This window comes from Paenibacillus pectinilyticus (assembly GCF_001700435.1).
Taxonomy (GTDB): Bacteria; Bacillota; Bacilli; order Paenibacillales; family NBRC-103111; genus Paenibacillus_E; species Paenibacillus_E pectinilyticus.
Map to the genome: position 1 here is coordinate 672,609 of NZ_LYPC01000028.1, position 209,645 is coordinate 882,253.

Annotated in this window: 161 protein-coding genes and 4 pseudogenes (1 of these 165 only partly in view); 57 read left to right on the top strand and 108 right to left on the bottom strand. The window is 44.3% G+C overall.

What is annotated here, in order from left to right; all coding sequences use genetic code 11:
* The 3 genes from A8709_RS30640 to A8709_RS30650 all read right to left on the bottom strand — a co-directional run.
* Positions 1 to 117: the beginning of a LacI family DNA-binding transcriptional regulator gene (locus A8709_RS30640; protein WP_065858389.1), read on the bottom strand. The gene continues 849 nt to the left of window position 1, outside the view; 117 of the gene's 966 nt are visible here — the first part of the coding sequence; it begins with the start codon at positions 115 to 117; its stop codon lies beyond the left edge, outside the window.
* A gap of 101 nt (positions 118 to 218) precedes the next feature.
* Positions 219 to 3,557 (bottom strand): GH36-type glycosyl hydrolase domain-containing protein, encoded by a 3,339-nt coding sequence (locus tag A8709_RS30645; RefSeq protein WP_065858391.1) that lies wholly within the window; start codon positions 3,555 to 3,557, stop codon positions 219 to 221.
* A 25-nt stretch (positions 3,558 to 3,582) separates the two neighbouring features.
* Positions 3,583 to 5,751, bottom strand: a complete 2,169-nt coding sequence (locus tag A8709_RS30650; RefSeq protein WP_065858393.1) for a glycoside hydrolase family 3 N-terminal domain-containing protein — start codon at positions 5,749 to 5,751, stop codon at positions 3,583 to 3,585.
* Positions 5,752 to 6,145: 394 nt separating this feature from the next.
* Here A8709_RS30650 and A8709_RS30655 point away from each other — a divergent pair, with 394 nt between their 5' ends.
* The 3 genes from A8709_RS30655 (at position 6,146) to A8709_RS30665 (ending at position 9,263) form a co-directional block, all read left to right on the top strand.
* Positions 6,146 to 7,405 carry a sugar ABC transporter substrate-binding protein gene (locus A8709_RS30655; protein ID WP_065858395.1) on the top strand — a complete coding sequence of 420 codons (1,260 nt, stop codon included), beginning with the start codon at positions 6,146 to 6,148 and terminating at the stop codon, positions 7,403 to 7,405.
* Between the two features lie 92 nt (positions 7,406 to 7,497).
* Positions 7,498 to 8,385, top strand: a complete 888-nt coding sequence (locus A8709_RS30660) for a carbohydrate ABC transporter permease (RefSeq protein ID WP_065858397.1) — start codon at positions 7,498 to 7,500, stop codon at positions 8,383 to 8,385.
* Between the two features lie 20 nt (positions 8,386 to 8,405).
* On the top strand, positions 8,406 to 9,263 hold the full coding sequence (locus tag A8709_RS30665; protein WP_065858398.1) for a carbohydrate ABC transporter permease: 858 nt from the start codon (positions 8,406 to 8,408) through the stop codon (positions 9,261 to 9,263).
* A 169-nt stretch (positions 9,264 to 9,432) separates the two neighbouring features.
* Here the strand turns inward: A8709_RS30665 and A8709_RS30670 are convergent, their stop codons facing one another.
* A complete protein-coding gene (locus tag A8709_RS30670) occupies positions 9,433 to 11,133 on the bottom strand; it encodes an ATP-binding cassette domain-containing protein (RefSeq protein ID WP_065858401.1) in 1,701 nt (566 codons plus the stop codon).
* On the bottom strand, positions 11,124 to 11,945 hold the full coding sequence (locus tag A8709_RS30675; RefSeq protein ID WP_244163356.1) for an energy-coupling factor ABC transporter ATP-binding protein: 822 nt from the start codon (positions 11,943 to 11,945) through the stop codon (positions 11,124 to 11,126). The genes A8709_RS30670 and A8709_RS30675 overlap by 10 nt, the downstream gene beginning before the upstream one ends.
* Positions 11,946 to 12,085: 140 nt before the next feature.
* Between A8709_RS30675 and A8709_RS30680 the strand changes: the two genes are divergently transcribed.
* The 4 genes from A8709_RS30680 (at position 12,086) to A8709_RS30695 (ending at position 17,335) form a co-directional block, all read left to right on the top strand.
* Entirely contained in the window at positions 12,086 to 12,700 is a 615-nt protein-coding gene (locus A8709_RS30680; protein ID WP_065858405.1) for a biotin transporter BioY, read from the top strand.
* A 231-nt stretch (positions 12,701 to 12,931) separates the two neighbouring features.
* On the top strand, positions 12,932 to 14,413 hold the full coding sequence (locus tag A8709_RS30685) for an S-layer homology domain-containing protein (protein ID WP_065858407.1): 1,482 nt from the start codon (positions 12,932 to 12,934) through the stop codon (positions 14,411 to 14,413).
* A 99-nt stretch (positions 14,414 to 14,512) separates the two neighbouring features.
* Positions 14,513 to 15,694: a YncE family protein gene (locus A8709_RS30690; RefSeq protein ID WP_065858409.1), complete on the top strand. Its 1,182-nt coding sequence runs from the start codon at positions 14,513 to 14,515 to the stop codon at positions 15,692 to 15,694.
* A gap of 288 nt (positions 15,695 to 15,982) precedes the next feature.
* Complete coding sequence (locus A8709_RS30695) at positions 15,983 to 17,335, top strand: MATE family efflux transporter (protein WP_065858411.1); 1,353 nt, start codon at positions 15,983 to 15,985, stop codon at positions 17,333 to 17,335.
* 107 nt (positions 17,336 to 17,442) lie between these two features.
* On the opposite strand, the gene A8709_RS34805 is transcribed toward A8709_RS30695, so the two are convergent.
* Positions 17,443 to 17,607, bottom strand: a complete 165-nt coding sequence (locus tag A8709_RS34805; RefSeq protein ID WP_167357215.1) for a hypothetical protein — start codon at positions 17,605 to 17,607, stop codon at positions 17,443 to 17,445.
* Positions 17,608 to 17,845: 238 nt separating this feature from the next.
* Here A8709_RS34805 and A8709_RS30700 point away from each other — a divergent pair, with 238 nt between their 5' ends.
* The 5 genes from A8709_RS30700 (at position 17,846) to A8709_RS30720 (ending at position 20,298) form a co-directional block, all read left to right on the top strand.
* A complete protein-coding gene (locus A8709_RS30700) occupies positions 17,846 to 17,980 on the top strand; it encodes a PLD nuclease N-terminal domain-containing protein (RefSeq protein WP_341833449.1) in 135 nt (44 codons plus the stop codon).
* Positions 17,980 to 18,885, top strand: coding sequence for an ABC transporter ATP-binding protein (locus tag A8709_RS30705; RefSeq protein WP_065858413.1), 906 nt, complete (start codon positions 17,980 to 17,982; stop codon positions 18,883 to 18,885). Before A8709_RS30700 ends, A8709_RS30705 begins: the two co-directional genes overlap by 1 nt.
* Positions 18,882 to 19,673, top strand: a complete 792-nt coding sequence (locus A8709_RS30710) for a hypothetical protein (protein WP_084225638.1) — start codon at positions 18,882 to 18,884, stop codon at positions 19,671 to 19,673. Before A8709_RS30705 ends, A8709_RS30710 begins: the two co-directional genes overlap by 4 nt.
* Before the next feature lie 77 nt (positions 19,674 to 19,750).
* Entirely contained in the window at positions 19,751 to 20,077 is a 327-nt protein-coding gene (locus A8709_RS30715) for a heavy metal-binding domain-containing protein (RefSeq protein WP_065858414.1), read from the top strand.
* Positions 20,074 to 20,298 (top strand): hypothetical protein, encoded by a 225-nt coding sequence (locus A8709_RS30720; protein ID WP_065858416.1) that lies wholly within the window; start codon positions 20,074 to 20,076, stop codon positions 20,296 to 20,298. The genes A8709_RS30715 and A8709_RS30720 overlap by 4 nt, the downstream gene beginning before the upstream one ends.
* Before the next feature lie 59 nt (positions 20,299 to 20,357).
* On the opposite strand, the gene A8709_RS30725 is transcribed toward A8709_RS30720, so the two are convergent.
* Positions 20,358 to 20,885 (bottom strand): DinB family protein, encoded by a 528-nt coding sequence (locus A8709_RS30725; RefSeq protein WP_425262359.1) that lies wholly within the window; start codon positions 20,883 to 20,885, stop codon positions 20,358 to 20,360.
* Positions 20,886 to 20,980: 95 nt separating this feature from the next.
* Here A8709_RS30725 and A8709_RS30730 point away from each other — a divergent pair, with 95 nt between their 5' ends.
* Together A8709_RS30730 and A8709_RS34810 are read left to right on the top strand one after the other, a co-directional pair.
* Positions 20,981 to 21,688: a DNA alkylation repair protein gene (locus A8709_RS30730; RefSeq protein ID WP_065858418.1), complete on the top strand. Its 708-nt coding sequence runs from the start codon at positions 20,981 to 20,983 to the stop codon at positions 21,686 to 21,688.
* A gap of 255 nt (positions 21,689 to 21,943) precedes the next feature.
* Complete coding sequence (locus A8709_RS34810) at positions 21,944 to 22,105, top strand: hypothetical protein (RefSeq protein ID WP_167357216.1); 162 nt, start codon at positions 21,944 to 21,946, stop codon at positions 22,103 to 22,105.
* A gap of 139 nt (positions 22,106 to 22,244) precedes the next feature.
* Here A8709_RS34810 and A8709_RS30735 read toward each other — a convergent pair whose 3' ends face one another.
* Complete coding sequence (locus A8709_RS30735) at positions 22,245 to 22,940, bottom strand: response regulator transcription factor (protein WP_065858419.1); 696 nt, start codon at positions 22,938 to 22,940, stop codon at positions 22,245 to 22,247.
* Between the two features lies 1 nt (position 22,941).
* A complete protein-coding gene (locus tag A8709_RS30740; RefSeq protein ID WP_167357217.1) occupies positions 22,942 to 25,149 on the bottom strand; it encodes a sensor histidine kinase in 2,208 nt (735 codons plus the stop codon).
* 267 nt (positions 25,150 to 25,416) lie between these two features.
* Between A8709_RS30740 and A8709_RS30745 the strand changes: the two genes are divergently transcribed.
* From A8709_RS30745 to A8709_RS30765, 6 genes are all read left to right on the top strand, one after another.
* Positions 25,417 to 25,830, top strand: a complete 414-nt coding sequence (locus A8709_RS30745) for a MarR family winged helix-turn-helix transcriptional regulator (protein WP_065858422.1) — start codon at positions 25,417 to 25,419, stop codon at positions 25,828 to 25,830.
* Between the two features lie 120 nt (positions 25,831 to 25,950).
* Positions 25,951 to 26,793, top strand: a complete 843-nt coding sequence (locus tag A8709_RS30750) for an SDR family oxidoreductase (protein WP_065858424.1) — start codon at positions 25,951 to 25,953, stop codon at positions 26,791 to 26,793.
* Entirely contained in the window at positions 26,794 to 27,009 is a 216-nt protein-coding gene (locus A8709_RS35745) for a helix-turn-helix domain-containing protein (RefSeq protein WP_141692705.1), read from the top strand.
* Positions 27,010 to 27,193: 184 nt separating this feature from the next.
* Positions 27,194 to 27,985, top strand: a complete 792-nt coding sequence (locus A8709_RS30755) for a hypothetical protein (protein WP_065858426.1) — start codon at positions 27,194 to 27,196, stop codon at positions 27,983 to 27,985.
* Between the two features lie 115 nt (positions 27,986 to 28,100).
* Entirely contained in the window at positions 28,101 to 28,799 is a 699-nt protein-coding gene (locus A8709_RS30760; protein ID WP_065858428.1) for a response regulator transcription factor, read from the top strand.
* Positions 28,796 to 30,403: a sensor histidine kinase gene (locus A8709_RS30765; RefSeq protein WP_065858430.1), complete on the top strand. Its 1,608-nt coding sequence runs from the start codon at positions 28,796 to 28,798 to the stop codon at positions 30,401 to 30,403. Before A8709_RS30760 ends, A8709_RS30765 begins: the two co-directional genes overlap by 4 nt.
* On the opposite strand, the gene A8709_RS30770 is transcribed toward A8709_RS30765, so the two are convergent.
* Positions 30,371 to 32,296: an ABC transporter permease gene (locus tag A8709_RS30770; RefSeq protein ID WP_065858432.1), complete on the bottom strand. Its 1,926-nt coding sequence runs from the start codon at positions 32,294 to 32,296 to the stop codon at positions 30,371 to 30,373. The genes A8709_RS30765 and A8709_RS30770 overlap by 33 nt on opposite strands.
* Positions 32,283 to 33,050 carry an ABC transporter ATP-binding protein gene (locus tag A8709_RS30775; protein WP_065858785.1) on the bottom strand — a complete coding sequence of 256 codons (768 nt, stop codon included), beginning with the start codon at positions 33,048 to 33,050 and terminating at the stop codon, positions 32,283 to 32,285. The genes A8709_RS30770 and A8709_RS30775 overlap by 14 nt, the downstream gene beginning before the upstream one ends.
* 181 nt (positions 33,051 to 33,231) lie before the next feature.
* Here A8709_RS30775 and A8709_RS30780 point away from each other — a divergent pair, with 181 nt between their 5' ends.
* Both A8709_RS30780 and A8709_RS30785 read left to right on the top strand, forming a co-directional pair.
* Positions 33,232 to 33,903, top strand: coding sequence for a response regulator transcription factor (locus tag A8709_RS30780; RefSeq protein ID WP_065858434.1), 672 nt, complete (start codon positions 33,232 to 33,234; stop codon positions 33,901 to 33,903).
* Positions 33,900 to 34,934, top strand: a complete 1,035-nt coding sequence (locus A8709_RS30785; RefSeq protein WP_065858436.1) for a sensor histidine kinase — start codon at positions 33,900 to 33,902, stop codon at positions 34,932 to 34,934. Before A8709_RS30780 ends, A8709_RS30785 begins: the two co-directional genes overlap by 4 nt.
* Positions 34,935 to 35,080: 146 nt before the next feature.
* Here the strand turns inward: A8709_RS30785 and A8709_RS30790 are convergent, their stop codons facing one another.
* From A8709_RS30790 to A8709_RS30810, 5 genes are all read right to left on the bottom strand, one after another.
* Complete coding sequence (locus A8709_RS30790; RefSeq protein ID WP_065858438.1) at positions 35,081 to 36,283, bottom strand: YhgE/Pip domain-containing protein; 1,203 nt, start codon at positions 36,281 to 36,283, stop codon at positions 35,081 to 35,083.
* A 61-nt stretch (positions 36,284 to 36,344) separates the two neighbouring features.
* On the bottom strand, positions 36,345 to 36,968 hold the full coding sequence (locus A8709_RS34295) for a TetR/AcrR family transcriptional regulator (RefSeq protein ID WP_065858440.1): 624 nt from the start codon (positions 36,966 to 36,968) through the stop codon (positions 36,345 to 36,347).
* A 236-nt stretch (positions 36,969 to 37,204) separates the two neighbouring features.
* A complete protein-coding gene (locus tag A8709_RS30800; RefSeq protein ID WP_208607770.1) occupies positions 37,205 to 37,789 on the bottom strand; it encodes a TniQ family protein in 585 nt (194 codons plus the stop codon).
* Between the two features lie 536 nt (positions 37,790 to 38,325).
* A complete protein-coding gene (locus A8709_RS30805) occupies positions 38,326 to 39,147 on the bottom strand; it encodes a hypothetical protein (protein WP_065858444.1) in 822 nt (273 codons plus the stop codon).
* Positions 39,148 to 39,160: 13 nt separating this feature from the next.
* Positions 39,161 to 39,772 (bottom strand): TetR/AcrR family transcriptional regulator, encoded by a 612-nt coding sequence (locus A8709_RS30810; protein WP_065858446.1) that lies wholly within the window; start codon positions 39,770 to 39,772, stop codon positions 39,161 to 39,163.
* A 144-nt stretch (positions 39,773 to 39,916) separates the two neighbouring features.
* Here A8709_RS30810 and A8709_RS30815 point away from each other — a divergent pair, with 144 nt between their 5' ends.
* The 3 genes from A8709_RS30815 (at position 39,917) to A8709_RS34300 (ending at position 41,272) form a co-directional block, all read left to right on the top strand.
* Positions 39,917 to 40,117, top strand: coding sequence for a ribbon-helix-helix protein, CopG family (locus A8709_RS30815; RefSeq protein ID WP_065858448.1), 201 nt, complete (start codon positions 39,917 to 39,919; stop codon positions 40,115 to 40,117).
* A gap of 118 nt (positions 40,118 to 40,235) precedes the next feature.
* Positions 40,236 to 40,568, top strand: a complete 333-nt coding sequence (locus A8709_RS30820; RefSeq protein WP_065858451.1) for a hypothetical protein — start codon at positions 40,236 to 40,238, stop codon at positions 40,566 to 40,568.
* Between the two features lie 5 nt (positions 40,569 to 40,573).
* A complete protein-coding gene (locus tag A8709_RS34300) occupies positions 40,574 to 41,272 on the top strand; it encodes a hypothetical protein (protein ID WP_141692707.1) in 699 nt (232 codons plus the stop codon).
* Positions 41,273 to 41,450: 178 nt separating this feature from the next.
* Here the strand turns inward: A8709_RS34300 and A8709_RS30825 are convergent, their stop codons facing one another.
* The 3 genes from A8709_RS30825 to A8709_RS30840 all read right to left on the bottom strand — a co-directional run bounded on the left by A8709_RS30825 (position 41,451) and on the right by A8709_RS30840 (position 43,972).
* Positions 41,451 to 42,119, bottom strand: coding sequence for a DL-endopeptidase inhibitor IseA family protein (locus A8709_RS30825; RefSeq protein WP_167357218.1), 669 nt, complete (start codon positions 42,117 to 42,119; stop codon positions 41,451 to 41,453).
* Between the two features lie 358 nt (positions 42,120 to 42,477).
* On the bottom strand, positions 42,478 to 42,894 hold the full coding sequence (locus A8709_RS30835; protein ID WP_084225642.1) for a hypothetical protein: 417 nt from the start codon (positions 42,892 to 42,894) through the stop codon (positions 42,478 to 42,480).
* 172 nt (positions 42,895 to 43,066) lie between these two features.
* Positions 43,067 to 43,972 (bottom strand): alpha/beta hydrolase fold domain-containing protein, encoded by a 906-nt coding sequence (locus A8709_RS30840; protein WP_084225644.1) that lies wholly within the window; start codon positions 43,970 to 43,972, stop codon positions 43,067 to 43,069.
* Positions 43,973 to 44,122: 150 nt separating this feature from the next.
* Here A8709_RS30840 and A8709_RS30845 point away from each other — a divergent pair, with 150 nt between their 5' ends.
* On the top strand, positions 44,123 to 44,686 hold the full coding sequence (locus tag A8709_RS30845) for a TetR/AcrR family transcriptional regulator (RefSeq protein ID WP_065858457.1): 564 nt from the start codon (positions 44,123 to 44,125) through the stop codon (positions 44,684 to 44,686).
* 266 nt (positions 44,687 to 44,952) lie between these two features.
* On the opposite strand, the gene A8709_RS30850 is transcribed toward A8709_RS30845, so the two are convergent.
* Entirely contained in the window at positions 44,953 to 46,095 is a 1,143-nt protein-coding gene (locus A8709_RS30850) for a zinc-dependent alcohol dehydrogenase (protein WP_065858459.1), read from the bottom strand.
* Between the two features lie 1,230 nt (positions 46,096 to 47,325).
* On the opposite strand from A8709_RS30850, the gene A8709_RS35750 reads away from it, so the two are divergent.
* Positions 47,326 to 47,763 (top strand): CBO0543 family protein, encoded by a 438-nt coding sequence (locus tag A8709_RS35750; protein WP_425262364.1) that lies wholly within the window; start codon positions 47,326 to 47,328, stop codon positions 47,761 to 47,763.
* Here A8709_RS35750 and A8709_RS34815 read toward each other — a convergent pair.
* Positions 47,747 to 47,911, bottom strand: coding sequence for a hypothetical protein (locus A8709_RS34815; RefSeq protein WP_167357219.1), 165 nt, complete (start codon positions 47,909 to 47,911; stop codon positions 47,747 to 47,749). The two genes, A8709_RS35750 and A8709_RS34815, sit on opposite strands and share 17 nt — an antisense overlap.
* A 705-nt stretch (positions 47,912 to 48,616) precedes the next feature.
* On the bottom strand, positions 48,617 to 49,966 hold the full coding sequence (locus tag A8709_RS35545; protein WP_084225645.1) for a hypothetical protein: 1,350 nt from the start codon (positions 49,964 to 49,966) through the stop codon (positions 48,617 to 48,619).
* Between the two features lie 204 nt (positions 49,967 to 50,170).
* On the opposite strand from A8709_RS35545, the gene A8709_RS30870 reads away from it, so the two are divergent.
* Both A8709_RS30870 and A8709_RS35550 read left to right on the top strand, forming a co-directional pair.
* Positions 50,171 to 51,214, top strand: coding sequence for a YheC/YheD family endospore coat-associated protein (locus A8709_RS30870; protein WP_065858467.1), 1,044 nt, complete (start codon positions 50,171 to 50,173; stop codon positions 51,212 to 51,214).
* A 418-nt stretch (positions 51,215 to 51,632) separates the two neighbouring features.
* Positions 51,633 to 51,764, top strand: coding sequence for a hypothetical protein (locus A8709_RS35550; RefSeq protein ID WP_279615904.1), 132 nt, complete (start codon positions 51,633 to 51,635; stop codon positions 51,762 to 51,764).
* A gap of 306 nt (positions 51,765 to 52,070) precedes the next feature.
* Here A8709_RS35550 and A8709_RS30875 read toward each other — a convergent pair whose 3' ends face one another.
* A complete protein-coding gene (locus A8709_RS30875; protein WP_065858469.1) occupies positions 52,071 to 52,565 on the bottom strand; it encodes a hypothetical protein in 495 nt (164 codons plus the stop codon).
* A 971-nt stretch (positions 52,566 to 53,536) separates the two neighbouring features.
* Between A8709_RS30875 and A8709_RS30880 the strand changes: the two are divergent.
* A pseudogene (locus A8709_RS30880) lies at positions 53,537 to 54,187 on the top strand (DUF4037 domain-containing protein); the annotation flags it as partial.
* 356 nt (positions 54,188 to 54,543) lie between these two features.
* On the opposite strand, the gene A8709_RS35555 reads toward A8709_RS30880, so the two are convergent.
* Positions 54,544 to 54,669, bottom strand: coding sequence for a hypothetical protein (locus A8709_RS35555; RefSeq protein WP_279615905.1), 126 nt, complete (start codon positions 54,667 to 54,669; stop codon positions 54,544 to 54,546).
* A gap of 179 nt (positions 54,670 to 54,848) precedes the next feature.
* Between A8709_RS35555 and A8709_RS30885 the strand changes: the two genes are divergently transcribed.
* Both A8709_RS30885 and A8709_RS30890 read left to right on the top strand, forming a co-directional pair.
* Positions 54,849 to 55,133 (top strand): WGxxGxxG family protein, encoded by a 285-nt coding sequence (locus tag A8709_RS30885; RefSeq protein ID WP_065858471.1) that lies wholly within the window; start codon positions 54,849 to 54,851, stop codon positions 55,131 to 55,133.
* A gap of 90 nt (positions 55,134 to 55,223) precedes the next feature.
* Positions 55,224 to 56,081, top strand: coding sequence for a manganese catalase family protein (locus A8709_RS30890; RefSeq protein ID WP_065858473.1), 858 nt, complete (start codon positions 55,224 to 55,226; stop codon positions 56,079 to 56,081).
* 75 nt (positions 56,082 to 56,156) lie between these two features.
* Here A8709_RS30890 and A8709_RS30895 read toward each other — a convergent pair whose 3' ends face one another.
* Positions 56,157 to 56,345 carry a hypothetical protein gene (locus A8709_RS30895; RefSeq protein WP_065858475.1) on the bottom strand — a complete coding sequence of 63 codons (189 nt, stop codon included), beginning with the start codon at positions 56,343 to 56,345 and terminating at the stop codon, positions 56,157 to 56,159.
* Positions 56,346 to 56,773: 428 nt separating this feature from the next.
* Between A8709_RS30895 and A8709_RS30900 the strand changes: the two genes are divergently transcribed.
* Both A8709_RS30900 and A8709_RS30905 read left to right on the top strand, forming a co-directional pair.
* Complete coding sequence (locus A8709_RS30900; RefSeq protein ID WP_065858478.1) at positions 56,774 to 57,637, top strand: MBL fold metallo-hydrolase; 864 nt, start codon at positions 56,774 to 56,776, stop codon at positions 57,635 to 57,637.
* Positions 57,638 to 57,724: 87 nt separating this feature from the next.
* A complete protein-coding gene (locus A8709_RS30905; RefSeq protein ID WP_065858480.1) occupies positions 57,725 to 58,243 on the top strand; it encodes a DUF3231 family protein in 519 nt (172 codons plus the stop codon).
* A gap of 488 nt (positions 58,244 to 58,731) precedes the next feature.
* On the opposite strand, the gene A8709_RS30910 is transcribed toward A8709_RS30905, so the two are convergent.
* The 5 genes from A8709_RS30910 to A8709_RS30930 form a co-directional block, all read right to left on the bottom strand.
* Entirely contained in the window at positions 58,732 to 61,818 is a 3,087-nt protein-coding gene (locus tag A8709_RS30910) for a CBM35 domain-containing protein (RefSeq protein ID WP_065858482.1), read from the bottom strand.
* Positions 61,819 to 61,886: 68 nt separating this feature from the next.
* On the bottom strand, positions 61,887 to 63,761 hold the full coding sequence (locus A8709_RS30915; protein ID WP_065858484.1) for an MGH1-like glycoside hydrolase domain-containing protein: 1,875 nt from the start codon (positions 63,759 to 63,761) through the stop codon (positions 61,887 to 61,889).
* A 7-nt stretch (positions 63,762 to 63,768) separates the two neighbouring features.
* Positions 63,769 to 64,602: a carbohydrate ABC transporter permease gene (locus A8709_RS30920; RefSeq protein ID WP_065858486.1), complete on the bottom strand. Its 834-nt coding sequence runs from the start codon at positions 64,600 to 64,602 to the stop codon at positions 63,769 to 63,771.
* 6 nt (positions 64,603 to 64,608) lie between these two features.
* Complete coding sequence (locus tag A8709_RS30925) at positions 64,609 to 65,556, bottom strand: carbohydrate ABC transporter permease (protein WP_065858489.1); 948 nt, start codon at positions 65,554 to 65,556, stop codon at positions 64,609 to 64,611.
* 107 nt (positions 65,557 to 65,663) lie between these two features.
* Positions 65,664 to 67,007, bottom strand: coding sequence for an ABC transporter substrate-binding protein (locus A8709_RS30930; RefSeq protein WP_065858491.1), 1,344 nt, complete (start codon positions 67,005 to 67,007; stop codon positions 65,664 to 65,666).
* A 501-nt stretch (positions 67,008 to 67,508) separates the two neighbouring features.
* Between A8709_RS30930 and A8709_RS30935 the strand changes: the two genes are divergently transcribed.
* The gene (locus tag A8709_RS30935; protein WP_065858493.1) at positions 67,509 to 69,122 is read left to right on the top strand and encodes a response regulator transcription factor; all 1,614 of its coding nucleotides are present in this window, start codon (positions 67,509 to 67,511) and stop codon (positions 69,120 to 69,122) included.
* 31 nt (positions 69,123 to 69,153) lie between these two features.
* Here A8709_RS30935 and A8709_RS30940 read toward each other — a convergent pair whose 3' ends face one another.
* From A8709_RS30940 to A8709_RS31030, 19 genes are all read right to left on the bottom strand, one after another.
* Positions 69,154 to 70,962, bottom strand: coding sequence for a sensor histidine kinase (locus A8709_RS30940; RefSeq protein WP_065858495.1), 1,809 nt, complete (start codon positions 70,960 to 70,962; stop codon positions 69,154 to 69,156).
* 1,223 nt (positions 70,963 to 72,185) lie between these two features.
* Positions 72,186 to 73,157, bottom strand: coding sequence for an aldo/keto reductase (locus A8709_RS30945; RefSeq protein ID WP_065858497.1), 972 nt, complete (start codon positions 73,155 to 73,157; stop codon positions 72,186 to 72,188).
* A 243-nt stretch (positions 73,158 to 73,400) separates the two neighbouring features.
* On the bottom strand, positions 73,401 to 74,978 hold the full coding sequence (locus A8709_RS30950) for a glycoside hydrolase family 43 protein (protein ID WP_065858499.1): 1,578 nt from the start codon (positions 74,976 to 74,978) through the stop codon (positions 73,401 to 73,403).
* 27 nt (positions 74,979 to 75,005) lie between these two features.
* Positions 75,006 to 77,636 carry a glycosylhydrolase-like jelly roll fold domain-containing protein gene (locus A8709_RS30955; RefSeq protein WP_065858501.1) on the bottom strand — a complete coding sequence of 877 codons (2,631 nt, stop codon included), beginning with the start codon at positions 77,634 to 77,636 and terminating at the stop codon, positions 75,006 to 75,008.
* 107 nt (positions 77,637 to 77,743) lie between these two features.
* Positions 77,744 to 79,336 carry a type 2 periplasmic-binding domain-containing protein gene (locus A8709_RS30960; protein ID WP_065858503.1) on the bottom strand — a complete coding sequence of 531 codons (1,593 nt, stop codon included), beginning with the start codon at positions 79,334 to 79,336 and terminating at the stop codon, positions 77,744 to 77,746.
* A 71-nt stretch (positions 79,337 to 79,407) separates the two neighbouring features.
* Positions 79,408 to 80,277 carry a carbohydrate ABC transporter permease gene (locus tag A8709_RS30965; protein ID WP_065858506.1) on the bottom strand — a complete coding sequence of 290 codons (870 nt, stop codon included), beginning with the start codon at positions 80,275 to 80,277 and terminating at the stop codon, positions 79,408 to 79,410.
* A 2-nt stretch (positions 80,278 to 80,279) separates the two neighbouring features.
* A complete protein-coding gene (locus A8709_RS30970) occupies positions 80,280 to 81,185 on the bottom strand; it encodes an ABC transporter permease (RefSeq protein WP_065858508.1) in 906 nt (301 codons plus the stop codon).
* Positions 81,186 to 81,428: 243 nt separating this feature from the next.
* On the bottom strand, positions 81,429 to 83,624 hold the full coding sequence (locus A8709_RS30975; protein WP_065858510.1) for an AraC family transcriptional regulator: 2,196 nt from the start codon (positions 83,622 to 83,624) through the stop codon (positions 81,429 to 81,431).
* A 24-nt stretch (positions 83,625 to 83,648) separates the two neighbouring features.
* Positions 83,649 to 85,205, bottom strand: a complete 1,557-nt coding sequence (locus tag A8709_RS30980; RefSeq protein ID WP_065858512.1) for an extracellular solute-binding protein — start codon at positions 85,203 to 85,205, stop codon at positions 83,649 to 83,651.
* A gap of 129 nt (positions 85,206 to 85,334) precedes the next feature.
* Positions 85,335 to 87,641 carry a glycoside hydrolase family 2 protein gene (locus A8709_RS30985; RefSeq protein ID WP_065858514.1) on the bottom strand — a complete coding sequence of 769 codons (2,307 nt, stop codon included), beginning with the start codon at positions 87,639 to 87,641 and terminating at the stop codon, positions 85,335 to 85,337.
* A complete protein-coding gene (locus tag A8709_RS30990; protein ID WP_065858516.1) occupies positions 87,638 to 90,451 on the bottom strand; it encodes a family 78 glycoside hydrolase catalytic domain in 2,814 nt (937 codons plus the stop codon). Before A8709_RS30990 ends, A8709_RS30985 begins: the two co-directional genes overlap by 4 nt.
* A gap of 18 nt (positions 90,452 to 90,469) precedes the next feature.
* Positions 90,470 to 92,023, bottom strand: a complete 1,554-nt coding sequence (locus tag A8709_RS30995) for a glycoside hydrolase family 43 protein (RefSeq protein ID WP_084225647.1) — start codon at positions 92,021 to 92,023, stop codon at positions 90,470 to 90,472.
* Positions 92,024 to 92,191: 168 nt separating this feature from the next.
* Entirely contained in the window at positions 92,192 to 93,736 is a 1,545-nt protein-coding gene (locus A8709_RS31000; protein WP_065858518.1) for an ABC transporter substrate-binding protein, read from the bottom strand.
* Between the two features lie 102 nt (positions 93,737 to 93,838).
* Positions 93,839 to 95,443, bottom strand: a complete 1,605-nt coding sequence (locus A8709_RS31005; protein WP_065858520.1) for a response regulator transcription factor — start codon at positions 95,441 to 95,443, stop codon at positions 93,839 to 93,841.
* Positions 95,440 to 97,197, bottom strand: coding sequence for a sensor histidine kinase (locus A8709_RS31010; protein ID WP_065858521.1), 1,758 nt, complete (start codon positions 97,195 to 97,197; stop codon positions 95,440 to 95,442). The genes A8709_RS31005 and A8709_RS31010 overlap by 4 nt, the downstream gene beginning before the upstream one ends.
* A gap of 130 nt (positions 97,198 to 97,327) precedes the next feature.
* Positions 97,328 to 98,212 (bottom strand): carbohydrate ABC transporter permease, encoded by an 885-nt coding sequence (locus A8709_RS31015; RefSeq protein WP_065858523.1) that lies wholly within the window; start codon positions 98,210 to 98,212, stop codon positions 97,328 to 97,330.
* A gap of 14 nt (positions 98,213 to 98,226) precedes the next feature.
* Entirely contained in the window at positions 98,227 to 99,189 is a 963-nt protein-coding gene (locus tag A8709_RS31020) for an ABC transporter permease (protein WP_065858525.1), read from the bottom strand.
* Positions 99,190 to 99,356: 167 nt separating this feature from the next.
* Complete coding sequence (locus A8709_RS31025; RefSeq protein ID WP_065858791.1) at positions 99,357 to 100,118, bottom strand: glucose 1-dehydrogenase; 762 nt, start codon at positions 100,116 to 100,118, stop codon at positions 99,357 to 99,359.
* A gap of 25 nt (positions 100,119 to 100,143) precedes the next feature.
* A complete protein-coding gene (locus tag A8709_RS31030; RefSeq protein ID WP_065858527.1) occupies positions 100,144 to 101,421 on the bottom strand; it encodes a glycoside hydrolase family 1 protein in 1,278 nt (425 codons plus the stop codon).
* A gap of 303 nt (positions 101,422 to 101,724) precedes the next feature.
* Between A8709_RS31030 and A8709_RS31035 the strand changes: the two genes are divergently transcribed.
* Positions 101,725 to 102,534, top strand: a complete 810-nt coding sequence (locus A8709_RS31035; RefSeq protein ID WP_065858529.1) for an SDR family NAD(P)-dependent oxidoreductase — start codon at positions 101,725 to 101,727, stop codon at positions 102,532 to 102,534.
* 93 nt (positions 102,535 to 102,627) lie between these two features.
* On the opposite strand, the gene A8709_RS31040 is transcribed toward A8709_RS31035, so the two are convergent.
* The 3 genes from A8709_RS31040 to A8709_RS31050 are packed head-to-tail and all read right to left on the bottom strand — an operon-like array spanning position 102,628 to position 106,257.
* Positions 102,628 to 103,635, bottom strand: a complete 1,008-nt coding sequence (locus A8709_RS31040; protein WP_065858531.1) for an ATP-binding protein — start codon at positions 103,633 to 103,635, stop codon at positions 102,628 to 102,630.
* A 2-nt stretch (positions 103,636 to 103,637) separates the two neighbouring features.
* Positions 103,638 to 105,629, bottom strand: a complete 1,992-nt coding sequence (locus A8709_RS31045; protein WP_065858533.1) for a hypothetical protein — start codon at positions 105,627 to 105,629, stop codon at positions 103,638 to 103,640.
* The gene (locus A8709_RS31050; protein ID WP_065858535.1) at positions 105,607 to 106,257 is read right to left on the bottom strand and encodes a TnsA endonuclease N-terminal domain-containing protein; all 651 of its coding nucleotides are present in this window, start codon (positions 106,255 to 106,257) and stop codon (positions 105,607 to 105,609) included. Before A8709_RS31050 ends, A8709_RS31045 begins: the two co-directional genes overlap by 23 nt.
* Positions 106,258 to 106,461: 204 nt before the next feature.
* Between A8709_RS31050 and A8709_RS31055 the strand changes: the two genes are divergently transcribed.
* Entirely contained in the window at positions 106,462 to 107,043 is a 582-nt protein-coding gene (locus A8709_RS31055) for an ATP-binding protein (RefSeq protein WP_065858537.1), read from the top strand.
* 159 nt (positions 107,044 to 107,202) lie between these two features.
* On the opposite strand, the gene A8709_RS31060 is transcribed toward A8709_RS31055, so the two are convergent.
* The 16 genes and pseudogenes from A8709_RS31060 to A8709_RS31125 form a co-directional block, all read right to left on the bottom strand.
* Positions 107,203 to 109,968, bottom strand: coding sequence for an AAA family ATPase (locus tag A8709_RS31060; RefSeq protein ID WP_084225648.1), 2,766 nt, complete (start codon positions 109,966 to 109,968; stop codon positions 107,203 to 107,205).
* A gap of 85 nt (positions 109,969 to 110,053) precedes the next feature.
* The gene (locus tag A8709_RS31065; RefSeq protein ID WP_065858541.1) at positions 110,054 to 110,602 is read right to left on the bottom strand and encodes an ABC-three component system middle component 1; all 549 of its coding nucleotides are present in this window, start codon (positions 110,600 to 110,602) and stop codon (positions 110,054 to 110,056) included.
* Positions 110,595 to 111,962, bottom strand: a complete 1,368-nt coding sequence (locus A8709_RS31070) for an ABC-three component system protein (protein ID WP_065858543.1) — start codon at positions 111,960 to 111,962, stop codon at positions 110,595 to 110,597. The genes A8709_RS31065 and A8709_RS31070 overlap by 8 nt, the downstream gene beginning before the upstream one ends.
* A gap of 15 nt (positions 111,963 to 111,977) precedes the next feature.
* Entirely contained in the window at positions 111,978 to 113,180 is a 1,203-nt protein-coding gene (locus tag A8709_RS31075) for a ComEC/Rec2 family competence protein (RefSeq protein WP_065858545.1), read from the bottom strand.
* Positions 113,181 to 113,932: 752 nt separating this feature from the next.
* On the bottom strand, positions 113,933 to 117,406 hold the full coding sequence (locus A8709_RS31080) for an HD domain-containing protein (protein ID WP_065858547.1): 3,474 nt from the start codon (positions 117,404 to 117,406) through the stop codon (positions 113,933 to 113,935).
* 878 nt (positions 117,407 to 118,284) lie between these two features.
* Positions 118,285 to 118,464 carry a hypothetical protein gene (locus A8709_RS34820; protein ID WP_167357220.1) on the bottom strand — a complete coding sequence of 60 codons (180 nt, stop codon included), beginning with the start codon at positions 118,462 to 118,464 and terminating at the stop codon, positions 118,285 to 118,287.
* Positions 118,465 to 118,558: 94 nt separating this feature from the next.
* On the bottom strand, positions 118,559 to 120,124 hold the full coding sequence (locus A8709_RS31085; RefSeq protein WP_065858549.1) for a response regulator transcription factor: 1,566 nt from the start codon (positions 120,122 to 120,124) through the stop codon (positions 118,559 to 118,561).
* The gene (locus A8709_RS31090) at positions 120,118 to 121,872 is read right to left on the bottom strand and encodes a sensor histidine kinase (protein ID WP_065858551.1); all 1,755 of its coding nucleotides are present in this window, start codon (positions 121,870 to 121,872) and stop codon (positions 120,118 to 120,120) included. The genes A8709_RS31085 and A8709_RS31090 overlap by 7 nt, the downstream gene beginning before the upstream one ends.
* 136 nt (positions 121,873 to 122,008) lie before the next feature.
* Positions 122,009 to 123,382 carry an ABC transporter substrate-binding protein gene (locus tag A8709_RS31095; RefSeq protein ID WP_065858553.1) on the bottom strand — a complete coding sequence of 458 codons (1,374 nt, stop codon included), beginning with the start codon at positions 123,380 to 123,382 and terminating at the stop codon, positions 122,009 to 122,011.
* Positions 123,383 to 123,489: 107 nt separating this feature from the next.
* Positions 123,490 to 124,329, bottom strand: a complete 840-nt coding sequence (locus A8709_RS31100; RefSeq protein WP_065858555.1) for a carbohydrate ABC transporter permease — start codon at positions 124,327 to 124,329, stop codon at positions 123,490 to 123,492.
* Between the two features lie 19 nt (positions 124,330 to 124,348).
* Positions 124,349 to 125,296 carry a carbohydrate ABC transporter permease gene (locus A8709_RS31105; protein WP_065858557.1) on the bottom strand — a complete coding sequence of 316 codons (948 nt, stop codon included), beginning with the start codon at positions 125,294 to 125,296 and terminating at the stop codon, positions 124,349 to 124,351.
* Positions 125,297 to 125,405: 109 nt separating this feature from the next.
* Positions 125,406 to 127,544: a glycosyl hydrolase family 95 catalytic domain-containing protein gene (locus A8709_RS31110; RefSeq protein ID WP_065858560.1), complete on the bottom strand. Its 2,139-nt coding sequence runs from the start codon at positions 127,542 to 127,544 to the stop codon at positions 125,406 to 125,408.
* 44 nt (positions 127,545 to 127,588) lie between these two features.
* Complete coding sequence (locus A8709_RS31115) at positions 127,589 to 128,545, bottom strand: peptidylprolyl isomerase (RefSeq protein ID WP_141692708.1); 957 nt, start codon at positions 128,543 to 128,545, stop codon at positions 127,589 to 127,591.
* A gap of 67 nt (positions 128,546 to 128,612) precedes the next feature.
* Positions 128,613 to 131,258, bottom strand: coding sequence for a CBM96 family carbohydrate-binding protein (locus tag A8709_RS31120; protein WP_065858564.1), 2,646 nt, complete (start codon positions 131,256 to 131,258; stop codon positions 128,613 to 128,615).
* A gap of 352 nt (positions 131,259 to 131,610) precedes the next feature.
* Positions 131,611 to 131,757, bottom strand: a pseudogene (locus A8709_RS35335) (tyrosine-type recombinase/integrase); the annotation flags it as partial.
* A 184-nt stretch (positions 131,758 to 131,941) separates the two neighbouring features.
* Complete coding sequence (locus tag A8709_RS31125; protein WP_065858566.1) at positions 131,942 to 132,811, bottom strand: AraC family transcriptional regulator; 870 nt, start codon at positions 132,809 to 132,811, stop codon at positions 131,942 to 131,944.
* A gap of 145 nt (positions 132,812 to 132,956) precedes the next feature.
* Here A8709_RS31125 and A8709_RS31130 point away from each other — a divergent pair, with 145 nt between their 5' ends.
* Positions 132,957 to 134,933: an alpha-amylase family protein gene (locus A8709_RS31130; protein ID WP_065858568.1), complete on the top strand. Its 1,977-nt coding sequence runs from the start codon at positions 132,957 to 132,959 to the stop codon at positions 134,931 to 134,933.
* 443 nt (positions 134,934 to 135,376) lie between these two features.
* Here the strand turns inward: A8709_RS31130 and A8709_RS31135 are convergent, their stop codons facing one another.
* The 7 genes from A8709_RS31135 to A8709_RS31165 form a co-directional block, all read right to left on the bottom strand.
* The gene (locus A8709_RS31135) at positions 135,377 to 136,486 is read right to left on the bottom strand and encodes a Ger(x)C family spore germination protein (protein WP_065858570.1); all 1,110 of its coding nucleotides are present in this window, start codon (positions 136,484 to 136,486) and stop codon (positions 135,377 to 135,379) included.
* Entirely contained in the window at positions 136,483 to 137,868 is a 1,386-nt protein-coding gene (locus A8709_RS31140) for a spore germination protein (RefSeq protein ID WP_065858572.1), read from the bottom strand. The genes A8709_RS31135 and A8709_RS31140 overlap by 4 nt, the downstream gene beginning before the upstream one ends.
* The gene (locus A8709_RS31145) at positions 137,855 to 138,943 is read right to left on the bottom strand and encodes a GerAB/ArcD/ProY family transporter (RefSeq protein WP_065858574.1); all 1,089 of its coding nucleotides are present in this window, start codon (positions 138,941 to 138,943) and stop codon (positions 137,855 to 137,857) included. The genes A8709_RS31140 and A8709_RS31145 overlap by 14 nt, the downstream gene beginning before the upstream one ends.
* A 564-nt stretch (positions 138,944 to 139,507) precedes the next feature.
* Positions 139,508 to 140,185, bottom strand: a complete 678-nt coding sequence (locus tag A8709_RS31150; RefSeq protein ID WP_065858575.1) for an ABC transporter ATP-binding protein — start codon at positions 140,183 to 140,185, stop codon at positions 139,508 to 139,510.
* Positions 140,185 to 141,306, bottom strand: coding sequence for an ABC transporter permease (locus A8709_RS31155; RefSeq protein ID WP_065858577.1), 1,122 nt, complete (start codon positions 141,304 to 141,306; stop codon positions 140,185 to 140,187). The genes A8709_RS31150 and A8709_RS31155 overlap by 1 nt, the downstream gene beginning before the upstream one ends.
* A gap of 134 nt (positions 141,307 to 141,440) precedes the next feature.
* On the bottom strand, positions 141,441 to 142,004 hold the full coding sequence (locus A8709_RS31160) for a TetR/AcrR family transcriptional regulator (protein WP_065858579.1): 564 nt from the start codon (positions 142,002 to 142,004) through the stop codon (positions 141,441 to 141,443).
* A 296-nt stretch (positions 142,005 to 142,300) separates the two neighbouring features.
* Positions 142,301 to 143,038 carry a ThuA domain-containing protein gene (locus A8709_RS31165; protein WP_065858581.1) on the bottom strand — a complete coding sequence of 246 codons (738 nt, stop codon included), beginning with the start codon at positions 143,036 to 143,038 and terminating at the stop codon, positions 142,301 to 142,303.
* Positions 143,039 to 143,244: 206 nt separating this feature from the next.
* Between A8709_RS31165 and A8709_RS31170 the strand changes: the two genes are divergently transcribed.
* Positions 143,245 to 144,171: a helix-turn-helix domain-containing protein gene (locus A8709_RS31170; protein ID WP_425262360.1), complete on the top strand. Its 927-nt coding sequence runs from the start codon at positions 143,245 to 143,247 to the stop codon at positions 144,169 to 144,171.
* A 50-nt stretch (positions 144,172 to 144,221) separates the two neighbouring features.
* A complete protein-coding gene (locus A8709_RS31175; protein ID WP_244163357.1) occupies positions 144,222 to 144,731 on the top strand; it encodes a GNAT family N-acetyltransferase in 510 nt (169 codons plus the stop codon).
* A 49-nt stretch (positions 144,732 to 144,780) separates the two neighbouring features.
* Here the strand turns inward: A8709_RS31175 and A8709_RS31180 are convergent, their stop codons facing one another.
* From A8709_RS31180 to A8709_RS31190, 3 genes are all read right to left on the bottom strand, one after another.
* On the bottom strand, positions 144,781 to 145,599 hold the full coding sequence (locus tag A8709_RS31180; RefSeq protein ID WP_065858583.1) for an SPL family radical SAM protein: 819 nt from the start codon (positions 145,597 to 145,599) through the stop codon (positions 144,781 to 144,783).
* 409 nt (positions 145,600 to 146,008) lie between these two features.
* Positions 146,009 to 146,650, bottom strand: a complete 642-nt coding sequence (locus A8709_RS31185; protein WP_279615906.1) for a methylated-DNA--[protein]-cysteine S-methyltransferase — start codon at positions 146,648 to 146,650, stop codon at positions 146,009 to 146,011.
* 74 nt (positions 146,651 to 146,724) lie between these two features.
* Positions 146,725 to 147,267, bottom strand: a complete 543-nt coding sequence (locus tag A8709_RS31190) for a bifunctional transcriptional activator/DNA repair enzyme AdaA (RefSeq protein WP_065858585.1) — start codon at positions 147,265 to 147,267, stop codon at positions 146,725 to 146,727.
* A gap of 155 nt (positions 147,268 to 147,422) precedes the next feature.
* Here A8709_RS31190 and A8709_RS31195 point away from each other — a divergent pair, with 155 nt between their 5' ends.
* Entirely contained in the window at positions 147,423 to 148,361 is a 939-nt protein-coding gene (locus A8709_RS31195) for a DNA-3-methyladenine glycosylase family protein (protein WP_065858587.1), read from the top strand.
* Positions 148,362 to 150,576: 2,215 nt separating this feature from the next.
* Here A8709_RS31195 and A8709_RS31200 read toward each other — a convergent pair.
* The 4 genes from A8709_RS31200 to A8709_RS31215 all read right to left on the bottom strand — a co-directional run bounded on the left by A8709_RS31200 (position 150,577) and on the right by A8709_RS31215 (position 158,066).
* A complete protein-coding gene (locus A8709_RS31200) occupies positions 150,577 to 151,407 on the bottom strand; it encodes a hypothetical protein (protein ID WP_065858589.1) in 831 nt (276 codons plus the stop codon).
* Between the two features lie 99 nt (positions 151,408 to 151,506).
* Entirely contained in the window at positions 151,507 to 152,715 is a 1,209-nt protein-coding gene (locus A8709_RS31205; RefSeq protein WP_065858591.1) for a multidrug effflux MFS transporter, read from the bottom strand.
* A gap of 181 nt (positions 152,716 to 152,896) precedes the next feature.
* A complete protein-coding gene (locus A8709_RS31210; protein ID WP_425262365.1) occupies positions 152,897 to 156,421 on the bottom strand; it encodes an OmpL47-type beta-barrel domain-containing protein in 3,525 nt (1,174 codons plus the stop codon).
* 511 nt (positions 156,422 to 156,932) lie between these two features.
* Positions 156,933 to 158,066 (bottom strand): NADH:flavin oxidoreductase, encoded by a 1,134-nt coding sequence (locus A8709_RS31215; RefSeq protein WP_065858595.1) that lies wholly within the window; start codon positions 158,064 to 158,066, stop codon positions 156,933 to 156,935.
* A 152-nt stretch (positions 158,067 to 158,218) separates the two neighbouring features.
* Between A8709_RS31215 and A8709_RS31220 the strand changes: the two genes are divergently transcribed.
* Positions 158,219 to 158,557, top strand: coding sequence for an ArsR/SmtB family transcription factor (locus tag A8709_RS31220; protein ID WP_065858597.1), 339 nt, complete (start codon positions 158,219 to 158,221; stop codon positions 158,555 to 158,557).
* 92 nt (positions 158,558 to 158,649) lie between these two features.
* Positions 158,650 to 159,066 carry a VOC family protein gene (locus A8709_RS31225; RefSeq protein WP_065858599.1) on the top strand — a complete coding sequence of 139 codons (417 nt, stop codon included), beginning with the start codon at positions 158,650 to 158,652 and terminating at the stop codon, positions 159,064 to 159,066.
* A 270-nt stretch (positions 159,067 to 159,336) separates the two neighbouring features.
* Here A8709_RS31225 and A8709_RS31230 read toward each other — a convergent pair whose 3' ends face one another.
* The 6 genes from A8709_RS31230 to A8709_RS31255 all read right to left on the bottom strand — a co-directional run bounded on the left by A8709_RS31230 (position 159,337) and on the right by A8709_RS31255 (position 167,777).
* Positions 159,337 to 160,959 carry a helix-turn-helix domain-containing protein gene (locus tag A8709_RS31230; protein ID WP_065858601.1) on the bottom strand — a complete coding sequence of 541 codons (1,623 nt, stop codon included), beginning with the start codon at positions 160,957 to 160,959 and terminating at the stop codon, positions 159,337 to 159,339.
* A gap of 2 nt (positions 160,960 to 160,961) precedes the next feature.
* Positions 160,962 to 162,752 (bottom strand): cache domain-containing sensor histidine kinase, encoded by a 1,791-nt coding sequence (locus A8709_RS31235; protein WP_065858603.1) that lies wholly within the window; start codon positions 162,750 to 162,752, stop codon positions 160,962 to 160,964.
* Positions 162,753 to 162,857: 105 nt separating this feature from the next.
* The gene (locus A8709_RS31240) at positions 162,858 to 164,213 is read right to left on the bottom strand and encodes an ABC transporter substrate-binding protein (RefSeq protein WP_065858605.1); all 1,356 of its coding nucleotides are present in this window, start codon (positions 164,211 to 164,213) and stop codon (positions 162,858 to 162,860) included.
* A 146-nt stretch (positions 164,214 to 164,359) separates the two neighbouring features.
* Complete coding sequence (locus tag A8709_RS31245) at positions 164,360 to 165,187, bottom strand: carbohydrate ABC transporter permease (RefSeq protein WP_065858607.1); 828 nt, start codon at positions 165,185 to 165,187, stop codon at positions 164,360 to 164,362.
* 20 nt (positions 165,188 to 165,207) lie between these two features.
* Positions 165,208 to 166,152 carry a carbohydrate ABC transporter permease gene (locus A8709_RS31250; RefSeq protein WP_208607772.1) on the bottom strand — a complete coding sequence of 315 codons (945 nt, stop codon included), beginning with the start codon at positions 166,150 to 166,152 and terminating at the stop codon, positions 165,208 to 165,210.
* Positions 166,153 to 166,331: 179 nt separating this feature from the next.
* Complete coding sequence (locus A8709_RS31255) at positions 166,332 to 167,777, bottom strand: DEAD/DEAH box helicase (RefSeq protein ID WP_065858610.1); 1,446 nt, start codon at positions 167,775 to 167,777, stop codon at positions 166,332 to 166,334.
* Positions 167,778 to 167,955: 178 nt separating this feature from the next.
* Between A8709_RS31255 and A8709_RS31260 the strand changes: the two genes are divergently transcribed.
* From A8709_RS31260 to A8709_RS31275, 4 genes are read left to right on the top strand one after another with little or no spacing between them, the layout of a single operon-like run.
* Positions 167,956 to 169,521 carry a spore germination protein gene (locus A8709_RS31260; protein WP_065858801.1) on the top strand — a complete coding sequence of 522 codons (1,566 nt, stop codon included), beginning with the start codon at positions 167,956 to 167,958 and terminating at the stop codon, positions 169,519 to 169,521.
* 36 nt (positions 169,522 to 169,557) lie between these two features.
* The gene (locus tag A8709_RS31265) at positions 169,558 to 170,748 is read left to right on the top strand and encodes a Ger(x)C family spore germination protein (RefSeq protein WP_065858612.1); all 1,191 of its coding nucleotides are present in this window, start codon (positions 169,558 to 169,560) and stop codon (positions 170,746 to 170,748) included.
* Positions 170,749 to 170,755: 7 nt separating this feature from the next.
* Complete coding sequence (locus tag A8709_RS31270) at positions 170,756 to 170,989, top strand: hypothetical protein (protein WP_065858614.1); 234 nt, start codon at positions 170,756 to 170,758, stop codon at positions 170,987 to 170,989.
* Positions 170,990 to 171,015: 26 nt separating this feature from the next.
* Complete coding sequence (locus tag A8709_RS31275) at positions 171,016 to 172,104, top strand: GerAB/ArcD/ProY family transporter (protein ID WP_167357221.1); 1,089 nt, start codon at positions 171,016 to 171,018, stop codon at positions 172,102 to 172,104.
* 23 nt (positions 172,105 to 172,127) lie between these two features.
* On the opposite strand, the gene A8709_RS31280 is transcribed toward A8709_RS31275, so the two are convergent.
* The 3 genes from A8709_RS31280 to A8709_RS31290 form a co-directional block, all read right to left on the bottom strand.
* Complete coding sequence (locus tag A8709_RS31280; RefSeq protein ID WP_065858618.1) at positions 172,128 to 172,583, bottom strand: hypothetical protein; 456 nt, start codon at positions 172,581 to 172,583, stop codon at positions 172,128 to 172,130.
* A gap of 63 nt (positions 172,584 to 172,646) precedes the next feature.
* Positions 172,647 to 172,916, bottom strand: a complete 270-nt coding sequence (locus tag A8709_RS31285) for a hypothetical protein (RefSeq protein WP_065858620.1) — start codon at positions 172,914 to 172,916, stop codon at positions 172,647 to 172,649.
* Positions 172,913 to 173,347 (bottom strand): GNAT family N-acetyltransferase, encoded by a 435-nt coding sequence (locus A8709_RS31290; protein ID WP_065858622.1) that lies wholly within the window; start codon positions 173,345 to 173,347, stop codon positions 172,913 to 172,915. The genes A8709_RS31285 and A8709_RS31290 overlap by 4 nt, the downstream gene beginning before the upstream one ends.
* Positions 173,348 to 173,551: 204 nt before the next feature.
* Between A8709_RS31290 and A8709_RS31295 the strand changes: the two genes are divergently transcribed.
* From A8709_RS31295 to A8709_RS35560, 4 genes and pseudogenes are all read left to right on the top strand, one after another.
* A complete protein-coding gene (locus A8709_RS31295; protein ID WP_065858624.1) occupies positions 173,552 to 175,270 on the top strand; it encodes an alpha-keto acid decarboxylase family protein in 1,719 nt (572 codons plus the stop codon).
* 259 nt (positions 175,271 to 175,529) lie between these two features.
* Positions 175,530 to 175,732: pseudogene (locus A8709_RS35340) on the top strand (carbohydrate ABC transporter permease); the annotation flags it as partial.
* Positions 175,733 to 175,830: 98 nt separating this feature from the next.
* A complete protein-coding gene (locus A8709_RS31300; RefSeq protein ID WP_084225654.1) occupies positions 175,831 to 176,580 on the top strand; it encodes an SDR family NAD(P)-dependent oxidoreductase in 750 nt (249 codons plus the stop codon).
* Positions 176,581 to 176,690: 110 nt separating this feature from the next.
* Complete coding sequence (locus A8709_RS35560; protein ID WP_279615907.1) at positions 176,691 to 176,825, top strand: hypothetical protein; 135 nt, start codon at positions 176,691 to 176,693, stop codon at positions 176,823 to 176,825.
* A gap of 363 nt (positions 176,826 to 177,188) precedes the next feature.
* On the opposite strand, the gene A8709_RS31305 is transcribed toward A8709_RS35560, so the two are convergent.
* The 14 genes and pseudogenes from A8709_RS31305 to A8709_RS31365 all read right to left on the bottom strand — a co-directional run bounded on the left by A8709_RS31305 (position 177,189) and on the right by A8709_RS31365 (position 199,400).
* Positions 177,189 to 178,661 (bottom strand): DHA2 family efflux MFS transporter permease subunit, encoded by a 1,473-nt coding sequence (locus A8709_RS31305; RefSeq protein WP_065858627.1) that lies wholly within the window; start codon positions 178,659 to 178,661, stop codon positions 177,189 to 177,191.
* Positions 178,658 to 178,885 carry an MbtH family protein gene (locus tag A8709_RS31310; RefSeq protein WP_065858629.1) on the bottom strand — a complete coding sequence of 76 codons (228 nt, stop codon included), beginning with the start codon at positions 178,883 to 178,885 and terminating at the stop codon, positions 178,658 to 178,660. Before A8709_RS31310 ends, A8709_RS31305 begins: the two co-directional genes overlap by 4 nt.
* A gap of 77 nt (positions 178,886 to 178,962) precedes the next feature.
* On the bottom strand, positions 178,963 to 186,168 hold the full coding sequence (locus A8709_RS31315; RefSeq protein ID WP_065858631.1) for an amino acid adenylation domain-containing protein: 7,206 nt from the start codon (positions 186,166 to 186,168) through the stop codon (positions 178,963 to 178,965).
* Positions 186,169 to 186,942: 774 nt separating this feature from the next.
* Complete coding sequence (locus tag A8709_RS31320; RefSeq protein WP_065858633.1) at positions 186,943 to 187,869, bottom strand: isochorismatase; 927 nt, start codon at positions 187,867 to 187,869, stop codon at positions 186,943 to 186,945.
* Positions 187,870 to 187,887: 18 nt separating this feature from the next.
* Entirely contained in the window at positions 187,888 to 189,519 is a 1,632-nt protein-coding gene (locus A8709_RS31325) for a (2,3-dihydroxybenzoyl)adenylate synthase (protein ID WP_065858635.1), read from the bottom strand.
* Between the two features lie 14 nt (positions 189,520 to 189,533).
* A complete protein-coding gene (gene dhbC / locus A8709_RS31330; protein WP_065858637.1) occupies positions 189,534 to 190,742 on the bottom strand; it encodes an isochorismate synthase DhbC in 1,209 nt (402 codons plus the stop codon).
* Positions 190,743 to 190,766: 24 nt separating this feature from the next.
* Positions 190,767 to 191,550 (bottom strand): annotated as a pseudogene (locus tag A8709_RS31335) (2,3-dihydro-2,3-dihydroxybenzoate dehydrogenase).
* A gap of 8 nt (positions 191,551 to 191,558) precedes the next feature.
* A complete protein-coding gene (locus tag A8709_RS31340) occupies positions 191,559 to 192,419 on the bottom strand; it encodes an alpha/beta hydrolase (protein ID WP_065858638.1) in 861 nt (286 codons plus the stop codon).
* 868 nt (positions 192,420 to 193,287) lie between these two features.
* Positions 193,288 to 193,446 (bottom strand): hypothetical protein, encoded by a 159-nt coding sequence (locus A8709_RS34825; RefSeq protein ID WP_167357222.1) that lies wholly within the window; start codon positions 193,444 to 193,446, stop codon positions 193,288 to 193,290.
* A gap of 269 nt (positions 193,447 to 193,715) precedes the next feature.
* Positions 193,716 to 194,744 (bottom strand): FecCD family ABC transporter permease, encoded by a 1,029-nt coding sequence (locus A8709_RS31345; RefSeq protein WP_065858640.1) that lies wholly within the window; start codon positions 194,742 to 194,744, stop codon positions 193,716 to 193,718.
* Positions 194,737 to 195,744, bottom strand: a complete 1,008-nt coding sequence (locus tag A8709_RS31350) for a FecCD family ABC transporter permease (protein WP_065858642.1) — start codon at positions 195,742 to 195,744, stop codon at positions 194,737 to 194,739. Before A8709_RS31350 ends, A8709_RS31345 begins: the two co-directional genes overlap by 8 nt.
* A gap of 10 nt (positions 195,745 to 195,754) precedes the next feature.
* Entirely contained in the window at positions 195,755 to 196,759 is a 1,005-nt protein-coding gene (locus A8709_RS31355) for an ABC transporter substrate-binding protein (RefSeq protein ID WP_065858643.1), read from the bottom strand.
* Between the two features lie 100 nt (positions 196,760 to 196,859).
* Positions 196,860 to 198,464, bottom strand: a complete 1,605-nt coding sequence (locus A8709_RS31360; RefSeq protein WP_065858645.1) for an AraC family transcriptional regulator — start codon at positions 198,462 to 198,464, stop codon at positions 196,860 to 196,862.
* Between the two features lie 75 nt (positions 198,465 to 198,539).
* Complete coding sequence (locus tag A8709_RS31365; RefSeq protein WP_065858647.1) at positions 198,540 to 199,400, bottom strand: 4'-phosphopantetheinyl transferase family protein; 861 nt, start codon at positions 199,398 to 199,400, stop codon at positions 198,540 to 198,542.
* 187 nt (positions 199,401 to 199,587) lie between these two features.
* Between A8709_RS31365 and A8709_RS31370 the strand changes: the two genes are divergently transcribed.
* The 3 genes from A8709_RS31370 (at position 199,588) to gdhA (ending at position 202,433) form a co-directional block, all read left to right on the top strand.
* Positions 199,588 to 200,172 carry a P-loop nucleotide/nucleoside kinase family protein gene (locus A8709_RS31370; RefSeq protein WP_065858649.1) on the top strand — a complete coding sequence of 195 codons (585 nt, stop codon included), beginning with the start codon at positions 199,588 to 199,590 and terminating at the stop codon, positions 200,170 to 200,172.
* 154 nt (positions 200,173 to 200,326) lie between these two features.
* The gene (locus A8709_RS31375) at positions 200,327 to 200,812 is read left to right on the top strand and encodes a DUF2798 domain-containing protein (RefSeq protein WP_065858803.1); all 486 of its coding nucleotides are present in this window, start codon (positions 200,327 to 200,329) and stop codon (positions 200,810 to 200,812) included.
* A gap of 250 nt (positions 200,813 to 201,062) precedes the next feature.
* A complete protein-coding gene (gene gdhA / locus A8709_RS31380; RefSeq protein ID WP_065858651.1) occupies positions 201,063 to 202,433 on the top strand; it encodes an NADP-specific glutamate dehydrogenase in 1,371 nt (456 codons plus the stop codon).
* Between the two features lie 96 nt (positions 202,434 to 202,529).
* On the opposite strand, the gene A8709_RS31385 is transcribed toward gdhA, so the two are convergent.
* A complete protein-coding gene (locus A8709_RS31385; protein ID WP_065858653.1) occupies positions 202,530 to 204,026 on the bottom strand; it encodes a sialate O-acetylesterase in 1,497 nt (498 codons plus the stop codon).
* Positions 204,027 to 204,173: 147 nt separating this feature from the next.
* On the opposite strand from A8709_RS31385, the gene A8709_RS31390 reads away from it, so the two are divergent.
* Positions 204,174 to 204,824, top strand: a complete 651-nt coding sequence (locus A8709_RS31390; RefSeq protein ID WP_065858655.1) for a PDDEXK family nuclease — start codon at positions 204,174 to 204,176, stop codon at positions 204,822 to 204,824.
* A 943-nt stretch (positions 204,825 to 205,767) separates the two neighbouring features.
* Positions 205,768 to 206,676, top strand: coding sequence for an ArsR/SmtB family transcription factor (locus tag A8709_RS31400; protein ID WP_065858659.1), 909 nt, complete (start codon positions 205,768 to 205,770; stop codon positions 206,674 to 206,676).
* Between the two features lie 83 nt (positions 206,677 to 206,759).
* Here the strand turns inward: A8709_RS31400 and A8709_RS31405 are convergent, their stop codons facing one another.
* Both A8709_RS31405 and A8709_RS31410 read right to left on the bottom strand, forming a co-directional pair.
* Positions 206,760 to 207,938, bottom strand: coding sequence for an MGDG synthase family glycosyltransferase (locus A8709_RS31405; RefSeq protein WP_065858661.1), 1,179 nt, complete (start codon positions 207,936 to 207,938; stop codon positions 206,760 to 206,762).
* Positions 207,935 to 208,609, bottom strand: coding sequence for a phosphatase PAP2 family protein (locus tag A8709_RS31410; RefSeq protein ID WP_065858663.1), 675 nt, complete (start codon positions 208,607 to 208,609; stop codon positions 207,935 to 207,937). The genes A8709_RS31405 and A8709_RS31410 overlap by 4 nt, the downstream gene beginning before the upstream one ends.
* A gap of 383 nt (positions 208,610 to 208,992) precedes the next feature.
* Here A8709_RS31410 and A8709_RS35565 point away from each other — a divergent pair, with 383 nt between their 5' ends.
* Entirely contained in the window at positions 208,993 to 209,124 is a 132-nt protein-coding gene (locus A8709_RS35565; protein WP_279615908.1) for a hypothetical protein, read from the top strand.
* Positions 209,125 to 209,645 lie beyond the last annotated feature (521 nt).

The following is a 209,645-nucleotide window of genomic DNA, read 5'->3' on the forward strand; positions in this document are numbered from 1 at the left end:
GATCTTCAGAATCCTCGCGCTCGTTTCTTCCGTTACTTTCGGATTGCCGTTCAGTGCATAAGACACCGTCGATATCGAAACGCCCGCTTTTTTCGCAATATCTTTTATGCTGATCACAAAAACAGCTCCTAACGTTTACGCTCTCATTTTCAACTATTATATCACAAAGATCTTATCTTATAAGGAAATAGGCGACCTCGAAGGATCGCCACTTCACTTTACACAAACACGTCAATTACATTTGAATCCTCATTTAAATGAGCTTGCAGATCCTGCTCGCTAACGCGGAGACCGCCTTGACGATATCGATTCGCTGTTGCTTTTGCAGCTACTTCGCTGCCATTCACCCTCACACGTGAACTTCCCGCCAAATGATATACGAAAGTAACCGGACGTCCCTTCACCGCAAAATCAAACCTTAACCCGTCCAAGTCTTGAGGCAGGACAGGATCGATGACAAGGTCACCGACGTCTAGGCGAATCCCTAGCACGTTGGAAATCAACTGGTTCATATAGATTCCCGGACCGCTGGAATAAATGCGCCAGCCGCCTTTCACTGGCACGGCACCTTCTTTCAGCTCTTCGAAACGCTCCTGTGCTTCGTAACGGGTATTGAACTGCCCATCCGAGCTGCTGAAGTAACTGTTGCTCTGGCGCAGCGCAGCGTTCGGCACGACCTTGCGGATGCCAACCGGATTAATCATCTCGAGTCCTTTCCAGGCCTCATCTGATTTACCAAGTTTGGCCATAGCCTCAACAAATCGGATATGTGCGTGGACGTACTGCAAACCGATCTCACGGCCAAAGTTCGCCGCTTGCTCGGCGCGCTTGAAGTTGGTGCTGACACCACCAGCGTAGTTAGCCGGGCGATTCATCAAGCGAACGCCATCCGGGCAATACAGTTCATCCTTGATGATTTGATAATGTGATCGCGCTTGTTCCTCTGTCAGCAGCTCACCAATCATGCTGCGCGTCATCGGAAGCAGGCGGTACTGGATGCCCGTCTTCATATCCGTCGGGTGCAGCATCAGCTCAGCCTTGCCTGGCTCTTCCATATAGACGAAGCCTGGAATGACGTCCGTGCCTAGCATGTAGCGGTTGAAATCGGCTTGGATGCCGGCTGCTAAGCTCTGAAGCTCGGCTGCCATTCTCTCGTCCGATGCCATAAGTACCGCCGACAATTGATTGAATACCTGATAAGTCAGAGCCACCGTCCAGCTGCTGACCATATACTGCTTCAACTGCGCGTTAGCCGGCTGAAGCGTGTCATCCCAATCGCCATCCCCATAAGAAGAGAGATGCGTGCCATGCAGAAAATGATCCTGGATGTAGGCAATCTCTTTTTTCGCATGGTCATAGATCGTTGCTGTATCTTCCGTAAACTGGAACGTATGTCGATTCGTATAAGGAACTTTTTCCTCAAGAATGCTGTAGTCCTTGGTTGCAGCCAAATAATCACTCAACACCTTCAACGGCCAAACAATAATATCCCCATGGCTTTCTTCCTGCTGAATCGCCGCATACTGGTCGAACATAAACCACTGAGGCCAGTTGCCGTCGTCTTCATACTGATGGGAAAAGACCGTTTTGAGAATATCACGAACTTCGCCGTATTTATGTGTCGCAAGGAAATATTCTGCCGGTCCTTGGCACACGTCACGAGTACCCCAGGCAGCCCCGCCATACTGCTCCAAGCCATGCGGAACGGAATAGTGAACGAGCATATTGTGCGTATACCACCAAGCAAGGGTGTTTACCTTGTTCAAGCTATCTGCTGTGCCACCGCCTTGCGACAGATGAAATCCGTTCATGACCGTAGCAAAGAAATCGCGATATCGAGCAATCTCAGATGCCGCATTCACTTCGGTGAATGGCAGATCTTCATTTCTAATAAGCCCCTGAATGGTCAGACTCCATTCACTGCTTTGGTCTAACGCCAGAACAACGAGGGAGGCGGAGTGAGGGTTGGCACCAGGCACCAGCAGAGTCTCATTGCCTACCTCGAAATCAGCACCTGCAACCTGCATCCGGTAGCATAGCTGAGGCCAAACCTTTGCGCTGTCGGACGCCGCGTCCGCGTAGAAAGACAGCTTTTGTCCATCCTGCTGCAACTTGAATGGTTTGTCGTACTCATTGTTGTTCATCGTAATTTGATTCGTAACGAGGAAACGATACGCCTTGCCGCTTTCGGAGCGGACCTGCAGGTGGACTTCCGATGTATCAACGGTTGTCAGGTTGGTGATAACAATCATATCTTCTGCTGTTTTGTAGTACCAACGGGCGTAGTTGAAGCCAAGCTCGAACATCGATGGCATCGTCAGCAAATGATACTGACCATCCAACTCGATGTACATGCGCTGCCCTGAGGTTTTCATTACATTCAACGCATTGCGAGCATTCGTCAGCATTTTATTGAAGGACGTGTTCCCGACCACGACCTGTGAATTGAAGATTCCGTACATATAGGACGTGGTGGTCATGACGTCTTCCTTCAGGCGGGCATTATCCCCCGACATGAGAATATGGCCATGCGGGCGCTCGACAAGAAGCTCTTTTTCCTTCAGAACAACATGTTCATGCGTTTCCGTGAAAAAAGATAACAGCGTGTCACCATCGAATTCCTCTTGATGGCGGGTTGGGAAATAACGGCCGATTTCCTCACGGGTCATCGACACGGTGGAAAGCGGCGCGCCGAGTTGTTCAGACATGCTCACTTTGGTGAGCTGTTTGCCCGCCTCTTGGCTTTGAGCGTCGGCTTGATGCCAAGCCTTCTGCACCTCCGACTCAAAGGCTAGCCCTTGAATCGCCTCCGGGTGATTCGGTTTGAACAGGCCGTAAAAGACGAAGCGCGCCGTGCCGTTCACGTTCAAACGCTCTGACTGCAGCGCCGTGTAGGCGAATTCGTATTGGTACACCTCGTTAGCCAACGTATCTCGGCTTAACGCCTCCGGTTCGTTGGTTTCCTTGTAAGATAACCCGAAAAACTGGAATCCGTCCGTCGAGTACCCGACGATTTTGATTAGACCACCCTGCTGCAGGTAAGGAAACGCCCCTTGTTGCGGCATATTTTGGCGAGAGCAAACGGCATACCCGCTGTGGCCATGCTCAAATACGGCGTGATCGATGTATTGAGATAGATAAGCTTCATTGCTGCGGACTGCGCCCTTATCTGCAAGACCGATATCCTGCCCGTAAATGATATCCACATCCACGTTATCCCCCTTCACCTTTACATCCCAGAACCAGATGTCTTCAGGCGTTAGATGGAACGTCAATTCGTACTGAAGTCCTAGGGCAGAACCTTCCCAAGATACGGTCGATTCCGTGTGCTGTACACGGCTTCCAGAATGAACACCCATCAACGGGACGACTTGGATCCCCTCCGTAGTATGCAAGCGCAGATATATGTTATTTAAAGAACCATCAACGGGATTGGCTACCCATTGATTGATCATGGTGTTGTTGTAGGTAATTTCGCGGATATCTCCGCTGTTTAGGAAAGAAAATTGCAAATTCCCCGACTTCAGTTGAAAATCCGCTTGTTCGGCAGCTGCCATCTTACTCACTCACTTTCTTCATTGCTTACTTGATTAACTTAAACGAAAGACCTTGCCCTACATCTCTGCTATTCGGGCCGACATAAACCGTGAACTCTCCGGCATCACTACGCAAAGAAAGATCCGAATGATGATAACGTAACTGCTCTTCTTTCAGCTCGAAAGTAACGTCTCGACTCTCGCCTGGCTGCAGAGAAACTTTGTGGAATGCCTTCAACTCTTTGACTGGACGGACCACTTCACCTGCAATATCCCGTACATACAGCTGTACAACTTCTTCTCCCCCGCGTGTGCCCGTGTTCGTTACTTTCACCGTTACCGTAATCGGTTGATCCATGGTCATGCTAGGGGATGAAATCGCCGCTTTACTGTAAGCGAACGTCGTGTAGCTTAATCCGTAGCCAAATGGATAAAGAGGCTCGTTCGGAATATCTAAGTATTGGGATACATAACGTACCTGTGCATCAGGGGCTCCCTGCGGACGTCCCGTGTTGAAATGGTTGTAATAAACGGGAACCTGTCCGACTGCAAAAGGGAACGACATCGTCAGACGCCCCGTCGGGTTACTGTCGCCATACAGAAGATCAGCGACGGCAGCGCCGCCTTCGGTTCCTGGGTACCACGCTTCAAGCACAGCATCCGCGAGGTCGTATACGCCATGCAGATCAAGCGGACGGCCGTTAAATAGCACAGCGACCATCGGCTTGCCGAGCGTTTTCAGCTTGGCGGTCAGATCCAGCTGCGCCTGCGGCAGACGAATATCAGCCCGGCTGCCTGCCTCGCCGCTCATATCGGAGTGCTCGCCGAGCGCAAGCACGATCACATCCGCATCGCGCGCTGCTTCTAAGGCTTCCTCCAACTGCTCTTCCGTCATATGGGCGATATCACTACCTTGAGCCGCTACAATAAGAGAAGCATCGACTTTCGACTTCAACCCATCATACAGTTGAACAGCCTCATCTTTGGAACCCATCCACGACCATGGACCAAGAATATCCCCATTGCGGGCAAACGGACCAATCAACGCGATTTTCTGCGTCGTCTTAAGGGGAAGCACCGCCTCGTTTTTCAACAAGACACAGGATTTCACAGCCAACTCACGAGCCGCCTGACGATGTTCTGTGCTCATCACAAGCTCACGTTCACGCTCAATATTCGCACCGCGATACGGATTATCAAACAAGCCCAGCTTCTGTTTCAACTGAAGAATGCGAAGCACAGCTTCGTCGATCAGCGTCTCGGCTACATCCCCGGATTCTACGAGCTGCTTCAAATGATTCTCATAGCAAGTCGTCATCATTTCGATATCTACACCCGCCAGAATAGCTTTGCAGGCAGCTTCCGCTTCATCGGCAGCCACGCCGTGCGGGATCATTTCCTTCACCGCGCCCCAGTCCGAAATGACGACACCATCGAAGCCCCACTCCATACGGAGTAAATCGCGCATCAACCGCTTGTTCCCTGCGGCCGGGATGCCATCGACCGTATTGAATGCCGTCATCACGAGTTCAGCGCCCTCATCCAGGGCAGCTTTATACGCTGGCAGGTAGTACTCACGCATCTGACGTTCGGACATATCCACCGTATTGTAATCACGACCGCCCTCGCCTGCACCGTAAGCCGCAAAATGCTTCACACAAGCAGCAAGCCGGGTAAGGTCATTCTTTAAATCTTTTCCTTGAAAACCACGAACAAAAGCCCGCGCAAATTCACCGTTCAGGTACGGGTCTTCCCCCGTCGTTTCCATCACACGTCCCCAACGAGGATCACGTACCAAGTCGACCATTGGAGAGAAAGTGACGTGCACGCCAGCAGCGGAAGCTTCTGCGGCCGCAATCTCCGCACTTTTCTCAGCCGCTTCCATATCCCAGGAACATCCGATTGCCAGTGGAACTGGGAAAATCGTTTTATAACCGTGGATGATATCCGCCATCACCAGCAGCGGAATACCGAGACGGTTCTTTTTCAAATGAGCCTCTTGGGCGCCAATCGTTTCTTTGGCCCCAGACAAACCCAAGACAGAGCCCGTATTTTTTATCGTGTCTTCCGTAATTCCCATAGACGCCATAGGACCGGTAATCTGCCCTTCAGTTCCCGTCCCTTCAAAGAAAGGTGCCGCCAATTGCAGCAGCTGAGCGATTTTTTCTTCCAAAGTCAGCTCCTTCAGCAGAGCAATCAATTGTTGATCCGTCATTTAGATGCCTCCCTCGGCTCATGTTTTGATTCATAGAAACGTTTCTATTCACATTATAATCATTAAAAAAATAGCCGTCAACGTATTAAGAATTACAAAAATTAGTGTAGAAACGTTTTTATTATGCGAAAATAACTAGTTGAAACACTCATCAACTTGTTTTATAATGAGTATCGAAACGTTTCTATTACTGAATATAAAATAATTATTGCCTAAATCACAGTTGTCGAAACGTTTCTACGAAATGCAATGCTGCCTCATATTTATTTTAGCAATAAGGAATACAAACCTATTCCTGAAGGTGCAGGTTAAAGATAACCTTCGTTATTACTTATATTTTAGGGAATAACGCGCACCCTACTAAACAAATCATGACAACCGGGAGGAACACAACATGCGTAAACAGATCTTCACAGTAGTAGCTGGCACCGTGCTAGCAACTAGCGTCCTTGCAGGATGCTCTTCTAACAGCAGTACACCCGAGGGTTCTTCAAGCCCTGCAGCAAGTGGAAAGCAAGTTACCCTCAACGTTTGGGGAATGGGCGAAGAAGCGAAATCGCTTCCGAAAATTGCCGATAAATTCATGCAGGAAAATCCAAACATCAAAATCAACGTTCAGGCGCTGCCTTGGGATACAGCTCATGACAAGCTTCTGACAGCCATTGCTTCCAAGAAAGGCCCTGACGTTCTTCAAATGGGTACTACCTGGATTCCAGAATTCGCATCTGCTAAAGCCTTGATGGACTTGAAGCCAGAACTAAGTAAATACCCAGAATTTGCAGAAGCTAACTTCTATCCAGGTGCCATCTCCACAACGAAGCAAGGCGATACTGTCGTTGGCGTTCCTTGGTACATTGATACCCGCGTGCTTTACTATCGTACGGATCTATTAAAAGAAGCTGGCTACAACGAAGCACCAAAAACGTGGGACGAGCTGTCCGACGCGGCTAAGAAATTAGCAGCCCGCGGCAACGGTAACTACGGAATCAGCATCGACACAAAAGAACAGTCTCTTGCTTTCATGTTTGCCCGCCAAAACGGTTCCAAACTGCTTGATGGCAACAAACCACTTTTCAACCAGCCTGAGTTTGTTGGCGCCGTTGATTACCTGAACAGTTTCTTCAAGAACGGCTCTGCACCTAAAGATCTAGGAATGGATATCGTGCCCGCATTCCAAAAAGGCATTACCCCAATGTTCATCAGCGGCCCTTGGATGATCAAGTTGATCAACGACCAAGCTCCTGACTTGAAAGACAAATGGGCTACTGCTGTATTACCTAAGAAAGAGAACAACACATCTTCCTTGGGTGGTTCCGACTTGTCCGTGTTCCAATATACAGAACATAAAGACGAAGCACTTAAGTTCATCGCTTACATGAGCAAGCCAGAAACACAGCTTGAATGGTTGAAGCTGACTAACACATTGCCTGCTACCAAAAAAGCTTGGGAAGACCCAGCTTTGACAAGCGATCCGAACTACAAAGTCATCGGCCAGCAAATGAATGCTTCCGAGCCAATGCCACTCGTTAAACCATTTGAAGAAATTGCCCAAAACTTCCTGAAAAGCTTTGAAAACATTTACCGTGCAAATGCCAGTACCCAAACCGAAATGGACGCTTTCAACAAAAAAGCGGAATCCATCCTGAATAAATAAGATTTTTGCCAGCCTAAACAGCTAGCCGGCTCATGCCGGTTAGCTGTTCATTTCCTATAAGCGTTCCACCCTCGTAAAGGAGAGGACTTGTCATGAAAGGTTTCACCTCCAAAAAAGCGCCCTATCTTTTTATCGCGCCAACCTTGATTCTGCTGACCCTGTTTTCATTGATTCCGATCCTGATCGCACTCGTTATCAGTTTCACGAACATGGATCTAGCCGGATTAGCCGATTATTCGAACATTAAGTTTATCGGACTGCAAAACTACAAAGATGTACTGTCTGATCCTATTTTTAAGAAAGCCATTTTCAATACGTTATTCTACGTTGTTATCGGGGTGCCTCTGGTCATCCTCTGCTCGCTTAGCGTCGCGATGTTGATCAACTTCGGGACTTCACGCATTTTCAAAGTGTTCAGAGTCATTTACTATCTCCCTTCCGTAACCAACGTTGTTGCGGTTGCCGTGGTTTGGTTCTATCTGTACAACCCGACATTCGGGTTATTAAATTACTTGCTCAAATTAGTTCATCTCGGCCCCGTGCCTTGGTTAACTAACCCTATTGTTGCGAAAATATCGCTGATCTTATTGGCGTTGTGGAGAGCCATCGGCCTCAATATGATTATTTTCATTGCTGGTTTGCAAGGGATTCCAAAATCTTATTATGAAGCGGCTCAGTTGGACGGGGCGACCCGTTTGCAGCAAATGCGCTACATAACGATTCCGATGCTGCGTTTTGCCATCTTCTTCGTTTCCATCACCACGATGATTGGCTGGCTGCAGTTCTTCGAGGAACCTTTCATTATGACGCAAGGCGGTCCATTAGACAGTACAACGTCCGTCGCATTGTTCATTTATCGCAATGGCTTCCAGTTTAGTCACTTTGGCTATGCGGCTGCGGGATCCTTCATTCTGTTCTTTGCGATTATCCTAGTGACCCTGGTTCAATTCCGATTCCAAAACAAGGACACTGATCTTTAATAAGAAAGGAGGCACACATAATGTCCGCAAAATCGGCACAAAATCAGCCTGTCGGCTCCGGAACGAACGATCGACTTCTCCAATGGGTGGCCGGCATCGCTTTGACCGTGTTCGGATTTATGATGCTGTTACCATTTATATGGATGGTTTTATCTACCTTCAAACCGGAGAATGAAGTGCTAAGCATCCCGCCCACATTGTGGCCGCACGCTTTTACCCTGGCTAACGTGAAAAAGCTGTTCGTCGACATGAATTTCGGCGTGTACTTACGGAATACGCTCAATATCGTATTGTTTTCCTTTGTCGGTATGTTCTTAAACGCTATGGCCGGCTTTGGATTCGCCAAATATAAATTTAAAGGCAAGAACGCACTCTTTTATATCGTGCTCGCCACGATGATGATTCCTGGTCAGGTCACCATGATCCCCATTTACCTGATCCTCAATGCATTGAATCTGACCAACACAATGACCGGCATAATCCTTCCGGGTCTTGTAGGCGCCTTCGGTATCTTCTTGTTCCGACAGTTCATGTCTACCATTCCGGATGAATTGCTCGAAGCGACGCGAATGGAAGGCGCCAGCGAGTTCCGCACCTTCCTACAGATCGTGCTTCCCATCTCCAAGCCCATTTTGGCCGTGCAGGGTATCCTAACGTTCATCGCAGGCTGGAATAGCTTCCTCTGGCCGTTAATCATCGCAAACGACGAAAAGCTGTATAGCTTATCTGTCGGTCTTTCCTTGATGCGCAGCCAATCGAATCAAAATTTCGCCTTACAAATGGCTGGCGCCACGATGATGGTTGCGCCTATCATAATCATCTTCATCATCTTCCAACGGCACATCATTGAGAATTTTAGTACCTCGGGGATGAAGTAACAGTTTTCAGTCACATACAAAAGGGCAAGCCGCATAGACGGCTTGCCCTTTTGTTACCACATTAGAAAGTCTACATTTTCGGCTCCCGAAAACGTCTTGATAATTGGCGATTAAAACTACCTATAAAACGCGGTCGCACATCCTCGAAGGACTTCGATAGAAGTTTTTCTCATAACAAGCGATTACCAAAGAATAACAGCATCCATGCAAGAAGCGCACTCACCGCCAAATACGTATCCCGACGGTGCCATTGCAATGTGTTTTTTCTCAGCAGCAGTGTTTGCCCGTCGATTTGTTTCATTTCCATCGCCACGGTCATTTGCTCCGCTTTGTGGAACATCGCTAGTAAGAGTGGAACAATGAGTGCAGGAATGTCGCGTACACGCACACTACCCGGACGTACCGATGCCTTCCCCCGCGCTCGGACGATTGCCGAGAATTGCTGCCATTCGCGAAGAATGAGCGGTATGAAACGGAACACGAATGACACGGCTAAGGAAAAAGAGGCCACAGGTAGCTTTATTCGGTGCAGGTATTGTAAGGCCCAATTCAAGCCTTGCACAAGCTGACTATACGGCGTTGATATGGCCAGCCAATAACCTGCCATGATGACAACAAACAGCCTCGTCAATATAAAAGCGGTGCTCCAGCCTCTGTCGACAGCATAGCCTATTGGTGAGAATTCTATTCCCGCTAAAGCGATGGAAAAGAGGATAAACATTGCATACGATACAGCAATTTTGACGATCCCGCGCACGCTGCTTTGCGGGAGACCGAGATACGCGCAGCCGAGGAGCACTGCGGCCAAAGCAAGGCCGCCCCAGCCCTGCTGCCCCATCGTGCCGATGGAAAGCAGCAGATAGAGCAGCCACTTCGCGCGCGGGTCCAGCCGCAGCCAGCCTGCCTGCGGCGGCTGGGGCTTGTCTGGCCGCGGCGGCGGCTGCGGCTGTGGCGCCATGCTGGCTTCGCGCATGGCAAGGTCAAGGGCCGGCGCCGCTGCCGCAGGCGCCGTAGCGCTTGCGCTGCCAGCTTCGCGCAGCGCAGCCAAGATCGCCGACGCAGCAAGCGCCGGCGTGAGCAGATCCGGCGCGACGGCGATGCCGACGCGCGCCAGCTCTGCCGAGGCCTCCGCGCAGCTCGGGAGGCCTACCCCTGCGCGCGCCAGCACCTCGGGCGCGCGGCAGAGCTCTTGCGGCGAGCCGTCGAAGACAAGCTCGCCACGGGCTAGAACGAGGACACGTTCCGCTAGCGGGAAAAACGTGTCCAGATCGTGCGTGGCGACGACGAGTCCGCCACGGCCGCGGCGCTCGCGCAGCATGCGCAGCAGCTCGCGGACGGCGGCCGCCTCGAGGCCGGCGGTTGGCTCGTCCATAAGGAGCCAACCCGGCTCCGTGGCGAAGGTCGTCGCCAGCGCGAGCCGGCGCTGCTCGCCGCCGCTGAGCGCGAAAGGCGAGCGCTCCATGGCGAATACGCCACGAGGATCAAGCGCCAGTGTCGCCTCGCGAATGCGACGTTCCCGTTCTTCTGCCGGCAGCTTGTACGGCCTGAGCGAATACGCAAATTCTTGGCGTATACTGCGGGCAAAAAGCTGCTGTTCCGGAAACTGAAACGTTAATCCCAAACGAAGGAGCTGTTGGGGATCCACCTTTTTCGGCTTCAGCCAAAGGGGTTGCTCATCCAGCGTTATCGTTCCTAACTGCGGCTTAAGAAGCCCCGACATCACTTGCAGTAATGTCGATTTCCCTGATCCCGCATGGCCAATTAATAACGTCATCGAACCTTCTTTCAAGGTGAAGCTTATATCCCTCAGCAGTGTCACTTCCGGCGAATCCGGTGCGGTGACCCCTACCTTTTCCAAAACTATCGACATGCAATCGCCTCCGCCAGCTCTTCCAAATTCAACGGAAGCGGTTGTAATGTAACTCCCTGTTCTAGCAAGCTCATGGCCGTCTGAACTGCAAAAGGCGGATCAAAACCAAGCTCCACACAAGGCGAAGTTACCTGCCTGCTTGACTCGGTTGTTCCATAGAAGAAGGCTCTCGGCTCCCCATCAAATGTAATCCGTCCCGCTCCAAATCCAATGATTCTCGTTGCATCCGCAACCTCTTCCAGCCGATGTGAAATCCATACAATCGTGGTTCCCCTTTGATGCGCTTGCCGTACGGCCTCGCGAACTTCTTTCCGTGCAGCTGGGTCCAACATAGCGGTCGGCTCATCTAAGAGCAGTATTTCTGGCTGAGACGCTAATGCCACAGCGAGATTAACCAGCTGCTTTTGCCCGCCTGATAAGGTTGCCATCTTCCGATCTGGCGAGATTGTTAACCCTACCTCATTCAGCACCTCGGCATACCAGGCTCGCCGTTTCTCCATTGTTAACTGGTCTGCAGTGGGTAAGAAATCAAGCTCCTCCCCCACGGTCTCCCCGATGAATTGAGCTTCTGGCAGTTGAAGTACGCCTCGCGTCTTCGCCTCAGCCGCTTGATTCCCTCGGTGAACTTGTCCAGCCGACAGCGGGTTCAAGCCCAGCAGCACACTCGCTAGTGTGCTTTTACCGCTTCCATTTGGTCCTACGACAGCGATCCACTCGCCTCTATGTATGTCTAATGAGACATCGGACCACACCACGCGCCGCCCTTCTCCCGATTCCGTCCGATATACAACGGAGGCGTTCTTTAATGACATTAATTTCTCACTTGTAGGCATATGTAAAAAGTTCCTTTCACTTTTCTAGCAGTTGTGCTATCATCTGTATTGTAAACTTAATAGTCAACCATTTGGTTGACAATAGATTAACAATACCAGAAACAGGAGAGATCAACAATATGAAACTTACATTACGTGGTGTTATCTTCAGTGCCTTATTTGCCGCAATCCTTGTTTTATTCAGCTTTGTTACAATTGCAATCCCTAACTCCCCAGTGCCTATTACGCTCCAAACATTAGCCGTTATGCTCGCAGGAGGGTTATTAGGCGCTCGTTACGGCTTTCTAAGTATGGCCTTAGTCGTCGTGCTTACAGCACTTGGGTTCCCGCTCCTTCATGGTAATGGAGGGATAGGCGTTGTCACTGGACCTACCGGCGGATTCATCATGGTCTGGCCGATCTGCGCGATGCTCATTGGACTTATTTTACCTCGTATTCGTCTGAAAGGCATCATGGGTTACATAGCAGCATTTCTGGTACTTGAAATTTTCGGTTCCCTGTTTGCTTACTTAGCAGGTGTACCTTGGTTGATGTACAAAGTTCCTTCCTATACGTTTGCCAAAGCGATGGCCTCAGGGTGCTATCCTTACCTGCCAGGAGATGCGATTAAAGCTGTCGTCGCTGCGCTTATTATTGCGCCAGTTCGTCAAGTTTTCCCTCCAGAGCGTCTGACTGGTTCATCTTCACACAGCATCGTGCAAAATGAGAATCCGCAGGACGTTTTGAGTAATTAATAGTACTAACTTATTACAACTCTTTACCGGATACATGAACATTTCTAGAGCTGCCCCGAAGTAGATTATCTACTTGGAGGGCGGCTCTTTTTTCGTCCATTTGACCATTTTTACGGAATTGTAATGTCCTGCTCGTCATTTTTATGCGATTGTAATGCGCGAACTAGTAAAGTTAGTTCTGTAGACAACAGCGCAACAAACAAATCCAATCCACTTGAGGAGTGTTTCTCGATGAACAATCATACAAAAAGATTAGCTGCATTAACTATCACCGCTACTGTCGGACTATCAGCACTTTTACCATACAACGCCTTCGCGGCGAATCCATTCACAGATACAGCAAATGCGACGCAAATTCAGTCCGCCATTGAACAACTAGCTGGACAACAAGTGCTGTCCGGCTATGAGAACCATGCTTTCTTACCCAATCAAGCGGTGACACGCAGTGAGATTGCCAAAATGGTCGCCCTCACTTTCCACGTGAACACATCCGTTGACCCAGCAAAGGGGAATCCTTTTCAAGATGTGACGACGAATGACTGGTTCTATTCCTTTGCGCTTTCCATGCAATCTCTAGGTGCGATGAACGGTGTGGCAGATGGACATTTTGCCGGTGCACAAACGATCACTGCCGAGCAGCTTAGCAGCATTATCGCGACTGTCCTCAAAGTAGAAGCAGCTACGGTTCGTCAGCTCCCAAGCTATGCTTCTCTGAACAACCAAGTTACACGCGGTCAAGCGGCCCTGCTCCTTGTTGAAGCACAGCAAGTTGCACCGATTCGCGTGACGAAGTTGGAGGTTTTGAGCGCGATTGCGTTGCAAGTGACCTTCTCAGCACCGATTCCAACGGCAGAATTAGAGCTTGAGCCTGCGTCCAAAAACTTTGTTTTTGACAACGGTCTAGCCATCAATAATGTGCCGCGTTTAAAAACAGGCTCCGTTTCCACCTATATTGTTCCGGTCCCAACTCAGAAAGCAGGTACAACTTACTCGCTAACCTATAAAGGTCAACCTGCTGGTACATTCACAGCAAGTACGGAAAGGATCCGTCTCGCCTCCACAGGTCAAGTTGCCAATGATTTATTTGAAGTCGAATCGCATCTATCTGATGGTGTAGCGGACTATGGTTATGTCATTGCCGCTTATAGCAAAAGCCGTCCCGGCGCCTTTATCGTTGACGAAAACAATCGTTTTAACGGAACGACGTACCAGATTCTTTCTTCCATGCGGAACCGCCAAGTTCAAATCACCCCTGAGGGTGGGGCAACGATGACGGCTAATTACTTGCCATTTACACAAGCAACGGATGGCCGCCAAGCGCCTAAGTTCATTTTGCCTAACGGAGAAACTTTCCACCCAGGCGTGAAGTACACGGTGTCTGCGGATTGGGCGACGCTTGCGAATCCTACTTTTACAGCCAAAGAGATCGCTCCGCTCCAGCTTCAGTCTGCCGCTGCCGTCGATGCCAAAACGATTGCCGTCACGCTTTCGCAGGATCCGAAGGATGAAATCTTCGTTTCGCGCCGCGTCTCTCTTACTGCAGCAGATGGCACAGTTATCACTGCCGAATACAGCCTGACTACACGTAAAGGTGCTGTCGGTACGTTCACGCTTCTGAACAATGCGCAGCTCGCTCCCGATACGACGTACACAGTTGCACCGGTGGGTGCATGGGCGACTGCTTCTGGTGTTACTTTAACCTTGAAGAAGTAATCAATCTATCCAAGTTAACAAGAGAAGGGAGGGAGCCTGCGATCAGGTTCTCTTCCTTACCTTCGTTTTTCTGCTATTCTAATCCAGAGGTGACCCACTATGTTATTTAAAAATAGTCCCCTATTCGCGCGGTTAACCCCACTCACATTGTTACTTCTCATCGTTGGCTGCGGCAGCCAACAATCAACGGCATCTCCTGCCCCTATGGGGTCATCAATGCCTTCGCCTACAACGGCTATAATCACTCAGACGCCTAAGTCAACGTCAACACCCGCGGCATCTTCGTCCGTCACAGCCTCCATCAACCCAACAGCCACAACCTTTCTGGTGACACACTCCAAGAGTGACTATATGTCCTTCCTAGATCCCGCTTCAGGCACTTTCGAGAGGCTTGTCGTCGGCAAAGCCCCTTTTGCCATCGCAGAAGGGCCTAATCAACGCGCGTATGTGTCTACGGCCGAGGGTGTCGCTGTTATCGATACGAAGCTGCGCACGCGGCTAGCTCTGGTTCCTTATCAATCCAAAGTGGGTAAACTCAGCTACGGCGAATATCGGTCTGGCGGCATGGGGATTGCAGTGTCACCTGATGGCAAATTCGTCTATGTCGGTGTGTATCTGGGTGGCGGCAAGAGTCAATTAGAAATCATGGATACGGAAAAGCTTGCGATGACCGGCCATGTTGCTGTTGGTGTTCGCCCTTTCGATGTTGTGACCAGCCTAGATGGCCATGAAGTGTACAGCATTGACCATGACTCTTATACGGTGACGGCCGTAGATCCTGTCAATTTACAGAGCCGCACGCTCGATGTAGCTCCTTACGGAAAAGGCGGCTTCGAGAAGCCGCACTATGCTGTCGTTCGCGCGGACGGTCGCCTATTGCTCCCTTACCAAGGCCGTGGACTCGTCGTTCTCGATCCCATCAGCGGCAGTTACATGACGCAACCGCTCACGGGAAACACACACCAAGAGGGCGTAACCCTTACGCCTGATGGTAAACAGTTGCTAATCGTCGGCATCGGTGCGGCTGGCAGTGCAACCGGCAAGCCCAATTTGACGGTGCTCGACACTAACACCTACGCGGAAAAGATTATTCCGCTGAGCCGCATGCATCAAATGGTGGCCAGCAGCGCAGATGGTCGTTACGCCTATCTTACAGGCGGCGTCACCTATGCCGATACGGGCTGGGATGGTATGACGGTTGTTGATCTCACAATAGGTACGACACGCGAATTCGAGCTGCCCGATTATCCGCTGGATGTGCAGCTTCTGACGAGCAAGTAACTTCTTTGTATCCAAAGAGTTTTAAATTAACAGAAACCCAGTCCAACACGCAACGTGTTAGACTGGGTTTTTTATTATGCATGTCCCTGCTCCTTGATCACCCGCTCAATCATCCCTCCTTTTATCTAACATTGTAAGTTTTCACTTTACAGGTTCTTAACTTCATGATATCATCTAACACTGTAAGGTTAAAACTAACACTGTAAGGTTGATAGCAAGAAGTTGACTATTTGATTCGCATTCTGGATAAATTGAATTCCAAAATAAAGGAAGAAAGTGGTGACTCACATGGATGCAGAAAACCTCCATTACTTTGAAAAAGCACCGGTCGCAAAAGCCGTGGCTCACTTCGCTGTACCGATGATGCTTGGCATGTCAATGAGTGTCGTATATGCCATCTTAAATGCCTATTTCCTTGGTACACTCGGCAATACCGCTATGTTAACCGCACTTGCATTAACCTTGCCGTTATTCGCGGCCATTATGGCGCTTGGCAACCTGATTGGCATTGGCAGCAGTGCATTCATCTCTCGTTTGCTCGGAGAGAAAAGATATGATGATGTCAAGCATGTGTCTTCATTCGCCTTTTACAGCAGTTTAGTACTCGGTCTTATCTTGATGGCCGTCGGCCTCCCTTTGATCGATTCAATCGTTCATGGCCTGGGAGCAACGCCGGATTCCTTTGGCTACACGAAAGACTATGTCACGATTATGATTACAGGTTCACCTTTCATCGTCTTGTTCTTCACGCTGGAGAATATTGTGCGCTCGGAAGGCGCAGCAATGACGTCGATGATCGGTATGATTCTCAGTGTTGTCGTGAATATTATCCTCGATGCGTTAGTCATTTTCGTCTTCCATTGGGGTGTGATCGGCGTTGCGTCTGCTACGGTCATTGCTAACTTGGCTGCGAGTGTATTTTACGCCTTCCATATCGGGTATAAGAGCCCATTTTTAACCATCTCCATCAAATGGTTCAAGGCTTCCAAGGAGATTCTCAGCAATGTATTCAAAATCGGAGTTCCTGTCTTTATTATGAGTATCTTCTTGGGTGCTATGTCGCTCATCTTTAACCGTTTTCTGGTCGAATATGGGGAGCAGGCCGTAGCGGCATTCGGAATTTCATCACGTTTATTGCAATTTCCTGAGGTTATTCTTATGGGCTTATGCGAGGGCGTCGTGCCGTTAATTGCCTTCTCTTTTACAGCGAATAAATTACGCATGAAGCACACCATTCAATTCACGATCAAAGGGATTATCACGTTAGCCGTTTTGTTCGGCGTCATCGTCTATCTCGTTTCCGATCACCTTATTGGTTTATTTACGAATGACCCGCAATTGATTGAAATGGGCAGCTACATTCTACATGTGACGTTCTTATCCTTATTCATTACGGGAATGACCGCTTTATTTACGGGGATCTTCCAAGCAACAGCGCAAGGAACTGCCGCGTTTATTATGTCAATTATTCAAGGAATTACGCTGATTCCCGTGTTTTTTATCGCCAATCGAATGAACGGCTTCCACGGGGTCGTTTGGTCGCTCGTCATTGCGGATGCCGTTACGTTCCTAGTTGGAGCCACCATGCTGTATATACTGCGGAACAAATTGCAGCCGGATTTAGAGAGTTTAGTACAGTAACAACAGCTAATAACGCTAGCTCATATTCCTATACCAACACAAATGCATTCCCTCTTTGCTCAAAAAGTAAAAAAGAGACCCACAGCAACGGGCTGTGGGTCTAAGTTTTATATTTTAAAAGGGGGTCGATCTTTATTATAAGCTTGAATGATTAATGCCAGATGAAAATAAGATTGCAATCCTGTAACAAATTTTAACTTCAAATTGAAATAATCCTCTAGATGTTTCATTTGTTCCTCAACCCCTTCCAAGCCCTCTCTTTTAACTTCCATTAAAATTAAATTCTCATAGATAAGTCATGTATCTCGCAGACTCATTAATAATTCTTGATTATCGGTGAACGTTTCTCCTGGGCTATTCGTACTATGGATGACTTTTTGGAAAACGGAACGGAGAATGCTTGTCCGTAAGGTTTTCCGGCAATTATGAACATAAATGAGGAGGCTGCGAATGATGATGGACATCAATTGGGCGATCTTGTCACCTTTACTATTTGTACAGTTGCTTCTGATGCTTGTGGCGCTTATCAATTGCTTACGTGCGGAGCGAACGAACGGGCCGAAGTGGATGTGGACGCTAATTATCATATTCATTAGTTTATTGGGTCCCATTTCTTATTTTGTCTTTGGAAGGAGAAACGATTGATGTCGCTCCTCGAAGTGAGGCATTTGACGAAACGATTTGGCACAACCGTCGCAGTGAATGGCATTGATTTTCACATTGCTGAAGGGAGATGTGTCTCGCTGCTAGGACCGAACGGCGCAGGCAAAACGACGACTCTCAAAATGTTATCTGGCTTGCTGCAACCAACCACAGGTACGATCTCGTTTCCAGGAATACACACGCAGGATATCCGCGAGCATATCGGCTATTTGCCGCAAATCCCTGCCTTCTATAATTGGATGTCAGGCCGAGAGTTTCTCGCCTACGTCGGCAAGCTGGCTTGCATAGGCAAAGATGAACTGAGTAAGCGAACCGAGGAGTTGCTCCAGCTTGTCGGTCTTAAAGATGCGCGCAACCGTCGGATTGGTGGGTACTCAGGAGGCATGCGCCAGCGGCTGGGTATTGCCCAGGCCATGATTCACCGTCCGAAGCTGCTCATGCTCGATGAGCCCGTGTCGGCGCTTGATCCACTCGGTCGCCGCGAAGTGCTCGAGATGCTGCGTATCCTTAAACGGGAGACGACAATCCTCTTCTCGACGCACGTGCTTCACGATGCCGAGGAAATATGCGACGACGTGCTCATTATGCGCGGCGGCGAAATTGCCCTATCCGGCAGCTTACAAGCACTCCGCGAGCAGCATCAGCAGCCGGTCATTAGTGTGGAAGCAGACGCTTCACTCGAACAATGGAGGCAGTCCATTGCGATGTTCCCGTTCGTTGAGAAGGTTACTGGTTCAGGAAATACCGCACGTATCCATGTTCGCGACTTAACTATGGGAAAAAAGGAACTGTTGACCGATCTTGTCCGATGTGGCATATCCATTCGTAAATTCGAAGCTGGCCATACGTCACTTGAAGATATGTTTATGAAAGTGGTGGAAGAATGAATCGATTGAGTCAATGGATGACGTTGTATCGCAAAGAAATGCTTGAAATGTCTCGCAATGCCAAATGGATCTGGGTACCTCTCGTCTTCATCATTATCGGAGCCATGCAACCGGTAACCACCTACTATACGCCGCAAATCATTAAAAATATGGGCAGCTTGCCAGAGGGAGCTGTCATCCAGATACCGATACCATCACCGCAAGATGTGATTGTTAGTACATTGTCTCAGTTCGGCACAATCGGGATACTTATCCTCGTGTTAGTATCGATGGCGATCATCTCAGGAGAACGGCAGAGCAGCGTGGCCGGGATGATTATGATCAAACCTGTTCCCCCTGTATCGTATATAACAGCCAAGTGGGCCGGCATCCAGACGCTTACGCTCGTATCGTTCGCCTGCGGCTTTACTGCCGCTGCGTATTATACCGTCCAGCTTTTCGGTAAAATCGAAGTCGTGCCACTCATGCAAAGTTTTGCCGTTTATGGGCTATGGCTTGTGTTCATCGTTACCGTGACCGTTGTCTTCGGCACCTGGCTCAGAGGAAGCGCCGCGATTGCGTTCGCGGGCATAGCGACGGCTATCGTTCTCACGGTTGCTGGCGGCTTGTTCAAACCGTATATGGCGTGGAGTCCGTTCATGCTGACCAACCACGCTGCAGCGCTTGTTTCACAAGGACAATTATCGGATAACCTTGTACTATGCATCCTATCGTCATTGCTTCTTATTGCATTACTTCTTGCAGGCGGGGTACAACTATTCAGAAACAGAAGCGATTTAACCGGTTAGTGGCTGCATAGCTTGAACATGAACTATTGCTTGCTCCCATTTCATTCAACAGACTTCATATAAAAGGAGAATATACGATGATTATTGTTACAACGGAAAACATCCCCGGATATAAAGTCAAAGAAGTCAAAGGCATGTGCTTTGGACTGATTGTTAGGAGTCGCGGGCTTGGTGCTGATATCAAAGCCGCATTCAAAGGTTTAGTTGGAGGAGAAATCAAACAATTCACTTCGCTGTTAGAAGATCTCCGAAAAGAATCAATGGACCGCTTGGTACAAAACGCCCAGGCCATGGGTGCAAATGCCATTGTGATGGTCCGCTTTGATTCCGGGGAAATCGGAAAAACAATGGGCGAAATCGTGGCTTACGGCACCGCTGTGGTGGTTGAAAAAGAAAGCGAATGAAGTGGATCGTTGGCTATTATGGCATTCAGGCCGTTATCCTTTTGGTGATCATTATCTTATCTGTGCTTTTCTATGACAAACGTTACAAAAAGAGAAAGTCTGAGGGAATTCCCACGGGGTTTTTACGTACGGAGGAAGTTAGCGTAGATCCCATAACACAGGAGAAGCAACGCGTTTACTACAACCCGGATACGGGGGAGCGCATCTATGTTCGTGAATAAAGGAGAAGGCCGCCGATCCCTTACCGTCGGCAGCCTTCTTTTGATATTAGTGAACTCAATCATGAATGAAGTCTCTTCCTTACCATTCTGATCTGTCCTCTATGATTGATCTCATCTTCCAACACATGAAACCACATGAAATAATGATTCGCTTGCTTGTTATGCCAGAACTCTTCTTGTTGGTCTAACCAATCATCATTGACGGTTTTAAATAAGTCATAGGATCGTTCTCTGACTTCATTTAATTTAGTTACATAGTAACTCAGATCATTCCCCTTAATCTTCTCCCGTCCTTCTTCACCGAGATGGATCGCAGCTCCCCAGATTGACATCTCTTCCTCATTTAACTCTCTTTTTTCAAACGTTTCCACTTGATAGGCGTATTCTACCGCTGCAAAATGCAACAACAATGCCCCAATAGAGTTACTCTCCGCATCCAATAAGAAATCCAATTCATGGACAGATAGATTTTTTACAGCTTCTAATGTGGTATACCTTGCATAGTTCATCATCGACAGCAAGCGACTAATTTGAGGCGGATAGCCAGGTACGTCTGAAATCAGATAGATATTATTCATGTTCAACATATTTTTCCTCCGTGATTAAAAATAATTGCGAATTCTGATATAGTCTTAGTATATACCTTAAGGAAACCTCCATATAGAAGGAAGTGTGAACCCTAATGAATGCAGAACTTGTTATGCAGGAGCTTGAAGCACTGGGCAAAGAACGGACCAAGAAAATGTACGTATCCAATGGCGCTCACGAACCTCTTTTTGGCGTGGCGACAGGCGCTATGAAACCCCTTTCCAAGAAAATAAAAATAAATCAACCTTTGGCTGAACAGCTTTATGCCACAGGGAACTATGACGCCATGTACTTTGCCGGCATCATTGCAGATCCACTCGCAATGACCCAAGCGGATTTTGATCGTTGGATAGATACTGCCTATTTTTATATGCTGTCCGATTTCGTCGTTGCCGTAACCCTTTCCGAATCAGATATAGCCCAGGAAGTTGCCGATAAATGGATTGCAAGCGGTGAAGAGTTGCGAATGTCTGCGGGCTGGAGTTGTTACTGCTGGCTTTTGGGTAATCGTCCCGACAGTGAATTCTCCGAGGGCAAAATTGCTCATATGCTAGAGCTTGTGAAAACTACGATTCACGATTCTCCCGAAAGAGCGAAATATGCTATGAATAATTTTATTTTCACCGTAGGAGTATCGTTTAAGCCACTTCATGATAAAGCCGTCGAGACCGCCTTGGCAGTAGGCCCCGTCGAAGTCAATCGCGACAAAAACAAAAGCAGTTATATCCAAGCTTCCGTTAATATTCAAAAGGGAATCGATCAAGGGCGGCTTGGTTTCAAACGTAAGCATGTAAGGTGCTAAGTATGTACCCATTATGGTTTATATAATGCAAGGGATTTGTCGATTGTTGGCATTTCCCGCATTTAATTGACCATAGTTCAATATTAATTCACAATTTATCAACTTTCAAGCACTAATTTGGAAATAATTCCCTAAACATGCGAAGGCTATTTATGTTTCCTTGGGAGAGTATGCTAAAATACGAATAGGCAGATTATTACTCTGCATACGCTAGCGCACAGGTATTTCCAAAATTTTAATTTGGGAGGCTATACGATGGATGATTATTTTTTGGTAAAAGACGGTAGAATTGTACGCTGGGACGGGCTTACACTTGGAGGAACCAAAATCCGAGCCGATGAACTCATAGAGTCGTTTGGACGTAAGGCTCTTGATGAAATCGAACAATTTGGATTTTACGCTATAAAGAAATCTTAATGACCTTCTCGATATACGTAAAGGAGACTGCCTTTTTGTTCAGGCAGTCTCCTTTTGTTCGATAACGGCTTGTTCGCTTCCTCAATTTAGGTTTTTTCTACAAAAAGAACGGAGGATGAAAGACGTCGAGTCCCCATCTTCAATCCCCCTTCGCCATATAGCCAACACCGGGGTAGGTCACAATGAGCTCCTGCCCGTCGGTGTGGGCCTTCAACTTCTGCCGAATCCGCGCAAGGGTAACACGTAAATATTCCACCTCATCCCGATACTCGCTTCCCCAAATCTCACTCAGTAACTGTTCATGCGTCATTACTTTGCCCTCATGCTGCAGGAGAAGGACGAACAGGTTGTACTCTGTCTCTGTAAACTTCACTTCGGTTTCGCTGACTCGAATACGTCGCTGTGCCAAATTGACCGTCACGGGTCCAACAGACAATTCGCTGACGGTGGAAGGTGCTGGCATCCGTCCATCTAAACGACGGAGAACCGCATTCACTCTGGCGAAAAGCTCATCCAACGAGAACGGTTTCGTCAAATAATCATCCGCCCCGAGATTCAGCCCCTGTACTTTATCTGCGCCATTGCTCCTTGCGGTCAGCATAATAACGGGTACGCTTGAATAGGCGCGCAGCCTTGTAAGCACCTCAAAGCCATCCATTCCCGGCATCATGAGATCCAGTAAGATCAAATCCGGATCAAAGGCTTCCACCTTCTCTAGCGCCTCAGCGCCACTCTGGCAAGCTGCCGTTTCGAAGTTTAGCGATTTCAAATTCGCCGCGATAAAACGAATGATTTTGGGTTCATCGTCGACGATCATGATTTTCTTCGCGCTCATTTTAGCTCATCCCCTCCTTAAACCTTGGAATCGTCAGTGTGAATCGGCTTCCGACACCAGGCTCACTCTCCACCGTAATAGCGCCGCCATGCGCTTCCATAATCCCTTTGCATATCGCGAGTCCGAGTCCCGTTCCGCCCGTTTGGCGGCTGGATGACACATCTACGCGATAGAACCGATCAAATATTTTCGCCAGATGCTCGGCCGCAATCCCAATGCCATTATCCTGCACATGGACGTATACCGCTTGCTCGTCCCACTGTGTGCCAATCTGTATCAGAGGCAGATGCTCCTCATTATAGCGAACGGCATTGATAAACAAGTTCAAGAAAACCTGCTCCATACGAATCTTATCGGCAAAAACAAGCGGTGTGTCCGCAGGAATGTCGCATTCGAACTGAAGCCCCGCAACGAGCGCCTGATCGGGCAGTCTCCCTCTAGCGCTCTCGATCACAGCGACTAACTTCAGTGCCTGTGGATGAATGCCCATCGCTCCAGATTCGATTTTGGAAATATCCAGCCACTCATCGATCAAATCTTGAATGCGCCCAATGTCCTCATGAATCCCCTCGAGCAGCTCTAGCTTAAAGCTCTCCTCCCATTGCGCATCCTTGCGCAGCAACGTTTCCACACCGCCGCGAATACTCGTAATCGGTGTCTTAAATTCGTGCGAGGCTAGGGAGATGAGATCATTTTTGAGCGCATCAATTTCATGCTCTTTCGTTCGATCCCGCCACACATAGCCGCGGCCAAAAACCCGCCCATCCCGCGCCACTTGAAACGCGGATACCATCATGAAGCGTGACTTGCCTTGCTCCGTCCGCACCGTCAAAGCACTCTGAACACGCGGCTCTGCCTTCAGCTTGCTCAGTTCAAGCGTATCTTGATCCTCCGCTAGAAGCTCTGCGATCCGCTCGAACAAATCAGCCTCCGGCATATGAGCTAATTCCCCCATCGGGATCGCGAAGCTCTCGGCCATCCGATGATTGGCGTACAGCACATTATGCTGTACATCAATGAGGACAATCGCATCGGACATGCTCTCCAAGACCGCGTTCAGCGTCGCATGCTCGTCCTGCAAGCGCTGCGTCCGCTCTTCTACGCGGTGCTCGAGTTCGCTGTTCAACTGCAGCAGCGCGCTTTGGTTTTCCTTGATCTGCGCCGCCATGCGGAAGAAGTGCTCCGCGAGTTGATGCAGCTCCAGCGGTGCCCCGCGAGGCACGACCTTCTGGTCGGGCTGGGCGAACGAGCCTCCAGCTAGTCGCTGCGTATAGCCGACGAGGGCATGTATCGTTCCGTTTAATCTTTTGGCGAGCAAACTGCCTAGCAGTAAGGTTAAGATCAGCGTAAACACCAACAGCAGCAGCGTGGTCCATAAGGATTCCGTAAACGCTGCATTAACCGCCGCGGAAGATCGGCTCACCCAAACGATGAGATTCAAATCTGGAATCAGCGTATAGGTAATGAACTCTTTGTGCGCGGAGGTGCTTAACGTATAAGTGCCTTCGCCTTGCTTTTGATTTTTGGCATCAGCGACGACAGGCTCTTGTGATAGGTTCGCCATCGATGCGGTCAGCGCAGCATTTGGATGATAGATCGGCCTTCCCGCATGATCCAGCACGACGGGATATGTCTCGGAGCCATAGTCATATTTCGTGACGAGTGACTTGATCGGAGCTAGCTCCAATACCGCCAACACGAAGCCATCCACTTGTTTATTTCCTTTATAAATGGGGACCGCAATCGCAATCGCTGGTTGGTCCGCGCTCTCAGGGCCTTTGAATAAGGAGGAAATGATCGCCTTCTGCCCAGCCTTCACACGCGAAGTGTAATCTCGATCATTCACGTCTGTCCCAATAAGATCGGTGGTCATGCGTTGCGTAGCTTTGATCGTCCCTTTGTCATCCACCACGTATATCCCTGTAAACCCCGCCAAGTTCTCTTGCAAGGATTGCAGCTTCAGCGTAAGGCTCTCCCGATTCCGAAAAGCCGCATCTGACGCGGAAATCGTAGCCGCTAACGTTTCGACGGCATTCCGATGATACGACATGTAGGCTTCAATCGCATCCCCTAGCCGATACGTGGTCTGGCGCTGATTCTGATTTGTTTCCTGTGTTATATGTGTGATTTGCGAAACCTGAAAGCCCCCTAGAATTAAGATCGGAATCATAGCCATCAGGGCAAATGTAATCGTTAAATGCGACCTCATCGAAAAATACTTCAATTTATGCAACCCCGCTCTCCGACACAAGCTTGTAAGCATTACCCATTTATTTTACCACTGACAAATTTGTAATGAAAATGAAATCTAACTTTCATGTTGTTTTAATGTACAATGCCTATAATAAAGACCAACCCCCCTTTAAAATATAAACTTAGACCCACAGCCCGTTGCTGTGGGTCTCTTTTTTTGTCATACTAGGTGAATCACTTCAATTATGCGGCTAACTATTTTAACCATTAAGGACGGCTCCCTATGACACCCGAACAAGATTGGCTGACGGCCAAATTTCGCGAACTCAAGAACGTCATCTCTTCCTATTTAACGCACGTACTGCCTCAGTTTCATATTTCACCGATCACGATGTATGTGCTAGAGTACCTGCGCAAACATCCAGATTGTATCGCAGTCGATATCGCCAACGAATTCGGACTTACCCGCGGCGCGATTACACAGCTTATAGATAAAATGGAGGCCCAGGGACTCGTTGTACGTAAGCCTCACCCTACCTCTCGCCGAAGTCAGCTTCTTCAGATGACAGATAAAGGGCACGAGCTCATAAATAACATCCTAGCCGTGTATAATACGAAAATCGAACAGCTTTTCACTTCCTACACGAAGGAAGAGCTTGCTGTATTACAAGAGCTTCTCGCTAAAATGCCGCTTTAAATTCCAACTTAGGTTGGGATTTTTTTCGTTCACTCATTTTTCTGTTGACGAATTTGTTCATTAAGTTTATTGTTTAGTTACTAAACAGTTAATACATTAAACACATAAGGAGTGTTTTATATGAATAAAATTATGGCTATAACTGGCGCATCCTCAGGTATCGGTCTTGCGACCGCTTTGAAATTCGCGGAACTAGGCTGGACCGTCTATGCAGGTACTCGCAACGTTGCTCGTGATCAAGAGCAGTATGCTAATGTCGCGAACCTTCATTTTATGGAAATGGAAGTAACCGATCCGTCTTCGATGGAGCAAGCTTTTGACATCATCGAAAAAGAACAAGGCCGCCTGGACGTGCTGTTCTGCAACGCAGGCTTCGGCTTCCTCCGGTCGCTGGGACAAGCGACTTTCGAGGAAATCCAAGCCGTCTTTGATACGAATGTGTACGGCGTCATGCATACGATCCGCGCGGGTCTTCCTCTGCTGCGCAAGTCGGATTCTGCGCATCTCATCGCAACAACCAGTGTTGGCGGCTTGGTCGGCCAACCCTTCAACGAAATCTACTGCGCGGCGAAATTCGCTGTTGAGGGGCTGCTCGAAAGCTTGGCGACTTACTATAAGCCTGCTTTTGGGATCGATGTCACGCTGCTAGAGCCTGGGGCGATTGCGACGAATTTTAACAGCACGGTCATGAGCCACATTCAGCAAACCGGCGGCATCCGAGAAGATGAGTACAAGCCGATCCTTACGCAATACCTCGATGCCTTCACCAGCCGTAACTCGGTTCCTCAGACTTCGGAGTCTGTGGCCGATGTTGTCGTGCAGCTCGTTACCGAGATGGCGCCTAAGCCGCTTCGCCTTCGTACATCAGAGAAAGCGGAAGCTTTCGTGCAGTATAAAGTGAGTCAAGACCCGACGGGCCTTGAGGGGATGCTGAACACGCGTAAGCTGCATTTGAACTTGTAGTTGGAAGGTAGGGCAAGCTGGGGATATGAAGATCAAAACCTTCAGCATCGCACGAAGTGGAGTTGTGGGCTTCCGCTGACTGGATTAGGCGCGGGTTCGTGCGGGTGCGGCTTCGGCGACTATCCTCACTTCTCCAAACTGTTCAAAAAAATGTACGGTATTTCTCCCCAAGAATTTAGGGATAAGCAACGTAACAATTGGACGACTGACGAATAAATCTGAGGCCCTATGCAGGGCCCCTACAACACCACCTCATACTTCTGAGGTGGTGTTCTTTGTTGTGAACACATAATTTCCCACAATGTTGCGATAGGATGTCCATAATGTTTCGGTACAGTAAGGGTGTAAGGGAAATCACCCATCCCTACATGCTACATAAATCGAGAGGAGTTTTTACAATATGAAATCAACATGGAAAAAACGCGCCGTTCAAACGAGCATGCTAGCTATCATGACCACCATCGCATTCGGTGCGGTAAGTGCATCTGCCGCAGATACAACAAGTGAAGCAAAACCTGTGCAAGCCGTTCAATTGACGAAAGCCGTAGCAGCAGCACCTGCTGTATTCTTCCGTTCATCAAGCGCAAGCTTACTGAACCAACCTGCGCACGAACGCAACTATTTGAAAATGTTAGCTAGCACGTACACGCCAGATGCGCTTGCTGATTGGAAGAAAGCTTTGGATGATCGGAAGCAAGTAGAAGCCGATATGCCGAAACCTACCTTCGCCAAAACGGTGACGATTTCCAAGGGCTCTGTTGCTGCAGGAGTACTCACACCTTCAGACACTGCATTCGTTACCAACCTTGATGGTGTAAAAACATTACCTGCACTGCCTACACTCACACCTGAGCAGTTGGAAAGCCTTCCTGCAGGAACAGAAGGTCCTAAGCAAATTGTGATTAAAAACTTGTTGCCTTCTAAAGAAGCTACAATTTCTGTGGAGGCGGCCCAAGCTCTTCCAGTTGAGGCTGGAGTTGCGAGTGATATAATGGTAACAGCAGCGGCTGAGCTGCCTGAATCCTTCCAACGCCAGCAAAAACTAGCTGATGCGGTTGAAGCAGATGATGCAGAAACGATCCGCGCCTTACTGCCTGAATTGTTGAAGGATTATGTGAAAGAAACAGAAAACCTACGTGAAATGGCTAAAAAGATAAAAGAGCAGCAACCGGTTGAAACTGAGAAAAAATAAGAAATGTTAGATTTTATTCGAAAAGAATGACCGTTAATCATATGGGTGGATCCGTTCGCGAAAAGCGATTCGGCTCCACTTTTCCCCATGTTAGCAGGAAAGTAGGAATGATACGATGTATAGCATCTATTTAGTAGAAGATGAAGAGCATTTGAGAGGCGTCCTAGGGGCCTATTTGGAAAAAGAGGGGTGGCAAGTGCGTTCGTTCCCTGACGGGACCTCCGCCAGAGACGCGATCTCGGAGCGGCCGGACTTGTGGGTCCTCGATATTATGATCCCCGGCGTAGATGGCTTTCAGCTGATGCGTGAAATTAAAGCAGATCAGCCCAACCAGCCGGTCATCTTCATCTCCGCCCGTGATGCCGATATCGATCGCATCATTGGACTTGAGCTCGGCAGCGATGATTATATAGCTAAGCCTTTTCTACCGCGTGAGCTCGTCATCCGCTGCCGCAAGCTATTAGAACGCGTATATGCAGGCCAGAAAGGAAACAGCCTGCCGGCCGCTTCTTCGGAACGTCGTGTGAAGCTCATGTTGGCTTCCTATACGATCGATGAGCCCGCTCGAACGGTCACCGATAGCGAGGGGGCAACGCTGGATCTGACGTCCAAAGAGTTTGAACTGCTGCTCTACTTCGTCCAGCATCAGGGCCTAGTGCTCGAACGTGAGCAAGTGCTCCGCGCTGTGTGGGGCATGGATTACTTCGGAACGGATCGCGTCGTGGATGATTTAGTGCGAAGAGTGCGGCGCAAGCTGCCCGAACTGCGTTTAGAAACCGTATACGGATACGGGTATAGGATGGTGAAAGCATGAGACTCCAACTAGGCCGTTGGCCGCTTGCCATAAAATTATGGGGAGCCTTCGGGGCTCTAACCTTAATGATTTTCACCCTGCTCGCCGTGTTATTGCCATGGACGTTAAAGGGATTTTTCACAGAGCAGCTCTATGATATTTTGATGGATACCCAAAGAGGTCTTCAAGTGGAAGCCACTGTTGCGGCAAGCCCTGCCTTTGCTTTGCCTGTTGCAGCCCAACCTTTACAATTCATAACGAAACCAGCACCAGTGCAGGATAGCCGAGTATTGGTTGTGCCCAACGGTGAGTTCAGCAGTGTTAACGGCTTATATACCGGAGCAAGTGTGAGCAGCAACACCACGAACGCTGTAAAAGGTAACACGACTTGGAGCAATACGGGAACCACAAGCGCCACAACCTTAGAGCCATCTGTCTTGTCCGCACAACTGACAGCCCCTTTGGAAAGTACGCTCAGCGGCCCTTCTATCCGTCACTTCATGATTAATGGGACACAAGCCACTCAAGCAGTTGCGACTGCCACGCTAACTACCTCAGAGCCCTTCATGGCTGCTATGGAGAAGGATGCTTTGGCACAGCTTCAAACCGTGGAGAAGTACACGCGCAGCATTGAGAACAAAAGTATTTTCTACGTCATCCGCAAAGAGGTCGTTCAAGGTACGCCAAGCTTCATCGTTTCCTACGCTTGGGGAAACTACCGCAACGATCTCATCATGTCCATGTTCGGAAGATTAATGATGTTAATGGTTGCCCTCATCGTGGTGAGCTGGCTGCCCTGCTTACTGCTGGCGCGCTATTTCACTCGTCCACTCGTGCAGATGGAGCGCCATGTAGGCCGCATGGCTGAGCGCGATTGGCATGAGCCCATCGACACAGGCCGCCGCAAAGACGAGATTGGCCGTCTCGGCAAAGCGATCGAGCAGATGCGCCAGCGTCTTGTGAAGCAGGACCATGCGCAGCAGTTTTTCCTGCAGCACACGTCGCACGAACTAAAAACGCCCGTCATGGTCATTCGCAGCTACGCGCAATCCATTCAAGACGGCGTGTTTCCCAAAGGTACGCTCAGCGCGAGTATCGGCGTCATTATGAAAGAAGGCGAACGACTGGAGAAGCGCATTCGCGATCTGTTACTGCTGAATAAGCTGAATTATTTTACAGCGAAAGAAAAGCCTTTTCATGCTTTTGACATCAAAGCCGTCATCGAAGACGTCGTCGAACGTCTCCGCTATCGCCGCCCTGAGATCGACTGGGAGCTGGATGTCGCCCCCCACTCGCTCGTAGGGGATCAAGAACAATGGAAGATCGCGCTAGAAAACATGCTCGATAACCAGCTTCGCTATGCCGAAAGCTGTATTCAAATCAGCGTTAAGCCCGCTCCTCATTTTGAAATTCGAATGCATAATGACGGTCCTTTGCTGGATCAAGACATCGCCGATAATTTATTCGAGCCGTTCCGCACGGGAGGTAAGGGACAATTCGGTCTCGGTCTTGCCATCGTGAAACAAATTATGGATCACCATGGGATGAGTGTTCGTGCTGTAAATGAGAACACAGGGGTCACTTTTACGATTTTACCTGCCAATTATACGGTTGGAGGCACTTAGACACAGCATATAATAGCCCAAATAAATGGCCGCATATACGAGCGTTGAAGATAAAATTGGGACCATGAGATTCCCGCCAATCAGCTGAATGGTGGCTAACGCTTTCAGGACCATAATGCTGTGCACAACCCCCAATAAGAGGGGCAGCATAAATACGAATAGCGTCTGTTTGGCAATCGTGGTACGGATTTCTTTGCGGCTAACCCCGATTTTGCGCAGAATGGCATAGCGCTCTTTATCTTCATTCACATCTGTTAGTTGCTTGAAATAGATCATACAGCCCGTTGCGGCTAGGAATACAAGTCCTAGGAAGCCGAGTGTGAAAATATCTAAGCCCGCCGATTCCATTCCTTGACGATACTGGTAATAATACGAGGACATGTCATTGCGATCGGTTTTGAGCTTCATCAAACTGGCTGACGTCATCTTCGTCGTTCCTTGATCCTTAACCACGTATCCTTTGTAGGTCACTTCTTCCGAACTCGGGAGCAGCTTGGCATACAGACCATCATTCACGATGAAGACGATGTCAGGGAAGCCCCACGGCAGCATCCTGCCCTCTATCAACTGCTCAACAGATAGGCTTTGTTGCTCCGCACCAGTGCTGATAGAGATCGTGTCTCCCTTCACGTCATTCAGGGAGAAGGTCGAATATTTCGGTTGAATGATGGCGATGTCATTCCCTTGCAATGCAACGGTCCGATCTCTATGAAGTGCCTCAGAGGTACGATTATAGGTGGAGACGGACACGAGCCGAATCGGTACTTCTTGAGCTGAATAACTGGACGGATGATAAAAGAAATTCGTCACATCCGCGGTTACTCGGATAACCGGTATATTCAGCTTAGCTGTGATCGGGTGTGCCTCATCCTTTTCCAAAATTGCAGCTACTTGCTCATCGAAGCCCATTCCTTGTGAAATATGCATGAAGCTGAAGGGTGCTTCTTCCTCCGCGCCCTTCGTTAGCGTATAGTACTCGCTTGATCCCACCGTGACCGCACAAAGTGTTAAAGCACTTAGTAGCGCAATCATCGTAAACATCCGTGTATTCCCACGAATACGATAAATCAATTGTGCCGTGGAGATCATATTCATGCCTTTATAGTAGCGAGACTTCGTCTTTTGGGCCAGTTTCAAGATATAGATAAGTGCATAACGAAATAGCAGATACGTGCCAGCAATCAAGCTGCCGAAGATCAACAAGAAATTCCGACCCATCTGCGCCCCTGTCGTCATTGGTTGGAACACCATCCAATACCCGAAAACTAACAGGACAATCGCCAATACCGCCGAGAACGCGGAAGGCTTCGGAACCTGCTCTCCCTCCTGTTCTGCTTTGAACAAGTCTACAAGTTGAAAGCGATAGATCAAGCGGTAGCTGTGAATCGAGGTCACCCCAATAATCATGGCAAACACAATCAGCGTATTCACAATCGCCTCCGACGAAATGCTGAAGCTTACTTCAACGGTCGAATCCAGCAGTTTGAGAAATATCATGGCAAATAGCTTAGACAACAGCGTGCCAATTACAATGCCGACAGTGACAGCACCGATGCCCATCAACATATTTTCATAAAATAACATCGTTCCAATCTTCCGCTTCCTTACGCCCAGTAAGGCATACAAGCCAACTTCTTTCTTCCGCTTCTTCGTAAAAAATGAATTCGAATACCAGATGAACACGGCTACGAAAAGGATCAGTATGATCGAAGCTTGTGTGAATACTGATTTCATACCTTCCCATTTCTGCACATTCGCTGCAATTTCTTCGCTGTACCGTAAGGACACAAACGTATAGTAAATCACCACACTGAAAATCATCGAGATGAAATAAATAAAATAGTTTTTCAAATTTCCGATGACATTCCTTCTAGCAAGACTAAATAAAGTCACTTGCCCCACCCCCTAAGACCGAGAGCACATCCATTACCTTATTGAAAAACTCCTTACGCGACGTTGTCCCTTTATTTAACTCCGTAAATAATTGACCATCTTTAATAAATACGACCCGCGTACAATAGCTGGCTGCGAAAGCATCGTGCGTCACCATGAGGATGGTCGATTTGTCTTGCACATTCAAGCTTTGTAAGCTTTCCAATAGCTCTGTCGCTGACTTGGAATCGAGGGCTCCTGTAGGTTCATCCGCCAACACAAGGCTTGGGTTCGATACGATGGCGCGGCATGCGGCAGTGCGCTGTTTTTGCCCGCCAGATATTTGATAGGGATATTTATCAAGGAGTACATCGATCCCAAACCGTTGACTAATGGCCACAACACGGCGCTCTAGTTCAGCTACCTTCATTCTAGCAAGCGCGAGTGGCAGGACAATATTCTCTTTCACCGTCAGCGTATCCAGCAGGTTATAGTCTTGGAAAATGAACCCCAGCTTCTCGCGGCGAAAAGCGGCTAACTCCGCTTCCTTCATCTTCATCAGCGACAGCCCATCGACACTGATCTCACCTGAAGTAGGCTGATCAATCGTAGCCAGCATGTTCAGTAAAGTCGTTTTGCCTGACCCCGACGGACCCATAATGCCTACGAATTCACCTTCGGCGATAGTCAAATCGATATCCTGCAAAGCCGTGAATACATTCCCTTTCCCCCCGTAGACTTTCTTTAATTGCTTCACTTCCACGATGGTTTTCATATCGATCATTCCTCCAATAAACATTTCTAATAAACTCCATACATCTATCCTACTTGCTTCGTACTAGCGCAACCATCGAAGTAACTTACATCTCCTATAGGTTACCTTACAATTTTGTCATGATTATGCTACCATTCTGGTGAAGTTATAAGTACTTATATGTCAGGTTGGAGGTGTCCGCTTGAAAATCATGATCGTGGAAGATGATAAAATGATACGCGATACGGTAGCTGAAGCGCTGGGCCGCTGGGGTTTCGAAACGGTTATCGCCGAACGATTCGACGCCGTGCTCAGTCTGTTCGTGCAGGAGAATCCCCATCTAATCTTGATGGACATTAATTTACCAGCATTCGACGGGTTCTATTGGTGCCGCCACATCCGAGAGGTGTCCAACGTGCCGATCCTCTTCATCTCTTCTCGCAATACCCCCATGGACATGGTGATGTCGATGAATATGGGTGGCGATGATTTTATCCAGAAGCCCTTCTATACAGATGTTCTCGTGGCCAAAATCAATGCACTGCTTCGCAGAACGTACTCCTATATGGAGACGTCCGCCAATGTGATGGCACATCAAGGTGTCATCCTGAATTTGAAGGATGGCGACGTCGCCTGCGGGGATCAGAAAGCCGAGCTCACACGCAATGAGTTTAAAATATTAACCATCCTCCTGCAGCATCAAGGCAGTATTGTCAGTCGAGATCAGATGATGCGCGGTCTCTGGGAGGACGAAAGCTTCGTCGATGATAATACGCTAACCGTTAATATTACCCGCCTGCGCAAAAAGCTTGCAGAGCTTGGCCGCGATGACTTCATCGCCACCAAGAAAGGGCAAGGGTATATCATTCCATGAGTTTTCTCTCGTATTTGAAGGATAAACGTTATTTCATAGGCATGTATGCCGTGACCATGCTGTTCGTTTCCTTAATCATGCTTGTGAGTGTGAAAGGTCATGCCGCGCTAAATAATGTGGCATACACGAATGCGGGTTGTTTCTTGTTCGCTGCCTGCTACCTTACTTTTGGCTATTTCTATCGGAAGTCCTTCTACACGGAGCTTCATACGTTGCTTGAAGGTGACAATCATCCAGATTGGGCGCTCGAAGCACTCCCCGATTCACAAACCAATGCGCAAGAACGCTATCTCCAATTGTTGAAAAAGCTCTCTGCCGGACAAACGAAAGAGAATCAGCTCCTGCAGGCGGAGATTCGTAATCATCAGGAGTTCATCCTCTCTTGGATCCACGAGGTGAAGCTGCCGATTGCGGCCAGTCGCCTCATCATGGAGAACCGCGTGGGCAAATCTGCCGAGTATCTCGTGGATAAGCTCGAAGACGAGCTTAATAAGATTGATAGCTATGTGGAGCAAGCGCTCTATTACTCGCGTATCGACTCCTTTTCGCGCGATTATTTCATCGTGGAACAATCACTTGCCGTGATTGTGAAAGAGAGTATTAAGAAAGTGGCCAAACTGTTTATCGCGAAACGAATTCGCCCCGATTTGGGAGAGCTCACGCTCACCGTGAATAGCGATAGTAAATGGCTGGGCTACATCGTGAACCAGATCGTGGGGAATGCTTTGACCTATACCGAGAATGGCGGCAGCATCACCTTCCGCTGCGAAGAGACGGAGTCCGAGAAGCGGTTGATCATCCAGGATACAGGTATTGGGATTGATGCGGCTGATCTTTCGCGGGTATTTGACAAAGGCTTCACCGGGCGAAATGGTAGGACCCACAACCGCTCTACCGGCATGGGGTTGTACTTGGCCAAGCAAATGGCGATCAAGCTAGGACATGATCTGTCGATTACCTCGGCTGAAGGTGAGGGAACCACTGTCACCATTCATTTCATGAAGGTGCGGCATTACAATGATTTGCGTTAGCGGGAAAGCCTCTAAAATTTGAGGTCTTCTGGAAACCAAGGCTTCAAAACCAAAAAGCCTCCAAACCTGAGTGATCAGGTTGAAGGCTGGCGAATCCACTTTTCTGTTGTATCTACAATAGCTGATTACGCCCGCGCAGTTGCTAATTACGCTTGCACAGCCTCTACCTTAGCGGCTGGTTGCTCATGCTTTTTCAGAATGGAGAGCAAAATGATCACTAGAGCCCCCGCTCCGATCAACGCAAGCGTCCAAATTGGACTGCTCACGTTCAGGTCCTGACGGAAGTAGAACAGGTCGCGCAGCCCTTCTGCAGAGAAGCGCAGCGGCAGCCACGAGTACAGCCAGTCTTGGCTGAATGTTGGCAGCAACTCTCGTGGCAACGACAATACCGGAGCGCCGAAGAAGAACACTAGCACGAAGAGCGGCACGCCTTTGAAGCCTAGCCAGCTGACAACGGCTGTTTGCAGCAGGAAGTACGCAAATCCAACTAGCCATAGGAATAAGAAAATTTTGCCGTTATCCGGAATGGAAAGACCTAACCAAGTTCCCGCAACAAGCAGAATACTAGCTGCTGATGCTGCTGTAATGACAATTCCGCTGATCAATTGGGACATTTGAATACCAAAACGATGCGCGCGAGAGCCTGTTTGTGTCGCTTTACCTGCTGCTAAGAAGAGCAAGATTGTCGTCACCATCGCACCGAACCAAGCTAGCTGCGTTAATACAACTGGTGCATTACCGTTGGCGCTGTTCGTACCGATCGCATTGACATTTTGACTTGTCACAACGACAGGTGCTGCAAATGCTTTGGTTTGATCAACGGATAGTGTGCCGCCTTTTTGGCTAAACTGACTTAGCAATTGCTCTCTCACTTGACCGTTAACACCGTTAAGGATCTGTGTCAGCACCCCATTTGCCATCGTCGCCGCGGTATTATTCATCCCTTGGTTCACATACAGCTTGACCGATGAAGGCTGTGGCTGCGGGGACAATAGGCTTGCAAGCTTATGGCTAAAATCAGCAGGAATGACGATCGCCGCATAGGCTTGCTCGCGGTTCATGGCGTCGAGAGCCTCTTGCTCACTGGCGACTGTCGTCCACTTCAAAGGCGAGACCGTATCCGCGCCCGCAGGGGCTGCCGTAATTTTGTCTTGGATCAGCTTACCAAAATTCATATCTTGACCGGTAGGCAGTTTCTCACCAGCGTCCATCTGGACGAGCAACACGGGTAAATTCTTCGGAACTGGATTGACCGATGAGCCTAATTGGGCGATGCCTAATAGAAGGATAACGGCGAAAACGGCAATGATGGCGATGTACGGGTGTTTTTGTTTAAAAAAATGATTCATGGTAATTCCTCCTCAAATTAATTTCATTCAACGTTGTGTGAACCAAATTGACAAAAAACAATCACTTTCTCCATAACGAGACGGTGAAAGCGACCATTTTTTTCAAATAGCTGTCTAAATCAGCCTCTATGATGCTAATGGCGGTGATTTGCCCCAAAACTGCCATCATCCCAACAGAAATGACTTGCTTGGCTGCTGCACTGAAGTCCATCTCGCGAATTTCTCCCGCTTGCGCTCTTTGTTCCAGTGCTTTCGTAAGGGCAACATGCCGCTGCATGATCATCTCGGACAAGAAATGCTTATCTTCGGATAAAATATTATCTGAATCGCGCAGCATGATTTTCATGAAATCTTGATCCCCGAGCAGCGTGGCAATCACGCCGGAGATGAACAGATATAGCGCTTCTTCCAATGGCTGGCCAGGGTGGATCGCTTTAATCAAACCATCCATGAGCTCCATGCGAGCCTGCTGGGCTTCTCGGAAAATCGTCTCCAAGATTTCCTGCTTGCCCCCTGGAAAATAATGATACAGCAGGCCATCGGTTATGCCGATGTGCTTGTTCATTGCGCGGACCGACGTTCCATGATACCCGTGCTGTGCAAACAATTCCTTCGCGCCGAGCAGAATTTGCTCTCTGCGTTCGACAGCTTGAAGATCGCGGCTTGTTTTTGGCACTCTTTTCATCAACAAAACTCACTTCCATCATTTCGTTCAACGATCGTGTAATGAATTATAGACCAGTTTTTTTGTAAAAGCAAGGGGGTAAATCTGATGACGACAGACTAACGACAAGAAAATACCATCATTAGCGACAAGAAAATCCCTATAATCATTGAAATCGTGGACTTTCACGACAAGAAATTACCTATATTACGTGAACAGCGACATGAAAGTACCTCTAAAGTGTACAGCTTTTGATATTAAGATTTCATGATACCTACTTTATTAAGCCAACTAAGAACGATATCATCTTTGATATGCACTTCTCCCCCCCATTTCTTCCATAATGGATCATCAAATGATTGCTTGAGTGATTGACCACAACTACAGCAAAAAGGAGTGTTATTTGATAAATTGTGAACATAAATCACTTTATTGCATTTCTCACATTTATCAATCAAATCACTTAAATGGAAAGGGCAATTGTTTATAAGTTTGAATTGATGTAAAAAACTATGATAATCATTATCTAAACATTGACTGCAATAAACGAGATGTGAGTGGTATACGCTCACATGATAAATTGGTATATTTACAATTTGTTTTAGCCTCTCCATAGAGTCAAGTGTCACTCTTAAGTATACTCCTTGTCTCTCTAATTCAGTAAGGTTAAACCCAATCAGAGTATTAATATTTCTATATTTTCTTTGCCTTTTCTTATATTCTGGATTTATTATACTAAGTAAATCGGTTTCATTGATGGAATTGACAAGCCTTATCTTTTCAAAGATCGACCATGTGGAGTCAAAAGGTCCAATCCATTCTTTCCTCCATGTTAACATCACCGTTACTTCCACCTCCATTAAAATTAATTGACCGAGCTATTTTTATTCAACTAATCGAGCGGCAAAACCTTTTAACATTTCACTATGTTTTTAAGAAAAACAAAAAAGACCATTTCGCAAAAAATGGTCCCTCGTTTTTAAATATTAAAAAGAAATTTTGTTATATTCCAGATAAATAAAGAAAACACTTATATATGACCTTAAGTCTAAGAGTCTTGGAGAGAACTATGGAAATAACATGGAGAAAAACCTGAATCTCATACTATCATTCGTCTCTCAGTATCTTGGATAAAATTTGCTATGCGAATTAAATTACAGCTTTTGAGTATCTAATATATTTATTTCCCAAAAAGAATTTAATCATTCTTTTATTATTGGGGCATAATGTAAAATTCAACAAAATTGAACGAAATTTGGGCGACAATGTTCTTTCACTCATACAATTAAACATTAATAGTCTAAGTCAATGTTTCTTTAATGGTGGTGAAAGAATTGCGGGAATGCAATTACCTATCAAACTATTGTTTTCAAACGCTTTAGAAATTGAAATCTTGACTCATACTTAACCCTGATAATTTCTCTCTTCTTCTATCTAGCCATTTTCTACACTTCTCCTCCTTATCTACTTCCATTAAAATAAATTGCTCTTTCACACCAATAATTTGCCGATACTCCTTAAGTTCCGATATGTTTAAAAAACCCCTTGCAGCAAACTCCTCGACCCTATCCAACTCTGGAATACTAGATCTAATAATCACTTCTTTCCCCAGTAAATTAAATACTTCTAAAGGAGAAGAATACACTTTTTCCTTTAGAGCTAAGGAACCGTACTTAAATTTTATATCCTTAACCCCTTGTTTTTTTAACCAATCAGTCAATTCATCTAGAATCTTATCCCATCTTTTGTTTAGAACATTTTTCAATTGGCTGTTTTCTTTCCAAAGATAAACTTGTTCAGACAAGGTCATCTCATTATTCAACGCATTGCCCTTTATAATTATTGGATTGCCAATGTTCTTAGTAAAAAACTGCAAGGAAAAATCTTGCTTATTACTGTTTGAATCTTTTAACGTTTTTATCTCTGTTTCAGTTAAAATTGCTTGTTTAATTGACGCTACTAATGGCAAAATACCTAGATCAAATAAATATTCGTTTAAACTCTGATAGTCGTACTTGTAACGATTAACCATTTTAAATTTACCTACAACACCAAACTCATCCCAAGTCTCATGTCTGATCCCCCTACTATTTAAGTCATGACGTATTAAATCCTTTATGTTATCTAAGATTTTAGTTGTGTATTTTAATTTATGATAACTCCCATCCTCAATAAATCGTTCCAGCACTATAAAACTCATAGTTCCCTCCGAGCTAGACAACCAAACTCTGGTTGTGGTTTTTGTAATTTAATGCATTAAGAATAAGCGTACTTATCTCATCAACAATCAATTCACAACTTGACGTTGGTCTTTGAAGTATATCTCCAATAAAATCCCAATCCCTATACATTAGAACAGAGCTTATTACGAACGTTAGTGTCACATCGAGCGATTCATAAAAAAAGAGTCCGTTAGCTTTTCCTACGATAAGTAATTCTCTAAACTCTTTCCATAAAGGCGATATTAATAAATGCAAAAGCTTATTTTGATTAGAAGGCAATACCAGCTCTTGTTGTAATATTGTTGTTATTTCAGGGTCCTTTATCCTCAGAGTTATAACTTCACGAATAATTTGTATTATTCTAGTAACTGGATTTGAACAACTTTCTTCGGACCACGAATTACTATGAATCGGAATACAACTTTGAAATATTGCTGACAATAAATTATCTTTCCCGTGAAAATGATAGTGAATCATTATGCTATTTAATCCCGCCTCTTTACAAATAGCACGAAGACCGGTCTGTTTAAAACCTTTCTGAGCAAACAGCTTTTTAGCAGCATTAAGTATTTTCATTTTTGCTTCTATATTTAATTCGTTCATAACTTCCCTCCTATCATAATCACAAAATATTTACTTAATAGCATCTTATCCAAAATCACCAATATGTAATCATTAATGATTACAATTTGTGTTATATTTTTGCACTTTCATTTACTTCTATACTGTAATGTAGAGGTGATTAAAATGAGTGAAGATGATTTTATTATCACGCCAAAAGAAGATAAATCAGTTACAATTACTATACGTGTTGATAGAGCATTGCAAGAGAAATTCGATCACCTTTCTAAAATTAGCAACCGTTCCAGAAATGAATTGATTAATCTAGCACTTGAGTATGCGATGAAAAATGCCAAATTTATTAAAGAGAGTAATCAAAAAAGATGACAACGTGCCACATTTGGCTGTTGTCATCTTTTTTGATTACTTCTTGTGTTCACATATGAATACAAAAGGTAAATGTGGTAATACATAGGAGTAGTTAAATTCAATTGGAGGAATTAATATGTATTTTCTTAAAGATACAAATACTATGGCTGAAATTACTTCTGAAGGTATTTGCTATAAAAATACAAACTACTCCTGCCCCTTAGCCATTTCAGAGCAATGGTTTACTTTAAATAGCCAGTACTATCTGTTAAAAATGCCGGCAATTTATTCAGATGAAGATGACACATTATACATAATTCTAGATAATGGGAATTTGGTATCCACTTTTAAACTCCCTAACATAATTTTACCTCCGTCTGTTGCATTAAACGATTATTTTTCTAAGCTTAACCAGCTGAAAATTGAACATAAGTCTGCTAAGGCTATTAATAAAAAGAAGAAAGGCTGATTTACGTGAAAACACAAGTACTCACATGGAATCCTGCCTGGATTAATCCTTTTGAATCCGGTTGGTCAATTTTCGAAAAAATAAAATATTCAAACGTCGTTACATCTCTTGATTTGGTTAATGAGTTTGGTATCAGGAATGCTAGTGGTGAAATAAATAGGCAAAGTCATAGTTTATTTACTCTAAACGAATTTGATCACGAATACCTCACTCAATCCCTAGGATTTAATGTCCCTGAACATTTGAAAAGCTACATATTTAAAATGATTGGGATTTTTCCGAAAAATTTAAATACCAAGTGCCTAATAAGATCTGAACTTACATATTGTGTAGACTGTTTATCTATGGGTTATCATAGCCTTCTACATCAATTTAGTTTGTTGCATAAATGCCCTTTTCATTTAAATGATTTAATGCGCGGCTGTAATAATTGCGGGTATAAACTCGATTTTAGAACACTAAAACATAGAAATATAGGTGCATTTCAGTGCAAATGCTCAAAACCAATAAATCCATTGAAATTCACTTCAGAATCTCAATGGTCTTTAGATTTATCAATAAAGGACGAATTACTACTTAACTGGTTAGAAGTAGACCTAACAAATTCAATTAAACTTAAGAATACATACTTTGATTTACCAATATTAATAAACAGACCTAATGCTTTATTATTTCTATTAAATTCTATTAAAAGTTTGGCGTGATAATAATCAACTCGCCGTATTAACCATTTGGAAGATTATACTTTTATAGAGTCGTTCCCCCTATATTCAAGCATGCCGATGAATGAGAACAGGGAGCAGCTGCTACCTGTTTATTATGCTATCGTTACCCGTTAGCTCAATGGCTGAGCGTAAATACGGTGTTATGTGAAGAAACGGGCTACCTAAGTAATCTTGCAGGACTATTTATTCTCCATCCCTTGTTAGTTATATATTTGTATTCAATTTGAATCTCGTCTGTAGGATAATCATCACCAAATACTGGCACTTTAAATTTATATGTAATTGTATTTTCATCCCTACTCGCGATCATCCCAATAGCCCTTGACCAATCATTCATTGAACCCCAGCCAACGCTCTGATATGACAGTCTGTTGTTAATAACAACTACCACTGATTCGATCAACTTCTTCGCTATATTGTGAGTAAATGTCTCTTCAAGGTATTGATACATTTCCCCATAAGTATCTAGGTCTGAACAAAAATAGTAATATCCGTCCTGATTAGCCTGAGTATTTCTCTCTACCTGATCACATGCACTACCACCATCAATAAATGTACTTGAACGTTTTAGCCCCTCTGCTCTTAATTTTAATGCAAGCTCTTGGCTCAATTCTGGTACTGACTGATTTTGATTGTTGCCGATAACTAGATTCTGTAATAGTAGTATAAGGATTATGAATATATTCATATATTTCATCCTTTTATGGGTTATTTGGTTGTTACCCGTTATTTCACATAACGCCTTATTAATGAACTTCTGCAAATTCCCCCATAATTTGGGGTATTCGTGAATTGATAGGAGCAGTTCACGCGTGATTTTTTCCATTTTTGAACTAAAGTTACCCATTAGTTGAACGGCTCACTTCGATGGTACGTACTCTTGTGGGGGTTTATCGAATCCATCCCAGAAGAACCACAGTCTTTTACATTCCTCACAAACAAAGAACATTTTCATTTGAATGTATAGCTCTTCTGAATCAACTAGTCCCTGCACTTTATCGTAATCAACGTCTGAGATAAAATTGTATTGAATTTTACAAGGGATGTCCCCGAATCGCAGAATATTCCCACAGCTACAAAGCATTTTGGGCATTGTTCACCCTCCTAATTGGCAACTTCACTATTGTTCTGCGTTAGCTTAATCCGAAATGCCTCGGGCGGATCGAGGATAAACCTTCAATGACTTATTCATGTAATGATCTAAAATACCTTGCTTGTTCATCAATCTTTTTGTCTTCACTAAATCTTTCGATGATGTCTTTAAGAACATTCAAATATTGTTGTTTTAGTTCGTTTTCAGATCCATTTATTATTCTGTTTAACATCCATAGAGTATGATTCGTAGGTCTTCTGTATAGCGAAACAATAAGTTTTTCTTCATATCCCTTCTTGTAATACTTTTCAACGAAATGAACAATCGGTCCAGGTGAACCGAAATCTACATCAGGATTATCTTCAAGTAGTTTAAGTAAAGGTTCTATTGCATCATATCCATCTTCTCTTCTTTCAAGTTCTTCTGTCACATCATAGGCCGTTCCAATGATGTCCTCGTGTAGTGCATCTATTAATCTGTTAATAAAAGAAATAATTTCATTGTTCATAAACATTTGCTCCTTTTTGATCTTAACAAACTCGCCATTCCTATGTATGGTATTCGCGAAGTGACTACGCTATCCTCCCGTTAACACAGCAAGGCTGCCGGTCATTCTCGCGACAGCCTCGTAATGTGGGTTAGATTGAGCTATAGTTCTGCGTTAGCTTAATCACAATAAACTATTTATTGCCACGAATAATGTTTGATATTATTCCTAATGCTTCTTTTCCCTCTGGAATTGGAAAACCAACAAAGCAATGATTCATTTTTTCATAAGTATACAAGGTAACATCCCATCGTTTTTCTGTGGCAATTTTAGAATACTTCAAAATATCTGCATGTAGTATATCATGTGTACCAGAAAAAAGTGTTATCGGGGGCAACCGCTCTAAGTCTCCATATATGGGACTCACCAATGGGTCCTTGGGATCTAAATCGCCTGCATATATAATCCCTCCATATCCAAGACTTTCAATATTAAGCAATGGGTCATAGGGTTGAATATCTATCATTGCAGGATTTGTATTTGTCACATCCAACCAGGGCGATATCAAAATTGCTTGCTTAGGCAGAGGCAAACCCTGATCCCTAAGAACCTGTAAAAATGATAAAGCTAAGCCGCCGCCTGCAGATTCACCCATCAAAATAATGTTCTCAGCTGATACACCTTTATCGTGTATCAAATATAAATACCTCTCCATTATCATTTTATGAACGTCAATTGCGTGGTAAGACGGAGCCTTTGGGTATACAGGTAAAATAAAATTGGCATTCAATTCTTTGGATACATTCTTGAAAAACTTAAAATGAAAAGAGAGCGGTTGAGACCAATAGCCTCCTCCATGAAGATAGAAGATAAACAAATCACTTGAATTATTTTCGGGATATATTACAAATGTATCAGTAAATCCTTCATATTCTTCAACCTCATATTTCACACGGTATTTCTCTGGAAGTATATATGGAGCATTGCTTGTTTGTAATGATTTATTAAAGTTATCTTCGTCTCTTCTATCACGAAGGGGGATAAACTTAAATACAGTCTCCATCAAAAAACTTGTAAAGCTTCTTCCACTTATCTTCAATCATAATCAACCTCTCGTTTATAACGTTATGTTGACAATCCAACATAGTGTAATTATGTTTTACTTATGTTCAATTGTCATTCGTCAATATGATTTAAAATGTTATTAAACCGACAGTATTGTCTGCAAGTGTTGAAATTGGAGGAGAATATGGGCGAAAACAGAAAGGTCCAGTATACAAAAAGAGTAATTCGTGAAAGCTATCTCTCCTTATTGAGTAAAAAGCCAATTGGGAAAATCACTGTTGCAGAAATATGCAAGTTGGCTGATATTAACAGAGGTACTTTTTATCAGCATTACAAAGACGTTTACCATCTTCAAGAAATTATTGAAGACGAACTGTATATTAAATTTGAGCGTATGCAGCCACTGAGAAAGGAAAATAATTTCTCTGCCATTACCTTTGCAGCTGTATCATTAATATACGAGGAAAAGGAACTTTGCCATTCAATCCTTGGAAAGCATGGAAACACTCCGTTTATTGAACGAGTCTTTGATTTGTGCCGCCAAAATACTTTTGAAATGTATGAGAAGATAGGGATTAGCGGATCTGATTCAAATTACATCTATAATTATCTGCTATCAGGTAGCACTGGAATTATACAGACTTGGGTTGAGAGCGATTTTAACGAAGCCCCAGAGGCGATTGTAAACTACATAGATAATCTTTCTCGCAAAGGATTGTCAGCATACAGTAAGCATGTTAACTCGTAATAACCACCACCACACTCTACTACTCTTTTGATTAATAACAAAAAGAGACCCGCAGCAACGGGCTGCGGGTCTAAGTTTATATTTTAAAGGGGGTCGGTTTTTATTATAACCTTTCATGATTAATACCAGATGAAAATAAGATTTCAATCGTGTAACATTTACTCAACTATCGTTCCCTGTTAGCGGAATGACCCATCCGCGCTACCTAACTATTGTAATGGTCCCGCGCCTTCTGTAACTTTATGCTCGTTTTTAAACCGTATGTGCTATGGTTTCAAGACAATCTTTATTGCATGATCCTCTTTATTATTGAATATCTTATAGGCGTGTTCTGCGTCACTTAGTTGAAGCCTATGGCTGATCACATCAGTCGGATCAAACACACTTTCCTTAATCTGACGGTATAATTCGGGCATATAGTGAATGATAGGAGCTTGTCCCATTTTCACAGTAATATTACGGCTAAACAAATCACCAAAAGGAAATGCGTTATAATTTGCGCCATATACACCAGTTACTTGAATAATGCCTCCTTTGCGCACAAGTTTAGTCGCCATCCTGAAAGCTCCTAAACCTCCACCTTGCAGCTTCAGCAACGTTTCTACCTTTTCGACAAAAGTTTTCTCCGAATCCAGTCCTACGGCATCAATAACCACATCTGCACCACCACCCGTAAGCTCCGCGAGATGTTGTAGAAGCTCGTCCTGTTTTTTAAAATTAAAAACTTCTACACGATTTGTTTTCCGAGCATGCTCCAAACGATAATCAACATGGTCGATGGCTATAACGCGTTTTGCACCTTTTAGCCAGGCAAATTTCTGCACTAGCAAGCCTACGGGACCACACCCTAGGACAATGACGGTGTCTCCTGCTTTCACGCCGGCATTGTCCACACTCCAATAGGCTGTAGGTACAATGTCAGATAGAAAGAGGAGCTTTTCATCTTCCATTTCAGCATCCTCTGGCACTTTAAAAGGAACAAAATTCCCATATGGAACACGGAGAAGCTCAGCTTGTCCGCCTGCATACCCGCCAAAAGTTTCGGAATACCCCAAATAACCGCCTGTATCACCATGTAAAAAATCATTCGAATGGTCACATTGACTTTCCAGTTGATGTGTACAATACCAGCAATGACCGCAGGCAACATTAAAGGGAAGAATGACGCGGTCTCCCTTTTTCACTTTAGTCACATCTTTACCAACCTCTTCGATAATCCCCATTGGTTCATGTCCAATTATGAAATCCTTAGGGGTGTTAGGAATTTCTCCGTTATAAAGATGAAGGTCCGAGCCACATATCGTCGTTGTTGTGATGCGGACAAGGATATCATCCGACTTCTGTATTGCTGCATCGGGTACTTCTTTGACTTTCACATTTTTTAACCCTTGGTAGGTTACAGCTTTCATTTAATTACTCCCTTGTTTAATTATATGTATTCTTGTTTGCTGATTTATCCACGGTCGTTCACTTTAATAGTCACCTTTTGCTTTTGTTTGCACCAATTTTTTATTAAAAACAATCATTTAATGGTAATCTTTGCGGATTATTTCATTTTTATCCCAAGCACCGTTTAAAAATATGGTTATAAACTTTTTTATCTTTATATATCTCATCTTCTCCATGTCCTGATTAACATATCGATCAAAATGGGAAACAACATATTACTCTTTAATAATTTGAACACTCATCATTCTCAACTTTTTGATATAATACTCATCTTTCTCACCACCGCAACAAACCGTATATCCGCATTATTCATTACTTACTAAACACGCATTTGCTATGCAAGTACTAAAAACAAAAAATCCCCACAGGCCATTTAATGCCAATGAGGGATTTGCTATCTATACTACTTCAATAAGTAAGGTTATTCGTCGATCATAGACAAGTTAAATCAACATGCTTCCGAATATAAGCCTATACTACTCGAATATATGCGTCATAACTTGACCAAAATCACTTATTCTATTTTATTTTATCAGTTTCCCCAGTATTAAAAACGTTGTCTCGTGTTGAGTTAATGATCAATACCATTACTCCCCTCCTCAGTATTCATTAATTTCCAGCACCCCGGGCATAATAACAGTGGGGGTGACTTACCATGAGATGCGTATACTGTGAAAACCTTCAGCAAATTAAAGGCAAGAAAAGAAATACGTGCTACATTTGTTCAATCCTAAAGCGATAAAAGATGGTATTTACTGGCACCTCAATATTCCTACAGTGTTAATTGTTTTTTAATTATACATTCACTTTGAATATAATGATACTGGGCACTCCACGGCCCCTGATAATAAAAATACCTCTTTTGAAAATTTGAATGAGGTGTTATTTCTTCAAACTCCTCATGTATTTAAATATTCAAACGGTATTCATTAATAGATCTTCTCAAACCAATGATCTACACGTTCAAGAGTCCATTCTTTTAGCTCTTTTTCCTCTCGAATTCCTCTACAAGACCGAATTTAGCGTAAATTTAACGAGCATTCCGGTCCCTCCTTAAGTTACTTATTATTCAGACATGATATTCAAATAAACATTGAATAATTAGTTGTTTTATTGACGAAACTTCATTCAGAATGCCTCATAAAACCGGAGTGATTCAGAAAATGTTCTACAATATTATTTTTGGTTTCATGCTTCCATGGGTTTTAGTATTATTCTTGATTAGAAAGCAACCTGTCTTATTCATTATCATTAGTCCTGTAAGTGCGTTAATTTCAATGTCAATAAATGCGATAGGTTACTATTTTGGGTTTTGGAACTTCAAACCTCTCTTTGATAAAACCCCGACCATTTCCGCAATGCCTTTTGATATGGGGCTATATGCTGTTCTTGGTTCATTATTGATTTACACACTTTCCAAACAAAGTGTTCGCCTAAATCCAGTCTTCATTATTTTGATTTTCGGCTTATTCACCACTTTTCTTGAATATATAGCCTTTCACTTTACGTTCGTAACTTACGGAAACGGATGGAACATAGGCTGGACATTTATTTCCTACACAATTGCGTTTCTCGGTGTGACTACAGTTTGGATAGTGTCAAAAATACATATTACAGTTGTAGTGTAAAAATATTCACGAATGTCCCACACGAATCGAACGTTTCTTTGCCTTCATATTCATAAAGTGTGATTGTGTCGTCCTCGTGCCAACCACCTACATCGTGGTCATAGCGGTAACAGAAAAAGTCATTATCTTCTGTTACAATAGATGCCATGTAAGTGTTATAGCATGGCCGACACTCCAAAATATTTTCGATCTATAATTTGTTTAATTGAAAAAGTAGCTACATTCGATTCGTAATTTTCTGATATCTTTCCTAAAATGAGTTTTAGTTAATCCTTTCCATACCCTTTACCTCGCCCATCCTTGATTTTATTTTCTTGATTTCTTCTTACAGAATGACCTCTGCTCATGTTTACACTCTCCTCCTAAGGATTAAAAACAGAAGCCCCGACCAAATTGTTGGTCGGGGCCCTGGTGTACTCGATATTAATTTCGAAGAATAGAATCCCTTGCTTTAATGGTTTAATATCTTTCCCTCAAATATCACCATCTAAACCTATATTTCAAAACTTTATTGTCAATTTCAAAACCAATCTGTCATCCAACTTCTTCTTAGACTGTTGGATGACAAATTGGTTTTGAAATGCAGAAAACCAGAAAACACAAGGGTTTGCTAGCATTTTCGTGAAAATGATAATGACAAATTAATAAAAATAGATTACTTGTTGAATTAACGTTCGCCAAAAGTTTAGCGGAAATTGGCAAAAATTTATTGTAAAATCTAATGTATTTGAGGAGGAGTAGTAAATACAAAAAAGGATCTGCTACGACAGATCCTTCTCACATGCTCACAAAATAAACGGTATCTTTAGAGGTTAATTTTTTAAGGAGCCCCTTGTTTGGGGCTAAGCCACTTTTAAGAAGGAGTATAAGATAGACTAGCGCTAAATGATAGTTGAGTGATATCAGCTGCTGAGGGATCGGTTGACGCAAGTGTCCTTACACGAATTCCAATACGATCACCCGCAGCAACGTTTAATGATCCACCTACATTTATATTTGTTGCTGTACGGAAAGTACCTGCGGTAATTATATTATTTGGAAATCCGAATCTAACCGAACTAGTCAGCGGAGTTGTCAGGTAAGGTGAAGAAAGATGATCAATGCCATTATTAGGAACAGAAGGTGCTAGGAATACAGTAAAATCATATTGAAGACCGAGAGTATTTATTGAAACCACTGAAGCCACCAGTAAATCTGCGCTTATTTGTAAATTTTGAACAGTTCCCGCAAATGGAATTGGGAAAGCAAAACCACCTGCTTCGGGTGGGCTCGTTGATTCTCCAGAACCATTTATAACTTCAACCGTATGATTACCAAATCCCATTAAAATTGGAGCTGCAGATACGACGGTCGCCCCACTGAGAATGATGCCGGTTGAAAATGGAATTAATCCTCCTGATGTTCCCGTAGCTCCCGTTGCACCAGTTCCACCTGTAGCTCCTGTTGCACCAGTTCCACCTGTAGCTCCTGTTGCCCCAGTTCCACCTGTAGCTCCTGTTGCTCCTGTTCCGCCTGTAGCTCCTGCTGCTCCTGTTCCGCCTGTAGCTCCCGTTGCTCCTGTAGCTCCTGCTGCTCCTGTTTCACCTGTAGCTCCTGTTGCTCCTGTTGCTCCTGTTGCTCCTGTTGCTCCTGTTGCTCCTGTTCCACCTGTAGCTCCTGTTGCCCCAGTTCCACCTGTAGCTCCTGTTGCTCCTGCTGCTCCTGTTCCGCCTGTAGCTCCTGTTGCCCCAGTTCCACCTGTAGCTCCTGTAGCTCCTGTTGCTCCTGTTCCGCCTGCTGCTCCAGTTGCTCCCGTTGCTCCTGTTGCTCCTGCTCCTGGTCCAGTGGCCCCCGTGGCACCTGTTGCTCCTGTGGCACCGGTCACTCCTGCTCCTGTTACCCCAGTTACCCCAGTGGCCCCTGTGGAACCTGTGCCTCCCGTTGCTCCGGTTGCCCCAGTTGTTCCCGTAGCACCTGTTGCTCCCGTTGCTCCTTCTGCTCCTGCTTCACCTTGGAATCCTCGTGGTCCTCGTGGTCCTTCTGGTCCTTCTGGTCCCTCTGGCCCTATTGGCCCTATTGCTCCTTGGAGTCCCCTCGGTCCTTCTGCTCCGGTTGCTCCTTGGAGTCCTCGCGGTCCTGCTGCTCCTGTAGCTCCCGTTGGTCCTTGGGGTCCTCGCGGTCCTTCAGGACCCGGAGGTCCTGGAGGGCAATTACATTTTCCCATACTAATCTCATCTCCCTGTAGTCAGTGTATTTCATCATATTAAAAGCCCAAAAAGATAGACACAGTATATGCCTACCAAAATATAAATAGTGGAAATAAAACCCAAAATTATTACATTTCAGATCTACTATGTGATTGTCCCATACCAAGTTAACTGCGTTAGCATTATATAATTTTAGGATAGATGACTAGGGAGTGATAAGAATGGACGAGCGCCCATTAATAGGTATTATGGTCAGTAATAGGCGTAGTAGAAAAAGAATTCTAGATCTTTGTCAACGTTATCAACATCTAAACTTGAAACTCTACGCCTTCACTCCAACAGATATACTGTGGAATAAACATCGTATTATTGGACTTAGCTTGAAAAAAGGCAAATGGACACAAAGTTCGTTCCCTTTTCCTCATGCCGTCTACAACCGTTGTTATAGCAAAAAACTAGTCACCATTCAGCGCCTTGAAGCAGCAATCGGCAGGAATAAGTGTTTCAACACTATCAATTTTTTTAATAAATGGGATCTCTATAACCTACTAATACAATCTAATCTAAAACCATATGTACCCGACACATTCCTATATAATGAAGTGAATATATCGGAACTATTAGAATCCTATAAACTTGTCTATATGAAGCCGATTTATGGAAATAAAGGCGCTTCCGTATATCGGGTTGAATTAATGGATAATGAAGATATACACATTTCATTACACAGCTTAGCTCCAAGATATATTTGTAGAAAAAATGAAAGCATTCAGGAAAAATTGAATGAACTTATCGGTCAAAAGACTTACATGGTCCAGAAAGGGATTCCAATGAGTCAACTTAATCATCAATATTTTGATATCCGAGTACTTGTTCAAAAAGGTATTACGGGCGAATGGACGATTTCCACAATAGCGTGTAGAGTAGCTCACAAACAATATTTTAACACAAGTATGTGTGAACATATTTATGACGTAGTAGAGGTTCTCCCTCGATTATTTTCGCAGGAAAAAGTGAATGACATTCTTCAATCACTTCGCCATGTAAGTGTAAAAGCCGCACAAGAAGCAGAAATTCATATGGGTTCATTAGGAGAATTAAGTGTGGATTTTGCCATTGACAAAGATAGTAGTCTAGGGATTATTGAACTTAATGGAAAACCTCAAAAAAGTATATACAATGACATAAAGAATTTTAAAAGAAAAAAACTAATTTATAGTAGACCGTTGGAATATGCTTATTACCTCTCTCAATCAGATAAGTAAATATTTTCCCCTATCGTACCCTTTAATAAATTTAATTGAAGTTCAATAAATCTTTATTAACCAAAATTGAAGTGAATTGAAGATAACTCCCGTTACTTTAATGGAAGCATCCAAACCACTAATCGAATAATTTTCTTGATATTGGAAAATCTAATTTCGATGAAAGGAGGTACATGGATGGTTGTACACTAATATTCAAGACAACTCCGAAGAAATAATAAAGTTTATTGTTAACTGGGATACCGAGCAAAATGAGAAATAAGATAATAACCTTTTGAACAGTATTCCGAGCGAAGAAGAATATATTGATGAACCGTAGCTAGCTAAGCTTCAATGACGGACTTTTCACCTACAATTACAAATCAACTAGAAGCACTGGACAATTACCTAATTAATTAGCAAAGGATTGATATTCCCAATGGATATTAAGAAAAACGACTTTGATTACAAACCTGATATAACTAACTACGATTATGTTTGGGGTAGCGATCAGGATGAGTATACTAAAGATGCAGCCAAATCAGAGTCAAATGAAGAAGAGGACAAGTAAATCACTCTGGACTTGAAAAAAAAAGCCCGAGAGTCAATCTCACGCGTCTTAAATGAAACAAGGGACAGTTGCCGACGTGGCAATCTGTCCCTTGTTTTGCACTCTCGTTCATCGTTAGTACAACAACTTGAAGATAAGATTTTATAATTTTCGAGCTGTCACAATAGGCTGGTAATAACCTGTATCCGCGGGGAAATGCCACTTATATTCGTGAAACCATTCGTACTTAAGACTTTGTTAATATCTTCCCGTAACTATGCTCTGTACTGATGTGTTTCCTTTGATAGGGCGCTTAAAATGGTTTGCTTACATTGTCGGTTTTGGTGAGTGAGCTGTTTTATTTGTTTTAATAATCACTTCAATTCCTGGTTTTGGATAATATTCCTGTTCGAAATTCTCCGGATCCTTTATTGACCACATAACGTAAGTTAAATATTCGTCATTTGGCGCACGAACTTCCTCAAAGTCCGTTATAAGCTCTTCCCCGGAAGCTATAATTCTATATATTATAGAAAGATTTGCTATATTTGCAGCTACTTTTCTGTCAACAATATTTATAGTACTGATATTGCCTGGCTGAAGCTCAACACCTAAAGCAACGTTACCTGTATTTAGATTCCTTCCAGGTTCGGCATCATTAGTGTTAGCTCCTTGCGCCAATCCGATCTTGCATTCGTAAATTGTTGATTTATTGTTTAGCCCAAACTCATGAGTACACTGTGCTTCCATATATGCCTTGTATTCCTTTTCAAAATCTTCTCTTTTTATTTCCTCCGTTTTTAATAGCTCTAATTCTGTCATTATTTTTAATCGCTCCTTACTTATTTTTGTTAAATTTAAATGCGCATTTATATTATGCTAAGGTTTCAAGATAATTTTTATTGCACGATCCTCTTTATTATTGAATAACTTATAGGCGTGTTCCTACCTATTAAGGCAATGCAAGATTAATTATATGGCGGTCGAAGTCTATTTAATTGAAGCCCGGAAATCATGACTCCGGGCTAATTCACACATGTTGGTTCATCTTCCTTTAAGAGCGAAGTAAACTGGAAATGATAGGGCAGTTACAATGCTCAAACAAACAAATGAACTGGGGATTATTAATTTTTCATTTAACAAGGCTCCTTAATTCCTTCAAATTCAATTAGTCATAGACTCCTCTAAGAAGGTGTACCATTATTATAGGTGATGAAGAAAATGTTTATTCAAAATGTTTATTCCTCCAATGCTTCCACAATACAGTAAAAAAATTGACATTTGATGACTCTTCCACTTATGCCGAACTCAAAGTATCTCCTAAGTTATAATAATATTTAAAACTGCACATTTGCATTTAACTTATGTAGTAATAATCGTGTAAATTGCGTGATTTGACGTGGAGGAATGATAAATGTCTTTTTATTAATGGAATTGAACTATGTCGTCGTTTTAATGCGGAAGTCGTTGAGCCTGTAATGACAAAAGCTTACTCCTTCCTATCCTATTCATCGGCTCTAATCGGTACCGGTAGTGAAGTACTGGGATAAGATACAGAAATGTCAACTGATCATGACTGGGGACCACGTGTATTTCTTTTTCTTAGCGAATCAGATATCGAATATTCTTAACAAATACAAGTATCTCTACACGAACGAGCACCGAGACGGTTTTATGGCTTCCCAGTTGATGTACGAAAAAGCGCAATTACAACGGTGAAAAGGTTTGTTGAAAGCTGCTTGGCTGTCAATAGTAATGAACCCATAGAGGCTTTGGACTGATTAACGTTTCCTTCGCAGTCGCTACTTGAAATAACTAGTGGAGCAGTTTACAGGGACGACAATGGTCTACTATGCACGTTACGCAAGCAACTCGAGTATTATCCTCATGATGTTTGGTTGTACCTAATGGCATCAAGTTGGCAGCGAATCGGTCAAGAAGAACATCTGCTGCTTCGTTCGGGTTTTATAGGCGACGAACTTGCTTCAGCTATTATTGCTTCACGCCTTGTCCGTGATATCATAAACCTTTGCTTTCTAATCGAGCGTAAATATGCTCCTTACCCGAAATGGTTTGGTACTACATTCAAGCATTTGAAGTGCAGTGACCAATTAATTCCATATCTTTGGAATGCTCAGACAGCAACTACATGGAGAGAACGTGAGCATGCATTTAATAATGCGTACAAACACTTATCAAATATGCACAACGGACTAAAGCTTACTGAAAAGATCCCTATTACTGTTTCATACTTCTATGATCGCACATTTAAAGTAATGAATGGTGAACGAGTCGCTAGACTTATTGCAAATCAAATTGAAGAGGCTGATATTAACCAGTTAGCTGAAAAACACTTGATTGGTAACATGGATCAGATTACACACAATACTGATTTTAGAAAGATACATTGTTGGTCTGATGGAGAAGGACAATATGCAAGATAAGCTCTGAAAAAACTATTTGTTCCTATAAAAAGGGAACAGTAGTTTCCCCCTAGTTTGGTGATGATATTGTTTATTTTATCAACTCGTTGTTTGTGTATTTTAAACGAAAGCATACAAACACCACCGAATTCCTTCAGGGGATCTCTTGCAGGAGATAATTACATTATATGGAATTTAAATTTTAATTGTTACCTAAATAATAATATTTTAAGAAAAAACCAGAAGAGTTTTATGCTTTATTTCAACGAAATAATAGTATTCGTATGTGGTACTACCGTTCTAAATACTATATAGAACAACCTCACTTCAATTAAAGTGAGGTTGTTTGTTGAGATTATTAAGTTGTTGAAATTTATTTAACCACCAGAATTAATATTTGCATCATCAATACCATTATTACTACTACTTTTTTTACTTCTCTTTTGATTGGGTTTTTGGTTTTTTTGCTTTGCTGATTCTATACTCTTTTTTTGATTCGTCATGATTTAGCCCACCCATCTTGAGTAATTGGAAGTATCAATAAATATGTTTTTAGGAACAATATACACCATCCAATAAGTGGCCCCTTTGGTACTCTCTCGTTCGAATAAATGATTTACATATAGGAGAAAACAAACATGTACATGTCATATACAAAATTATATGAAGGAGAGAAAAACAAATGAAAAAGAAGGCCTTTATGTTTTTTTTAAGTAGCTGTTTCATGTTTCTATTGTATACAGGGGTATCGAGTGCCGCGGATAGTACAGGTATGAATGGCTCGGTAAATAACGGATATGGCTCAGTTAACGGTACGGCTACTACTAATACTTACGGGACAAATTCAACAGCCACTTATAGAACTAATGCTGCTACAGATGACAATGATAACAATTGGGGTTGGCTCGGCCTTCTAGGGTTAGTCGGTTTAGCTGGGTTAAAAAAGCGGAATCGTGAACATACCTAAATGCAGTTTTTCAAATAACCGTCTTTTTCTAAGGCGGTTATTTTATAATCCAACTTCAAGAATTCAATATTAGAGGAAATGAGTGATTATATGTATTATTATAAAGAAGAACTTATTAATCAAATTACTCCAGACAAACCAGATCCAGCAGCAGCTAAAGTTTTACAAGAAGCTCTAGGCGGACAATTTGGTGAAATGAGAACTATGATGCAATATTCTTTTCAAAGCTCTAATTTCCGAGGTAAAGCTACACAGTACCGCGACCTAATCCGCGGCGTATTTCTGGAAGAATTAGCCCATGTGGAACTGGTTCAAAATACGATAAATCAACTGCTAAACGACTCTGGTAACTCCACAGGTGTGGGGAATGCAGGAATCGATGGAGCTCCTCTTGATGAAGCCGTCAAAAATGCAAATCCCCATCATTACATTGTTGGTGCTCAAGCTTCCTTACCCGTAGATGCAGGTGGTAACCCATGGAATGGTTCATGGGTGTATTCACATGGTAATTTAATTGCTGATTTATTGAATAATTTAAGTCTCGAATCAACAGGAGTCCTTCAAAAAACCAGAATCTATGAAATGAGCTCCAATAAAACGCTCCGAGAGACGCTTGGATTCCTCATCGTTCGAGATAATGCACATCAAAATGCTTTTGCTAAAGCTTTAGAAACGCTAGGTGTCGATTGGGGGAAGCTTTTCCCAGTTCCTAATTACGATATAAATAAGTATCCTGAATGCAGAAAATTTGTAGAGATGGGTTATCATAATATTCAATTTAACTTTCGTTTAGACGATACGCGTATTGCTGAGGTCTACCAAGGTGCATCACCAAGTAGAAATAAAGGACAGCTTATAGTTGCCCCACCACCGATGGGATTCCCTGTTCCTCAACTACCAGACATGCCAAATGAGCATAGCCCAGGATTGCAAGATATGAATGTTTAAAACAAGCATACTTATAGGCTTACACCTGAATGATCAGGAGTAAGCCTATTTTACTTTTACTTTAATGAACTTTAACTAGTCGCTATCGTTATCATTATTGAAAATTGCATCCAGCTCTGAACTATGTACGTTCGCGGCTGCCTGGATCTCTTCATCTACTTTATTACTCCCTTGAATTTGCTCCGCAGCTTCGGCTTGATTGTTCAATTGCTCAATAATTTGACCAGCGCCATGAGCGCCTTGATGTCCTCGACTTGATGTCATCGTTGTTGCACACTCCCTTATCGATAAATGAACTTCCAGCTATATTATGACGTTATTTCCCACCCTTATTCACGAATATTAAACTGAATGATAATCGGCAATATCATTGGCCTTCTTTTGGTCTGGGTTATTGAAAGCTGATCCTGATTTGACTCCAATAAAAAAACTCCATAGCTTGTTCGATTAAATTTTAGGTGAATTTCGACGCTTGATAATGGTACATATAAAACATTTCGTTTTTTTCCCTTTTAACAATTGCTCATTTTCGCAAAGTAAACAACGCATGTGATCACCTCAGGTGTAATGTGTCCAAAAGTTATAGTGAAAAATTCACTGTACAGTAACTTTATCCTAAATGTAGTTACAATTATTAGAGATTTGGACATAATATCGAGAAATTTATTTCACTTTAAAATAGGGGGATACTAATGGAACATACACATTATGGGGATATGGAAGATACATTGGCTGATAATTATATACCGATGACTTCCGTTAAAAGCGGTGTCGGTGAAGAAGTTAGCGACGATCTGTTCTGCTATACCAATCAGATCGTCAACATAAGTTTGGTTGGCACTGCCGAAGATTGGGTGTTAGTTGATACAGGTATGCCACAATCCGCAAACCGTATTTTGAAAATGGTTAAAGATCATTTTGGCGTAGATTCGAAACCAAAGGCCATAGTTCTAACGCACGGGCACTTTGATCACGTTGGGGCTGTCGTTGACCTTGTCGAGTCTTGGAATGTATTGGTGTATGCCCACGAATTAGAAATACCCTATTTAACCGGCCAAGCCAGTTATCCGGAACCTGACGGGTCCGTTAAAGGTGGTATTATTGCTAAATTATCACCCTTCTTTCCTAATGAACCGATCAACCTTGGAAGTCATGTTCATCGTTTACCATCAGATGGCAGCATCCCTGGAATGTCCGGATGGCGATGGTTCCATACGCCAGGTCATACGCCTGGACATGTCTCGCTATTTCGAGATAAGGACAGGGCACTAATTGCAGGTGATGCATTTATAACGGTTGAGCAGGACTCACTATACAAGGTCTTAACTCAGAAAAAGCACCTGACAGGGCCTCCCGTATACTTTACAACCGATTGGCATGCAGCTGAGCAGTCTGTAAGAAAGCTAGAATCTTTAAAGCCAAGCGTTGCAATATGCGGTCATGGGGTGCCTATGTCTGGTGAGGAACTAGCAAACGGTTTATCACAATTGGCAACCGATTTCAAAATTATTGCTGTCCCCGATCATGGCCGTTATGTAGATAACAATAATCATTGATGTAGATTGACGGGAAAATGAATTGTAATGAGACACATGGGTATGATAATCAAGTCATTAAATTAGAAAAAAAGGAGCTACACTCATATGGGAATTTTAAGCGGTAATCCAAAAGATGAACCTCTACACTACGGGGAAATCTTTAGTGTATGGACAGCATCCACAGTGGCTAAAGGAGCTGTATCCTGTTATCAAGCATATTTAAATCATTCAGGAGACAAAGATCTTAAAAAGATACTCGACGGTCTCATTGATCAAGCAAATCTTGAAATAAAAGAATTAGATAAAATACTTATTGATAACGGAATTGCCACAGTTCCAACAATGCCTGAAAGACCGGCAGTTAAACTCGAGGATATCCCCGTCGGTGCAAGATTCGCTGATCCCGAGATTGCAGCCAAAATTGCTGCTGACGTTTCATTGGGATTGGTTGCCTGCAGTCAAGCTATGGGTCAATCCATTAGAGTTGATATTGGCGCTTTATTTGCAAAATACCATATAACTAAAACAGCATTAGGCCTTAAAATACTTGAGATAAGTAAAGAAAAAGGTTGGCTAGTTCCTCCTCCACTACAAATAAAAAGGCCTGAAACAGTAAATGCGTAGTTTTGATTTAAATCTTTAAAATATCAATAAATTAATATAAGTGAGCAGGATTTCTGCTCACTTATTAACCCATTCTGCAACTTTGAGGAGGTTGAATTATGGGTGAAAGTGGGACGACGACATATCATCCGATCCGTTATGGTTTCGGAATAACCGTCAGGAACCCCCACGATTTTCTTTTAAAAATACATAGCTTTAAAAGTTCCTATGGTAGCTTTTGCAGCATCCCCGCCAGATTGAGCACGCTTTGACACGTTGTATCTCATCAATAACTAAAAAACTAAAACTGATTAAGCTTGCTACCTTGGCCATCCGTTTTCTATAACTTCAATTATCCTTCTTTCCGGTTCCAACGCACCAAAAGTACACAGGAAACAGCCTCCTACTGGCTGCTCCCTGTGCACTTTTGTTCTTTATCTAAGAGCGTAAGATCCGATTTCAACGCACATATAGATAAACTTTGCAGTGACTTTTACATATGCCTATACTTAATTTGTAGAAATAGTTACATTGTCTAGATTTATACACTGGGTTGAAGCCGATTCCGCTTTATATGCTATCGTATTATTACCTGCATTTAAGGTCACAGTCTCGGTTTGCGTAGCCCATGTGTTCCAGTCTGTTGTTCCGTTAAAGGTTATATTCTTCAGCTTCGTACCGTTCACATAAAAACCCGTATTTGTACTTATGCCATTACCTGCCGAATACCTTAATGCGATGTTATAAGTCCCTGTTGTCGGCACATTTACTGTAAATGTAGTGGTTGGTCCTATATTATTATAATAGTTCGCAACAAAGCCTGTGCCCGTGTATCCCGTATGATCGGTGTAAACCCCCGCAGCGCCTGACAGAGTTGCATTTTCGGCTTCATACGTCTGACTACTGCTTATTGTGTTTATACTAATAGTTACATTGTCTAGATTTATACACTGGGTTGAAGCTGATTCCGCTTTATATGCTATCGTATTGCTGCCTGCGTTCAAGGTCACAGTCTCGGTTTGCGTAGCCCATGTGTTCCAGTCTGTTGTTCCGTTAGAGGTTATATTCTTCAGCTTCGTACCGTTCACATAAAAACCCGTATTTGTACTTGTGCCATTACCTGCCGTATACCTTAATGCGATGTTATAAGTCCCTGTTGTCGGTACATTTACTGTAAATGTAGTGGTTGGTCCTATATTATTATAATAGTTCGCAACAAAGCCTGTGCCCGTGTATCCCGTATGATCGGTGTAAACCCCCGCAGCGCCTGACAGAGTTGCATTTTCGGCTTCATACGTCTGACTTGAGCTACCTCCGCCAGTGCTCAACGCATATGTTTTTCCTGCAGTTGTGTTAAATGTATATATATCTCCATTCTTAGTTGTTGTTACCGTGTTACCATTTTCTGTAACAAGCATATTAGAGCCCGCCCACGGATTTAAAATCCTAACAGTTTGACCCTTTTCACTATTAATAGTTACATTTGAAGCGACAGTATTCTGTAATTGCGCCGATACTAAAAAAGCACCGTCCGCCCTTAGTCGCTTAAACTTAGCGTTTGCATTGGGCCATTCAGGAAATAATCTGATAATTCCATCCTGGCTCTGCATCATACTTGCGTTTATATAATCAAGGCTTGACATGCTCTCCGTTCCATGTCCCCCTGTCGGTACTGTAAAATTCCTTCTCATGTTGTTTGTGAGCAATGTCTTGAACTGTGAAAGAAGAGCCCCGCCAGGATAACCTCCTCTTGCAGCCGATGACCATAGAAATCCTGATGCGTTCCCCGAACCCCAAGAATTGAATCCATCTACTGTATTATTAAAAATCGTTCTGGTCGTTGCATCCGATCCAAGATTCACTGCATTTCCATGTCCTGCTATCATAAGAATACCAGGCCAATCTCCGCTTCTGATAGGTCCACCATCAAACTCAAAAAATACTGTTTTTCCGTTATATGTTCCAGTAGGTAAATCCTTCATATTCGTTACGATATCCTGCCATAATGTACGTTTAGTAGAATCAACACCTAAATCCTGACTATATACGATCATATTCTTGAATAAATTCTTAACCATTGCGTTATCAACAGCAGCATTTATGTTCGTATGATCATAAAATTCCCTAGCTCCAGAATATTTTATCACATATTTTCCATTCTCTTGCACAAGATAAGCTTCCCAGAAATCAGTCAAATGCTTCAGATAATTATAAGCACCAGACGAAAGATAATTTGTATCTTTTGTCGCATTATAATACCAAATGATAGGTTGCGCTGCCCAAACTGCAAGTCCTACCATGTTATAATGTAAATCACCTTCGGATGAGCTTCCCCATGGACCTTGGGCACCGCCTACAACAATACCAGGTATTCCGTTGTTAAACTTTGTTCCCCACTCTCCGCCTGTTACCTGATTAATATAATTGTTTGAACCTGTTTGCGCAGCCCTATTTAACCCCTCGGTTTGCCAATCAAATACTTGCTGGTTATAAGGTAACAATAACTCTTGCCTATTACTTGAAGCAAAGCCTGCGACTGTTGCCTGATTATTATAGGATAATTTGTAGTTGCCATCCCAATTGGGGGTATCATTTGTAACCCATGGCCCCATCAACCCGCCAATAATTTGTCCTTGTCTATAACTAGATCCAGCTTCATATAAAGCGCCGTAATAATATTTCTCCAACTGATCGTCATATGTCCTTACAAATGACTTGAGCCAATAGTTCTTCCACCAGTTGAGATGGTCGGAGTGTAGTGTATCAATCGCACCTGATGTCATGCTATTTGCGGTAGCCGTTGCACCCGTAATATGATCCGTTATATTCTTGCCGGATTTTATGGCTGTAATCACTCTTACAGTTGTATTGGGACTTAATGTAAATTGTTGAGTAGCATTGTTTGAACCATTGTTGCTTGTGCTAACATTAGCACCTATTACTTTTGTCGCAATAGCAGCCCTAGAGGTCCAATCATAACCACTTCCGCTTCCAGTTTCCCGCGCTGCCCAAGCAATCCCATTTGCATCAACTCCTGTCGAGACAGGATAAGTTGTAGGATTGTCATTCCTTGCCCATGTTTCAACATTTATGGATACATTGCTTGTGCCTGTTGTCCACACATCAGTGACGAGAATATTTTGTGTCGCGGATACCCATGAACGCATTTTTACATTTCCATACCCCAGCGTGGTTCTGACTTCTGCATTAAGCATGTCTTGTTCTTGCTGAACTCCGCTTCCGGTTGAATTACCTGCAATAATGTTTACTGCACCAATAGGAAGAGGTTTAGCAAAGTTATGATGACCGTCCCAAAAATCAGTTGTTGAAATATACGCGCGCTGCCAGTTATTATCGGTTGCAGTCACCACTCCTACATTGCCGTTCCCCATAATTGGCCCATCTGGAAAACCTGACGTTACAATATTGTTATTTACTCCATTGTAAATTCCAACATTATTGTTTAGTACGCCTTGTATCTCAGTCCAATCGTCATCTAATTCGGATGCATGGGCTGGAAAAGGTAGGGCAACAACATTCACCAAAGTAAAAACCATACTTAAAATTAGAAAATACGATAACATTCTCTTTTTCATAAAAGTTTACCTCCTTGTTTTTTTGCCACTTTTGATTGCGCTTTCATTACTCCGCGAACGCATAATTATCAATATCCAGCTTCAATTAATGCAATCAGCGACAATAAAGCTCCCCAATGATAAAACTTGTCACTATTCGGCTTATCACATCCTTCCCCGGTATCAGCATTATAATTCTCATGGATATGACGGTTTTCAAGCCATTCCTTGAGAAATAGTTCTTCTGATTTTTCTGCCAGATCTTTCATTGCTGTAGCCATATCATACTTCTTTAAACCCATGTAAACTAAGAAATTTAAAGGTGCCCATATTCTGCCCCTCCAGTAATCCTGGTCCATATAGCTCGGATCATTACGCGGACAAGAGGGTATCATCCATTTCCCCCAAAACTCATCAGGATTATAAAAATGTTTCTCAATCATTTTTTCAGCATTATCTTTGGGAATACTGCCAGTCAGCAGAGGGTAGAAATTAGTCGGTGAAATCCGATCACTAAAAATTCCGTTATCAATTCTTTTATTTAGATATATACCTTTTTCTTCACACCACAACCTGCTTAATCCTTTGCTGAATCTCTGCGCTCTTTTGCTTACTTCAGTCGCCTCGGCATGCCTTCCGATGATTAAAGCTATCTTTTCTAAAGACATGCAATCCATAATATATAAACTGGTGAGTCCTACATCCCCTAACATCATCAAGCTTTTATCCTTATCGAACATCACCTCATCATACATTGGTGAGTTATCGAGGCCTGATTCCATTGCAGCACCGTAGATATCGCCTACCCCGGCACTTTCCCAATAGTTACCTATAATAGGGTCATATGGATTGCTTCCTAAAGCCAATAGGCCATCTTCAATTTCGCGAGCTTTGCAGTACCACCTATTCCATTCCAAGAGATCGTCAAACAGCATTTCAATAAGCCAGATATCCTTAAACTTTGTGTACAGCTCCAGAATAACCATTGAGCCAAGCGGAGGTTGCGAACGGTCCAAGGTCTTGAACCCGCTTGCAGAAGAACAGTTCGGAACAAATCCACCCTTTGTTTTTTCAAGCGTTATTTCAATCGCATTGCAATAGGCTAGTTCCTTGTTGTCTAAAGAGGCCATATATGCCGCTAAATAAGTATCCCAACAGTACAGAACATAGCCACCCCATTCGCAATTCCAAATCCTGCTTATGGGTGTAATCACTCTGTCCTTGATAGGATCATAAATAGTATCCCAAGCTAAACTACACTGCATTGCAGCATATAGCTCTGCCCTGTTTCCATATTTATCTTTCTCTTTATTGTACATTTGTTTATTTTCTTCAATCATTTTTATGACTTCTTCCGAATTTCTTTTTGCTCCTACGCAAATTTCAATCGGCTTATCGAGACGCAGTGCCAAATACGGAGTCAGTGAAGCGACTCTAGGTTCATTGATTTGTTCTTGTACAGTATAGACAGAAATCTTGCTTTCGGGCGTAGAGGCAATGATAGCCTCTTCTTCAATCCACACATTTCCCATTCTGCCCCAAAGAAAACCCGTCTCCACGATAAGAGAAGGAGGATAAAGAGGCAATTTCTCCGGTACTATTCGAATAACGAGCTCAGTTCCTATTGTCGCGCTCTGGACAGTAATCTCGGTTCCCCGCCAAACCAGTTTTAACTCCGTGTAGCTCCCGTCATAAGAGTGTCCGCCAAGGAATACTTTTTCTGCTCTGTTATCCTGTCGCTGTCCACTCCCTACTCCGTCCGGTCTACCAACTAAGGCTTCCCTAAGATAATCCCCTGTTCCGTAATCCAACAAGCACAAGTTGACAGCAAACCCTTCAGGCAAAAGCACATGAGAGAGAACACTCCGTGTATTCCAAGTGTTCCAGCCTTTAATTAAAGACCTTTTAAGGTCCATGTATTCTTTCATTTTCTTTTTCTCCTCATAACGTTCTATTGAATCCATTATCCAGTTAGTCTTTTAGTCCGCTCATTGCCACGCCTTCAATCAAATACCTCTGTGAAACAGCAAATACAATAATCGGAATAACCACAGCCACAGCGGCTCCAGCCATAATTGCAGGCCAATCAACACCTGAAATAGAGCTGTTCATATAATATATACCCATTGAGATCGTAAACTGTTTATTGCTATTCAGGTATACAAGTGGATTTAAAAAGTCATTCCATGAAGCCAGAAACTGATAGACAGCAACCATTGTAATTGCCGGCTTCAACAACGGAAGAAGAATTCTTGTAAGAATGTCGAACCTGTTGCATCCGTCAATTAGAGCTGCCTCATCCAAACCATAAGGTAAGCCCATAATGAACTGCCTAATTAAAAAAATGTAAAATGGAACGCCAAAGCAAAGCGGTAAAATTAACGGGTAATAACTGTTTGTCATATTAAGCTTCGTGAATTCAATAAATTGCGGAATTATGGTAATGTCCCAAGGAAGCATCATACTGGCAAGCACAATTGAAAATAGCAGGCTTTTCCCTTTGAAACTTAGCCTAGCAAAGCCATAAGCAACAAACACGGATGAACACGTTGCTGCAATTACCGAAAGACAAGATACAACAACTGTGTTGAGTAGCATCCTAGAAATATGATAGGTTTCTTCTGCATATTTAAAATTATCAAAACTAAAAGTCTTTGGTATCACTTCCGGAGGGTATGCCAAAATACCCTCCGGTCCATTAAACGCCTTGGTAAAAATCCAGTACACGGGGAATGTAAATACGATTGCGCATATTAGTATCATAAAATAGCTGCTTATTTTCTTTGTCGTCATTTTGATATCCATCGACTGCTATTTCCTTTCTGATTCATAGAATACCCAACTTTTACTAGATTTCATAACAACAAGCGTAATCACGAGCACAATGATAAACATCACCCAAGATAAAGCTGAAGCATATCCCATGCGTTGATATTTGAATGCTGTTTGGAATTCATAAAGGGAATATACATAGGTAGATTTGGCTGGTCCTCCTCCTGTAATTACAAGAAAAGGTGCAAGACATTGGAATTGAGCTATCATTATTGTTATTAAATTATAAAGAATTGTTGGTGTCAGCATAGGTAAGGTTATATTAAAAAACTTTCGAACTGAACCTGCGCCATCAATCTCAGCCGCCTCATAATAGGACTCGGGAATGAGCTTCAATGCTGCAATAAATAGAATCATGGATGTTCCCACAGCCCATAAACCTGTAAATCCAACAGAAAAAAGAGCAAGCTTCTGATCCGTAATCCAGGGCACCTGAACGTTAAAAATGCTCAGAAAATAATTGAAAATGCCAAGGTCCTGGTTATACATAAATTTCCACATTTGTCCTGCTACGGCTCCTGATAGCACAACAGGCAGATAAACCAAAGATCTTACAGTTTTTACGAATTTCAGTTTCTGGTTTAGCAGTAGTGCAACCAACATTGAAATCACCAGTTGGAACGGAACCTCAAAAACAACAAATGTTAATGTTTTCCTTAACCCTGACAAAGCGTACTGATCATCCGTAAAAATATTGATATAGTTTTCAAACCCGATAAACTTTAAATCCTTAAACAAATCCCATCTGCAAAAACTTAGCACCAGCGAAAAGAGCATGGGTCCTAAAGTAAAACAAATAAACCCAATAATCCATGGCAGTATGAATACATATCCCATAGTTGACTCCGAAAGGCCTGCTCTACGTTTGACCACCTTTTTAGTAGCTAAAATATAATTTCCCGAGTATTGATTCACAACTTTTTCCATAGATATATCTCCCAGTCACTTAATTATCAATCATGCTGAAGAATTATTAGATGAGTGTGGCAGATAGTATCTCTACCATCTGCCACAACATAACATTTACATTTCAATTATTTTTTCTTCAGTATTTTATCCATTTCTTTGGCTGCTTCGCTCAAAGTTTTCTGCGGGTCTTCGTTATTCAGAAATATTTTTTCACTTGCCTTTCCAAATTCTGCATCAGCTTCAAAGAATCTTGGATTTTTCGTGAACTCAGGTACGTTTGTCGGAAGCTTCATGACGTCGAACAACGGCTTCATCACGCCCTGATCCTGTTTCAATTCCGCTGCAACACTCTTTATCGCTGAAGGGGAATACCCAGAACCGGAATTGATCTTGGAAACCTCGGGCCCTCCTAAGAACTTGATAACATCCCACGCCGCATCTTTGTTTTTAGACTTAGCAAACATGGACCATGTAGAGCTGTGTACTACAGGTTTAAATTGCATACCGGCTTTTGGTACAGGAGGAGTTACCATACCAAACTGGAAGTTTGGATCCTTGGTCAGATCGGCAAGAGGCCAACTGCCATTATCCATCATAGCAACCTTGCCAGACATAAACTCGGCATTACCCGGATTTCCTTCGCCAGTAGCGATTAATGACCTTGCTGACATATCAAATATCTTTTTATACCATTTTACTGTTTCAACAACAGCCGGAGAATCAACGTAACCGCTTGCAGTCGTTCCGTCAGGACTCACTTCACTTCCTCCGTTAGACCATAAATAGCCTGCAAGCTGATATGTTTGACTTGACAGGGCAATAAAGCCATATTGTGCATCTTTGCCTTTTTTACCGTTTGACAGTTTCTTCACGGTGTCGGCAAATTCATCCCATGTCCAACCGTCTTTCGGGTAAGGAACATTCGCATTGTCGAAAACTTTCTTGTTGTAGAAAATAACTCTCGGGGTGAAATCTTTGGGAAGGCCGTAGATCTTGTCACGGTACTTTGCCCAAGCGCCTACAACATCATAATAAATAGACATGTCAAAATTATCTTTTTTAATGTAGGGGGTTAGATCTTCCGCAACTCCCGAATCAGCAAACTGTGGCGTGTTCCACATCAGGAAAATATCCGGGGTTTCGCCCGATGCATTAAGAATGTTCAATTTTTCATCGTACCCTTGAACAACGCTCTGTAGTTCGATTTTGACATTGGGATGTTGTGCCGTATAGGCATCCATCATTTTTTGCTCAAGAGCTAAACCTTCACCGCTGTCCCAAGTCATAGCTGTCAGCTTGATATCTTGTTTCTGAGAATTGGAAGCCGTTGGCGCTGCTGTTTCTTTCATCTCCTGAGCAGAAGTCGCCTTGGCAGTAGGTGTTTCCGTCTGTTGATTTCCACACCCCGCCAATATAAGAGATACGGATGCAATCATAACTACAATCGGCAAGACTTTCTTCTTTTGCATTGATGAATTCCCCCTTGATTTATGTTTGTATCAAAATGCATTTCGGCTGTTACCGTTTACATTTTATACAACGGACCTTTCGGTTCTGCATTTGATATATCTAAACTATAGTGCCTAGGGTACTTCCAAACAACATAACGAATCTTTGAAATATTAAGCAATTCTTTATAGATTAATCCCTATACTTTAAAAATAGATGTGTTAATTGAAATATGAAATATTAGTTCCCTTTCCATAAAGTAAAGTTGCTCAAAACACTTTAAAGATGTAATATTTGAACATATAATTGTCAGCATAAAAATAGGAGCGCCCCGATTCTCGAATGGTTAGTTCACTATACTACTCACAAAGAGAAAGGAAGAACTCCAGACGTATTGTAGTCAGCACTCTCACACACTGTAATGAAGGGCATTTGCATTTTTGCTAGCGCTTACAAGTTCGGATTTTCGGGAAGAAAATAAAGGAGATCAATTCAATTAAATTCTGTGGGGGCATAAAACTATGTACAAAGTCATTCTGGCTGATGATGACGAATTCGTATTGGAAGGCTTCAAACGTAAAATCGATTGGGTAAATCTGGGACTTGAACTTGTCGGAACAGCCAGTGATGGGTTAGAGGCCATAAAGCTGGTTAAAGAGCTAGACTCCCATATTCTTATAACAGATATCAGAATGCCGATCATGGACGGGATTATGCTTATTGAATCTCTGAGAAAAGTAAATTCAGAAATCAAGGTTATCATTATCAGCGGTTACAGTGAATTTGAATATGCTCAAAAGGCTGTAAAATTAAAAGCTATGGAATATCTGCTCAAGCCCACATCAAAAGAAGATGTTGAGAATGCCTTGAAAAAGCTGGTAGAAGTTTTAAATCAGGAAAATTATGAAGAACTTCAAAAAGAGCAAATTCTCCTGGAAAATCGGGAGAATATGGATATTGTATTTAAACATTTAGTTTTGAGTATTCTTGAAGATAGTATAGAGGACTCCAATCATTTGTTTATTAAGCTTACTCAAATAAAACCAGGCATAATGAAAGGCAAAGTCGTAGTCTCCCTGGTAGAAATTGATAATCTTAAAGGAATTTCTATGGAGTCTTTGGATAAAGGTAAAATCATTTCTGATCTCTACAAAATCATTGAAACTAGTGCTCAAAAAAGCAATGACAAAAATCTTGTTTTAAAACTAAACGAAAATAGGTTTGCCATTGTTATGTTTTTTGATGAAAAACTGGGTTTTAATTTCATAAATAACAAGGTGATTTGGGTTCTACACAATCTTATGAATTCGGCAGAAATCATAACACATTTTTCCATAACCGCCACATATGGCCCAATCGTAGAGAACGTTCTTGATGCTAGACGATCCTTTATAGAAGCCTTTGAAGCGTTGAAGCACAAATTGTTGTTTGGAAAAAAATCATTAATTAAGTACACGGATATAAATAAAATTGACAATTCGGCAGATGAAATCTGCTTGGAAAATGAAAAGAAGCTTGTTCAAGCTATTGAAAGGCTTCAATATGAACAAACTCTCAAATGTGTTGATGAATTTTACGCCTATCTTGCCAAAGGTAATAAGTGTTCCTATCCATATATCTTAAGTGTCAGTTTCAAACTGCTCACATTGGCAAAGAAACTTACGCAGCAGGAAAATTCAATAGGTAACGAGTTTTTGATATGGGAACAATTAAACAGTTTTGAGACAGTTGAAGAAATCCATAAATGGCTTAGAGATGTATTGAATACCGTCATGCTAGAAGCTTTAAACAAAAATAATAACAATTACAGCAGCGCAGTTAATTTCATGGTAGATTATATTCAAAAAAATTATGTCAGGAATATTACTTTAAGAGATATTTCAAACGAAATTTTCCTTTCAGAAAACTATCTCACCACTCTATTCAAAAAGGAAATGGGAATTACTTTTAAGAAATATCTAATAAATACAAGGATGGAAAAAGCAAAACTGTTACTTGCCGATCCCAAATATAAAATTTTTGAAATTGCTAATCTTGTCGGTTATGAAAGTGAAGAATATTTCAGTAATATTTTCAAGGAAAGCGTAGGTTTAACACCAAAAGGATTCAGAAATAACACAGCATTTAATATTTAGATTGTCTTATACAAAAATGTATTGCCTTTGCTTACGTATCTGTTGCATTTGCTATCAGGGGGAGAATGATTTTAGCAATAGTCCCCCCCGAATCCTTGTTTTCATAGTAGAGACCGTACTGGTTTCCATATTTTATCTTAATCCTTTCATTAACATTTCTTATTCCATATCCCTTTGTTTCTACCACATTATTGAGTATGGATTGCATATCCTCGGTTACAACACCTGTGCCATTGTCTTCAACAGAAAAAATCAAGTCTTCCCCAGTAATGCCTGCAGTGAGCTTAATCAGCCCATCTTTCTTTTTTTGATTCAGGCCATGAAGTATCGCGTTCTCAACCAATGGCTGAAGTATCAGTTTTAATATATGGAACTTGCTGACGTTGTCATCTATCACTTCTATGAATTCAAAGCGGTTTCTATAGATCTTCATCTGAATATCAACATATTTTCTAACATGTTCCAATTCATGAGTTACAGATACAACATCCATTCCTTTGTTCAGGCTTAGCCTAAAGAATCTACCTAAAGTGCTAATGATCTCTCCGACATCCTTATCGTCAGTCATCCAGTAGACTGCATCCAAGGTGTTATAGAGAAAATGAGGATTGATTTGTGCCTGCAGAGCCATAAGTTCGGCATCTCTTTCCTTTTTGTTAGCGATTTCAATTTCCTTCAGCAGGTTCCGTATTTTTTTCATCATTTCCTCAAAACTAATATTAAGGATTTCAACTTCAATAATTTTACTAGACTCAATATTAACCGAAAGATTCCCTCTTTCAACATTTCTAATATTGACTAGTAGTTTTTTTAATCCTCTGGTCATTGTATTTGATAGCAACACGGCCAAAATGATCATAATAATTGTTATTGTGAGTATAGAAATAATGATCTTATTGGACACCGAATGGAAGCCTTTAAAAAGTTCGTCATACGGCATTATCTCGATAGCAGTCCAATCAATTGAATTGAAGTGCTTGAACGTAATAATATATTCTTTTCCATTTACAATTTTCATTAGATTTCCATTTTTGATTGTATGAATTTCATTTAAGCTTGAAATAACATTGAAATGTGTGGATATTTTATCATAATTCGAGTTGTATATAGTCGTACCTTCATTATCAATTATATATAAATCCGCAATTTTGTGGCTTTTCATATCTTCGAGAGCAGAAAAAAGGTAATCCAACCTAAGTAGTATCGTCAAAACGCCTATTTGTTCATTATTTAAATCTTTTATCCATTTGATGGTTGTCAACATGGGGGCACCCAAGCTTTTATCCGTTGAAACATTGAAATAGATATCATCTTTGTATTTATATAGAGTATTGTTTTGAACATATTTTGTAAAAAAACTATAATCGTTTATTCCGTATGCAGCAACATCGTCGACGTACTTGCCTTCCATTATCGTATTTAGGGGTTCTGAGAAATTTTTTGTAAATATATTCACAGAATAAATACCATTCATTGAACCAGAATAGTCCAGAAGTATCTTTTTTACTTCCCTGTTATTAGTTACTTGGGTCAAAAGATTGATAGGTTTACTTAGTACTATATTCTGGATTTTTTCGTTGTTTGATATTGTACGAGCGATTTGAGATTGATATTGTAATTTCAAATCGAGTATATCCACTAATTTCACGGCATTTGACAATTGCGATTCATATATGCTTTTTGTTATAAGCTGCTTAAAAAATCCCAAAAACAAGAAAGTAGTGATAGTAATAAATATTATTAGAAGGACAACTAAACCCCAAATCATCAAAGTTTTAAGTTTGAACTTAGTATTTTTGAAGTATGTGCTATATCGTTTCCCAACCAATATATTTTTCAAGAAGAAATCTCCTTTCTATGTGAATTTACTGCAAAATATAATTATTATAAATGACTACCACTCTAATTTCTGGAACAGCTCGCTCTATAGATTAGTTATGTCTTTCTCCAATTCGAAAGATTTCGACCGATGCGACATTACATTCAATGCCGTATAGTTGATCAAGCAAACCCTTTGAGAAGTATGCACCGCACAAATTCCTTCATCGATTGATTATAGAAAAGATAAACCAAGATAAGAAACTAAAAAAAGCTACCCCTCCAATGCTTGTAATTACATTTTTTATTCACGGTAAAAAAGATATAGGGATATATTGGCGGTGGAGTTGAGCATGTTACCAACAATCATGAGGAGCATGATGTATCACTGGATATAAACAAAGAAGTTAATAGTTAAGGCCTTGTCTTCCTGTTCATTTAAGGCTTCGCCATATTAATGGTATTGAATTCATAGACAGATGTAAAGTTATATTTACTGGATTGTTCAGGCGATGCCAAACGTAATTCTTGATGCAATTACTGCATGACTACTTGATTAGTTTAAGCGCGGCTGTATACTGTTAGAAATACAGTTCGATTTCCAATTTTCGCAATCTACGAATATTTCACCACATTAATCATTATTTCACATCCAATTAAATAATAAAGTTCCGACAATCTGAAAGATCGGAACTTTATAATATTAACGCTTAGATTAATTACTAACAATAATGTCACTCAACAGTAATATAGTAATATAAAAAAAGGCTAACAGGACATCGTGCCGGCAGCCTTCTCTTGATATCTATTGAGCTCTATGATCGCATGTGTGAACAAGTTACTACATTGGATATTTGCCATGCTTAAACGAAGAGAAGCGTACCTCGAGATGATTTAATTGGAAATCAAACGAAATCAAAGAAAAACTTTCCAAAGCAATTTTGGAGGGTTATTGGCATGCTCAGTAATTAGTATAGCACCATCTTCTCGCTTTTCTATTGAAAAATCTTGACAAGTTATTAGCTGGTTAGCTTAACGCTCTGTCGCTATTCAACTACCTTATCTTCTCAAGAGAAAAAACCACCATACATCATAATGGTTTTATGTTTTTTTATATAGTCGAATTACAAAGTTGTGAAGATATGTTTTGAGGATCTTATTTCACGAATTACTAGTCGGTAATGGCTAATTACCTCCCTAATAGCAAAACGAGGCGACCGATCAATCCACGGCAGCCTCGTTTTTTTAATCCATACCTCGTAGCTCAACAAAGGCCTGATCATCAAGCATAACGTCTCCAGCGGCACAAGAATCCTCCAGTTGACTGCTATTTTTGCAACCTGAAATCGGAAAGACAGGAAACGGATGAGCAAGTAAGTAACCAAGAGACACCTGGGTCATCGTTAGATCCAAACGTTCCGCGATCGATTCGACACTTTTTAGCTTATGTAAGTTTTTTTCATTACAAAGGTTCCATACGTTTTTATTCTCAGGACTAGGTTCGAGTAACATTTCGCTTTTATATCGGCCGCTAAAAAAGCCTGAGGCCTGTGCATTATAAGGGATTGCAGGCATCCCTGTACGTTCGTGATAAGCAAGCTCATTTTTGTCCAATGTAACCAGTGTAGGATCGCTTCCTTGATAATACGAAGCAAGGCTCCATTTAGTTTGGCTGGCAGCAAACCCTTGCAATCCTTTGCTTAATGAATATTGCAGTGCAGCTTCTATTCGTTCTGACCTCCAATTTGAGCATCCGAAATATCGGATTTTGCCCTTTTGCACCAACGCATTCATCGTATCGATAATGTCTTCTACCGACCGCTGTGGGTCATCCCGATGTAGCCAGTACAGATCGATATAATCCGTTTGCAAATGGCGGAGGCTCTGTTCCACGTCGTAATTAATGTCTTCCTGGCTTAAGCGAGGTATATGCATCGTCTCCAATTCGGGGTGGGCTCCTTTGGTTGCGAGAACTATATGGCTACGGTTATTGCGCGACTTCAACCATTGCCCAATGAGTTTTTCACTGCGGCTTCGCTCGCCTGGCACCCAATCGGAGTATACTTTAGCGGTATCGAGAAAATTTCCTCCCTTGTCCAAAAAGCGGTCCATCAGTTCAAAAGAAGTATCCCTACTCACGGTTTCACCTAAATTCGATGTACCTAGGCAAATGACAGATGGCGTTAGTTCTGTACCGGGTATGTTTCTATATCTCATTTTTGACCTCCGTGTTTGTTTATTTTTGTAGAGAAGCCATTTAAATCTTATCTTCTCATATTCTCAAGTCTGTTTACAGGATTAATCAATTTAAACATTCCGATTGCACCTAACTCTTTTACCATTTAGTTTAATAAAACCCACTCCCCCATCCTAAAAACATAAAAAGAACCAGCTCTTCTGGTTCTTTTTATGTCACACAATCTATTTAACTGAATTGTCCTGCACCATCTGCAATTAAGATTAATATACCTCTCTATAAATAAAATAGTCAAAATCTGCGTGCAATCGAGTTCCACTCAAGTCTTGAACGCATACGCCAACAAAAGTACCTGTGAAGCGTAACGGAAACGCGGCATCATCCGAAAGATGGCGGATATCAATTTCATTTCCTACTGAATGCCAATTTGCTTCCTCAATAGCGTATGCAAATTGCAATTTTTCCCGATTAACTGTCGCTTTGAGTCTAATTGGGGTAACGTCGGGTACCGATACTTCGATCTGAAGCAGCTCGTCATATTGACCTTGAACCGTCTGAATGATACCAAGAACCTTTCCCATTTTTTCCTCATGTGTAATCCGCAAGTATACATAATCGTCCGTATCATAATAAAGGATTAATCCAGCCATTTGCTGAAAATGCTCCGGCTCAAATTCAAATTGAGTTTCAGCCTCAAACCTAAACGACTGTTGTCTTCTTGCCACAAGACTTTGTCGATGCCATGAGCTCAATGACTCCATCCCCCGCAAACGCAAATACCCTTTTCGTTCCTGCAAAGAGAGCCAACTTGCGTCAGGCTGAATCCGAAGGGTGTTCCACTGCAGACCTAGCTGTTGCTCATCAAAATCATCCTTCTCCGCTTCGCTTTTGAATGCGTGAATCGGAAGTTGAGGGGCAGTGACTTCTACCGATGGACGATTCCCTCCACATTCCAAGCGCAACCACCCATCAACATCCCAAATACATTTCTGAAGAGCCGTCTCTCTACCTAACGTGCAATAATGCTCTACAGTGGGTCTAGCGCATAAATGCGCCAAATACCATTCTCCAGTTTGAGTTTCGACCAAGCAACCGTGACCAGCCTTCTGAAGGAGCAGATCCGGCGCTCCATAGCTTGTCAACATCGGATAATTGGGGTCTATCTCGTACGGCCCAAGTATGGAGGTTGAACGTGCCATCGTGATAGCATGCTCGTATTTCGTTCCTCCTTCAGCTATCATCAAATAATAGTAGCCATTACGTTTGTATAAATGTGGTCCTTCTGTAAAGCCGAGTTCCGTTCCTTGGAAGATAGTAGACACTGGGCCAGTTAATTTGTTTTCATCAACCGAGTACTCTTGAATCACAATGCCTCCGAACTTATTTCTCCCCTTACGGTGATCCCAGATCATGTTGAGTAACCATTTACGACCGCTCTCATCATGGAACAAAGAAGGATCGAATCCACTACTGTTTAAATATACTGGTTCTGACCACGGCCCAAGAATGTTCGTTGCGGTTACCAAATAATTATGAGTATCCTTGAACGCACCTTTCCGTGATTTTACATCGGTATAAATCAAATAAAATATTCCGTTATCATAGCTTAAACAAGGAGCCCAGACTCCGCCCGAATTCACATTTCCTAGCATATCCAGTTGAGAAACTCGATTTAACGGATGGGGCAATATCCTCCAGTGAACTAAATCTCTGGAATGGTGAATCTGGATGCCCGGAAACCACTCAAAGGTAGATGTTGCCAAATAGTAATCATCACCGACACGAATGATGGAGGGATCGGGGTTAAAGCCACGCAAAATTGGATTCACAATGGTATTCATCTGTAATCTCCTATATCTTTATCATAATCAGATCAATCTTACAGGCCCAAGAAGTCCACTAGGTTCTTGCTGCGCAAATGCCGATAAGAAATCGGGCTGCTCTTTCACCAACGTATTCGTAACCTCGATAACTAGCTTGTTTTTGCCCTCTTTGATTAAGCCATGAATCTCAACGCGGTAAGGCGGACAAATGCGTACGCCTGCTTCCTCACCGTTGATCCACACTTGCGTCGTCTCATAGACCTCACCTAAGTCTAAAATTGCTTGGTCAGCAGACTCGTTCCATTCAAATTCCGTCTCATAACGGAATGTGCCTGTAAATCGAGGTAAATAACTAGGCCCACTCATATTCGTTAAAGCCCCCAGCTTTCCCCATTCCTTAAAATGAGGATAATGCTCAGACTCTGCAGTGGATACCTTCCATTCGCCCTTTAGCTCAACTCCAGAGCCAACTGTACTCTGCGGCAATGCATCATAACCTTCAAGGGCAGTACCATGCAGCAGTACGATTGACTCATACGGATGAAGAACGACCTCCACCACATTCCCCCAAGTTGCTTGCAAACGAGTCAACTGATTACTAAATGCATCATAAGCATATACATCACCTTGGACAGGCAAAGTTACTTGCCTACGAATCGTTTGATGCGGATGCTCGTTAAAGAACATAAAAACATCTAACCCGTCATGCAAATAGTGGTAGTTCCGAAGATACGGCGCGTGTTCGTCGACGCTAATCTCATAATGTCCGTCAGCAGTAAGCACTTGTGCCAGATTTTCTAAAGCAACAACCTTTACATTCTGGTGATTGGCAAGGAAAGCTAGTTCGGCAGTAACTTCAGTGCCCTCGCTAGCTCGTACCGGTAGTCCGTCTACAATTCGAACTGCTAGCCCTTGTTCCGAAAACGTCACCAAACGACGAATCATCGCCGTGGGAAGAGCTTCGGCATAGGGTACGATAAGGCATTGGAAATCCTCATTATTAACGTGCAGTTTGTTGTTTATCACGCTTGCTGCTCCTAGAAGAATGTCGATAGGTAGTACATCGCAGTCGATCTGATGCTGCATTAATTGCTTCACTGGCTTTTGGAAATACATTGCTTCTCCAGACCATTCAGCTTCAGCATGATAAACGACAGCAGCAGAAGCTATATGCCTTCCACCTGAAATCAGGTGGCTAATCCGATTCATATATTGATTTAAATGCTTGTAATAGCGGTACTGCGGATTTTTCCCACCTGCATACATATGCGGCGGACAATCCGGATCTGGAGCTTTTTGAGAAAAAGCATGCGGAACAAAATAATTGACACCGCGGACTAACATATGGTCTGTAAGCCATTTCATTAGCTTCAAGCCTTCTGTCCAGCCATATGCCCCATACATTTCACACATTGTTCTACCTTGTTTTTTGGGGTCGTTATGTGCTAGTGATACGCCAAGCTTCGCGAGGCCGTAGTGGAAAAATTCGCTATCGGTCTCCCCCGCCGGCCATCGGAAAGGCAATTCATCGAAGCCCGGGACGATCTGCCACATCACCACATCAATTCCTGACATATCTTGTCCTCCTAACGAACGGAAGAAATGTCCGGCGCCAGGTCCAAGTCTCGCATGCACGTTGTTGTCCTCAAGCACATGCCCGATATATTCTACCCCACGGGCTCTGCACCACTCTCCGATTTGGTTGCAAAAGTTATCCGCGTAAAGCTTACTGACGATATTCATATAAGTGTAACGTACGATATTGGACTGTTGACCCGTGTCCTGCCAGATAAGATATAGAACCCTACGATAATCCTTCCCTAATGCCTGCTCAAATAGGTCCGGCATTTCACTGCTCCAAGGAAGTGGCACTCCTTTTTTACCAGGTCTTGAATGGAAGTCAAATGTCGTCTTATCGTTATAAAATCCAGGCTCGTCAGAGAAGAAACCAGCAAACGTCTTTCCAAAATCTTCCTTGTAGCGTTCATACATAGCTTCATAGACCTTGTCGAGTAGAATACGAACGGAATCTCGGTCTAGCGGGTTCAGATAATCTTCCTGCTGTAGGCTGCCGCCATCCTTATTTTCAGACATAATAAATACGCGCCAGTACCCTTCAGGAATATCCCAATAGAGGATACCGTCTTGCACAAGATCAGTAATGTCGATACTTCCATCAAGTAAATCTCCAGTCGAAGGATCTCGGCGTACCGCGACAACGGAGATTAATTTATTTTTGCCAGTTGCTCGCTCGGTGTGAGATATCGTTGGTCTGAGCCCACGCAGTAACAAAGTATCCAGCAGCAGGGAAGCTCCTTGTGCAGGACCGAGGGTATCGATGTAGCGTTCAGCCAAAAATTTGCGATGGAGCTCCTTCGGAGCCTCCTTCACCTTCCCCGCAGCATGGCCAGTTGGAAAATGATCATCGTCCAGCAGCCATACTTTCATTCCGCGATTCCGAGCCTCATCCATAATAATGTCCATATCTGTCCACCATTTTGGGCCAAGAAAATCCGGATGAGGACGAGCTTCAATACATACTGCTCTGATGCCCGATTCATGTACTCGGGCAATCTCTTCACGAATCACTTCTTCTTCCTCACCATGTTGCCAGAGAAAAGGAAGGATATAATTATGTTCTTGACCCTCAAGTACTTCCTTAAGACGATTACTCATAATTTTAAGCCCCCTAATATCAGCCGGGATTGTTTCAATCCCCATCTTGGATGGAAATATCCGCCCGACTCCAATGAGAAGCCGCGCGGATATTTAGCACTCACAACTTATTTTTTAACTTTTGCATACCAATCTCTAGCACGCTTCGTAACCTCTTCGCCGCCCGATTTGTTCCATTTTTCTACAAACTCATCAAACTTACTGATCGGGAACTGTCCTGTAATGATCTTGCTAGCGTACTCAATATAGAGTGTACGATTGTTGATATCTGGGAACCCGTCATAGACACTTGCCGGCATTCCATCTCCAGCAATGACTTTCGCATACTTCTGAGCATCCTTCATGATTTGAACGGTTTGATCAATCTCCCACATTCTGTCTTCCGATGCAGTGCTCTTTAAGAGATTACTTGTAAAATCAAGCGTTGAAATTTTGGAATAAGGATCAAGAATAAGATTTTCTTGGGTACTCTTGTCATCCGGTAATTTGACGGCTTTTCCATCCTTCATCGTATAGTGCATGCCTTCAACACCAAGGTACAAAGCATTCCAATTCTTTTTGTCATACATATTGTTCAGTAACTTTAACGTTGCCATCAATTTCTTTTGATCTTTATTGTTCTTTACAACCCACGCTGGAGGTGTGAACCGCTTCCAGGTATAGAAGCCCTTGTATCCTTGAACTTCTGGTAGTGGAAGTGAAGCAAAAGTACCTTTCACACCGCTGTTCTTTTGCAAATTATCCAAATAAAGATTGGTTTGTTCTGCCCAGTGAAAGTAGTTTCCTACTTTGTTAGCTGCAACCTTTCCGTCCCACTTCGCTTTATCGTTTAGCAAGGATTCTTTATCTATTAATCCGTCTTTGTACAGCTTGGAGATGAACTCTAGAGCAGCTTTCATATTCGGTGATACTGCGGAATATGTTAATTTGCCATCGTATAGATCCCAATCCGGATAGCCTTCAAACATAGCTACACCATACATCGCAAACAGTTGATCCATCCAGCGCGCTTCTTGACGACCGCCAGTTGGAAGCTCGTCTTTCTGTCCGTTGCCGTTAGGATCCTTATCCCGGAATGCTTCCAAAACCTTAACATAATCGTCTTGGGTCTTCGGCATCTGTAAGCCCAGTTTGTCTAACCAATCTTGTCGGATCATCCCCGAGTATCTTCCGTAATCGACCATGCCAGGGATATAATAAATTTTGCCTTGGCCCGTTGGGTCATTCGCTTTCACAATGTCCCACATATCCTTCGGAATAGCTGCCCATAAATTAGGCGCATATTTCGGCAGCAAATCGGTCAGATCGGCGATAGCTCCGTTTTTTGCTAAACTATTTTCGAGACCCTGCTGGGGTAAAAACAAATCGGGCAGTTCACCGGAAGCAATTTTTAGATTTAACTGATTTAAATAAGCAGTTCCACCATTCCATTCCACATACGGGCTAATCACGCCTACGCCTAATTTTTCTTTATAAAATTCATACAATTTGCTGCCTTTTTCGGTTGGTTTATACCCAATGTTTGTTCCCCAAACTTCAATATCTACAATATCTTCGGCTTTCGCAGTTGCCTCCTGGTTCGGCTTAGCCGACGAAGTAGCTGCACTTTCGGATGAATTCGTTTTGTCGCTACAGCCTGTCACGACTGTAAACGCAAGAGCACTGACGGTCGCGAGTACCCCAAGCTTTTTAATGACCATTCCAAGTTTCCCCCTAATAGTTGAAATCGTATATGTTCCAAGACTCTATGAGCCGTAAAACCAATGTAAGCTTACCCTTTCACAGAACCGAGCATAGCTCCTTTAACGAAGTACTTTTGCAAGAACGGATATACCGCGACAACAGGAATCATGGCAAAAATAACCGTTACCGCCCGAAGTGTGCGCTCATTATAAGCTAAACCAGCTGTAGAGACGGCTCCCGTGACCAAGACGTTATCGTCCGTGATGAATTGACGAATCTTGATTTGCAGCGGAAATAAATTCGTATCTTGCAAGAACATCAATGGATGCTGGAACTGGTTCCACAACACAACACCGTAGAATAAAGCCAACGTGGCTAACACGGCCTTAGAAAGCGGAAGTACGAATTGGAACAGCATGCGGAAATATCCGCATCCTTCTATGAACGCAGCTTCCTCCAACTCCTTGGAAAACTGCTTGAAGAATGTGCGCATAATGATTAAATTAAATGGATTTAAGATATGGGGGATGATTAACACCAATGGGTTATTGTAAAGCCCGATACCTTTAACTGTCAGAAAATAAGGAACAAGCGGCGCTTTGAAGATCATTGCAATCACGACACCGATCATAATGACTGGCCCCCAGCGAAATTCCGTTTTCGACAATGGGTATGCAAGAAGGGCCGTGACAAGCAGCGCCAAAATCGTTCCAATTACTGTTGTGCCCAGCGTCAAAAAGAACGACTTCCATAGGTCGGGACGATACATCATAAAATCCCAGGAAGCGAGCGTAAATTCCTTCGGCCAGATGGTGACCAGATTCATATCCACCATCCGTTTAGAACTGAACGATGTCGAGAGCACAGAAAGCAGTGGTATCATTGCTATAACGGATACAAGCAGGAGGATAATTGTAACGACTGAACCGAATAGTTTTTCCCCTCTAGATTCAAGCATGCTTACCACAACCCCCCGTCTGACACTTTTTTAGATAACTTGTTGAACGTAAATACCAGAATGAATCCGATTAAAGATTGAAATAGTCCGACGGCAGTCGCGAAGCTATATTGCCCTTGCTGTATGCCTGTCCGGAACACGTAAGTATCTAAGATATCCCCTACGCTATAAGTCATTGGCGTCTGTAAATTAAATACTTGGTCAAAACCTAAATCCAAGAAGTTGCCGATTTCAAGTAATAGCAACACCAACACGGTCGGCAGCAGCAGCGGAAATGTAACGTGCCGGATTTGCTTGAATCTAGATGCTCCGTCGATCATCGCTGATTCGTATAACTGTGGATCTATTGAACTGATGGCTGCCATGTAGACAACTGTTCCCCATCCCGCGTCTTTCCAAATGGAAGTCAACACATATACAACACGAAAATAGGAGCTTTCCTGCATAACCAAAGTAGGTTCATGGTGAAACCATCCCATTACAATGTTAAACAATCCGCTTACTGAGAATAAATCAAACACAATACCAGATACGATGACCCATGATAGAAAATGTGGTACATACAGAGCCGTTTGAACTCCCTTCTTCAGGGCCGATTTTCGAATTTCATTGATCATGAGCGCCAAAAGAATGGGGATCGGAAATACGATTACAATTCGTAGAAATCCAAGGACCAATGTATTACTGAACACCCTCATAAAATCGGGATAATGGAATAGCGTTTCAAAATTTTTAAAGCCAACCCATGGGCTATCCAAGAAACCTTTAAACACAGAATAGTCTTGAAATGCGATTACGGAGCCCGCAAGTGGAATGTACTTAAATATAATGAGAAAAACTATACCTGGTATGGCCATGACATATAGCGGCCAAAACACCTTCATTCGATGAGATGCAACTGCTTTCACCTTATTTCCCCCCTGATGTTAGAAATGTGATTAGCATCGGCTCTAACTGACTGCTCCATTTCTATTTGATCCAACAATACGGCCATCTGTATCTGTACTCAACCTCGAAGTTCCTCAATACATCACTAAATCCAGCAAATTACCGGTTTAATGGTGGATATAGATATGATTTATTGAAAATGAAGATAAAAAAAATAGAAGCGGAGCGCTTTTTCAGCTTTTCCGCTTCTAATATGAGTCTTTTTATTCTTTGAATTTTCCTGGTGTAATCCCTTTAATTTTTTTAAAGTTACGAATAAAACTGTTCTCGCTAGCGTATCCAACTTTCTCAGAAATCTCAATGACCTTCAAATTCGTATTCTTAAGTAAGTCTTCCGCTTTCTCAATTCGTACTTGTGTAATATAATCGTAAATCGAAGTTCCGGTTTCTTGTTTAAAGAGGACGTTTGCCTGCGACTGACTAATGCTACCTGCCTCCGCTACGTGCGATACGCCAATATTTTCTGGATAATGGTCTTGAATGTACTCGATCATCTTCCTAAAATAATTCTCATGCTTTGTTGGTTTGCGTCTCTTCACTTCTTCTGCTAGGTGGCTAGCTTCATCCAATGCCATTTGATGCAAATCTGAAAACGTCAACGTTTGAAGGGAATCCAACGCATCCATGATTTCCTGAAACTGTTCATCTTCAGGGTCTCTGAATTTCGTTATCATTTCCTTAATTACATTGGAATACCAACGGTATACGTGCAGAGGTTTTGAATTTGACGTTTCCCACTCCATCCGCATTTTTTCTAAAATGCTGTTTGTATATTCCGTCTTTCCTTCTTTAATGCCTTGAACTATTTCATGAATAGTTTCATTTTTAGAGCCAGGGCCTTGCGCTTCTGAATAGGGTAAGGCTTGCTCCGGCACATGAAGTTTTTTATACCCCATATATAAGCGATCTAGCAACAACACCTCAGCTTGCTTGTAGCGACTGCTGAGATCACCGCTAATCGGATTTAGCGATACGGCGACACCTACTGATAATGAAATTTTCAACAGTTTATCCGCCACTTCAATCCCATTCAAAAGTTTATCATAGAGCATAGGCAAATCCGTATCAGTAGACAAGGGTTGTACAATGAGGGCACTTCGATCCTGAGTTAAATCTTCAAACTGCACCCTAAAACTCTCCCCCAGAATTTCCTCGAAAATATTACCTACTGCAAACTTAAGTAATAGCTGATCATCTTGCTTGTACCCATTCAACCAATTGTAATAGGCATCCACCGAAACAATAACCGCATAAACAGGCAAGTCAGAACGCCATTCTGAGTAAAGCAACCGCCATTTTCGATCAAATTCCTTACGGCGCAGTCTCCCATAAACCATATCTTGAATAAATTTGGCTTTTAGTTCTTTGTTACTGCCATGCAAAAAAGTTAGTTGCGTGAGCAGTCTGCCGACATAAGACTCCAACTGAGTGAAGTCAACCTCTAACGCTTCATTCCGATGGCTCCTTACCGTTTTAATCAATCGTTCAATAGGTCTAAACGTAATGCGGTTAACTTGGAAAATAATCAGCATTCCGATCAACATTGTAACCGCGGACACTATGAAAGTCATCGTCCGAATCCAATACAATTTGCCAAAAATCTGTTTCTGAGGGACCGCATAAACGTAATTCCATTGCGTTGAGGCTGAAGTCAGGCGAGTAATAAAATATTTATTGGGGTTCAGCTGCACTTTATTATTTTCACCAATTGAGAATAAAGTTTCTCCTTTTGAGTCTTGAATGATTCGGATTGCCTCATTATTAGTAGTACCTTCCGGAATGATTTGGGAAAATAGTTTGGATGATTTTAAGTTTATAATAAGGTATCCGGATATTTTGTTATCTTCGTATATCCGTTTAATGAAACTTATCATTTCACCTTGATCCTTCATCCTTTTAGCGAAAGTCACATTGTTAGCGTCCTGTTCAGCTAAAGACAATTGAGACAACCAGCCTTTGTCACCAAAGGTATCCATACTGGAATTAAACCCAAAAGGAGAACTGCCAACAACATGGCGATTTTTTTCATCATATAGATAGATACTGTCAATGAGCGAATTGTTTTGAGTTAATGTATCCAACATGGACACAACCCCAAGTATGGTATCCATACTTTTATGATTGTCATAACGCAAGAAATCGATCGTCAGCGGGTCGAGAACAGCATAAATAGATGTTGTCATAATATCGTTCATTTTCCTGTCAACATCGTCCCTGGCGAAGGTCAACATCTGCTGGTGCGGAACTTTAATCTCCTCTAATAGTGAATGTCTGGCGAGGCTGTACATGACAGTACCAACCAAAGCAATAGCGAGGCAAATGACCAGTGTAAGTATGAGAATTAATCTAGTTTTGATATTCGAGAAAATCAGTTTCGCCTTGTACTTATATACATTCATGCTTTCCCCTGCCGTTTTCCCTCATTATTTCTTCTTAGCATACCATTCACGCGCCCGTTTCGTGACTTCGTCTCCACCACTGCTTTTCCATCTTTGAATAAATTCATCAAATTTTTCAATCGGCCAATCACCAACAATAATTTTGGTCATGTATTCTTGATAGAGCTTATTCGATTTAATGTCCGGAAAGCCATCATATATCGATATAGGAATGCCATCCCCGGCAATCCGTTTACCATCTCTTCCAGCTACCATCATCGCATCTATCATCATCTGGGCAACCTTCGGTTCATACTGATCCTGAAGCGTCATAGCCATCTGCTCCGTTGTTATAACTGGAAATAAGTCGATTAGATAAGTTTGATCCGAACTGATAGGCAGTCGCTTCTTTTTGCCATCCTTCATTTCATAATGCTCGCCTTCAATTCCAAAAGAAGCAAAATTACGATTCTCGGGCTTCGCATAAAATTCAAGGAGTTTCATAGCTTCCACTGCATTTTTGGATGATTTAGGAATGGCCCACTCCATATTATTGATGAGCGGTCTCGGGGTAAAACTGTCAAACCCTTCTACCTTGGGTACCGGCATTCCGACAATATAGGCATTCGGATTTATTTTAGGCAAATTTTCAAAGAAGTTTTGCTTAATACCATAGGGAACATGATACCAGACGCCAACCTTATCTTGTTGAATCTTTGCTTTCCATGTCAATTCTTTATTCAAGAATGTTTCATTATCCAGCAATTTGTCTTTGTAAAGTTCTCTGGCAAATATAAGGGCTGCTTTCATATTCGGAGTAACCGCGGAGTACGCCAGTTCATTGTTATACAAATCCCAAACCGGGTTACCTTCTACCATGGCAACACCGTACATCAAGAATATGTCATCCATCCAACGCCCGGCTTCTCGTCCGCTAGTAGGAATTTCGTCCATTAATCCATTGCCGTTGGGATCTTGATCGCGAAATGCCTTAAGAACAGCAACATATTCATCCTTCGTTGTCGGTATCTTCATGTTAACCTTGTCTAACCAATCTTTACGAATCAATGAACTATATCTTGGATACAAATTAACTCTCGGGATAAAATAAATTTTTCCATCTGGAGAATTGGCTCGCACACTTTCCCACACATCTTGAGGAATTGCCTTCCATAAGGTAGGTGCATACTGTGGCAGCAAATCATCCAAGGCTAGCAAAGCACCTTGCTTTAGCAGCGTATCTTCAACCCCTTGAGGTAAGAACAAATCCGGTAGTTCATTGGCAGCAATCTTAACATTTAAACCCTTTGTAAAGTCAGTGCCACCATTCCAAGGGAGGGTTGAGGTGTTAACTACAATACCAGTTTGCTCTTTAACATATTTCATCTGCTTATCTTCTGGTCCAGGCATTCTTCCATAATCACTGAACATGAGAATGTTAACTGTCTTAACTTCCTTTTTCTGTTCACTCTCAGAATTTTTTCCAGCTGCATTATCCTTATTTTCTGAACTAGTACTTGTACATCCTGCCGCTATTAGGGCAAGCAATACGCTTGCGGCTAACAATGCAATCATCCGCGTCATTCTTGATTGTACTGCCATCTTTCTTGCCCCTTTCTATTTGCAACTATTTAAATATTATATCATTGCGAGGTCTTCAGCCCAACATTGTACTTACTTATGGTGAAAATGCGAAAAAAGCCGGAGTCACCGACTTTTTTTCGTAAGATATTACTTGTTCTTTTTAATCTTTGTAAGCTCTCTATTTAGTGCATATATTAACTTATCAGTGAAGTGGTCGGGTGCCATTTCAGCCAGCATATCAATCTTAAATCCTTGCGTCATGCTATACGTTGGTTGCGCTCTAAAACCTTCTCCTAGATATTTATTTAACACTGCTGCCGCATCTTCATTCTCAAAAAGCTCTTTAAACGTGCAACGTGTAGAGTAAACATCATCCGTAAATTGTAATTCCTCGATTTCTCCGTCCAAGTCAGGCATTTGGAACCAGTTCGTAACTTCCCCACCTTTTTCTTCTATGGGAGCTTCATAACTTGGATTGGGTTCTTTAACCTTATTAAATTTAGCAATATCTACGTATTGAGCACTATCCCCTGTGGCTACTGCACGTATTTCATTTATGCCATCAACTAGGCAAACATTATCAAAAATGAAAACCTTATCCGCACTGGTTTTATGTTGAAATTCACTTCCATTTACGTATAGCAATACGTTATCGCAGTTTGAATACACCTTAACTGTAATGCTGCCCTCTGCTCTATCAACAAAGCGCTTACTGGTGATATGAACAAATTTTTCCTCAGACCAATGCGCTTTATACATATAAAAGGCATCTTTCTTGATCTTTCTGTCATAGGAGACTAGTCCCTTGTTGTTTCTTCCCTGGACTCCGCCTTCATCTCTGATATTTGCTCCGAAATCAAACATGTTCCATACATACGTCGCCCAAAGATAAGGTCTTTCCGAGAAAGTCTTCCAAACCTTTTCATGAAACAGGGCATGATATTCTTCCGTATAATCTTTTACCTTTGGATCAGAACTATGATATTGGACAATACCTTCTGCCCCATATTCGGAAATACACAACGGTACATCGGGGTTGATACGGTGGAACTTGTCCAGCCAAGGAGCAAAATCCTCAGTCTTCCCATGATACCAACCATAATATTTGTTGTAACCAATCACATCCGTTATCCGGTTGTATTCATCTTCCTCATTAACAAATAGCACATTGGCCATCGTCGTTAGCCTTGTAGGGTCTTCCTTTTTCGTCAATGCATTCAGCTCTCTAACGAGTCTTCTAACCTCTGGTCTTTCACCGCCGATTTGAATTTCGTTTTGAATCCCCCAGAAGATGATCGAAGGATGATTAAAGTTCTGTCTGACCAACTCAACCATTTGCTGCTTCGCATTCATTCCTTCCAATTCATTCTGTGACATAATCGAAATGAATGGGATTTCTGCCCAAACGACCATGCCTTCTTGATCACACAAATCATAAAAGAATTGACTGTGCTGGTAGTGGGCTAACCGGATGGATGAGGCACCGATTTCTCGAATGTAGCCCATGTCTTCGACTTGCTCTTGTTCCGAAATAGCCCAGCCCATATCCTTCCTGTCTTGGTGTCTGGATACACCGTTCAAAGTCAGATGCTCACCGTTTAAGTAGAAGCCTTTTTCAGGATTCACATGGAAGTATCTGACGCCAAAAGGGATCGACAACGCATCAATCGTGTCATTAAAGCTAATCAAGGATAGGTTGGCACTGTACATATACGGATTTTTTCGCCCCTGCCATAGTGTTGGGTTATCAATGACGCAAGGCAGTTCTACGGTTTGTGTTTCTCCTGCAGCGAGCACAACTTCCTTCGTGGCATAAGTGGCAACTTGCTTGTCGGCATCCACAATTTCGACCCAAAGATTAATCTTTTTCTCTTCCTTACCATCATTCACAAGGATAGATTTAATGTTCAGTTTGGCTCTTTCTTGCGTTACTTCTTCCTGAACAATATAAACACCCTGTGAACCTTGATCCATTAAGTCAAAATGAACAGGAGAAGTAACAACCATGTTCACATCACGGTAAATCCCGCCGTAGAACGTAAAGTCTGCTTTCTGCGGATAAACATCATCAACAACGGTATTGTCCACTTTTACAGCAAGTACATTAGCAGTACCATATTTAACGACATCTGTTACGTCGAACCTGAAGATGGAATATCCACCTTTATGCTGGCCCAAATGTTGGCCGTTCACATAGACATCCGTGATGCTGTTCGAGCCTTGGAACTCAATAAAAAGTCTATTTCCTTCATAAGCGGGCTCAACCGTAAAAGTCTTTCTATACCAGCAGGCACCTTGGTGATATTCGTAGCCATTTGCGCCGTCCACGGAATTCCATGTATGAGGAATAGTTATACTTTGCCAATTCTCATGTGTGAACTCTACACTTTCAGCATGCTCTATGTTCTGCCGAATAAATTTCCAAGTATTATTGAACCCAATCGTTTTTCTCATTGTGCAGCCACACTCCCTACTTGAATTGTAAACTGATATTTGCCGCTTCCCACCGTAACAACAATACGTCCATCTTCGTAGTGAGCATCTGGGTAACCACCTGATACACCTTTGAGATCTTCTTCATTGCCTGCAAGCATGATCGTCGCCGTCGTATTCGTCGGGACCTCAAACTGATACACTATGCCATGATCCATTCTTTCCCATATCGATGTAATCGTGCCATATGGAGACTCATACGTAGCCGATGCATGGGTCAGTGTTCCACCAACCAAAGGCTTCAATATAAAATGTTTGTAACCAGGCGTCTCCCAGACAGGACGAATACCCGCTATACCTGCAAAGAGGAAGTTGCACACAGCACCATAGGAATAGTGATTGAGTGACCCTGACAATTCGCCATCAGGCTTTATACCTTTCCAACTCTCCCAAATCGTCGTTGCTCCGTTGCTGACGGCATACAGCCATGAAGGGCACGTATCCTGCTCTAACAACCGGAAAGCGACATCTGCGTGACCGTAATCCGCCAGCACTTGAAGAATGAACGGTGTTGAAAGAAAACCTGTGTTCAAATGATAGTCCTGTTCCACAACCAACTGTGCAAGCTTGTCAGCAACAGCTTGTTTCTTATCCTCAGAGGCTAAGTCAAAAGCAAGTGTACGGACATTCGGTGCCTGTCTGCCTTCTAAGATGGAGCCATCATCCCTAATAAAATACTGGTTGTATACGCGTTTAATTTTCTCATACAGCGCTTGGTACTTGGCTTCATCCTCTGTCCTCTCGAGCACAGCTGCCATTTCAACCAACAAACGAGTCGAATACGCGAAATACGCGGTAGATACATCTGGATGATTTCCTTTGGTTTTAGTGAGTACGGCCATGAGATCTCTCATTTCCGTGTCTGTTTCAAGCCACTCTCCCCAATGGAACTTCGTATCCCAAATGTAATCAGCGTCACGTTCCCCATCCGTAAAATGGTGATAAGCAGGCGAATCCTGGAATAGCTCATTTGCATTCTTCGCACATGCAGCCATGTAATCGACCCACGCTTTGGCGGAATTAAACTGCCTCTCTAAGATAGTTTTGTCTCCATAACAAAGATACATCGTCCATGGAATGATAACCGCCGCATCGCCCCAACCTGCGGAACCGTCAAGAATACTGGCTGTACCCGGTTTCGGCCTGCGCATGGCGACCATCGGGTTGTTATTGTGCTCCATAAATCTTTGCCATTCCTCCATGCTGTGATGCCCTATAACGGTTGGTACTGTGCTGCCGACTGATCCGTCAGCAAATTGTTCTGCAGCCACGTCAGCCATCCATTTTTCAAAGAAAGGGTACACATGCATGAAATCTGACGCCGTTCTAGCGAATACTTGTGCGTCCCCTGTCCATCCCGCTCTTTCCCGTGTTGGGCAATCTGTAGGCACCTCCATGAAGTTGCCCTTCTGGCTCCATTTGGAGTTAGATACTAACTGCGTAATTAACGGATTCGAACAAGTGAAATCTCCCGTTTCGTCTGAGTCGGAGTACACCGCCACAGCTGTAAAATTCTCAGGTGTGATTTCTCCCGGATAATTCTTGACGAGTACATAACGGAAACCAAAAATTGAAAAACGTGGACTATAACTCTCTACACCATCACCAGCTGTAATGTAATGAACCTCTTGGAAATCCTCCAATGTTCCATGTTCTGATAGATTTTGTAGGGTGAAGTTTCCTTGCTGATCTAAGGCTTCTCCATGGATAAGTACAATCTCAGTCCCTGCATCACCTTGAACGTTCATTTCTACCCACCCAGCAATATTTTGACCTAAATCGAGAATCGTCTCTCCATTTGGCGTGCGCATCACTTTAGGAGTAAATCTTTCCTTCGCTCTTACCGGGACACTTCGGGTAGCGATCAAATTGTCGAATCCATCAGCTTTGAACTGGACTGGCTCCCATGTGGAGTCGTCGTACGACGGCTGGTTCCACCCCTCGATGTTGATTCTAGCGTCATACACATCACCGGCTTTCATATCCGATTTCAGCAATGGACCGCTAGAAGTTCTAAAAGAGTCGTCACTGCCGATGATTTCACGGCTGCCATCCTCGTAGTTCAATACGAATTGCCCTAAGAAAGCTACTTTATAGCCAAAATTGTTCATGAGACTTGCTCCGCCTGTAGCTCCTCTCCACCAACCATCTCCGAGGATGACACCTAGTGCATTTGAGCCTTCTTGCAACAATGGCGTTACATCGTAAACCTGATATTGCAAGCGTTGATGATACGAAGTGAACCCTGGCGTGAACAGATGATCCGTCCCTTCAATTCCGTTCAGATAAAAACGGTATAACCCCTTCGCAGTAAGGCAGGCTCTAGCTGATACAAGACCCTTTTTTACAGTGAATTCTTTACGAATATAGGGAGAAGGTTTATACGCGGATATGTCGACTTCTGATTCCGGTTCAATCCAATGAGCTACCCAATCTGAAGTCTGCAACATCCCTGTTTCAAAAAATACAGAACTACTAAAGGATGACTCTACTCCCTGATTGCTCCAAACCTTAACTCGCCAATACACGCGCTCAAGTGATCTTAATTCCGGACCTTCATACAAAATACCCTGCGATTGGCTCGTATCCACCTTGCCACTGTCCCACATCAGATCAATGAAGCTCTCGCTTGCTGAAGCTTGAACTTGATAGGCGGTTTGTAAAACGTTCCTGCCGTCACTACGGAGTTTCCAGCCGAGACGAGGCTTTTTGGCATCCAGTCCCAATGGATTTTCCAAATATTCCGTTCGCAATGCTTTGACTTCCAACATGTCAGAGACCTCCTTTAGCTACGAATTATGTTTATATTGAAACCAATTGAATGACGCTGGTGCTTCGCAACGTTTGCCATTACCAGTCGCATACAAGCCCAAATACACACCTGTAAAACCACCGGCCACTTCTGTGGAAAGGAGCGAGCACTCCCCCGAACCAAAGGATTTACGTTCTCCATTCGGTGCCGCGAAAAAGAAGGTATACTGAGCAGGCTCTGCATCCAAACCGAGGATGATGTCGTTGCCTTCATAAGCCTCTTCCAGCTCCACTCTCCATAACGAGCCAATTCGCCTACGGAATATGACTTTGCGCCCTCCATCCCCGCCACGAGTCAGCGCGATCTCATAATGAAAGCGATTGTTCATAAACACGGTAAGTCCCGCTTCCTCGCCTTCATGAACGGGATCAAATGACAGGAGCGTAGCAACGCTGCACTTGAAATGCTGCTGTCTCCGCCCAACGAATGCGGGAGAACCCGTATCATTCAGGGTCACTTCTGAACCATGAAGCGTCAACCAACCCGGCCGCGATTCAAGAGACCAATCCTCGTCACGTGGATTTCTTAAAAAATTCCACTCCAGCCCCAGCTGGTTGGCATTAAAATCACCAACGTCTGGCGTTGCCGTTTCATCGAGTGCGATTGGGAGTGTTCCAACGTCCATCTTCTCAGCAATCTTGCCATTATCTCCGATCACCGGCCAGCCATCCGCTGACCATGTAACTGGAGCAAGGAACGTTTCTCGTCCCAGATGGTGATGCCTTCCGCTAAATGGAACGGATACAGGACGAATGCCCAGGAAAACCGCCCACCAACTTCCATCCTCCAACTGGACAAGATCCGCATGACCTGTCGCTTGAATGGAACTTCCCGTACTCCGGTGGCTTAGGATCGGATTGGCAGGATTGCTTTCGAACGGCCCGTATGGTAAAGCGCTCCTTGCGATCGTCACCATATGGCCGTACTCGGTTCCTCCCTCTGCAATCATCAAATAATACTGCCCATTCACCCGATACAGGTGAGGGCCTTCCGCTGATTTACCACCAGTGCCCTGCCAAACTAGACGACGTTCGGATACCAGCTTACCTGACGCGATGTCGATTTCCGCTTGATAAATCCCCTTGGGTTCATCTCCAAAAAATCCACCAGTACCTGTAATGTAAACACGCCCATCTTCATCAAAAAACAGAGACGGATCCACACTGGGCCACTCTGGCCATATCGGTTCAGACCATGGCCCTTCAGGGCTCTCAGCCCATACGTAGAAATTGCGAAACATTTTAACATTCGTTGTAATCATATAGAAACGGCCGTTATGGAAGCGAATGGTTGGCGCATAGATACCCATCGAGCTTCTGCAGCCTTCCAGATCCAGCTGGCTCTGGCGGGTGAGGCAATGTCCAATCTGCTTCCAATGAACGAGATCTTGACTATGAAAGATCGGTACTCCCGGGAAGTATTCAAAGGAACTTGTAACAAGATAAAAGTCTTCCCCTACACGACAAACACTTGGGTCTGGATGGAAGCCTGGGATAACGGGGTTTGAATATTGAATAGTCGAATTAATCATGCTATCGCCCTTTCTTTGTTTAAAGTTCTTCTACCATCATAAAGTCAATTAAAATCACTCACTAACACTCTCACGACTTATAAATAGTGTTTTACCGACATCCTTTTAGCTTAAAAAGACAATGAAAAAACCAGGCCCATAATAATGGAAACCTGGTTTTTAAAGTTCTTATTTTTTGTTTACTGCCGCCCAAGCGTCAAGCTGTTTTTGCTTCTCCGCGATCACTTTATCGATACCTGCAGCCTTCAACTTAGCTCTGAAGTCGGATAATTTATCCGATGGATCCAGTAATCCTGACTCCAAGCCCTTTGCATATTGATCTGTGACATTTTTCAGCGCAATAACCTCATTTTTGACAGGCTCTGAATTGAATGTGAAGCCGATTGCTTTGGATTTAATTGCTTTTTGATTAGCCTCTGCTGTCAATTTCCACATGTCCTGCAAATCTGACTTCATCAGATAAGCGAGAGATGGATTCGCGTATATCCAGCTTTGAATCGAATATCCAACGGTTTTCGCATCTACGCCTTGCGGGTAATCAATTGCAGTATCAGAAGTCTTCACGTAGTGCTTACCTTCAATACCGTATACAAACAGATTAGCAAGATCCTTATCTGTGTACATTAAATTCATGAGCATCATGACACGTTCTGGGTTGGTAGAGTTAGCCGAAACCGTCCACAATCCCGATTGCGTAGTGGATGTAGTCGCATAAATATTAGGCATTAACGGGGCAAATACAAGTTCTTTACCATTTGCTCGTGTTTCCGATTCCAAGTTGCCAGGTCTTAGTCCGATGAAATATGAAAATGCCTTGTCCGCTTTCAACAAATCAGAACCGTTAGCTTGTGTTGTCGCGGCATCCTTATTGATGAATCCTGCCTTCGCCCAGCTATGAACCTTGTTCAAATAATCCTCATACTCTTTGGTCTCAAACAAGTTTACGACCTTCAGACCATTATCATATCCAGGTAACACGCCCAAACGATCACCTAGCTTATCGTACCAAACATAGAAATCCGACGGCATGGATAAGCCGGCACCTAGTGGAGCAATGGTTGGCTCATTATCCTTGATTGTCTTGTACACTTGATCAAGGTCATCAATCGTCTTAATGGATGCCACATTAATTTTGTACTTATCCACTAAATCTTTGCGCATTAGGACCCCAGGAACCCCTGTTGTGTAATCCTTATAGACAGGAACACCGTACGTCTTCCCTTCAATTTTTGCACTGTTTAGATAAACGGAATCGATCTGCTTTTTAATACCAGCGCCATACTTATCGAGCAAATTATCGAGCGCAACTATTTTTCCTGTGGCCACATCAGAGCTGTAACCTTGCCCAAATTCAAAGAACAAATCTAGTTTCTCACGACCAGAAGTCATTAAATTCATTTGTTGTGACCAAGCCCCGATACTAATAGGTAAGATTTTAACTGTTGCATTGATTTTGGCCTTCGTAATTTTGTTAATTTCATCTTGCACCAATTGGATATCTTTAGGTACCGCTCCGAATGCCGGAATAGCAATTGCGATCTCATAAGGATCTTTCGTCACATTGCTCGGAGTGGTACTAGGAGCTGGCGTTGTAGATGTAGATGCAGTAGCACCATTACTTTCTTCCGTTTTCGAAGATGAGCATCCAGCAATCATTCCCGTTAACATAACTGTGACAAGCGACCATGTCGCCAACTTCAATTTCCTTTTCATATCGTATCCCCCCAAAAGTATGAATCATTTACACCTTCATCATAGCCTTCAATGAAGAGGGCGACTAACACTCAAACGACATCATAATAGCGTTTTCACGACTTATTGATCTTTGTTATTTTGACCCCTATATTCCATTGGCCCTAACCCAACATGCTTTTTAAATAGCTTGGTGAAATAGGAGAAATTCGTGTAACCCAACGTCGATGCAATTACGCTTACAGGACGATCTGTATGTGTCAATAACTCTTTGGCCACTTTGACCTTTTCAATCACAATATAATCAGATAAAACATAACCCGTCTCTTTTTTAAAAATTCTAGTTAAATAATCGGGATGTAGATAGACTTGGTCTGCGATCATCTCACGTGTCATATCTTGATCCAGGTTTTGTGAGATAAAAATCTTAACAATCTGGACTATCTTCTCTGTCTCTTTGATCGCTTCTGCATGGATCATCGCTTTGTTAACGGCATGACGAGCCCATATCAGCATATCCATGACGGACCGACCCGCCGATTCCGAGATTTGTCTTGATTCTTCATCACCAAATAATTGATTGGCTTCAATACCTTTCAAGTTCAGAAAGGAGTATACGACTTGTGTGAAATTTTGATTGAATTGATGCAAAATATCAGCATTCATTCCCTCGCTGTTGACAAGACTGTCCAAAATCGTTTCCACTTCATGAACGACTGCATCCTTTGTCGCTGTTTTCATAAGTGAGGCAACTACACCCAATGGTGGCAGTTTTGCATGAGGCCTATAAGTACCATTATCATTCTGAAGATAGACTTGGTTCACGAAGGCAACATTATTCCTATCTTGTCTTCTTAGTTCTGCTACCATACCAGCCATTTCATATGCTTCAACGGAGAGTCCAAAATAACAAGAGAGATCACAGTAAAAATAATCGTTACACGAAACGATATATTGTTCACAAGCTTGGGATAGTCGTTCGTATTCCCAATTTGTCCCCCTATTTGCGACCATGATCAACAAGAGCATTCCACGATCCAAGTGAAAACATATGCCATTTGAACCGTCACTGATTATCATTTCTTCGGCTGAATTTTTAAGGGCATACTCTAGAATTTTCTCATCTCTACGATTTAACTCTTTCTTCCACTTTTGGACTGAAATAAGAATAGGGAGAAAGACCGATTCTTCTGTTATAGGAATGTGATGCAATTCCACTTGATCATGTATCGAAGAAGGTTGGCTAGGTATTGAATGGTTGATTAAGTCCACCCAAAACCTTTCAATAATAAAGGAATGATGCTTGAGCCATAGTTGGTGAGATTGACTGTTTCTATTGAATTCACTGTTTCGATTAATAAGAGCCTGTGCCTTTCTAATGGCATTTTCCAAGTCTACAGAACGAACGGGCTTAAGTAAATAATCAATACTACCAAGTTGAAGGGCTTCTTTGGCGTATTTAAAATCAGCATGACTTGTAAAGAAGATCGTCACTGTATTCGGATAATACTCTCTTACCCAAGTCAGCAAATCAAAGCCGCTGCCTTGGGGCATTTCGATATCACACAAAAGAATGTCGACTCTTTCCTTTTCGAATAACTCTTTCGCTTGTCTGACATTAATGGCTGTGTGCAATCTGTTGATGCCTAATTTATTCAGATCGAGATCGGATTTAACCCCTTCAATGGCAAGAACTTCGTCGTCAACTATGAGAAGATGATAACTCATCTGGTTTCCTCCAATCCTGGATTTGTAGGAATAATCATTTCTATTTTTGCTCCATGAGCATCTTTATCATTCTCATATACAATAGATGCGACTTCACCGTACAAGAGTCGTAATCGCCGTTCCACATTCCAAATCCCAGTATGCTCACCCCGTTCGTTCTCCACACTTCTGCCTGCCTGTAATTTTTCGAGTATGTCGTTCTTATATCCAGGTCCTGTATCCCGTATGCTAATTTTCATTCTGGAACCATGCTCTTCAATTAGGAATTCGATCTGAACATTAATGGTGAGCGGTTCATCTAACGTAACGGCATGCTTTATTGAATTCTCGACAAAGGATTGAATGACGAGTGGTGGGATGGGGACATCTAACAAATAATCTGGCGAGTGGATCGTCCATTTCAATTTATCCGGAAAACGCAAGTTCTGGATCTTCAAATAATTAAGCGTATGTTCAAGTTCATCTTTGAGCGGTACAAAAGAGGTATTGCTCCGGAACATAAATCGAAAATATTCGATTAAAGACATGGTCATTTCCAAGATCAAATCATAATTCTTTATTTTGGCCAGATTATAAATGATATTAAGTGTATTCAAGAAAAAATGAGGATTGACTTGCAGCTGCAGCCTTTGTAATTCCTCTTTTTGCTTATTTAACTGTTCCTCGTAAACGTTAATACGGAGCCGTTCAACTTCGGACATCATGGCATTAAATGCAATACCCATCAGTTGAAATTCCCCCGAAGTATTGCTAAGCTCAACTCTGCTGCTCCAATCTCCTTCTCGTACCTTCTTCATTGTGCGCAGTAAACGATAGAGTGGCACCAAAACAGATTGTCTCATAGCATACAAACCCATAGGGATAAAGAGGAAGGCAGCGATCGTAATAAACCAAACAATCGACTGCAAATAAGGGAGATTCGCTAATATATATTGATCTGGAATCAATGCATTCAAACTGAAGTCTCCTCGTTGAGAAGGGGCTCCAACTACAAGAAACTTTTTATTCGTGCCTGAAATATAATACTCGTTTATTTTCTGTTGAAGTTCAATCCCGTATTCGTTTACCAGTTTTGAAGTTGATATAGGTTCGCCTTGCCTGTTAGCTAACAAAACCTCTCCCTCTTCCCCAATCTGAAGAGAACGCAAGGGCTTTACTAATTCGTCAGTACTTATTAAGGTTCCAAGATAGGCATCCCCAGATCGCACAATATCAATGAGGTAATTTTCTTGGTTAATCCTGACGAATTTCCAAACCTTGGAGGAACTCCCCGTCGAAAACAGCTCAGAATGAATGTAATCAATCATATAATTTTGAATTATCTCATTTTCTTTAATGGCAGTAGGATTATTCTTAGAAATGTTAAAAAAATCTTGCCTGTGATCTGTATATACAAAAAAAGAACTAACCGGGTCGTACAAGTTAATATCATTATTTAACTTGTTAAACAAATATATTTTAGCGCTGTAATACCCACCTTCCGTTGCTTCCTGGCTAAGTGACAACAGATCATAACCTGTACCAGCCACTGTACGCATATAAGAGTCGATGTCGTCTAATTTAGAATCACTCTGATTCGTGTACAAATTCAACATGTTCTTATAAGAATCCGCAACCTGGTCGCGAACGACATGAATAGCGTAGTAGTTGTTGTATAAAAGCATCCCCACCAGCGGTATCGTCATTATGAGCACACTGATAATTAATTTGGCCCGCAATGAGGTTCGTCTCCAGTACCCTACAGGAGTATTCATGATCGTTTCGGCTCCTTTTGTTACTTAAATTTAAATTTCAAATTTATCATACTCTTATAAGAACTGGCAACGCCACAACCATAGTAAGTAAGTTGTGGCGTTAACGTATATGGGATATCCAGTCAACACCTTATCCTTTTACAGCACCAATCATAATTCCTTTGATAAAATATTTTTGGAAGAATGGGTACGCCACCAAGATCGGAAGAACCCCAATGACAGCAATGGCCATTTTCACAGAATCTGTAGGCATTTGTTGCATAGCATCGCCTGTATTGTTCGTCATATTCGTCGTAATGAATTGAATATCTTGCATGATTCGATTAAGCAGATTTTGAATACTGAAAAGTTTGGGATTGGTAATATAAATCATGCCCAGCTGCCAATCATTCCAGTACATGATACATTCAAAGAGACCGATCGTCGCTAATATGGGGGTTGAAAGCGGTAGTACGATAGACCAGAAGGTCCTATACTCTCCAGCTCCGTCTATTTGTGCGGATTCGATTAATGCACCAGGAATCGTCGATTGAAAGAAGGTTCTCATCAACATCACGTAAAATCCGTTCATCAAGAGCCCTGGTACAATCAAGGACCAGATCGTATTTTTGATATGGAAGATTTGTGTATACACTAAGTAGGACGGAACCAATCCCCCATTGAATAGCATCGTGAAGAAAACGATAAACATAATCAAATTGCGATAGGGTGTAACGCTTCTAGATAACGGGTAAGCCAGAAGTGCCGTTATGGCTACCCCTAGTACCGTTCCGACTACCGTAACGAAGACGGTTACTCCGTAAGCTCGAGCAATGTCCCCCCCTCTTTCGTATAAATACTTATAAGCAGCCATGCTAAACGTATGTGGGATGAAGGAATAACCGTGAGCTATAATGTCATTCTGATCCGTAAGTGAAGCGGAAATTAGTAATATGAACGGGAGAATACATACGACTGTGAAAAAGATCATCATACTATGGCTTAACCACGTCAAGCCTCTGCTTTCATTTCTCATGTGCTGTTACCTCCTTAGAACAATGCGCTATCTTTGCTGTACAGTCGCACCATATAGTTTGCAAGTATCACAAGTACAAATCCAACGATCGATTGATACACACCTGCTGCCGTGGACAATCCAATATCACCATTGCCCGTTAACCCCTTAAATACATACGTATCGATCGTAGCGGTTGTGTTAAATAGTGCGCCAGAATTCATAGGAACCTGATAGAATAAGCCAAAATCAGAGTAGAAAATTCTTCCAATACTAAGTAGCGTCAACATGATAATGACTGGCATTAGAATAGGTATGGTGATATGGCGGATCTGCTGTAATCGGCTTGCACCATCGAGTCTCGCGGCTTCATAATACTCTTCATCGATCCCAAGCAATGCCGCAAAGAAAACAATGCTCGAATAGCCAACACTTTTCCAGAAGTGAACCAAAGTCAAAATCCAAGGCCAATACTTTTCCTCGGTGTACCAAGAAACGCCATCCTTTATACCAAACCAAGGAAGTACAGTGTGATTCATGAATCCCGTATCCGCACTGAGGAGGGCATATACTAAATAACTGACGATGACCATGGAAATCAGATGCGGTAAAGTGATCACGCTTTGATAAAACTTAAGCAAGACTTTGTTTTTAATCTCGTTCAACAAGATTGCACAGGCTAAGGATAGAAAGGTCCCAACAACAATAAACAAAAGATTGTAGAGAATGGTATTTCGAGTAATGATGAAAGCGTCCGATGTCTTAAAGAGATACTCAAAGTTTTTAAATCCGATCCAGTCACTCTCAAAAATGCCTTTAGCAAAATTTATTTTTTTGAAAGCAATAACGATCCCGAGCATCGGGATATAATTATTAAACAACAGGTACAGAAGTCCAGGGGCCATCATGCTCAAGAGTGGCAAGTATTTACGGAACCGATTTTCTTTTTTCTTATACTGGATACCCGCCCGCGGTACAGTTATCGATGCTTTTTCCATCTTAGAAACCCTTCCTTTCCGCTTATTCTATAATGTCTTACCTTGATTTTAAGGGATACGATCTCGTCCATCTAACAATCTAACGACCACATAGTAACGTTTTAACGACATTCTCTTCTTCGAAAAAAAAGACTGATCGGGAAAAGCCCGTTCAGCCCTTCATTACCTTAATACGACGTCCAGCCACCATCAGCTGTGATGACAGTCCCATTCACAAACTTTGAATCCTCAGAGGCAAGGAATAGAGCGACAGAAGCAATTTCACTTGGGTCTACCGGTTCGCGCCGTTGAGTGCCTGCTCCATTTTGGAACTCCTGCAAAGCTGTCATGTCGATATTGCCCATGGAATTCATGATACTGGTTAGAACACCGCCTGGTGCAATAGCGTTACAGCGAATGCCGGATTTCGCGTACATGTAACCAACATTCTTTGTAAGCCCTACTAAACCATGCTTGGAAGATGTATAAGCTACTCCTCCCTTACCTCCAGTAATACCAGCGGCTGAAGCAATATTTACAATAACGCCCTCCCCCTGCTTCAACATGAACGGAAGTACTTTACGAATGGCACGCATTGGACCTGTCAGATTAATCCCAATTACCCGATCCCACAGATCGTCTTCGATTGTTTCGATTAATCTGAATCCATCCATGATTCCTGCGTTGTTTACGAGAATGTCGACTCTTCCAAATGCTTCGGCTGCCCTTTCCACCATTGCCTGGATCTCATCTTCCTTCATGACGTTAGCAACAACGCCTATGGCGGTACCACCATTAAGGTTAATAGCATCCACAACGCCTGAGATTGCTTCTTCATTCAGGTCGGCTACCACTACCTTGGCGCCTTCCTCCGCATATAGCTCTGCAATTGCTTTGCCAACACCTGAAGCTGCTCCTGTTACTATCGCTACTTTATTTTGCAGTTTCATACCCATCTTTTCTTATCTCCTCTCACTAAATCGCGTTATCTTTGGCTATGTTTCCAAGGTGAATGCCGCTAGGCTTGATAGTTCGCTCCTGAGTCGTACGATCCACTTCTATGAGTCCAAAACGTTTGGAGAACCCTAGTTGCCACTCAAAATTATCCAACAAGGACCAATGCATATAGCCCAAAACCTGATATCCATCCGTAATGCAATCTTGGACACCTTTCAAGGCCTGATTGATGAAAGCAACACGACGTGTATCATCATCTGTAGCTATGCCATTTTCAGTAATCATAATTGGCAGATTAAGATGCGTGCTAACATATCGCACAACTGCTCCAAGTGCCTCCGGGTAATATTCGTTCCCCATTTGTGTCGTCTCTGCATCTTCTCCCACGGGGAGAAGGCCATCTGGTCCATATACAGCTCTCGTATAGTTTTGTAACCCGAAAAAGTCATCATCCTGCAAGTAAGGAACAAATTGAACAAACTCCTCTTGCCATGCATGTCTCGCGTTTTCTTCACCACCAGGAACACTTTGGATATCGTAAAGCGACAAGGTAACTCCGACTTTAGATTGCGGACTAATCTGCCGAATTGCTGCTCGTGCTTCCACATGCGCTTGAAAGATAACTGACAAGCCTTCCTCTGAACGTGGAGCTAAAAACGAATGAACTTCGGTAGGGGGTACGCCAAATGATTTACTTAGCCCCATGAAATATTTCTGCATCTGTGCAGCCATTTTGTCCATATTCATGCCGACCTGTGCACCAGGTGAGCCTGATTTAGACTCGTAGCGTTTCATAATTTTCTTAATCCCGATCGAGATATTTGCTTCATTAATCGTACATACAAATGGAATTAATTCGCCTAATTCACGCATAACATGCGAACAATATCGTGCAAAGCGAGCAGGCGTATCCGCCGACTCCCAACCGCCTAGCTTGATGAGCCATTGTGGTGAACTGAAATGATGGAGCGTCACAATTGGCGTTATATTATTTTCTTTACAAGCTAGTAGAACTTCACGATAATGGCCAATTTCTGACGATTCGAATCGCCCCTCTTCTGGTTCGATTCGAGCCCATTCAACGGAAAATCTATAGGAATTCAATCCCAATCTAGCCATTTCAGCAATATCGCCTTTAAAACGGTTATAGTGATCTACCGCGTTACCTGAGGGTTCCTTAAAAACCGATCCTTCCAAGTTTTCCATCAGCCAAAAATCAGAATTCGTATTATTGCCTTCCACCTGATGTGCTGCAGTGGATGCCCCCCATAAAAAACCTTCTGGAAAACGTGCCATGTTTTCTCCTCCTCAACCTCTATTAATTGCTGCAACCTCATTTTATAGGGATCTTATAATGGCAACTAACAATCCAACGACTCTTCACTAACGTTTTGACGACTTTCTTAAAACACAAAAAAGACCTGCTCACTAGGCCTCTACAAAGTATAGAACTTTTTAAAATTGTCGTTTCAGTACCATTATGTTGTCGTCAAAACGTTAGTTAAATAGTATGGATTGACTTAAGGTTAATAGTAACTACAAATCATAACACCAAACCCGAAATACTAAATCTACTTGAGTCTTAGGAGGATTATATTCATGACTGACTTCACCAGTGTAAAAAACAAAGTTGCCATTGTTACTGGCGCATCAGATGGACTTGGTAAGGCAATTGCTATGTGCTATGCAGAAAATGGAATGAAGGTCGTTGTATCTGATATTGATGCAGAAAAGGGTCATAGCGTAGTTGAAGAAATTAAAGCATCAGGTGGAGAGGCGTCTTTCATTAAAACGGACGTCAGCAAAGAAGAAGACGTCAAAGAATTGATTGATTTTGCTATTGAAACCTATGGTCGTCTAGACGGTATTGTAAATAACGCGGGAATTAGCGCGGAGAGCAGGCCGACTCATGAATATTCACTAGCTGAATTTGATAAGTTAACGTCTATTGACCTAAAGGGTGTATTCCTAGGTATGAAGTTCGGAGTCGAAGCAATTCTTAAATCAAAAGCATCAGGAGGATTCGTAGTTAATGTTGCATCCTTAGCTGGTTTGTTAGGCAATAGTTCCATGGCTATTTATACATCTGCCAAGCATGGCGTTGTGGGTCTTACAAAGAGTGCGGCACTCGATTATGCTCCTTATAATATTACTGTCAATGCAATTTGCCCTGGGACGATCAAGACTTCAATTTGGAGGAACGCACCTGAAGAAGTTATTCAACAATATGCAAAGCTGCTATCTCCGAATGGAAGATTAGGCGATCCAAAGGAAGTTGCACATTTAGCGTTATTTTTAGCCTCTGATTTGGCTCGTTACATTAGTGGTTCTGCAATTACGGTCGATGCTGGCTCTAGCGCTGGGAAGCTTACTCCCACTCAATGGTCGCATCCGGAAATATTGGATTAAATATCGATGTGTGTTGTACTTACTCTCAAAAAAGCAGACACTCCGTTCAGGACGATGTCTGCTCTTCTATTCGATTGAATATCTTGATTAAAATTAGTTTGAACCAAAAAGCGATACCTCCGAATCTGCGAACCGTGACCTTTTTACGCAATTTATCCATATCTCCTTATTAGGCCAAGTTTTTTTGTCCTTACTCTTCCCCTCTGCTCCATACTTTAATAATGCATACTTAACCGTAATAGTTAAATACTGCATCGGTATTTCCAACTTACCTCCGATATTGTTTTCTTTACAAACTGAGATAAAGGCTTCATATAACTCCTCAGCACAATTTTCTAGTCTGTTACCGCTAGCATACGATTCAGGGAAATAATATCTTGTATATGACCATCCGCTATCTTCCGGATACTCTATAGTATCGTAACCTTTAAGACAGGTTTTGATATCACTTATACTTCTTGCTCCTTTAAATTCAAAGTCATTAACCATAAATCTTCCAACAACCTGCCGCTTTTTCTCAATCACATAGAGGTCTTTTTGATGCTTAAGTTCTGGCTGCCCCACCAATATTACTGTAAGTCTCACTTGATATTGCTGCAGCCAATTATACAAATCAATAAGCCAATTGTAGTGTGATTCAATAAGAAATTGTGCTTCATCAATAAATAAAACTATCATTTTGCGTTTTGAATTCTCACCCTTTTCAAGTAAGAATCTAGCAAGACGTTCAAATTTTTGATTTTTCTTACCTGCACTTGGTAAAGCATGTTTTACTCCTACTAATAACATTTCATAAAAGGCTTCCTCATTTGCATTCTTTTTGTGCCTACTCGGAACAAAAAATATAGGCAAATCATCTCCAAACTTTACAGGAAGCATTTCACATAAAAATGAAACTGCATGAGTCTTCCCTAGCCTTTGATCCCCATGTATAATTCCACCTGGTGCCCTATCTTCTATCCATTCGCCAACTGCCTTAGACAACCTCATAATTTCATTTGTAGGAAACAAATATTTGTCTAATTCCAAATGATGAGTGCCCGTTGGAACTACAGGCCTATCTCTTATAGCAAGTTGAAGATTTATATCAGACGATTCCAATTCTATTTCACCCCTTTAAAAGATATCGGTTTAAATAATGAAAGCCAGTCATCATCTGGCAAATCCTCGTTGCTTATTGTCACATTAACTGTAGTTGTTATTTCAGTCGAACTATCTTGCTCCATATCTTGATAATTCTCTTCTTCTTCATTCTCGATCAGTTGTGCCTCTTGCAATGTTTGGTTCTGCGTATTCTGATATCTTTGTTCATGAGCTAACCTATTCAAATCCCCTTTCTTACCACTACTAGCAAGATGCTCATGTAAAGCTTGTACATAATCATCTCGTTCCAAAAAAAACTTACGTTTTTCGCTTCTCAATAACTTATTGATCGTTCTTCTTGTTTCCAAAGAATGTGGAGACATAACCCATTTACCTGATACTCTTAACGAGCCAAGCTCATTTCCGTTTGGAAGGAATGCTCTTACAGAACGAATATCCATAATGTTAATATAAATGGTTATCTTCTTTCCTATTAATCCTGTGCTTTGAGACAATATGGCATTTCTATATTGAGCACCTTCAAAATTAATATATGCTCGTCTTCCTTTTTTTAAATTCCCCTGAATTGTGCAAGTTCTACTTACAATTAGTAAACCTAATTCTTGGCGGCGGTTTTCAGGGAGAATCCTTGGAAGAAATCCTTTTAAAATTTTGTTTCGCATGGCCTTTAGTGGAGCTAGACTTGAATTACCGCCATGTGGTTCATTATTATATTGAGCCAACATAACTTCTGTTAATTCCTCAAGATGTTCTATGCTTATCTCTGTTTCTAAAGCCTTTTTTTCTGCATTCTTTCTCTTCGGATCCTTAGGATCACTTCCAGTTGTTGATGGCATTAAATGATATCCATTTTCCTCTAATATTCCGAAAAACCTTTCAATGAACCCCCTACGAAGAGGTGATGCTACAGGTCCTGCATTAATAAAACAACCTACCGTTTTGGTAAGCTTATCTTTTACGTTTATAGCTAAATTCGCCTTTGCGTTATCCATCCAAAACTCTCTCCAAACTGCCCATTTTGCCTCTGGAATACATGATGAGGGAAATGCGCCTGCTTCTGGATACCGTAAACCCTTAATAGTGAATGTCATTGGAATATGAGGATTAATTGCATTTTGTATACATTGTAAAACATCCATTTGAGAGTACTCTGACTTAACACATAGTAGGTGCCCAAGTACTGCTTTAGTTGCCACATCTAGAATTACAAGAAGCCATATCCTCTTTAAGGTTTTCGTTACCCAGTTCCCATCAGGGTCTGTATAACGAATAGTTAAAATTAAATCTATTTTATGACCATCAAACATGACACGACCATAGGGCCTAAAGTTATTCGCATAATTCTGAACCCCCGTTCCCACAGATCTCGCTATCATTGCAGCTGTTTCACCGTTAATATGCTCGTTTCCAAAATGCCTGTCCTTTAGATCTTTTACATATCTCTCCAATGACCTTCTACCTTCATCTACCGTGTTTCTAGGATATTGATTTGGAGTTATTTTAAGCTCAATACACTTATCAATCATTTTTCTATGCAAATACTTAACTGAATATGTAATTTTCAATCCCTTTTTGTCCGTTCCAAGAATCTTATCATGAATTAGATCGCGTAAATCAGTGTGTTTTTTGAGCAAAAGTTCAAAAGCGCCTGAATAATTGGATGTATTATCATTTGGAAGAACCCTACGTTCGTAACTTATTAAGTGTAAATTAGGATTAAGACCTCTAAATCCTAAGATTTGACCGTATTTGTCAACCCTGAGGCATCTCTTTACAAAACGTGTAATTTCCATTTTCTCAATCTTTGTCACATTAGATATCTCGGTAACATTGGCTGAATCTTGTAAATACATTTCGACTGCTAGCTTCCTTCGTTCATACTTGTCCCTATCAATTTCATCTAATAAGTCTGTATCCACAATAGGCCATTCTGCTAAATTGACAGTACTTGCATCAATCCCCAAGGTCTCAAGTAAGCTCTTTCTTCTCACCTATCCATACCTCCGTCTCTAGACCAAAATAGTGAGTTCCAAGATCTGCTTTTACTTCACCGGCGTAAATCATGCAATAAATGGCTTCGTAGAGCCGCGGTAAACCAATATCCAATACTTTACTTAAATCTCCTATTGTCTTCTTGCTATCTACAAGTAGAGACTTGAGCTTATGTCGATCGACCTCAACAGGATTATCGCTGTTTAATACATAAGGAATCATCTCTTTTAGATTCTCTAGATAGATCCTGTTACTTCTAATTTCCTTCTCTGTTCGAACTAAGTGCTCTTTTCCGTTTATTTCACACCAAGTTTTTTGAATTCTTATTTGTTCTACTACGTCTTCTTTTTTCAGATCATTCTCATACTTAATTTCTGTAAAAATTTCCGACCCATCATCCTTTTTGTACCACATATCAAAAATAGAAGTGCCTTTTTCTCCTTCAATCTCTGCTTCCCAAGGTTGCTCACAAAATGTTACAACAGTAGGATCAGTTTCAATCAAAACCCAATTATCAAACTCAAGGTCACTGAATAGATTGACATCTCTTTTTAACTTAGGACTAAAGACTAACCAATGATTATTTCCGTATCGGCCTGTGCGTTTTTTTATAAGTGGCGTATACATTATTTTCCCTCCTAAAATACCTATTAGAATTAATTATGTTCAAATTTGATAGTTTTAAACGCTAATTGCACGTATTTTAGGGATTTTCTTGTCGCGAAAATGAAAAAGGAACCCTGATTGCTCAAGTTTCCTTTTTCTTCGACTTCTATACGTTTATATGAAACTACTTTTGGTAAAAATAATAGAAAGGAGGCGTATAACGCTATGTCAAAAAGTGATTTTAACATGACTACAAGTAGAAAGCAGATTTTAGCTCAACTTTACAATTTAACTACTTCTCAAACAACGGGGGCACTAATAATCGGCGAACCCGGAGCTGGAAAAACAACTATAATTAATGCGTTCCAAGCACTTTTAGGGGATAAGGTACCTACTTTTGTTATTAGATCTACTTTGTACAATAAGGGAATGAATGCTTCAAAAAATCTAAGTGAATGCTTCGAAATATCGCTTGGTTTGTTAAGTAGCCGTCACGATACCCAACGTACTAGATTTCAGCGTATTATTAATAATTATATTGAAAAAACAAGTACTACGGACTCAGGATATGTAGTAACTTTTATAGATGATGTGACAAACTGGTCTCATGATCATTTTTATTGGCTTATTGATCTGCAAAATGAATTAGCTGCAAAAAATCTGAAGACTGGCTTTTTCCTTGTTGGCACTGATAAACTCGAGTTTGTCAGACATATATTTATGGATAATTCTCCGCAAATCTATAGAAGATTTATGAACGATACTATTAAGGTAAGTAAGTATGAATCTCTTAGTGTTTCAATTTGAGTATTGTAAATAGCATATAATTCAATAACCTATTTCGAAAGTCGGAATAGGTTATTTGTTTAAAAGAAAATCCAAATTTATCCTCAATTCACTCTATTTGTCCTACAGTAAGATACCAAACTTATCGCCAATAGTGCCTCCTCTTAAAATAAAAACTTGTTATAATGATACATCATTAAGCTCTAGTACCTTGGATATTGAAATTGGGTCTTCAGCAGGTATAATTAATACATTCTCTATTTCTTCTTTTTCACTAACTTGTTGCTTTATCAGCGGACCTCTATCGCTATATCCCTCATACTCTATTACTGCAATATCTTGATTTCTAAATTTTTTCAACATCATTTGGAAAAAATTATAATCATGAGTTGAGATAATAAACTGCTTATCATACTTTTCCATAAATAAACGAATTAAATCAATCATTGATAAAACATTAATCTCATCCATGCTTTGAATTGGATCATCCATACCCATAAGTTGTAGGCTCGACCACTGTTGGTGTACGCCCATAGCCATAAAAAAAGATAATGCTATCGAGTTAATTTGTGCTGAACTGAATATGTACGTAGCATTAGCCTGCGTTTGATTTTCAAGATAACCATTTAAGACTAAAATCAGCAATCTGTAAGATTTGTGCCTGTATTCTTTATTAAAATTAATATGGTTATAGACTGGATGAGAATTAATCCGAGAGAAGATTTTCTGAATAGTATCAAATAATTCAGAAGTCATTTTTTCATTCAATTGATCAACGGCTGGTTTAACATTGTTAATTAAATCTTTGACAGTTTCCTGGTCTGCATTAGCTGTTTTTTTTAGTTGGTCTAAATGCTCTAAGTGACTCTGTTGCACACGCATTTCTTCTTGACGTGTCTTTAATAATAATTCTTCTTTTGAATTTTCTATTGCAGTTATCGACTTAATAATTACTGATTCTAAATGAATCAGGTTCTCTTTTTCACTCTGTACATTTTTCAAAGCATCTTGAATAAAACCCTTTATCTCCTCCACGCTCCACTGTTTAGCTAGCGAAGGCGCACCCGCAAGCAACAACTTACTTAAAAAAGAATCAACAAGTGCTCGATTCTCCACAATAATTTCTTCTGTTTTCTTAATCTCTTGAGGTAAATCGGCTTTTTCCTCTGCTGTTAGTACCATTAAATTTGCTGCGAATTGCTGCTCTAACTGTAGTAATTTGTCCATTTTATTTTCTACAATTTCATTTAGACCAATTTTCAGTAAGTCTTCTTTGTATTCTTGAATGAATTTACTCCTCAATTCTACTTGAGCACTCAAACTTTGTATCTCTTTTTCCATTTTTAATATATTGTCTTTCTTATTCTGACAATCTACTTCAGCGTCTTTTAGAATTGTTTTGATTTCTAAATAGGATTTTTCAATATCCAAATTCAATTGATTTAGTTTAGTTTTCTCTTTTTCAAATTTATCTTTCATCACTTTAATTTGTTGTTCCAACAAAGGCAGTTCATGATGAATTTGAGCTTGTTCCATTTGAATTCGTTGTTGTAATTGTGGCTTGTTAATCCCTTCTGTTCCACAAGCAGGGCAACTATTTATCTCATCTTCTACGGATAGATAATCAGATAAGCCACTTAGAAATTTTTTATATTTTTGATCTATACCTTGTAATGCTAACACTGATTCTTCTAAAAGTTTCAGTGAGCTACTCGTACTAGCATGGATAATCGATATATCTACAATAGAAGATTGAGTTACACTAATGAATTTCAAGATCTCTGATGTTTTAGATTTCCAAACAAGATTTTCATGTGCAATTTGGACATCGTTGATTAAGTCGTATTTATTGTTCCTTAAATTTACTATACTCTCTGTAACTACTTTAACGAAGTTGTTAGAAATGTGCACCGAAGCATTAATTCCCTCGATTGCCTGTTTAGTACTGTCGATTTCTATACTCTTATCTTTAATGAAAATAAGAAACTCCTCATATTGGTTGTTGCGATTGGTCAGGCTAAAAACCAAATTAATCATATTGTAATCATTACGGTGGTTTTTTAATTTTTCCAATCTGCCAACCGCTATCTTTAATTTCTCTAAATCGGTTAGCCAATTTGATTTACCATCTTCTAGATCCTGAATACGCCGTTCCTTATTTTCTAAATCATACCTTCTCTGCTTTAGCGTCTCGGTCTCCTTCTCAATTAATGGTATTAAAGCGTTCCAATCCTCTTTTTCAAATAGGTTTTCAGGAGCTGAAAAATTGTCTTTATATTCGCAAAGTGCTCCGCTCAAAGGCTTCTGGTTTGGATCAGAAACCTTTTTATTCAATTCATCAATAGACGCTTTTATTTCATTCTTTTTTCGAGTACCTTCAATAATTTGACCTTCTATTTGATGAATTCGATCGTTTATTTTTTTGATCAGTTCATTATATATATCTTTATATCTCAAAAAATGCTCGGTTCCAAACAGCAACGAAAGTGAATCGTATCTTTCACCGTCTTTCATTCCTCGAAGAAATTCATTCAACTTCTCTTGCCCCAAAATATGAGTAAGATGTAGTCCACTAGAAACTTCAACTTTTTCCATCCAAGCCGGTTTTATTAATATTCTTTTTAGCAGATACTCCGCATTGGCATCCATAAATTTGGTTCTACCATCAATAGGCGTTGGCAAGTGAAGCTCCAGTTTATGTTTTCCATAATCCGTCATATCCTGAGGTCTTGCAGTACATGTTCTCTTTACTTTAAAAATTGCCCCACTAGGTCCAATAAGATCTATTTCTACATACGTCTCTTTTAATGGACTTGTATGCATATTCCTAATGAATCGAGTTCTATTTCTTTCATCAGTGGCTTGATTAAACCTGTAAATCTCTCCAGAAAGTCCCCATTCAATAGCATCAAAAACTGATGTTTTCCCATGCCCATTTGGGCCTATAGTAAGATTACCTTCGCATCATTAAAACGGAATATAGTTTCTTCAGAAAATCCTCGGAACCCACATATCTTCAATAATCTTATTTTCAATTTAAATCATCCTTTTTAATTGAACTAAAAAAATCAGTCAATTGATCCGCTTTAAACTTAGGGTTAAAGAAGTCCTGCGGTAACTTATCTAATGTCGCTGGCTTTAGACACTCTCGGAACTCTTCAAAAAACTCGGTATCATTAAAAATAATTAGTTCCTTATCACTCGTTAAATTAAGGACAAAGGGAATTCTGTTTATGTACGGAGCATCATTTTTTGTAATAACAATTTTTCTGAAATAGTGTCGATCATTCTCAATCAATTTTCGATATGATGTATCAATTTGATCTTGTGAGATGATAACTATAAGATAAACATCCCATATTAGCATATGGAGTTCTTTAACCAAACGACTCTGCAATTTAACAGCTAATTCATCAGCAGCTTTTCCCCAATTTTCTCTCAACTCAGCTTCGGTTTCAAACTGGACAAAGCCATAAATCTGTTTAGGCGAAACATATACTGCATTAAGATAATTAAACTTAAGCTGATTTAGTTTTATATACTCATTTTCCTCAAAAAATCTTACAATTTCTTCAATCAAAATTGTTCAACTCCCTAACATGAAACTCTAATTCTTCTAAGTTAGTTACGTGATTATACAAAGTTCTAATACAATCTCCGCATAGCACCTTTGTTCCATCTAAACTTTTGTAGTTGTTTTCTTCTAACCCCTGAAAATATCCTTGTTCGTTAACTTTAGTAAAATCAATCAAGATATTCTCAAAAGAAAACTCATTTTGGCATCTCCTGCATAAATTAGTTTTCTTGTTTTTACTACAATTGTCCAATATTAAAGGAAACGGGAATATTGCTTCACCACGACGAAGTTCTTTTTTCCCTGTTGCTGTTGCTGCCTTTTCTTGAAAAAGATCTAATACAAGTTCAGGCATTCTCGCATGCCTTTTTGTTGAGAAGATAAGATATGCAAATAACTCTTCATTTTCGTCTAGACTCAAATTTGCATTTATATCGTTATGGATAAAACCTAACTCTTTATATCCACATCTCAGGATGGTAATTAACTCCAGTAATTGCTCTACGCCTGAAACGGTACTCAATCCATTAAAAGGATGTCTATAGCGTTGAAAGAATGTCAGAAGTTTCTCTGCATCTGTTCTCATAACACTATCTATAGATTGAACTAAACTCGCTATTAAAATAGGATGTGTTTCTGGTGAAAAGTTTTCAATTAATCCCATGACGATTTCTTTTTCGGAATCATATTGCCTCTCAAAGATGGTCATCCCATCTACACTAAGGGCACTTGAACTTTCTATTTCGCTGTAACTTATATCTCGAATAGAAACGGAAATATTCATTGACCGTAGTATCGGCAGGCAACGTTTAATCGAAGTAGCACCGATGATTCCTCCACCAGATGGTTTATCTTTCATAATACCGACTATCGCACGGTTAACTACTATAGGTGATCCGGATGCTCCATGAGTTATAAATCTAGGATCCGTTATTATAGGAATTTCACAAGCTAAATCTAAATCAAAGTCACATTCATCTCTCTCATCAAACACTTGTAATATGGTTCCTTGAAATGGTTGCCCCCGGTCTTTCTGAGTATCCGGGAATCCAAAGGCTTTCCATTTCTCATTTAATTTAAGACCTTGTATACCTAGTGGTAGTGTAGGAGAATATTCTCCCCCTTCAGGCAACGACAAAATTGAAAAATCCACCCCAACATAAGGTTCATTTGGAAAAATAACCGTTGCCTGTATTTCATTATTATTTTCAAAAATAATAAACACAGGTTTTAACTCGTTCGGATCTAAGTTATCGTCAATAACATGTCTGGCTGTAATTAATGTAGTTTCATTTATTAGAAAGCCCGTCCCATTCTCACTCCCACAACGTACTTTAGCAATAGATTTAAAGTCATTTTGATCCACTGATTCTCCCCCTAGTCATAGGTGCACTATTACACTCTCTTCAGTACTTGGGTAAAATACTTCATAATTAAATTCCTTCTTCGATTCTTCCCTATTCATTGAGATTGCCGAAGGAGTTGGATACGAGAAAAATAAATTTCTTGTAAAAGTAGATTTTCTAGCAACTATTCTGGATAAGGTCTCCATGTCTGGATGCCCGTGACCTGAACCACTAGTAGATATTAAGTAATTTTTAGAATCGATCATATTAAGGAGATCCATATTCGTATTAAATTGACTTCCATGATGAGAAACTTTAATTAAATCAAAATAAGGCGGTACCTCTGTATTAGAAAATAGAGCTTTAAGTTGTCTAATTGTTATTGAGGGTGGACAATCTCCTAAAAAGAGCATTTTTTTATCTTTATGTTCTAAAATAAAAGTAATGGAACTAGCATTAATCTCATCACCATCTTCAAAAAAGGGCGACATTGACAATTTTTTTATAGAACCTGTCGCTGATACATTCGTTCTACCTACACCGACCCCTTTAGGTTCCAGATATTCAGAAACGTATTCCACAGCATCATCAAAACATGGATCAGATGTCAATGGCATCCTGGGAAAAGTTCGACGCAGTTCTTTTCTCCACACTCTTTCCAATTCACTAAGTTCAATATCAGTAGGGGAAAGTACAGTGATTTTAACAGATCCGTTACCGAGAAATACCGGAATTTCATTGAATAAAACGGCATTACCACCATAAGATCCATTCCAGTTATACCCATTCAAATATAGATAACCTGCAAGCCTAGAACCGTGTTTTCCACTTATCGGAGTTCTACTATTAAAGTCTTTTTCAACGTAAACAACTTTTTTCTCAATGATTTCTTTCTCCGTCTTATTCAATTGATGCTCATGCTGACTAATAGATAAGTGTCGATAACTATTGTGCCAAATTTCCTTCACTTCAATTAAATTAGGAGCTTCACAAGTTCCGTTTTCTTCTAAAAAGGAAATTGCACCGGCAATATGATCCTGATCGATATGTGTAACAACCATTAAATCTAGAGATTCACCCATTGCATTCTTATTTAAAAGAACAGTTTTCACATAAGTTTTATACGTATGGAGATAAGCCAAATCTATAAGAATATTTACATTTGACTCCCCAAAGCAACTAACCAAAAATGTATCACCATTTTTAGCTGGGAACATTTCAATTCTCGAAGTGTACATTGAGCTCACCCTTAAGCTTAGTAAATTAAAAAAACCCAGTTCCAACCATAGGAAATATTATACAATTGATAATATAAATAAGCTAGATTAATAGGTAATTGTCCTATTCCAAATGGGTAAGCGTTAGTGTACTAACTTAAATCCGATGAAGATTTTACTACAGCTATTCAGAATGTTTTTCCGGGTTCATTCTTATCGTTAGATTTTATCTCGAGTGGCCCTATTAACGGATTCATCAAAGAGGCAGTTAATATTAACGATAATATACTCCTTCGTTTAGAAGTTAGGTTTTTCATTGAAGAGGCCAATGTTATCCTTTATTAAAAGGATAGCATTGGCCTCTTCAAGTGAATATTTTAATAGACATTGTTAAGAATTTTCGTTTCTACTTTTGTAAAAACAATGATAACCCACCTATTAAATCAAAACCGAGGATGAGTTATTATGCAAAACTCCGGTGCGTCACTGGAAAGCAGCAATCACTATAAGCATAGATAGAATATATACCACTAAAACACTCATTCAACGGGAGAGTGTTTTAGTGGTTTATCTATATTATTCCATGTGGTTAGCTGTAATTGCAGAATATGAAGATGAAGCATAATCAACTACATTAACATAAAAGCTTAAGAAGACACGTGAATTCACTTTTGTGTATCTTCTCAATGTGTCTAAGAAGCTGATATTTCAACCCTTGAGTCATGACTACTACGAATGTAATATTTGGAGTACTAGACTTGAAATTTATACAGTTATTGAACCCGCTCTAATACAGTTCCATCCGTAAAAAGATACTGGATGCCTTCAGCCTTTTTCCAAAACGAAGGTTTAATTGCTGCCACAATTGCTGCACGATCAACTATCCCGGGGAAAATAACAAATTCGGCTGTACTTCCTAAAATTAAGAAACTCCAACCGCTTTGAACCCCATTATAATATTCGGGATCTTCCTTCTTAATTTCTTCAAGTAATAATATTTCATCCTCATTCATTTGCCGCGGGGAAATAAATCCAAACAGTACAAAATCCTGTTTTTGTTTTCGTACTAACTGACCGTGCTGGTTCAGTTCAAACAGCCAAAACTTGTTTGCTGATTTGTCAAAATTGTTCACACGATTCTGCTTACGCCCCATAATGTCTCTTTCTGATGAAAACATACCCAGCCTTGGATGAACTTGAGCTGGATCAATTCCTGCAAGGCCCGTAATTGAATTCGATGATTCAGCTACAGACTTCGACCTTGCGGTGATATCTTTGATTTCATAATCATGCATTAATCTATTATATAAAGAAGCAGGAATAATCGGCCACAATCTAGTTACTAAGTCATACTGCGAATATATACCGCCCCAATTGTCAGCCTTGATGACTAGTGGGAGGGTTTGTTCCGGTCCATATTGTCGTGTTGAATTTATAATGTTATAAAATGATGATGAAGTGATGTGAACATTATCATCTTCAATCTCTACAAAATCAGCCTCCGCTACTTTGCCTAAAAAAACAAGCTGACCAGTGGGTTCTAATAATCTTCCATCGAATTGTTTTAATAGCAAATGTTGAGAACTGACAACATCGGTAACAGAAACTTTCTTCTTCTCACTGAACGATGACAAATCATCAAGTATCATGTCTACCTCTGGAATAATCGCGAGTTGGCCCACCAACCAATTATCCAACTTATAAAATTTGTGAAATATGTAATTCCACATTAATTTCATTTCAGTGGAGTCTGGCTTTAACTTGTGCTTTGCGATATGTCTACTAATTTCAAAAACTATTTTACCAGCAACCTCGTTTGGCAATTTACTAATTGACTCTTCTATTACTTTGGGAACACTTGTAATGGAGTTCCTGTCAACGGATAATTGTGGTCGTTCCATACCAACGAAATTCAAAGTTCCTATTTGAGTTAATTCATGAGTTCGAAGACTTGATCCATCAACTACAATCCCATCAACGAAAACTGCATGAGACTTTTTTAACACAGGTTCAAAGGTAAGCACTCGATAGTTTACTTCTGGTATTCCCGGTAATGGCAAGCTCAGTAAAAATCGATATTCAACATCATCGAGGTAAACATTGTACTCCTGTATGTCGATAAAGTCTTTAACCTTTAGATAATCATCCAATACCTTGTACCCATCCGAGAGATATCTGTGACTCTCATATACGAGTTCAACATCCTTAGAAGGATACATACTCAGATTAATTGGGGTTCCCCATGGAATGATTTTTTCAATTGTCCCCCCATTGATTGCTATTGATACATCAACATTCTCATGTGGGATTGCAACAGAGTTGTTTACTAAGTTGTATATATGAGCATTCCACTTTTCATAAAGGACTGGCCTATGTCGCATAAAATCCTGTGATTCACCTCCGTGAATCATTAGCGGAAGGCTATCAATTTTATGATCGTAAACAGCCACATCACCAGACAAATAGACTTTTATCAATGTCCCATGATGGCCTATTTTCTCCAAATCAAGTACATCAGGTGTCATGTAATAAAACTTTTCGTGAGGTCCATCAATTGAAAAGCGAATTGGATGATCTGAAGTTCCATCGACAGCGAGAGATTTAGTAGTGACTTCCAATTTGTCTCCGATCATGAAACATGACAATATTCCAATACCGAATTGAGAAGTCGGTTTAAAATTGCTACGAAGTTCGGCATTTTGTTTTTGAAACTCCTTAGATTTATAAAATGATTTACCGATCTTTAAGAAATAATTCGTTATTTTGTGCTTGTCCATACCAACACCGTTATCTAAGCAGTAAATGTAAGTTCGTTGTCGCCCATCTTCCATCGATATTCCAAGTCCAAATTCGATTTTTCCGCGTACACTTCCTGACTGATTACTAAATATCGCTATCATGCAGCGGCAAGCATCGAGTGCGTTTTGGTAGAGTTCACGTAAACATAGGAATTTATCCTTATAAAGCCCCACACCCATCAATAATTCGAGAATCTTGTTTTGTTCAAGAGTAAATTTCATATTTGGCACAGGAGTAAATTTACTATCATCATATTGAACCTGTGACCTGTCGACTATATTCGCGATGTTTAATATGTATTTGTGAGCAAGGTGTCTAGTTTGTACTGAATACTCCAAGTCATGAATGAATCGAAAGTAATTTTCAATTTCTTCGTCTACCCAGTCTAGATATTCATGAATGAAGTAATAGAGGCTGGGTTCATCGCAATAAGCCATATATTTTATTTTTATACGCTCATTTGAATCAAATTCATCCAAACTATAATTAATCCCCTGAAATTTCGCCTTCCAATGTAAGAGACTTTCCTTCGAGCTAATCATTTTCTCAATAAATAATGATTGTGGTGCTCTATCGTGACTAAAATGTAAGATGTCCGCAAGGCGAAGTATTACGGCAATGAACTGTAAATTCGCAGATTCTGTTCCATGGTAAGCAGTGTGCTCCTCCAGATCTTTAACATAATCCATCGGTTCTCCATGCGAGCGACATATTTTTGCTAAATCTTTTGCCAGTTTATCTCCCCAGACCCCACCAAGCCGAGCTCTAAATAGTGAAGCCAGATTACGGATATATTTCTCAACTCTCAGTGGATGCGTTTGCCGAATAAATTCATAACGTATTAAGTCGCTTAACTCAAGATATTCATTGAGACTTGTACCATTAGCTTTTTTCTTTAGTTCATCCGTGTAGCCATTTCGAAACTGTTGATAGTCGATGAGTCTTTGAGCCAAATCACGTTGCATTTCAGACTCTGATTGAATGGAGAATATGAAATCTTTTACCTTTTCGAAGTCCACGTATAGCTGAGATTTAATGCTCTCTACGAGCTCAATAGCATATGACAATTTGTATGGAGGATTTCCATCATTAGCAAACGACTTTCCCAAGTCATTATGAACGAAATCGCCCATCCCCTCAGTCATTTTTAGGAGATTGAGTTCCCAAGTAGGTAAAGCCATGGCACAGTCATGCAAATATCCAGACATCTGAAGAAGGAATAACTCGTAACTAGTTAACTCACCCACTTTGTCTCTCAGGAGAGCTTCCATGTTACGAACAACGATATTACTATGAGAAGCATCATGTAAGTCAAATTCAGGCAATTGCTGTATGACAAGTTTTAAATGCTGTGTTGCATGTTCACATATTTCTTTTAACAGAAGCAAGAGTTTAGTTGCCATATTACCATCATCTGATCTACTATTTAATACCTCTTCAATTGTCATTTAATCATCTCCAGTTGGGTAGTAAGATTTCTGAATTATATTCTCAAAATTACCTTAAAATTCTACTTATCAACCATCCATTAAGATTTCACCTAGTTACACTTGTCCACCAGGAATACCAACCACCATGTTGTGTCTTTACTAAAAATACATGTCCTTGTTCATTTTCTACGATACCGCCTACAGTTGCTCCGCGTATAAATATTGGATAATAATTCCATGTTATATTGTATCATTAAAACCTATTTAATGTGAACTCATCTGCTCGTTAATTCCATTCTGAGTCTAACAATTTATTTTGTTTTTAACAGCTTTGAGTGGAGGTCTTGTAACGTTTATTTCAGCGGAGTCCTAAACGTGGTCAAAATAGCTGAAAGCAGTTCTGCATTGAACATATATGAGGGACATTCTTGTTGCCCTCACGTTTTATAGGCATTTTCTTGTCGCTTGCACGTTTTATAGGGATTTTCTTGTCGCAAAAAAAACGACAAGAAAATCTCTACAAACACAAAAAACCTTGATTTAACAAGATTTTATTATAGGCACTTTCATGTCGTTGTACTACGACGACGGACGGACGACGACACAACCATCCATCAGTCTAACGACAAGAATCTATACCCATTAGCGACAAGATTATCCCCCAAATCATTAGTGCGATGATTCTACCTAATTCTGTGTTTGGAAAATAAATAAGTAAAAAGAAAATTAGAATTAAGCTTGGTATAAGAGCGACTAATACTTTAAAAATATATATACTATTTTCATCCTTATTTTCCTCTCACTTCAATAAAATAAGCAGGCCTCGGCACCTGCCTATTAATGTTATTATTCAACAAACGTTCTTTCGTTAGTTCAATAGAAGGTAGCCTTTGTAGTTAATTATCACTTAGAAGATTACCGTCCTCATCATAATATTTATATTTTAATTCAAGGGTATCATCTTTAGGTAAATCAATCCAAGTAACAAGCTTTTGATTTACACTAAACTCTTGTACAATTACTTGTTTATTTACCTCTAATTCCATTTTTGCAATATTATTTTCCTGATTAGTCACAATCATATGTTTTGATATTAACGAAAATAACCCAGAGGGTGGGCACTTTTTTCAAAGTGTCCACCCTCTGGGTTACAATTCACTCTCTCGGTTCCTATCTATAATTTTTCGGACTCACTCCGACATACTTCTTAAATATTCTTGAGAAATACGTACGTTCCATATAGCCCAGCTTTAAAGCAATCATTTCAATATTCTGCTGTTTCTCTTTTAACATCGTACAAGCAATCTTCATTTTCAGTTGATGATAGTAATCGACAAAATTAACACCTGTTTCTTGTTTGAAATATCGAGAGAAATAGCTTGGATTCAGGAATAAATATTCGGCAATATCCACCATCGAGATATTTTCAGACAAGTGATCCGTAATGTAACGGTCGATCTGTTGCAGCTTGGGCTTTTTATCGATCGCTGTACTTATATTTGCCTTAAGCAGCTCATCCAATTTTCTATTCAGTAGATCTAAACTCTCTCCCAGTCGCTTACATCTGAGTAAACAACTATGAAAAGTTTCCTGACTATGCTGCTTGGTTTCTAATTCTATTAGGCGAATCCAGTGAGAGCATGTTGCAAGAAACTGCATAGGTTCTATTCGTTTTTTACGAACGAAGACTTCTAAATCGTCTAATGATTGGGTGATCTCACTTGTACTGGAATCTCGAAAGGCTTCAATAATTGCATTCCATTGTTCTTCCAAGGAATCATTTACGTTCCATAATGAAGCTTCTAGCTGTTTAATCGGTCCAAAAGAGTCATCTTCATAAAAAGAAGATTTTTGCCATTGCTTCATGATCTTATAATTTTCTTTTATCCCCTCCACTCCTTTAAACGGAGCACCAAAATGAAGGAACATGTCCATTTTCAAATATTGTCTAATCATCTCCCTTAATTTCATTAGATAGTCCTGAAAAAGGGTCATCGTATTTAAACTAAGGTTTGGCTGAAAATTATATATACAAATTATTTGCCCGCCTTGGTCGGTAAATAACGTGACTTGTTGCCGAGATTGCAAAGATAATTCATCAGATATGTTTCCGGCGGCATAAAGAAGCAGATTTACATCTTCAGATTTATAATGATTATGTACTGAAGCTTCGTGAAAAGAGCCAATAGCCATGACAAAATGTGAATGGATCCAATCTATACCTAGCCGCTTCCCATAGCTCATCATCTCCTCTGCAGATGATGTTTTTAGAAGTTGTTGAAAAAACTGCTGCTTAAGCAAATCTTTATTTTTAATTAAATCTTGTTTATAAGCAATTTCCTCCACATGAAGTTTGGCATCGGTAGACCCGTGGATAGCCTTACGAAGACTTGCCTCCAACTGATCAGTAGTTAATTCATCCTTGATCAAATAATCAACTACATCTAATTGTAGGGCCTTTCTCGCAAAATGAAATTCTTCATGACAGGTCAAAAAAATAACTTGAAGCTCAGGTTTAAGCGCTTTCAGCTCTGATACTAGCTCCAATCCGTCCATTTGCGGCATCCCGATATCCGTTATGACCACATCTGGGTCTGTTTCGCGGAAGTTTTGTAACGCTCTCTTCCCTGAGTGAGCCGTTGCAACGATACTTAACCCCAACGTTTGCCACGATATTAACTTGGTCAAATACTTGATCATCGGCACATCATCGTCTACCAGCATTACTTTCAACATGTTGATCCACCCTCATCTACTTTCTGATGAAAACCAAGCACAATTGTTAACCCTCCAACTTCATTTCCTACACATTCTATTGAAGAGTTACTGCCGAACGTCATTTTCAATCGTTGGAGAACATTCCATAACCCTACTCGCTTATACGATTGCCATTCTTCCCCCTCAGAGATTTGCAAGTCGGAATTGAGCTTCTTTATCTTATCTTCGCTCATGCCTATGCCATTATCGGCGATCCGAATTTCTATCCAGCCCTCTTCCATCTCTGCTTGTAAACTTATTCTTGGCTGCACTATATCCTCATTAAAGCCATGGACAAAGGCATTCTCAACGATGGGTTGAAGTAGTAATTTAGGAAATGACATTTCAGCAAGAAGCGGAGAGAGTTGTATATCTATTTCTACTTCCATATCACTACGCATTTGCATAATGTCCACGTAGCTAATTAACAATTTACATTCATTTCGAAGGTTCGTAGGTTCATTGAACTTCATATAGGCCCTTAACAAGCTCATCAAAGAGTCTATTTTTTGGCTATGAATCATCTCATTATCAATGGCTAAGTTACATTTGATTGAATTCAGTGTATTCAGTAGAAAATGCGGTCTGATTTGGGAATAAAGTGCCTGAAATTCCAATTCCCGCTTCTGTTCTTGCTCTTGCTCAATGTTCTGAATTAGCTGATTTATTTGATTTAGCATAATATTCAAAGTTCTTCCTAATTCTGTAATCTCATCCTTCCCGCTTTCTTCAAAGCGAATACTTCGGTTGCCATTTCCGAATTGCTTAACTCCGGATTGTAATCGACGGATGGGGCGATGAAGTCGTTTAGCGACAATGATAGAGATTAATAAGAAAACAAGAAAAAACGGAATAACGATTAGAAGTGTTAGAAAAAAGGACTTCTTTATTTCACTCGTGACTAATGCTTTTGGCGTTTCACTTATGAGCTTCCATCCAGAATATTGAATAGTGCTTTCATTTCGTATATTTCCACGATTGTTAGCGGAGGTCGAATAAGAAACATCAGGATTTCCTGCAATAAAAAGTCCTTTCGCATCAAAAACAGCCAGTTTAGAGGAGCCTAACTGAGAAAAGGATTTCGTAAAATAACGGTCTGGAATGGAGATAAACAATGTTCCTATTTGTTGATCATCGCTAGAAGATTTAAGAACCCTAGCTAATAGATAAGAATTACTACTTGTTTTGGCGTTTATTAGCGTTTGTGCTGTTCCAAGCCATTGCAAAATATTGGGTTTGGACATATCTACGCGTGATTTAACATCTTCGTATTGCTGTTTAATTACTTCTGGTTCAAAATTAGGATTATCAATATACGATTGAACGATAAATCCCTCTTCATTGGTCCAGAACATCAGAATATCTGGATTCATTGTTTTTACATCAACCTGATTGAAAAATCCTTTAATTTTTATATAGGTCTCAAGGTCATCAGAACTTTCAATTCGTGCCATTTTCATAAAACTGAGTAGTTGTTTTCTAATATTCTCATCTTGAATAAAAAAATTAGATGCGTAGGTCATATCGTCGATCATCTTGGAGATATTATTCGCGATGACAGTAATTAACGTTTGATTACTTAGAAAATTTTTTTCCATCGCACTCTTCTGAGTGATCGAATAATTAAGAAAGGAGGCAACAACAGTGGGCAGCAAAATTAAGAAGAGAAATGAGAGCTGAATTCGTCGATAAAAAGTAAAGCTAGATAGTAGGTTTATTCTTCTCATGTTAACTCCTCTTCATATTCCTTCAAGATGCAAGAAGGTTGCATATCCTCATCATAGCATAACTCCCATTGATGCTTTAACTGAAAATATAGAGGGCGTTAAGAACGCCCTCTATACGGTGTCCCTAAGGACAATATTATTTCGTATTCTGTTTGGCGATTTTGTCCGCTTCATCCATCATCCACTTCTGAGCTTCTTCCGCTGAAGTGTTATCAAGAATGAATTTGCTAAAGCCTTTTTCCAATACAGCTTTCAATTGGTTACCATATGGAGCGGAAATAGCAGGGTCAAAATTTGTTTTCACTCTTTTATCAAAAATCGTTGATGTTAACGACGGCACATCAATAAGATCCGCTGCTTTACCATACAAACGATCTACAATTAATTTCGGGTCAGCTTTCTTATAACCTGAGAAATCGAGACGTGCCTCTTGCTCTGTCGTCAAATAACGAATGAAGTCATAAGCTTCTTGTTTGTGCTTGGAGTTAGACGCAATAGACATATAGGATCCGGCAATATTTGTAACTCCTTGTTCTCCGCTTTTAGAAGAGCGTGGCAGCGGAGCAATTACTGATTTAAACGTATGTGGATACTTTTCTTTATTCATCACATTGTCTAACATGAAAGGCGCAGTGGCAAGCATAGCTGCCTTTCCGTTCAAATATTCAGTAACGTAGCTCAACTTAGCACCAACTACGTCGGCCAATGCTTTAACAGACTTGTCATCCTTCTCCATAGCACGACGCAAGTTAAAGAAATAAGTAAATGAAGGATCATTGAAAGCAGGTTTTAAATCACTTGTTAGGTATGGGCTCTTGAGTTCTGAATAAGCAATTAGGTTTGTATATTCTCCCCATGAGTGGAAGTAAGCTCCGTATCTTTTATCGTTACCTTCACCTTTCGAAAGCTTCTTCGCATAGTCACGGAAATCATCCCATGTCCAATCGAAGGATGGAAGCGGCAGGTTTGCTTCCTTCAAAGCATCTTGGTTAATGAGAACAAAATACGGGCTTGAAGACATCATTGTTGCGTAATATTTCCCATTAACCTTAGGATTGATGAAATAATCCTCTTCTGGCTTTACGTTGCTTTTCGCATAAAATTCATCTAGCGGAGCAAGGACCCCCGTTGCAGCTCTCGCTAACGTTTCATCGATATTACTATATTGCAGAACGTCAACTTCTTCACCAGATGACATCAGTACATCCATTTTCTTCATACTATCAACAGAATTACCTGGAACTAATGCAACGTTTTGTACCGTGACGTTCGGGTACTTCGCATGAAAGCCATCAATTATTTTTTGAGTTTTTGCTTGATTCGATTCATTATCCCATGTGTAATATTTTAAGGTTACTGGTTTTGCATTAGCTTGTGTTGCAGCCGGAGCTGTACTAGTTGCTGGAGTCGCTGACCCTGTCGCACCCTTCTCAGTGGTGGAACCGCAAGCGCTTAACACGGACATTGTTACTAAGGCACTGCTCAAAATTAATGCATTTCGTTTTTTCATGTGACATCCCCCAATAAATAGCATATTTTGTTGATAGCTGAATTGTACATGCATTTTTTTAGATAGACTGTATAAAATTTGAGTTATTTGTGTGATTTTTTTACCCTTTACCCTTTTACTCCACCAATTGAAATTCCTTTGATTACTTGCTTCTGTAAAATAATAAAAACAATTAATAAAGGCAGAATCGCAGCAACAGAGGCCATCATCAATACTGCATAATTGTCTGCATACTCACTTTTAAACAATTGCAATCCAAGCGGAATTGGGTACAATTTTTTCGTAATAAGGAAAATCAGCGGATTCTGGTAATCGTTCCATACCCAAATAAATTTAATAATAGCAACCGTCGCAAGAATCGGTTTGGATAAAGGTAATATAATTTGTAGATACATTCTAACATAACCTGCTCCGTCCATTTTAGCCGCTTCCAGAAATTCGCTATGGATGGAGGCCATGAACTGTTTCAGTAGGAACGTAAAGTAGATGGTCGAGAACATACCCATTAGCATCAAACCAGCATGTGTATTGTATAGGTGTAACCATTTAAGTAAAAGGTAGCGAGGCACTAAAGTAGATTCTGCCGGAATGATCATTAACGAAAGTAAGATAGCAAATGCCAGGTTGCGACCGCGAAATTGCAATTTCGTAAAAGCAAATGCTGCCATGGAACAGAATAGGATAGTCGCTAGCGTAATCGTAATAGAAAGCTTCAATGAATTATAATAAAATAACGTGAAGGGGACGCTGCCTAACCAAACCTCATGAAAATTGTTAATTAGGTTCCATTTGACTGGAATCCATTGAATCGGGAAAACCATGACATCCTTTTCGTACTTACCAGCAGCCGAAAGCATCCAAATCAATGGTAGAAGGAAAACTAGCGAAAATAATCCCATCAACAGCGTCGTTATCCATTTAGAGACATCTAATTTTTTCAATATCAAACAAGTCCTCTCCTTTCTGCTATTCCTCTGTAGGTTGCATCTGCACCCTGTAAGAAATCAAAGTGACAATCCCAATAATAACGAATAAGGCCCATGAAATCGCAGAAGCGTAGCCCATCCTGAAGTTTTGAAATCCCTCTTCATAAATCCGATAGACAAGTACGGTTGATGAATCGTTCGGTCCACCACCGGTAAGGAAAGAGATTAAATCAAACACCTTGAAGGAGGACATCAGCGTCGTAATAAACAAGAAGGACGTTGTCGGTCCTAGAAGTGGTAATGTAATACGGAAGAATTGCTGAACAGACGAGGCCCCATCCATATCTGCAGCTTCATAAAGCTCCTCCGGGATATTCGTCAATCCCGCGATGAAAATAATGATTTGATAGCCAAGTGCAGCCCAAATGGCGATAATCATAATAGATACTAGAGAAAAATGCGTATCTGCCAGCCACTTTGGCGGATTTGTGATCCCAATGCGAATCAAAAATTGATTGATAGGACCTAATGATGGATGATACAAAGCACTCCAGATGGCCCCTAAGGCTGTTATTGATGAAATATAAGGTATAAAAAAGGCGATTTTAAAGTAACTTTGCCCAAAAACCCTTGAGTGGATAAGAACGGACAAAATTAAAGCAAGGCATAGTCCAATAGGCACAGTTACTGCCGTATACATTAAGTTGTTTTTTAAGGCCATATAAAACTTATCATCCTCAAATAACATCTTAAAATTATCCAAACCCACAAATTTTATACTCGAAAGCCCCCCGACTAAATTCCATTCGCAGAAGCTTAAAAATAAGGAGAATAAGACCGGGAATACACCGAGCACCAGAATACAAATAAATACAGGTGAAAGAAACAGCCATCCTGCGATCCCCTCTTTTTTGGTTTGGGTCCAAAAAACTCTCGGCTTTGCCTTGGATGAGGCTACTGTAATTCTTTCTGTGTTATTGATCAACATGTTGTACACCTCACTTGGCTTAGAATATTGTATAGGTATACTATAAGACTTTTTCAATCTTACTCATGAATCTCATTTTTTACTGATTTGTGTACTATTTTTACTTTTGCTACGGTAATGGATGGTTATTCTCGCTAAACAGATATACGCTTCCTCCTTTAGGCAGATCTAGTTCAATTCGTGTATTTCCATCCTGGCTTTGCAGTATTGTATAGCTGACACTATTTAGAGAATCCCCTTCCACACATAGGGAAAGCGGTAAGTCGCATTGCACACGGCAGGGTTCGCCAGCAAGACTTTCCACGCGAATCCACTGTGTAATTCCGCCTTTGCGAACCGCGCTAACGAGGAATGCCCCTTCAGTTCGTAAATTTTGAATGACAACATCTCCCCACTCTTCTGGTAGAGCAGGAAATACACGGATACAATTTCCCCAGCTTTGCAGCAGCATTTGGTGAATGGAAGTCGCTGCCGAAAGCGGGGTCTCTATACAAGGCCCTGTCTCACGGTACATGGTGTTCGGCTGCACATGCTCGCGTATAAATTGCTTCAAATATTGTAGTGCTTCATTCCCTCGCCCCATAGAAGCATACATTGCAGACGCGATCGTAAAGGAATAGCCTCTAAGCGCACCTTCGAAATGAATCCAGTGATTCAAAGACCTTTCTATGAGTTCCCGTGATTCTTTTTGTTCCCAATTCACTTCATACAAAGGATAAAAGGCCATTAGATGAGAGGCATGTCGATGTGATGTAAGCAGTGGAACATCTTTACCAATCATATATCCGGTTTGATCGACAGGATAATCAGCGAGATTGTTTAATACTTCGTTCCAACGAGGTAGAAGTTCATCATTTAATCCCAAACGATGACAAGCTGTGATCAATGTCTTACACCCCCATCGCAGTAGAGATAAATCATAATGTGTATCCTCAGCCAGAAGATGATATTCCGGAGACACTGAAAGGGGCAGATGATATCTGCCATCCTTGCCAAGCTTTAAAAGATGCAAGTAGTACCCCACTGCACGACGGAGCAAAGCATATAAACGATTACGAAGCATTTCCTCATCCATGGAATATCGATACTGCAGCCAATAATTATGACAAGCCCACAGAAGGTTGCCTCGCTCGTCACTCACGGGACTAACGCAGTCGTAACTGCTAACCCTCCCGATTGCTGCTGAATCATGTTGATATGTTTTCGGTACATTACGGATCAAGTTCTCCAGTTGTTCGTCGAGTGTTCGACAAAGCGATTCTCCCAGCTCCATTCGATTCGCGGTGTAGATCGGCGAGTAGGTGAGCTGAACATTTAGATTCCACCAAATGGCTGGCCACGGAGTTAGGTCCATCCACGGCCCCATTAGATCAAGCATGGGTCTATCAGCGCGTGTTCCCGAAGCAAGCTTGTACATCTGAATCCAGTAAAATTTGGTGAGTTCTGTATCAGGCAAGGAGATAAAGCTTGCTGGATAATAGGTATGCCACCACACACGGTGCGTTTCCCGCAAATGGGCAATGCCTAGAGCAGCCGCACTACTTACGACTTCTGTGCATTCCTGTTTGCCCGTTTGATGAAGTGAATCTCGCCCTACACTCAAAAACACAGATTTGAAACCGTCCTCATTCACAGAGGTTTCCATCCATGCGGTCGCATATTTACCGCCATCAGCCAGCTCTTGGGCAGTGATCTGTATATCACCGTCCCGCTCCCACCGTACCTCGGGATTCGTCACCCTCTTTGGACATGGGTAGTAGCCTCCTTCCGGCATTGAATGGAAAGTCACTCTCGGGTTTTCGGCTTTGCCCGGAACCCAAGTCCAGGTTGCTTCTTGCTCCCCGTCAGTATTACGACATTCAATGACCGTCACAAGTAGTTCCGAATGCGTAAACGAACACCACTCAATATTCCCAAGCGTAGTCTTCATCGTGCAGGTTACTTCCGCATTCCACAAATCCAAGCGCATCTGACAATCTGTTATTCTTCCCTTCGTTTTCAAAACAAGCTTTCCTATGGGGATACGATAATTGCCTTCTATTGCATCTACATCATTAACTTGCTGTGTAACATCCGTTCGTCCGACATGCCAAACCATCTCATCCTCTAACTCGCTATAAATGATCGCCCCAAGCAGGCCATTGCCAATAAAAGCTCCCTCGTTCCATGAGCCTGGTTTGTGATTCCAATGTAAATCCTGACATTCCAGGAAGGACTTCCAGTCAATTCGATCAGTTGCTGTTTCCACCTTAGTAAACCCCTCTTTTCTAGACGACTCTGAGTCTCTTGACATCAATCTTTCGCGATCTGATCGAAAGCCTCTCGATTGATCTCCACGTTCGCACTCTTCATTTTGACCGCCAATTGCAAGCTATATTGTTCATCCGTGTAGATGGCTTGTACGTTCGACTTCACATTATCCAATTCTTCATATTCGTCCTTGGTTCTCTCCACACATTTGACGATGATCCACTTATCTGCATCTTGAAATACTTGACTTATCTGGCCGATAGCCAAATTCTCTGATACTTCAATTAAAGTAGCATACAACTCCGAATCTTGCTTTCTCCTATTCGCATCAAAAAACTGCTCGATTCCCGATTGTGAAGTATAACGCTTCGCTACTTCTTCGAAAGCTTCGCCTGTCAACAGGGCTGCACGTGCTTGCTCCATTTTGCTTTGGGCTAAGCTATCCTTAGATGAGAGGACTAGCTTCTGAATACGAATAGACGCAGGCTTCTTGAATTTCTGTTCTTTAATAGATTCATACTGTGCTTTTAGTTGATTCGTTGTTTGAGCAAATTCATTCTTACCCAAAGCATCCTTTAACTGAATTACCACATTGGATTGCACATATCTGTAATAATCCCCTTCAGAATATTGAGTCGGCCCATAAATGGGCTGCTTCTTCGCTACAGCCTCTTTCCGTCGAAGATTCTCTTCCTTCCATTGCTGATGAAAATGAGCATAATCGATTCGATCGACAAGTCCTTTTTGTTTCGCCCACATTTGTTCTATTTTATTGCTGACAAGGGTTTGTAAAGCCTTATTTGCCAGTTGGTCTGCTTGCGTCAGACTGCGCATGTGATTCATGACTTGCAGGAGCTCTTGATACGAGATGGGTTCGCCGTTCACCAAGGCAATTGTTGAATTTGAGTTCAAATTATCCTGCCGTACAAATACCCAACCTCCTAAAACTCCTAGTACAATAATTAAGATGATAGCTGCAGTCATAAACCTAAATCTCACACGAACTCCCCCCTAAGTATGGAAAATGGAAGGGTGCTTATGAGCAACACCCTTCCTGAGTTAAGTTTTAATTTAGTACGAGCTGTGGTTGATTTGCGGTATTTTCTTTGCTGTTAAACTGAATGGTTCGATCTTGGTCACTTGCACCTTGCACGAGTATCGTTACAGTTCCGTCAGCAATTTGGCTTTGAATGAAGGCTGTGATATTGAACTCTTGATAGGCAAGTGAATTCGAAACGTTTGCCGATGCCAAGACACCTGTCGATGCTGCTGGTCCATTATTCCAAGTAACACCGGTTTCTGTCCAGCTATCCGTTGTCACCCCATAAACTTGAACGTTTACAGACGAGCTATCTTGCACATTTCCTCCGAATATTCGCAGCTTCGCTGAGTTTATGCTTGTTTGATCCGATACGTCGAACTTCAAATAAAATTTGCGTGAATAGGAGCTAGACGTTCCATCTTTGGCAACCAAAGCCGTATCGCTGCCATAGTTGGTTGCCCCAAAGGACCCGTCACGGACATAAGCATCAGCTGTGGCGCTTTTCACAACTGTAGTAGATATGGGTTGCCCGACAATTGTAAGCTCCGGCTTCAAGCTACTTTCCTTACTGAAAATTTCGATTACTTTTGCCTCTAGATTGGCTTGCTGAATCACAAAGGAAGCAACCCCATCGGCCATCTGTGACTGTATAAAGGAGGTGACATCGACTTCCTGATATTTGTAGGTACTATTTAGAATCATGGATTGCAGCAGCGATGTTGTAGCGGCTGGTGCATTATTCCAAGTCAGACCGGTTTCTGTCCAACTATCTGTCGTCGTGCCATAGATTTGGGCTGTTGCATTGAGCATATTTTGTCCATTGCCACCATACATACGCAATTTGGCAGAAGAAATCGATGCATAGCCAGACACATCAAATTTCATATAAGCCTTGCGATTGTAACTGGATGTTTCGCTTTTGACGGATAGGATGCTTGTAGTGCCATAATTATTTGCAGCATAGCTGCCGTCCCTCACGTAAGCGTCAGCAATAGGATTTTTCTTGGAAGGACTTGGCCCAGGTACGTTAAGCCCTGTACCGTTATAGATACCGATGTTTGGAACAACGGTTGAGGAAACCGCATTACCGAAATAGTCTTTGCCTCCATTATTCGCTACTATCTTTCCGGTCCCAAGTGCGGGTGAACCCATGCGCAGCTGATACGCATTCGCTGATGTCAAACCAAGCGTTGCCCCGCCTGGATTTACAAATAGAGGATCTGTCGTAACCTTGGCGATGTCTGTCGGTTCGTTCGCTGAATGAATTCCGCTCGCTTCATAGAACATATTGTTATTATGAGTTAGCGCATTCCAACAGCCAGCACAATTCCAATTGGTTGTCAGCGTTGGATTCGTATTATAGTAAATATTGTTATAGAAATTATATCCCGTTTTAACAGCTGTATCTCCATTAATAGCACTACTTCCACTATTGTAATAAAACACATTGTTATACACATAAGCCGGAGATAATTCGTTGAATGCAAAATGCCTCCAAATCAAACCATCATTCTGACTCAGATTATAGCGGACAACATCATTTTTATTCGTCCCCATAAAGAGCATAAAGCCCATTGGGTTATCGTGGCTATAGTTATATTGATATACATCATTTTCCAAATGTTCATCTAGATCATAGGCGCATCCATCCTGATTCGAGGCAGGTCCGCCATAGACCTCGTTATATTGAAAAACTGAGTTTATAGAAACCGCAGTCCAGATGCCTGCTGCAGCTGCCGTAATCCGTTTGCTATAATTGTTTAATGTGTTGTATTCGACCACGGCTCCATCTGTATCGCGCAAAATAATACCGTCTCCGCCGACATCCGACATGATATTGTTAGCGATGTAGACGTTTGTATTCCAATTTCCATATTTTTTAGTTCCAGTCGTACCAAAGTCATCATCTCCAACATAATTGGCATGAGCGGCCAGACGAATCGCTACGCGATCTACTCGTTCAATCGTATTGTTGACTACACGAATATCATCGAAACGAGCAGATGTCGCCTGTGATACAGTCGAAGTCCCTTTGATAACACCGATAATGGCTCCATTTTCCTTTGAGCCTGGATTATTATACGAGTCAATATCATGTACATAGCAATTTTGAATGTAAATATGGCTATACAGTCGATCTGATTCGTTCGAATCAATAACAAAGAATATTCCGCCTCGCAGCGTTGTAGAAGTATTGTTATCAACGTTAAAATCCTCATCGTTGGTTACTTCTAAATTGTTGATCTCCCAATACTCTTGATTCTTCAGCAGCACTGTCCCTGTGTTATAAGTCGTGGTTGAGTTATATATGGTCTGTATGTAATTATCCCCCCCACCATGAATTACCGGCTTGCTACCGATCCCATATTGATCGATCACAATCGGACTTCCTGCTACGCCTGACCCTTTGGGCCATAGCTGACCTGTCCACACACCACCAGCTTTAAATAAAACGTGGTCCCCAGGCTGAAAATTAGTGCTGTTAACCTTGTTTAATGACTTCCAAGCAGTAGCAGCGCTTAGCCCATCACCACTGTCGTCAGCCCTTGAAGAATCGACATAGTACGTATTCCCTGCTGCATGTGCCACCTCTGGAACTGCAAAAGGAATAAGTCCAATTGCAAGAAGTAAAGCCAAACTGATTGCAAACCATTTTCTTAAATTTTTCATATATATCACCTTCCTCCTTATTTTATTAAGCGCTTTCATTCCACTTAATCACTTAACTATAAGATTGAAGTAGAGATCTGAGAATGCGTTTTTTTTACCCATATGTTAAGAATCTTTACATTACAACCTTAAAATCAATAAATTTCAATATCTCTATTAAACGGAAGATCCAGAGATGCATCATTCAAAGCATCTCTATATCGTTGTTTATCCGATGCCCGTAATGGCATAGCTTGTGGTCATAACTTAATAGATAATCAAGTAACACTATTAATAAATTATTTTATTGGATGGATATACTCTGGAGGATCTGTAGTAATAAGTTAAGATGAAATAATCGACACCGCCGGGATTATTCGCTAATATTGCAAGGATTTCGTGAGACTCTTCGCTCACCGCGTAGTTGGGCGTAAAACTGAGTTGTAGATGCTTTCTCATGTCCGAGCATACCTTGAATGAATTCTAACGGTGCTCCGTTATCTAATAATTGACATGCATAAGTATGGCGGAATCAATGTGGATATACATTCACAGTAATATCACCTCGTTTAGCAAGCTTCTTCAAAGACCAACTTATTGTTGGAATCGTCAATTGACGGATAGGGTTCGTTTTGGTGACAATTCAGTCGTGCACGCCAAAATGCTCAGAAACATGGATATGAAAATGTTCGAAGCTTGTTAATTCAAACATATCCCTGCATTTTCTTCCGATACTTCCCTGGCGTCAATCCAGTAGAAGTACGAAACATCCGAATGAAATAGTTATAATCGGATACCCCAACTTTTTCAGCTATCGTATCTACCGGCAAGGTAGTATTTGCCAGCAAATGCTTGGCCTCCGCAACGCGCAAGCTTTGCACATACTGAAGAGGTGTCATGCCTCTGTGCTTTTTGAAGCAGCGGATGAGGTAATCTTGATTGAAATGGAACTGTTCTTCCAGCATGTTAGCACGAAATGGCTCATATCGATGTTGCTGCAAATATTCCGCGATGGCGTCAGTCATGAGCATGGTGCTAGATTTCTTTCGACTTTGAATTGATTTCTGCAACCTACTTAGCAATTGACCAAGAAGTGTATGAAGTTTCAGGGCATCTTCTAAATGAAGCATCTGATACAAGTTCACCATCTCGTCCAGAATAGGCGTAAGCAGGTCCATATCAAGCTGTGCATACTTAGGAATGTACATCAGTTGGCGAATTGGCTGCGTGTCCTGATCCGTTCCTTTGCGAAGCGGCCTCGACCAAGCGATCACATCTTCCTGAACAGTCCGAACCGGCTTATCGTGTTTGAAGTGAACCCAGTAAAGATGGGTATCCATCTCCGTTGGTTGATGTCCCCAGTGCTTTTTCCCAGGCTCGAGTACGAGCATTTGCCCCCCAGTAATCTCGTAAGCCTGATCTTCCTCAGTCATATATAACGCTCCGCTAGTACAGAAAATTAGGTCATATACATGAAACGTTCTATTAAAATGCTGCATCCCTGCTTGCCAAGTGCTCCGTCCTACCGTAATGAATTCTGGTAGCGGAGGCATGCTCAATTCCAATATGTCCATCGTTCCGATCCCTCCACATTGCTATCTTACCACACCTTAGAAAAGGTCGAAATCGTACTATTTATAGTCGGTCTAGTTTCTATAATAATGCAAGGTCTGGCTTTACTATAAGTGAGGTAACCTTATATTAAGAGGAGCGATTACGATGAGATTTCGTCAAGTCCATCTAGATTTTCATACTTCCGAAGCTATTTCAGACATAGGTATTCATTTTGATAAAAAGCAATTCCAATCGATGTTGAAACTAGGGCATGTCGATTCCATTACCATTTTCTCCAAATGTCATCACGGTTGGGCTTACCATCCTTCTGAAGCCAACGAAATGCATCCAGAGCTGAAGTTTGATCTCCTGCAGGACATGATCAAAGCGGCTCATGAAATTGACGTACGGACACCGGTATACCTATCAGCTGGACTTGATGAGAAGCTAGCACTGCGCCATCCCGAGTGGCTGATGCGAGATAAGGACGATAATACGAACTGGGTTCAAGGTTTCATGAAGCCGGGGTATCATCAATTCTGCATGAACTCGCCTTATTTGGATATATTACTTGCACAAATTGACGAGGTTGTACAGAGATACGACGCAGATGGCATTTTTCTGGATATTGTCAGTGTGCGGAAGTGCTATTGCCACAACTGTATCCTTACTCTGCGAACTGAAGGAAAGGATCCGTTTGACGAGCAAGCGATTATCGAATTAAGTGAAAGAACGTATAGAAACTACACGGAGAGGGTGAAAGAAACAATTCATGCACGTAAACCGCAGATGAATATATTCCATAATGGGGGGCATATCAGTCGCGGTCGTCGCGATTTAGCGCAAATGAACTCACATCTGGAATTGGAGTCACTTCCAACAGGCGGTTGGGGATATGACCATTTTCCGCTTTCTGCACGCTATGCACAGACGTTAGGTATGGACTTTCTCGGAATGACAGGTAAATTTCATACCAACTGGGGAGAGTTCGGCGGGTACAAACATCCGAATGCGCTCCGCTATGAAGTCTCTCTTAGCATTGCTAATGGCGCGCGCTGCTCGATTGGCGATCAGCTTCATCCAGAAGGCGTGATGGACAAGGCGACATACGAGTTGATTGGAGCCGCATATTCCGAAGTGGCAGCCAAAGAAATGTGGTGCACGGATACGACGAGTGTTGCGGATGTTGCTTTGCTCAGTTTGGAAGCCTTGGGCATCCACGAGCATAGTATTCACACGGGTTTGAACGATGCGGGAGCCGTGCGGATGCTGCTCGAGGGCAACATTTTATTCGATGTAATTGATTTGGAGCAAGATTTCTCGAGGTATAAAGTTATCATTCTGCCTGATCTTGTATCTGTGAATGCAACCTTGAAAGCAAAACTGGAGTCTTATTTTGCTCAGGGAGGTAAAGTGCTTGCGACAGGGAAATCTGGGCTGAATGAAGCTGGCGACTCATTTGTCATCGATCTTGGTATCACTTGGCTGATGGAAAATCCATTCAAACCGGATTATTTCCGCCCCAATTTCCCACTCAACAACTTGGGTGAGGCTTCCTTTATCTTCTATTCGCAGGGCCAGAAGATTGCTTTGGCGGACAATGGGATAGAGCTTGGACACCGTGAAAATCCTTTCTTTAACCGTCAACTATACAAATTCTGCTCTCATCAACATACGCCAAGCACCTTAAAAGCGGCTGGTCCTGGCATGGTAGAAAGCCCTAACGGTATTTACATCGCCTGGAATGTGTTCGAAGATTATGCTTCCTTTGGCAGTCTGGCGGTGCGTGAATCAGTCCTTTATGCCATTAACCGATTGCTGGGCTCATCCAAAACGCTCTCCACAAACTTGCCCGCACAAGGAATAGTAACCCTGATGGAGCAGAAAAAGCATAACCGTTATGTCAACCATCTTCTGTACGCAACGCCTGTCAAAAGAGGTCAAAACATCGAAGTCATCGAAGATGTCACTCCTATACACGATGTCAAGGTGAGCCTGCACCTGCCCTCTAGGGCAAGCAGAATCTACTTGGCGCCTCAGCTGATCGAGATCCCTTTTGTCCAGGAAGACAACAAGTTGAGCTACACGGTTAACTTGCTCGATCTGCATCAGATGATTGTGATTGATATAGCCGAGAAATGATAAACCTAATAGATATTTTACTTCAAAAACGAAAAAAAGATTGCCACTTTTCTAGTCTTCCTGGCTAGATCATAGGCAATCTATTCCATCTTCATATTGTTCGATCAGTTCGGTAATTTCACGAGTATGGCTGTAGTTGTAGGATTTATGTTGTTGACTACAGTTTAATCCTGTTATCCGATAATAAGACGAATAGATAAATTGATGGCGTTAGATTTCTAATAGCCCCAAGCCTAGAAACACCGTCGGATGATAAAACAACTGATCAGGGTTATCCCTGATCTTATTCATCATATTAACTGCGTTCTTAGAAAGCGAGATCTACTGAATTGTAGCCGTCTATGCGATTCGTTATGTGGCGATACTGGGCATCAAAACTCAAAGCCAGCTCAAATGACGACGACGACCGTTTACAACTTGTACCAGATGATGACCTCCGATGACTATTTCCGCAGATCGAACGTGTTCGTAGCCACGAGATTTACTTTAACATGCAGCTCAAGCTCCGGAATATCATCATTGACAGCTAGTCCTTTGCGGTACCAGATTTCGTTCAAGGAGTAAATATCAACGTCTCGTTTCTTTCCGATTTCATAGGTTTGCATAATCTCCTTCTCGACACTCTTCGTAATTAACTTCGTCAGATCATCCATCCCGAGAGGTTTCTTCTGCTCTCGAATAGAGCCATCCATACTGATGTCAAGTTCGACGACTCGTTTACCGTCTTTATTTGCGGTTATTTTCTTCACCTTATTATTATTTAGCGCGGCGGTTCCAACGTATGTACCCTGCTCATCTTTGAGGGGGAGAATGCCACGTAACGTACTCTCGTATAACCATTTCACTCCGCTAGATTCTTTACGGCTGAATCTAGCTTTGCTCTTACCATTCTTCAAAGCGACAAGGCCATTCACCATAGGCAGCGTAAATGGCTTGCCACCTTTATCCCAACTCTCGCTAAGTTTTAAATGATCCAGCAGCATGGTCTCGTGCGGTTCCCTTGATGATCGAATGAGCTTCTGATAGTTCACTGGCTTAAAGGACGATTGCATCTGCCTATGTAAGAGATTTGGCTGATAGTACACGGTGTTGATCGAGGAGCTTCCTGTGATCGGTTTTGTACTTAAAATCTTTCTGAGGTCTTCATCCGTAGCAAATACCCATGGCGTATAGCGTTGATCGCGTGTTCGCATTAAATCGTCATGAATATCGAAGATCCCCTTGGCGAGCAGGCGATCGCTGATGATAAACGCTTTGGTCTGCGTCCAGTCCATTCGCATCTGACTTTCCTTTAGCAGATCGAACATCGCCATCCCGATACTTTCGCCTTCACCTATTCCAACAACGATTGGATTTTGAGTGTTTCCGGCTCCTTCTTGTTTCGCCATGGATGCTAGATCATTGATTTGCGCATAGACTTTATATTTTCCATCCATGTAATCAATGCCGATCATATTAACAAAATTGAAGTATTGAATGTTCTTACCGTCCCAACATCCACAAAGGGATAACAGGATACAGCCGATCAAAGCCGATTTCCAGACCCTCTTCATGATTCTCCATCCTTCGTTCTCGTGTCGTCCTGCAAGTTGAGATTCTGTGCACGCTTTTTTATTTTATTAGCTGGTTTCTTAAGTAGTGCTCCTGTGAGATCTGACCATGATGGCGGTGAAATCGGTGAGAGATACGGAATCCCGAACGATTTAAGATCAGATAAATAGGCGATGATGATGAAGATAGACATGAAGAACCCGAACATTCCGAGAATCGAAGCGATGATCATAATGACGATACGTGCGATGGATACAATGGCGCTCAGCGTCGGGTTTACCAGTGTATACCCGGATATTACCGTGGTCGCAGCCACGACGGTTACTGTAGGGGACGTAATGCCGGCTCGTATGGCCGCATCGCCTATGATGATACCGCCGACGACAGTTACCGTTGGTCCTACCGACTTCGGGAGCCGTAGTCCCGCTTCTTTAAATAACTCAAATAAGATGAGCACGAGAATGGCTTCGAATGGAAGTGAGGTTGGAAGTCCGATACGATTTGTTGCGATTGTAGCTAATAGAGGCAGTGGAACCTGTTCGAAATTGAATCCAATCAGCGCAATGTAGAACCCGGGCAAGAACAGCGCCAAATACCAGCCGAACATTCGGATCACCCGTTGAAAAGAAGTGATCACCGCACGAAAATATCCGTCTTCTGGTGATTTCATAAGCGATGTAAGTGTAATGGGGGCGACAATGGCGAGTGGCGAGCCGTTAAGCAAAACGACGAAACGACCGCCGATCAAGTACTCAGCGGCAAAATCAGGCCGTCCCGTATTGTCGATAAGCGGTACCAACGACATGGTCTTATCCGATATGGCTTCTTCCAACTGAGAGCTCGTAATGAGTGCATCAAGTTCAATTTTCCGCAATCTTGCCCGAGCCTCATCGACGGCCTCCTTATTCGCAATATCTTGGATGTAAAGCAGACATACCTCAGTTTGACTACGAACACCAATTGTAAATGATTCCACTTTGAGTGTCGGGGATATCAGTCGCTTACGAATCAGCGCTACATTGGTCTTGATGCTTTCGGTAAAACCGTCACGCGCGCCCTTTGAAGACGTTTCCGTAACGGATTCTTCTGTGGCTCTTTGGGGTGGGTCTGCGACGGACTGCATGTAACAGCAGGCCGATTCCAGATCAAAGAGGAGCAAGTTGCCCTTGAACACATAGGAGGCGAGCTCGTTCTTCCATGCTGGGGTTAACTTTACGGGATGCTGCCGCCAAACATCTGTGCTACATGTGCTTAATTCATTAATTTGCTCCCGATTGGACATGCCTTCGCAGGAAATGAACAGAAAGCTGTCAATTTGCTCGAAGATAACATCGCAGCAGTCCTCAAATAACTTCCGAATATCACTATCGCTAATTGGATCCATCTTGCTTCACCGACTTCCTGTTCTTACCTACCCATATGCAAATCAAGAGCACAGCGCTAGTGGCCCCGCATAACAGACTCGAACTCGTATAGTAGAATTTTATATACTCGTGGAATTTGATATCCGATAGCTTGAATTGGTTGATTAAAAAGAGGAACAGAGAAATCAGAATGAATAAAATTTCTGGATGCTGCCATTTTTCCACCCAAAGCGTATGTAGGATATAGATCGCCAACGAAATGCGTATAAACGAACCAGCCAACCATTGATAAATGGACAAAAAGTCGATTTGACTGATCATGCTTCCGATGGACGCCATGCGCCACTGCTCATAGGCGGGAAATCGCAGCATTGCGGCTTCGAACGGACCGAATATGGCGATTACGCCAGACAATGGTCCAAACGTCAACTCAATCAAGATAAGAACAACCAACAGCATATTCTTGTTAGTCAGTTTGCCCTTAAGATCATCCTTTAGGAAGAACACAATGAATATCTCCGTAATGCCTGATGCTGTGTACCAAGTGCCCTTTGTAATCGATTGCGCTGAATTTTTGAAGACGGGAAATAGAAAGCTGTAATCTTTAAATTGAAAGTTGACGATCATGATGGAAAATCCGAATACAATGATCCAGGGCAACAGAATCCCATTGGTGATGGCAATTGCGACTAGGCCCTTTCTTGCCGTGTAGTAACAGATGCTGATGAGACTTATGCTGACTATCCAGGGGGGCGTATAGGTCAAGTATGAGGAATTTGACCAAATGACCGTATCCCGTATACTGATAGCCGCCTGAAGTAGGAAGTATAAGGTGAACAAAAGCGTAAAAGTAAGCCACACCAACAAATTAGTTTTCTCTTTTACCCAGGAAGTGAGCGAAGATGGGATTTGTTTGTACATATAGACATACAGCAGGGCAATAAGTAGAGAAGGGACAATGGCGAACAAGACAGAGATCCATGCATCGCGATGCACGGTATCTAGCAAGACAGGAATCAGGAGGACATGATTGGAGATTCCGATATAGGTAATAATCAGCATTGATAACTGGACGGGCGTAATTTTTGCGTTCAAACCATCAGTTCCTCCTTACGAAGTTGATGTTGTTAAATTTTCCAATTTCACATATTTTATACATGAAACTAGGCTTCCCCAGCGGGAAACCTAGTTCGATCTTACATGTATAGTAAAGTAATAGTGTGAGTTTAACGGACATCAACATCCCAATATATATTTTTCTTTATTGACTGCCCTGCTCTTAGGCATATGTCTAACCCAAGTATTGGCCCTGGGCATAAACTCGTTATACGTCTAAATTCAATAAGAAGTGAACCTCGAATTACCAAAAAGAACAGCCCGCTCATTTTCAGCGGGCTGCTGTTCTCCATTTTACAATAACGTTAATTTTATCAATTACCCTCCCCCAAGGCACTTCTCTCGAGAAGCTATGTCTGGTGCTCGGAAAAACCACACAATTATCAAACTCTGGGGGTACTCAAAACATTAGAATAGTGGCTTCGTAATTCTTACAACAACAACAACAACAACAACAACAACAACAACAACAAACAACAGAGAAGACGGATTCCGGTTTTTATTTTGTAATTTTATTTTTTCAAATATTAATTGCTAACAAAATTAGACCACGTTCATTTTTCCATCTTCCATTCGGTATACTCTGTTGCAATATTCAAGCATCCTCTCATCATGGGTAACAATGATCGCCGCTTTCTGACGTGACTTAACCTCTTGGGCGATAAGGCTGACCACTTCATGTGCCCTTTTGGTGTCCAAGCTTGCTGTCGGCTCATCTGCCAAAATGACATTAGGATTGTTAATTAAAGAGCGAGCGATGGCAGTACGCTGTTTCTCCCCCCCGGAGAGTTCTTCGGGAAAGCTCTTTAGCTTCGCACCAAGCCCCAGCTCTTCAAGTAACTTAATGGCGAATTTTTTATCCTCCGCTGTAGCCTTCCCAGACATCTTCTTCACTAAAAGCAATTGATCAAGTACGTTTAAATAGGGAACCAAATTCGATGACTGCATAATAAACCCGATTTCCCTCAACCTAATGTTAGACAATTCTTTATCAGAAAGTTTAGAAATATTATGCCCATTCAAGTTGACTTCTCCTTCGGAAGCTTTAAGTAGTGCTCCCGCAATGGATAAGAAGGTACTCTTACCAGATCCCGATGGTCCGACTACAGCCACAAATTCACCCGGCATAACGGAGATTGAGACATGATCGAGTGCAGCAACCCGATTGCTGCCTTCGGAATAATACTTCGTGATGTTACTAAGTTGTAATCCTTTATTCATTATTCGACCCTCCCGAGCGCCATCAGCGGATCAATTTTAATAATTCTGCGAACCGAAACTAATGAACTGAGCAATGCAATAACAAGAAGGATAATCGAATATCCAATGACTAGATTCGTTTCAAGCTTGAATGGCATAGCCTTTGGCATAATGGCAGCTGTCCCGTAAGTGAGGAAAATACCAACAATAATACTAGTCACCGACAGCACAAATACTTGGGACATAATCGCTTTGCTCAAGAATCCGTTCCTTGCACCAATCGCTTTCATAATGCCGAATTGGTTAGTCTTCTGTATGGTAATCACATAGAAAAATACGCCAAGAACGAATGCGGATATCGCCAAGAGAAAAGCTAGCATCATCAGAATCGAGCCGTTCTCTTCTTTATAACCTGGCATCCCTTGCACGGCTCCCGCACGAGTAACTGTATCCGTATTCGATAGCTTACTATTGAGTAAGCTTGGATCAATATTTGTTCCTTGAAGCATTATAGCGCTAACAGGATCCGCAATTCCTTTATTGGAGCCAGGTGCTGGGAAGGCAATTTTACGCCATTCAGATAGGGGGGTAAATACGGCTGAAACGTGATTGTAGGTTTGATCCTCAACAAATCCGACAATGGTTAACGACTCTGTAGATCCGTCTAATTGAAAAGTATCTCCGAGTTTAAACCCCTTATCCTTCATTGTCACATTCGCAATGATATTCTTCGGGTTATCAGATGATAAAGGATTCCCCTCGATGATGGTTGGTTCCAAGTAGCTTCCAGGGTTGATACCAATAATGGCGATGTCTACTTTATCTTCATTTTTATTGCTTTGACCCTTAAGCGCTGTTGCCATCGAACTACCCATAGGTGAGGCAGCAGTTACATTTGGTAATTTCTCCACATCAGCAACCAAATGCTCGGACAGTAGTGATTTGCTCATTGAAGACTGCGACCCTTGTTGGAAGACAACATAATCGGACTGCATGTTCTTGAATACTGATGCCGCAAGCGTCGATAATCCATTACCCAAGCCAGATAGGATGAACACTAACCAAGCGATTAGCACGAAAATGATCACGATCATTGAAAACCTCATTTTACTATGCATTAACTCTTTCATAGCCAAAAACATTCTATTCCCAACTCCTTATCCCAAAATATTTGACACTCGTGTCATTTTTAATGAAACAACCTTTGTGTCGTTGTATCGTTAGTAATTAAATCACATATCTGACACTTGTGTCAAATTAATTGAAACTACTTTTGCTAGCTCCTTGAGCCCCCAATCCATATCTGAAATAAGAGATTGCTCCATTGCTGAGCAGGGAGATTCATCATATTCGGGGTATTAAGCAGGTTAAAAAAAGTACTAATAAGAACAGGGAGTGGGATATCAGTTCTTAGGATTTCCTCCTTTTGAGCCCGTTCGAACAAGCGTGTTAGTTGAACTTTAAGAATGGCATGCGATTGCTCAACGAATAACAGATCATTAAGAGCCCTATCATTTTCCGTCTTAATTTTATGAGCATCTCCAAGGATTTGATGAAGATTAGATTCTTCTACATAAATGTGAAGTAACTGCTGTAGAGCTGCCAGAGTGTCCGTCTCATCAATTGATGAGGCATTTGTTATTACGTTAGAGATCACTCGCTTCATACAAGCTGCGACTATTTCTTCTTTATTAGCGTAGTATTGATAAATCGTGCTTCTGGCTCCAGGCAAATGCTGTGAGAGCAATTTAAGATGAAATCCGTCGTAACCATATTCAAGTATTAATCTTTTAGTCATGTCAAGCAACTCTGTTTCAGTAAAGGATTGTTTTCTTCCCAAGCTGATTCGTCTCCTTTCCCGTCATGTTATATCAGTTTATCAAAAAAATAATAAAAATAGCAATGGATTGCTTAGCTTATATTGTCATTAGACGAAATGAATACTAATCTAATACCGCAACAAGCCAAACAAGCTATCCATTTACTCTCCATTTTTATTTATCCAATACAGCAACTATATTATGGTGATTTAGCGTGTTTGGACAGGCTGCGCGAGTTTAAACCAACATAAGAAAGCATGCCCTCCATCGTTGGAGAGCATGCTCTGTTGTCATAGCTGGGCTATGAATTTTAGAATTAAGCTTGAACTTTCGCTTTAATTTCTTCTAAAGGCTTATGGTTGCCGTATTTCGGGTACTCACGCGTTGTAGGAGCTGCCCACTGAACCGCATTGGAGATCACGCGGCGGATTTGCTCGTTGTAGTACGTACGGTACGTTTCGTGACCTGGGCGGAAGTAGAAAATCTTCCCGTTCCCGCGGTGGAACGTACATCCGCTGCGGAAGACTTCGCCGCCTTCGAACCAGGAAACCATGATGAGTTCATCTGGTTGTGGAATGTCGAAATGCTCACCGTACATTTCCTCTGCCTCAAGATCGATGTACTCGCCAATGCCTTCCACGATCGGATGGCCTGGAGCAACGACCCATAGGCGTTCCTTCTCATCGGCTTCGCGCCATTTCAGATCACAGGAAGTGCCCATCAAAGTCTTGAACACTTTGGAGAAATGACCAGAGTGCAGGACGATGAGGCCCATGCCTTGCCATACACGTTTTTGAACACGCGCTACGATCTCATCTTGCACTTCATCATGCGCTTTGTGTCCCCACCAAATGAGAACATCCGTATTATTCAATACTTCTTCCGACAGCCCATGCTCGGGATCGTCTAGTGTTGCATATGTGATTTGGACAGAACCGCTGAGGCCCTCTCCAATCGCTGTGTGAATACCTTGCGGGTAAGCTGCGCGAACGATTTCACTTTCTTTTTCATGACGGAACTCGTTCCAAACGGTTACTTTTAGCTGCTGACTCATCTTCAATGACCTCCATGATCGCGTTTTCATTCTTACTTCTGAGTATAGTTTTTCTCCCATTCCAAGGAAAGGCAGAATTGTGCCTAGTTCTTATTCAATAGTGTCATCAGCCACCTTGTAATGTTATACTAAAGGGGATAATTTCATACATTCCGGCATCTCATACCTATTCAAAAATGTCCAAACCTAGTGAGGTAGTATGACCCATGAACCCTATGCTCAACACGGCTAACTTAACTGAAATCAAGAATGAAGAGGTCGTCTATCAGAATCCGCTTCTCTTCTTAAAAATATGGGAAATCAAACATGACCAGCCGCATTTCGGCATCCCTGAGCCTTGGACATGGCATTGGCATAAACAGGTGGAGTTCCTGGTCGTGACCCAAGGTCAACTTGGTATCCAAACGAAAGATACGTATACGATTATGGAGGCTGGGGACATCATGGTGCTCGGCTCCTCGCAGCCCCATCGTACGTATAAACACTCGGAAGCCCCCTTGCACCAAATTGTGTTCCAAATTGATCTTACGCAGCATTTTGACCTCAGCACACTGGCTTATCTGCATTTGTTTTCGGAACTGACGCATTCGCTTGAGCCTTTTAATGCGCTTTTTCGTGCTAATGCGGCTGTTCGAGCGAGTGCTTACCGGCTCATCTCGCAAATTTGTGAGGAGTCGCAATCTCGCCAAATCGGCTATGAGTTAGCCATTGTCGCCGCGATTAAGCAACTTCTTCTCCTGTTGCTTCGCAATGATCAACGCGGGCTTTCCGGTCTCACCGAGGACTCCGGCATCTCTCGATTGCGGCCAGCCCTTTCCTATATTGACGAGCATCTTACCGAACGAATTACCGTCGAAGACGTCTGTCGCATTTTGAATCTGAGCTATCATTACTTTATTAAGTATTTTAAAAAGGTGATGGGGCTCTCCTTCATTGATTATGTGAACTATAAACGAATCAAAAAAGCCGAGCGGCTCCTGCTCACAGGGGATCTCAGCATTATGGAAATCAGTTATGAAGCTGGCATTCAAAATATGGCGCAATTTTATAAATTGTTCAAGCGGTATAACCAATGCTCGCCGAAGGAGTTTAAGCTGAGACTGCGGGATCAGACGGAGGTTCGAGTCGAGTGATGGCGAACGCCGCTTACGACTGCGGGAAGAATCAAAACGGGGGTTAATCCATGACTGTGAATATACGTATATTAAACGAATCGAATGCTCAGATGTACCAAGAATTGCGCTTGAATGCCTTAAAGATCAATCCAGACGCATTTGGGTCAACCTTTGAAAGAGAAGTGCTATTTACAATAGAAACGGTCATAGAGCGCATACAACCAACGAAGGATAAATTTGTTCTTGGGGCTTTTGATGATGGTGGTTCATTAGTTGGCATTGTAACTTTCGCGCGTGAAAATGGCCTCAAAACGACCCATAAAGGGAATGTTTACGGCATGTATGTATCTCCAAAAATGCGAGGGCTCGGCGTAGGAAAATCACTCCTGCTTGAACTCATAAGCAAGGCGAGAGACTGTGATGGTGTGGAGCAAATCAACCTAACTGTTGTAGCTGCAAATGATTCCGCCAAAAGGCTGTATACGTCACTTGGTTTCGAGGTTTACGGAGTTGAACGAAACGCCATGAAGTTTAATGGGCAGTATTATGATGAGGAGTTTATGGTATTACGACTTTAATTGATACTGGCCGGGCGGGCAGGCAGGCTAAACATCAAAGCATTAGGAGTCAAGGAAGGAATCCTGCCTGCGAAACAAATACGCGCTCCTGCGGAAAATGCCGCAGGAGCTGTTCGTGCACGCGCAAGTACGCATCCCGACTGTACCAGTCGGACAACTCCAGCGCGTCGTAGATGGTGCGCACGCCGATGCGTTCCGTGCGCTTGCCTCCACCCCCATCGCCCATGAAGTAATCGTCGATACACACTCTATCCACGATGCCCGCCAGCCGCTCGGCGAAGCCGTCCGAGCATGGCAGCGCTGGCGCGATCGTGGCCTGCACCGGGATCCCGCGAGCGGCAAGCTCGCGGAGTGCCTCTAGCCGCGCCGCGATCGGCGGCGCGGACGGCGTGAACGCGCGGCGGATCTCCTCGCGATCCGTCTCCACCGTCATGCTGACTCGCACGCGCTCGCCGAGCAGCTGAAGCAGGTCCGCATCCCGCGTCACGAGCGGGCTGCGGGTTTGCACGAACAAGAAGTCCGGCTGCTGCACGGACATCACTTCCAGGAGCGAGCGGGTGATCCGCTCCTTGTATTCGATCGGCTGATACGGGTCCGTCGCCGAGGAGAAGAAAATCGTGACGGGCCCTTTGCTTTGGGCCCGTGCCAGCTCTTTCGCGAGAAGTGCTGGCGCATTCTCCTTCACGTCGACCCATGTGCCCCACGCTTCGCCACTGCGGAACAAAGCCACTGGCATCTGTCGCACATAGCAGTAGGAGCAGGCGAAGGCACAGCCGGTATACGGATTTAATGTATGCGAGTAGCCTTCGAGGAAGCCGCTCGCTTTGGTCAGTAAGGTCTTCGATTGCTTTCGCTGCACATTCACCATGGGTGTATCCTCCTTTGCCTTTGCCTCCTGTAACTGCTTCCTCTTGTTCGCTCATGGGTGCTGTGTTTAGCTATATCGTGTGTTCAGTAGCTTCCGATCATGAATTGGCCTACAGTGAATACTCAGTGAATACATCTTATTCCTCTTGTCTACGGGGCTTAGCTGGTAAGCCTACAGCAATCTCACTCATCTCATCATCGGTTTACAACATTTTACTGGAAAACCTACAGCTAATCGCACTCATTTCAGCAGTTTACGGCATTTAACTGGAAAACCTGTAGTTAATTCCCCCGTTCTTGCCTATCTATCGGAAAATGATCAAAATTAGCTACATGAAATCCAGTTATTTCTCTCAGAAAGCGAAATTCCGCTAATTTAGCTGGAGGTTTTCCAGTTATCCAGGGACTTCTCACTCACTCCCACGCTCCAACCGCAACAGCCGCTCCTTATTCGCCAGCCCGCCGCGATACCCCGTCAGCGCGCCATTCTTCCCCACGACTCGGTGACAAGGCACCACGATAAGTACGGGGTTTGCGCCAATGGCGGTCCCAACTGCCCTCACAGCGCTAGATTTATCCAGCGTTTGGGCTACCTGTGAATAACTCACGGTTTCACCGTGTCCTATATCATGCAATGTTTTCCACACCGCCTGTTGAAAATCCGTCCCCTGTAAATCCAGCGGTAATGTAAACGTCGTCCGTTCCCCACGCAGATACTCGTCCACTTGCTGCATGTAAGGCTTTAACTTATCCTCGTGCTGCATCCAATCGCTCGGGTGTCCCATTTTTCTAGCCCACTGGGTGAATGCTTGCCACGCCTCAACATCAACACCCTCTTCCGCGTTGCTTTTCTGGAACTGCAAATAGCCCAATCCTACATCCGTCACGGCCATCACGAAATTACTGCCATTCAGGCATACTGCACTCCAGTAGATAGGTTTACTAGCTGTTTTCTCTCTTACACGGCCACGCTCCATCCCCACACTACTTTCACTTAAACTCGTACTTTCCTGCACGATCACTTTCTCTACGCCAGCCACCATCCGGCTCATCCCCTCTCTATCATCCACTTCACACGATTTAAAAAGCTCCGCCTAGTTGCATCACCGAACCCTCTCGGTTATCGTTAGTGAACGAGCCCTTGCCGGAATTCCGTTGGCGTGAGCCCCGTTCTCTTCAGAAACAGCGTCGCAAAATGGGCAGCATTCGCCATCCCCACCCGCGCCCCGATCTCCTGCACGGCCATGTCCGTGGTGGAGAGAAGCTTTTTAGCTGCGGCAAGCCTGACCTCTTGTAGATACATCAGCGGCGTTACACCTGCTATTCGTTTAAACGTCCTCTGCAGATGATACGTACTCGCGTAAAAATGCTCCGCAAGCGTCGCTAACGTTAACGGCTCGGCGAAATTCTCTTCGATGTGATCTTTCATTTGCGCGACCCATTCTTCATCGGGAAGTCTTATGCCGTCAGGCCGACACCTTTTACAAGGACGAAAGTTCTCTGACATCGCCGCCTGCCGATTGCGAAAAATACGCACATGCTCCCGCTTCGGAACCCTGGATTTACAGGATGGCCGGCAAAAAATCCCTGTCGTCGCCACCGCATAATAAAACGTGCCATCATATGTCGCATCATTCGCTACAATCGCTTGCCAATACCGCTCCTGCATCTCACAAGCCCCTCTCTTCAGCAATCTTAATAAGCTCAGTATACCCAAACCGGCTGACGCTTGTAAGGGCTGCGAGATGAGAAAGCAAGATTACAAAAGCCTCTATCGGCGATAATGCCTATAACAACTTCGACTCTTGAAAGGAGAAATAATCCATGCCCAACCCTTTTAATCCATCTGTTTTAAAATGGCATGAACCGACGAGCACGCTCTCGATAGCTGTGCCGCAGCCTTTTGGATATGAGCCCAATATCGGCTATTTAAGCCGCTCCACCAATGAGTGCCTATTCGCTGTGGATAACTCTAGCATTTATAAATTACTTCCACTTGGGGATAACCTTGCACTAATTGCTGTCAACAGTGAGGATGACCTGGTGCTTCATGTTCGAATTGTCCACTATAGCGGCACAAGTCTGACATCCGAAGTCCGTGAAGACATTGCTCGTTATGTGTGGGAATGGTTTGATTTGGAGACAGATCTAGCCCCCTTCTATGCGATGGAGGATCCGATTCTGCGGCAAGTGACGGAAGCCTTTCGAGGGCTGCGCTTGATGGGTATTCCTGATTTGTTCGAGGCGATGAGCTGGGGGATTATCGGGCAGCAGATTAATTTGGCTTTTGCCTATACGCTCAAAAGGCGTCTAGTCGAGACCTTCGGCACCTCCCTCGAGTGGGGGGGCCAGACGTATTGGGCGTTCCCGACACCAGAACGGATCGCTGCGCTCACACCGGAGGATTTAACCCTTTTGCAATTCACGGGTAAAAAAGCAGAGTACCTCCTTGGCGTCGCCAAACTCATGACTCAGGGTGAGCTGTCCAAAAAGGGGCTGCTCGCCACAGGCGATTTCGCAGCCATGGAGCAAGAGCTGCTGCGCATTCGCGGCATTGGCCCGTGGACGGCCAACTATGTGTTGATGCGCTGTCTGCGCAACCCAGCCGCGTTCCCATTGGCCGATGTCGGCCTGCATAACGCGCTGAAGCATGTGCTCGGGCTTGACGCGAAGCCCTCGCTCGCGCAGATTCGCCAGCTAGCCGAGGGCTGGCAGGGCTGGGAAGCCTACGCCACGTTTTACTTGTGGCGAGTGCTGTATTAGCGAGGCTGGTTGACGCGCTTGGGGTCTCGCCGGCGGGCGCGGATGCGCGCCGGCAGGGCCGCGACGCCGAGGCCGCCGCTGGATCTCGACCGCGGTCGCATCCACTCCTTCAGCTCGAGTGTAGAACTCAATCGCATTCCCACTCTGTCACTCGATTAAAGCTCTGAATCATACTTGCACTCCGTCAACTCAACCTTATATCTGAATTACGCTTCCACTCATTCGACTCGACTATAGCTCTGAATCACACTTCCACTCCAACAACTCGACTATAGCTCTGAATCGCACTTCCACTCCGACAACTCGACTATAGCTCTGAATCGCACTTCCACTCCAACAACTCGACTATAGCACTGAATCGCACTTCCACTCCGACAACTCGACTATAGCTCTGAATCGCACTTCCACTCCGACAACTCGACTATAGCTCTGAATCGCACTTCCACTCCCTTAATTCGACTATAGACCTCAATCGCGCCCACCTCCGTCGACTCTATCCCCCTACTAAATTCGTCCACCCAACCCGAAATAACTGGATTTCATGCAGCTAATTTTAGCTAATTTCACCTTTTTGATCATTTAGCTGTATTTCATGTATCTAATTTCCGCAGTTTTCTTCCCTTTTGAGCAAATCAGGCAGATTAGCTGTATATTTTCCAGTTAAATGTTAATATCTGCGCATTCGAGTGAAATTAACTGTACCTTTTCCAGCTAAATGGAGTCAGCAGGCAAGGATGGAGGCGATGTTCCTGTAGATGGAAAGTTAGTGGAACAATCAAAACACATCAAAATCTTGTCCTCCTGCACAACACCCTCCAGAAATCCCATTCTACAATAAATGTCCTTCCCGCATACGCTGCAATAACCGATAAGCTCCTCCATCTTGCTCGCCCCCTCCAATAAATCTAAGTTATACTACCTACTTATCATCCCATACATCGCCTTACTCTTACTCTTACTCTTACTCTTACTCTTACTCTTACTCTTACTCCAACTTCTACTTCTACTTCTACTTCTACTTCTACTTCTACTTCTACTTCTACTTCTACTTCTACTTCTACTTCTACTTCTACTCTACTCTACTCTACTCTACTCTACTCTACTCTACTCTACTCTACTCTACTCTACTCTACTCTACTCTACTCTACTCTACTCTACTCTACTCTACTCTACTCTACTCTACTCTACTCTACTCTACTCTACTCTACTCTACTCTACTCTACTCTACTCTACTCTACTCTACTCTACTCTACTCTACTCTACTCTACTCTACTCTACTCTACTCTACTCTACTCTACTCTACTCTACTCTACTCTACTCTACTCTACTCTACTCTACTCTACTCTACTCTACTCTACTCTACTCTACTCTACTCTACTCTACTCTACTCTACTCTACTCTACTCTACTCTACTCTACTCTACTCTACTCTACTCTACTCTACTCTACTCTACTCTACTCTACTCTACTCTACTCTACTCTACTCTACTCTACTCTACTCTACTCTACTCTACTCTACTCTACTCTACTCTACTCTACTCTACTCTACTCTACTCTACTCTACTCTACTCTACTCTACTCTACTCTACTCTACTCTACTCTACTCTACTCTACTCTACTCTACTCTACTCTACTCTACTCTACTCTACTCTACTCTACTCTACTCTACTCTACTCTACTCTACTCTACTCTACTCTACTCTACTCTACTCTACTCTACTCTACTCTACTCTACTCTACTCTACTCTACTCTACTCTACTCTACTCTACTCTACTCTACTCTACTCTACTCTACTCTACTCTACTCTACTCTACTCTACTCTACTCTACTCTACTCTACTCTACTCTACTCTACTCTACTCTACTCTACTCTACTCTACTCTACTCTACTCTACTCTACTCTACTCTACTCTACTCTACTCTACACTACTCTACACTACTCTACTCTACTCTACTCTACTCTACTCTACTCTCACTCTCCCCCCACCCCCCCTGCCGTCACGCAAAAAAGGACGCCCCTCACTCGATCTAATCGAAAGTGGCATCCTTCTCTAGCACGTTTTCGTGATGATAACTTACTTCATGGGAAGAGCGAAGCTCCCTTGGTTCACCATGTTCACCATGTTCTCCATGATCTTCATGTTCTCCTTAGTTCACCATGTTCTCCATGATCTCCCTGTTAAACATGTTCCCCATCTTCACCATGTACCCCAAACCTTACGTAGACGCTTGCGTCGCCGTCACCCCAGGCTTATGCCCACCAAGGCCATGCCCCATCGGCTTGTTTTGGAACGAACCGCCGCCGCGCGGCTGAGGCGCGGGCTGCCCGCCTTTATGCTCGACGAAGCTTTTCAGCTTATCCGTCAAGCCCTCTTTGAGCTTCGCGATCAGCTGATCCTCGCTGATGCCTTTCGCTTGCGCGATCTCGGCAAGCGACTTTCCTGCTTTACGCTCGGCAGCCAGCTCATCCTCAGTGATGCCCAGGATCGCGGCGATTTCTTTGGAATCGCCCCATGCACTACCAGGCGTAGGCATGTTGCCACCGCGCAGCATTGGCTTTTTACCGAAGTCCATCGCCTGCGGTTTCGCTTCTACGATCTTTTTCAAGCGATCTGCGAGATTCGCTTTGAGCTTATCCGCCTGCTCTTGTTTGATTTTACCCGCGCTAAGCGCTGTATCGATTTTCTTCGTTTCCGCCTCGGTCAACTTGGCTATCAGTGCATCCTCACTGAGATTGGCTTTGTCTTGCGCGATTTTGGCGATCGTTTTGCCTGCTTTAATTTCCGCTTTCAGGACGCTCTGGTCAATGCCAAGAATGGAGGCGAAATCCATCTCCCCGCCAATTCCTTTGCCAAACTCAAAGCCGCCCTTCGGCCCTTTGTCTTTCGTGAAGCTATGTTTATCCTGTGAATTCTTAGGTGTAGGTGCAGGAGTTGTCGTGCCTGTGTCATTGGCGAAAACTTGGTTATGCTGAAGAACGAAGCCGCCACTGACTAATAAGCCAGCCGCCATCGTGCCGATAAGCCACGTTTTATGAATACGCTTCATGTAAGATACCCACCTTTTTCATTTGTTGGTCGATTCTTCTTCAGTATAAGCTGTAATTGTGAAAAATCTTTGAGCATTTGCTAAATATCAGCCTTATTCTTACGTTTTTTCGCGCGCTAGGAAAACAAAGCAAACCACGGCACCAAGCTCCATAACGGCGATAATGATGCCTAAAGGAATCGCGGTTTGACTGCCGCCAAGACCAACAAGCGGCGCCACCAGCCCTCCGATGACGAACGTCATCAACCCTAGCAAGGCTGCGGCGCTGCCGGCGGTTTTCCCTTGATTTTGCAGCGCCAGAGAAGAAGTCGAAACCGAAATTGGCCCGATGCAGGACACAATGAGGAAAAATGCCGGCAGAATCAGATACAGCCCAGCCCCTATAAGCGTAGCCACGAGTAACAGTAGTCCGCCCAAGACGGCCAGCACTAAACCACCAGCTAGTAAGCGTTGGTTGCTGACTTTGCCAGCTAGACGCCCTGTAATTTGACCGGCAAGGATAACACCTGCGCCATTCACGGCGAAGATTACGCTGAACATTTGAGGAGACACATCAAAAATATCCTGCAGCACAAAAGGCGACCCCGAAATATACGCGAACATGCCGGCAAAAACGAGCCCCTGCGTTAAGGCATAGGCCATGAATAACCGATCCGTGAGCAGACCTCGGAAAATGCGCAGCGTGTTCGTAAGACCGCCTTTGGAACGACGTTCCGGCGGGTGGGTTTCTTTGAGCCCAAGCACAACAATAATGAGCATTACTACACCGACTAGACTAAGCACGAGAAACACACCGCGCCAGGAGGTGAATTGCAACAACTGTCCCCCGATAATTGGCGCGAGGATTGGAGCTGATCCATTCACGAGCATGAGGAGGGCAAAAAACTTCGTCAATGCCACACCTTCATACATATCTCGAACGATAGCTCGGGAGATCACGATCCCTGCAGCCCCTGCCATCCCTTGCACGAATCGCAGAATGAGGAATGCCCAGATCGACGGAGCAAACATACAAAGTGCCGAGGCAATGCCATACACCAAAAGGCCCACCAACAGGGGCATGCGCCTTCCGCGAACATCACTCACAGAACCTGCGACGAGCTGGCCTAGTGAGAGACCGAGCATGCAGGCGGTTAAGCTCATTTGCGCGAGCGACGTTGTCGTATGGAGATCATCCGCAATCACAGGCAGCGCCGGTAAGTACATATCGAGAGAAAGCGGGCCGAAGGACGCGAGTAAACCGAGCACCAGCACCATCCATAATCGGCTGCCGCTCTTAATTTCTTTGGATTGTGAAGCGATCGACATCAGAGATCACAAACTTTCTTGAGTAGTCCATTTAACCTACCATTGGGATATGATTTTGTCTAGGGAGAACTAACCTCCTCCCAAACAAACAACCCCTCAGGTTCACGACCTAAGGGGCTGTCCGTATTTGTTTTTGAGAGCTAGTCAGTCTCAGATACGTGCGACCTCATTCATACGAAGGTTACTTCGTAACGCTCACGTTCAACACGTCGCTTGATGTCACGCCAGCAGCATTCACTAGCTCGACGCGGTAATTATACACACCAACCCCACGACCCGTTATGGAAGTTACGGCACTTTGGGCGCTAGGTGATGCGGCTTGCAAGGTTTTGGTATCAATGAGCACATCATTCTCGTACAGACGGTACGTTGTGGCATTGGTTCCCCACCACATGTTGGTCGTCACTTTGTAATTCCCGTCGCCATCCCAGTTGTCTTGGGACAAGACCGGCTTCCCTGGGGACGCATCGGTAACCGTGATGACAAGAGGCTGACTGCTTGTTGTTCCGAAAGAATTGATGAGTTCACTTGTGTACGTGTACGTGCCATTTGGTTTACCGGATACGTTCACAGTGGCGATTTGCGCCGCTGGGGAAGCATCGGTCAGTGCTTTCGTGCTGATCAGAACACCATTTTCGTAAACTTTGAACGTTGAGCCATTATTGCCCCACCACATATTCATCGTGATGGTGTAGTTGCCATCTTTTAAACCCGAGTACCCGCTGTTTGATGATAGAACAGGCTGACCAGGAGCACCCACAGAGAGAGGCTTCGTTACTGTGATGCTCACCTCATTCGTCGCTACCGTTACTCCGCCTAATGTCACTGAAGCGGTAATCTGCGCTGTTCCTTGACCGACGGCACTCACTTTCCCTTGTGCATTAACTGTCGCGACTGCGCCATTTGAAGTGCTATAAATCACACTTGCCCCGCTAAGATCGGCAGGAGTACCGTTGCTTAATGATCCTGTAAGATGCGTAGCTGTTGACTCGCCTTGTAGGAGTGCAGCCTTATCGGACGTCAACGTTGCTTGATTGAAAACCGCATGTGCCGTCACATTAAAATTACTTGTCCCAGCCGTCGTATTACCTGCCACATCCGTCACCTGATACGTTAGTATGTGTGTGCCAAGAGCAAGACTGCCTGCAGCAATCGTTTGACCGCTTGTGATCGCATTGCTATCCAAGAACAAGCGTTGATCAGCAATACCGGATCGCTCATCGCTGCTAACCAAAGCAAATGTTAACGAAGCTGCATCCGTCACATCGGTTACCGCATGCCCTGACTCCGTCAGGGTTACGACAGGCGCTGTTTTATCCAGCTGAACCTGCACGGAATGGGATGCTTCCACATTACCTGCAGCATCTGTAGAGGCGTAACTCACCGTTGTCGTTCCCTCAGTTCCGATGGCGATTGGCGCTGTGTACGTCGCAGGTGCTCCACCGTTAATCGCATACGTTGTGACCACATTGCCCGCTTGATCATCCGTAGCCGTTAAACTCAGTGTTACGTATTCTTTGAACCAACCTGCACCGTTCGGTGTGCCCGAAAGCACAGCTGTTGTCACGGGTGCAACCGTATCTGCCGCTACGCTAAAATCACTCAAGCCTCTAGGCTTCAATTGATAGACGCCTTTGAAAATAGCTCCCACACCTTGAATCGACACCGTTTGTCCAGCTGTGTACGGGAAAGTGCTCTGGGATAAACCTGTTCGTGTATCGACACGAATGTGATTGCTTACGGCTCCTTTTACAGCGTCGAACTCAAATGAGCCTGTCGGTGTTGCGGAAATGATGTTGCTGATCGTCACATCGCTTAGCGAGAGCAGCTGCCCTTGATTATCCGCTGTCACAGCGGATACGGGTGCTGCAACTGGCAGTGCTGAGACGCCTGTTTTAGCGATTTCAACCGGATCAGCCAGTTCAAGTTCCGTGTTGTACAACGCCGAAGTGGCCGTCAACTTCACGGTATCGCCGAGGTGGAAGCCGCTCAGGCTTTGGAACACATACAGACCGCCCGTGGCATCCTGCAAATAAAACGCCTGACCGCCAAAAGCACCCGGTTCCGTCGTCACCACGCCCTCAACTGTTACTAACGAGCCAGCGGCTTTCGCTCTTGCCTCAGCAATCGTGATTTTGGCCGGAATCGGACTTTGTTCAACCGGCAGCGCTTCTGCAGGGACATTTCCGAGAGTTACGCTTTCGGTTTTCAGGTTCGTACCGTTGAGACGCAAGCGCAGATTGGCTGCTGCTGTCGTACCAGGCACGACACGAACATTGAAATCCTTCGTCGCATGACCAGTGATATCTGCGGTCACGCTGAACGTCGCGCTGTATCCGTTAGCAGTCGGCCACGTGCCATCCGCGTTCTGCACTTTAGCGATTTGGGATCCGCCGGTGACCAGATAGATTCCTACCGAGAAGCCAGTCACCGTTGTCGATGGCGGTAAGTTATCCACAACGACTCTGACTGGGAAGTCGACTGCATTAGGCAACACAGCTTGATGCACAAAGCTATACGCTGTATTCGCCGTTGCGGCAGGACCGCCGTAAGAGCCCGCTTTGAACGTGCTGCGATCGTACCATTTGTAGCCGGCATCCGGCGCAGCCCAAGGTTCTGGCTGTGGTTCTGTCGATGCTGCCGGCGCCTCAAAAGGCAGCAATGCCGTCGGCTGATCAAGCTGCAAACCGCTCACTTCAGCTAGGCTTGTATAGCTTTCTTTGGTAGCTAACCAATTCACCATATTAACAAAAAGCTTGGCGTCATCCACTTCTTTAAATCCATCGTACGTGGTCTTCTTGCCGCCCGTGTCTTCACGCACATATTTCGGCGTCGCATCTTCGACCGGTGAAGAGTCACCGATGAAAGCAGCCTTGCCTAAGCCTGCTTTGGAAATCGCAACGAATGGTCCTTCCGCTACGCCGCCGCCGTTATACACGCCTTGATCGACCGCATTCGCCCATGCTTCATTCGTTTGCGGCAGGTAGACAATCCCCTTCGCCTTCGTCGGATCGATAATAGCAAGCGTCGAACCTGCGTGCATCGCCACACTGGAGACACCTGTGGTTATGCCAAAAGCTTGCGATGGCGCTACGATGTTGTTCGCATTAATATCGCCGAGGGCGTTATAGCGGAAACGCAGACCGAACTGAGTCGCCAGCCAGTCCGAGCTCGCTACATCTTGCATCGCTGAGGAAGCCGCTTCTTCCGCGCTCATACCTGCTGCCGGATTCGTCCAGGCTCCTCTGCGGTAGCCATTGAACACCTCGGAGCCGTCCCAGCGGTTTTTGTTGCGATCCGCATTGTAATGATCGCCGATGAAGAAAATACTGCCGCCTGCTGCTGTATATTGTGCTAAAGCAGCTTGTTCACTTGTTTTGTACGGCACATTGGACTCCGCAACAACGAAAACATCATAACCGCTCAAATCAGCCAATGTAATGGGTGTTGATTTGCGTAGTTCTTTTACATAATAGCCATTATTCGCTAACGCATTGGCAAAGTCCGAGAAAGCCCCGTCAATTACCCAATCTGCTGCGCCTGCTGTCTGCTCGTGTGTGTTGTCAAAAAGGACTTTCTTTCCTGCATTTCCGTTGACGACTTTGGCCTCAATGAATGGTGCTGGATCACTCGGACCCTCCGCCATTACAGCTTGCCAACTGCTAGTAGCCAGTACTTGAAACGGTAAAGCGACTGTCAACGCCAACGTTGTCTTCCATAATCTCGTCTTCCATCCCTTAAGCTTACTCAATTCAATTCCTCCTTAGCATGTTTGCTGAGTCAAAACCTTCCTACATAAGCGCCAACCAATCGGACAGACAAGCTATCTAGAACGCCCTTATTTTACCATAGGATAAATGCGGAAATTGCTATTTTATTGTAAACTCATGGAAAATTTGTGCAGTGTGACAAAGAACTAGCTCCTTTTCCAAAAGAATGACGAACATATCCGTTTTCAGAGGAAACAGGCGGCAATTGGAATATAGTCAGTTAATGAGAGATACCTGCACAAACTTCACTCCGGCTTCCGCCACATTGGTCATGAACATCAATTACGTTTAGTTGTAGTCGTTTTCACACCTTCACGCGTACCAATTATTGAAAAGCTTGGGAGGCTTTATCTGACAAAATAGACAGCAAAAAGAGATGACAGCATTGTCATCTCTTTTTGTTATGAGCGTGGACCATTCATCCTAACATGAATGCCACTATGCCAATTAATGTAAGCTTTGCAGAGCTTCCACGGTGAATGGAAGCAATTCATTGAAGCGTCCCTCGCGAACTTTAACCGCCCAAGCCGGATCAACCAACAACGCTCGCCCAATGGCGACAAGGTCGAATTCGTTTTGTTCTAAACGGACAAGCAGTTCGTTGATGTCCGCTGTTCCTGCACTTTTACCTCGGAAAGAGCCCAAGAATTCATCATCAAGACCAACAGATCCTACTGTGATCGTAGGCTTGCCTGTTAGTTTCTTCACCCAACCTGCGAAGTTTAGGGTAGACCCTTCGAACTCGGGTTCCCAGAACCTGCGGGTGGAACAGTGGAAGATATCTACGCCTGCTTCTACAAGCGGTGCAAGAAGTTGACCAAGCAGTTCCGGCGTCTCAGCTAGTTTAGCTGTATATTCCGATGATTTCCACTGTGATAAGCGAATCATGATCGGGAAGTCTGGCCCGACTGCACTGCGGCATGCAGCGATGATTTCAGCAGCAAACCGCGTACGAGCAAGCATATCGCCACCGTATTGATCCGTGCGTTGATTCGTTTTCTCCCAAAGGAACTGGTCGATCAGGTAGCCGTGGGCGCCATGGATTTCGATGCCATCGAATCCAAGTCGTTTCGCATCTGCAGCCGCTTGCGCGAAAGCCTGCACGACTTGCGTAATTTCCGCTTGCGTCATCGGTTCATTCACAGCTTCGCCAGCAAGATTAAGGCCAGATGGCCCAATCGATGGTGCTTCTGGATGCGGAAGTGAACCGTTCGGACGCGTCATCCCGACATGCCAAAGCTGAGGCATGATACGCCCTCCCGCTTCGTGAACCGCATCAACGACACGTTTCCAGCCTGCGAGCGCTTCTTCTCCATGGAAGTTCGGAATATTGGGACTATCTGTAGCCGCTGGATGATTGATCAACGTGCCTTCAGTCACAATCAGACCTACACCATTTTCCGCACGGCGACGGTAATAATCCGCTACGTTCTGTCCAGGTACGCCACCTGGTGAAAAGCCGCGCGTCATTGGCGCCATCACAACTCGGTTCGCTAAGCTGAGATTGCCTAGTGTAAATGGTTTGAACAACGAATCGACAGATTGTGAACTCGTGGTTTCATTCGTATGGGAATTCGTCATGGTTGTTCCTCCACTCCAATTGGTTTTTGTAAATGATTTCGCATGCGTTATTCGCACGTCATGTTTAATAATTCGAATATTATCGAACAATAGAAATATAGCATGAGGTATGGTAAAATGCAATCACTACGTTTCAACGAGGAGGAAGCATCTTGAAAATACTCTATCACCCAGACAAAGCGGATATGCATCTCTCGTCCGTCCTCTATGCGTTAAGCGACCCTGTTCGGTTATCTATCGTTTCAGAAATTCACAATCTTGGCGAGTGCACATGTGGGGGCATCGAGGTCTCCGTCGTGAAATCAACCTTATCCCACCATGTGCGCACCATGCGTGAGGCTGGCGTCGTACAAGTCCGCGTGCAAGGAACGCAGCGTTTCTTGTCCTTGCGAAAGGATGATCTCGAAGCAAGATTTCCTGGCCTGCTTACGTCCATTCTCCAAGCATACGAAAGCTCCAACGAGCCCTCTTCTAACGTGTCCGAAAAATAATTTAAACATACGTGATAGAAATTCTGAGTTGCTTGTGTCTATAGGTATGAAAACATACAAACACACAAAAATTCATTATGAGGTGATCGAGAATGGCAGTAAACATGGACAAAATTTTCGTGAATGTACCGGTAAAAGATTTGAAGAAATCGATGGCGTTATTCACAGCCATGGGTTTTGAATTCAACGCGCAATTTACAGATGAGAAAGCAGCTTGTCTGGTAATTGGCGAGCACATTTTTGCGATGCTGCTGGTTGAGGATTTTTTCAAAGCGTATACGAAAAAAGAAATTGCAGATGCAACCCGCAGCACAGAAGCGATTCTTGGCCTAGCCGCGGATAGCCGTGCGCAAGTGGACGAGCTGGTCGATAAGGCGCTGGCTGCTGGCGGCACAATTTCTACAGATCCGTATGACCACGGATTTATGTACGGGCGGAGCTTCGAAGATATCGACGGACATATTTGGGAAGTCTTCTATATGGACGCGAGTGCTGTCAATCCGGAGTAAACCTCCTTGGGCTTGGAGCGGCTCTCGGCCAAAATCCTGCGATTATGCAGGTTTTGCTGAACAATCATAGAGAATAGAGGGAATGCCTGCGAGTATGCAGGCTTTTTCTCTTATTTCGCTCGATTGAGGCCATTTCACGCAGAAAGCCTGCGCGATTGCAGGTATTCCCCGCAAGCATCTGAAAAAGCACAAAAAACCTGCAGTTTCGCAGGTTTTTTGTGCTTCCCAGTCAAATTGCACGTAGGCTGCGGAGATAAAGGCTTGGCATCCCTAACTCCCCTTCGTCTGCCCCCGATACACATTCGGCACGAAGCCGGTATGCGCCTTGAACAGCTTGCCGAAGTAGTTCTTGTTCTCGTAGCCGAGCATGTCGGAGATTTGTTCCACGCTTTTGTCCGTGATCTCCAGCAACTCCTTCGCTTTCTCCATCTTCATCCGCGTCACGTACTCGATGAAATTCTCACCCGTTTCGCGCTTGAACAACCGGCTCAAGTAGCTCGGATGCAAATGCAGATGCGCTGCGGCATCTTCAAGTGAAATTTTCTTATCGAGATGGTTGTACACGAATCGCTGGCATTCTAGAATCTCACGATTATGCGACTCTCTGTACACTTGCCCCGCCCACTGGATCGCCTGCTGCAAATAATCCTTGAGCCAAATCTCCATCTCGCGGATGGAGGACAGCTCGTGCACATCATGATGCAGCAATTCGGAGGAAAACGTCGATTGATAGTGCTGCAGCGACTTGAGGCGCATCCGGACATCGAGAATCATTTTGAGCAGCCAATCCTTGACCTCAAGGGGGCGGAACCGATTGTATTGGATAAAATCGACCCATTTCGAGACGAAGGCTTCGATTCCATCCTCTCGCTCATCAAAAACAACACCGCGGAATTCATCCAACGCTTGCGCGTACTGCGCCAACAGCTCTCCGCCATCTCCAAATCCACTCCGCAAATGCTCAAGCTTGCTGATCGAAGACTCTGGCATATAGAATCGAATGGCCCGCGCCTCTACCATGCGGATCAACTGATCCTTGAGTGCACGGACTTCCTTCACAGGTGTTCCGGTGATGAACGAAAATGATATTTTCGCAAATTTCTGCAGGCACGCCTGTAACTGGCGCAGCGTCTGTTCCATCTTCTGACTATTGTTCACATGCAGCTCGGAAAAATGGGGAAATAATAACACAATTTCCCCCGTATCATAGGTGAATAATGTCACTTCCTTTTGATCCACGAGCAGCTCTTCTACGATATTCTGAATGGTGTATTCGAACAAATCCGTCGATTGGAACCGGCTATTCGCCTCTTTCACTCGATTCGCATAGCCGAATACAGGCAGCACCGCATGCTGATTAAGCTGGATACCAAAATCGCTCGCTTTGGCACTCCAATCCGCAGAATCGAATAACGGCTCGTTCACCGTACTTCGGATAAATTGACGTTTCGATGCGCCGCGCTGCTGCGACACTTCCTTCTCCAGCTTGCGGCTCTTGGACTGCTGCCGATCCTCGGCATCCAATTGCTCCTTCAGCCGAATCAGCACTTCGGTGATATTACTGACATTCATCGTTTCTTTCAAAATATATTCACTCACAGACAGCTTAACCGCCGCCTGCGCATAGTGGAATTCGTCGTGACACGAGAGAATGACCGCTTTCACATGTGGATCTTCTTCGCGCAGGGATTTGATCAACTCAAGCCCATTGATTTCTGGCATCCCAATATCACTGATCAGCACGTCGAGCTTGGTTTTCTGTCCAGCCTTCAAAGCCTCTAGGGGATTTCCATAGACGCCAACCAATTGATAGCCAAGCTCTTCCCACTTAATCGTCGTTTTTAGAAACTCAAGCACCGGGATGTCATCGTCAACAATCATAACGGTATACATGGTTACACCTCCTTCTCTGGCTGCTGCGGAAAGCGCAGAATAATCTGCGTGCCCTGGTCCATGCTGCTTTCAATCTCGTAATCGAATTGATGACCATAAATAAGACGAAGTCGTTCAAATACATTATGTAAGCCAATCCCCGACAGGGATGGACTGCTTCCTTCTATTTCCGTTTGAGCTGCTGGGGCAGCCTCGAGATGACTCTGAAGCTCTTCCAGCCGTTCCGGTGACATCCCTACACCCGAATCCTTAATCAGGATTTGCAGCCTGCCATCCTCCGCAATGCGGGAGGTGATCGTTATTTCACCTGCTTTACTTTTAAGGCCATGAATATACGCATTCTCAATGAGCGGCTGCAGCAAGAAACGCGGAATGGATATCAGCAAGGTATCTGATGCTGCGGATACGCGCAGGACTACACGGTCGCCATGCCTTGAATTTAAAAGACGCACGTAGTGCTCATTAATCCCAATCTCTTCATGGAGCGTTATGTACGCATTATTCCGATTGATGGTCATCCGCAACAGCGCAGATAAGGAGCTGATCAGCTCAGCGTTCTCCTCGTCACCCTTCATCATAATTTTCAAACGAATCGAATTCAGCACATTAAATAAAAAATGCGGATTAATTTGCGCCTGCAGCATCGCTAGCTCCGCTTTACGCTTGAGTTCTTGCTCACGCTTATTCTCGAAGAGCGTTAGCTCGATACGATCGATCATCCGGTCAAATACATAACCAAGCCGACCCACTTCATCTTCGCCACTGATGTTAGAGCGTTCGCTCAACTGACCCGTTTCGATCCGAAATACCGTTTGAACAAGTCGCGCAATAGGCTTCGTAAGCGTTCTGACTACATACAACAGAGCAATCGCAAACAGAACGAGGAAAAGCAGTTGAATGGCGAAATCTGTCTTACGGAACGACTCGATCTGCTGAGCAGCCGATTTATACGGTGTCATGTTCACAAGCTTCCATTCCGCCGTGACTTGAGCACTTTGCATGATATATTCTTCACCAGCTACCTTCACGAAGGACGAGCCATCTTCCGTAGGAAGTTGATCATAGTAGGCGAAAGGCTTTCCGATCCGACTTGAATCCTTATCGACCAAGATTTTGCCCTGTGCATCTATGACAACCATCGATTCATTATCTTCATATTGCGCAAATAATTTCTGCAATGCACTGGGGTCGAGACCAACAATGACATATCCATATGTAGCACCATTGAGACGAAGTGGCTTAACTGCTTCTAAGAGATAGGATTGAGAAGGCTGCTGACTATAATTAAGCTCAGCTCCAATCCACTTCACGCTGTAGCTGCCTGATTGCATGACATCCCGCATCCAAGTTTTCGTAAAAAAAGATTTCGGATCAAAATTAGTCGTCGTATAAGTCGCATAATACTGCCCATTCGGGAGGAGTAACGTAAGAACTAAATTTTCCAGTGGACTCATGACCGTGTCGATCCGCTTATATATCGTATTCTGACTGATATACAGATCTCCAATAGAGGTCGTTTCGTCCGCACGACTTAAGTTCAATATGGGCTCCCGAAGATCCACATCAAATTGAACGAAGTTCATCATATACAACATATTCTTCATCTGCCCGGTAACAATCTGACTCGCTATGAGCATCGATTGTCGCGCATTATCGGCGACTTGCGTACGAATCGCATCCCGCGTAAACAAATTCGACACGTACATCGAAACGATGGAGGGCAGAACCAGACAAATGAGAATGGTTAGCACTAGTTTATTGCGAAGCGATAATGATCGGAGCCATTTGCGCACTAAGGTTTCCCCGCCTTCCCGTTGAAAATGGGAAAAAGAGGGGCCCTTAGGCCTCCTCTTGCTTCCTCGACAATTATAACAGTAAAGCAGATTAATCGTTATGGATTACTTTGCATTACTTTTTCTGATATCCTCAATTTTTGTTTTCGCAGTCGCGATTGTTTTATCCAAATCTTGCTTGCCAGTCAAGTAAAGCTCAACTTGCGTTAAGTACTCTTTCTCTTGTTGCAGAGCATAAGTTGGAGGAACAACCAATTTCGTTGCTTTATCAACTTTCAAAGTAGAAAGCAAGGAAGCTTTATCGATCATAGCCACTTGGTCTGGTTTTCCACTTTTTAGAATCGCATCAACGTTTGCGCTAATGTCAGCTTTTTTCCAACCGGAGAAGAACAAACCTTGTGTTTGGATACCTTCCGTTGTGTACCATCTTACGAAGTCATAAGCTGCTTGTTTGTTTTTGGAGTTTGCCGCAACACCCATGAAGTCTGCGCCAACTTCTGTTAGACCGTTTGGATCTTTCGCATCATATTTCGGATACGGTGCAAATACAGTTTTGAACTTCGCATTTTGTGCAAGCTCGCCAACCATCCAGTTACCTGTTGCTAGCATAGCTGTTTTACCACCGTAGAATACGTCACGGTACGCCATTTTTTGGGAAACAACTTCGAAGTACGGTACAGATGTTTTATCGATGTTTTCCATTTGGTTACGCAAGTTCAAGGAGAAACGAACTTGTGGATTATCAATGTTCTCAGTACCATCGGATTTCACCAGATACGGGTTATCCATGTTGTTGTTCAAAGCAAGAAGCGCGTAATCTTTCCAGTTGTGGAAGTAGGAACCGTATTGTTTCGCAGCGCCTTCACCGGAAGTTAATTTTTTCGCGTATTCTGCGTAATCGTTCCAAGTCCATTCTGTCGGAACTGGAAGCTTAGCTGCATCCAATTTATCCTTGTTCAAGAGGACGAACCATTCGATCATTTTACCAGGAAGTGCATAGTATTTGCCATTAACGATCGGATCTAGTTTGTAATCATCTTTAACTACTACTTTATCTTTGGCCAAGTAGGAATCAAGCGGCTCAAGGATGCCTGCGCCTACACGTTGTGCGAAGTCAGATGCGCTGGAGTACATGACAACGTCCATTTGCTCACCGGATGCTGCAAGTAAATCCATCTTTTTCATACCTTCTTGGGAATCGCCTTTCTCGGACATGCTCTCATACACAACTTTAACGTCTGGGTGCGTTTTATTGTAAGCATCGACTGTCGCATTCCAGTTCCCTTGTGCTTCTGTATACCAAGCTTGTACTTTAATCGTTACAGGTGCTTTCGTTGATGATGTGCTGCCAGCTGTCGCTGATGCTGTTGCTCCTGCGTTATCGTTACTTTTACTTCCACAGCCTGCAAGTGCAGTACTGATTGCTAAAACACCACTTAATACGAGTAAACTCTTTTTCATTAGAACCCCTCCAAGATGATATTTTTAAACTGCTGCGAAACGTTGAAAACCTTTACATGACGAATCGTAACAAACTTGGTTGGAGCACACGAGGCAATATTTTAACCTCATGCACTCTTATTTTGACATTTTGTGATAAAACTTGACTAGCCTTTAACCCCACCCATTGAAATACCTTCGATAACTTGCTTCTGTCCAATGATGAAAATAATGAGCAACGGCAGGATCGCAGAAACGGAAGCGGCCATGATTAAGGAGTAAAACTCACCATTTAAGTCGGCAAAAGAGTGAATGCCAAGCGGAAGCGTGAATAAGGATTTCGTTCTTAAGAAAATTAATGGATTCTGGTAATCATTCCATGTCCAGATGAAGCGCAGGATCGCATAGGTAGCAATCGCTGGACGGACAAGCGGCGTACAGATGGACCAGAAAATTCGGGTATGACCTGCACCATCGATTCTTGCTGATTCCATGTACTCATCGTGGATACCTAGATAGAACTGGCGGAGCATAAATGTACCTAGTACGCTGAAAGAGCCAAGAAGGATAAGTCCTAGATGCGTATCATATAAGTGTACCCAGCGTAACAAAAGAAATTGCGGTACAAGAATCGCCTGACTTGGAATCATATACATAGCGAGAACAAGGACAAATAGAAATCCTCGACCACGGAAATTAATTTTTGAGAACGCGTAGGCTGCCATCGAAGAAAAGAGAACAGATAGTGCAGTCGTTAACACGGATACTTTAATCGAGTTCCAATAGTATAACGGGAATTTCGTCGTCCATACTGTTTTATAATTTTCAACGAGGTTCCAATGCTTCGGAATCCACTGAATCGGGAAAATGAAGACATCCGCTTCAGGCTTCATGGATGCTGAAATCATCCAAAGGAACGGAGTCATGAACAGGATGCCGAAGAGGGCCATCACGATTGTTAAAATAATCTTTTTTAAACGTTTATTCTTATCCATGTTGTAACCTCCATTCTTGTTTAATAGTTGACCCATCTGCGTTGGCCGAGCCATTGAATTAATGTAATTAAGAGAACGAGAATCAGCAGCACAATCGCCATTGCTGAAGCGTAGCCGGATTGCAGATTGACGAAGGCAGTTTCATATAATCGGTAAACTACAACGCTCGTTGAGTTGGCTGGACCGCCATTTGTAAGTACTGAGATAACATCAAATACTTTGAACGTTCCGATAATGCCCGATACGAGCAAGAAGAACGTCGTTGGTGACAATAAAGGCACTGTAATGCTGTAGAATTGCTTGAATTTCGACGCACCGTCAATATCAGCGGCTTCATATAAATCCTTCGGAATCGATTGCAGACCCGCCATGAAAATAATCATGTTGTACCCAATATTGATCCAAACCATAAGGCCCATGACACAATACAAAGCGTAATCGGGATCGGCAAGCCATTTCGGAGGATTGGCAATTCCCCAGTCAATCAAGGTTTGATTAATCGGGCCATAGGTAGGGTGGAAAAGCACTTGGAACACGATCGCCACCGCAACAACGCTTGAAATGTAGGGGATGAAATAAACTACTTTAAAAACCCCTTTGAAATACACCTGCTTATCAATGAGAACCGCTAACACCAAGGAAACAATAAGCGTTACCGGTACGACAACCATCAGAATCATATTATTTTTCAATGATAGTAGAAACACGCTATCATGAATTAGCTTCGTAAAGTTGTCCAACCCGAGGAATTTCACTTTCGAAAACCCGGCAACAAAGTTCCAATCTGTAAAACTTAAGAAGAAAGAGGCGATAATCGGAAATAAGGTAAAAATGACTAAGCCGAGAAGCATAGGACTAATGAAGGCATATCCGACAATATCCTCTCGAATTTGCTGCTTGGACCGCTTAGCCTTCACTTGAGCTGTAGGAATACTGCTTGATTGTGATTGTATATGGTTAGCCATGAAATTCACCCCACGTCGTGTTTTCTATAGTGTACCTTGTGCAGTTTGTAGGGATAAGTCACAGAATTGACCCTTTCGAGTAATATTTTAACCTGAGGCATGGATTCCTATTAGTGAGGCAGAAAAGTAATGAACAAAAAAACCAGAACGCCGGCGCGGCATCCTGGTTTCCAACTTCATTATTTATTCGCTTCGTGCACCTTCAACAGCTTGCCTTTAATCGTCGTATTCTTCATGACTTTGAGTACTAGCGGCCCTTTGCCATTCAAAATGTCGACATAGGACACATTATCTTGAATCGTAATAATGCCGATGTCCTCGGAAGAGACACCTTCAATTTTGGCTAGTGTGCCGACAAAGTCGACAGCGCGGATCTTTTTCTTTTTGCCCCCGTTAAAATAGAGCTTCATGATGCCCTTGTTCAATTGGTCGCTGCGATCACGCTTGATGACAGGTGTCGCCTGCATCTTCTGATCAAAAGCCGCCTGCTTCGCGGCAACCTCTTCCGAGTCGGGCGCTTCCTGCCGCGGAATCTCGAAGCCTAGATAGCCTTCGATATCGGCTAAGAACTTGTCCTCATGCGGCGTTACGAACGTAATCGCCTTACCGGTCTTACCGGCACGCCCAGTTCTGCCGATGCGGTGAACATAGCTCTCTTTTTCCATCGGGAGATCGTAGTTAATGACATGTGTGATGTCCTCGACATCGATCCCCCGCGCCGCGACATCCGTAGCGACAAGGAAACGGAATTCTCCCCGTTTGAATGCATTCATGACGAGGAAACGATCGTCCTGCACCATACCGCCGTGAATTTTATCGCACGGGAAGTCCAACTGGTCGAGCAAACTGTAGAGTTTGTCCACATTCTCCTGCGTCCTGCAAAAAATAATGCAATTATCTGGATTCTCCATCACGAGGACGTTCTGAAGCAGCGGCCATTTCTCGCTGTCAAGCACGGTGATCAAGGAATGCTCGATCTGAACCTTCGCCGCTTCTGGCGTCGCAATTTCAATATCGATCGGCTTCCGCAAATACTGATGGCACAGCTGCTCTACATCCTTAGGCAGTGTTGCCGAGAATAACATCGTCATCCGATCCCTCGGCAGTTCATCGATGATCGCCCCGACTTGCTCAATGAAACCCATGCGCAGCATCTCGTCTGCCTCATCAATGACCAAATACCGCAGACGCTCTACATCCAGCGTACCTTTCTGAATATGATCCAGCACACGCCCCGGTGTACCGACAACCACATGGCACTTCTGATGCAATTCGAGCTTCTGCTTAGCAAATGGCTGCTTACCGTACAGCGCCACCGCCTTAATCCGTTTAAACCGCCCGATGTTCGTCATATCTTGCTTCACTTGATCCGCTAGTTCCCGCGTCGGGGTTAGGATGAGCGCCTGCGGCCTATTCTCTTCCCACTCGACGAGCTCACAGATCGGAATACCGAACGCCGCCGTCTTCCCGCTTCCCGTACGCGACTTCACAGTCAGATCTCTACCCTGCAGTGCGATCGGAATCACCTTGTGCTGCACATCTGTCGGCTGTGTATAGCCTAAGGTGGTCAGCGCCCGCGTAATATCCTCACTTAGTTCATAATCATTAAAGCTTCTTGTCGTCACGCTTTTGACTCCCCTTCTTGTTGCTGTAGTCCTATTCTACTACATTGCGAGTAGAATGCGAAAAAGGAATATCCCCCTCACAAGCGCCCCTGCTCAAATCCATGAGTAAAATATCCAACAATAGGTAATAGTAAAACAAAAAATCTAGGTGGTACGGATGAACGCCATTTTCTCTTTTATGAAAAAATTACTTAAACATAAGCCCCTCTCGCATAGCGCTGCGAACAGCGAAACCAACACGATACAGCTCTTGCATGACAATCTAGATGAATCCCTGCGTACCATTCGTGAAGAATTAGGCCATAGCACAGATCTCGTCATTCGCACATTTATGATTCCGTCCAATACCCTGCCCTCCAAAGCAGCAATCATTTATATAAATGGACTTGCGAACGTCAAGGATATTCTAGACTCCCTTCTTATCGATTATCGATCGGGTGTTACCGTTCTGCCTTTGTTAGATGAACTTCCGCCCATACTCCTTATCAAAGAGTACATGTTGAAAATAGGTGAAATCACAGGAACATCCGATTATGAAACGCTTTATCATATGATTTTGTCAGGGGATTCCGTCATTTTGGTAGATGGTTATCCTGAAGGCATCTGTGCAAGTACAAGAGATTGGAAAGATCGCGGAGTCACCGAACCCTCCTCCCAAACGGTTGTCAGAGGCCCCCGTGAAGGGTTCTCTGAAACGTTACGCACAAGCACCGCCTTAATCCGGAGAAAAATCAAAGATTCTCATTTATGGATGGAGACTAGACAGATTGGCCGTGTCACCAAAACCGATGTCGCGCTCATGTTCATCAAAGGCCTTGTCGACGATGCAATCGTAGACGAAGTACGTACGCGCTTATCCCGGATTGATATTGATGGAATCCTGGAAAGTGGCTATATTGAGGAGCTCATCCAGGATGAGACCTATACCCCTTTCCCGACTATTTTTAATACGGAACGGCCTGATGTGGTAGCAGCTGCCCTGCTCGAAGGACGAGTCGCCATCCTGATTGACGGGACCCCCTTTGTCCTACTTGTACCTGCCGTGTTCACGCATTTCTTCCAAACCGCAGAAGACTATTATCAAAGAGCAGATATTAGCTCGTTATTGCGAATTCTCCGTTATGTATCCTTATTCATTGCCTTGTTAGGTCCTGCCGTCTACATTGCGGTAACGACCTTTCACCAAGAGATGATTCCGACTACGCTGCTCATTAATATCGCCGCTCATCGAGAGGGCATCCCCTTCCCTGCTTTTGTCGAAGCCATGCTGATGGAGGTTACGTTCGAGATACTGCGGGAGGCTGGGATTCGAATGCCGCGAACCATCGGGCAGGCCGTCTCCATTGTTGGGGCACTCGTCATTGGACAAGCAGCCGTTGAGGCTGGTTTAGTAGGGCCCGCCATGGTTATTGTGGTCGCGATTACCGCAATCTCCACTTTCATAATCCCCTCCTATAACATGGGGATATCCATTCGTATGATCCGATTTGCACTTATGATTCTGGCTGCCTCTCTAGGGCTATATGGCATCTTAATTGGGATTATTACCTTAGTCCTGCATCTAAGCAGCTTGCGTTCCTTTGGTGTTCCTTACTTAGCGCCATTTGCCCCCTTCATCAAAGAGGATCAAGGTGATAATATCATCCGTCTCCCTCATTGGGCCTTACTAAAGCGACCACATTTCATTAGCACTACCAATAGAAAGAAGCAGCAATATCATCCCCCACGCAAACCAGAATCTTAACGTGAGTTCAGCCTCAATCCGGGAGAGTGCATAATAATGAAGGCCATTCAAACGATACTCATTATTCTGTTCATGCTGACATTGTCCGGCTGTTGGAATAGTAAGGAACTTGATCAGATATCGATAACAACGGCAATTGGCATTGATAAAAAAGATAATACGTACAACGTATCTGTCCAACTACTCAACAACGATGAAATTGCTTCCAACAACGCGGTTGGTCAACGGTTACCTGTGGTTACCTTACAAGTGGGCAGTGGCTCGACCATTTTCGAATCCATGCGCATGCTGACAACGACTTCACCACGCAAAATAAATACGTCCCATTTACGCATTCTTGTCATTGGGGAGGAAATGGCGAAAGAGGGAATCGGTCAAATGTTAGATGTATTTTCCAGGGATCATGAACTGCGGTCGGACTTCAATATTTTAGTAGCAAAAAATACGACAGCGAGGGAATTGTTACAAGTACTGACACCTCTCGAGAAAATCCCAGCTAATAAGCTCTATTCGTCGCTTGTTTCATCGGCAAAGAATTGGGGTATTACCTCCAATATTGATTTACATCAACTCATTTATGATCTTGTTGATCCAGGTAAAGAACCTGTTCTTTCCAGTGTTCACATCAAAGGTAACCCTGTTCTAGGCAAATCTCGGTCCAACCTCAATTCGGTCATTCCACCTACGGTACTGCAGTATCAGGGTCTTGCTGTCTTTCATAAAGATCAGTTGGCTGGCTGGTTTACGGATCGAGAAAGCAAAGGCTACAACTACGCTTTAGGCAACATTGATAGCTCAATTGTAGTTCTTCCTTGTCAGGCAGAGGGTCTCATGTCAATTGAACTGATTCGTACCAAGGCCAACATCAAAGCGAATTTTATGGGGGAGCATCCTGAGGCTAATGTTCATGTCCAGGTCGAGGGAAATATCGGAGAGGTGTCTTGTCCAATGAATTTAAATACCACACAAACGATTCAAACAATTGAACAGCAGTTAAGCGAAGAAATTAAACAGACCATCCAGGATGCGGTGAACAAAGCAAAGTCCTATAAGTCCGATATTTTCGGATTCGGGACCGCCGTCCATCGCGCCAATTACAAGAAGTGGAATCTCATGAAGGATCATTGGGATCAAGTTTTTGTTGATTTACCCGTTCATGTGACCGTTCAAGCCAAAATTAAAGAAACTGGCTCGGTTGTTGAATCCTTCATCGATACAATGGAGTGAGCTTATCATGACTTGGAGTTTCCTAATTGTTCTGGTCGCACTGTGCAGCTTCATCTATGAATTTCCGCGTTTGAGAAAAAAGAAACAGGTGAAGGAACTGTGGCTCTATATCCTTTCTATCTGTGCCTCCGTCGTCTTGAACGTTGCTGTTAGTTTACAAGCTCATATTCCTAATCCGTTAGATTTCATCTCCTACCTATTCAGGCCAATGGGGAAAATGATTTCAACCTTACTCACGTAGCTGCACACACAAAGGAGTCCGCGATGTTGGAAAAACAGCTTATCAGCCTGCGTCAATTTAAAATACTCGTTATCCTCTTCAGTTTAGGAAGTACCATCTTAATCGTCCCCTCTGTATTTACCGCCTATGCCCATCAGGATGGATGGATTTCTGCCCTGCTAGGCATTGCTATCGGGGGAGTCTTACTGTTCGTCTACGCCGCCTTAGGCAGGAGATATCCCGACCATACCTTAATGGAATATAGTGAATTCATCTTAGGGAAATGGCTAGGTAAATGCCTAGCTATCATTTTCTATTTGTACTTCTTTATCATTGCAACACTCGTTCTGCGAAATGTCGGTGATTTCATTACAACTATCATCATGCCTGAGACGCCGATTCAAGTCATTCACTTTGCTTTCCTGCTGATCATCATGATTGGCGCTGGGATGGGGATTGAAGTCATTGCGCGTGCTGCCGAGGTTTTCCTTCCTTGGGTTCTGCTGTTTATTTGTGTGCTATTCGGCTTCCTCATCCCGCAAATCAAATTCGAACGCATCCTCCCCATTTATGAGGCCAGCGCCAAAGCCATTGTCCATGGAAGCTTATCTGTTCTGTCCATTCCCTATCTGGAAATGGTTGTCTTTCTGATGGTTTTCCCCGCGATTCAATCCAAATTAAAGGCGAGCAAAGGCTTCCTTCAAGCAGGCTTCATGGGCGGTACGATCATTCTACTCATTACGATCTTATGCATCGTCGTCCTGGGTTGGGATTTCACCTCAAGACATACCTTTCCTAGCTACACCTTAGCCAAAAAAATACACATAGGCACCTTCGTGCAACGAATTGAAGTTTTAGTCGCCATCATTTGGTTTGTCACCATCTATTTCAAGCTCGTTATTTGCTTCCACAGCTCACTTGTTGGACTTTCTCAGATTCTGCGATTACGCACCTATCGCCCGTTCATTGTACCTAGTGCGCTTGTTATGTTTGCGCTCGCGTTCATTATTTACCCTAATATCGTCTATTTCCGAGATTTCACTTCACATATCTGGCCTCCGTTTGCTTTAACCATCGGACTGTTTCTGCCTGTCTGTTTGTTGATCGTTTCTTATATTAGGAAAGCAGGCAAGTAAATGCTGTAATGAGAATGTGGTTATTATTTCATATAGCGAAATAAACACGCTGCCCACAGGGTTAAGCAAACCCCCATGACAAACGTGTACCCGTTGAAGAACACCGTATTCGAATACTGATTCAGAGCCCCATACCGATAAATGATTGAATCTGGATTCGTTGCATCTCCACCAAAGCTCATCATCTGCGCCTGATACAACTTTACTTCCCCTGTTATCGTCAAGACTAAAATCGCACCGAACATGATTGAGACAACTACTAGATGCCTTGTGGTTATCCAATGCGTTGGAACCATTCGGTAAAGCGAGACACCGCCAAGAACCAGCAAACAGATATAAAAAGGGATGATTAGGATGTCAAAAATGAGTCCCAAATTGCCATTCCCAGAAGTACCTTCATGAGCAATTGGCTTAAAAGTGAATATATCTATGCACCAAAGTAACAACATATTTAACGCGAAAAGAATACTTAATGTCATTAACCTTGCTCTACTGGTCAACGCTAATCACACCTTTCTCCCGCTGCTACAGCAACTTTCGCATCACATACCAACTGTCTGAGCCATCTGGGTACCAATATACATATAGTGGTCAACGGGTTTAAAACGTGCTGATCCCATCACCTGCAAGCCTTCCCACGCCAGTGCAGCACCACCGCCGATTTTGAACACATGGATGGTATTTTCCACCGTTTCCGAAAGCGCACCTGAAGGTGGCACAAGCTTGCCGCTGTATTCCTTAAATGAGGCTACCATAATGTTAAAAATGAGCTCCGAATCGTCGATGGTTGCTGATTTGATTTGTAGGGTCATTGGTGCTCCGCTTTCCTTATGTAATCAGGAACTCTTCGCATGAATCGCTCTGCATCTGGCTCAAAATCATACTGCTTATACAACTCATGCGCATCCTTTGTTCCGAGCAACCCCATGAGATCCTTCAGTTCATCGGAGGTCGTGAGAGATTCCATCAACTTTTTGCCGATCCCCATTCCTCTGTAATCTTCATCGATAAATACATCACATAAATAGTACATCGTCGCATGATCCGTGATGATTCTAGCATAACCGACCTGTTTAGAACCTTCGTAGACACCATAGCAAATGGAATTCTCGATGGAACGTAACGTTCTTTCCTCTGGCCGCTTATTGGCCCAATAGCTGCGGGATAGAAATACTTTAATTGTATCTACATCTAATCTTCCCTTATCATCGCTGATAACAAATTGATTCCAAGTAATCTCCATATCGATCGTCCTCTCCCTATAGCCAAATAACTTTCCTAATATTTTACATTCCATGTATCACCCGTGTTTCCCTTTAAAATCCCCGTATAAAACGTACACGGGATATCGGATGGGTCTCTCCAACATCCCGAAGTGAATAACCAATCCAATGGAATGGGAATCTAATGCAGGAACAGACGTAAACGAATAGGGAGTGAACAAGAGATGGGAACGATGACAGCAGTGGACAGCTCTTCACCACCAACTGGAACAGTTCAAAAAACACTTGGCCAGTATTTGTTCGATTGCCTGAAGATGGAGGGGATTACTGACATTTTCGGCGTTGCCGGAGACTATAATTTCACACTATTGGATACGCTCGAGCGGTATAACGGCATCCAGTTTAGACGTGGACGGAACGAATTGAACTCCGGTTATGCGGCGGATGGCTACGCAAGGATCAAAGGTATATCCGCTCTTATTACGACTTTCGGAGTCGGGGAGCTCAGTGCCTGCAATGCGATAGCAGGAGCTAACAGCGAGCATGTGCCCCTGATTCACATCGTAGGCGCGCCTCCTGACATGGATCAGAAGAAGCATAAGCTGATGCATCACACGCTAATGGATGGAAATTTCGACATCTTCCATAAGGTGTATGCGCTGCTTACAGCTTATACGGCAGTGCTGACGCCGGAAAATGCCGAAATAGAAATTCCTGCCGCGATTCGCATGGCAAAAGAAAAGAAAAAACCAGTATATCTGGTTGTTGCTGATGATTTAGTAACCAAGCCTATCATAACCCGGAGTGTGCCGGCGTCGCCGCGACCATCTTCCAATCTGAAAGCCCTTCATGCAGCAACAGATCATGTCCGCCAGCTGCTAGAGCGTGCCCACCAGCCTGTCATTCTGGTTGATGTCAAATCCATGCGCTTCGGCCTAGACAGCGCGGTTCGGCATTTGGCCGACGCCATGCATGTACCTGTTGCGACAATGATGTACGGAAAAGGATCATTCGACGAAACCCATCCGAATTATATCGGGATGTACGAAGCCTCTTTCGGAAGCGCTGAGGTCCAAGCCACAGTAGAACAGGCAGACTGCGTCATTGCGATAGGCATGGTGTGGGCAGACACGAACACCGCTAACTTCACCGCGAAGCTGAATCCACTGGTGACTATCGATATTCAACCCGATATGGTCAAGGTCGCAGAAGCGGAATATCCCCATGTGTTCGCAGCCGACATGCTGCTTGCCGTGCAGAAGGTGGGGTACAAAGGGCAAGGCTTGGCGGGAAAAGCGACTTTCCCCTACGACCAAATAACCGGCCGTGCCGATGAACTACTAATGGCTGCCAACTATTATGCCCGCTTTCAGCAGATGCTGAAAGAAGGGGATATTGTGATCGCCGAGACGGGGACATTCGCCAATGGGATGGCGGAGGCAAGGCTGCCGCGCAATGTAACGTATATCACCCAAGGAGGCTGGGAGTCCATCGGTTATGCCACACCATCGGCATTCGGTGCCAGTATCGCTGCGCCCGACCGACGAGTGCTGTTATTTACAGGTGATGGTTCCTTGCAATTGACAGCCCAAGAGATCAGCTCCATGCTCTATTTTGAATGCAAGCCCATGATCTTCGTCTTGAACAACGATGGGTATACGATCGAGAAATATTTAAATGTCCAAACAGAGGATCAAACGTATAACAAAATTCCGCGCTGGTCCTACACCAAGCTGGCCGAGGTTTTTGGAGGCGATGCGTTTGCTGTAACTGTCAGGACCTATGGAGAGCTTGACCAGGCAATCATTCAAGCTGACAAAGAACGCGCCCAGAGACTCTGCATCATTGAAATGATCGCCGCGGATCCGATGGATGCCCCCGAGAATATGCGTCGTATGCGCAACTATTTGGAGAAGCAAGAGAAACAACGAAGCCAGAATTAGAAGCTTCAAATAAGACAATAGCAAAAAAACCACGCAGGACGTGGTTCACTCATAGATACTATCGTAGATACTGTTATACATGGCAGATTATTGTCTTGGTGCTGACACGCTTGAGCGGACAAGGAGTTCCGTAGGCAGTACAAGCTGCTTACTAACTTGGCGGCCCTCAAGCATGTCAATCATCATTTGGGCAGATTGATAACCGAAACAATTTCCTTTAAATAGAGGTCATCCAGCCGGATGCCCATAATAATGCCCCCGCGTCGCGCTTCCGCTGGCTAGACCGCCGCTCGCGGCTATGGCCATCTTCACCTCAGGTTAAATACGTTTAAAGGCCAATACATCTCGTATTGGAACTATATCATGGCATCTTCAATGATTTTCACACTGCCGGCCTTGCTTGTTTATGTATTCGGTAATCGATTCTTTATCAAGGGCATTACTTTTACAGGAACCAAATAAAGGGAAATACTAAACCGTCGGATTGGTCTGGCGGTTTTTTATTTTGGATAAACGTAAGTGTGTTACACTGTTGGAAAATACAGATAGAGGTGATGCGTATGCGTAAAATCGCAGTCATTACTGGCGGAGGTCAAGGCATAGGACGAGCCATTGCTCTTGCTTTTGCTCAAGAAGGGTATGGCATTTCCATAGCGGATATTCATCCCGACAAAGGTTTGGAGACTATTGAACTCCTTCGTCCCTTTACAGAGGATGCACTCTTCATGAAGGTTGACGTTTCTAGGCAAGAGGAAGTCGAGCAATGGATGGAACGTACGGCTTCTGGTCTTGGCGGCATCGATGTGTTGGTGAATAATGCAGGGATCATGCATAATACCGATGTGTTGGAACTTAGCGCCGAGCAATTTCAGCGGGTCATTTCCGTTAACCTGGGAGGAACTTTCCTCTGCTCGCAGGCCGTAGCCCGCATCATGAAAGCGCAAGAGCGTGGCGGCGCCATCATTAATCTCTCTTCAACCAGAGCAACGATGTCGGAGCCTAATACCGAGGCCTATTCAGCTTCCAAAGGAGGCATCTCCGCGCTAACTCATGCGATGGCCATTAGTTTAGGCAGCTATGGTATTCGCGTCAACGCGATATCGCCAGGATGGATTGAAGTACGGGACGAGGGCAGCTTCGTCCATACCGAAGTGGATAAAAGCCAACACCCCGTTGGCAGAGTGGGCAGGCCAGAAGATGTTGCAGCAGCTTGCCTTTATATAGCTAGCGAAAAAGCAGGCTTCATTACTGGTCAGAACCTGACAATCGATGGCGGTATGACCGTTAAAATGATGTACGCAGAGGAATAATCGCCCAGCTCATTCCATAACATGGTAACAATGTTTCTCCTATGTTAGGGGATGGATAACAAATCCGATATAGGAAATCCTATTCCCTAAATCAGGAAGGGGTGGGCTGAGTGGACAATGAGACAACAACTCCTCAAGAACAAGAGACCGCACACGTGGCAGAAGTTGAGTTTAATCACGATTACGATCTGATTCGTGCCTATGCCGAACAATTGAATGGCGGGGTCGAAGTCGGAGAAGAGTAACCGCTCGAGTTGGAGATGAGTACCGTAGATGAGTGCCGTAGATGAGTGCCGCAGATGACTGCGGCATTTTGTTTTGCAGATGCCCCCGATTGACGGCATGTATCTGGTGGTTGAACAGCAGCCTTTGAGTTGAAAACTGCGAATATGCAGGTTTTTCTGCTACATTTAGTTAATTTCAATGTATTGTTGCAAAAATACATCCTTTTTATGCCTATATTCCATTTCATCAGCAAATGGGAGATCATACCTGCATATTCGCAGGTATTACTCGGAGTCACAAAAAATGCTCCTAAATTCATGCATTTTCGCAGGAATTAGGAGCTTCTGGGCTTGCTTAAATGTCGGCGATTTCCGTATACACAATTAGACGCTCACCGTTGTCTTTTCTTTCATCGCACCACCTGGCACAGGGGGCTTCTTGTACTGCACGCCTGCAGTGTCGGCCTCCCGCAGCGTGAGGGAGAACCCCCACGCTGCGAGCAAAAACCCGGCCGCGCCTAGCAACGCGACCTGATACGCCACTCGGCTGGTCGCCTCGCTGGCAGCACCCACAGCAGCGGCATCCGCCGTTGCTGCGGACACGGCCGCCAGCAGGCTGCCGAGCAAAGCCACCCCCAGCGCAGAACCTAACCGGTTCTGCACCTGAAAGAGCGTAGCCGCCTGCCCCATCTGGGCCGGCTCTACACGGGCAAAGGCCAGGAGCTGCAGCGCTCCGACCGCATGCCCCAACGTCAGGCCGCCGCTGAGCAGCAGCCCACGGACCAGCCATGGGTTCGTGTCAGCACTCACCAGGCAGAGCAGAGCAAAGACCACCATCGCGCATGGCAGTGCGAGGCGAATCAACCGCCGAGGACCAAGCTTCGCCACCGACCTCGGCATGAGCTGTGACGCGGCCATGAGGCCCAGCGCCTCGGGAAATGTCGTCAGGCCGGTGTGCAGCGCCGACGTTCCGAACACATCCTGCAGCATCAGCGGGAATATGTAAAGCATGCCGAGCAGCCCCGCTGCCGTACAAAGCGCGATCATGCCCGTCGTCCGATACAGCCGATCCGTAAACAATCGCAGCTGAAGCATGGGCTTATCGGTTCGCAGCTCCACGAAAACCAACGTTGCGAGGAAAATCACGCCGATCAGTCCCGTGATGACGATCTCAGGCGAAGCCCAGCCACGCGCTGTCCCTTGACTCAGCGCGTAGATCAGCATCGCGAAGCCTGGTGCGCTAAGCAGAAATCCAGGCAGATCAAGCTTGCCGACGGGCTGTTTCCCGCTTTCTTTTAGCCAAATCAACCCAAATACAATGGCAACAATTCCGATCGGCACATTGATATAAAAGCACCAACGCCATGACAACTGCTCCACGAAAAATCCGCTCACAATCGGCCCTAGGGCTGGAGCCACCGCGATAGGTAAAATCAAAGAACGTGAAATGTTTGCCCTCTCTTGCGGAGGAAAGGCTCTGAACAGCATCGCCATCCCAACGGGTGCGATCAGACCACCCCCGATCCCTTGCAGGATACGGAAGAGGATCAGCTCCCCAAGGATCGATGCGAAGCCACAGCATACCGAGGCAACGGTAAACAAGGTTACCGCGATCATCAACATCCGTTTGCCGCCGAAGCGATCACCGAGCCAACCCGCCATCGGCAGTACCAATGCGACTGAAACGAGGTAACCGATGTTAACAATGCCGGCTGCTGCTGGTGAAATTTGAAGCTCCTCACAAATAGACAGCAGTGCTACATTCACAATCGTCGCATCCATCGCGACCAAGAACATCGCCGCCACGTAAACCATTCGGATCACGGTCTGCGGCGTCAAAAGCTTTTGCGTCGTCATCCGCGATCTCCGGCTGCCACTTCAGTTATGCTCTCCGAAGCTTGCCGTGGACGCATATCTGTCCAATGGGCTTCGATGTAAGCCAAGCAGGCTTCTCGATCCTGCCCAAACACCTGCGTCCACCCCGCAGGAACTAAAGCAAAAGCCGGCCAAAGTGAATACTGGCCAACATCATTAATCAATACAACGTACGCGTCGTCTTTATCCTCAAAAGGGTTACTCATTCGCTATTCTCTCCTCATCTTCATCGCTTCCTTGGCTCAATGAACTCGCTTGCCCCTATTTCTGGGTGCTCATTGTTTCATCGATACAAGCGGGGCCAACCCCCGCTCACTCGATTCATCTCTTCCAATTTGCCTGATAAAATACGACCAATCTCCGCCAAAGGACCAGGCTGGCATAAGTCTTTGTGCCGGCAGGCCAAATCGTACTGCTCGATCTCACCATCGATGTAATCTTTCCACGTATCTGGCGCGATGGGCTCGAACCAATCTGGAATCACCGTGGAGTGCACGAACAGCAGATTGCCTGTGAATTTGCCTGGACGATACGTAGCCAGAATACGCACGGAGTTCACATACGTATCCTTCAAGCTCATGATGACGGACGGCTCCAAGCTCGCTAATGCACTGCCGTCACTCCTCAAAATATCCACGGCCGCCGCCATATCCAGTGGTTTCCCCTCGCCTAAACTGTCGGGATCATACCCGCCAAGCGCCAGCAAAGCGATGAGCGCTTCTTCTTCATTCGGTCCTTCGCGAAGCGGCAGGAAGTGACTCGGGAACGCATCGAGCATCACAAGCATGGCAATTTCCTCACCATCTGCCTGCAGGAGGGATGCAACCGCATGTGCCACGTTGCCGCCCAGCGACCAGCCGAGCAAATAATACGGGCCATGCGGCTGCACCGAGCGAATATGTGAAATATAGTCAGCTGCCATTTCCTGCAAATCGCCAGGAAGCGGCTCCCGCCGAGCGATACCTCGGGCTTGCAAACCATAGATCGGATAATCCGGTCCGAGTGATTTCATTAAGCCGGCATAGCACCAGCTAAGGCCGCCTGCCGGGTGGATGCAGAACAGTGGCGAGCGTTTGCCGCTTGTTCGCAGAGGCAGCAACACCTCCAGCGCACCTGCGCTGCCGCCGCCTTCCAACCGTTCGGCTAAGCCGGCTACCGTCGGCGCCTCGAATAACGTGCCGATGCTCAAGGACACGCCTAGCGCTTCGCGTATGCCGCTCATGAGCTTAACGGCTAGCAGCGAGTGGCCTCCCAGATCGAAGAACCCGTCGTCGATGCCGACTCTCGGCAGCCCCAGCGTATCTGCGTACAGATCGCAGAGAATTTCTTCTTGCGGCGTGCGAGGCCCTCGGCCCGCAGCAGATAATGAGAAGTCCGGCGCAGGCAGCGCCTTGCGATCCAACTTCCCGTTCACTGTAAGCGGGAGCTCTGCCAGCTCTACGAAGGCCGATGGCACCATATAGCTCGGCAAAGCCATTGCCACATGATGGCGCAAAGCCATGACATCAACGCTCACTTTCGAATCGCCGATCACATAAGCAACCAATCGCTTATCCCCAGGTGTATCCTCACGTGCAATAACCACTGCTTGCGACACACCATCAACCTGCGCGATAACCGCTTCGATTTCACCGAGTTCGATGCGGAAGCCGCGGATTTTGACCTGATGATCGATGCGTCCGATATAATCGAGCGTTCCATCGTGACGCCAGCGGGCCAAATCACCCGTTCGGTACATCCGTGTACCCGGTGCCCCATAGGGATCAGCCATGAATCGATCCGCTGTTAAACCCGGACGGTTCCAGTAACCGCGCGCTAAACCAGCGCCTGCTACATACATTTCGCCCGTTACGCCTGGCGGCACATGTTGTAGATATGCATCCAGCACATACACGCCAAGATCTGGAATCGCGCCGCCGATGAGGCTATTCGCCTTACTTTCCGTCATGTCACGAGTAATCGGATAATAACTAACATGAACGGTCGTTTCCGTAATACCATACATATTGATGAGCTTCGGCGCATGATCTTCATGCCGTTCGTACCAATCCTTCAGATGACCAAGATCCAACGCTTCTCCGCCAAAAATCACATACCGAAGCGCCAAAGCCTGCCCTTGCTGCGGATTTTCTTTATCTGCTTGCATGAGCTGATAAAATGCCGAAGGCGTCTGATTGAGCACGGTCACTCCCTCGTCACACAGCAACTTCAAAAACTCATCCGGCGAGCGGGTGATCCGGTGTGGAACCACGACAAGACGTCCCCCGTGGAGCAAAGCGCCCCATATTTCCCAGACGGAGAAATCGAAGGCATAAGAATGAAATAACGTCCATGTATCCTTCTCATCAAAATAGAACCAATGCCCCGTCGCTGCGAACAATCGCACGACATTACTGTGCGGGATGACAACGCCTTTGGGCTTGCCTGTCGAACCCGAGGTATAAATGATATACGCCACGTTATCCGGCGATAACGGCGCAACGCGATCCGCATTTGTCGGATTACATTCGATATAACGGCTTAGAACTTCACTCGTCTGCGGTTCATCCACGATTAGAACCTCTTCACCGCTCAGAATGGCAGCTGTCTCCAAGCAACCAATCACGCAAGATGGCTGGGTATCTTCTAGCATGAACGCCAAGCGATCCAATGGGTAATCCGGATCCAGCGGTAAGTAGCCAGCGCCAGCTTTTAGCACGGCGAGTACCCCCACTAGCATCTGCGTCGATCTCGGAAGGAGCAAGCCAACGATCTGCTCAGGGCCTACACCTTGGGCGATGAGGTAATGAGCAAGTCGATTCGCCTGCACATTCAGCTCGGCATACGTCAGGGACTCCCCTTCATACACGACGGCTACTGCATCTGGATATTGCTGAACTTGCGCCTCGAACAATGCCACCACATTGGTTGAGACAGGAATCTGATCTTTCATCAACCGTTCAGCATCAACAACATGACTCAAGCGTTCTTCCTCTGTCAAAATGTCCAACTGTCCAATCGGCTTATCCGGCTCTGCCCAAGCTTGCTCCAGCAGAAGCTGTAAGCGGGAGGCCAGCTTCTCCACAGTTTCACGTTCGTACAAATCGCTGGTGTACTCGAACCAACCATCGATACCCGCCGGGGTACCATCTTCCCCTCGCCGTTCACGGAATTCAATCGTCAGATCGAATTTTGCACGCCCCACCGTATCCAGGCGTAGCTCCGCGTCGATACCCGGTAGGGTAAGTGCAGGCTCGGGGGTGTTTTGGAAGGCGAGCATAATTTGAAAGAGCAGATGCCTAGCTCTGGATCTAACCGGGTTAAGAATTTCAACCAATCGCTCGAAAGGTACATCCTGATGATCATACGCAGCAAGATTTACACCTCTTACCCGCTCCAAAAGCTCGTGGAAGCTCGGATCGCCCGACGTATCCGTCCGCAAAACGATCGTATTAATGAATAATCCGACTAGATCACCTAACGCATCATCGTTACGTCCAGCTATTGGACTGCCGAGTGGAATATCCGTGCCAGCTCCCAGTCGGGTAAAAAGTGCCGCTAGTCCCGACTGTATTACCATGAACAAACTCGTTCGGCTTTCACGCGCCAGCCCAAGCAACTTGGTATGCAAATCAGGCGGAATATGGATTGCTAGGGTGTCCCCGCAATGCGTCGCTTCCGCAGGACGCGGATAGTCGGTCGGCAGCTCCAGCTGATCAGGCAAATCACGAAGCGCGTTGCGCCAGTAGTTAACTTGACGTGCAATTAAGCTATTCGGGTCACTCTCGTTGCCGAGTAATTGCTCCTGCCATATCGCATAGTCAGCGTATTGTAGTGGCATCGGTGACCAGCTCGGTGCTTCCCCTCGGGATCGCGCCTCATAAGCGGCAGAAAGATCGCGCGTCAGCGGATCCAACGACCAACCATCTCCGACTATATGATGCAGAAGCAATAGCAGGACATGTTCTTCCGCATCAAGGTGGTACAAATACGCCCGGAAGGAAGGCTCCTTCGCGATGTCAAACCCATAGCGAACTGCGAGCGCAAGCTCATTTGCCAGCTCAGCTTCGGAAATCGAGGAAGTTTGCAGCTGTACAGGACAGTTCAAGCTATCCAAAACAAGCTGTGACGCTTCCCCATTCTTCTCCGGGAAAATCGTACGGAGTGTCTCATGTTTTTGCACCAAATCTCGCAGCGCAGCTTGCAGAACCGCCTCATCCAGCGCTCCCGACAAACGTGCAACAAGCGGAATATTATAGGTCGGGCTGGGCCCTTCCAGACAATTCAGGAACCATAATCGGCGCTGGGCAAAAGAAAGCGGAGCCTCTGCCATCCGAACCGCCGGACGGATCGGCGGTCTTGCCGCTGCGGCGGAATCGATTCGTTTCGCGATGCCCGCGACGGTTGGGGATTCGAACAAGCTGGCAATGCCAAGCTCAACCCCCATGACCTCACGTATGCGGCTCATGAGTCTTCCAGCTAACAGCGAATGTCCGCCTAGATCGAAGAAGTTATCATCGATCCCAACACGAGGCACCGCCAAAATTTCAGCAAAGAGTTCACGGAGAATGTCCTCCTGTGGTGTACGTGCTGCTCGACCCGCTGCATTCGTTTGGTAATGCGGCGCTGGCAAAGCTTTGCGATCTAGCTTACCGTTCGGAGTGAGCGGTAAGTCATCTAGGAAGACGAAAGCCGACGGCACCATGTACTCTGGCAGTCCCGCAGCCAAATGCTCGCGTAAAGCGGCTGCATCCACGATTGCCCCGACAGTCGCAACTAAATAAGCGACAATCCGCTTATCGCCAGGCTGGTCTTCACGTACAACGACCGCAACCTTGAGAATATCCGGATAGTCCGCGATAACGGTTTCGATCTCGGAGATTTCGATGCGGAAGCCGCGGATTTTGATCTGGTGATCGGCACGCCCACAGTAGTCTAATGTGCCGTCTGGCAGCCAGCGGGCAAGATCACCTGTGCGGTACATCCGTGAGCCTGGAGGGCCGTACGGATTCGCGACGAAGCGCTCCGCTGTCAGCGAAGGGCGCTTTAAGTACCCAATCGCCAAGCCATCGCCAGCGATATATAAATCACCCGCAACACCAGCGGGTACGGGCTGCAAGCCACTATCCAGGATGTACATTTGCGTGTTCCAGATCGGCCGTCCAATGGGCGGCTTACTGTACGCAGCCGATTCCTGGCCTGAAAAAGCAATAACCGACGACCAAATCGTCGTTTCCGTAGGTCCGTAGAGATTGGTGACGTGACAATCTAACGAAAGGAGATCACCCAGCAGGCTATTCGCGAGAGCCTCACCCCCGACTAAAACACGGAGACCGCGAAGCGACTCTGGTGCTTGCTCCACAAGGGCATGCCAAAGCGACGGAGTCGCTTGCATCAGCGTGGCACCGGAATTTCGAATCATTTTAGATAGCGCTGCGGGGTCTTGAATCGTGATTTTATTAGCCACATGGAGCTGTGCTCCGTGTAATAGAGGCAGGAAGATTTCGAGTACCGAAATATCAAAAGCAACCGTGGTAACCGCCAGCCACCGATCGTCCGCACTTAGCTCAAATTGCTCCTGCATGGCAAGAAGGAAATTCGTGAGATTGCTATGCGAGATGGCAACACCCTTCGGCTTACCGGTAGAGCCCGAGGTATACAAAATATAGGCAGGATCCAGCATAGAAGGCAGACTCAGACGTTCCCCATCACTCAAATTGGTATCTTCAAACAAAGCTAAGCGATCCACAGTACCTGCCTCGTCCACCACAAGGTAGACCTGTTCGGTACCCATCTGCGGCAGTCTGGGGGATGTTTCTTGGTTGGTAATGGTGATCAGCGTCTGCGCATCTTCCAGCATATAGCCAATACGATCAGCCGGATAATCGATGTCGAGCGGCAAGTAAGCTGACCCTGTCTTATGTACAGCTAGCATGCTGACGATGAGATCCACCGAACGCGGTAAGGCAAGCGCAACGATACGCTGCGGTCCTGCGCCATGGGCGATCAGGAGTCGAGCCAATCGGTTGGCGCGCGCATTTAAGGTGGCATACGTCACCGTTTCTTCTTCATGAATAACCGCTGGACGACGCGCACTCCACACCGCTTGGATTTCAAACAAATCCGTTGTTCGCGCCGCCGTCACCAAACGAGCCGTGTTATTCCATTTGGTTAAACTTTCTGCCCGCTCATGGGGAGCCAACAGTTCAATTCGCCCAATCGCCTCAGTAGGAGGAGTCTCGACCAGTTTGCCGAGAAAAGGAACGAAACGTTGATGATGGGCACGCAATTCCGCATGGGTGTATAACTCCGGATTGCCATCCATATCGATTTGAATACCGCTACCGTCTGCTTTCAAATACACATTAATCGCCAAATCATCAACGGGTCCTGCTGATAAATTGGTTTTGCTGCCTGCGTGTTCATTGAAATTCAAGCTGATGTCAAAAGGCATGATATTGACCAATGGTCCAAATAATCTGCGATTATCTCCTACGCGTTTCAGGTCGCGACGCAGTTCCTCATGCCGATAGCCCTGATGCTTGCGAACCTCGCGAATCTCGCGCCCAACCTGTTGTACCAGCTCAGAGATCAGCATCCCTGGCTTCACCGCTAAACGGAGCGGCACGATATTCATCACCATCGCCGGTGTATTCAGCGAGACCGAGCCTAATCTGCCCATCATCGGCAAGCCGAGAATAATTTCCGAAGCGCCCGTGAGCCGGTGCAAATAGGACGCTACCGCTGCAAACACAAGATCGGACCATGCCGCCGAGTACTGTCCAGCTGCGTTACGTAGGCTCTTCGCCTCAGATGGCGAAAGCTCCGTGGTGCAACGCAAGAAATGATTCGCAGGCCTGGGCGAGCGGTCAACAAGACTAACCGCATCCGGCTCATCCGCAAAACGACTCAACCAGAATTCACGATCCCTCCGCGCTTTGTCTGAGCGGCGATAGTCCTCATCCTCATCGAGCACAAGCTGCCAGGAACCGAAGCTTCCTTCCGTCAGCGGGAGATGGTTCATCATCGCTGTATATACGTGGGCTACCCGCTTCGTAAGGAGGGAGAAGCCATACCCATCCATCACAATATGATGAATACGTTGGTACCAGAAATAGCGGTCCTCTCCTATTTTGAACAACGCCTCCGTAAATAAGGGACCCTTCGTTAGGTCGCACGGAGTCGCAAGATCTTCCTCCATCCAGGCACTTGCTGCTTGTTTAGGGGCTTTATGCTGGCTGACATCTCGATAGCTAAAAGGCCAAGCTAAGCTCGGATTCGTTACTTGCCAATGGCCCTCCCCATCCTCTTGAAAAAGCACCTGAAGCGATTCCGCTTCTTGAATGACCTGGCGCAGCGCTTTTTCGAAAGTGACGACATCTATCGACCCGTTAATCTCGACATATTCCCCTGTATTGTACATGGGGTTGCTGGGATCCAGCTGTTGGGCATACCAGATGCCCGATTGCGCGCCCGATAAGGGACGACGCAGCGTTGAAGCGACAAGCATGTAAGCAACCTCCTTTTGTTTAGCAAAATGATGGGCAACCGCTCGTATGGAATCGGAAGCTCCGTATTCTAGTATTATGAGATGGAAATAGTCGGTTTTATCGACCATTTCCGCCTGTAGGGACTCGAGCTCTAGCCATTTAGCTGGGGGTTCCAGCTATCTCCGCTCGTAGAGCCTCGAGCTCTGGCTAGTTAGCTGGATTTTCCAGCTATATGCACTCGTAGGGCCTCGAGCTCTGGCCAGTTAGCTGGATTTTCCAGCTATCTCCGCTCGTTGTGCCTCGAGCTCTAGCCAGTTAGCTGGATTTTCCAGCTATCTCCGCTCGTAGGGCCTCGAGCTCTAGCCTGTTAGCTGGATTTTCCAGCTATCTCCGCTCGTAAGGCCTCGAGCTCTAGCCTGTTAGCTGGATTTTCCAGCTATCTACACTTCTAGAGCCTCGAGCTCTAGCTAGTTGGCTGGATTTTCCAGCTATTTACACTCGCTGAGCCTCGAGCTCTAGCCAGATAGCTGGATTTTCCAGCTATCTCCACTCGTAAGGCCTCGAGCTCTAGCCTGTTAGCTGGATTTTCCAGCTATCTACACTCGTTGGGCCTCGAGCTCTAGCCTGTTAGCTGGATTTTCCAGCTATCTACACTCGTAAGGCCTCGAGTTCTAGCCAGTTAGCTGGATTAACCAGCTATATACACTCGTAGGACCTCGAGCTCTAGCTGGTTAGCTGGATTTTCCGGCTATCTACACTCGTAGGGCCTCGATTTGCTCAAGGCAAGTCGAGGCTTATCTCCCAAAATAATCGAGATTCGGCACCGGAACCCTAAGCCTCGATGCAATCAACTGCCACCAGCTCGCCAAGTTAGGCCGTTCTGCCAATTCAACAAATGTGACCTCAACACCCTCACGACGCCATTGTTCCACAAAGCTCATAATACGAATGGAGTCTAGACCTCTGTCGTTAATGAGATCTTCCTCATCCGTAATGCTCTCAGGTGCTTCGTTCAGCAGCCCTGCTACTTGTTCGCGTATCTTTTCAATATTAAAGCTACTGCCTTCTTCTGCTTGTGACTGAGCTGGAGCCAAATACGTAAGCACCCGCTCCGTGGTCAATGTCACTGCGCAGCGTTGAGCGGCATAAGTGATCGCCATTTGGTGGTTTTCCAATGAAAAATCAGCGACCGCATCAGCAACGAAGAACGGCTGAATATCTTGCATGAAGGCTTCACAAGCGGTCATTAAGCAGCCGATGTGGGCATAAATACCGGTCACAATCAGCTGATCCCGGCCGCTTTCCTGCATGATTTCGGCTAGATTCGTTTTACGGAAGCCGCTGTAGCGCCATTTGGTGAGGACAATATCCCCTTCCTCTGGAGCCAGTTCAGGAACGACATGCTTGAGTTCGGGATGATCATTAATGCCCTCACCCCAGAAATCGAGGAGCAAACCTCGCTCTTCCGGCGTTTGACCATCAGGCTGTGCCGTGTACACTACGGGCATACCTAGCTTTCTGCACTGCTCGCGCAACGCACGAATGTGCGTTAGCAGTTCATTCACAGGCGAGTCGCCCAAGGTAAAAGCGTTCAAAAAATACTGCTGCATATCATGAATGAGCAGCACAGCCCGATTCGGATCGGGTGTCCATGCTACACGATTTTGCGGTAAATCAGCTGCCACTGGCATGCTGTAAGGTTGGATTTTGGGAAGAGCCATGCGGGTCCACTTCTTTCTTTATAAGGTTCCGTTCGTAACGGTGGTAGCGAAAACTTCACGCAGCGCTTTTTTGCTCACTTTGCCGACATTCGTTTGGGGGAATGTGTCCACGAATTGGATGCGATCAGGTATTTTGTAAGGTGCAAGTCCGCGTGCGCGGAGATAGTCTTTGAGCTCTGCTGCAGATACGGTCATCTGGCCCCGAACGATAATGAACGCACAGGAGCGCTCTCCGAGAAATGAATCCGGCATAGACACCAGCGCAGCATCAAAAACACTTGCATGCGACAGCAGGTGATTCTCCACTTCTTCGGCGGCGATTTTATCCCCACCGCGGTTGATCTGATCTTTGGCACGGCCGTCTACGACGATGTAGCCTTCGCTATTCATTTTGACAAGATCACCTGTCCGATAAAAACCATCCACTGTAAATGCTTTGGCATTATGCGCCTCAGCTCTGTAGTAACCACGGATCGTGTAAGGCCCTCGGGTCAACAGCTCCCCGACCTCACCGACTGGCACGTCATTATCTTCTTCATCCACGATACGGATTTCATCCCAGTCCGACATGGGTCTGCCCTGTGTTGTGACAATCGTAGCCTCCGGATCATCCAGTCGGGTGTAGTTCACGAGCCCCTCAGCCATGCCGTATACCTGCTGTAGTTTACAACCAAGAACTGGCTCCACGCGACGGGCCGCTTCCTCGCTGAATTTGGCCCCGCCTACCTGAAGAACTTGCAGGCTAGAGAGATCGTTGGCACGTGAAGCAGCTGCCTCCATCCAAATCAAAGCAAGTGGCGGAACAAGGGCCGTAATCGTCACATGTTCTTTCTCAATCAACGGAAAAGCTATGTCAGGGCTTGGACTTGAGGCTAGAACGATTTTACCGCCAGCGTAAAGCGTGCCAAGCACGCCCGGAGAACTCAGCGGAAAGTTATGAGCCACAGGAAGGGCAGCAAGGTACACACTGCTCTCGGTAAGCCCGCAGATTTCATTGCTGCGTCGAAAGCTATATATGTAATCATCATGAGTCCGAGGAATGAGCTTAGGTAATCCTGTGCTTCCGCCAGATAGCTGGAGGAACGCGACGTCGTTGGATTTTATAGGCGGCCACGCGATATGGGATGGTGATTGATGTTCTGATAAACGCTGTAGAGAATGGAATGCCGCTGGTTCCCCCGCAACAAAGATATGCTGCAAGGTCGGCACCTGGCTCTGAACCTGCTCCGCTAGAACGCGATAATCGAAGCCTGCTTCTTGGTCAGGAATAACATAAGCAACAGCCTCGCTCCATTCACACAGATACTGAATTTCACTTTGTCGATGGAGGGGAAGGGCGAATACAGGAATCGCGCCAATCCGAAACAAGGCAAAAATCACGGTAAAAAATTCATAGCGATTCGGCAACTGAACAACAACGCGATCTTCGGGCTTTAAACCTATCTCAAGGAAACTCGAAGCAAGCCTATTCGCTTGTTGGTCTAACTCTAAGTAGCTGTAACGGCTTTCTCCACTAACGACAGCGATACGATCGCCTTGTTGTACGGCTCGTTCCGCTAACATTTCGCCTAGCGTCTGTCCTTGCCAAAGGCCATTCGCTCGATACCTCGCAGCAAATTCTTCCGGCCATGTTGGGCAATGCATTAACATATGATCTCTCCAGTTCATGACTCCTGATGTAATCCCATGGCATGGAGCATCGTTCGAAATTTGGCTGACGTCTCCTGAAGCTCCGCTTCCGCACTTGACTCCGCGACAACGCCTGCTCCTGCGTAAAGATTCAGGGATTGATTCTCGGCTACCGCACAGCGAATAGTCACAATCCATTCCCCATCTCCACTGGCATCGCACCAACCAACTAAACCTGTATAGAAGCCGCGATCAAAAGGCTCAATCTCTTGAATAGCTTCCCGCGCAAGCGCTGTAGGTGAACCACAAACAGCCGGAGTTGGATGAAGCGCAACGGCAAGGGCTAATGATGAAATTGACGGATCTATTAATTCCCCCCTTATTTCGGTCGACAGATGCCACATGGTTGAGGTCTGAACGAGTGTAGGAGTGGCTGGGACATGCAAGGGCTCACAGAAAGGGCGAAGGGCTTCGGCTACTGTTTCAATGACTAACGCATGTTCGCGCAAATCTTTCGGTGACGCGAGGAGTGCCTCTGCCCGTCTAGCATCTTCGACCGGATCCACACTTCGTGGCGTCGAGCCTGCGAGTGGGTTAACGAAAATGCCTCTGCCTGTTCGAGCTACTAGCAGCTCTGGGCTGGCGCCAATTAAGGTGCTGCCCTCTTTGCTTGTCGCAGGTGTCGGCAAATCGACGGCAAAGGTATATCCTTGCGTATTATGAAGGGCTAGGTTATGCAGCAATTGCTGTAGATTAATGGGCTCTGGGGAGGTGAGGCGTAAAGTGCGCGCTAGCACTATTTTGTCTAATTCTCGTGCACGTAAGCGGCCAAGAGCCGTGTTTACTCCTGCGACATAAGATTCCGGTGCTGGTACTGCCTCTATGACAAAACGGCTGCCAATTGGACTCCGTTTGCGGTCATGCTGTGCAAAACTTAGCGGTCCAAGCTTGCTCACTGCCAAGGGAACAACCAATTGCGCAGGCTGCATCGGGTCAAAAGGTACAGCACCCACAAGCATGGGGAGGTTTTGCCCTGGTTGTTTGAGCTGCGACAGCAGGCGTGCTGCCCGCTCTGGCAAGGACTGGAGCTCATTGGCTCCTTCGGATCTTGGCAATACAGCCAGCGTTCCTTGCGCAAGCAAAGTCGCGTGGGGGGAAGCGAAGAAAAATGAATTCCCTGGACGATAATCCGCAAGCAGATCAGCGGCCGTGGGCATCATGTCCAATTGAATATGAGCGTTCATGTTACTCATCCTCCTTGATTTGGTTCAGACACCAAGAGTGGCGCCGCCATCAATGCGTAAATCACATGGTCAAATGGCCTGCGCGCTCTGACGCCAGGAATAGTACACTATTGGCAATATCTACAGGGGTCGCCAGCTTCCTCAAAGGTATCCCCGTACGGTACGTCTGTGGGGAGCCTTCAATTGTCCGTTGTGTGCCCTGCTCATCCGCCCACATGGACCGCAGCATCGGTGTATCCGTTGAGCCTGGCGATACAATATTGCAGCGAATGCCGTATTCGGCAAGTTCCAGTGCAAGGCATTTGGTAAACATCGTCACCGCTGCCTTCGAGGTTGCGTATGCAGCCATATCCATGCGGGGAATGGCTGCTGCATTCGAGCTCACGGTGATAATGGTTCCACGGCGACGTGGGATCATCCGCTCACTCACAGCGCGAGACACATGGAATACGCCGTTAAGATTGACGGCAAATGTTGCCGCCCAATTCGCATCCGAGTAGGACACAATCGGCCCCATTCGCAGCACACCCGCCGCATGGACGAGGATGTCGATGGGACCGAGGCGCTGCTCAATGACGGAAACGGCCTGAGCAACAGCCTCGTTGTTCGTGACATCCAGCGGAAAAGCCGTCACTTCGCCACCTTGCTGGCTTAGTTTCAGGGCAGCGGCTTCTAGCGCTTCTTTTTGAATATCAACAACGGCCACTCTCGCCCCTTGTTGTGCAAATCCTTGTGCTACCGCTGCACCAATGCCCTGTGCGGCTCCAGTTACAAGGACAACCCGACCATGGAATTCCGTTTCACTCATGGCATTGCTCACCCCCTTCGCAGGAAGCGAACTGCACGGCTGACGAGTGCAGGAAGCACAGAAATATGCCCTTCCCCTTCGAACTCGTAAAAGTCAGCCTGCAGCTTCTCCCTTGGCAAAAGTGCAAGACGCTCGTAGAGCTCTATGGCATTCTCGCTCATGTTGCTTGGGTGATTTTTTTCCTGCTCAGCAATCGTGATGAGCAACTTATGATTCGCCTGCTGGAGATTGGATGTATACTGCTCCTCCTGCTCACGAAGTATGACTTTGTTCCAGTGGACCGATGGGCTGCCAGCTATATAGGTTTGATAGGTTTGGGGCTGCGTAAACAAGGTCTGCAGGACGAATAATCCACCCAACGAATGGCCAAAAATCGCCTGTTGCTTCGTATCAATCGGATAATCGCGTTCAATACGCGGTTTGAGCTCTTGCTCAATAAAGGCTCGGAACGCATCTGCGCCTCCCACTTGCGGTCTGGCAGCATCCTTATTGCGTACCGGCAAAGCATCTAACACTTCCTGCGGCGTCGGCATCGTGAAATCATAAAACCGCGAGGAATCGAACGGCTCCTCTGTCGGATAACCGATCCCAACCACAACAGTTGGGTAAACCCCCGTCTTCTCTGGAACACGGGATTGTACACGCAGCGTTTCTACCATCGTGGCAAAAAGCGCATTCGCATCCAGCAAATAAATCACTGGAAACCCTTGTGGAGGCGCCTCCTGCGCAGGCTTGGATACGTAAATCTGATAAGGCTGCTTCCTGGCTGCGGTATGAAGGAGGTATTGCTCCGTATTCGGCAAGGTAAATGCCTGATGGACAACGGCCTCCGAAGGTGTCTCTACAGGTTGATGGGGTACACGAGTCATTTGTGGTTCCTCTCTTCTCCTTTCGTTTCTTAATCAACGACAAGGTTGGATCTAAGCTGTGGCATTGTTGAATTAAATGGATGCGACTAATGAGTGGCTCACATTACACTCTCATTAATGGTTCAACAGCATGTATTGATAATGATTCTCATTACTGATTATAAGGGAAGGTAAACACCCCGACCATGAAGAATATCCACATAATGGAATGGAGAATGTACAGATTGGGGAATGGCTGATTAGTTTGGGGAGCGGATGATGGGCTGGTGTTGAGAGAAGGTTTGAGTTTGTGGAGCGGACAATGGACTTTTCGAGAGACGGTTAGACTTTGTTGAGCGGACGTTGGACTGGTGTTGAGGGAAGGTTTGAGTTTGGGGAGCAGACGATGGGCTAGTATTGAGAGAAGTTGTGAGTTTGGGGAGCGGACGATGGACTGGTGTTGAGAGAAGTTTGGAGTTTGTTGAGCGGACAATGGACTGGGTTCGAGAGAAGGTTTGAGTTTGTGGAGCGGACGATGGGCTGATTTAGAGAGAAGGTTTCAACTGGTTAGCTATCTCCTCTACGGTTTAACTGTATAACCTCCAGTTAATTTCCGAGATTCCCTCACCATTCGATGATTAACTGGATTTCATACATCTATTTTCACTCAAATCAGTGGAATCAGTGATATTGGCCAAAATTAGCTACATGAAATACATCTAATATCTCAGTACGCCGATTTCCTACCAAATTAGCTGCATGAAATCCATTTATTGCTCTTAGCGTTGCATCTGGCGGGAGCGGTGTCGGGCTTTGGAGTAGTATCTTGCATTGGATTTGGATCTACCATTAACGTTGTATCCAGCATTGACTTTGAAGCCAGCATTGGTCATGCATCTACCATTGTTGTTGCAGCCAGCACCGGACATGCATCCCTCATTAACGTTGCATCCAGCACCGGAGCAATTTTGGACATCAGAGTTGTAACCTGCATCAAATTTGCACCCATCATTGGAGCTGCATCCGGCATCGAAGCTACTCTGGACATCAGATCGCCCCTGCCCCTGTACTTGTACTTGCACTTGCACTTGCACTTGCACTTGCACTTGCACTTGCACTTGCACTTGCACTTGCACTTACATTTGTACTTGCACTTGTATCTGTACCTATGTACCTATGACTGCACCTGTCCCCGCAGCACCCTCAACACGCGTCAGATCAGCGCAGCAGAACAGCAACCGCCTCCCCTATCGAGGCTATCCCCTAGGCTCAGCACATACAAAAAGCCGCCCCCAACTAAGGGGCGGCTCAACTTCCTTATCTCCGCTGCTTATTCCGATACAGCAGCCATACAAAATACGGCACGCCAATGATGGCGATGACGACGCCGACGGGCATCTCCACCGGCGCGAACACCATTTTGGCGATGAAGTCGGAGACCATCACCAAAAGCGCGCCGACGATGGCGCTGACCGGCAGCAGCCGACGATGCGTGCCGCCGACGAGCCGGCGGGCAATATGCGGCGCCATGAGGCCGATAAAGCCGATGCCGCCGGAGACGGATACGCAGGCGCTGACAATACCGATGCTGCTCAGCAGCAGGATCGCCTTCTCCTTGTCCACGGCTGCGCCGAGCCCGCGGACGCTCTCCTCCTTGAGCTGGAACACATCCAGCACAAGGGAACGCCAGACGAGAACTGGCGTCAACAGGATCAACCATGGAAGCATCGAGACGATGTACTTCCAGTTCGCACTATAAATGCTGCCGGATACCCAGACGGCGGCCATCTCGAAATCTTTGGCATTCATTTTGAGCGTAATGAATACCGTCACTGCCGACAAGCCCGATGCAATCGCAATCCCCGAAAGCAGCAGCCGCTGCGAGTCTAAGCGTCCATCCTTTTGCGAGAAGAGATAGATGAGAAGCGCTGCTCCGAGCCCGCCAACTAAGCCGACAACTGGCATAGCCAGAATCGCCGCCCAGCCCGTTCCCTTTACCTTCCCCTGGAAGAAGAAAAGGAAGATCACCATCGCCATCCCCGCTCCCGCGTTAATGCCAAGAATGCCGGGGTCCGCCAAGTTGTTCCTCGTTAGGCTCTGCACGACCGTTCCCGCCATGCCCAAGCCTGCACCGACCAAAAGTGCGATGACGATCCGTGGGAGTCGAAACTCCAGAATGACCAGATCATAATCATGCTGCGGATCAATACGCAGTAAGGTCTTAAACACATCTCCGAGCGTGATATCGAAAGCCCCATTGGTCAGCGAGATATATGCCACCAATAGTAAGAGTGCAATCCCCAAAGCTACCTGAAACGCATAGCGTCGATCATTTCTTTTATCGATGAGACTCCCCTCCTCGCGTGCGAATGAGATAGAGGAAGAACGGAACGCCCAGAATGGCGGTCACGACGCCGATCGGCATCTCGAACGGATAATTCAGGAAGCGGCTCAGCACATCGCAGAGCGCCAAGAAAACACCGCCGATAACCGCCGAGCAAGGGATAATCCATTTGTAATCGAGGCCCATCAGAAAACGGGTAATATGCGGCACCAGCAAGCCTACGAATCCTATTTTGCCGGCGATCGCTACCGCAACTCCTGTCAGCAGCACGACACTTAATGTCGTTAATAACTTAACTTGCGTTGTTTTCTGACCCAGCGAAACGGCAATTTCATCCCCTAGCGAGAAGATCGTCACCGACTTCGACATCCACATCGCCAAGCCGAGCCCCACAACGCCAAAAGGAACCGCCAGTAGTATCAACTGTGGATCCAATTGGTGCAGACGGGCGTTATACCAGAAGCTAATATTTTGCGAAACTTGAAAATACATCGCAATAGCAGCAGATACCGAGCTTAAAAATGTCCCAATCAGCGTTCCTAGAATCGCCAAGCGCACCGGGGACAATCCTCCTGGTAATAGGGAAGCCAATCCGAACACAATAGTAATACTGAGCGCCGAGCCGGCAAAAGAAGCCATAATCATCGTCATCATCGAGGAGTAAGGTGCAATAACCATGCACACAGTGACAGCAAAAGCCGAACCATCGGATATGCCCATGATTGAAGGGGATGCCAGATAATTTCTGGTCATCCCCTGCATGAGAGCGCCCGACACCGCAAGGAAAGCGCCGACAAGCAGCGCTCCGATAACCCTCGGCAGTCTAGCGTGCATTATGATTTGATGATCGACATTGTTCGTATCAAAATGGACAAAAGCCTCGATGATCCGACTCATATCAATACTCTTGGCCCCATAGGAAATGGACAGGACAATCGTGAAAAACACCGCGAAAGGAGCTGCCAAAAAGATAAGGGTGGGTGCGGGTACTCTCCATTTCATCGCATTACACTCACTTTGCCGCAACTAGCTTAGAGCTGTTGATTGCTTCTAAGAATTTAATTTTGCTGTAAGCCGTACCACCTTGTAACAACGGATCTACTAGATTCGTATACAATTGGCCATTCTTAACGGCATTAATGTTTTTGAAAATAGGGTTGTTCTTCAGATCTTCAAACACTTTCGGTGTATCCTTATTCTCTTCCTCAGAGAATTCAACGATCAAGTAATCCGGATTCATCTCGGAAAGCTTTTCAAGTGAAATGTTTTGCTGTGCTTTCGCTGCTTTGACTTCCGGTGGAACCGTTGCACCTAACTCGGCATAGATCGATGGATTAAAGAAGACATCCTCTGGGAAAATGAATAAGCTGCCTGCACGTACACGAATTGCCAATACCTTTTTGTCTTTGAAAATAGGACCGATTTTCGCTTTCAGCGCTGCTGAATCTGTTTTGTACTTATCAAGCACTTGCTTCGCTTTATCTTGTTTACCTGTCAACTCAGCGAGTAAATTCAGGTTATTCTCCCAATCCGTCGCAATATGAGATACCGGGATGGTTGGACCTACTTTGCCCATTTTCTCAATCGTCTCTGCTGGGAATTTCGTACTCATTAGAATCACATCAGGCTTCAGCTTCAAAATGGTTTCCATGTTCGGCTGAGCTTTCTCACCAACGCCTTCTGCTTTATCCGTAATCGGTGCGAATACCGCTGGGAATTTCCCGCCAACTGTCAGGGCTCCTACTGGTTTTACATCCAATAACAAAGCATCTTCCAAGGATTCTAGCGCACCTGTAATAACAAGCTTATCTACTTTACCAGGAACGGTATACTCTTTACCTACGTATTTGATGACTCTTGGTCCTGAAGGCGTTGCCGTGGGTGCAACTGTAGGTGCCACTGAGGCAGTTGGCGCTGTTGTGCCCGCTGCTGCAGGAGCAGTTTCCGATTTCCCCCCACATGCCGTTAATCCTACCAGTACCATAGCCGTAATTCCGATTGTTGCTAACTTTTTCATTTTGCTTAAATCCCCTCTCTATCCATTACGAATGATAATCATTCTCATTAAATTATAAAAGAAGATGCCCACTGCGAACATGGACAATATACGGAAGTTGTCATGTACGATTGTCACATAGATGATCTTCAATATCTGCCACCATCCGTTCCATCGCATAGGCCGAGTACTCTCTCCAAGGATCAGAAGAGATATGATGAACCCGATTTCTACGTACCACTTTCAAATCCTGCCATGACCTAGATGTTCGAATGCGTTCCCAGTGCTGAAGGGTTTCGGATTCCTGCCGAATATTGAGCAGCAAGTGATCCATATCGAGCTCAGCTAACTCTTCTATAGTTAGGCTTTGGTTATCTGCATATCCCTTCATACTGTGAGGGGATTGCAAACCTAAGTCCGTGAAAGCATCTCTCATTCCTTGCGTTGGAAATAAGAAGAAACGGTTATTGAATAAACTTACGATAACTACGCTATCATTCCGAAGCTCTTCCTGCAGTCGTTCACGCAACAGCTTAACCTTGCGATTGTATCCACTGATCCACACAACAGCTTCATCTAAAGCGCCTACGATCTGCGCGATCGCGTGGAGCTGCTCCTGCCAACTTTGTTCGTAAAGAGGGACAATATGCACGGGAGCAATATTCGATAAGCGCTCCTTCTCCTGGGCGGCTAGCTGGTCTGTGCTAATGATGCAATCCACCTGACTATCCTCCAGTGCCTCCACATTCGTTTCCCAATCTTCATTAAAACGGTAACCACTTAAATGCATGGGGATATCCGTCCGATATTTATTGTAGTAATACGATGTCCATTTGGGGTGCAAGGGGGCTGCATAGGGCATGATTTTGAGCGCGAGCAATTGACCAAGCACATTCGCCGAATAGGCCACGATCCGCTGGCGGCGGTTCTTCAAATAAACCGTCGGCGAGACCCCAACCTCTTTTTTGAACATGCGGCTAAAATAAAACTCATCATTGTACCCCACCTGGAAGGCAACATCCTTCAAACGCACATCTGCCTGCAGCATCAACTGCTTCGCCATGTTTACACGGACTTCCGTCAAATAGTCGATGGCGGTTTTGCCGTACGTTTTTTTGAATAAACTCACATAATATTTGGAGCTGATTTCGGCCATTCGCGCCAGCTGTTCAATCGTCATACTTTCGTGAAAATGGGTTTCGATGTAGCTCTTCGTCCGGTCCATAGCGGCTCGCGAATCGGATTTCGGCTGCAGACGAATATGTGTCATCAGCCAATATACGAGTTCGTGAAACACCGATTGCCCTCGAAATCGTTCCATGGCGCTCTCGCTGCGGCTGCTCAGGCAGAGTTGTTCACAGAGCTGAACCAGTGTACTCTCAAAATGAACCGAAAGCTCTCCGCGCAGCGGAAAATCCCCCTCATGCTGAGCCTCTCCCAGAACGTCAAAACTGATCATATACAGCTCAGGCTTCTCCCCCGATTCCTCGCAAAAACCGACCGTTTGGCCAGGGACCACCACATGCACCGTATCCGACTGCACATGGTAGGTTTGCAAATCGATCGTTAGAAGGCCCTCGCCATGCTTCACAACCAGTATGCAATAGGAAGAAACAAACTGCTGCGCCAACTTACCCTCTTGCACAAGCTGTGCAGTACGGAATTTAAGCCATGTATGATCAAGGCAAAGGAACGTGTCTTCATCCTTAGTAAGTACTTCAGACAAGGTAGCAAGCCCCTTTCATTTATGAAAATGAGAATCATTATCAGTATAAAATTTAACATAGGAAGAGAAGATCTGTCAACGATTGGCAGACCTTAATTTTGCTAAAAGATGGCTTGGGGTAAGCTGCACTGGCTCCAGTCGATTGGCCGTTGGTTTGCAGCAGGTTGTAAGGAAGTAGCGCGCTGTGTAAGCGTTAGAGGGCCTAGGGGAGAGTGCTTGTTGGCGCAGGTTCGTGGGCACGTCTGAGGGTATATCTGAGATCAGTTCCAAGTGCTGCTCCGAGGGAAGTTCTATGTGTAAATCCGGAGGCAACTTTGCGTGCTGATCCAACTTAAAGGAATTGAACTGCCACACTTCGTCTCCTAGCCACTTAACCCCCTCCACTCCATCTGCGGTCATGACCGAGAAGTCCTGCAGCGGCAGTGAAAGCCCTTTGCCAACAGCTTTGATGTAGCTTTCTTTGGCTGTCCAAATCTGATAGAAACGCTGCTGCTTCTCCTCGCTGTCCGCGCCTTCCATCACATAGCGATATTCTTCCTGTGCAAAATAGGATTGCGCAATCCCTTCGTCGAAGGCTTGTACCTGCTCCACATCGACCCCAACGGGTTCGCTGTCTACCAGACAAGTGACCCACTCTCCCGCATGCGACACGTTAAAATGGTAGTCACTCACGCCGCTGAGCCGTGGCTTGCCATAAGCATTGAGCTCAAATTGAATTTGAGCATTGTCCATGTGCAGATCTTCGATAATCGTGCAGCGCAGGAGCAAGTCCGCCCATAATCCGCGGATCAGGTCCCCCCTGCGGCGAAAACGATGCAAGCGTGCCCGCTTCTCTTCCGAAATGTAATTGAGCCCTTCGGCTACATCTTCTAGTGAAATCGACGTTACTGGCAATATATATACATGTGCGATGGTGATCACCTCATTTGATTTCATGACAGCCTAACATTGCATAGACCCGTTACTCATTCTCTTTCTATAATTTAATTCCTGCTGGTAGATGTAAAAGGAAATTCTTCAGAACTTGTCTTAACGAGTCGCTTCTACTGATACGAATCCGTGCATCTTCTATGATACAATCAATGGAACAAGCCCTTTAAAGCATATTTCGGAGGTACGCTGCATGCGTAAATTAATCTTTTTCATCGGCCCTGCAGGTGCAGGCAAAACAACGCTGGCCAAAGCTTGGGCACGCCGTCATGGCGGGGCCTTCTTGGATATGGACACCTTGCTCCGCCCCGCGGCAGAAGCGATTATGACTCTTGCCGGGCAAGATCCGAGTGATCGCGATTCCCCTTTTTATAAGGCACATTGCCGAGATCTGGGGTATCGCATTACGATGGATGCTGCGCTGGAGCAGCTGTCGGTGGATCAGGATGCGATCGTGATCGGACCTTTTACTAAGGAGCAGGGGGAGCCTCTGTGGCTTGAAGGTGAGCTGGCACGGATCGGCGCTTCGGTCCATGATGTCAGTGTTCGCGTAATCTATGTATATTTGCCTAGCGAGGAAGCCTATCAAGCGCGCATTCGTGAGAGAGGGTCATCTTTGGACGTTTGGAAATTGGACAATTGGGAGCAATTCCGCCCATCACTGCAGCGTAGAGAGGTAACTTGGCGGATGGAAGCGTCGTCCCTGCTATATTGGGACAATTCGGAGGCTTTGACGGATGAGCGCGAAGCGGAGTTAGCGAAGTTCATTTTGGCTTAATACGACCTGACGACATGTCATATGTGTGATTCAAATCATTTACTTACTGCGGAAAACGTCACCCCCCACTCAGATTGTTCACAGAGTGTTCACTTATGAGGAGGTTCTTTCTATCGCTATACTTACAAAGGAGAACCAGAAGGGATGATGAATGTTGCCAACAACGAAGAAAGAAAATGTTTATTTCGGATTGATGATGTGCTTTGGGATGGTCGTATTTATGACATTTTATAATTTATTTACACATGACTTGCTTGGTCGGATATCCTTGAGCGAAATACTTACTCAACTTATCCTCGTTTTTATTATTGCGGCTTTATTAGAATTATTTATTGTTGGCCCCGTGGCCAAAAAAGGTGCTTTCTCCTTACCCTACGACAAGTCTAAGAAGGTATTCGTGATTCTCTCGCTTGCCTTTTGTATGGTGAGTGGCATGGTCCTCTGTATGTCACTTTATGGATTGCTGAATGCCTACATCTCTGACAGCCTTATTGGAGAGTCCTTGCTTGAAAATTATTTTTCTTTATTGTTCAAAAACTTTATATTTGCTTTTCCTCTTCAACTCGTCATTGTAGGGCCGCTGGTTCGGTATGTATTTGTAAAATTTGTTAAAGAAAGACTGAAATCTTCTTTAAGCTAACATCCATTAAATGGATAACTATCATTCCCGAAATAAATCGAAGAAGGCAGGGGATCCCTAGCATGGGTTCTCCTGCCTTTTCTCATATCTTCTGTAAAGCAAGAATATTCTAAAACCTTATGGGCACTTGTTTAACATCTCGGAGTAAGCTTACATGACATGTTAATTTTTATTGCTCAATTGGCTGGAATAAGGTAAAACTATAATAATAACTTTTTATTATATTTGAATTGTGAAGGTGGACGAGAAGGTGTTAAGTCAAGTGGACAACGAGATAGTTGCAAGGGAATATGTACATGGTATTTACGAAACCGTAGTCAAACGCAACCCGAATGAAACTGAATTCCATCAAGCTGTTAAAGAGATCCTTGAGTCGTTAACTCCCATTCTTTCCAAGCATCCTAAGTATATGAAACACGGTATTCTCGAGCGGCTTGTAGAACCTGAGCGTCTAATTACGTTCCGAGTACCATGGGTCGATGACCAAGGGGTCACTCGCGTGAACCGCGGTTTCCGTGTTCAATTCAACAGTGCAATCGGGCCTTATAAAGGTGGTTTACGTTTTCATCCCAGCGTGAATGCAAGTATTATTAAATTTCTTGGATTCGAACAAACCTTCAAGAACTCCCTTACAGGCCAGTCCATCGGCGGCGGCAAAGGCGGCTCTGATTTCGATCCTAAAGGAAAGTCCGATAATGAAGTCATGCGTTTTACCCAAAGTTTTATGACAGAGCTCTACAAATATATTGGTCCAGACACTGACGTACCTGCTGGAGACATTGGCGTAGGCGCACGTGAAATTGGTTATATGTTCGGTCAGTATAAGCGTATTAGCGGTGCTTACGAGGCTGGCGTGTTAACAGGTAAAGGGATCATCTATGGCGGGAGCTTAGGACGTACCGAGGCGACTGGATATGGTTGTGTATACTTTGTAAATGAAATGCTGAATTCCAAGGGTCTTAGCTTCGAGGGAAGCACTGTCGTCGTTTCCGGCTCCGGCAACGTTGCCATCTATTCCATTGAGAAGGCTATACAGCTTGGCGCGAAGGTTGTTGCTTGCAGCGACTCTAACGGCTACATTTATGACAAAAACGGTATCTCCCTAGCGACGGTTCGCCGGTTGAAGGAAGTGGAGAGAACGAGAATCAGCGAGTACGTTAAGGAGCATCCGACCGCAACTTATCATGAGGGTTGTGATGGTATTTGGTCCATTCCATGCGACATCGCGCTTCCTAGCGCAACACAGAATGAGATTAATGAGGATTGGGCGAAAGTTCTTGTGCGCAACGGGGTAAAAGCAGTAGGCGAAGGTGCTAATATGCCATCTACCTTGGAAGCGATTGACGTATTCCTGCAAGCAGGTGTGTTATTCGGACCGGCTAAGGCAGCGAATGCTGGCGGCGTTGCCGTATCGGCGCTAGAAATGTCCCAAAACAGCATGAGATACTCCTGGCAGTTCCATGAGGTGGACGATAAGCTGCATGCGATTATGAAAAATATTTACAGAAGTGCCGTTGAAGCTGCAGAGGAATACGGCCACCCGGGTAATCTCGTCGTAGGCTCCAATATTGCAGGCTTCAAAAAAGTAGCCGATGCCATGATAGCACAAGGCGTTGTTTAAACAAATCGCAATTATCAAATAAATTGATCAGACAAGCGTCCCTGCTCCGGTTCTTTCCATCGGAATAGAGACGCTTTTTTTCCTCTTAAAATGCCATCATCTATTTTCGCGCAGCGTGCGGAAGGTCCCAGCTGGTAAGCCCCGACCATTCACCAAGTTGGCTTCGGTGTAATTGGTCCAAGCGTATCGCACTTTTATCGGCTTAGCCACATCTGGATGCCCTACCACGACGGTATTCCCCACAATGCTCGCCTCAGCAGCTACATAAGGCCCCTCTTCATCAGCGATTTGGAAACCGATCAGTTGGTCACCATCCCCGCTTAGAGCCAATCCACCCTCTGTATGGTCAAAATGGAGCACAATTCGCCCGTCCTCGATCTGCAGTTCGCGATATTGCGGACCTGAGCTCGCAATCTCTCTCGCATAGACATGCTCTAACGCGGTTAAAGCTAGACGGTAGCCGACGGTACGCTTATCTCGCGGATGAATATCGTCGCGTTCTCCGCAATCTAACGTGATTGCTAGGCCCGTATGTGGAACGCGCTCGTTCACGAGCGTTTGAGATTCGCGCAGCAGCGGCCACGATTTCCCATCAGGATCACCGTCCGCACAGTACGCGGGAAGTTGAACGAAGAGAAACGGCAGGGTTTCCTTTTGCCAAAGTGAACGCCAGTTGTGGATGAGCCCTGTTAGCAGCTTGTCATACAGCGTGGCACGATCGGCATCACTTTCTCCTTGATAGTAAATGAACCCCTTAACCCCGTAAGGCACCAGTTTAAGCAGCATCGTTTCATACAGCCCGTTAGGTCTCACAAAGCTGTGTGGGCTGACTGGAGGCGGCCAAGGGTAGCTCCCAAGCTCCTCGTTACTTGCCCCAGCGGCTTTGCGTGTCTCATAATCAGATGTGGCTTGAACGTAAGCTTGACGAGTGATTTCAAAAGCGGCCCAATCGAAGTCCTTCACCTGCTCTGCAAACGATTCCAAATATACTTGTAATTCTGGCTGTTCGTTTAAAGTTGCTTCGCTCACCCAGTTAGCGGCCGAGGTCCCTCCCCAATAGCATCCGACAATCCCGATCGGTACACCCTCTGAAGCCTGAATATGTTGAGCAAAATGATAAGCAACCGCTGAAAAGTCCGGAACATTGTCAGGCGTCGCCTTTTTCCACGTTGCGATCATAGGTTCAGCTGGTGCAGCAGGATCTTCCCACTCTAGACGTGGTACCACAAAATGTCGTATCAACGGAAAATAAGCTGCCTCAATGTCAGACTGGGCGTGCGACGTATCACTGACCTTCCACTCCATGTTGGATTGTCCACCAGCTAACCAAACATCGCCAACGTAGATATCTTGGATTGTCGCTAGCAGTTGGCCGTCAGCGTGGACGGTCAGCGTATGTGGTCCTCCCGCTTCCGATGATGCCAACATCGCTTGCCATGTGCCGTTTTCGATGACAGCTGAGAGCGTTTGTCCTTGGAATTCCAGGTTTAGCCTCATGCCATCAGGGCCTGTCCCCCAGATTGGATTCTCTTGATTTCGCTGCAAAATCATGCCATCCGAGAAGAGGGCATGCAGTTGAAAGCGGTTGCTCATCTTTACACCTCGTTTTCGTTATATTTAAAATAATAATAGCTCATATTTCATCCAACATGTTACACTATTTGTAGACGAAGAACGTCCTTCTGCCCAATGGGGCTGAGGGACGTTTTTTATTTTTGCAAAGGGAGGCACTGTCGCGAAATGTCATTTGAACATGCTCATCTTGCTTTTATAGAGTGTCATCTAACACGTCGGGCTGGCGAACGCAGAGGACGATTGCTTCGCGGGCATAACTATGCTGAAAAGCTGTTCCTGAAGCAGGTATGGTGGCCGCTATTCGAAAGTTTTGATAATCTGCATCCCGAGTATGAGATCTACGATTGGAATCGGAAATCTCAATTCCTCGATTTCGCTTACCTTACATCATCTGGGCGTTTTGGGATTGAGTGCGACGGATTCCAGAGTCACATCAAAGACATGGATCGCGAGAAGTTCAGCTATGCGCTGAATCGCGACACGTTCCTCACGGGGATGGGCTGGCGAATGATTCATTTCTCCTTTGACGATATTCAGAACCGTCCCGAAGTGTGCCAAATGCTACTACAGCTGGTGATCGGCCCTCATCTTATACGCCAATCTGCCGCGCCCTCACTGACTCCGGAAGAAAAAGAAGTCCTACGGATGGCCATCAACCTCAGCAGACCGATCCGCCCAAAGGATATTACCAGCTTCTACGAAGTTAACTTCCGCACATCACGGAAATGGTTAGGCAGCCTAGTTGCGAAAGGAGTCCTTACTAAGACAGGCAGCGGTGCTTATGCACGGCATTATGAGCTGAACGACGGCGCTTGACAGCGATTATTGGTATGAGTTGGTATTTTGTCGGGTTTTTGCTATGGGGTAGGCACAGAACTCGGTAACAGACGCCAAGTTTGCTACGTCCACTAAGACAAGAACTGCTGCTATGTTTACTTCAAGTGCTGAGTCAACAGCAACTGCCGCCATGTTTACTACAAGCACTGAGTCAACAGCAACTGCCGCCATGTTTACTACAAGTACTGAGTCAACAGCAACTGCCGCCATGTTTAACTACAAGCACTGAGTCAACAGCAACTGCCGCCATGTTTAACTACAAGCACTGCGTCAACAGCAACTGCTGCCATGTTTACTACAAGTGCTGCGTCAACAGCAACTGCCGCTTCAATCTCGCAAGTTGTATTATGTACAACATTATGGCAGGAAAATGGACGATTGAGCATTTTTGTTGCATTTTCTGCAACATGATTGGCTGATTCGGGCTATTTTCTGACTATACGCCCAATAATGTTGTAGTAAATACAACATGGAGAGCGCTTGGCCTAGAAAACACGAATAATGTTGTAGTAAATACAACATCTCAAGGGTAGCTACTTTTCACCCACACCCTGCGCAACAGTTACATCATTCAGCGTCCGTTACTCTCACATATTTCAAACTAGCTAAGTTGGTTGACCTAGGTACCCCCAACATAGACGCATATAAAGAGGATAAGGGGCTGGTCCGGGTTCTGGTTCGGTTTGGTTGGGTCCGGGTCTGGGTCTCGGTCTCGGTCTCGGTCTGGGTCTGGGTCCGGGTCCGGGTCTCGGTCTGGGTTCTGTTTGGTTGGGTCGAGAGTCAGATTCCGGATTCAGGGGTTCAGAGTCGGGACTGAGCAGAGGTTTTTGTGAGGGCTCGAGGTTTATCACAAACAAGTTGTTTAAATAACCTACAAGTTATACAATGATAGAAACTATGCCTGTAAAGTCGAGGTTCCCCTATGCAAATTGACGTTTCCGCCAAAAATATGCCCTTCCTAGAATGCTTCTCCTCGGAGACTCGTGTGAAGATGATTGAACTCCTAGGCGAAGCACCGTTAAATATCAAACAGCTGTCCCAGCGGCTGGAGATTTCGTCCGCGATCGTGACGAAGCACATTCAGAAGCTGGAACAGGCTGGTATTGTCCGTTCGGAGAACGTGACCGGTGTGCGCGGCACACAGAAGATCTGTTACCTGCAGCTTGAGCAAGCCACCCTGCAGTTCAAGCCGAAAAAACAATATGAGCACCCGACAACGACGGTTGCGATTCCCATCGGCCAGTATTCGGCCTTCGACGTGAAGCCAACGTGCGGCTTGGCGTCGCCAACGCAGTTGATTGGCGTGCTGGATGATCCGCGGTATTTTGCGGATCCGCAGCATGTGCAAGCGGGCATCCTTTGGTTCGGCAGCGGCTATGTCGAGTACCGCATCCCGAATTTTTTTCATAGTAACCAGAAGCTTCGCTCACTGGAGATCTCGTTTGAAATCTGCTCGGAGGCTCCTGGTTATAACGAGAATTGGCCTTCGGATATTTCGTTTTCGATCAACGATAAATGCCTCGGTCAGTGGACTTGTCCTGGTGACTTCGGCAAGCACAGAGGCGTACACTCTCCGGATTGGTGGGGAAATGGCAACACCCAGCATGGCCTGTTGAAAATTATTACGGTGAATCCGCAGGGTTCTTTCCTAGATGGCACGCAAATCTCAGCGACTACGATTCACGATCTCCATATTTTATTTTCGCAAGATATTCATTTCCGCATTGCGTCCTTAGAAACGGCTGTGAATTGTGGCGGGGTTACACTTTTCGGGAAAAGCTTTGGCAATTACGCGCAGGATATCATTGTGACGATGCAAGAGGATAAATAATGGGTTATTCCGCTCTCTAGCCAATCCCCATAAAAAAAAGCCCATTTTCCACACCGAAAAAGGGAGGAAGAAAGGGCATATTTTTAAACATTCGCATATGAAAATTGTAAGCCTTCCTGAGCCGGCAGATAGTGATGCTCCGTTTCGAAAATCGCATTCACCGTGCGAAGCACATCCGGCTGGCGATGACTCATCTGTGCGTTTCGTTTTAACTTACGCAAAACCGATTGGTTCGCGATGACATCCAGCAGTTGGCTTTTCAGCTCCGCCGCCTTCTTCACCTCGACAGCTGCGCCAATGCCAACCAGATAGGCCGCGTTCGCCTGCTCTTGGCCGGGAATCGGCTTGTAGAGCATCATCGGCAGATCGAGCGCAAGCGCTTCGGATATGGTAAGTCCGCCTGGCTTCGTCACGATCAAATCGGACAGTGCCATCAACTCATGCACATGATCGACGAATCCGGTGACCATGACGTGATGTTGCGTTTTTGATCCGCCGAATTCCTCCTCCAGATGTTGCTTCAGCTTCTCATTGCGACCGCACACGAAAACAAATTGCACGGGCACCGCCAGATCATCCGATTGCAGAACGGATTTGAACGACTTGCCGATCAGTCCATGACCGCCACCCATTACGAGGACCGTCGGCATGTCGCGATGCAAGCCATATTGGTCGCGCAGCTTGGCACGATCATAGGTCTGGGTGAAGGGCATGCGCAGCGGAATGCCTGTTACAACAATGCGTTGCTCAGGGATCGCATAGCGCAGCAGCGCCTGTTTCACATGCTCAGCCCCCACTAGATACTTATCCGTCCCTGGATGGATCCAGTAGCTGTGATCCGTGTAATCGGTGATAACCGTCACGGTCGGCACCGTCGTAAGGCCGTTACATTTTAGATAGGACATAGCTGCTGCAGCTCCTGGAAACGTGCACACGACCTCCGTGGGCCCCTCTTCCTCTAACAATGCCAGCATGCGATCGGTGCTGAACGATTTCATTTTTTTGAACATATGGGATAATGCAGTATCATGTCTGGTCTTGCGATATAAAAAACCATACACAGAAGGTAAGCTTTTTACCCATTGCATATAGCAATATTTGCCCACTCCATGCAGGTACGGATGCGTCCATGCCAAATAATCAACCACTTTGACATCCATATCTGGCTTATACAAACGCGTCGCTTCTAAAATCGCTTGTGCTGCCTTATTGTGCCCATCGCCCAGACTGCCCGTCAGTATTAAAAGCTTTCCTCTTCTCATTGCTTTAGTCCCCTCTCGAGCTTATCTTGCCGCGCATCTGCAGTTAGCGATTTTTTCAACCACACGCTTCTACTTCGTTCTATGATATAGACGACTCCTTCCGCTACTAGCACTGCACCCACGATGTCCATCAGCACATGCTGTTTAACGAATAGCGTCGAGACAATAATCAATGCCCCCATTATCGCCACCACGAACTTGTATCTCTTCGCAATCAGCGTCGATCGGAGATAGGCTTTCATTAATAGATAAGCGGTTAACACATGTGTACTTGGAAAACAGTTAAACGGCTCATCCGAGCGATACACCCACTGGACTGTTCGGCTTACCCAATCACTGCCTGCAACTTCCGGTCGAGGAACTGTTGTCTGATATATAGCATAGACGCTATAACACAAAAGCAAACCTATAATAAATTCTATAAGCGTTCTTATATAATTCTTGCGATCCCGATACACCAAGTATAGAAATCCTACGGCAAGAAAACCATACCAGGATAAATACGGGACCACGAAGCTTTTGATAAAAGGAATCTGTCGATCCAAATCCGTCATTAGGCTGTATGCTGTTCCATCATTTTGATTTAAATGTAAATAAATGAGTCCTACTAATGGTATCAGAAGAAGCCCACTACATGCTAGTAGGTATGACACCCACGATTTCGTCTTCATGTAAAATCCTCGCTCTCCTTTACGTTATCTTCATCATAAAGGAGTTTCGCCACTTGCTGAACGCACCAAGGTACTGTCTTTCATTAGCCAAAGGTCGTGAAAAAACCTAGACCAAAGACGGAGTTGTCCCACAAAAGTAGTGCATAGTTGGATTTTATGTGAGGATTTGACCTCCTATGTCTGTGAAAATCACTGTCATGTCTTAGGATAAACTTACCCGCTTCATCCTGTGGATAAAGTAACTTGTGGATATGTGTATAAAGATTGTAAAATCTTATGCACAGCCTACTTTGTGGACATGTTGATAGTGTGGGTAAGTTTGTGGATAAGTGTGTTTAGTGGGGGATAGTAGGGTGAAAACAATGCTAAAAAGAGGGAGGAAGGTGTGGTCAGTGTTGGGGGGATGGGAGGCGTGTAGATGGCTTGATGTAAAGGACGGGGATACGGCTGGGGTGGAGCGCAGGAATGTGCGGCTAGGGCGTAGGCTGGCGCGCGGCGTAGGGATGAACGGGTAGCGTGCAGGTTCGCGCGCGGCGTAGGGATGAGCCAGTAGCGTGCAGGTTGGCGCGTGGCGCAGGGATGCACGAGTAGCGTGGCAGGTTGGGCCGCGGCGGCGCAGGGATGAACGAGTAGCGTGCAGGTTCGCGCGCGGCGCAGGGATATGCAGGTTGGGCGGGCTTTGAGTGTGGCGCGGGGATGAGTACGGCAATAAATAGGTGATGCGCCGGCTGCGGGCTGAAAAAAAAGCACTCGCAGCCCCCGCTCGCGTACGGCGATAGCCAACTAACTGGATTTCCTGTAGTTAATTTCAGCTTATCTTGCTCAAATTATCAAATTGATGGAAAACCTCCAGTTAATTTGGGGCAGATAGCCCATAATCCTTGATATGGATGAAATTAGCTACATGTAATCCATCTAAATTAATAAAATAGCTGATTCGAGCGAAAATAGATGGAGGAATGCTCTTCTGTCAAGAAAGTAGACGTCACTAAGTTAAGCCACCCGCTGATAATATAGCTGCTCAAAGAGCGCTGGG

Excerpts from the sequence above, each read along its gene's own strand:
- A8709_RS30805 (WP_065858444.1), bottom strand. The coding sequence starts at position 39,147 with ATGAGTTTTATAGTGCTGGAACGATTTATTGAGGATGGGAGTTATCAT.
- A8709_RS31175 (WP_244163357.1), top strand. The coding sequence starts at position 144,222 with ATGACTGTGAATATACGTATATTAAACGAATCGAATGCTCAGATGTAC.
- A8709_RS30740 (WP_167357217.1), bottom strand. The coding sequence starts at position 25,149 with ATGAGGTCGCATTTAACGATTACATTTGCCCTGATGGCTATGATTCCG.
- A8709_RS31015 (WP_065858523.1), bottom strand. The coding sequence starts at position 98,212 with ATGAGAAATGAAAGCAGAGGCTTGACGTGGTTAAGCCATAGTATGATG.
- A8709_RS30895 (WP_065858475.1), bottom strand. The coding sequence starts at position 56,345 with ATGACATCAAGTCGAGGACATCAAGGCGCTCATGGCGCTGGTCAAATT.
- A8709_RS34815 (WP_167357219.1), bottom strand. The coding sequence starts at position 47,911 with ATGGCATCTATTGTAACAGAAGATAATGACTTTTTCTGTTACCGCTAT.
- A8709_RS30950 (WP_065858499.1), bottom strand. The coding sequence starts at position 74,978 with ATGAATACCATTGTGAATCCAATTTTGCGTGGCTTTAACCCCGATCCC.
- A8709_RS31080 (WP_065858547.1), bottom strand. The coding sequence starts at position 117,406 with ATGACAATTGAAGAGGTATTAAATAGTAGATCAGATGATGGTAATATG.
- A8709_RS30955 (WP_065858501.1), bottom strand. The coding sequence starts at position 77,636 with ATGAGTAATCGTCTTAAGGAAGTACTTGAGGGTCAAGAACATAATTAT.
- A8709_RS31310 (WP_065858629.1), bottom strand. The coding sequence starts at position 178,885 with ATGAGTAACCCTTTTGAGGATAAAGACGACGCGTACGTTGTATTGATT.
- A8709_RS30660 (WP_065858397.1), top strand. The coding sequence starts at position 7,498 with ATGAAAGGTTTCACCTCCAAAAAAGCGCCCTATCTTTTTATCGCGCCA.
- A8709_RS31165 (WP_065858581.1), bottom strand. The coding sequence starts at position 143,038 with ATGAGTCAGCAGCTAAAAGTAACCGTTTGGAACGAGTTCCGTCATGAA.
- A8709_RS30705 (WP_065858413.1), top strand. The coding sequence starts at position 17,980 with ATGTCGCTCCTCGAAGTGAGGCATTTGACGAAACGATTTGGCACAACC.
- A8709_RS31180 (WP_065858583.1), bottom strand. The coding sequence starts at position 145,599 with ATGGTGAATGTGCAGCGAAAGCAATCGAAGACCTTACTGACCAAAGCG.
- A8709_RS35550 (WP_279615904.1), top strand. The coding sequence starts at position 51,633 with ATGGATATTAAGAAAAACGACTTTGATTACAAACCTGATATAACTAAC.
- A8709_RS31020 (WP_065858525.1), bottom strand. The coding sequence starts at position 99,189 with ATGGAAAAAGCATCGATAACTGTACCGCGGGCGGGTATCCAGTATAAG.
- A8709_RS30910 (WP_065858482.1), bottom strand. The coding sequence starts at position 61,818 with ATGAAAAAGAGAATGTTATCGTATTTTCTAATTTTAAGTATGGTTTTT.
- A8709_RS30810 (WP_065858446.1), bottom strand. The coding sequence starts at position 39,772 with ATGAACGAATTAAATATAGAAGCAAAAATGAAAATACTTAATGCTGCT.
- A8709_RS30765 (WP_065858430.1), top strand. The coding sequence starts at position 28,796 with ATGAGACTCCAACTAGGCCGTTGGCCGCTTGCCATAAAATTATGGGGA.
- A8709_RS31325 (WP_065858635.1), bottom strand. The coding sequence starts at position 189,519 with ATGTTAATGCATTGCCCAACATGGCCGGAAGAATTTGCTGCGAGGTAT.
- A8709_RS31075 (WP_065858545.1), bottom strand. The coding sequence starts at position 113,180 with ATGTACACTTCGAGAATTGAAATGTTCCCAGCTAAAAATGGTGATACA.
- A8709_RS30915 (WP_065858484.1), bottom strand. The coding sequence starts at position 63,761 with ATGGATTCAATAGAACGTTATGAGGAGAAAAAGAAAATGAAAGAATAC.
- A8709_RS30925 (WP_065858489.1), bottom strand. The coding sequence starts at position 65,556 with ATGGAAAAAGTTGTGAATCAATACTCGGGAAATTATATTTTAGCTACT.
- A8709_RS30685 (WP_065858407.1), top strand. The coding sequence starts at position 12,932 with ATGAACAATCATACAAAAAGATTAGCTGCATTAACTATCACCGCTACT.
- A8709_RS34810 (WP_167357216.1), top strand. The coding sequence starts at position 21,944 with ATGGATGATTATTTTTTGGTAAAAGACGGTAGAATTGTACGCTGGGAC.
- A8709_RS31230 (WP_065858601.1), bottom strand. The coding sequence starts at position 160,959 with ATGTATACCGTTATGATTGTTGACGATGACATCCCGGTGCTTGAGTTT.
- A8709_RS31250 (WP_208607772.1), bottom strand. The coding sequence starts at position 166,152 with ATGGCTAACCATATACAATCACAATCAAGCAGTATTCCTACAGCTCAA.
- A8709_RS30720 (WP_065858416.1), top strand. The coding sequence starts at position 20,074 with ATGAAGTGGATCGTTGGCTATTATGGCATTCAGGCCGTTATCCTTTTG.
- A8709_RS30785 (WP_065858436.1), top strand. The coding sequence starts at position 33,900 with ATGAGTTTTCTCTCGTATTTGAAGGATAAACGTTATTTCATAGGCATG.
- A8709_RS30995 (WP_084225647.1), bottom strand. The coding sequence starts at position 92,023 with ATGATTAATTCGACTATTCAATATTCAAACCCCGTTATCCCAGGCTTC.
- A8709_RS30750 (WP_065858424.1), top strand. The coding sequence starts at position 25,951 with ATGAATAAAATTATGGCTATAACTGGCGCATCCTCAGGTATCGGTCTT.
- A8709_RS31410 (WP_065858663.1), bottom strand. The coding sequence starts at position 208,609 with ATGAAGACGAAATCGTGGGTGTCATACCTACTAGCATGTAGTGGGCTT.
- A8709_RS30775 (WP_065858785.1), bottom strand. The coding sequence starts at position 33,050 with ATGAAAACCATCGTGGAAGTGAAGCAATTAAAGAAAGTCTACGGGGGG.
- A8709_RS30760 (WP_065858428.1), top strand. The coding sequence starts at position 28,101 with ATGTATAGCATCTATTTAGTAGAAGATGAAGAGCATTTGAGAGGCGTC.
- A8709_RS31090 (WP_065858551.1), bottom strand. The coding sequence starts at position 121,872 with ATGAGAAGAATAAACCTACTATCTAGCTTTACTTTTTATCGACGAATT.
- A8709_RS31190 (WP_065858585.1), bottom strand. The coding sequence starts at position 147,267 with ATGCAGGAGCGGTATTGGCAAGCGATTGTAGCGAATGATGCGACATAT.
- A8709_RS31215 (WP_065858595.1), bottom strand. The coding sequence starts at position 158,066 with ATGACGAATTCCCATACGAATGAAACCACGAGTTCACAATCTGTCGAT.
- A8709_RS30835 (WP_084225642.1), bottom strand. The coding sequence starts at position 42,894 with ATGAACAATGAAATTATTTCTTTTATTAACAGATTAATAGATGCACTA.
- A8709_RS30700 (WP_341833449.1), top strand. The coding sequence starts at position 17,846 with ATGCTTGTGGCGCTTATCAATTGCTTACGTGCGGAGCGAACGAACGGG.
- A8709_RS30845 (WP_065858457.1), top strand. The coding sequence starts at position 44,123 with ATGGGCGAAAACAGAAAGGTCCAGTATACAAAAAGAGTAATTCGTGAA.
- A8709_RS31390 (WP_065858655.1), top strand. The coding sequence starts at position 204,174 with ATGTCATTTGAACATGCTCATCTTGCTTTTATAGAGTGTCATCTAACA.
- A8709_RS31195 (WP_065858587.1), top strand. The coding sequence starts at position 147,423 with ATGCCCAACCCTTTTAATCCATCTGTTTTAAAATGGCATGAACCGACG.
- A8709_RS31205 (WP_065858591.1), bottom strand. The coding sequence starts at position 152,715 with ATGTCGATCGCTTCACAATCCAAAGAAATTAAGAGCGGCAGCCGATTA.
- A8709_RS31295 (WP_065858624.1), top strand. The coding sequence starts at position 173,552 with ATGGGAACGATGACAGCAGTGGACAGCTCTTCACCACCAACTGGAACA.
- A8709_RS31315 (WP_065858631.1), bottom strand. The coding sequence starts at position 186,168 with ATGCTTGTCGCTTCAACGCTGCGTCGTCCCTTATCGGGCGCGCAATCG.
- A8709_RS31300 (WP_084225654.1), top strand. The coding sequence starts at position 175,831 with ATGCGTAAAATCGCAGTCATTACTGGCGGAGGTCAAGGCATAGGACGA.
- A8709_RS31350 (WP_065858642.1), bottom strand. The coding sequence starts at position 195,744 with ATGAAATGGAGAGTACCCGCACCCACCCTTATCTTTTTGGCAGCTCCT.
- A8709_RS30710 (WP_084225638.1), top strand. The coding sequence starts at position 18,882 with ATGAATCGATTGAGTCAATGGATGACGTTGTATCGCAAAGAAATGCTT.
- A8709_RS30790 (WP_065858438.1), bottom strand. The coding sequence starts at position 36,283 with ATGAATCATTTTTTTAAACAAAAACACCCGTACATCGCCATCATTGCC.
- A8709_RS30850 (WP_065858459.1), bottom strand. The coding sequence starts at position 46,095 with ATGAAAGCTGTAACCTACCAAGGGTTAAAAAATGTGAAAGTCAAAGAA.
- A8709_RS30905 (WP_065858480.1), top strand. The coding sequence starts at position 57,725 with ATGGGAATTTTAAGCGGTAATCCAAAAGATGAACCTCTACACTACGGG.
- A8709_RS30665 (WP_065858398.1), top strand. The coding sequence starts at position 8,406 with ATGTCCGCAAAATCGGCACAAAATCAGCCTGTCGGCTCCGGAACGAAC.
- A8709_RS31050 (WP_065858535.1), bottom strand. The coding sequence starts at position 106,257 with ATGTATACGCCACTTATAAAAAAACGCACAGGCCGATACGGAAATAAT.
- A8709_RS30645 (WP_065858391.1), bottom strand. The coding sequence starts at position 3,557 with ATGGCAGCTGCCGAACAAGCGGATTTTCAACTGAAGTCGGGGAATTTG.
- A8709_RS30870 (WP_065858467.1), top strand. The coding sequence starts at position 50,171 with ATGGACGAGCGCCCATTAATAGGTATTATGGTCAGTAATAGGCGTAGT.
- A8709_RS34805 (WP_167357215.1), bottom strand. The coding sequence starts at position 17,607 with ATGGAAGTTAAAAGAGAGGGCTTGGAAGGGGTTGAGGAACAAATGAAA.
- A8709_RS30900 (WP_065858478.1), top strand. The coding sequence starts at position 56,774 with ATGGAACATACACATTATGGGGATATGGAAGATACATTGGCTGATAAT.
- A8709_RS31000 (WP_065858518.1), bottom strand. The coding sequence starts at position 93,736 with ATGAAAAGGAAATTGAAGTTGGCGACATGGTCGCTTGTCACAGTTATG.
- A8709_RS30670 (WP_065858401.1), bottom strand. The coding sequence starts at position 11,133 with ATGTCGATAGTTTTGGAAAAGGTAGGGGTCACCGCACCGGATTCGCCG.
- A8709_RS30990 (WP_065858516.1), bottom strand. The coding sequence starts at position 90,451 with ATGTTGGAAGTCAAAGCATTGCGAACGGAATATTTGGAAAATCCATTG.
- A8709_RS31340 (WP_065858638.1), bottom strand. The coding sequence starts at position 192,419 with ATGACTCGTGTACCCCATCAACCTGTAGAGACACCTTCGGAGGCCGTT.
- A8709_RS31125 (WP_065858566.1), bottom strand. The coding sequence starts at position 132,811 with ATGGACATATTGGAATTGAGCATGCCTCCGCTACCAGAATTCATTACG.
- A8709_RS30985 (WP_065858514.1), bottom strand. The coding sequence starts at position 87,641 with ATGAGAAAAACGATTGGGTTCAATAATACTTGGAAATTTATTCGGCAG.
- A8709_RS31245 (WP_065858607.1), bottom strand. The coding sequence starts at position 165,187 with ATGGATAAGAATAAACGTTTAAAAAAGATTATTTTAACAATCGTGATG.
- A8709_RS34825 (WP_167357222.1), bottom strand. The coding sequence starts at position 193,446 with ATGTCCAGAGTAGCTTCGATGCCGGATGCAGCTCCAATGATGGGTGCA.
- A8709_RS31405 (WP_065858661.1), bottom strand. The coding sequence starts at position 207,938 with ATGAGAAGAGGAAAGCTTTTAATACTGACGGGCAGTCTGGGCGATGGG.
- A8709_RS31035 (WP_065858529.1), top strand. The coding sequence starts at position 101,725 with ATGACTGACTTCACCAGTGTAAAAAACAAAGTTGCCATTGTTACTGGC.
- A8709_RS31010 (WP_065858521.1), bottom strand. The coding sequence starts at position 97,197 with ATGAATACTCCTGTAGGGTACTGGAGACGAACCTCATTGCGGGCCAAA.
- A8709_RS35750 (WP_425262364.1), top strand. The coding sequence starts at position 47,326 with ATGCTTCCATGGGTTTTAGTATTATTCTTGATTAGAAAGCAACCTGTC.
- A8709_RS31095 (WP_065858553.1), bottom strand. The coding sequence starts at position 123,382 with ATGAAAAAACGAAATGCATTAATTTTGAGCAGTGCCTTAGTAACAATG.
- A8709_RS31130 (WP_065858568.1), top strand. The coding sequence starts at position 132,957 with ATGAGATTTCGTCAAGTCCATCTAGATTTTCATACTTCCGAAGCTATT.
- A8709_RS30960 (WP_065858503.1), bottom strand. The coding sequence starts at position 79,336 with ATGGTCATTAAAAAGCTTGGGGTACTCGCGACCGTCAGTGCTCTTGCG.
- A8709_RS35555 (WP_279615905.1), bottom strand. The coding sequence starts at position 54,669 with ATGACGAATCAAAAAAAGAGTATAGAATCAGCAAAGCAAAAAAACCAA.
- A8709_RS31120 (WP_065858564.1), bottom strand. The coding sequence starts at position 131,258 with ATGAAAAATTTAAGAAAATGGTTTGCAATCAGTTTGGCTTTACTTCTT.
- dhbC (WP_065858637.1), bottom strand. The coding sequence starts at position 190,742 with ATGAACGCTCATATTCAATTGGACATGATGCCCACGGCCGCTGATCTG.
- A8709_RS30815 (WP_065858448.1), top strand. The coding sequence starts at position 39,917 with ATGAGTGAAGATGATTTTATTATCACGCCAAAAGAAGATAAATCAGTT.
- A8709_RS30820 (WP_065858451.1), top strand. The coding sequence starts at position 40,236 with ATGTATTTTCTTAAAGATACAAATACTATGGCTGAAATTACTTCTGAA.
- A8709_RS31155 (WP_065858577.1), bottom strand. The coding sequence starts at position 141,306 with ATGTTTTTGGCTATGAAAGAGTTAATGCATAGTAAAATGAGGTTTTCA.
- A8709_RS31030 (WP_065858527.1), bottom strand. The coding sequence starts at position 101,421 with ATGGCACGTTTTCCAGAAGGTTTTTTATGGGGGGCATCCACTGCAGCA.
- A8709_RS31270 (WP_065858614.1), top strand. The coding sequence starts at position 170,756 with ATGACTTGGAGTTTCCTAATTGTTCTGGTCGCACTGTGCAGCTTCATC.
- A8709_RS31240 (WP_065858605.1), bottom strand. The coding sequence starts at position 164,213 with ATGAAAAAGAGTTTACTCGTATTAAGTGGTGTTTTAGCAATCAGTACT.
- A8709_RS30945 (WP_065858497.1), bottom strand. The coding sequence starts at position 73,157 with ATGAGATATAGAAACATACCCGGTACAGAACTAACGCCATCTGTCATT.
- A8709_RS35545 (WP_084225645.1), bottom strand. The coding sequence starts at position 49,966 with ATGGGAAAATGTAATTGCCCTCCAGGACCTCCGGGTCCTGAAGGACCG.
- A8709_RS31200 (WP_065858589.1), bottom strand. The coding sequence starts at position 151,407 with ATGAAGCGTATTCATAAAACGTGGCTTATCGGCACGATGGCGGCTGGC.
- A8709_RS31170 (WP_425262360.1), top strand. The coding sequence starts at position 143,245 with ATGAACCCTATGCTCAACACGGCTAACTTAACTGAAATCAAGAATGAA.
- A8709_RS30715 (WP_065858414.1), top strand. The coding sequence starts at position 19,751 with ATGATTATTGTTACAACGGAAAACATCCCCGGATATAAAGTCAAAGAA.
- A8709_RS31085 (WP_065858549.1), bottom strand. The coding sequence starts at position 120,124 with ATGTTGAAAGTAATGCTGGTAGACGATGATGTGCCGATGATCAAGTAT.
- A8709_RS30930 (WP_065858491.1), bottom strand. The coding sequence starts at position 67,007 with ATGCAAAAGAAGAAAGTCTTGCCGATTGTAGTTATGATTGCATCCGTA.
- A8709_RS31285 (WP_065858620.1), bottom strand. The coding sequence starts at position 172,916 with ATGACCCTACAAATCAAATCAGCAACCATCGACGATTCGGAGCTCATT.
- A8709_RS31260 (WP_065858801.1), top strand. The coding sequence starts at position 167,956 with ATGAAAAAATTACTTAAACATAAGCCCCTCTCGCATAGCGCTGCGAAC.
- A8709_RS31355 (WP_065858643.1), bottom strand. The coding sequence starts at position 196,759 with ATGAAAAAGTTAGCAACAATCGGAATTACGGCTATGGTACTGGTAGGA.
- A8709_RS31140 (WP_065858572.1), bottom strand. The coding sequence starts at position 137,868 with ATGGATCCAATTAGCGATAGTGATATTCGGAAGTTATTTGAGGACTGC.
- A8709_RS30680 (WP_065858405.1), top strand. The coding sequence starts at position 12,086 with ATGAAACTTACATTACGTGGTGTTATCTTCAGTGCCTTATTTGCCGCA.
- A8709_RS30920 (WP_065858486.1), bottom strand. The coding sequence starts at position 64,602 with ATGGATATCAAAATGACGACAAAGAAAATAAGCAGCTATTTTATGATA.
- A8709_RS30675 (WP_244163356.1), bottom strand. The coding sequence starts at position 11,945 with ATGTCATTAAAGAACGCCTCCGTTGTATATCGGACGGAATCGGGAGAA.
- A8709_RS30980 (WP_065858512.1), bottom strand. The coding sequence starts at position 85,205 with ATGGCAGTACAATCAAGAATGACGCGGATGATTGCATTGTTAGCCGCA.
- A8709_RS30690 (WP_065858409.1), top strand. The coding sequence starts at position 14,513 with ATGTTATTTAAAAATAGTCCCCTATTCGCGCGGTTAACCCCACTCACA.
- A8709_RS31105 (WP_065858557.1), bottom strand. The coding sequence starts at position 125,296 with ATGTTGATCAATAACACAGAAAGAATTACAGTAGCCTCATCCAAGGCA.
- A8709_RS31265 (WP_065858612.1), top strand. The coding sequence starts at position 169,558 with ATGAAGGCCATTCAAACGATACTCATTATTCTGTTCATGCTGACATTG.
- A8709_RS30875 (WP_065858469.1), bottom strand. The coding sequence starts at position 52,565 with ATGACAGAATTAGAGCTATTAAAAACGGAGGAAATAAAAAGAGAAGAT.
- A8709_RS30730 (WP_065858418.1), top strand. The coding sequence starts at position 20,981 with ATGAATGCAGAACTTGTTATGCAGGAGCTTGAAGCACTGGGCAAAGAA.
- A8709_RS31280 (WP_065858618.1), bottom strand. The coding sequence starts at position 172,583 with ATGACATTAAGTATTCTTTTCGCGTTAAATATGTTGTTACTTTGGTGC.
- A8709_RS34295 (WP_065858440.1), bottom strand. The coding sequence starts at position 36,968 with ATGAAAAGAGTGCCAAAAACAAGCCGCGATCTTCAAGCTGTCGAACGC.
- A8709_RS30650 (WP_065858393.1), bottom strand. The coding sequence starts at position 5,751 with ATGACGGATCAACAATTGATTGCTCTGCTGAAGGAGCTGACTTTGGAA.
- A8709_RS30735 (WP_065858419.1), bottom strand. The coding sequence starts at position 22,940 with ATGAGCGCGAAGAAAATCATGATCGTCGACGATGAACCCAAAATCATT.
- A8709_RS31150 (WP_065858575.1), bottom strand. The coding sequence starts at position 140,185 with ATGAATAAAGGATTACAACTTAGTAACATCACGAAGTATTATTCCGAA.
- A8709_RS31005 (WP_065858520.1), bottom strand. The coding sequence starts at position 95,443 with ATGAGTTATCATCTTCTCATAGTTGACGACGAAGTTCTTGCCATTGAA.
- A8709_RS31365 (WP_065858647.1), bottom strand. The coding sequence starts at position 199,400 with ATGAAATCAAATGAGGTGATCACCATCGCACATGTATATATATTGCCA.
- A8709_RS31185 (WP_279615906.1), bottom strand. The coding sequence starts at position 146,650 with ATGAGCCGGATGGTGGCTGGCGTAGAGAAAGTGATCGTGCAGGAAAGT.
- A8709_RS31290 (WP_065858622.1), bottom strand. The coding sequence starts at position 173,347 with ATGGAGATTACTTGGAATCAATTTGTTATCAGCGATGATAAGGGAAGA.
- A8709_RS30725 (WP_425262359.1), bottom strand. The coding sequence starts at position 20,885 with ATGTTGAACATGAATAATATCTATCTGATTTCAGACGTACCTGGCTAT.
- A8709_RS30695 (WP_065858411.1), top strand. The coding sequence starts at position 15,983 with ATGGATGCAGAAAACCTCCATTACTTTGAAAAAGCACCGGTCGCAAAA.
- A8709_RS31055 (WP_065858537.1), top strand. The coding sequence starts at position 106,462 with ATGTCAAAAAGTGATTTTAACATGACTACAAGTAGAAAGCAGATTTTA.
- A8709_RS31025 (WP_065858791.1), bottom strand. The coding sequence starts at position 100,118 with ATGAAACTGCAAAATAAAGTAGCGATAGTAACAGGAGCAGCTTCAGGT.
- A8709_RS30975 (WP_065858510.1), bottom strand. The coding sequence starts at position 83,624 with ATGAATGTATATAAGTACAAGGCGAAACTGATTTTCTCGAATATCAAA.
- A8709_RS30965 (WP_065858506.1), bottom strand. The coding sequence starts at position 80,277 with ATGCTTGAATCTAGAGGGGAAAAACTATTCGGTTCAGTCGTTACAATT.
- A8709_RS31400 (WP_065858659.1), top strand. The coding sequence starts at position 205,768 with ATGCAAATTGACGTTTCCGCCAAAAATATGCCCTTCCTAGAATGCTTC.
- A8709_RS31320 (WP_065858633.1), bottom strand. The coding sequence starts at position 187,869 with ATGGCTCTTCCCAAAATCCAACCTTACAGCATGCCAGTGGCAGCTGAT.
- A8709_RS30935 (WP_065858493.1), top strand. The coding sequence starts at position 67,509 with ATGTACAAAGTCATTCTGGCTGATGATGACGAATTCGTATTGGAAGGC.
- A8709_RS31135 (WP_065858570.1), bottom strand. The coding sequence starts at position 136,486 with ATGAAGAGGGTCTGGAAATCGGCTTTGATCGGCTGTATCCTGTTATCC.
- A8709_RS30885 (WP_065858471.1), top strand. The coding sequence starts at position 54,849 with ATGAAAAAGAAGGCCTTTATGTTTTTTTTAAGTAGCTGTTTCATGTTT.
- A8709_RS30655 (WP_065858395.1), top strand. The coding sequence starts at position 6,146 with ATGCGTAAACAGATCTTCACAGTAGTAGCTGGCACCGTGCTAGCAACT.
- A8709_RS31225 (WP_065858599.1), top strand. The coding sequence starts at position 158,650 with ATGGCAGTAAACATGGACAAAATTTTCGTGAATGTACCGGTAAAAGAT.
- A8709_RS30745 (WP_065858422.1), top strand. The coding sequence starts at position 25,417 with ATGACACCCGAACAAGATTGGCTGACGGCCAAATTTCGCGAACTCAAG.
- A8709_RS30890 (WP_065858473.1), top strand. The coding sequence starts at position 55,224 with ATGTATTATTATAAAGAAGAACTTATTAATCAAATTACTCCAGACAAA.
- A8709_RS30755 (WP_065858426.1), top strand. The coding sequence starts at position 27,194 with ATGAAATCAACATGGAAAAAACGCGCCGTTCAAACGAGCATGCTAGCT.
- A8709_RS31305 (WP_065858627.1), bottom strand. The coding sequence starts at position 178,661 with ATGACGACGCAAAAGCTTTTGACGCCGCAGACCGTGATCCGAATGGTT.
- A8709_RS31370 (WP_065858649.1), top strand. The coding sequence starts at position 199,588 with ATGCGTAAATTAATCTTTTTCATCGGCCCTGCAGGTGCAGGCAAAACA.
- A8709_RS30825 (WP_167357218.1), bottom strand. The coding sequence starts at position 42,119 with ATGGAAAAAATCACGCGTGAACTGCTCCTATCAATTCACGAATACCCC.
- A8709_RS31385 (WP_065858653.1), bottom strand. The coding sequence starts at position 204,026 with ATGAGCAACCGCTTTCAACTGCATGCCCTCTTCTCGGATGGCATGATT.